The following is a 230,686-nucleotide window of genomic DNA, read 5'->3' as shown; positions in this document are numbered from 1 at the left end:
ACCGTAGAGTGATGGATAGTTGCGGCAATGGCTGATGCTCTGCTCATCAGTAGGCCATGCATCACGTTCTAAAATAATCGGCGACACTCATAAAAAGTTACGTTTGAGCCTTTAGTACATCGTGAGGAATATGATGACCAGTCTTATGTGGGGATATATCGTTACCGTATTGCTTCTGACGATGACGCCGGGGTTGGATACTGCGTTCATCCTTCGAACATCCCTTTCTCAGGGAGGCAAGCAGGCTTTTTTAGCAGCATTGGGCATTAATTTGGGGCTATTGTGTTGGGGAATGCTGGTGGCGGTGGGGCTAGGCTCTTTGTTGATGGCCTCAGCGCTGGCTTTTTCGATTATTAAATATGCGGGTGCGTGCTATCTGGGCTGGTTAGGGATCCGGATGCTATTGAAGCCCCGTAAAAGCTTCCAAGTGGATTCGAAAACAGCACCTGTGAAAGCTTCCCGTTGCCATTGGATGCTCTCTGGCCTGATGACTAATCTTCTAAATCCCAAGATCGGGATTTTTTACGTCTCTTTTCTTCCTCAGTTTGTACCGTCAGGAAGTAACTTTCCTCTCTATGCTCTGTTTTTAGCCTGTATTCACGTCATGCTCGGTATAGTGTGGTGTGGTGGACTCGTTTTAATGACTAGGCCCTTTGCTCGTCATTTGCGCTCAGGCAATGTTGTCCGCTGGATGGATCGTGTTACAGGCGGGGTTTTCCTGGCATTTGCTGCGCGATTAGCTATTTCAAGAGCGTGAGAACCCCGGCCCTGCGTTGATCAGTTATTTTAGAGTCATGCTGTGAGCAGAGCAGGACAAAGGAAGGAGTTGTGCTCTGGGCTGACAAGGCTGGAAAATACTCCACCATCTACCTACAGCGGCCTGTTATCTGGATGCTGAAGCCCACGCTGTTGGGTTGATGGGGCTACCATTCTGGCGCACTTCGAAATAGAGCTCTGGCGAGGAAAGCCCTCCTGTATCGCCAACGGTTGCGATCACGGTTCCTCGCCTGACATGATCGCCGACGCTAACAATATTGCGTTCATTGTGAGCGTAGATGGACATTGAGCTGCCATGATCAACGATGACGATGTAACCAAATCCATTTAGCCAATTGGCGAATACGACCTCACCACTTCTCAATGCATGAATGGGGGTGCCGGCACTGGCGCTCAGTACTACACCATTTGTGTTTATACCGTCTCCCGCCCCATAACCAGACACCAGTCTGCCATTGATTGGCCAGCGGCCGCTCCACGCAGAACCTGAAAGCTGTCGTTGTGGTGGAGATGACGGTTGTGATGCCTGAGGCGTATTGTCAGCGCTTTGTGGCGTCGCATTCATCTCTTGTTCGGATAACTGTGATCCAGATGAGCCAGTGCCGCTTGTACTGGAACTACTGCCTGATGAGCTGCTGGATTGCTGCTGGCTCTGTTGTGCCCTGCGCCGTGCTTCTTCCTGTTGCCGGCGGCGTTCGGCCTGAATTTTGCGTTGTTGTGCTGCTCTTTTGGCTGCGGCTCTGCGGGCGGCCTCAACTTCCTGTTCTATACGGGCCAGAGTAGTCTGTGCCTGATCTCGTTGAGTATTCAGGTCGCTCAATCTGGATTGAGCATTGGTATAGCTGGCATTGATACCATCAAGCACTCGTTGACGGCTCTTTTGCTGTGTTAATAACCGTTGAGCATTTTGCTTTTGAGCGGCAATCAGCTTCTCCAATTGCGCCTGTTGCTGTTTAACCTGGCTACGATTCTGGGAGATTTGATCATTGAGGCTGGCAATCGCGGCCAAGCGCTCCTGACGTGCATTTTCGATCGCATTGAGATAATGCTGGTAACGGTTTAGCTGTGTCATGTCATGTTGCTCAAGCAACAGCTGAAGCTCAGGTTCTTTCCCTAGCCGATAAAGGGCATTAAGAAGGGCTGCCAATGCCTTTTTCTGAGCACTGGAAGCGGCTTCCAATTTATTTGATTGTACAGCCAGTTGTTGGAGCTTTTGGGTTGTTTGCTGATGTTGGGTATCGAGCTGGGCAAGGCGTGAATGCGTATTGGCCAGGGTGGTTTCCGCCTGTTCAAGCGCTTTCTGAGCTTGCGCGCGTTTACCTCGAGTGGCTTGCAATCGGCTCTGCATACTGGAAATAGATGCATTGATCTGTTTCAGCTGCTGAGTGGGGACGTCCGTCGGGTCTGCATGAGCAGTAGATATGCTTCCACCTACCAACGCCAATAAGCTGGATACCCCTAAACCCAATGTTAGTGCCGAGTGTCTGGCGCTATTGGGTTTTTCCGCCTTTACGGCAACAGCAAGTTTTGAAGATTCGCGAATAAACAAAGTCTGGCTACCATCATCGGAAACGTTGGTGGTGATTCTATTATCCTGTGGCCCTGACAGGATACAGTAAAATGTCAACAAACTGCCTGTTGAAAAACCGAGCCTGACACACGACAAAGATAAACCTGTTTACAGGATAATAACGCAGTCCCACCATTAACAACAGGCTGGCCTGCATGAAGCATGGTTTTTGTGATAACCAATGTAGCATCAGAATAAGGTAGCCAGTTGCTCTTTTGCCGTTCAATAATCGAAGGGGAACCCCATTATTTCGATTCAAACGCGTTGAGGACGATGATTTGGGGTTTGAAGGTGCAGGTATTCAGGAGGTTTGAAAACAGGGAGTCGCAAAAGGGAAAAATTATTTCATGCTCTCTCATTCCCCAGTGGCTGGTGTATACTGCTCGCGTTAATCCGTGGCCGCTCGGGGGGATTCCCCCTGATTTGGGTAGAGTGCCAAACCCACTAGCGTTTTTAGTTTGAATTTCGAGTTTGAGAGCCCGTAAATATCATGTTTGACCAATATATTCAGTTTGCCTCGCATCACCCTTTCCTGGTGGGCCCCTTTATTGTGCTTTTATTGCTTTGGGCAACCTATGAATCACGACGTTCGCAATCTGACACCGTAAGCCCCGGTGAAGCGACGACTCTAATCAATCGTTCAGATGCACAGGTGGTGGATTTACGTGACCCAAAAGAGTTCAAAAAAGGGTTTATTTCAGGTGCGGTCAATATTCCCAAGGATAAACTTGAAACCCGCATGGGAGAGCTTGATAAATACAAGCAGAACCCCATTATCCTAGTGTGTAAAACAGGTCAAACGTCTGCAGCTGCAGCCCAGACCTTGTCCAAGCATGGTTTTGCCACTGTGAAACGCTTGCGTGGTGGAATGGCCCAATGGCAGGCTGATGATCTTCCAACCGTGACACGTTCCAAGTAAAAGAGGGCGGCGCTACTTCGGTATCCCAAGGCTTTCTATCCTGTTTGTTGGGAAGTTATTCCATGTTCAGGAAAGTCATGCCATGGTAGGGCGTGGCAATGCATGGAATGTAAGTGTCAGATGTCAGCCGACGCGTATCGAGTCCCAAATGTTAAGCACATCTTTTATGTGTGCAGCCCATTTGGAGAGTGATTGAGAAAGATAGAACGGAAGAAATAACGCATTATTTTTATTGGCTGTAGAAGTTGGTGAAAAGCAGAAATTGGTAAAAATAGTGAGTTATATTGATTAGGCGATGACACATGAGTGATGGTCATCACCGAATGCATTAAATTAACAGACATTTAAAGTCAGGAGCTAGGAATGAGCGACGCAAATACACAACAACAGGAAGTTCAGTTCGCACTGCAACGTATCTATGTGAAGGATATCTCGTTCGAGGCTCCCAATTCTCCCTCTGTCTTTCAACAGGCATTCCAACCCAAGGTAAAGCTGGATGTTGATAATAACTTTACTAAAGTAGCTGAAGATCTTTATGAAGTGGTTGTGCATGTGACTGCACAGGTCTTCAATGGTGAAGAGCAAACAACAGCGTTCCTTGCCGATGTCCAGCAGGCGGGTCTATTCAGTATTGCGGGATTGGAAGGCGAGCAGCTTGACCATACTCTGAATGCTTTTTGCCCGAACATCCTTTTCCCATATGCGCGTGAGTGTATTGATAGCCTCGTTAATCGCGGCAGCTTCCCCACCCTGATGTTGGCGCCTGTTAATTTTGATGCACTGTATGCTCAAAAACAGCAGGACGCCCAGGGTGCAAACAATCCGCAATAATGATGCGCGTTTATCTTGAGTTTCCCTTGATGGAACATATTGGGCAGAGCATGGCTCTGCCTGATGCTCAGGCTCGTCATGTGGGCCGTGTCATGCGGGCGCGTGTAGGCCAAGAGCTCTTTCTTTTCGACGGTTGTGGTCACGAAGTCCGTGCAACTGTCGAGAGCGTAGAGCGTCGCAAAGTTAGTGTACGACTCATGGAAAGTATACAGCCCATTCCTGAATCGCCTTTACGTATGCATTTAGGCCAAGTGGTTTCCAAAGGGGACCGCATGGATTATGTGATCCAGAAGTCGACGGAATTGGGGGTGGAAAAAATTACCCCGCTGTATAGTGAATTTGCTTCCGTTCGTATGGATTCTGAACGTGAAAGTAAAAAACTCGAGCATTGGCGGGGTGTCGCCATTAGTGCTTGTGAGCAATGTGGGCGCGCGACCATTCCTGAAATATTGCCGCATCAGTCATTGACCGATTGGGTTGATGGAAGGGAAGAGCTCTTGCGCTGGATACTTCATCCCGGTGAAAGCGCCCACAATACCAGTTCGCTATTTGAGAATGTTTCACGTGAAACATCGACTTTTTCCGGTGCTCTGCTGATCGGTCCTGAAGGTGGCTTTTCAGAGGGGGAAGTCGTGATGGCTCAGCGCAAAGGCTTTAATGCACATGGCCTTGGGCCTCGTATCTTGCGCACGGAAACTGCACCTGTAGTTGCTCTTTCCCTGCTTCAGCATGCCTACGGAGATATTTAGTCTCCCTATACGGTTTATGCGTGTCTCCTTGAAAAATATATGCTGACGTTAAATGAAGTGGGGTTACTTCCCCCTTCATGCGAGCATATGGAAATGCCCTTTCATGATGTACTTGTTACGCCGCAGGCAATATCAGTATAAATTCAGGGTTGTTGGATATAATTCACGATAAACAAGTCCAAGAATAAAAATCGTCTTACCCTTGAAATGGGTGTGAGTGTCGATAATTTATGTACATAGTATTTTAGCCTGTGATTGAAACCATTATCCCGTAGCGGGCCGGTTACCGAGTATCACTCACTTGTAGTGCGCGATTATTCATTATGGCTCATGGTGATTATGGGTATCGTGACGGCCCGTGATTGTTGACCGTTTGTGTTCTTTTCTATTGGTCCATTAGTGGTGTTCAAGTAGGCCCACTTTACGGCATCGTTCATATAACCCCATTAGGTCAATTTGGTGGGCAATACAGGCATTGTCATTGTTTTTACAGCTGACTCGTGTCCAGTGTGAAGAAGTACAATCACTGGCACGTAAAGGATGTCTCTGCCGTTCTCTCGTTGAGTGAGGTGTATCCCCCGATGCTGTAGCCCTGACATTCCTTTTGTCGATCGTATGCGTTACTCCATGATCAGGATGATTTTGTTTTTCATCGAAATGGTGTGCGGGTTCAACATGTTTGTGTGCAGAGGATGCCTCTGATGACGAATGATGGTCAGTGGCCGTTCGAGTGATTGATGTCCGCTCGTTGGGCATTTGAGAAGCATCCGTTTCAGACGAGGCTTGGGAAGTGTGTTGTCCTTGCTCTGTTTGATTATCGACCTTGGATTGATCGGGGTGATGATGACAACCGCTTAGAATCAAAGGCGTCAACCCTATCAATAGAGTCATGATAATCGGCTTGTTTTTGGAAGGGCTCATAAGAATCGCATCTCTGAAATAGATAAGTTACGTCAGCCTCGCGGGTGGAGTGAGTGTCCTTGCACCTTGGTGCGTTTACTTTTCAATGGAGCTAAAAAGGCTGTCTGACACTAGGATAGTCGTTAAAACGCAAAGCATACATGGCAATCAAGGTCGCAAGAACCTGTTAATAGGTTTGTACAGTAATTTTCGATCGCTCGAAGAGGAACGTATTACTGTATTCCAGATGTTTTTTATATCGCTATATCATGGGGTAACGTGTACCCATATTCCATGACTGGTACATGGAATGACAAAAGGAGCTTACGTGAATAAATCCATTGTGTCTGAAAATAACGCCAGCGATCAATGGCAATGGCTGGAAGAGGTAGAGTCGGCGGAGGCTCTGGCATGGGTAAAGGAAAAAAATCAGCGTACCCTTGATGACCTTGCTCAGGACAAGCCGTTTCATACACTCACGGAGCAACTTCTGGCAAACAAGCAGCGCGATGACCGTATCCCCGGCGTAAAACTGCTGAATGGCTGGTGCTATAACTTTTGGCAGGATGCCGAGCATCCGAGAGGTATTTGGCGGCGTGTTAAATGGGAAAGTTACATAACGGATTACCCTGCGTGGGAGACTGTTTTTGACGTTGACCAATTAAATCGGGACGAAAATGCGACGTGGGTATGGCATGGTGTACAGATACTACGGGCAAAAAAGGGAGAGGCATCGCGTCGAGCATTGATCAGTCTGTCTCGTGGAGGGGCAGATGCAGATATCACTCGTGAGTTTGATATTGAAGAGAAGCAATGGGTCGAGGATGGCTTTTTCCGTCCAGAAGCCAAAGGTTCGCTCAGCTGGATTGATATCGATCATGTATTTGTGGCGACCGATTTTGGCGAGGATTCCATGACGACCTCGGGTTACCCTCGGCAGGTAAAAAAGTGGGCTCGTGGAACGCCCATGGAAAGCGCCGAACTGGTGTGTGAGCTTGGCGTTAATGATATGACGGTGGGAGCCTATCATGACGATACGCCGGGCTATGAGCGTGATATGGTCGAAAAAATTAGCTCGTTTTATTCGTCGCAGTTACTGGAGTTGATGGACGACGGCACTTTATTACCCCTTGAGCTGCCTGATAGTGCTGAAAAATACGTGGTACGGGACTGGTTGAACGTTACACTAAAGGAAGATTGGGCAACAGGGCAGGTCACCTATCCTGCCGGTAGTGCCCTCATTATTCGGTACGATGAATTCAAGGCAGGAAGCCGGGAATTCACACGTCTGTTTACACCCGCAGAAGGGACTGCTTTCGAGGAGGTGACGTTTACTAAAGACTACATTATTCTCGAAACGCGTCATCATGTCCGCCAAAGGTTTACCTGTTTTTCACTACAGGACAATCAACACAAGGCAGCAGGAGAGCCATGGGTATCCGGGCCAATCCCCGGGTTGCCTGAGGGGGAGGGTTATATTTCGGCGGTAGACGATGAAGACTCCAATGATTACTGGCTCTATGTTACTGATTTCATCACACCCACTCGTCTATTCCGTGGTTCGCTGGATAGCCATGCACTGACATGTATCAAATCGACGCCTCCTTCCTTCGATGCATCAGGCATGAAGGTTGAGCAACGATTTGCAACCAGTAAGGATGGTACTCGCATTCCATATTTCATCATTCTTCCGAAGGCATGTTCGCCCAAGAGTGATGATGTTTCACGTGAAACATTGCCTACGCTGCTTTATGGGTATGGCGGTTTCGAGGTATCACTGACGCCTACATATCTTGGAAGTACGGGTATTGCATGGTTATCGAAAGGGGGTGCGATGGTACTGGCCAATATTCGTGGCGGTAGTGAGTATGGACCGGATTGGCATCGTGCAGCATTGAAAGAGAAGCGTCACAAGGCGTATGAAGACTTTGCTGCAGTAGCGAAAGATCTTGTTGAGCATGACGTGACAACCGTAAGGCAGCTCGGTATCAAAGGAGGCTCGAACGGGGGGCTTCTGGTGGGTAATATGGTGACGACCTATCCAGAGCTTTTCAGTGCGGCTGTTTGTCAGGTCCCGTTACTGGACATGAAACGATATCCCCATTTGCTGGCTGGCGCATCGTGGATGGCCGAATACGGCGATCCTGACACGGACGACTGGGATTTTTTGCAGCATTATTCCCCCTATCACTCACTCGATAGTGATATTGATTACCCCGAAGTTCTTTTCACCACGACAACGCGTGATGATCGTGTTCATCCCGGGCATGCCCGTAAAATGATGGCTAAAATGGAGCAGATGGGTAAACCGGTCTTGTATTTCGAGAATACAGAAGGCGGCCATGGCAGCGGTGCTGATGCTCGCCAGCAGGCGCAGGTTGAGGCGTTGGAATGGCGTTTTCTTCAAACGCGACTCATGCGGAATTGATTTGGACATAGTGTTGTCACAAATAGGTGAACCATTATTTTTGCCGATTCACTTATAGTAAGTAGCAGATTGCGGTATCTATCAGGTGTTCCAATGGGTGATTTTGGAAAGAGGTAGCTACATTTCCCCTTTTGATGATCACCTCCACAGCCAATGAGTTACTGTGAATACAGTAACAAATATCAATGGTAAACGGAGGTTACATGGCGAAGGTTGCTGATTTATTGATCGATACGCTAGTACAAGCAGGCGTAAAACGTATTTGGGGCTTACCCGGCGATTCCTTGAATGGTATCACTGAAAGTATAAGAACCAATGAGCATATCGAATGGGTAGGTGTTCGGCACGAAGAGGTGGCAGCGTTGGCTGCAACGGCAGAAGCCGATGTGACCGGTGAATTGTCGGTCTGCGCGGGCTCCTGTGGCCCCGGAAACCTTCACCTGATTAATGGTTTGTTTGAAGCTCAGCGCTCCAAAGTACCCATGTTGGCGATCGCTGCGCAGATTCCTTCCAGTGAGCTCGGACTGGGTTATTTCCAGGAAACGCATCCGGAGTCGTTGTATGAGTCTTGCAGTGACTTCTGTAAACTGGTCAGTCAACCGGGCCAATTACCGCGTTTGCTTGAAACCGCGATGCGTAGTGCCATTTTGAATCGCTCTGTGTCTGTTCTCGTCATACCGGGTGATATAGCTCTCTCTGAATCCCCCTTGTCAAAACCGCAGTGGAGTACTCCCATACTGCCGGTAGTTACTCCACCTGAAGACAAACTGGATGAATTGGCAAAATATCTGGATGGTCAGAAAAATATCGCTTTCTTGTGCGGCTATGGTTGTATGGGCGCGCATGATGAAGTTGTCGCTCTGGCTGACACCTTGCAGGCCCCCATTGTACACGCGCTCAGAGGGAAAAATGCGGTTGAATATGATAATCCCTTTGACGTAGGCATGACCGGTTTGATCGGCTTTTCGTCCGGTTACAAGACGTTAAAAGAGTGTGATTGCCTGATTATTCTGGGCTCCAATTTCCCTTACAGGAACTTTTATCCGGAGCATGCCAACATTATCCAGATAGATATCCGTGCCCACCATTTGGGGCGTCGTTGCCCCTTGAAGTGGGGGCTGGTAGGAGACATCAAGGCCACCATACAGGCGTTGCTGCCGAAGCTAACGAAGAAAGACAATAGTCGCTTTCTGGACAAGGCTAAAGAGCACTACAAAAAAGCAAGAGAAGGACTGGACGATCTGGCGGTTCCTGCCAAGCCGGGAAATCCTCTCCACCCGCAGCATATCGCTTCTCGTATCAGTGCGTTGGCGAATGATGACGCTGCCTTCACGTGTGATGTAGGTGAACCAACGGTTTGGGCTGCCCGTTATCTTCATTTGAATGGGAAGCGCCATTTGTCGGGCTCATTCACGCATGGTTCCATGGCGATTGCCCTGCCTATGGCGTTGGGTATCCAGGCTGCTGATCCTGAGCGTCAAGTTATCTCACTTTCGGGCGATGGTGGTTTGAGTATGCTCATGGGGGATGTCATTACGCTGAGGGAGAGAAAACTTCCTGTGAAGGTTGTTGTTTTCAATAATTCATTGCTTGGCTTTGTAGCAATGGAGATGAAAGCAGCCGGATTTGTCGATGACACGACAAAATTTGATTCGATCAATTATGCAGACATGGCCAATGCCTTGGGAGTGAAGGGTATTCGTGTGGATGATGCCAGCCAATTGGATGAAGCATTGGCCGAGGCATTCAATCATGATGGCCCTGTGATTGTTGACGTACGTACAGCTTCCCAGGAGTTGTCACTCCCTCCCCGTATCGGTAAGGAGCAGGTTAAGGGCTTTAGCCTTTATATGTTACGAGCCGTCATGTCTGGTCGGGGAGATGAGCTGATTGATTTGGCGAAAGATAATATCCCCTTCCTGCGTTCGTAAGGTTGGCTGTATAGCAGCAGCGTAAATTGGATAGTTTATCCAAAATAAACGGGAGCAGCCCATAAGGGCTGATCCCGTTTTTTATTGAAACCGTTATCTTCTTTTCCAAATCCTTTTTTAAAGCATTCTCGAAACGCCTGTTATCAAAGGAAATTATTCGGAAGGCCGTGGTTCAATCCATTCGAGTCACTTGATTACTTTATATCATCTGAAGTATCGGACTGATGAGGATCATCGCTACCCTTATTGCTATCTTCTGATTGCTCAGCCGAATCTGAGGATACAGCGTCTTTATCTTCCTTCTTTTGGGAAGAATAGTGGACCGCAATACGTGCCTCTTTACCGCCTTCATAGGTACGAGAGAACGAAACATCATCCGCTTGCTCGACCTTGCGTGCCAGCAATGTCGCGAAGGCATATTGCACGGTGCTATAGCCGCCTGTAGTAGCACGGAATTTGCCGCCGACGGTGTAGCCATTCTGAGAGACCTGCTCAAGGCCATAATTGATGAAGGGCCCTAAAATATACTGGCTGGTCGAGAGATCCCTGGCAATTTCGTCGGCGGTTTCGGCGAATATCGCAAGCATGTGATCGACATTACTATCCAGTGTGAAGTTGACGGTCGTACTGGCATAAGCAAATTTTCTCGACAGGTTGCGTACTGTATTTACCTGGCTGAAAGGGATTGAGATAAGTGCGCCGTTGGTATCCCTCAGTCGGACAGTTCGAATACTCATGCCCTCAATGGTACCTGTGACGCCATTTACGGTGATGTAGTCACCAATCGACATGGTGTTTTCCAGAATGTTGAAGACGCCCGTTATCACATCGTGTACCAGCTGTTGGGAACCGAAACCAATTGCCAGGCCGATCACTCCCGCCCCAGCGATCAGCGGCGCAATATTAATTCCGATATTGGCCAAAATGGTGATAATGGCTATGACGCACAAAATAATTTTGGCAGCATTGCGAAGCAAGGGAAGTATCGTTCGAATACGAATGTTACGAGCGCTATCGCCGGTATCCTTATCCAATAGATTGTCAATCAGCACATCCAATGCGACCCAGATAGCCAGCGCGACAATCAGCATTCCAGCAATGCTGAAAAATGCGTGCGCAAACAGGCGGCCGATAGTGGATGACTCAATGTACTCGAAGAAAGAACCGCCCCAAATCAAGGTGATAAATTCGAAAAAAACCACGAATAGTACAAGGCCAATGACATAACTTATAATTTGTCGAAAGCGAGAGATAAGGTCCCTTTGTACGGCCGTGTTATCGGGTACCAGGAACTGCCGACATAAGGTGGCAATCAATAGTCCCACAATGATGATGAACATTGTCAGGATCATGTGGGTAATCACATTGTTGTTAGTGATCGAGCCATGTATTAACTGATACATGCCCACCAGACTCATGATGACAATACATGCTGGCCATAGCCACTTGAATACCTTGAGAGTACGCTGCATGCCCTTTGTCCGTTTACGACGGAAGCTCAGGCTGCGATTAAACAGCATTTGGTTGATCGCCCGACGATAAACAAAGGTCAGTGGTATGACCGCAATGCAGGAGATCATGCTGAGGATGAAGCTAAACAGCAATGTGAGGGCATGCCCGAGTATGGGTGTAAGAGGTGAGTGTGTCAGACTTTCTCCCAAACCCGCGCAGGAAGCCACCAGTGTGCAGGGGATATACCCTTTTCTGATTAGGATACGGGCTGCGACTCGGCGGTGACGCCCGTTGACTAAAATGGCGAGAGAGGTAAGCAAAGAGGCAAACAAACATCCGCCGACAAGCGCGAACCCAAGACACAATCCCAGCAGTCGACCGATATCGTGGATGCCATAGCCGAGTGTCAGATACCACGAGACAGCCGCCGCTATAATGGTAGGAATCGGGATAGAGACCCAATGCCGTACAAGATGAGACAGTTTGGGATGCTCGGAAAGGCGTTTGATTTTTCCAAGGCCCATTCTCAGGCAATAGCCTATCGCCAAAGACAATGCGGCAACGCCTAGCCAAATTCCCAATGACTTAAGAAAATGGCTCGTCACCACTTCATGATTGGCCTCAATACGGTGCTCAAACCTGTGCCAATCTCTGTTGGCTATATCCAGGCCATTCTTCCATGCCTGAATAAACTTATTGTTAGGGCTTAGTTCGTCCTGAACATCACTCAGGCTTGAGCTTAAGGCGCCTAGTATACCGCCATCTACAACGGTATCCTGATCATCGGTACTTTTGCTTGAACTGCTCTCTGCCGAACTACTGGCGGCCTTGGGCAGGGATGACGTTGCACTACTGCCTGATTTCGAAGCTGAAGTATGCTGAGCCTGCTCCAGCGCATGAATAAGCTCAGTGCGCTGCTGATCATTTTGCAATACCTTGAGTAGCTGAGACAAAGCATTGCTATCCGTTGTGGAGGCGGTGGTATCACCTGCAGCAAATGCTGACGAACTCAGAAGCATTAACAAAATGAGCCCGTAGCAAACGCGTGATATCCAGGAAAACATTACTTTTGGATGCATCATTACCTCGTAAGCATCGTGGGATACATGTGAATCATCATTATTAATGCCTAGGGTACCCTAATGACTGTTCAAATGTTGGATCATTATCCCTTTACACGGGGCACAGAGTATTGGCTGAAATCATGACTATGTTTCATACTGGCAGACATTCGATTTAAATGGCTTCGGAAGTAAGTGTTTACTATCATTGCCGAGCGCAGTTTTAATATAAAAGGTTTGAGAGATACATGACAAAACAAATCAAGGTAGGGGTAGTAATGGACCCCATTGATGGGATCTCCTACAAAAAAGATTCCACATTGGCAATGCTATGGGCTGCCAAGGACCGGGGTTGGGAGCTTTTCTATCTTGAACAGCCGGATATCTTCCTGGATAACGGGCGTGTATATGGACTCATGTCACCGCTTGATGTATTTCGTGATCCTGACCATTTCTATCGTTTGGGTGAGCAGACAGCACGTCCTCTTGCGGATCTGGATGTGATCCTGATGCGCAAGGACCCTCCTGTGGATCAAGAGTTTCTGGATGCAACCCATTTACTGGGGTTCGCTGAACGGGAGGGCGTGTTGGTTGTTAACCCGACCAAAGCGTTGCGTGAATGTAACGAGAAACTCTACGCCCAGTGCTTTCCCCAATGTCTTCCTCCCAGCATAGTGACCACAAACCCAACTGTTATCCGTAATTTTCATGCAACACACGGCGATATCATTCTTAAACCATTGGATGGTATGGGGGGGACGGGCATTTTTCGTGTGAAAGAAGATGGATTGAATCTGGGGTCTGTCATTGAGCAACTGACATTGCGAGGGCAGCGCCAGATCATGGCCCAGCGTTATCTGCCGGAAATCAGCGCGGGTGATACCCGTATTTTACTTATTGAAGGTGAGCCGGTGGCGTATGGTTTGGCACGTATACCTGGCGATGGTGAGGTACGGGGGAATTTGGCTGCTGGCGGTCGTGGTGTTGCCCGTGAGTTGACAGAGAGAGACTTATGGCTTGTCGAGCAGGTCAAGGCCTCGATCAAGGAACAGTCGCTGATCTTTGTTGGCTTGGATGTTATCGGCGACTATATCACCGAAATCAATGTTACCAGTCCCACCTGTATCCGTGAGATTGACGATCAGAAAGGAACAAATATAGCAGGGCAATTGATGGATGCGATTGAACAGCGCCTCAGCTGAACCATCACGGCTCGTGCATCTGGTGCCTCAGCCACCAGAGAGCGAAGCGTTGGTTATTCCAACCGGAGTGATCAACATCGCTGAAGAGCCCGTAATAAATGCGTCTGTCCTGATGGATAAGGAGCTATATGGCAATGATTTTAGCGATAGTAAGTGCTCACGTTACAACGATATTCTTATTATCCTGATCGTTGTTCTTGCCCATTTGGTTTTGTTCTGGTGTCTACTTCACACGCCACACAAGGCCCATAATGTTTCTGCTCAACAGGGAAAAAAGGTGTATCAGGTCTCGTTAGTGTCTGACTCAGGTGCTATGGGCCATGGCCATGTGAGGCAGACATCCAAAGCATTCGTTGCCTCGCCCCCGATGGCTAGTTCTTCTATAGCCTCTCATGGTCAAACGCCTATGGTAACTCCCCATGCAACTTCCAGGTTGGGAGTTGTGCCCAAATCAAGGCGTCATTTTTCAAATGTACATAAGGGGACAGCTGCTTCCACAGGCAAGACTATGCATTCGAAAGAAAGACCTATAGCCCAGCGCCATTTATCACGGCAGCATCAAGGGCGGGCGTTGCATCCTTCGCCAATCCATGCCTCCAGAGGTCACTCTGCTATTCATGGCGATAGAACTCAGCGCTCTACAGCGCAACGACTGCCTTCAGCACAAAATCTGATCCAACAGGTTGTTTCATCGGCCACCTCAAATGGCTGGCAGGAGGCTGCACAGCGCTTTGCTCAAGAACCATCAACCAATAGCCAACGAAATGCCATTGATCGTTATATTGCCGATTTTACAAGGGCAGTCCAAACCTATATCGATGTGAACCTTGGAGCTGAGCATGTTGCCAATGCTCAAATGACGCTATACATAACAGTTAGTAGAAGTGGGCACTTACTTAGAGTCATGATTTCAAAATCTACCGGCTATGATCACTTGGATCGATTGGCGGTACGAACGCTGTATCAGGCGGGACCCTATCGACCCTTTGATCCCGCCATGGGTAATATTCCTCAATTAAGCTTTTCACGCGGTTGGCTCTTTGGGGAAGGCTCGGCTTTCCGTTTTCAGTAAACATTATCGACTGCGGAAAAAAATCGCGTATCCTTGCACACGGGCATCATGCCTGATTTATTCACCGCTGGGAAAAATATCTGTAATGCTAGGTTTGCGTAACCATCTCATGATTGCATTGCCTGCGATGGAAGATGACAACTTCTCTCGCTCTGTGGTGTATTTGTGTGACATGGACCCTCAGGGGGCTCTGGGGTTGATTATTAATCGCCCTCTTTCGATGACATTGGGTGACCTCTTTCAACAATTGGATATCGTTGTTGAAGATGACCAAATAGAGCACCAACCAGTCATGTTTGGTGGCCCTGTCCATTCTGATCGAGGGTTCATTCTTCATGTTGATGATGGCCAGTCATGGGATTCGAGCATGCAGATTTCAGATTCTCTAAAACTGACCAGCTCAATGGATATCCTCAAATCCATTGCCAAAGGAAAAGGGCCGGAGCATTTTTTGGTGGCGTTGGGGTGTGCGGGCTGGACTATTGCTCAACTTACTGAAGAGCTCAAGACCAATGACTGGCTGACCGTTGAATCTCATGAGCCTATCCTGTTTGACGTCCCAGTTGACGAACGCCGTAAAGCGGCGGTCGCTCATCTGGGTATTGACCTGGAGCTGATGGGAGCACTGGGACATGGCTAGTAATGCGGAGACTACCTCTCATGAAGAGCTGCGTATTGCCCGTATTCGCTCTGATCGTCCACAGAAAGAGCCTGGGCAACGTCTGGTAATGGCGTTCGATTTTGGTTCCCGACGTATTGGTGTTGCTGTTGGGCAGGAAATGCTGGGTAGCTGTACACCATTACCTCCCCTGACTGCTCGTGACGGCCAGCCGGATTGGAGCAAAGTGACGGATTTGGTGCTTGAATGGCGTCCTGATCTTTTTGTTGTGGGATTGCCTTTAAACATGGATGACTCAGAGTCGGAAATGAGCCGCCGCGCCAGAAAGTTTGGTAATCGGCTATATGGCCGCTATGCACGCCCTATAGAGATGGTTGACGAACGTGGGTCTACGCGTGAGGCCAAAAAAATCGCAAGGGAACGAGGCCGCAAAGCGGGGAGCTATCGCGAGGATGGCGTGGATGGGATCGCTGCTGAGCTGATACTCAAGGCTTTTTTTCAGGCCCCTCCTGTATAGGGATAAGCAGAAGAAAAGTTTTCTCATGTGAAGTCTTCAGGCGGCTCATAATCCCACATTCATACGCATTTCTTCGTTATTTTGTACCTGGTATTGCCAAGTTTGTGTTTATCGTTATATTAATAATGTCTCTTCTAAAATAATTGGACGGGTTTAATCTTTCATGCCGCGCATCGCTTTCACCTATTCAGGCTTCATATCGGTTGCTTGTGCCGACGTAGCCTTGCATGCGCAAACACTCTCCGTTTTGTCCATTGTAGCCCCACCACCTCCACCCCCACCCATTGGAGCGGATAGCATCAGCTGAATTTTATCGCTGCTGCTATGGATTGCACTTTCCAATTCACTTCTATTAATCATTGCCATTTATAGGTTGTTTGACAGCATATGCACCGCGTAGTTGATGCATATCCTCTCGATGCCTGATTCATGGCATACCGTAGATTTATGTCAGTATGGTGGATATATACATGAAAAATTCACGTATTGTGGCTGCTTGTGGTGTCGTGGGGTTCGTTTTTCTTTGGGGATCAGCAGGTATCTTTACTCAGTGGGGAGTAGAAGATGCATCACCCATTTTGCTTCTGTTATTACGCTACTCGATAGCTTTTATTGCCATTTTACCGTTTTGTGCAAAAAACAGATGCTTTTTGCCTCAAAAAGAGACGATTGGTACTGTTATAACAAGTGGTTTCCTTCTCGTTGGTGTTTACTCGTTTTGCTACTTCATGGCTATGTACGAAGGTATCACGCCGGGGGTACTTGCTACTGTATTAGGGGCTCAACCGATACTTACTTTCGTAATAAGTGAGCGCTCACATTCTATTTCAAGGCTGATTGGGCTTGGAGTTGCGCTATTGGGGCTGGCCAGTGTCGTTTTGGATGGTAGTGAGAATATTCATTTGCCCATGATGGGATTGATTTTTTCGCTTATCGCTCTTTGCAGCATGACGTTTGGGGCATTGGTACAAAAACGTGTTAGAGCGAAGCCTCTGGAGGTTATGCCGCTTCAATACCTTGTTGGTATAGCCTTTTACTTGTTTATATTGCCTTGCCAGCCTGTATACCTGAGGCTTTCGCCCGGTTTTCTTGTCTCGTTACTGTTTTTAGGTGTGGTCATTTCCGTGCTGGCACAATTATTGTTCTACCGAATGATTCAAGGTGGCAACGTTGTGAATGTCACGAGTCTTTTCTACCTGGTGCCTATCGTAACGGCCTTATTGGATTACTTTATTTTTGGACACGCGCTTTCCGGTATGGGGTGTCTCGGGTTGGCAGGTATCCTTTTGGGAATGGCAATCGTGTTTAGGAGGCCGACAGCAGCCACCGAATACTAGTAAATAAGGTATCACTAACGCCTCTGCCATAGATGGTTAATGATAAAATCATCTATGGCTATTAGATGTATGTTATTGATAGCATTGTGCTATATGATTCATTCGAAGTGTTCTCTACCCATCGAGTAATTTCCCTCTCTGCTTTGTTATTCGACCATTTCCTTGCCTCCTGTCCACTTCCTCTTCCCTATCCAACGTGCTCTTTCTGCAAGGATATCCATTCCTGTTTGGAGTCTGTCGACGTCTTGATTGATCCCTGCTGAAAAGGGCTCCCTCACTTAATCGGCTTCGGACAGATGCGCGTATATATCTCAAAGGATTATTCGAACAAAAAATGCACTATTACATAATGACATTTTTTAATTTTTACAGAATAACGATTCATGGTAAAAAATAAAGTGAGGATAAAATTATTGTAGTTGACTATAATTTAATCAAATGACATATTGATTCAGATGGCTGTTACCTTCGTTGATATAGAGTTTTGGATGTCAAAATAACAGGATCGCATTTTTTGAACGCATAATAGTGACTTTTCGGTTCTATACTTGTGAATATTGGATCATTTTCCTGTGTATTGGTTATAACAAAAAAGATCACGGAATAGATCAAAAAGTAGTCAAATTTTAAAGCTTCGTAGTGCTTTTAAATCATATTTTCGATCAAAATATATACAGAATTTATTTAACTTTTTAATAAGTTATTTTAAATTACGTAATTTTATGTTGTTTTATCATTTTTATTATGAATGACATGTGTATCTCCCGTATCCTGGGGTCCTGTCGGCTATCCAGGGAAGCTGAGAGCGATGCCTGTCTCTCCCCCATTCGCTCTTTATCGGTGCTTCATCCAGAGTAAAGCCACGCACTATCCGCGGAAGTGGCTATATCGCTCTATCAGAGTGGGGTGCTGTGGTGATCAACGATTCAGGTAGAGGCGAGCGCTTACAAGAGTTCACCAACAGACGAACAAGAAGGGGAAGTAGGTATATAGGAAAGCAAGTATAGAAAGCAGGAAAAGGCAACGCAGGTAGTCGATATGCGTCAAATCAGGATAAAGGTATAGGCCCCTAGCCCATCACGGGTTAAATCAAAAGTGTATTTGCTAACGCTGCATTTAAAAAAAGCAGCGCATTTCACGCGCTGCTTCCAAAACACCTTGCACGAGTATTGGATGCAAAGAGTGTCGATTAGCGATAGGAAAGGATGGAGATCACTGTTTCCGTAGAAACTCGGACACACTGCTGATATCTTCTTTCGCCAGCCCTGAATCAGATGCTTCTTTCCAGACTTTTGCAACTTCGTTGAGTGTTGGAAGAGTATCCTTTTTGCCTGCATCCAGCGCTAGAAGAGCATCTTTAAGACCCCATTCAAGCGCCATTTCTGTCGAAAAGTCATTGTTCTCGATTTTGGCCAGCTTTGGCTTCATGTAGGGAGCTGCGAGGGGGCCACCATCAAGGACACTCCACAGATCATCGGTTGTGAAGCCCAGCTCCTGCGCGAGAAGGGCAGTTTCTGTCGTCCCTTGCATTAACATGACCAACCAGGCATTGACTACCAGTTTCATGCGACTGCCTGCGCCAATATCTCCAAGCCAGCGAGTACCCTTGCCGATAGCATCGAAAACAGGCTGTACCTTGTTGCTCGCACGTTTCTCGTCACCACTGGCAAGCACCAACAGTGTCGCGTCTTCAGCAGGTTTCTTGCTGCCGGAAACGGGAGCATCAATCCAGATAACATTGGGAAATTCGTCTTCACTACGTTTAGCCAGTTTTAGCGTAGCATCAACGCCAATTGTGCCCATTTGTGCCAATACGCTCTCTTCTTTAAGGGCCGCCAGTACACCCTCATCGAATAGAACCTGTTCAGTCACCCTGGGCGTTGGGAGCATACTGATAACTACATCGGCATGGCGGGCCGCGTCGGCAGCACTTGCTCCACGTTTGGCGCCGGCGGCGACAAGATCTTCATCTTTCCCGGGGCTTCTATTCCATACATGTACGTTAAAGCCCGCCTTAAGCAGGTTGGCGGCGAAAGGATGGCCCATAGTGCCTAGCCCGATGACTGCGACTTCAGGTTTGTTGCTCATTGGAACCTCCAGAAAAAGATGGAAAAGTAAGCTTTAGTGCCCGCCAGCAGTAAGGACAATGAAAACAGGCGCGCAGGTTTATAATAATTAAGCCATAACAGGCTATACCAATATACTTTTATTATGGAAGTATTAATTTGATGGTTGGCCTTGTGGAGCCAATCCTCGCGTGTCTTTGTAGGGAATGATTTCTCTCTCCATATAGATGCTGTACAAGGAAATATAACCTGCTGTAATTCAATAGGGCGTTTTGGGGAGAAGAGAGGTAGTCGGATGCTTAAATTAGCAAAGGTATGTATATAATGTTATATAGGTATTATCGTTTTATAAAAAAATATTATGGGGTGAGCTGTGAGTGATGACTACAAGAATGCATCCGCAGGCGCTGTAGAGGAAAAGAAGCCCGATGATCGTCCGGAACGGGATGAGAGCGGCCTAAGTGCTGAAGTCTATTTGCTAAGCACAGCAGGGATCGCAGCCATCGCAGGATTTCTCTACGGATATGATACCGGAATTATTTCGGGTGCCTTGCTACAAATATCCAATGAATTCCATCTGACGCATACGAGTCAGGAACTGGTCACCAGCGCGATTCTGGTGGGGGCGGTGGTAGGTGCCTTGTCTACAGGTAAACTGGCGGCCGTGATTGGTCGGCGCTATACCATCATGAGTGTGGCTTTTCTCTTCATTGTGGGTGTGCTGTGCTGTGGATTTTCAACGTCGGCTACATTGCTGGGTCTGTCCCGCCTGGTCCTGGGTGCCGCTGTTGGAGGGGCTTCGCAGATAGTGCCGGTCTACATTGCTGAATTGGCGCCCCCCTCGAAACGAGGGAGTCTGGTGACCTATTTCAATATCTCCATCGGTGTTGGCATTTTGGGGGCTGGGCTAGTAGGTGCTTTCCTGCAGGATGTTTGGAGCTGGCGGACCATGATCATGGTCGCGGGTATCCCTGCCCTGGTGTTGGCACTCGGGATGTTCAAGCTGCCGGAAAGCCCGCGTTGGCTGGTGGGGCAGAAGCGTCTGAAAGAAGCGCGTCAGTCTCTGGGTATGGTGCGTGAAACCAATCGTGAAGTGATGCGGGAAATACGCGCCATTCAGGAAAACCGTAAAGCGTCCTCAAAGGCACAGCGTGCTGGATGGTCGGAGCTGCGCAAACCCTGGTTACGTCCTGCCTTGATTGCAGGGCTTGGTGTAGCGGCATTCACACAGCTGTCGGGGATCGAAATGATGATCTACTACACTCCGACCTTCCTGTCCGATGCCGGGTTTAGCCACAAGGCTGCACTTTATTCTGCATTGGGTGTCGCCGTTATCTATCTGGTCATGACTATTGCGGGTAAAACGATGGTGGACCACGTTGGGCGCCGCCGTTTGGCTTTGGTCATGTTGCCTGGTGCGATTATCTCACTGCTTCTGTTGGGAGGTATTTGGGTATTTGGTGCCAATGGACCCAATGCAGCGTGGCTGATCGTTGTTTGCCTTTTTGCCTTCATGACATTCAACTCTGGTGGTATTCAGGTAATCGGCTGGCTTGTGGGTGCCGAGGTGTATCCCACGGCCATTCGTGAAAAGGCGAGCAGTTTGCATGCAGCAGTGTTGTGGGGTTCCAACCTGTTTCTGACGGGAACGGCGCTCTCGATGGTATCCTTGCTGACGATAGGCGGTGCCATGTGGTTCTATGCTGTATTGAACATTCTGGGCTTCGTCTTTATTTATTTCTTCGTCCCTGAAACCAAGGGCAAAAGCCTTGAGCAGATTGAAAAAGATCTCAAGGATGGGAACTTCAGCCGCTTCCAGATCGATGAACGGAAACATCATCACGCTGACTAGACAGCAACGGATGGGTATGGTGCAACGCTGTTACGTTCGCTTTTGATGCAAGAAAAAACAGGGCCCGGGAGTTGTTCCCGGGCCCTGTTTTTATTGAGGCATGTATAACGACAGCCGATTCACACCGGATAATTACTCGTCATAATCAATGTCGGAGTAAAGTACACGGACACGTAAGGTATTGGAAACCCCCTGCAATGCATGGAGTGCTTCCTTGCCATATGCCTTGTCAACATCAATAACAACATAACCTACATCCACGTTGGTTTGCAGATACTGGCTTGAAATGTTGATGTCGTTTTCGCTTAGTACGCGGTTGATTTCAGACATAACGCCCGGTACGTTCTTGTGAATATGCAGCAACCGGTGTTTGTTCGGGTGTGCAGGCAGCGCCACTTCAGGGAAGTTGACTGACGTGATTGTAGTTCCGTTATCGGAGTAGGTGACCAGTTTGTCGGAGACCTCTACACCGATATTTTCCTGCGCCTCTTCCGTGGACCCGCCGATATGAGGTGTCAGAATGACATTGTCGAGATCACGCAGGGGCGACTCGAATTCATCATCATTTCCCTTGGGTTCTTTCGGGAAGACATCAATGGCTGCGCCGCGTAAATGCCCTTTATGCATGGCATCTGCCAGGTCTTCAATAACAATGACATTACCACGGGAGGCATTGAGTAGTACAGCATTAGGCTTCATGAGCGCGATCTGATCCGCACCAATCATCCACTCGGTAGAAGGCAGTTGGGGTACGTGCAAACTGACGATATCAGAACGTGACAGCAACTCTTCCAAAGAGCCAACCTGGTGAGCATTACCCATATCCAGCTTGGTCGTCACGTCGTGGTAGATCACTTTCATGCCCAGGCCTTCTGCCAGTACTGAAAGCTGTTTACCGATATTGCCGTAGCCGATAATACCCAATGTTTTACCACGGATTTCATTGGCACCTACGGCTGTTTTAGCCCAACCACCCTTGTGGGCTTTCACATTCTTTTCGGGAATGCGGCGCATGAGCATGATAATTTCGCCAATCATTAGCTCTGCGACGGAACGGGTGTTGGAATACGGTGCGTTGAAAACAGGAATACCGCGCTCAAGTGCAGCATGCAGGTTTACCTGATTGGTACCGATGCAGAAACAGCCTACTGCTGTCAGCTTTTCGGCAGCCTGAAAGACTTTCTCGGTTAGCTGTGTGCGCGAGCGAATACCGATAAAGTGAACATCCTTGATTTTCTCGATCAGGTCTTCTTCCGACAAGGAAGTTTTAAGGCGTTCGATATTGCTATAACCGGCGGCATGCAGATTGTCGACTGCTGACTGGTGTATTCCTTCAAGCAGAAGGATTTTGATCTTGCTTTTGTCGAGCGACGTTTTTGCCATGGTACGACTAACCTCATAAGCTGACAGGGAGTTCAATCACCCTGTAGAGTAAAAGAAGTAGGATTACTTTATCACAACAGGATGAAACTTCGCCTGTCCGTATCCTTCAACTACAGGATGAATTCTGTTCATTCACAATGGATGAAGGTTATACGTTAATTTTCGGAACGGTGTTCGCCCTTTACTCGATGAGGCATGTCATAATTGACGGACATCGGTGGCTAGCCAAAAGACAGTGCCATCCGATTCTTTTTAGCATGTTTAATTTCACGAAACCGTAACTGGCTGCCATGAGCACGTCCTGGTGATGTTATTGCCTCAACCGTTGCGGTTAACAATGGTACGTATTGGCTGGCGGTGACCAGGCCAGGGAGAACTTTGGATGACTGACCATTCAGTGTCGCTACCCGATAATGCTGATTCTGAAGAACAGGATATTTCGAGCAAGGACTTTGCCGAGACGCTGCAGAAGCTTGAGTCGATTGTCGAGCGTTTGGAGGGCGGTGAGCTGGGTCTGGAGGAATCGCTAGCCTCATTCGAACAGGGTGTTCGTTTGACGCGTGAAGCGCGCCAACGTCTGGACTCAGCAGAGTCTCGGGTCAAGGTCTTGCTGGAAAAAGAGGACGGCCACACAGAAGAACAACCATATAAGGGTAATGAATGAGTGCTCGCGAGTTGATTGAATATTCGGTTGCACGAGTGGATCGTGTACTGGATGAGCTTCTATTGGAACGGAAGGGGCCGGCGCCTCGGCTCGAGTCCGCAATGCACTACGCCCTTCTGGGGGGTGGGAAGCGCCTGCGCCCGACACTGGTCTATACCACTGGCAGTGTTCTGGGGATTGAGCACGATCGCCTGGATGCAGCGGCGGCAGCGATAGAGATGATTCATGCCTATTCACTGGTACATGATGATTTACCCGCCATGGACGACGATGATCTACGTCGTGGCCGTCCAACGGTACATTGTGCTTATGACGAAGCGACAGCCATTTTGGCGGGTGATGCACTTCAGACGTTGGCATTCGAAACGCTCGCTTCCAGCGGAGAAAATAATGCTGTGGCGTTGGTAGCCTGTTTGGCACGAGCCTCCGGGGCTGCGGGTATGGTAGGTGGGCAGGCATTGGATCTGGCCGCGGTAGGGCAGAAGATCGACCTTGATGCGCTCGTTCAAGTGCATCGTCATAAAACCGGTGCATTGATCAGCGCGGCAGTGGAGATGGCGGCGTTGGTTAAATACCCCCGGACCGATGAGCGCGTCGTCGTGTTACGTGCCTATAGTGAGGCGATTGGGCTAGCATTTCAGATTCATGATGATGTTCTGGATGTCGTCGGGGATACGGCGGTAATCGGGAAGACTCAAGGCGCGGATGCGGAGCATGACAAACCTACATATCCGGCACTGTTGGGATTGGAAGGGGCTTCCCATCGAGCGCATGAGTTGATTGATGAAGCCTGCGATGTTCTCGCGCCTTTGGGTGAATCTGCAGAGCCTCTTGTAACGCTCGCCCGTTTCATGATCGCCCGCGATCATTGATGTTTCATCAGACATCCTGATCTGTTGGCCCGGGGATCTGATCTATCCAATACGGCTTACACAGTTCTCCAGTAGACACTCGGGTGAAATAATGCCTGCTGCAGGCGAAGCGTCCCCCGTGTGTTTTCCTGGACATGGTTTTTCGAAACGTGTCCTGAACATGCCCTTATGGAAATATAGCCTTTTGGAGGCATAGACACGTGACTATGCAGCGTTTTGAACGTTTTCCAATGCAGCGCCCGGTAACCCCCTTACTTGATCGGATCGAGGCTCCCGATGCGCTTCAGGCATTGTCTATCACACAATTGAATCAGCTGGCTGATGAACTTCGCGCCTATTTGCTGTATCACGTAGGGAGGCAAGGGGGGCATTTAGGAGCGGGTCTTGGTGTGGTCGAGCTCACGATCGCTTTGCATCGTTATTATTCTGCACCGGAAGATCGGATCGTGTGGGATGTTGGGCATCAGGCCTATCCGCACAAGATACTGACAGGGCGTCGTGAAGCATTGGGCTCCATTCGACAGTGGGGGGGGCTGGCTCCCTTCCCCAGCCGACAGGAATCTCCCCATGATGCGTTTGGTGTCGGCCATGCCGGAACCGCTGTTTCTGCGGCGCTTGGTATAGCGTTGTCTCGTCGTGTCTTGAATCAACCTGGGCGCGCCTGTGCAATTGTGGGTGATGGTGCTCTGAGCTGCGGTATGACCTTTGAGGCACTTTCCCACGCAGGGGGGGAGCATGCGGATCTGACCGTTATTTTAAACGATAATGGCATGTCGATATCCCCCAATGTAGGGGCAGTTGCCGAACATTTGGCCAGTGCCTTCCACTATGGGAACCTTCATCTCCCCGACGATGAATCCACGTCGGTGGCCACCACGGCTGCTTTCTTCCGGATGATGGGATTTGACTATTCCGGCCCGATTGATGGCCATGATATTGAGGCGATTCTGGCGGCCTTGGAAAATCAGGAGGCGCCATCGGGGCCACGGTTACTTCATGTTGTTACTCAAAAGGGAGCAGGCTTTACTCCTGCCGAGGAAGATACTCTCGCGGGGCATAGTCATTCGCCTTCAACGCCTACCAAGGGATCGCATGACTTCCCTAAATATCAGGATGTTTTTGGGCAATGGATCTGTGAAAGAGCTTCGCAGGATCCACGTTTGGTGGCGATTACCCCGGCTATGAGTGAAGGCTCCGGGCTGGTTCCCTTTTCGACACGATTTCCGCAGCGCTTTTTTGATGTGGCTATCGCTGAACAGCATGCATTGACGTTGGCTGCAGGCATGGCGACAGCCGGTACCAAGCCACTGGTCGCCATTTATTCGACCTTTCTGCAACGTGGCTATGATCAGCTGATTCATGACATTGCACTCCAAGAGCTGGATGTCACCCTCGCGGTAGATCGTGCCGGTTTGGTAGGCGAAGACGGCCCTACACATCACGGTGCCTTTGATATCAGTTATTTGCGTGCTATTCCTAATCTGGTCGTGATGACACCCTCAGAGCCTCAATCTTTTGGCCAAGCTCTTGATCTTGCCTATCACTATGCGGGGCCCTGCGCGGTGCGGTATCCTCGCGGTCAGGCTATTCCTTTGGAAAATGGTCAGGTGCCCGAATTTCGTTGGGGAGAGGGTGCGTGGCTTTGCAAGCGTCAGTCTGCGATGGCACTGCTGAACTTTGGTGGTTTATTACCCGAGGTCATTGAGGCAGCGGCGAGACTTGGTGCCAGTGTGATTGATATGCGCTTTGTGAAGCCATTGGATGTCCGCTTGTTGCATGAAGCGGTTTCTCAACACGTTATACTGATTACGGTAGAGGATAATGTCACCTCGGGTGGGGCGGGCGGCGCGGTGGCAGAAGCGCTATGCAGTGCTCAAGCTGATCCGGCAGTCAAGAGGACGCATGTGCCCCCTCAGCTGATTCGATTGGGTTTGCCTGATGTATTTGTCAGCCACGGTAGCCGTGAGACGTTGCTTGAGCAAGTGGGCCTGACGGCTGATGGTATCGTCCGTCAGGTTCGGGATTATTTGGCTCACAATCATACATTGGCGGAGCATTAGCTTCTATTTCAACACGTTTCGATGTGCTATCGCATCTGGATACACAAGCCTGTGCTGTAGGCTTGAAAGACTTTTGGACTTGGTTATTCGTGCACTATATTCACGCTCTTATAGATTTTATTCTGCACATCGATGTGCATTTGAACTCACTGATTGTCACCTATGGCGGTTGGGTTTACGCATTTCTGTTTCTGATCATTTTTTGTGAAACAGGCCTCGTGGTGCTACCTTTTTTGCCGGGAGATTCTATCCTGTTTGTAGCAGGCGCCATGTCAGCATCACCCCACAACATTCTGAATGTTCATCTGCTGGCGCTACTGATGGTGTTGGCGGCCATTTTGGGGGATACCGTTAATTTCCTGATAGGTCGCTTTGTAGGCGAAAAGCTGTTCAGTAATCTCAATGCCCGCTTGATGCATCCGAAATATCTGGAGAAGACGCATGCTTTCTTCGAAAAGCATGGAGGCAAATCCATTATCATTGCGCGCTTTGTGCCCATCATTCGTACGTTGGCACCCTTTGTAGCGGGTATGGGACACATGAGCTACTGGCACTTCATTCGCTATAACGTGGTGGGTGGTATTGCCTGGGCGGCATTGTTTGTATATGCAGGTTTCTTCTTCGGTGACATGCCGATTGTTCACCGTAATCTTAATTACCTGATTATTGCTCTTATTATCGCTTCACTGATACCACCTTTCATCGAGTTTATAAGGCAAAGGTTTCGTTCGAACAAGAAGTGATCCTTGACTGGAGACGTGTCATGAGTGCGCATGCAACCGGTGCTTCCAATACTTCATCCAATTCGGATCAAGTAGAACAGCAGTATATTGCCAGCTACTATGCCAGTAGCCGTCATTCGCATCGTCCTTTCGCTGTTCTTGATGAGAGCATCGAGTGTGACGTGTGTATTGTGGGAGGCGGGTTTACTGGACTTTCCAGTGCACTTTTTCTGGCCGAGGCCGGTTTCAACGTGGTCGTGCTTGAGGCTTCTCGTATTGGTTATGGTGCCAGTGGACGTAATGGCGGTCAGTTAGTGAATTCCTATAGCCGCGATATTGATGTTATCGAAAAGAGCTATGGCACGGATACAGCACGTATGTTGGCCTCCATGATGTTTGAGGGCGGGCAAATTATTCGTGATCGTATCAAGCAGTACGATATCCAGTGCGATTTACGTGACGGTGGTATTTTCGCAGCACTCAACAGGCGTCAGTTTGAAGGGCTTGTTGAACACAAGGCCTTGTGGGAACGTTTCGGGAACACTCGGCTTGAACTGCTTGATCATGATGAAATCAGCGATGAAGTAGGCTCCCACCGTTATACGGGGGGCTTGTTGGATCATACTGGCGGTCATATTCATCCCCTGAATATGGCCTTGGGGGAAGCAGACGCCATTCGGGCATTAGGTGGCAAGGTCTTCGAACAATCCCCTGCTATTCATATTGATCATGCAGATCCTGCAGTCGTCAAAACACCTCATGGGCAGGTAACCGCAAAATTTGTGTTGGTGGCAGGCAATGCCTATCTGACCGGAGTAGAGCCTGAACTGCACGCACGCAATATGCGCTGCGGCACACAAATCATTGCGACCGAGCCCCTGAGTGAAGCGCAACGTGCGCATTTGCTCAAACATAATTATTGTGTCGAAGACTGCAATTATTTACTGGATTATTTCCGACTGACCGCCGATCACCGTTTGCTTTATGGTGGCGGGGTGGTGTACGGCGCACGCGATCCTGAAAATGTTCAGAAGATGATTCGCCCCAAAATGTTAAAGACCTTTCCTGAGCTAAGCGGCGTACGTATCGATTATGGATGGACAGGCAACTTCCTGCTTACTCTTTCGCGGTTGCCACAGTTTGGCCGGATCACGCCGAATATTTATTACATGCAGGGCTATAGTGGCCATGGGGTAACGACAACTCATTTGGCAGGCAAGGTGTTTGCCGAGGCGCTGAAGGGGCAGGCTGAGCGTTTCGATGCGTTTGCTTCACTACCGCATTTGCCGATGCCGGGAGGGCGACGTTTCAGTGTGCCTCTATCAGCAATGGGCGCCGTATATTATGCGTTGAGGGATCGTTTGGGGATCTGACGGCTAACCCGTCACGCTGATGGAATGCTGTGCCTACGCTCACACTTACATTTACATTTATAACTACAACGTAAGAGGGGTGTTGGCACTGATTAATTTACAGGGAACATGCCCGGGGTTTCTGAATGTGTGGGGGATGTTGGTGTTGATCGCGTAGCTCTGTCCCGGGCTCAACAGGTAGGTTTGTCCGTCATAGAGTATTTCAATACTCCCTTCCAGCACAGTACCTACTTCTTCACCTTCATGGGTTAATTGTTCCCCTGTGGAGCTTCCCGGTGCATAGGTTTCGATCATCATGCCAAGACTTTTCGCACCTTCTTGGCTTCTGAGTAATTGAAGGGCAACGCCTTGTGATTCCCACTGTACCAGATCCTCTGCCTCAATAATGATGGACGCGGGGCGTTTGTCCTCATCTTCTGCGAAGAAGTCAGCCAGTGAGATATGGTAAACGGCCAGTATCTTATGGAGTGTACTGATCGACGGGGAGACTTTGTCCTGCTCGACGCTACTCACGGCACTATGTGTCAAGCCAGCCAGCTCAGCCACTTTGCGCTGGGAATACCCTTGTGACTGACGAATACTTGAGAGCCGAGTGCCAATGGATGGCATATGGGGAGGTGACGATGCTGACACTGGATGAGCCGCCTCTATATATTCAAATTACGTTCTGTCGAAACAACATTCGTTGACACTCTATGCAAAATAGCAAGCGCCTGTGGGTGCGGATAATGCGCGTATTTTAAACGGGCGTCCAGTGCTCTCCCACCTTCTTCATGTATCCGGTTTTCTTCCCGTATTTTTCCTCGACTGAAACTGTGCTTTTCATGTGCTGCTTACTCGTAGTGGGGCCTGATGAAGGCTGTGTACTTCCAGAGGGTGATGATGGGCATTTATATCCATTACCCCCTATAATGACTAGTCAGATGTTTTATAAATTGCAGGCCTTTGCCGGGCACTGTCACACTTCAACAGGCAGGTAAATAAAATGTGGCAACGAGTCAGATCAGAATGGCCGTTATTGGTCGCTGTATTGGCAGCTATCGCTGGGTTCGGTCTTGAGCATACATGGTTGAGTGCCGGACGCTTGGTCACTTCGATCATCACCGTGCTGCTGGTTGTGATTATTGTCGCGGCCGCAATGCGTGTCTCGACCCATGCGGAAAAACTGGCAGAAAAGGTCGGTGATCCGTATGGCACGATGATCCTGACATTGGCAGCAGTCCTGGTTGAAGTGCTGATCCTGGTCATCATGATACATAATGAGGCCTCGCCGACACTTGGGCGCGACACGGTTTATTCCGCAGTGATGCTGGATATCAATGGCATTATTGGATTGTCAGCGCTACTGGGCGGATTTCGGCATGGTGAACAGCCTTATAATGATGATTCCAGCCGCAGCTATGTGGTAATGATCATGACGGCCATGGGGATTTCAATGTTATTGCCTGCGGTCATTCCAGCCCATGACTCGATGGTTTTCTCCTGCTTTGATATTGTTGCCATGCTGGTGCTCTATTCTGTCTTTTTGCGCATGCAAACGGGGCCGCACAGCTATTTTTTCAGCTTCAATTATCCCGACAAACGCAAGAAAAAGGTAAAAAAAGCTCAGAACGCGATAGCGACGACATCTTTAACGCAGACGTCTTCCCAACAATCGCCGACTCCAACGCCAAGTAATACCGGTGAAAGTAATACTGGTGAAAGTAATACCGGTGAAGAAGTCCATCATGAAGCGCCAACGAGCGTACTTTGGTCTGTTGTGGTGTTGGTGGTTGGTGTCATACTGACGGGGATTCTGGCGGAGGTGATGTCATCAGGGATGAATACCTCCTTGAAGGGATTACCCGTACCGCCGATGATGGTGGCTATCGTGGTGGCCCTTATTTCAGCCAGCCCTGAAATCCTGACAGCCTTGCGTGCCGCTTTGGCCAATCGGATGCAGTCGGTTATCAATATTGCATTGGGGGCTACGCTATCAACGGTAGTGTTGACGATTCCGGTGATTGAGGTAATCGGCCTTTATCAGGGGCAGCGCGTGAATATGGCATTGGACCCAGTGCAGACAGTGATGTTGTCGCTGACCCTGATTATTGCTGCCATCAATCTGAACGATGGTGAAACGAATGCGATTGAAGGTATGACGCACTTTGTCCTGTTCGCGACCTTCGTAGCGCTTTCCATTCTGGGAGTGTAGTGGTGAAAAAGTTATTGCGTTTTGTTTCTCCCCTGTATGCATTATTCGCGTTCATGATGGTTATTATGCCATTCGAGGTGCACGCAGAGAGCAAGCAAACACTGAACGTGTATACCTATGACTCCTATATTTCCAATTGGGGCCCCGGCCCGGCCATCAAAAAGGCCTTCGAGTCCCAGTGCCGCTGTCGCGTCAATATGGTGGGAACTGATGATGCAGGGAGCTTGCTCTCGCGCCTTCAACTGGAGGGCAGCAGCAGTGATGCAGACGTGGTGTTGGGCTTGGACAATAACCAGCGTGGTCAGGCACTAAAAACAGGGCTAATGGCGAAACTCCCTGTGGGCATGCCTTCGCCAAAGCTACCGTTGGAGTGGCATGACACGACGTTCATGCCAGTGGACTGGGGGTGGTTTTCCTTCGTCTATAACAAGGCGCAGCTGAAAAATCCGCCTGACAGTTTCGATCAGCTTCTGAATGGCCATTATCGCATTGTGATCGAGGACCCCCGCACTAGTACGCCGGGGCTTGGGCTGCTGGTTTGGTTGCGTCAGGTATATGGTGAACATGCAGCAGATGCGTGGCGCAAGTTGCGGCCCCAGATTGTGACGGTTACGGGAAGTTGGTCAGAGGCTTATGGCCTTTTCCTGCGAGGGGAGGCCAATCTGGTGCTTTCCTATACGACATCGCCGGTATATCACCAAATGGAAGAGCATAACGACCACTATGCAGCGACTCTCTTCAACGAGGGTAATTACATGGAGGTTGAGGTGGCGGCCAAGCTGGCACATGCACCGCATCCACAATTGGCGGATCAGTTTCTGAAATTCATGGCATCGGCCCAAGTGCAAAAGCTGATGGCGACGGGAAACTGGATGTATCCGGCCTATGCGTCAGGATACCCGTTGCCTGCTCCGTTTGCAGCGGCGCCAAAACCTGCGCGTACGTTGATGATGGCCCCTGACAAAATTGATGCCAATCGCCGTGCCTGGATCAGTGAATGGCAAAATGCTATGAGCCAGTAATTCCATGGGGCGTTTTTTCGATCGAATAAGCTTGAGTCTGGCTATTTTCCTGCTGGTTCTGGTATTGCTGGTACCGGTGGGAGCTCTGGTTACAGAGTTCTCACCCTGGTCCGCTTTTCAGCCGACCTTTGATGATCCTTATATTCGTCATGTATTGCTTTTTACCTTCGAGCAGGCGCTTGTCTCTACTCTCCTGTCTGTTGGGCTTTCCATTCCTGTAGCCCGTGCATTGGTCAGGCGCCCTCAATTTCCCCTGCGTTCCGTACTCATGTCCCTGATCAGTTTGCCAATTGTACTGCCAACAATTGTGGCGGTATTCGGGATCATTGCAATCTTTGGCTATCAGGGCGTGTTGAATGATTTTCTTGTTATGCTGGGGGCTCCCCGCTGGGGTGGCCTGTATGGTTTGCCCGGTATTTTGTTGGTTCATGTTTTTTTCAATCTGCCGCTCTGTGTTCGCATTTTGCTTCCCCTCTGGCAGCAGGAATCACAGACTTCATGGCGGCTGGCGGCACAATTGGGAATGAAAAGCCGTGCAGTTTGGCGTTGGATTGAGTGGCCGCTGATAAGACCTCAACTTCCCGGGCTGTGTTCGTTGGTAATGTTGCTTTGTCTGGGTAGTTTCGCCGCTATATTGGCACTTGGCGGTGGGCCTGCGGCCACGACGCTTCCCGTTGCGATCTATCAGAGTCTGCGTTTCGATGTCGATATGCCCACAGCTTCGGTGTTAGCACTTACTCAGCTGGTAATCGGTATGGTATTGCTGTGTATTCTTCCCAAAACACCGGATACCTCATGGTTGGCCCGTTCTCGCAATGAGACTGTTATTCAGCGACATGATGCACTTGGATGGAGCGCCTGGTTGTGGGATGGAGTCTGGCTTTTACTGGCAGCAGCCTTGTTGCTGGCCCCCTTGGTGGCATTGGTCTTCGAAGGCATTCAGGGGCCGATAGTTAAAGTGGTAGTAAGTACTGACTTTTATCAGGCTTTGCGTGGTTCGGTAATGATCGCTGTATGTAGTGTCTGCATTGCCCTGCTGATAGGTTTGCCATTTGCCAGCCGGATGGCTCGTCAGCAACTTCGTGGGTACCAGCGCTTCTATTCTCTTATAGGACAAATTGGATTGGCTGTATCCCCGTTGGTATTGGGAACTGGCTGGTTTATGTTGGTGCGTGGTAATGCGGGGTTTTCCGGAAGTATCTTACTCGTGGCGCTGGTGAATGGAGTGATGGGGGTACCCTATCTACTTCGCTTGTTGCTTCCGGCCTTTATTCGGGTAAATGCCGATTATGAGTCATTGATGGAACAGTTGGGGATGCAGGGGCTTGGGCGGTTTCGCTTGGTGGTATGGCCAATGATTCGCAAGCCGTTGGCCAGTGGCATTGCGTTGGTCGCATGCATGAGCCTGGGGGATCTGGGCGTTATTGCGCTCTTTGGAGACCAGCATCTGAATACGTTGCCTCTTCTGTTGTATCAACAATTGGGCGCCTATCGTACGCAGGATGCTTCCGTGACGGCGTTGCTTCTTATGGTAATGATTGGAGCACTATTTTGGGGAATTGATCGAATAGTGGGTGGAAAGGGAGTTACTGTATGACAACGCACGTTGGCGAAGCAGGGTTGGTTGTTGAAAGTGTGAGTGCTCACTACCAAAAAATTGATTTCCATTATAACTTTACGGTCAATCGTGGTGAATGTTTAGGCATTGTTGGGCCAAGTGGAAGTGGCAAGAGTACCTTACTTTCCCTGATTGCTGGATTTAACCCCGTCAGTGAGGGGGATATTCGTGTGAACGGGCGATCTATCGTGCATAAAAAAGCATTTGATCGGCCGGTGACGGAAGTCTTTCAGGCAAATAACCTCTTCGCCCACCTGACACTTCGTCAGAATGTAGGGCTTGGTATTCATCCTGATCTCAAATTATCGTCTGCACAGTGGCAGCAGGTTGATCATGCGCTAAAAGAAGTCGGGCTGGAGACATTGGGAGCACGCTTGCCCGGTACCCTTTCAGGTGGTCAACAATCGCGTGCCGCATTGGCGCGTGCATTATTGCGTGATCGGCCCGTGCTATTGCTGGATGAGCCATTGGCGGCATTAGGGCCGGCACAGAGGCAAACCATGCTCAAGCTTATTCGCCAATTGATCGAAACAAGAGAAATGTGTGGCTTATTGGTCAGCCATCAGCCTGATGAGCTGATGACGACCTGTGACAGAATTGCATTTGTTTCCGAAGGAAGGATCGTCTGGGTAGGCCCACCGAATGAGCTCAATGCGGAGGAAGGGCCGCAGGTCATCAGGGAATATCTGGGAAACCGGGAGTCCTCATCACTTGGTTAATAGCTTCGTTAGGGTTGATTGCTTTACTATCAATGGGCTGACAGCCGTAAGCTCTGTAACTGAGGCCAATATGATCCGAAAAAGAGCATAATGTGGGTAAGAACAAGCCCAGTCGTATTGCCCTTATAAATAGCTTTTCATAAAAAGTGTCAGTCCATTCGCTCTTAAAGCGTGTGAATGGCAATGTGAGTGAATGGAATGACCGCAAAATAGATCGCGAGGAAATGGCACACACTTCCACCCAGTACAAACAGGTGCCAAATGGCATGATTAAATGGGAGTTTTTCGATGGCGTAGAAGATGACCCCAAAGGTATATGTCATACCACCCGCCAATAATAGCCATTTACCTGTTGACGAAAGCGTTTGATCCATTGTGCCGGGGAACATGACCATCAACCATCCCATGATGATATAGACAGCAACACGCAGTACGTGGAAGCGTTCCGGCCAAAGCAATTTGGTTACAATACCGATGGCTGCCAGCCCCCATACTAGGCCAAAGAGTGTCCAGCCTACGTCTCCCCGCATATTCACTAGCGCAAAAGGTGTATAAGTACCGGCGATGAGCAGGAAGATAGCGCAGTGATCCAGCTGTTGAAGGATATACCTGCGTCGGGTATGGCGTGCGGCGTGATAAAGGGTAGACGTGAGGTACAGGCCAGTAAGACATAGCCCGTAAATAGTGACACTGACAATTTTCCAGGGATCGACAGCCAGACTGGCCACTACGATCAGTACGACCATCCCCGCCACACTCAGCAATGCACCCAAGCCATGGCTAAGACTGTTCATCCGCTCTTCAAGGCGTGCCTGCCCCTGAAAATCCAGCATATTATTATTGGTTGATGTTGGCGATTGCAAAGCGTTTTCTCCTATCCTGAATCATCAAGGGAACCACGGATAGCACCATGCTTCTCTGGAGTCAGACCTGCCCAATGGGAATAAATTCAGTGAGGTACTGAATTCTTGCCGATTGGAATTTATAACAGGCCTGTATTTCGCTAATGCGACATGCATTTATTTACATGTATCAGTTCCATGCAAGGAATATGCTTTGGCTGAGCCCCTGCAGAATACTGAAAGAATCATGAGGTGATGCGTTTAACCTTACATTTCAACGCTACAAAAATACCGGGGCGGAATCAATATATTGTCGCGATGAAATGAAGGAAAAAGAGGGGGGTCAGAAAGGTTGCTCATCTGAATGCGTAAAGTCATCCAGTGTCATCATATGACCCAGTTTGTTAGCCTTGGTGCTCAAATAGTGCTCGTTATACTCATTCAGACCTGTGGTGAGGGGCTGGCGCTCGACGACGTTGACTCCGGCTTTGGTTAATGCACTCACTTTACGTGGATTATTCGTCATTAACATCAGCGAATGAATACCCAAATGTTCAAGCATGGGAGCACACATGTCATAACGGCGCATGTCTGCTTCAAATCCGAGCGCCAGATTGGCTTCGACTGTATCATACCCTTCGTCCTGAAGATGATAGGCACGGATTTTATTGATAAGTCCAATGCCACGGCCTTCCTGACGCAAATAAAGCAGTACGCCACGACCCGCTTCTGCAATGCGCTTCATGGCCTCTTCCAATTGAAAACCGCAATCACACCGGCGTGAAAACAAAGCATCGCCCGTCAGACATTCAGAGTGAATACGACCGAGCACCGGTGTGCCATCACTGAAATCACCCAAGGTCAGAGCGACATGTTCCTTGCCTGTTTCATCATCCTGAAAACCATGCATCGTAAAATTGGCGATGGCATTGGGTAGTCGGCAGCTTGAAATATAACGTAGAGCCACAGAGACCTCACATCAGCTGCCAGAGTAGCCCGACAGCATTTGATCAATGAAATAACGCGTTACTTTATCACTCTTTCTGCATTTCGTCTTACTACGATTGGGCCTATTTATAGTCTAAATATACTCAAGACCATATTCTCCCTTTCTGGATGCCTCTAACGGGGCAAATGCTGCCATCGATACGCTGAGTAATACCCTTTAATCTTTCATGCCAAAAGGCCTTTTTCAGCATACGAGACTGTCAGGGAATAGGTAATGGTTACAGTCGTTATAGGAAGAGCCAACTCGGCAGTAGTCCGTATTATCAGTTAGAATAGGGGCATTATTCACTCATACCAAACGAGATTGCTGCATGAGTTTGAAAAACGACCGTTTTCTGCGAGCGCTATTACGTCAGCCCGTTGATCGTACCCCCGTCTGGATGATGCGTCAGGCAGGGCGATATTTGCCTGAGTATCGTGAAACGCGTGCGCAAGCGGGAGATTTCATGTCCCTGTGCCGCAACTCGGCACTGGCCTGTGAAGTGACATTACAGCCGTTGCGTCGTTATTCGTTGGATGCGGCTATCCTCTTTTCGGATATTCTGACCATTCCAGATGCCATGGGGCTTGGTTTACATTTCGAGCCCGGTGTGGGGCCTAAATTCACGCATCCGGTACAGGATCGGGCGGCTATTGATGCGTTGAAAAAGCCGAACATGACAAGCGATCTGGGGTATGTTACTGAAGCCGTTAGTGTTATTCGCCGCGAGCTGAATGGTACGGTACCGCTGATAGGGTTTTCAGGTAGTCCGTGGACACTGGCGACCTACATGGTGGAAGGTGGCCCAAGCAAGGATTTTCGCCATATCAAGGCCATGATGTACAGCGACCCTGAAACATTGCACGCTCTCTTGTCATTGTTGGCAGACAGCGTGACGGACTACCTCAATGCGCAGATCCTGGCCGGTGCACAGGCCGTTCAGATTTTTGATACCTGGGGCGGCGTGTTAACGACACCCGCGTATCAGGCCTTCTCACTGGATTATATGAAGCGCATCGTGGAAGGGCTCATACGCGAACATGAAGGGCGTGAAGTGCCGGTAATTCTTTTCACTAAGCAGGGTGGGCAGTGGCTGGAAGCCATCGCAGACAGCGGCTGTTCAGCGATAGGGGTGGACTGGGGGATTGAGCTCTCTCAAGCACGAGCACGTGTAGGGAACAAGGTCGCCATTCAAGGGAACCTGGACCCCAATGTGCTCTTTGGTACGCCTGAGGTTATTCGTAGCGAAGTAGCCCGTACACTGAAAAGCTATGGTCACGGTGAGGGGCATATATTCAATCTTGGACACGGAATTTCGCAATTTACAGCGCCCGAAAGCGTGAATATCATGCTGGATGCTTTGCACGAATCAAGCCCGCAATATCACTCATAGCACCTTACCTTGTCGCTTTTACATGCCGTCTACCTTGAATAAAGTTAGGCGGTTTTTTTTATCCCCCCACGTAGAAAACTTTCTTTAATCTTAATTCTACGGTTCTTTTTCCTAAATATAATGAAACTCATTTTCAATTAAGTGACACTTCTTTCTGAATGCGGTGTATTGGTCTTTTTAGTCCACTACATTTTAGATGGCACTTTATCTGACCTTGTCATGCGGTACGTTAGTGAGTATTTACTGCATTCTGAATTCCTATCTGAATCGCTGATCCATGGGGCTGTATCGTATGGGGTGTTTATCATCATGCTTACCGCTTGTTTATTGATTGCCTGTTTCAAATGGCTGTTTCCAAAGCAGTTTCATCGTCTCATATCAGGTCGATTGTCACGTTATGCGGCTAACATCATGCCGCGTGTAGACGCACTATGTACCTTTGTTGCCTCACGACGCCGACGAGTCATCAAGGTATGTCAGTCACTCTGGCGTTTTCTCTACTCTTTAAAAGTAAGTACCCACTTGCATATGTTGCTGCGTCAATGGGTTCTTTTTATGGCAAGAGGTAAAGGGATGGTTGTGCTTGCCGTGGTAGTGGCAAGCCTGAATGGCATCGCTCCCGCCAATGCAGTGGCAGCAGTACTTCCCGGGGAAGGTAATATCATTGAGACAGCCTTCGGTGATGTGCAGGTACCTGCTTCACCCAAACGTATTGTTACTCTCTATGAAGCGGCCCTGGACACTGTGGTGGCTGTGGGTAGTCATCCTATTGGTGCTGTCGCGACGCGTGGTGGCAAGTCAGTGGCTACTTACTTACGCAAAGATACCGAGCGTGTCGCAATTGTGGGCACACCTCGTGAGATTAATCTGGAGCGGGTGTTGGGCCTTAAGCCGGATCTGATTTTGGCTAGTCCTTATACCCAGCCTGAGCTTTATCGTCGGTTGAGTCGCATTGCGCCTACGATTGTTCCCCCCCGTATCGTTGATGATCCTTTTGCGCCGGGGTATTGGCGCAAAGAGGCTTTACTGTTTGCTTCTGCACTGGGAAAGTCCGTGCAGATCAATGATGTTTTCCGGCAACTGGATTTACGTATTCAGCACATCAAAGTGCAATTGGGAGCCCAAACAAAACTGCCATTGGTGCTGATTCGGTGGTTACCGCAAGGTGCAGTGGTGATGTCAGACAGGGTATTTGCCGGTGAGCTGGTCAGGCAATTGGGGTTTCCGTCATTTCCCCTTGCTCGTCAGATGATGCGTCAACCACATTCAGACGTCATTGGTCTAGAACATCTGAAGCAAGTTGATCACGGATGGATTGTTCTGGCGACGTTAAATCATCAGGGAGAAAGCGCGCTTGGCCGCGCACGCCTCCACCCTGCAATGAAAAGGCTTGAGGCTGTCAGGAAGGGACGTGTTATCGCGGTGGATGGTTCCCTGTGGACGAGTGCGGCAGGTCCGTTGGCAGCAAACGCTATTCTTGATGATCTCGAGAACAAAATGGTATTACCAAGACCCTCAGAGGTTCCCGGATGAGCGAGTTGCCTTTGGTAAGACGCCGCTTTTTTTCAAATTACGGCATATTGAAATTCGCCCGCCAGCCAAAAGCCAGCTTCATTATTGTTACTTGCCTTCTGGTGAGTGTCACTCTGCTGGAGGTCCTGCAAGGGAGCGGGGAAATATCGGCAAGGCCCTTGCTGTCTTCCCTTTGGCAGGATAACGAAGACGCTCTATATGTTTTGGGCGAGTTAAGGTTGCCGCGATTATGGGCGGGCTTGCTGGCCGGGGTGTCGTTGGGGGTAGCGGGATACTTGGTTCAAGTAATCACCAAAAATCCATTGGCTGATCCGGATTTGCTGGGCGTGACTCCTGCCGCATTGGTACTTGTCGCTTTTTCCATGTTTATGGGCGTTACCCTGGCTATGGCTCAGGTGTGGATAGCCTCCTTGGGCGCTCTTTTTACGCTTGGCACGATGATGATCGTATTTCGAGAGCATCGTGAAGGCTCACGTATAAGAAATGGGATGATGGGGACTTCCTCCAATGATCCACTTCGTTTGGTATTGGCCGGTGCCGCACTCAAAGGAACACTGATGGCCTTCACTGCCATTTTACTGTTACTGGATCAGCACACCGCGGATGAAATGCGATTCTGGGTTATGGGCTCGATTGCGGGCAGCTCACGTACCCAGATAAGCACTGTGTTGATACCTTTTAGCGTGGGGATCCTATTGGTTATTGGTGGTGCCCGCTTTTTTCCCGCTCTCATATTGAATGAAGAAATGACTCGATCACTGGGGTATCGTCCTGCGTGGATTCGTGCAGTTGCATTAACAGCGATCGCTTTATTGAGCGGGGTCTCTGTGGTTCTGGCGGGGCCGATTTCATTCCTGGGCATGCTTGTCCCCACTATGGCTCGTCGTTTATTGGGGATGCAGTCTCGTTATATGTTGCCCATGTGTGCTTTATTGGGGGCGCTTTTGCTGTTAATGGCTGATACTTGCGCCCGCAACGTTGCCCCTCCCAGCGAACAACCCCTTAATCTTGTCATGGCATTGTTGGGTGCTCCCTTTCTGATCAGTGTTGTTTATCGTCGAAGGGGGGGGGGAAGTTACAGAAAGCACATTTATACTCAAAATGGCATGAGCGGCAAAAAAGGCACTGATCCTGAAATAGACATTGACCATGAAAAAGACACCGAAGCTGAAACAGGTATCGACAGGATAACGTCATGACCCGTGATGAAAAGGAAATGAGTGATCTTGATTGTTCAGCAGCTGCCTATGTGAAAAGCCGTACGATGTCTTCTTCCCGTTCGGTGGATACCTTGAGTGGTACGATTCACGTTGTACTCCCTTTTTTGCGAAAGCGAGTATTCCGTCCTTCTGCTGACCGTCATGCATCCTGTTTTTGCTTTCTTGTCTCCCGCCGAGCGCTTCGAGCGGGGATGTGGCTGACCTGTATTCTCTTTCTTAGTGCTCTGGCAGGATTGATGTGCGGTAATTTGATGATTTCTCCCTTCCGAGTGATTGAAGCACTTTTCCATGGCGGAGAACCCGCTGATCTTTTCCTCATTAATGAGTTACGACTACCCCGTATATCAGCCGCTATCGCCAGTGGTGCCGGCTTTGCGTTAGCTGGGTGTCTGATGCAAACCCTGACACGTAATCGATTGGCTGTACCGGACGTGATTGGTATAGGTCAAGCCGCCACCCTGGGTGCCGTATTTGCCATTGCCTTCTTTCCCTCTGGCGTTGAGGCAACCTGGTGGGCCATGATCGCGGCTTTCGGGATAGTCGTACTGACCTTTCTGCTGGCTGGCGGTATATCTCAAGGTGGATTCGGTTTCGCCGTCATTGGTGTGGGGATAGGAGCACTCTGCCATGCCCTGACAACATTGCTGCTCGCACGTAATAGTCTTGAATTTGCCAATACCACGGCTTCATGGACTACCGGAAGTCTAGGTAATACTTCCCAGGCTGCACTTATACGCATGTGGGTCGCATTGGCACTGTGTTTGCCTGTCTCTTTTTGGCTAGGTTTCAGGCTACGTACCCTCTACTTTGCTGACACTTTGATCAGGGCATGGGGCATACGGCTTTCAGTCATTCGGTTAGCGCTGTTGCTGCAGGCTGTTATCTGTGCATCACTGGCCATCGCGTTGGCGGGGCCTGTTGCCATGATAGGATTGATGGGGCCTGAAATAGCTCGTGCGATAACGGGCCGTCATTCAGTGCCTTTCATCAATGCCATGTTGGCAGGCGCAACGTTAATGGTGATTGCCGATACCCTGGGACGTACGATTTTCGGGGATATTGAAATCCCGGTAGGGATTATCACGGCATTGTTGGGTGGGCCTTGCCTGCTCTGGATATTGTTCAGATATTCAGAAAAAGGAGGTTCCCTATGAAAGCGATACCAAAGCGAGGCGGCCTGCTCCCGGATTGTCTGCATACAAGGGAAACAGTCTCTCAGTCGGATGTCGAACAGGAGAAAGGCCGCTCACGTATAGGTGAGCGTATTAATGGGGCACCCCTCTTACGGGCCGAAGGGCTGACGCTAACGTATGCGAATACGGTGGTGGTTGAAGACTTCACTCAAGTCTTTCCACCCCAAAAGGTCACTGCCATTATCGGGCCGAACGGCTGTGGTAAATCGACCCTGCTGACAGGATTGGCTCGGCTGAAAAAACCTGCCGCCGGGCAGGTTTTATTGGACGATGTGCCACTATCCCGTAAATCGCCCAACTGGATTGCACGTAACCTGGCACTTTTATCTCAACAACCGCAGGCTCCTGAGGGGATATCTGTCGCAGAGCTGATTCGCTTTGGGCGCCAGCCATACTTACGGTGGTGGCAGCAATGGAGCCGCGACGACCAGCAGTGGGTAGAGTATTCCCTCGCGGTGACACACTTGGAGGACTATGCTCATCGCCCGCTGGCCTCCCTTTCTGGTGGTCAGCGTCAGCGAGCATGGTTAGCCATGACAATTGCACAATCCACACCGCTGCTCTTGTTGGATGAACCCACCTCTGCGCTGGATATTGGTCATCAAATTGAAGTTTTTGAGCTAATACGCCATTTATCACGTGCAGAAGGTAAAACGGTTATCATGGTGGTGCATGATCTGATGAATGCGTGTCGGTATGCCGACCATTTGATTGCGATGCATGAAGGAAAAATCATCGCAGCGGGAGCGCCTACCGATATCATGACTTCTGAACTCATGAAGACGCTTTATCATATCGACTGCGCGTTTATCACGGATCCTCTCACTCAAAGCCCACTCCTGACTCGTGTACGTTCCTGCCACTAAGGGGAGGAGTTGAGCTGTCCCAAGGGGCAATAAGTGATCATGAGTATGATGTTTCAAAAGAACAAGGCACTTGGGACGTCATCTGTTAAACGAGTATAGATTGAATGTGGTACAGATGTTAAAGGAGCACAGACGCGCTTTCCCCGACAGGTTATAATGAATAAAACTCTTCCTTTTACGGAAATGGCTCCCTATTTTATTTGAAGACGTCTAATGTGACGCAAGAGAGCAGGTCGTGAGCAGCAAGTTTTCTACCGAGCGTGTTTTAAGCGTAACTCACTGGAACGAGACGCTTTTCAGTTTTACCTGTACCCGTGAGCGTGGGCTCCGCTTCAAGAATGGGCAATTCGTAATGATTGGCCTTGAAGTGGAAGGTCGCCCGCTAGTTCGTGCCTATTCGATTGCCAGCCCAAACTATCAGGATCATCTGGAATTTTTCTCGATCAAGGTACCTGATGGCCCGCTGACTTCCCGCCTGCAACATCTGCAAGTGGATGATTCCGTTCTAGTAAGCCGTAAACCGACGGGAACGCTGGTGCTTGATGACCTGCGTGAAGGGCGGCATCTGTACTTGTTTTCAACTGGAACAGGGCTGGCTCCCTTCATGAGCCTGATTCAGGACCCGGAAGCCTATGACCGTTTCGACAAAATCATTCTGGTACACGGTGTCCGTTGGACGAGCGAGCTGGCTTACCATAAGTTCATCACTGAGACGCTGCCGACGCATGAGTATCTGGCAGACGAAATCAGGGAAAAACTCATTTATTATCCGACAGTTACACGTGACGAATTTCATACACAAGGTCGTTTGACGGACCATATTCGTAGTGGAAAGCTCGCTTCTGATATCGGATTACCTCCGCTGAGTCCCACCAATGACCGTGCGATGATATGCGGGAGCCCGGCCATGCTGGACGAGACTTCTCAGGTATTGGATGAGCTGGGCTTTCAGATTTCCCCGAGGATGGGGGAGGCTGGCGACTATGTGATTGAACGTGCCTTCGTTGAAAAATAGGAGCACGTCCATCAGCCAACAAGACCTGCCCGAGACATTTCTCTGGCAGGTCCTGGGGTAGGAAAGCGTGGCTTGGGTAGCTGCACTTTCACGTTGACAGCCTGTGAAGTAGTTATACGGCGTCTGGGCCTGTTTCACCGGTACGGATACGGATGACTTGCTCCAGCGGAGAGACAAAAATCTTGCCATCGCCGATCTTGCCTGTGTTGGCGACAGATGAGATCGCTTCGATAACCTGGTCGACCATACTATCATCTATGGCTGCTTCCAGTTTGACCTTCGGAAGAAAGTCCACCACATACTCTGCCCCTCTGTAGAGCTCGGTATGTCCTTTTTGGCGACCAAAGCCTTTTACCTCAGTCACTGTGATGCCCTGAATGCCAATTTCCGAAAGTGCTTCACGCACGTCGTCCAGCTTAAAGGGTTTGATAATCGCGGACACCAGTTTCATTGTCTGTCTTCCTTGGCTAATACGGGAATCTTTGTGTAGGCAGGAGAATATTCCCCTGACAGCTATAGAAATATACAGAAATACGAGAAATATGACTTTCCATAGTGGCTGCTTGTTTTTCTGTGCACGACCCTTTCTTATTTATGGATGCGAAGCATGAATAAGTATAGTGGCTTCTCTCACGTGGTCATATGGTGTCATGATAGCGTGAATTACGCACATAATGTCTGATGTTTGCGCTAATTTCCTCAGAATGTTTATCCTGAAAAATGATGGTCCATTCAAGGGTGCGACAAACTGAATCGTCATTCTCCCACTGGGCAGACATCATGCCATATTTCAATTAATTGTAATAATATCATTGGGTTACGATGAGTGGAGAATGGGATTGTCCTGCCGAAAATACTGACCAGACTGGATTGTCAATGGCATTTGCCTTGTGATGGTGCATCAAGTGCCGTTAAATATTTTCATTGGCACCAAATTGGTGCGTCAATGTCAGCGATCCAGGCGTATGAGTGGATACATGACCCTACACCTCTTCAGCGATGCCATCCGCTTTCTGATGAGTTATTATTGGTGTCCAAGGTAATGGTCGTAATCAAATGAGGGGTTGTGGGTAAACTGCCGATACTTTGCAAATACGCTATAGATTCATGTGTTAACGGGTACGTGAGCCAGCAGATGTACAAGTCAACAATATCGTAATGGTTAATACTTCGTAGTCTTGAGTACTTTAGAGCACGAAGTACATATCATATAGAGTATGTAGCAAGAGCATGGGCTGTAAGTCAGGCAATTCATCATTCCCGGGATCATGGCTGTAGTACAGGCAGTGCCACACACGCTTATCAAGTATTTTATGGAGTAATTATCATGTCCAATAATGAGATTTTTGGCCGCATTGCACAGCATCTGGGAGATCGCCTTTCCAACGTGTCGCAGGCTCCCGAAGAGATTCAGAAAACGGTTCAGGGTGCGATGAAAGGCGCGTTTGACCGTTTGGATCTGGTGTCTCGAGAAGACTTCGATATCATGATGGATGTTCTGACACGTACACGAGCTCGTGTAGAAGCTCTGGAAAAACGCTTGGCTGAACTTGAAGAAAAATTGCCGGCAGAAGAGCTTGCTAACAAGTAAGGGCGCGCTGGGTCGTTCTTTTCCAGTCGGCTGACTGGGGTAGGGAACTCTGATCATGAATGCCGCTGGCGCTCAATGATGCGTTATTTTATTGAGCAGTGCGTTTCATTTTGTACCAGCGGTGGCGGCACATTATGATCAGACGATGAATGTGTATTTCTGACATCCTGCATGCCTGTTTCTCATCTCAAGTAGAAAGTCCTTTCCCGCTTTTCCTGCCAGACGTGTTAAGGTGCACCCTTTGTGGCTTACACTGTACTTCCTTTCAGGGAGTGCCGGGCCAGCAAGTTATCACTATTTCCGGTTTTGATCGCGCCCATGGGCGCTCTTTTGAATGGTACAAAAATGTCCTCATCTTCCCCCGTCGAGTTGACATTGCGTGGTGTGATTCTGGGTGCACTCATCACAATTGTTTTTACTGCAGCCAATATATATCTGGGCCTGAAGGTGGGTCTGACCTTCGCCTCGTCTATTCCTGCATCGGTCATATCCATGGCGGTCCTGCGCTATTTTCGAGGATCGAACATTCTCGAAAATAATATGGTGCAGACCCAGGCTTCTGCGGCAGGTACGTTGTCATCCGTTATTTTTATCCTTCCCGGGCTATTAATGATGGGCTATTGGAGTGGCTTCCCCTTTTGGCAAACCACTTTTATCTGTGCCACGGGCGGTATTCTTGGTGTCCTGTTCACGATTCCTCTTCGCCATGTCATGGTTGTACAAAGTGATCTTCCTTATCCGGAGGGAATTGCTGCGGCCGAAATCCTGCGTGTTGGCAGTCCGACCCAAAATACAGAAGGCGTTTCCGATCATCACAATAAATCGGGGGTTGAGGATGGACGCGCGCTCCCCGGTGGCCGTGAATTGGTGGTTGGAAGTGGTATTTCTGCATTGTTTGCGCTGGCTACCAGTGGCTTTCGATTATTGACGGATTCAGTCACATATTGGGTGACTGCTGGGCGTACCGCTTTCCAGTTTTCGACGGGATTCTCGCTGGCGATGGTCGGAGCCGGCTATTTGATGGGAATTCGTGGTGGGATTGCGACCCTCGTGGGTATCGTTTTCAATTGGGAAGTCGTCGTTCCCTGGGTGATGCACCACACTGCTAATCCTGCAGGAATATCTCCTTCTGATCTTGCTATGCAGGTGTGGTCTTCTCAAGTACGCTTTATGGGGGCAGGTGTTATTGGTGTTGCAGCCATCTGGACGCTGTTGACGTTGCTGAAGCCCATGTTTCTGGGTGTTGTCAGCTCTTTGAAAGCGGTCAGCAAGGTGGACGTCGGACAGTCACGAATGGATCGTGATCTTTCCCCACGCCTGGTCGGGGGGCTCTCTATTCTGCTGCTCCTGGCCCTGTTGGTTATCTTTTATCAGTTTCTTCATCATGCAGCGCCCACTCTATCCGTTACGGTGCTATGGGCAACAGTTATTGCCTGTACCCTGTTTGCCTTTATCTTCGGATTTCTAGTGGCTGCAGCCTGTGGTTATATGGCGGGGCTGATTGGCTCTTCCAGTAGTCCCATTTCAGGTATCGGTATCATTGGCGTGATTCTGGTCGCTCTAGTGATTCTAGCCTTGCAACATCTTGTAGGGAGCCTGGGGCCTGATGGCACTCATTTGGCTATTGCTCTGACTCTTTTCACGACCTCAATCGTGATTTGTATGGCGGCTATATCCAACGATAATCTACAGGATTTGAAATCAGGCTACCTGATCGGTGCCACACCCGCCAAGCAGCAGATCGCATTGATTATTGGCTGTGTTGTTGGTGCATTGATTATTGCTCCTGTACTGCAGTTGTTGTACGAAGCCTATGGCTTCACTGGAGCCATGCCTCATCCGGGCATGGATACTAGTCAGGCGCTGGGAGCACCTCAGGCGACACTGATGACGGCAATCGCTGATGGTATTTTCCACCATCAAATGCAGTGGGGCATGTTGTTTGACGGCATCGTTGTCGGCATTGTGGTGATTATCATTGATTCACTTCTACGTCGTACCGGTCGTGCAAGCCTTCCTGCCATTGCGGTAGGTATGGGAATCTATCTACCTGCCAGCGTGAATATGCCGCTGATTTTTGGGGCCTTTATTTCCTGGTTGGTCACTGTTCGCCTGAGATCAAGGGCCAAGCGTTTGGGTGAATCGGTTGAGCGTGTCAGCGATCGCCCCAAACGTCGTGGCGTACTGTTGGCCTCAGGATTGATCGTGGGTGAAAGTCTTGTGGGCATCCTTATTGCTGTATTGATCGGTGCGACAGGGAATGAAGCACCGTTGGCACTCGTCGGTAACAGCTTTGCCGGAATATCACAGGTTCTTACGCTGATCCTGTTCTTCCTGTTCTGTGTCTGGCTGTACCGTTATATTCTTCGTTATCGTATTAAATAATATTTGGCTTTGATTTAGCTGAAGATTCGCATTTTTCTATTTATTCCTGCTTCAAAATGAGGGCTAGCGGTCGATAAAAGATTCCAGAAACATAAAAGGAATCAACATGTCGATCGCTATCATACAAAGCCGGGCCTTGGTAGGGCTTGATGCGCCCTTGGTGCAAGTAGAAGTACATATCTCCAATGGTTTGCCCGGGCTAGCCATTGTCGGATTACCTGAAACGGCGGTCAGGGAAAGCCGTGAACGGGTGCGTAGTGCTTTGTTGAATGCGGGGTTGGACTATCCGGCCCGGCGTATCACCCTCAATCTCGCGCCGGCAGACCTTCCAAAGGAAGGGGGTCGCTTTGATCTTCCCATCGCGGTAGCCATGATGATGGCCTCAGGACAAATCGATTCTTCTTCGATGAATAGCATCGAGTGCGTTGGAGAATTGGCGCTGGATGGTAGTGTTCGTTCCGTCGGCTCGATTCTTCCTGTTGCGCTAGCAGCCAAAAAACGAGGGGCGGCGTTGATGGTGGCGCAAGAGGATGCCCACGAAGCAGCCTTGGTGGAAGGTTTAGTGGTTCTTGCCGTTAGCCATCTCAGGGAGGTTGTTAGTCATTGTCGAAAGCAACGCCCCCTTACACCTCTTTCTACCACACATCTTTCGCCGGCTATACATGTTTCACCTGATCTTTCTGATGTACGCGGTCAATTCCAGGCTCGCCGTGCGTTGGAGATAGCCGCTGCAGGAGGGCATAACCTTCTGTTTGCAGGCCCTCCTGGTACGGGTAAAAGCATGTTGGCTTCACGTTTGCCCGGACTCCTTCCTCCATTGTTAGCCGAGCAGTGTCTGGAAGTGGCCGCTATACGGTCTCGCTCAGGGATGCCGCCTACGCAGGAATGGGGCATTCGTCCTTTTAGAACACCGCACCACGGTACCACGGCAGCCGCTCTCATCGGTGGCGGTAGCCCGCTGGTGCCCGGAGAAATCACACTGGCACATCATGGTGTCCTTTTTCTTGATGAACTTCCCGAGTTCGAGCGTCGTGCGCTGGAAGGGTTAAGAGAACCAATGGAGATGCAAGTGGTCTCAATAGCACGCGTCGGGCGACAGGCGGTATTTCCAGCGGCCTTTCAGCTTATTGCTGCGATGAATCCATGCCCGTGCGGGCATCTGGGAGATTCGCGAAGAGCCTGCCGTTGTAGCACGAGTCAAATTCAACGCTACCGTGCTCGAATATCCGGCCCATTACTGGATCGTATTGATCTTCAAGTGGAGGTTGTTGCGGCATCTGCTGAAGTGCTGGCAGCGCAAAAGCCCGGTGAAGCATCTGATGTGGTGCGTCTGAGAGTTATCAAGGCGCGTGAACGGCAGGCAATGCGGGGCGTGCTAAATGCACGATTGGCAATTCCGGCGCTGGAAGCCGCGTGTCGTCTGGATGATACCGAACGCAATTGGCTGGCACACTCTCTGGATCGTCTAGGATATTCGACTCGCAGTTATCATCGGGTTCTACGCGTTGCATTGACGATTGCAGACCTGGAACAATCGGAGCAACTTACCCGAGAGCATTTGCTTGAAGCATTGGGCTATCGTCAATTGGATAAACTTCTGCGGGGTGAAGAACATTAGCAGGAAAAATATTTACGTGTGAAAACCCGCATCAAGGGTTGCCAGTTACGTTCACGTGGTGCATTGTTATAGCATAATCATTGCTTTTATCCTTTTTTAAGTGCTTTTTCTGCGCCATTTTTACCTTTTTATCCTTTATTACTCTTAATTTTTACCATGAAATATTTATACGGCGTTTTATTTTCGGTTTTTTTAATGTCACCGTTAATTGTCAAAGCCAATGCGGATCAGTTGGTTCAATACCCTGATGGCTTACATGTGAGCACACCCGGGGCGGGCGCTTTTCCAACAGCCCAACGTCTTGCGAAAGAGGCACCGGGTATCAATATAGACGTATTGGCGCTGGCACTCTCAGCCATGCGTTGCGCTCAGGCACATGGGCAAGGCGTTGATGCACATCGGTTGGCGGTAATTGACTATAGTCGATCCTCGCGCACGCCCCGTCTATGGGTATTTGACCTTCCACATCGTAAGTTGCTCTTTCATGAATTGGTTGCCCATGGCTCAGGGTCTGGGGGGGATATCCCCGATCGTTTTTCCAACAAGAATGATTCACATGCTTCCAGTCTGGGCCTTTATCTGACAGGGGATACCTATCAGGGACACAATGGTATTTCCTTGCGTATGGATGGGTTGGAACCGGGCTATAACAGTGCAGCCATGGAACGCGATATCGTTCTGCATGGGGCTACATATGTGAATGGCCAAATCGGTAGTGAGCTGGGCAGGCTTGGTAGAAGCTGGGGCTGTCCTGCGGTACCAAAACCACTGGCAAGACCCATTATTGATGTCATGAAGGACGGGCAATTCCTTTTTGCTTATTATCCGGAGAAAGCATGGCTGCTACGTTCTTCTATCGAACGTTGTGCTGCGGCAAGGCTGGCTCAGGAAAGTAACCAGAGCATTGTCAATACGCTTGCGGAGCGTTGAAACTCAGGGTCACAGGACTCGTGGAACCTGTCAGCGTAGTAGAGCCCTGTGCCCTGATGTCGGCTTAAGCTTTCGTATCCCACAGGTCCCAATGTGAGGGAGTGAGCGCATCCTCTACCGTGGTGATTCGCAAAATGTGACCCAATGCAGGGTGCGGTGGGCGATGTACAATCACGTCTTTTGCCAGTAGGGCTTTTTGTGCATTGCTTGCGTCTTCGGCACTCTGAAATCGTACGGCGACAAAATTGGTGGCACTTGGCAGGACTTCCAGCCCTTTACTTTCAAGAAGTGCCGTCAGTTGGGCTCTATTTTTCTTGACCTGTTCGATATGGGCATGTACTTCATCCTGCTCCAGGACCATCATTTCGGCAATTGCGAGTGAAACCGAGGCGACGGAATAGTGTATGCGTGCTTTCATCAGAAGCTGGATAACATCTTCGTTTGCAATAGCGTACCCAACACGTAGCCCTGCCATCCCATAGGCTTTTGAAAACGTACGTAGCCGGATAGCGCCTTCAATTGGCGTATTGTCCTTTTCTTCCTGAAATTCGTGATAAGCCTCGTCCAGAATTAAAGTCGTATCTGCAGGGAGGCGGTCCTTGAAGGTGCGAATCTCGGCGCTGGAAAACAGGTGTCCGCTTGGGTTGTCAGGATTGGCGAGATACACGACACGGGCCTTGTGTTGTTGTGCAGCCTCAACCAATGCATCCAGGTTTGGTGCCAGTAGACCAGGCCCTTCTTTATAATGTGGTTCGATCAGTTGGCATCCTGTGCTTTGGGCAAAATAACTGAAAGTGGGATATGTGCCTGCTGCAGCGATAGCAATATCGCCCGGTTCACAGAATGCTCTCAGGCATAGTGCAATCAGGCTGTCTGCCCCTGCATCTACAATGATCTGATCTGCCTGAATATCAAGTAGCGCGGCAAGTGACTGCCTCAGATCATAACACTGAGAGTCGGAATAGCGGCGTGCCAGGGCGGCTACATTATCGCCATACATTTTGCGCAGCGACTTATGAGGCATATCGAGCCCTTCATTTGAACCCAATTGGTGTTGCAGGTGCCGCCCGAGTTTTCGCTCCAATGCTGCCAGCCCGGGGAATGGATTGTGTGGACCTTCACGGTCCAAATGTGCTGCAAAGGAACGCATATCTCCTCCGATATATCTGCTCGGGAAAACCCTATAAAAGCGCGACCCGATAGGTAAATTGTGTAGGTGGTGAATTCGACCCGATATTCCGACGTTTTCAATCCTGATTTGCGTTATCGACCCTCAATTCATCACTGTCAAAAGTACCGTGCGTTTCCAGTGACAAAGGGCGCTGCCCCGGATGATAGAAGCGCATTTCGAGCCGATAGGGGTAGAGTGTCTTGTGGGGTAAGCGGATTGGCATACGGTTGAACATTCTTGCTTGAAGAAGCCATTGATTGCTTTCGAGACCTTCGTTGTCCTTGGGTGCCCACGCGACGACGTGCGGCGCATGATCCAGATGAAGCAACCCATACACCAACGCGTTTCGAAGCTGTTCTGAACGGATGGGCGCATGTTTTGCCTCTGCATCGGGGCCATAAATGAGAGGTGGGCTTACCATAATGAGCTGATTGGATGCATCCTTGCCCCAGTGAGCCGCGGCTGCCAGCTTGAGCGCCATCTCGGCACCGGTTTGCGTAATCGCATTCTGATGGCGCATCTGAGGGGGAAGCGCATTGCTGATACAGCCGGATAATGTCAGCACTATCAGGCCAAGCAAAGTCGGCAGGAGGGGTCGGATAACCTTGTGAAATCGATTCATTTTCGCCACCATGCCCAAGCCAATGTCAACCAGCCAATAATCAGTAGAGTTCCCCCCACTGGTGTTACAAATGCGAAGGGCATCAGATTAGTCAGCGCCAGCAGGTAGAGTGAACCGGAGAATAGTAGGGTACCAATAATCCAGCAGCCCAGTGTTAGACGTGGCAGTTCTTCAGAGTTCCAACCAGCCAATAGCCCCATGAGTGCGATAGTCTGCCACATTTGATAATGAACACCCGTTTGATAGGCATTCAGCATTTCTGCGCTGAGTCTGTGGCCAAGTGCATGTGCACCAAATGCACCAAGAATAATCGATAAAGCGCCACTTAACGCGGCCAGAACCCAATAGGGGCGGCGATGATCGGTTGACACGGGGAACCTCGTTATTCGCTGATATTCGAATCCCTTGATAAGACAAGGTATCATAGCGCCTTTCAGACCATTAAGCAGTGTTCACTTGTTTTTTTGGTTGGAACAAGTGAAGTATTTCAGTCAATCTTTCATGGTCAGTCGGAGTAATGTACTTCGGGAGGATGTGCATCATGCAACTTTTATTGAATGGTGAAATGCGGGACGTTGATGCGAAAACAGTCGCCGAACTCGTATCCAAACTGGATCTTCAGGGGCGACGTATTGCTGTTGAAGTCAACGAGCGAATCGTTCCTAGAGCCAAGCATGCCGATACACCCATCAAAGCATCGGATCGCATCGAGATTGTTCATGCCATCGGTGGTGGTTAATGACTTTGCGCATGTTAATGACTGTGTGCTCATTAACAATGAAGTGCACGATGTAATTCGATGATGTGATACCACCGGTGTGACTCTGGACCTGGCGGGCGTTTGGACAAGATGGTCAACACTATGAATCTTCAACCCCATGAATCTTCAACCCCAGGGATCATCAATATTATGGATGATCAGCACTATAGGCTTCACCATTTCACGTCGTCCCATGAATCGCTTCAAAGAGAACGATGTTCAATAGAGCGACGATAAGTAATACCCGGAATGTAAACATGTGTGTAAATCACTCAAAGTGTTAAAACATTCAGGTGTGAAATACATTGGAATGTAGAGCGTTTGAATATAAAACACCGCTCGCCTCTCAGGAGATTCGAATGAATACCCCCCTTTCGCAGAAAACAACCGTTCCTGCTGATACTTCACCACTGATGGCACCTCTGACCATCGCAGGTCGGGAGTTTGGCTCACGCTTGCTGGTGGGTACCGGTAAATACCGTGATCTGGATGAAACAGCGGCTGCCATCAAGGCGAGTGAAGCCGAGATCGTGACGTTTGCCGTACGCCGGGCCAATATTGGACAGGATCCGGATGCACCCAACCTGCTGGACGTGATTAGTCCCGACCGCTATACCCTTCTTCCCAACACAGCGGGTTGCTATAACGCACGCGATGCGGTGAGAACCTGCCAACTGGCCCGGGAGCTGCTGGATGGCCATTCGTTGGTCAAGCTTGAAGTCCTGGGTGATGAAAAAACGCTTTACCCCAATGTGGTAGAGACGCTCAAGGCCGCTCGTGAGCTGATCGATGATGGCTTCGATGTCATGGTCTACACCAGTGATGACCCTATTGTCGCTGCCGAGCTTGAGTCCATGGGGGTTAGCGCTGTGATGCCCTTGGGGTCCCTGATCGGTTCCGGCCATGGCATTCTCAACCCTTATAATTTATCCCTTATTATCGACGCCGCTCGTATTCCGGTACTGGTAGATGCAGGTATTGGCACGCCCTCGGATGCTTCTCTTGCGATGGAAATGGGCTGCTCTGGCGTTCTGATGAACTCAGCCATTGCACATGCCCGTGACCCGATCATGATGGCCAGTGCCATGCGTAAGGCTATCGAGGCAGGCCGTGAAGCATTCCTTGCCGGTCGAATGCCGCGTAAGGCCTATGCGGCGGAGGCGTCTTCTCCACATGAAGGACTTATTCAATCGTGAATTCAGACAAGGATACTGCCGCGAGTGCAGAACCCCGTGAACTATCTTCCGATAGGCAGGAAGAAGTGAAACATTCTGCAGATAGCCTCACAGGCAATCTCGATGAGATCAAGTCAGAGGCGTCAGATGTAAATCAGGAAAGACACCGTGGCATCAAAAGCTATGTGCTTCGGGCAGGGCGCATGACTGCTGCCCAGCAACGAGGTCTGGAGCAAGTATTTCCTCGGCTGGGTCTGACACTGGATCAGGGGCGTCTTGATCTGGATAAAGAGTTTGGCAGGGAGGCGCCCAGGGTGGTTGAAATCGGCTTCGGCATGGGGGCTTCGTTGCTTGAGCAGGCCCGTGCCATGCCTGAAAAGGATTTTATTGGTATTGAAGTGCATCCTCCCGGGGTAGGTAAGTTGCTGGACGAAATTGACAAGGCCGGAATCACTAACCTGAGAGTATTTCGTGAGGACGCGCTGAAGGTACTGGATGATTCCCTTCCGGCACACTCCATTGATCTGGTGCAGTTGTTCTTCCCGGATCCATGGCCCAAAAAGAAACATCATAAGCGTCGTATTGTGCAGATGCCTTTCGTGAAACGTATTCACCGCGTTCTTAAGGAGGGAGGGGCATTTCATATGGCGACCGATTGGGAGGCCTACGCAGAACACATGAGTGAGGTTATGCAAGCCGCAAGTGGTTTTGTAAACACGGCTGAATCAGGGCTTTACGTGGAACGTCCGGCATCCCGGCCATTAACCAAGTTCGAGGCAAGAGGCGAACGCCTTGGGCATGGGGTATGGGACCTTATTTATCGAAGTGTGCCTTATGAAGGAGAGGCGTCCTGACGCCTGACAGATAAATCATGCGGTATTTTCGCCATCGTGATAGAACTACCACTGCCTTTCCAGATAAAGAGGGACAGGTGGATTCCTCACGTTATTTTGACAGTCATAATCGGCCACTCATGCTGAACCGTTTCATTATCGTCACGGTCATCACGATTGTTGTAGCGCTGGGGTACATGGGGAATTATTACCTTGGCGAGAATACCGGCAAGCATACGACCTGGTATGCCCTGCCTCTCATGTGCTCCCCCTTCCATTCACGTTGTATGGCATATACAGGCGTTAGTGAACGGCTCGGGTTGCGACTGCACAGCGAGGGCAATGGGATTGTGCAGGCCGACGCTTTCTCAAGCAATCTGGATAACCCACAGTTCGAGTTTCGTTTATTAAGCCTTGGACAAGGGCCTGCTCGAATCATGAAAGGTGTACGAGTTATCAATGACCATCAGGCTCAAATGCAGCTTTCCGTGGATGAATGTGTCTCTTCTGTAGTCAGATGGCGTATAGAGCTTCGGGCCAAAGCAGGTAATCGTCTAATCGGCACATGGACAGATATCTCTCGTCCCTGCGTGCATTAATGTCGGTAAGAGGGCGGCTTATAGGTTGATTCTCCACTCGAATTATGAACATGCTGAATGAATGTCCACAATTGACAAGCCCCTCTTATGTCTGCATGTGCATAACTCTGCATGTATAAAGGCACAGTAAAGACTAAAATGCATAATTATTTTGTTTTTATTATTCAATGGGTTATACGTTTTTTTAGTCTTTTTATAAAAATGGCATTGGACAAATGAAGCTTTTATGGTTCTAGGAACCCACAGCAGAGTGGAATTACAAAATAACTGTCCACCAAGTTATCCACAGGAAGTTGTGTTTATACACGGGAATAGCCTGTGAATAACTTCTTTCTTTATTTTGTCGGTTTAGCTGCCATCAGGTTCAGGTGTTTGCCGCTTTAGTGACCTTTTGTTTTTCCACTGATGAGCTTCATGCCCCATCAACATTAATGACCCTGCCAGTATCAGGGCAGCACCCGGCCAGAAGGTCAGACTCGGAATCCCTCCAAATACAAGCCAACCCAATATCAGGTTAAGTGGTAGTTTGAAATCATCAAAAGGCTGGAGATAAGCAGCATCGGCCAACGAATAGGCACGCGTGAGGAAATACTGGGAGGCCGCTGTGCAAACGCCTGCAAGGATAAGGATTATCCAGTTTCCTGAATGCGGTAGTCCATCGCCGGAAGAGGCATATAGTGCCAGATTAATAGGTGTCAGCATTAGCATTAGATAGATGGCAATGCTTGAGGCACTTTCAGTACGTGTGAGCACTTTGGTAATCAGTGACGTTCCCGCCCACAGGCCCGCTGAAAGGACAGGGAGTAGAGAGTAGAGGCTGAATGCCTGTGACCATGGCCTGATAATGATGATAGCGCCTACAAACCCAATGACGGCTGCCATGATTCGGGCAGGGTTAACGTGCTCGCGTAAAAACAGCGAGGCACCTGCCAGTACAAAGAACGGGGAGGTCATGACCAGCGCGATAGCTTGCCACAGAGGGACATGCGCTAGCGCAATAATCCACACTTGTACCCCTCCCGCTGCCATTAATACTCGCAATAAATGCATCCAGGGGTGGTGTGTTTTCAGCGCCTGTATCCCTAGACGATAGAGCAGCGGAAAGGAGAAAAGAGTTGCCAGCAGATATTGCCAAAAGGCAATAGACGCTGAACCGATGCCTTCCACCATACCTGCCCATTGCACCGTAATATTGACGCCAGCATAGCTGATGGCTGCCAAAATCATGAGTAGTGCACCCTGAACAAAATGAGATGAGTGAATGGGAGAGTAATTCGATGATGGCACATGCACCTCTCTTGGCAACGATTTGATCGTTAACACCGTGGTTCGCAAATAGTGGTGGAAAAATGTTTTTTACGGCGCGAAGGAGGGGCCTACCTGTGATGTGCAGCCGGGCTCTGGAATGGGACCTTGCGCGCTCTCTCTCATCCGGACTTTTACCGTCGGCGTTGGAATTACACCAACTCTGCTGACCCTTGAAAGGCATGATATTCATGATTCAAGGCGCTCGCGGGCTTCAGGCCGTGCCTGTTACCGCCGGTGGGGAGTTTCACCCCGCCCCGAGAACGTCTCCTCTACAAGCCAAAAACAGTCTGTATGTCATCACTGTGGAGCGGCTTGTCAGAGGAGGGAGCTAAACACTGTTATCATTAACAGTAATGGCTCCAAAGGTAAAAAGGCAAGGCTTATCAAGCCTTGCCTTTTATCATATCGCATCAAACAAGAGGATTACTGGTCGTCGTTATCCTGTTGATCGGTGCTTTTTTGATCATTGTCGTCGGTTGGGTTAACCGCCATCAGATCTACCTTGAAGATCAGTGTTTCATTGGGGCCAATAGGACCTACGCCCGCCGGGCCATAAGCCAGGTTGGAGGGGATATAGATTTCCCACTGGTCTCCCGGACGCATCATTTTCAACGCTTCCTGCCAGCCGGGGATCACTTCATTTACCTTGAAGGTAACCGGTTGTCCGCGTTTGTAGGAGCTGTCGAACACGGTGCCGTTGATCAGACGCCCTTCATAATTGACGCGAACGGTATCATCTCCAGTGGGTTTTGCACCCTTGCTGTCGCCCGATTTAAGTACTTTGTATTGCAGACCATCCGCGGTAGTTTTAACGCCGTCTTTCTTGGCATTGTCGGTCAGGAACGCTGCGCCCGCTTTCTGGTTGTCCTGACTGGACTGCTCTTGTTTCTGACGCTGTTTCTGAATCTGCTGCTGTTGGAACTGGCTCAGCACTTGCTGTGCCTGATCCTGTGTCAGCTTGGTATCGCGATCAGCATAAACATCGTCCATCGCCTGTTTGAAAGAGTTCAGATCGAGCGAAGGATCAATCTGTTTCAGGTTCTGGGCAACACTCATCCCGATACTGTAACCGACTTTCTGATCAGTGGTTTTGGGTGCGGCATTCGAAGACGCATTGCCGTCCTGATCGGATGAATGTGAGCAGCCCGCGAGAGCTGCTATCAGAACACCTGTTGCTGCGGCGCTCACCAGCTTTTTCATGAAAACTCCTTGAGTAAAACCTTTCATAAGACAAGGTGCCAAGGCACCTTACACTGGGCATAGTACCCGTTAGATCATTGTTATCAAAAAACGTTATCAAAAATCACATTACCATTCAGGGGTATGAGTACTGAAATCATGGAATAGTTCCCGTTCCCCACAATCTTCCGTACACCATTACCCTGAAGATGAAAACTGTGTCAGATCTTATCACGGGCGAAATGATCAGGTCATTTATTCGCTGCCATTCCCCTCATTTGTGGTGTCAGTGTCTGCGATGTCTGTGTCGCTTGCCTTCAACCCGCTGGGGTATATTCACGATGGGCAATGGGTATTTGTATAGCGAGGATATCGTTACAAAGGCTCATCTAGAGTGTTAGCGCTTTTTCCCTTATGGTTTCGATCATTTTTTCATATTTCTCGCCGAGTGTTCCTTGCCATTGAGCCCAAAGCGATTCATTGGGTATCTCTTTTTTCCATGGAATGAGTGCCAACTGATGCAATGTTTCCTTCTCGGCTTCAAGCTCGGCGTCCTTTATTTTCTGACGAAGGGGTAGAAGCCGTGGCTCTGCTTCAGAAACAGGTTTTAAACATCGGCGTAGCTCCCGCAGGCGAGCCGTTATCTGCCGCTGCCATTCATGCACATCCTGTAAAGGTTCCAATGATATTGGAGACTCCTGATGGCGTTCCAACCAGCATAACCAAAGCAGCTCCGGTACATCGATACCTGCTTCATCCTGAAGAGTCAGTGCTGTAGCTGAAACCCCTGGCAGGCTATAGAGCCTTAATGCAAATTGCCAAAGGGCGGATACGCGCTGTTCGTCTATTGCATCCTTCTCCGGTATATCGTTAGGCGAAAGCGTTGTAGATGAGACTCCGTCAGAGCCTGAAGATATCGTCATGAAAAGCCTCTTTGTCGTTACGATAGGGGGCTATAACGTGGGCGAGACAGTCCGGCTACTTGCCATCGTTCATCCGACGAACGTTCGTTATTTGAACGCGCATTATTTAAACGTTCGTTGTCCAAGAGAGTTAGCCCGTTCGAATCACCTTATTCTGATGTAGAATGACACGAAACTCTATAAAACACTGGTGAATAGGTGTGGGTTAACCGACTTTGTGGATGCCTTGGATGTAGGGGCTGGCCTGTTTCCGTGATCCTTTCAAGATCTCACGGGGATCAGTGTGTAGCCCCGACTATACCCTCTATTCACCGTAATTTGCTGTAACGCTGAGGTACTCATGATCGCACTTCGCCAATTATCGCTCCTTCGGGGCGGTGTCACGCTTATCGAGGATGCCAACCTGATCATCAATGATGGTGAAAAGGTGGGGATCGTCGGGCCCAATGGAGCGGGGAAGTCGACACTTTTCAAGCTGTTGTTGGGTGAAATGGGTGCGGATAAAGGTGACTGCGAAATCACCAATGGTACTCGTATCGCCCATATGGCCCAGGAAATACTGGCGCGCGATCGTTCCATTACCGAATATGTGCTGGATGGCGATCATCGTCTGCGCGAGATAGAGCACGATATGGAAACGGCGCTCGCTCAAGGTGATGATCTCCGTTATGCAGAGTTGTTGGGCGATTATGAACAGCACGATGGTTATAGCGCCCCCTCCCGTGCACAACGACTATTGGTGGGGTTGGGCTTTACACAAGCGGATCTTGAACGTCCGATGAGCGATTTCTCTGGTGGTTGGCAGATGCGTGCCAATCTGGCCAGAACCCTCTTCATGCCCTCCGACTTGATGTTGCTCGATGAACCTACGAACCACTTGGATCTGGATGCGCTGTTTTGGCTGGAACAGTGGCTGGTCAAATATCCCGGAACGCTGCTGCTGATTTCACACGACCGCGACTTCCTTGATGGTGTCTGTGGGCGGATTTTGCACTTTGATCATCGCCATTTGGTGCTGTACAGCGGTAACTATTCTTCCTTTGAACGAATGCGCGCCGAGCAATTGGCGAGTCGTGAATCCGAACGTGCGAAACAGGAAGCACGCAAGGCGGAACTGGAAGATTTCGTGCGGCGTTTTCGTGCCAAGGCGACCAAGGCGCGGCAGGCCCAGAGTCGCTTGAAAATGCTGGAACGCATGGGTGAAATAGCCCCGTTGCGTGCGGAGTCCCCCTTCACTTTTCGCATTCAGGCGCATGAGAAAATTTCTACCCCGCTGCTCTCGCTGGATCAGGCGAGCGTGGGCTATCAGGGGGCGCCTCTGTTAGAGAATGTGCGGCTTTCCCTGTCTCCCGGTGATCGTATTGGCCTGCTTGGTCCTAACGGTGCGGGTAAATCCACGTTGATCAAGGCCCTTACAGCGTCACTCCCCTTGTTGGCGGGAGAACGTGTGACCGGTGAACATCTTAAATTGGGCTACTTTGCACAGCATCAGGTGGATACGCTTGATCTTTCGACCAGCCCATTTGTACACATTCAGCGTATGTCCCCCATGGCATCGGAGCAGGAAATACGTAACTTTCTTGGGGGGTATGATTTCAAAGGGGATGATGCCTTTGCGCAGGTAGAAAACTTTTCGGGGGGTGAAAAAGCCAGATTGGCCCTGGCTATCATCGCATGGCAAAAACCCAACCTGCTACTGCTGGATGAGCCGACCAACCACCTTGACCTTGAAATGCGAGAAGCATTAACCGATGCGCTGACTCAATTCGAAGGCGCGGTCGTGATTGTTTCCCACGACCGCCACTTGATGCGCTCTACCGTTGACCGCTTCTGGTGTGTTGCAGATGGCAATATCTCCCCATTTGATGGAGACCTTGAGGACTATCACCGTTGGTTGAAAACACGTCAGTCGTCAGCCAAAACTCAGTCTCAGTCTCAGTCTCAGTCTCAGTCTCAGTCTCATGTCACAGGAGCAGGAGCAGGAGCAGGGCAATCTGCGCGCACATCGCCATCATCGTCAGTCTCTGATGGTGAAGCCTCTCATGAAGCCCATGCATCAGAAGATGTGACGGAGACAAGTGAAGGAGCACAAGAGGGCGTTTCTTCAAAACAGGCTGCTTCACAGGCAGAGGAGCCCCGTGTTGACAAGCGTCAGCAACGTAAGGAAGCCGCGGCTCAACGAGCCCAGCTCAAACCCTTGACCAAGGCTCGTGATGCTGCAGAGAAAAAAATGACGTCATTGCAGGAAAAGTTATCAGTACTTGAAGAACAACTGGGGGATGATGCTCTTTACCGTCCAGAGAACAAGGAAAAACTGGTCGAGTTAACACGTGAGCGTGGTGACATTGGCGCCGCACTGGAAGAAGCTGAGCTTGTATGGCTTCAAGCTGAAGAAGCGTTGGAAGAAGCCAGAGCCTGATTGAAGATGTTCCGCATGATACGGGGGCAGACAGAGAGGGTATTGAAGGATAAGCTTTTACGATTAGCGTGTGGCAAGTCACAAATACTCAAGGAGAGAGACCATGCAAAACAATCGACATCGATTTCTTACCACGGTCACCGATCAGAACACTTCCACGAGGGGAGAATGCAGCATCAAAGCAGGCAAAGTGAAAGCGTTAGCATTGTGCTCTGTCGGAATCTCCGCTGCTATGATGCTGACTGCATGTTCGAAAGCCCCGAGTCATCGTGATGTAGAACACGCTCACACTACGCCGCCGGCAGTGACGCAATCTTCTTCGCAGTCCTCGGCACAGGCAGGAGCATCAGGCTCTGCCAATTCTGCGGGAGCATCCGCGAAGAAAGGCTCGGGTGCATTTACATCAAGTCAGATGTCCAGTCACCCTGCCTCATCGTCAGCGAGCCAGGGAGCTTCCGACTCCGCATCAAATGCGTCTGTCTCAACATGTCAGCCCAACGAGCTCACGCTGAAGCGTGTAAGCGGTGACGCAGGCATGGGTTCCGTGTATGAAGGCATTGCATTTACCAATACGGGGCATCATGCCTGTATCTTATCGGGCACCCCGGGTGTACAAAGGGTGACGACGTCAGGCGAAAAGATCAGGCCCAATGTAGCTGCCAAGCCAGCGACTAAACAATCCGGTAAAGATGTTCAGGGAGGCAGTATTACGTTGCAGCCCCAGCAATCCGCTTATGTCACATTAGGATTGAATAACCTGGCACCGGACGGATCGCCTTATGTACCAAAACAATGCAAGGCCGCCAGGCTGGCAGAGGTACAATTTACCTGGCAGGGCAGTCATTCAGTGGCTCACATGAAGCAGCCTGGGTATGGATGTACAACGGGGATTGATAAATTGCAGGTACAGCCATTTACGAGCCAAAAGCCCGCTGTATAGACCTCTATGAGCGGCAGGATGATATCCCTCATAGAAACGCCAGCACTTCGACAAAAACGAGCGCTGGCGTTTCTTGTTGGGATGAAGTCTTTGTTCCTGTGATGGGGCGTGTATTGCCCTTTATGGATGTATTTGCTTTCTGTCAGCTTTCCAGCATAAAGGTGACAGGGCCATCATTCAGTAATTCGACTTTCATGTCAGCGCCAAATTGACCACTTTGTACTCGAGGATATTGCTCACGCGCTTTCTTGAGCAATAGATTGAAGAGTTGCTGGCCGTGCTCGGGCGTGGCGCCTTGAGAAAAGCCCGGGCGTAGCCCCCTGGACGTATCGGCAACCAGCGTGAATTGGGACACCAACAGGAGTTCTCCACCGCTCTTGGCTAGCCCCAGGTTCATTTTGTCGTTTTCATCAGAAAAAATGCGGTAATTGAGTAGTTTGTGCAGAATTTTATCGACCTGGGCTTCACCGTCTTCTTTTTCCACCCCTATCAACGCCAACATGCCGTGGCCGATTGCCGCAATTTTTTCTCCTTCGACTGTGACTGATGCGTGTGTGACACGCTGAATCAAGGCTTTCATGTGAATTGTTCATTCCTTTTTGTGACAAGCAGTGCCGTAACTGGATATGGAAACTCTCTGATGAGTATTTCGTCTTGGCACTGAGGACAGGTGTCGAACTCTGATAATGACGTTTACCACCAGGACCAGAAGTGGTGTGCCGGGCCTTTCCCCTTACCAACCTCAAGCCGGGCTGAAGCCAAGAGCGCTTCCGTCATGAATGCTTTGGCATCCCGCATTGCTTCGCCCGTCGTGGCTCGTTGAGGGAGTAATGCAGCCACGGCTGAGGCCAATGTGCAGCCGCTTCCATGCAGATTGGGTGTTTCTACTCGAGGAACCGAAAGCCACTCTACCTTACCTTCAACCAGCATCACATCTGGGCTTTCTGCCCCTCTTAGATGCCCTCCTTTTAACAAAATATTAGCGGGGCCCAGCTGTTTTAATGCGGGTAGCATTGAGGCCATGGCATTTTTATCCTTGGGGGGCTTGGTTCCCAATAATGCCGCTGCTTCCGGCAGGTTGGGCGTGATGACATCCGCTAGCGGCACAAGAATATCCCGCACCGCCTCTAACCCGGCATGATCGACCAGCATGTCACCACTTTTTGCGACCATTACCGGGTCCAGTACCACATAACGTGGCTGGTAATACTCCAGTGCCTGCTTGACGATCAGTGCTGTCTCTCTGTCAGCAATCATGCCAATTTTGACGGCATCTATCGAAATATCTTCAAACACACTTTCCAACTGCGCTTTGATCATATCCCCCGGGAGCGCATGAATTTTTTGTACTCCCTGCGTGTTCTGCGCAAGCACCGCTGTAATGACACTCGTGGAATAGGCTCCCAATGCTGAAAATGTTTTGACATCGGCCATTTGACCCGCGCCACCGCTGGGGTCAGTGCCTGCGATACTCAAAAGATGAGGAGGTGAGGTGGTTTGATTCATGTGTTATCAATTAGTCGTAATGAATATAAAAAAACATGTTCTATCATGAAGCAAATCATTGATGAGGGGCCGAATCAATAACTCTTTTACATTAGAAAAATATTTCATTAAGACGTATAAAGTGTGTGGTTATTTAAGTGGTACATGCCGAACATTCGTCATACTTGTCATTTTCCGGGGAAGGGGAGTGTCAATAAAATCCATTAATATCAATGGGTTAGTGTTTTTGCAAGATAGCTTTGTGAATGTTTTTTTATATGTTGAGCTGCGTATTGCTGTACCAGCTACACGCTAACGAAGCATTCACAGCACCTTTTCATGATGGTTTTGTTACCCTGATTTTCAGACAAATGTAGGAAACTTAGAAAAAAACAAAGTCTTCACCTAAGGTTGCTTTAAACTTGAGAAGTGCGACAATGTGACGCATAGTGATCACCGTTTAGAGGGCGCTAGCCATTTGGAAGGCGTTTTAACGGAGGTTGTTCACCCTTTTGCAGGAAACTGGCAACGTTGGTGACAGCGATAAAAGTATTACCAACAGGTGCCATTGGTTCACGTGAAAGTAGGAATATTACGTGTTCCGTCAGTGCTGAATGTTCATCATCGTGGTCAGGCATATCGTCGGTTGGGTGATGGTGAGCAGGTATTGGGGTGAGTAGGTTTTAGGTAGTAAGTAGCAGATAGTAGGTAGTAGATAGTAGGAAAAAAATAGTAGGTAAAAGATTAGTAAGTGAATGTCAGGCAAGTGAAAGCTGTATAGAAAGTCAGACAGAAGTGAATGGCGAGCAGCAATAGCGGGTTAAAGATAAAAACGCGCACTGTTGCAAACCAATAATAGAAGGCTTGTCAGGTTCTCTTAGAATCTTTCAAGTGAACAAAAAAGGCCGCAATAGGCCCGGGTACAAGGCAAGTACCCTGACTTGATGAGTGAATGTCGATGATAGCGCAATACTGGGCAATAACTGTCTTCGTACTCGCAACCCTTGCACTACTGGCTTTTATGGTTGGTGCAGCCAGCCTTCTGGGTGGTCGAGCATGGGGGCACGAGAAAAATACTCCCTTCGAATCCGGTATCCTCGGTGCAGGATCCGCTCACATCCGATTCTCGGCCAAGTTCTACCTTGTCGCCATGCTTTTCGTCATTTTTGATATTGAGGCCCTTTATCTTTTTGCCTGGGCCGTCTCTATTCGTGAAGTTGGCTGGCAGGGTTTGATTGGCGCCGCCATTTTCATTTTTGTTCTGCTGGCAGGTCTTGTTTTTGACTCCCGCATGGGAGCGCTTGACTGGGCTCCGAAGCATCGTGAACAGCTGGCTAATCAGGCGCGACACGAGTCCTTCTGATGAAGGCTGGATCTGTGCTGTGCAACTTGCAATCAGCATTGGATAGCGAAAGTGACCAAGAATGTCAGTCAGTTAAAGAAATAATCGATTGAGTGGCCTGAAGCCGGGTGAAAATTGCCTTTCAGGTCAAGCAGAATCAGGAAATATCGTAGTGAGGCGATCTTCATGTCATATAAACTGACGCGCATCGATCCGAATACGCCAATGGATGAAAGTTATCCCATTGGGCAGAAAGGAAATGCAGACCCTACCGAAGACGAAGTGCATCGCAATATTTTTATGGGGAAACTCGATGATGTATTGAGTTCTGCCGTGAATTGGGGAAGAAGCAATTCCCTGTGGCCTTATAACTTCGGGCTTTCCTGTTGTTATGTGGAAATGACCACGGCCTTTACTGCTCCTCATGATGTGGCGCGTTTTGGTGCAGAGGTCATGCGTGCTTCCCCCCGTCAGGCTGATTTCATGGTGATTGCCGGTACCTGCTTCATCAAGATGGCACCCATTATCCAGCAGCTGTATGACCAAATGCTGGAGCCCAAATGGGTTATCTCCATGGGATCATGCGCCAATTCCGGCGGTATGTACGATATTTATTCTGTTGTGCAGGGCGTTGATAAATTCTTGCCCGTTGACGTTTATATCCCCGGTTGCCCACCTCGTCCTGAAGCCTTCCTGCAAGGATTGCAGCTACTACAGCAGTCCGTTCGTGAAGAACATCGTCCACTCTCCTGGGTGGTAGGTGATCAAGGTGTTTATCGCGCAGATATGCAGTCTCAAAAAGAGAAACTGCGTGATCAACGTATCAAGGTGACCCAGTTACGCACCCCTGACGAAGTTTGAGCCGAAATGAGCGAAAATCCCTTTACAACGACGCATGGCCCCATCATGCCAACAGGGTTAGACACCCTGCCCGTAGTGGAAGCGCTTCGAAACCATTTTGGTCCTGATCGTTTTCATTTTCAGAATACCCTTACCGGTATGCCGGTACTCTGGATTGCGCGTGAAGATCTCCTCGACGTTATGCGTTATCTTCGTCAGGGAGAGCATGCGTTTGAAATGCTTTATGACCTGCACGGTGTTGATGAGCGTCTTCGTTCACATCGTGAAGGCTTGCCTGAAGCAGATTTTACGGTTTTCTATTTCCTGACTGACCTGACTCGTGGTCGCGATCTCATGATCAAAGTGCCACTCTTTGAACAGAATCTGCGTCTTCCTTCCGTCACTCCGGTTTGGCCAAGTGCCAATTGGTATGAACGTGAAACCTGGGATATGTTCGGTATTGAATTTACTGGCCATCCCCAGCTTAAACGCATCCTGATGCCCCCTACCTGGAAAGGCCATCCATTGCGCAAGGACTACAATGCCCGCGCAACGGAATACGATCCCTACACCATGACCATGGAAGATCAGGATCGTGAGCAGGACGCACTAAAATTTGTACCGGAAGAATGGGGAATGAAACGCGGTACCGAAGACCGTGATTTCATGTTCCTGAACTTCGGGCCTAACCACCCAGCGGCTCACGGTGCTTTCCGTATCGTATTGCAGCTGGATGGGGAAGAAGTGGTCGATTGTGTGCCTGATATCGGTTACCACCACCGTGGTGCTGAAAAAATGGCGGAACGTCAATCCTGGCACAGTTATATTCCTTACACCGATCGCATTGATTACTGCGGCGGTGTTATGAATAACCTCCCTTATGTGCTTGCTGTCGAAAAACTGGCCGGTATCACTGTACCTGATCGTGCCGCGACCATTCGCGTCATGATGGCCGAGTTCTTCCGTATTACCTCTCACCTGCTGTTCCTGGGGACTTATTATCAGGACGTGGGGGCGATGTCGCCGGTTTTCTTCACCTTTACGGATCGCCAAAAAGCCTATGAAGTCATTGAGGCTGTCACTGGGTTCCGCATGCACCCGGCATGGTACCGCATCGGCGGGACTGCGCATGACTTGCCGAAAGGCTGGGACCGTCTGGTGAAAAACTTCCTCGACTGGATGCCGAAGCGTCTGGACGAATATCAGCGTGCCATGCAGGACAACGCCATCTTCCGCGACCGTACCAAAGGTATTGCACCCTACGATACCAAAGAGGCGCTGGAATGGGGGATTACTGGTCCCAACCTGAGGGCCACCGGCTTCAACTTCGATGCACGTAAGGCACGCCCATATTCCGGATACGAAAACTTTGACTTCGAAGTACCAGTGGGAGCCAATGGCGATATTTTCGATCGTGGTTTGATGCGTATCGAAGAGATGCGTCAGAGTCTTCGTATCATTGATCAATGTCTGAAAAACATGCCTGCCGGTGATTTCAAGGCAGATCATCCGCTGACAACGCCTCCGCCGCGTGAACGCATGAAGGAGCATATCGAAACGCTGATTACTCACTTCCTGCAAGTGTCATGGGGCCCGGTGCTCAAGCCTAATGAGTCGTTCCAGATGATCGAAGCGACCAAGGGATTGAACAGTTATTACCTGACATCGGACGGCAGCACGATGAGCTACCGTACCCGCATACGTACGCCTAGCTATCCGCATCTGCAACATATTCCCGTGTTGATGCGTGGTGGCTTCGTTCCTGACCTGATTGCCCACGTTGCGAGTATCGACTTCGTGATGGCCGACGTGGACCGCTAAGCTATGGATACTCACATGGACAGCCGTCAAAACCTATTCTCTGACCTGATCGCCAGTGATCGTCCGTCTTACCAGCTGACAGCGGAAGAACTGGCCGAAATCGAAGCGGAAATTCATCACTACGAGAATCCCCGCGCGGCATCGATCGAGGCACTGAAGATTGTTCAGAAGCGCCAGGGCTGGGTACCGGATGAAGCGATTCCGGCGATTGCCGAAGTGCTTGGAATTCCTGCCAGTGACGTAGAGGGTGTCGCCACTTTTTACAGTCAGATTTTTCGTCAGCCTGTTGGCCGCCACATCATTCGCCTGTGTGACAGCATGGTGTGCTTTATCAATGGTTACGAAACCATTCGCGGCAAAATCAAACGTGAACTCGGGATCGATGTCGGCCAAACGACCATGGATGACCGCTTTACACTGATCCCGGTTGTTTGCCTGGGTAACTGTGACAAAGGGCCGGCCATGATGGTAGATGACGACACCTACAGCCATGTCGACCCGGAAAATGTCATGAGCGTACTGGAGGCGTACAAATGAGTTCTGTTACTCCATTTACGAAAAACCTCACCTCATTCGGTACCTGTAATACCAGTCCGCGTGAACGTGATACGCATCCATTGACCTGGCGCCTGAACGATGATGGCACCCCCGTCTTTCTGGATGACTACCGTGCCAAGGACGGGTATGTCGGTGCCAAAAAAGCATTGACTGAAATGACGCCGGAAGAAGTGGCAGCCATGGTCAAGGAAGCCGGCGTGAAAGGGCGTGGTGGTGCTGGCTTCCCTGCAGGGGTGAAGTGGAGCCTGACGATGAAAGGTGAGGGCATCCCCCGTGGTTACCTGCTGTGTAACGCGGACGAGATGGAGCCCAATACCTACAAGGACCGCCTCTTGATGGAGCAGGAACCTCACCTGCTTATCGAAGGCATGATCATCGCAGCATATGCCAATAACTCCTTCCGTGGTTTTGTCTTCCTGCGCGGTGAATACATTCATGCGGCGGCCAATCTGCGTTATGCAATTGAAGAGGCGCGTGAAGCAGGCCTTCTTGGGAAAAACATTATGGGCACCGGCTTCGATTTCGATCTTTTTGTTCATACCGGTGCTGGACGCTATATCTGTGGCGAAGAAACCGCACTGATCAACTCATTGGAAGGCAAGCGTGCCAATCCTCGGGCCAAGCCTCCATTCCCGGGGCAATCCGGCGCATGGGGTAAGCCCACCGTTGTCAACAATGTAGAAACGTTGTGCGGTGTGCCGTCGGTATTGGCGCAAGGCGTTGAGTGGTTCCATGGGTTGTGCCGTGAAGGGTCACAGGATCATGGCACCAAGCTGATGGGCTTCACCGGTAAGGTCAAGAATCCCGGGCTTTGGGAAGTCCCGCTGGGCATTACTGCACGTGAGCTTCTCGAAGACTACGCCGGTGGCATGCAGGATGGGCTTACGCTCAAGGCATGGCAACCGGGTGGGGCAGGGACTGACATGCTTCCCGCTGACATGCTGGATATTCAGATGTGCTCCAACGGTTTTGGTGCCATTGGTTCTCGTATGGGAACGGCGCTGGCCATGGCCGTTGATAGCAAAACAAGCATTGTGTCTGTACTGCGCAACATTGAAGAGTTCATGGCACATGAATCCTGCGGCTGGTGTACGCCATGCCGCGATGGCTTGCCCTGGTCAGTGAAGTTGCTGAGAGCCCTCGAAGAAGGGAAAGGCCGACCGGGGGATGTCGAGTTACTGGAAGAGATCGTCCACAACGCGGGGCCGGGGAATACTTTCTGTGCTCTCGCACCGGGGGCGATTACGCCCCTGGGAAGTGGTATTCGTTACTTCCGTGAAGAGTTTGAAGCAGGTATACCCTCTGTTGCACCCAGCACAGCACCAGAGTCGGTAGAAGCTTCCTGAGGTGAATACCTCATTGAGCAGGGACCGGGCCAATATCGGCCGCGGATAACAGGATTAAAAGGATTCGACGTTATGTTGAATCAAGACCGGAAAGACTAGCCATGGCCACTATCCATATAGACGGCAAGGATTACGAAGTCGACGGAGCAGAAAACCTGCTTCAGGCCTGTCTGTCGCTGGGCCTCGACGTGCCTTATTTCTGCTGGCATCCCTCCCTCGGGAGTGTGGGTTCCTGTCGCCAGTGTGCTGTTAAACAGTACCGCGACAAGGACGATACCCGTGGGCGTCTGGTGATGTCGTGCATGACAGGCATTCAGGACGACAGCTATATCTCGATTGAAGACGACGAAGCGGTAAAATTCCGCGCCAGTGTTGTTGAATATCTGATGCGCAACCACCCACATGATTGTCCGGTATGTGCTGAAGGGGGGCATTGCCACCTTCAGGACATGACCGTCATGACGGGGCATGACCGTCGCCGTTATCGCGGGACCAAGCGCACGCACAAGAACCAGGATCTCGGCCCCTTCGTTAAACACGAAATGAACCGTTGTATCTCCTGCTATCGCTGTGTCCGCTTCTACAAGGACTATGCAGGCGGAACGGATCTGGGTGTCTTTGGCGCTCATGACAACGTCTATTTCGGACGTGTCCAGGACGGTACGCTGGAGAGCGAATTCTCCGGTAACCTGACCGAAGTCTGTCCGACCGGTGTGTTTACCGATAAAACCCACGGTGCACACTATACCCGTAAATGGGATCTGCAGTTTGCCCCGAGCATCTGCCATGGTTGTTCCAGTGGCTGTAATATCAGCCCCGGAGAGCGCTATGGTGAATTACGCCGCATTGAAAACCGCTACAACGGTGCAGTAAACCAATACTTCCTGTGTGACCGCGGTCGTTTTGGTTATGGCTATGTCAATAATGCCGATCGTCCTCGTCTGGCCCTGTTGCGTGACAGCGCCCATGAAGACATGGACATCACTTTAAGTATTGATCAGGCGTTGGATCGTACTGCAGATCGCCTAAACGCAGCCAAACGCATTATCGGTATTGGTTCTCCCCGTGCCAGCCTTGAAAGTAACTATGCACTGCGCGAGTTGGTAGGTGAAGAAAACTTCTCTACCGGTATCGAAGAAGGTGAGCTTGAGCGCCTTTATTTCATGCAGCGTATTCTGCGTGATTGTGGTCTGCCTACCCCTTCCATGCGTGAAATCGAGCAGCATGATGCTGTTATCGTCCTTGGTGAAGATCTGACTCAAACTGCGGCTCGTATGGCATTGTCTGTCCGTCAGGCAGCCCGCGCAGGGGCAACGGATATTGCCGGGCAGTACAAGATTCCAGACTGGAACGTGGCGGCTGTCGATAATTACGCCCAAGGTCACAAATACCCTGTTTATCTGGCGACAGTGACTGAAACCAAACTGGATGACATCGCTCGCGATACTCTTCATGGTACACCGGATGAAATCGCGCGTTTCGGTTTCGCGCTGGCCCATGCCATTGATGAATCGGCACCGGGTGTCGGTGATCTGGATGATGATCTGCTCGCACAAGTGAATGAAATCGCTGAAGTGATTCGCTCTGCCAAACGTCCTTTGATTATTGCTGGGGAATCTCTGCGTTCCACTGCCATACTCAGAGCGGCGGCCAATTTGGCACGTGCGTTCAAGCATGCCGATCTCAATGGTTCACTGAGTCTGGTCGCCAGCGAAGCCAACAGCGTTGGTCTTGCGATGATGGGCGGGCATTCACTGGATTGGGCCTTGAAAGCCCTGACCCGTGAAGAAGCCGATGCGGCTATTGTGGTCGAAAATGACCTTTACCGCCGTCTTCCTGCAAAACGTGTTGATGAAGCACTGGACAGTGCAGATACGCTTCTTGTAGTGGATCATACCCCCACACCCACTTGCCTACGTGCGGACATCGTGTTCCCGGCAGCTACCTTTGCCGAGGCCGATGGCACACTGGTCAGTCAGGAAGGGCGTGCCCAACGCTCCTTCCAGGTGTATGAACCTACCTACTATCGCCCGGATGACCAAACTCACGAATCATGGCGTTGGTTACATGCCTTGCATACCACCATGGAAGATCGTCCGGTGGACTGGACACTTCTGGATCACGTAACACATGAAGTGGCTAAAACGTATCCGCAATTGGAAGGTATTGAAAACGCAGCGCCCAACGCGGCATTCCGTATCAAGGGGCAGAAACTGGCCCGCTCCCCCATTCGCTCAAGTGGCCGTACGGCTATGCGGGCAAATATCAGCGTGGTCGAACCTCGTCAGCCGCAGGATGCGGATACTGCGTTTGCCTTCTCCATGGAAGGGTACAGCGGCTCGCATATCCCTCGTCAGCAGATTCCGTTTGCCTGGTCACCGGGCTGGAACTCTCCACAAGCCTGGAACAAGTTCCAGGATGAAGTGGGCGGTAGCCTGAAAGCGGGGGATCCCGGTGTTCGCCTGATTGAACCGGCTACTGAAAGTGAAGGGCGTTCTTTCGCATATTTCACCGATATCCCTTCTGCCTTCCAGCTTTATCATGACCGTTGGCAGGTTGTTCCTCTCTATCATTTGCATGGTAGTGAAGAAACCAGTGCACGTGCCAAACCGGTACAGGAACGTACCCCTGAACCCTACATTGCACTGGGCGCCGCTGATGTAGACACGCTTGGCCTTGATCGTAATAGCAAAGTGCGTGTCAACGTAGGCAAACATGAGTTGTTACTGCCCATTCGTGTTTCAAGCCAGCTACGCCGTGGTGTCATCGGCATTCCTCGCGGTCTGAAGGATATACCGGTGGATATTTTCGGTGAATGGGCTCGCCTTGAGCAGGAGGTACGCGCATGAGCTCAAGTGTAGAAATCATTGATGTTGTTGTGGCCGTTATTCAGGCCGTCATCATTATGTTGGTGGCTGTTGTTGTCGGCGCTTTCATGAGTTTTGTTGAACGTCGCATGCTTGGCCTGTGGCAGGATCGCTATGGCCCCAATCGCGTGGGCCCATTCGGTTCACTGCAGTTGGCTGCCGACATGCTGAAGATGTTCTTCAAGGAAGACTGGATTCCTCCCTTTGCCGACAAACGCCTGTTTGTTCTGGCACCGATGGTTTCCATGGGGACGATCATCCTTGCCTTTATGGTGATCCCGATCACACCGGGGTGGGGCGTTGCCAACCTGAACATTGGACTGTTGTTCTTCATGGCCATGGCTGGCCTGAACGTATATGCCGTCCTCTTTGGTGGTTACTCCAGTGCGAACAAGTATGCGTTGATTGGTGCCATGCGTGCCTCGGCACAAACCATCTCCTATGAAGTCTTCCTCGGCTTGTCACTTATGGGGATCGTGGCGGTCACGGGTTCCTTCAACCTGCGTGATATCGTTCTTGAACAGCGCCATCTCTGGTTTGTTGTGCCGCAGTTCTTTGGCTTTGTGACATTCCTTGTGGCCGGTATCGCAGTAACGCACCGTCATCCCTTCGACCAACCTGAAGCCGAGCAGGAATTGGCGGATGGTTTCCACATCGAATACTCCGGTATGAAGTGGGGGATGTTCTTCGTTGGAGAATACGTCGGAATTACGCTCGTATCCGCCTTGTTGGTGGTCCTGTTCTTCGGTGGCTGGCAAGGGCCCTTCCTGCCGCCATTCGTCTGGTTCGCGATCAAGACCATCTTCTGGATGCTGTTCTTCATTCTGATCAGGGCCGCACTGCCGCGCCCACGCTATGACCGCGTGATGAGCTTCGGCTGGAAAATCTGCTTGCCCTTGACTCTGATCAATCTGCTGGTAACGGGCGTTGTAGTACTGCTTCACGCTCCGGCTCATTAAGGGGGAATGCCATGATTATCAAGTTGCTGCATGGCACCTGGACTCAGATCCGCACAGTGTGGATGGTCTTCTGTCATGCTTTTAGAAAGCGTGAAACACTGCAATATCCTGAGCAGAAGGTCTATCTGCCGCCGCGTTATCGTGGTCGCATCGTACTGACACGTGATCCGGATGGTGAGGAACGCTGTGTTGCCTGTAACCTCTGTGCTGTGGCCTGTCCGGTGGGCTGTATTTCACTGCAGAAAGGGGAGAAAGAAGACGGGCGTTGGTATCCGGAATTCTTCCGTATCAATTTTTCCCGCTGCATTTTCTGTGGCCTTTGTGAAGAAGCATGTCCTACCTCAGCCATTCAGCTGACACCCGATTTCGAACTGGGTGATTTCAAGCGCCAGGATCTGGTGTTCGAGAAAAAGGACTTGCTGATTTCAGGACCGGGTAAAGATCACGATTACAACTTCTATCGTGTCGCGGGCTTGTCGATTGCCGGCAAGGATAAAGGGGAGGCTCAGAACGAAGCAGAGCCTATCAACGTCAAATCACTGCTGCCATGAGCCAGATAAGGTTATAAAAGCCATGGAATTTTCCTTCTATCTATCAGCAGTCGTTGCCGTCATGGCCACTCTGGGAGTGGTAACCGGTACTCATCCGGTTCATGCGCTGCTTAATCTCATTGTTTCGCTTGTTGCGATTGCAATGGTGTTCTTCTCCCTTGGAGCTGAATTTGCCGGTATCCTCGAAATCATTGTCTATGCCGGCGCCATCATGGTGTTGTTCGTCTTTGTGGTGATGATGCTTAACCTCGGGCGCGAGGTCGTCGAGCAGGAACGGGCATGGCTCAAGCCGGGCGTATGGGTTTGGCCCAGTGTCATGGCTGCTGTTTTGCTGGTGGTGATGGGTATTACTCTGATCATGGACTCGACCGGTACCGCCATCACGGGGACGACTCAAACACCCACGCAGGTCGGTACTTCCCTCTTTGGCCCTTATATTGTCATGGTTGAACTGGCGGCATTCCTTCTGCTGGCGGCTTTGGTCACAGCGACCCACGTGGGGCGTGACGAAGGTCATAACGACGACAGAGGGGAGGGAGTAAAATGAATACGTTGGCTTCCATTCCGATGGGACACGGACTGTTTCTTGCGCTGATTCTTTTTGTGATCGGTGCCTCAGGACTTCTGGTACGTCGTAACATGTTATTCATGCTGATGTGCCTTGAAATAATGATGAATGCTGCCGCACTGGCCTTTGTGGTCGCCGGAGCAGCATGGGGTAAGCCCGATGGTGAGGTGATGTTCATATTGATCATCACACTGGCAGCGGCAGAAGCGAGTATCGGCCTTGCGTTTCTGATCCAGCTCCATCGTCGCTTCAAGACATTGGATATTGATGCCGTCAGTGAGATGAAAGGATGAACAGTTTATTTCTCGTCACACTCTTTCCGCTCCTAGGGGCCGTGGCGCTTGCATGTTTCCGGCGTATGCCGGTCAATCTTGCAGCCACCATTGGTGTTGGTTCAGTGGCCCTGGCGGCGCTGACCACCCTGCTGGTGGGTATCAGCTTCTTTGGTCACGGGCAACTTCCTTACGTTCAGCATCTATGGACCTGGATTTCAGTAGGGCATTTCAATGTCGGTTTTGATTACCGGCTGGATGGTCTCTCGCTTACCATGCTTGGGGTTATCACGGGTGTAGGCTTCCTGATCCATTTGTTTGCCTCGTGGTACATGCGTGAAGACCTCAAGGATCAGCACGGTTACCTCTACTCCCGTTTTTTCTGTTACATGAATCTGTTCGTGTTCAGCATGTTGATACTGGTGTTAGGCAACAACCTGCTGCTTTTGTTCCTCGGTTGGGAAGGCGTTGGGCTTTGCTCCTATCTGCTGATCGGTTATTACTATCGCGGCATTGATAATGCGTGTGCAGCCTTTAAAGCATTTATCATTACGCGTATCGGTGATGTCTTCCTCGCTATCGGTATGTTCCTTCTATGGGTGCAGTTCGGTACGCTGGATATTCAGGCCATCGCTGCCATGGCGCCACATATACTGGCAAAAGGGTCGTTGTTGACTGAATTGACCGCCCTCATGTTACTCGGCGGTGCGGTAGGTAAATCAGCTCAGTTGCCGCTGCAAACCTGGCTGGCAGATGCGATGGCGGGGCCGACACCTGTCTCTGCTCTGATTCACGCTGCCACCATGGTAACGGCCGGGGTATATCTGATTGCCCGTATGCATGTGGTCTTCCTGCAGGCTCCCTTCACGTTGGAGCTGGTCGGTATCATTGGCATGCTGACACTATTGATCGCAGGCTTCTCTGCCTTCGCGCAGACTGATATCAAACGTGTTTTGGCTTACTCCACCATGGGGCAGATCGGCTATATGTTCCTGGCGCTGGGTGTGCAGGCCTGGGATGCGGCGATCTTCCACCTGATGATCCATGCCTTCTTCAAAGCACTGTTGTTCCTTGCTTCCGGCTCGGTCATCATTTCCTGCCATCACGAACAGAACATCTTCAAAATGGGTGGATTACGTAAGCAGATCCCGTTTGCCTATGCCTGCTTCCTGGTCGGTGGTGCTGCGTTGTCAGCTCTTCCATTGGTCACGGCGGGTTTCTATTCCAAGGACGCCATCCTCTGGCAATCCTATGCGAATGGTCACACCGTGTTGTGGCTGGGTGGATTGATCGGAGCATTACAGACATCCATCTATACCTTCCGCATGATTTTCATTGCTTTCCATGGTAAACCGAATATTCATGCGCATGGCAACCATGGTATTGCTCATTTTCTGCCGCTGACAGTGCTGATGATTCTCTCAACGTTCCTGGGAGCTATTTTCATCAAACAACCGCTGTCACACGTATTGCCCGGAATTCAGCATCATTTGAGTGGGGGAATGGAACTTTCGCTTGAAATTCTCTCCTCCGCGCTCGCGCTGATCGGTCTCGGGATTGCGGCAATCCTGTTCCTCGGTCGTCGTTCGCTGATCAAGTCGATAGTCGAGACAGAAGAGGGCACCAAAATCTGGCGCTTCTTCAATTCGGCCTTCGGTTTTGATGCGATCTATGACCGTGTGTTCGTCAAGCCTTATCTCTTCATTACACGTTTGCACAAGTGTGATTGGGTTAATGGCCTGATGGACCTTGTACCAGCGCTTGTGCGCTTGGGTAATTCGGCAATGTCCGCTACGCAGAATGGTCAGGTTCGGGCCTATGCAGCGACATTCCTGGTGGGTGCAACGCTGATCGTAGCGGCACTGTTGATTGCTTGATGACGTGAGGTCCACCTCCTCCCCTGAGGGCGGAGCGAAGGTGGACCCAATAAAGGAAAAGGAATCGAAACTCTCATGATTCTCCTCTGGCTCATACTGATCCCATTCATCGGCGGCCTGTTATGTTGGCTGACTGGTAACATGGGCCTCAAAGTGCCCCGCGTCATCGCGCTGTTGAGCACATTGTTACTTCTCGTTCTATCAATTTGGCTTTGGTGGACGGGGACCTACTCCTTCACTGATCCAACACACGTCCCCGTGTGGAGTGACCAGTTCCAGCTGGCCTGGATACCGCGTTTCGGTATTTCCATCCATTTGGCATTGGACGGCTTCGGGTTGTTGATGGTAGTGCTGACAGGCGTGGTTGGACTGCTCTCTGTTGTCTGTGCGTGGCATGATCTGGAAGGCCGTAATGGCGCTTTCTACTTTAATCTTCTGCTGTTGCTGACAACGGTGGTAGGTATCTTTCTGGCGGTTGATCTCTTCCTGTTCTTCTTCTTCTGGGAAGTCATGCTGATCCCGATGTATTTCCTTATCTCGCTATGGGGATTCAAGGGCAGCGATCGCCAGTCCAACACACGCGCAGCGGTGAAATTCTTTATCTACACCCAGTCCTCTGGGCTGTTGATGTTGTTGGCCATTATCGGACTGGTGTTTGTGCACTATTCACAAACAGGTGTCATTACCTTTGATTATGACTTGCTGTTGGGGACGCACGTAGGCGGAGCCTTTGGCATGGTCTTGATGCTGGGCTTCTTCATTGCCTTTGCGGTCAAATTGCCTGTTGTGCCATTCCATGGCTGGATGCCTGATGCCCATGCCCATGGCCCCAGTGCCGGATCGCTCGATCTTGCCGGTATCATGATCAAAACGGCCGGGTTTGGCTTGCTGCGTTTTGCCTTGCCCCTGTTCCCTGAGCAATCAGCCCTGTTTGCGCCTGTTGCCATGGTGCTTGGTTTGATCAGCATTTATTACGGTGCTGTTATGGCCTTTGCACAAAAGGACATCAAGCGACTGCTGGCGTATTCGACCATTTCCCATATGGGCTTTGTTCTGATCGCTATCTACTCCGGCAGTACACTCGCGCTACAAGGTTCGGTCGTATTAATGATCGCATCGGCGCTCTCCGGTTCAGCACTGTTTATTATTTCGGGTGGTTTGTATAACCGTTTGAAAACACGTGACATGAGCCAAATGGGTGGCCTCTTTGGGCGTGTGGGTGCTCTTTCAGGGTTCTCTTTGGCCTTTGCGATGGCATCCCTGGGGATTCCCGGAACGGCCAACTTCATCGGTGAATTCCTGATTCTCTTCGGAGCCTTCGGCGCATGGCCGTGGGTAGTCGTGTTAGCCAGTATTGGTCTGGTGCTGGCATCGGTTTATGCGCTGACCATTCTTCACCGCATCTACTATGGTGAACCGAAGATCGAGGGCACATTTGCGGGTTTGAGTGTGCGTGAAACCTTTATGCTGGGATTGGCACTCGTGCTATTGCTGTTCGTTGGTTTCTATCCGCAGTTGGTATTGAATGCCTCACTGCAACCAATGACAGAAATCGCACAGTGGTTCTCTGTTCCTACTTTGCTTCAATAGACTGAGCCGCCATGAATCTGACACTGACACATTTATTTGCGATCCTGCCGATGGTTATCGTTGGCATCACGGTCGTCGTCGTCATGCTATCGGTGGCTTGGCGTCGCAACCATCTGCTCAACGCTACGTTGAGCGGTATTGGCCTTGTTCTCGCCCTGCTTTCCGTATTTTGGGTATGGCATTCCGGCAGCTCATTGGCTGCCAGTGGTATGGGCTTCCCCACACCAGTAACCCCGATGCTGATAGTTGATGGTTATTCGTTGTTCTATAGTGCGTTGATCCTGATCGGCGCACTTGCCTGCAACATCTTTGCCTTTTCCTATCTGGAAGGGTTGAAAGAGCACCGCGATGAATTTTATCTGCTGTTGCTTTGCTCCACCCTTGGGGCCTTGGTACTGGCGAGTAGCATCCATATGGCCTCACTGTTCGTAGGGCTGGAGCTGATGTCGGTCGCGCTATATGGCATGGCGGCTTATACCTTCCAGCAGCGGATGTCGCTGGAGGCAGGGATCAAGTACATGGTGCTGTCCGCCGTTGCTTCGGCCTTCCTGCTTTTCGGTATGGCACTGCTGTTCGCGGCCTATGGGGTACTTGATTTCGCGGGGCTTGGTCTGCGCCTCGTCTTCTCTGATTCGGTGAACGTCTGGACACTGATCGGGGTGGGCATGATCGTGATCGGGCTGGGCTTCAAGCTCTCCATCGTGCCTTTCCATATGTGGACTTCCGATGTCTACGAAGGAGCGCCCGCACCTGTTTCTGCCTTTTTGGCCACTGTCAGCAAGGTATCGGTATTTGCGGTATTTGTTCGCTTTGTGATGATGGTACCGACATTCAGCCTGAAGCTGTCTGTCATCGTTGGCATTATCGCTGTGCTTTCCATGTTGGCGGGTAACCTGCTGGCACTGAAACAGCGCAATGTGAAACGCTTACTGGCATACTCGTCCATTGCCCACATGGGTTATCTGCTTTCGGTCATTGTTGCCCTTCGATCCGGTGTGACCAATGGTAATGGTCATATCTCGATGGGCGGCCATTTGGTAATGGAGACAACCGCGCTATACCTGGTGGCGTATGTACTGACATCATTGGGCGGGTTCGGTGTGGTATCACTATGCTCCAGCCCTTATCTGGGTGAAGAAGCCGGCCACATCAATCAACTGCGCGGGCTTTACTGGCGCCGTCCAGTGTTGGCTGTCTTCATGGCTTTCATGTTGCTGTCACTTGCGGGTATTCCATTGACAGCGGGCTTCATTGGCAAGTTTTATGTACTTGCCCTTGATATGAATGATGGGCTTTGGTGGTTGGTCGGTGCGGTGATCATCGGGAGTGCCATTGGCCTCTATTACTACCTGCGTACGATGGTCGCTTTGTTCCAGCCTGAATCATCAGATACGATCCACGCACCCGTAGGTGGAGGGCAAGCGGTAGGCGCGTTTACCGTGGGTGTTGCAGCCCTGTTGACGCTCATCGTTGGTATTTATCCTCAACCGTTGATTCATCTGGCGCAGATAGCGCTGCCTGTCGGGTTTTGAACAAGTGAATCAACCTGCGCGGTAATGTAAAACGATTTCAGTATGAAATCACTTTGATACGCCCCGGTCAGTCTTTCGCTGTCCGGGGCGTATTGCGTATTTTAGTTGTGCTCTCGTTTCGTTGGAATTTTCTGCTCAAAGAAGCAAATTTTGTCGCAATGAAAGACAAGGAATCTCAGGTTAGGTAGAATCCCTTTCCTGCATCAAGACTTAGTGCCCGTCTGGTTGTTCATCAATACTATAAATGGATGGATCTCTTGGGGGGAATTGAGCAGCGCAGTGCGTGGTTTTAGTTTGGGTCGTGCAGGCTGGTCGAAGAATTGGTCTGACAAACATCTTTCATGCGGTCGTAGTATTCAATGAAGCAGTCGTCTATTTCAGAAGTAAACTCTAATCATCATACAGGGGCTGATACCGTCATTAACCAGCGCCTTAATCGTGGGGATATTCACTGGATTCTCGCCTTGTACGGCACGGCTGTTGGGGCCGGTACCCTATTCCTTCCCATAAATGCAGGGATTGGTGGCATTTGGCCTTTATTGTTGATTGCCTTGCTGGCCTTTCCTGTCACCTTCTTTGCTCATCGTGGCCTGACACGATTTATTTTGGCCGGTGCCGAGCAAGGTGACCGTGATCTGACGGATACGCTAAAACGCTTTTTTGGTCCCACTTGGGGTAAATTACTTACTGGGCTTTATTTTTTCGCCGTTTTCCCGATTCTTCTGGTCTACAGCGTGGCTATTACCAATACGGTAGAAAGTTTGCTGATTCATCAGATCGGGATTGATCCGTTACCGCGCTCATTATTGTCGCTGGTATTGATTGGCATACTGGTTCTTATTGCAAAAGGTGGGCAGCGCGTCATTCTGCGGGTCATGAGTTTTCTGGTCTACCCTTTCATCGCAGCATTAGTGGCGTTGGCTCTTCTCTTGATCCCTCACTGGAAGGGCGATTTTCTGGCAACTGCCCATCAACCTATTCATGTGGGGCATATGATCACCACGCTGTGGCTGGCAATCCCTGTCATGGTATTTTCATTCAATCATACCCCGATGATCTCGGCTTTTTCCGTGGCCCAGAGGGAAAGGTATGGTGTAAATGCAGAACCCCGAAGCGCTCGTTTGCTAGCGGTGGCTCATTTGCTGATGGTTGTTACGGTGATTTTCTTTGTGGTTAGCTGCGTTATGACGGTCTCCCCCGCAAACCTGGCTGACGCCGAACATCAGAATGTTTCTATGTTGAGCTATCTGGCCGACTATCTGCACACGCCAGTGATCGCCATCGCCGCCCCGATTATTGCCTTGGTCGCCATCAGCAAATCTTTTCTGGGTCACTATATCGGTGCACGTGAAGGTTTTCGCGGGTTAATGGGCAACGGTAGTCGTCGGATGGATCTGTTAGTCACCCTTTTCATGTTCCTGTGTTGCTGGGGTGTGTCTGCGTTGAATCCGAGCATCCTGGGATTGATTGAAAGCCTGGGCGGCCCCGTGATTGCGCTACTCCTCTTTCTGGTACCCATGGCGGCGGTTGCTTTTGTGCCTGCGATGGCTCGTTACAAAGGGGCGCCCTCCAACGTGTTTGTCGTTATTATCGGACTGATTGCCGTATCTGCGACGTTTTATGGTTTCGTTGGATCGTAATAGAAGGGGTATCGCACAGAAGTAAGCGGTTTTGGAGTGGGGGCCACCACAGGTATAAAGAGGCTCTAATATCAGGGATACCCTCTCCATGAGCTGTCTCTCTCCTTGGACTATGACAGCGATGAAATGGGTTACACGAGTAGGCTTTCGGGCCCTTTACCAGCACGTGGTGATGTTATTGCCGCGAGGCATTCTGGAGGAAGCGCTATCTCTGCAGCAATAGGCAGGTGATCCGAAAACAGCTGATCCAGCACGTGATACTGTTTTACCCGTAGTGTCTTCGATATAAGAATATGATCCAGTGCCCGATTTGGTTGCCAGGCCGGGTAGCTGAGCAAGGTTTCAAGTGCTTTCAGGTTCAAGGCATCGAACAGGTGAGGGTGCTTTCGTAATTGCTCACTTGTCGCGTTCAGATCTCCCATTAGAACCACATGTTTGAGCGGCGCCACCAGTGTACTGAGATAGTCCAATTGTTTAGCTTGAGTTTTCTGGCCCAGTGCCAAATGGGCTACAAAAATATGCAAAGCGTCTGGCCCGTCGCCCAACCGTGCATGCATGGCACCCCGCCCCGGCGGCCCCGGTAACTTGTGGTTTTCAACATGAGTGACGGGAAAGCGGCTTAGCAGCCCATTACTGTGTTGCGCAAACTTGCCCAGGTCTCGATTAAGTTGTTGATAACTGTATGGAATGTGAGCACTTCTGGCGAGGTATTTGATTTGATTGGTATGCCCCGACCTGAAACTGCCCCCATCCACTTCCTGCAATCCGATAATGTCGTAGCGTTTGAACATTTCAGCAATCAATGCGAGACGCTTGTTGCGTTTCGCATTAGGCAGAAAATGCTGCCAGCTATGAGTAAAGTACTGATAGAAGGATTGAGTACTAATGCCGACCTGAAGGTTGAATGTCATCAACCGAATCGTGTTGGGCATGTTTTTTTGAGATGACGACGGCACGGGATTCTACCTGCTTCATGAGAAAAGCCCCCAGCTGGGGGCTCTGTGGATTATGGACAGGAGGATAATGATTCAAGGGGGCCTTGTCCGTTGAACTCAGGAGTGATTCTGCTGAGCACGTACCATGCTGATAACGTGGTCAGTTACATTCAGCATGTTTTCCAGCCCACCCGCAGACTGCGGATCAATCACATATTTGCCATCCACTACAATGGTGGGAGTACCTAATACCTGATAAGCCAGCACTTCAGAGTGTGCCTGATTGATCTGGTTGGAGAGCCCGAAAGAGTTCAGTGTATCCAGTACCTGTTTTTTGGTAACGCCATAATGGGAGTAAAAGTTGGCAATATCATTCGGCGCAAGCAGTGTTTGTCCGCCACGCTGGATAGCATTGAAGAACGCATCATGTGTTTTCTTAATGATGCCCAGGTCAACAGCCGCATAGTAGGCACGCGCATGTTCCGTCCATGTTTTGCCTAACGTGGCTGGCAACAGGGATACCTCTACATCCTTGGGTTGCTGTGCACGCCATTTCTCGAAACTGGGTTCCAGCGCATAGCAGTGAGGGCAGCCATACCAGAAAATTTCCTGAACAAGGATTTTTCCATGAGTCTCGTGTTGAACCGGCTGTGAAAGTACTCGGTAGCCATCGTCTGCGCGAGCAACAGAGGTAAGTGCAGTCAGTGCTGCCATTCCTGCGATCACTAGAATCGCTAACTTCTTAAGCATTACTTTTTCTCCTGACAGTCCTTATTAATTAATATAAGCGAAGTTTTCTGAAGCTCGACCATGGCCATATAGGCAGTCATCGCTTGTCATTTCAGACACCTTCGCATGGATAGCGGTTCCCATTATGCTAAAAGATAAATCTCCGCGTATCGTTGTGCTTCAATGGTACACTTTGATACCAACGAAATGCGACACTCTGTGTCATCATTGCTATTTATATTGAAGATGTCTATCGGAATTTGTTGTGTAAAGACGGGTACCCAAGATGCGTGGTCTGGTATTCCAATTGGCAAAGCCTGAAAATATATCCTATATGCCACTAACGCTTTAATCGTCATAATGGGCATTACTAGATAGTGTTTTTATCAGTCAATAGAGTCATCCGCTATAACGGCACTTGGCTAATCAGCGCTAAACAACTTCGTAAAGAAACTGGAGCAGCAGGTTTTTATGTCAGACCTCACCCCACAAGAGCCCAAACGGAAGCTCAATTACCATTTGGCACATTATCTGAAAAGTGCGCCAACCGTAGCCACTTGCCCGCCAGATGAAGGGGCTGAAGTTGCATTTGCCGGGCGCTCCAATGCAGGAAAATCCAGCGCAATTAACACATTGACCAATCAGAAGTCATTGGCGCGAACCTCAAAGACGCCAGGGCGTACGCAGCTGATCAACTTCTTTTCATTGGATGACGAACATCGCCTGGTGGATTTACCCGGCTACGGATTTGCCAAGGTCCCTGAAAAGGTCAAAAACGAATGGCAGCGTCATTTGTCGGATTATCTTCAGCGGCGCCAGGCACTCAGGGGAGTTGTCTTGCTGATGGACATTCGTCACCCTCTCACTGAATTCGATTGGATGTTGGTGAAATGGGCGAATGCTGCAGAGTTGCCTCTCCATATCCTGTTGACCAAAGCCGATAAACTGAAGCGCGGAGCAGCGATGAATACGCTGCACAAAGTGAAGAGAGAACTTGAGGCTGTATCCGCTGAGGTATCCATTCAGCTGTTTTCATCTCTCCAGCGTCAGGGCGTAGCCGAATTGGAAAGTTGCCTGAATCAGTTGCTGCTGGAGCAAGCCTGATTCAAGCCTGCTTTCGTCAACAATCCCATACAGAATTTTCGTATCAGTGATACGTGTTGATACGCTTTTCAGTCACCATAAGGCTGCCCAAGGCGCTTTAACAAATCGGGTAGTTCTTTAACATGCTTCAGGCGGTGTACGTTGTTGGGTAACGTCCGTTTTTCATCGAAGATATCGATCCAGGCGACCTGCATTCCTAGCTCAGCAGCGGGTTCAGCGTCATTCTCCCATGAATCCCCGACGTGCATGGCATGGTGAGGATCGATCCCACCGAGCGCCTTGAGGGCATGAAGGAAAATACGTGTATCGGGCTTCGGCATACCGATTTCGCCCGCCTTGTAGCAGACATTGAAATGCTGACCCAAGGTTAGATTGTTAACATCGACGTTGCCATTGGTAATAACCGCCAAACGATAATTCTGTTTCAGTGTTTGCAGCATAGCATCCACTTCAGGAAAAGGGGTGACCCGATGCCGGAGTGTGAGCATATGCGCGACCGCTTCTTCTGTTAGCTGAGTCGCTTCAGGTTCTTTTATCCCCTGTTCCAAGATAATGTCATGCAGCACTTTTTGACGCACATAAGTCACATCGCCACAACGCTCTGTTCCGGCTAACGTTTGCGCAAACGCCATGCGTCTTACCCTGTTTTCATCAATACCAACGCTGAGTGGTGCTCTCAGTTTCTTTTCCAGCCAGTCTTGAAGGTCATTCTCCATTTCGATCATGACAGGCACGTTATCCCAAAGGGTATCGTCTATATCAAAGGTGATAGCTTCAAGATGCATCGAGTATTCCTCGGCAGGAAAAGGGTGGACTATACAGCGTTGGACACTTTTCATTATGCCGTTTTTTTCTTGCGGGCACGAACGCGACCATCACCGGCATGAAGTTGGAAAAAGATAAATGCGGCGAGAATAGCAATCCCTCCCACACATAGGAAAGTAGCGAAAAATGCGTGCATGATTTGTGTATTGTCGGGTGAAATAGAGCCGCTGAAGCCATCCAGGAGCGCAGCAGAGCTTGCGACACCCATTCCAATGGAAAGCTGCATCACGACGGCCAGCATACTGTTCCCACCTGCCGCATTGTCTTCCTTGAGATCAATCAAAGTGAGCGTATTCATGGAAGTAAACTGCAACGAGTTGATTAGCCCCAAAATGGCGAGCTGAATCAATATGATCACCTCTGGTGTAGAAGAGCTAATAAAGCCCAGCCCCATAATCATGATGCCCAGTAGCACCGTATTGATAACCAGTGTTCGCCGATAGCCAAGGCGTGTCAGAATGGGTTGGACAATCGGTTTTGCCGCCATGGCAGCCAAGGTCAGAGGGATCATGGTCAGGCCGGTCTTGATCGGCGAATAGCCCAGTCCGACCTGCAATTTCAGTGGTATCAGAAATGGAAGGGCACCATTGCCTAAACGCGCGAAAATATTGCCAAGAATTCCGACGGTAAAGGTGCGGATTTTAAAAAGCGACGGTGAGAACAGTGGTTCTTCAATACTAATTGCCCGTAACCAATAGATGCACAGTAGTGCACAGCCCACCAGTAAAAGCAGAACAACAGGCACGCTGCCCATATGCAAATCGGCTAGCCCTTCCAGACTCATGGAGATGGCGACCATGGCACCTGAAAAAAGTACGAACCCCAATAAATCGAAATGCTGGTGCTCTTCGCGCTGAAAATTCGGGGTAAATTTGCCGGCGAAATAACAACCTACGATGCCGATGGGAATATTGATCAGGAAGATCCAGTGCCACGAAAGCGCCTGTACCAGCCAGCCCCCGAGTGTCGGGCCAACCAAGGGGCCTAACAGAGCGGGTAGTGTGACAAAGCCCATGACCTTGACCAGTTGTTCACGAGGATAACTTCGCAAAATAACCAGTCTTCCAACAGGCACCATCAATGCGCCGCCTATCCCCTGCAGTATTCGCGAAATGACAAGAAATACCAGTGATCCCGAGATGCCGCACAGCAGTGATCCAATCGTGAACAGCACAATAGCCCCAGCAAATACGCGTCGTGTGCCATACCGTTCGGCAATCCAGCCAGAGACGGGGATCAAAGCGGCGACGGTTAACAGATAAGCAATGATAACGGACTGCATCTGTAAAGGGTTCTGCTGCAAGCTTTGCGCCATGGAAGGCAGGGCAACATTCACGATCGTGGCATCCAGACCTTGCATGAAAAAAGCTGTCGCCATGAGCCAGGGAAGAAAGCGGGCAAGTCTAGGGGATAAGGGTGTGCTGTCCATGTAAAGTTATCATGTTGTTTTCAGTGAACGTTCGCGGGCTTCATGGTCGGAAGCAAAATGGAGGTAGTGCCGCAACACTTCGCTTTTATTGCTACCTGTTACTGCGTCTCGTATTGATTAGGACCCAGACGAGGCTGTATCGGCCGCCTGAATACAGTCGCTTAAGAAGTATAGATCACTTTTCTAACCTGAGTTTTTATTGGAAATTAATCCACGGTCTCTTCAGGCAAACTTATATACTGTTATGAATTCTGACGCCGACGATGGGCTCGAGGATGAGCATTGTCGTATGTATCTGCCAAATGCTGCCAGTCCAGACGTGTATAGATTTGCGTAGTACTCAAGTGGGAGTGGCCCAATAACTCTTGTACGGCGCGCAGATCATGACTGGATTCCAGCAAGTGGCTCGCAAATGAGTGACGAAGCCTGTGTGGATGCAGGTGCTCTGGTAGCCCGCGTTCCATTGCCAGCTTGTTCAGACGTAATTCAACCGCCCGTGCCCCCAAGCGGGTACCGCGTTGCCCGACAAAGAGGGCTGTTTCTCCCTGGCTGGCGAGCACTGCACGGCTGACAGTCCATTGGAGGAGTGCCTCCTGAGCACGTGACCCTACAGGCACTTGCCGTGGCTTGCCCCCTTTCCCCATCACTCGAACCCGTTGTCCATCATAGTCCTGAAGATTCAGTCCAACCAACTCGGAAAGACGTAGCCCCGATGAGTAGAGGAGTTCGATAATGGCCTGGTCACGGATGCCTAACGGTGAGCCATCGTGTCCGCTATCCATGAACTGTTGGATGAGATCAACATCGATAGGACGAGGGAGGGAACGGGTAGGCACTGGCGTTTCGAGCAATTTGGCCGGGTTTTGTGTTAGTTGGTCATTTTCCATCAACCAATCAATGAATCGCCGTAGCGCGGCCTGTCGGCGGGCAATCGTTTTGCCACTGAGCCCTCGGGCACGCTCGTGACTCAGGTAACGTCGCACGCAGCGAATGTCCAACCATGCCCATCGCCCTTGTAGAGGTATGCTCTGTTCTTCCACAAATTGTAGAAAGAGGGTGAGGTCGCGGCGATAGGCATCCACTGTGGTAGCGCGTTGCCGTTGGGCCAGCCGATCAAGGAAACGGTCAAGGTCGGTGTATTGTGCCTCAAGTGAGGTTGTACTGGACATTATAGGCTTCCTTGTAATCGGACTTTCGATGGGAAGTACTTTAATTAGGATACAGCCTTGAGGGGAGGAGAAGCGAGAACCATTATTTGAAAAGGACTTTGAAAGCTATAATGTAGGTTAATAATCGATGCTAAACATATCCTACAGTGTCGAAAACCCATGCAATAACCTCCCCACAACCTGGCCAAGGTAATCAATAAAAAGCGTATCCAATGACGCATTGAAGCGTGTGGGGGAAGGTGACCCCAGCACAAGAAAACCTGTTTGGTGTCCAATGGCAATACGCGTCAATGCAATGGAGGCATAGGTTGCGTTTTGCGGATCGTGGGAATTCTCTTGAGAGATCGTTAGTTGGGAGGGGGCTTCCGAGTATTCCCCCTCTGGAATATCCGGGTTCGTGCTACCACTACCACGGGCTTGACCTGCCGGAAAATCCCTTTGAATTTCATTAGCAGCTTGCTGTTTGTCGCCTTTCGACGTATTGGATACAGAATGGGCTCCTGACGAACCGGATTCGAGAATATCCGGTAGCACAAAGTGATACTGCGCTTTCGTTAACTGGGTGCAGCCACAATGTCGCCCTTTTAACAATTGTTTGAATAACGCCTGATGTGGCTCATCCAGCGAATGAATGGGCTGCGCTAATTGTTCATTTGGATCGGTAGTCCGCCAAAGTGCCATGGCTGCAATATTCAGCTGTTCGTTGAGCTGATCACTCAGGCCCTGCAATAGCGCATCTACACTGTCACTTTCAAGCAGGGTCAGAATAATGCTGCGAAGCTGGCGATACTGAATTTCAGTATCACGTGCGGCGTTCAGCAATGCGGTCAGGCGATCATCCAGTCGTTTGGAACGCTCACGTGCCATTAATAACTGTTTTTCGAGCAGTGAAATTGCGCCATGCTCAGCGTCGGGGTGTGGTACCTTGAGCACCTCCAACAAAGCATCACGGCCATGGAAAAAATCAGGATGCTCAAACAACCAGCGTTCGATGATGTCAGCGCTCAGATCCGGTGAAGGAGAGGTAGGTTGGCTCATAGGTCCAGCCGTCCGTCATACACTTTCACCGCCGGCCCCGTCATGATGACGGGGTGGCCTTCCCCTTGCCATTCAATTGTCAGTTTACCGCCTTTTAAGGTCGCTTCGACCTTGTGATCCAACCATCCACGTTGAATGCCGGATACCACTGCCGCACAGGCGCCAGTGCCACAAGCGAGCGTCTCACCTGCGCCACGCTCATACACACGAAGCTTGATGTGTTGCCGATCAACAACCTGCATAAACCCGACGTTAACGCGTTTTGGAAAGCGCGGATGTTGCTCAACGACCGGGCCAAGGTGTTCAACAGGTGCATGTTGTGCGGAATCTACCCGAATAACTGCATGGGGATTACCCATCGAGACAACGCCCACTTCAACTTCATTCACTGTTGCGTTGTTTGCGAGTGTTATTGGGGCATCCAATGGCAGGCGGTATGCGTTTGCCTTCGTGGGTTCTCCCTTTAGTGTTTTGAAAGGGACACTTTCGCTGGTCAAGCCCGGTTTCCCCATATTGACTTCGACACGCTCATCGGGCGTGATCGAAAGGGTAAGCGGGCCACCTGCAGTTTCAACCCTGATGGCGTTTTTGGTGGTCAACCGTTGGTCGCGAACAAAACGCACAAAACAACGTGCACCATTACCGCAATTTTCTACTTCACCGCCATCCGCGTTGAAAATGCGATAACGAAAATCCATTTCCGGATTGCGAGGGGGTTCGACAATCAATAATTGATCGAACCCAATACCAAAGTGACGGTCTGCCAATTTGCGGATTTGTTCTTTATTCAAGAAAATGCGTTGTGTAATTGAATCAATGACCATGAAGTCATTGCCCAATCCGTGCATTTTGCTGAAACGTACATGCATGGCTGTGTCTCACTCAGACGGTGGAAGCAGGTATTCACCTGCCCAAAGCTGTTGGACAGTCTCACGTTCGCGAATCAGGTGGAGCGTATCTCCATCAACCATGACTTCGGGAGGGCGAGGGCGAGCATTATAGTTTGAGGCCATACTGAACGAATAGGCACCCGCTGAACGGACCATGAGCAAATCCCCCGCTGCCAAGGTAAGTGAACGATCCTTGCCAAGAAAATCACCCGATTCGCATACCGGTCCTACCACGTCGAAGGAGGCTTCCATGCGTGGTTCACCGTCATCCCGTTCATCCACTCGTTCAATCCCCATCCAGGCTCCATAGAGAGAAGGACGGATCAGGTCGTTCATGCCTGCATCCACTAATGCAAAATGCTTGTATTCAGTGGGCTTGAGAAACTCGACTCGTGTAAGCAGGACACCCGCATTGGCGGCTATCGAACGACCGGGCTCGACAATGATTTCAAGGTGTTGCGTCAAGGGATGTTGTGCCAACCGTTCCCTCAGAGGCCGAAGATAGCTTTCGGGAGTGGGAGGAACTTCATCATGATACTTCACCCCAAGTCCGCCACCAATATCGAGATGCTTCAGTGTAATGTCTAACTCGTTAAGCTGCTCAATCAGGCTAATCAGCCGTTCCAGTGCATCCATGAAAGGGGAAACATCGGTGAGCTGAGAGCCTATATGGCAGTCCAGCCCCACGACATCCAAATATTCCGCCTCGTTAGCCCAGCGATAAGCTTCTACCGCTTCTTCGATAGCGATACCAAACTTGTTTTCTTTCAGGCCGGTAGAAATATAGGGGTGCGTTCCTGCATCTACGTCAGGATTAACGCGAATGGAAATGGGTGCCACTTGCTCAAGTGATTCAGCACAGGCATTAATGAGCGCCAGCTCAGCCAGTGATTCAACGTTGAAGCATTTGATGCCGGCTTGCAGTGCATCGATGATTTCATGACGTGCTTTGGCCACGCCGGAAAATACAACCCGAGAAGGATCCCCACCGGCGGCCAGCAGGCGTTGCAGTTCACCGCCAGAGACAATGTCGAACCCAGCACCCAATGAGGCAAGCAGGTTAATAATAGCCAGATTGGCATTGGCTTTCATGGCATAACAGACCAGATGAGGTATCCCATTCAGCGCTTTCTGATAGGCCTGGAAGTTGGTGCTGAATGCTGCCCGAGAGTAGACGTAGCAAGGCGTTCCGAAGCGTTTCGCAACGCGGTCAAGAGGAACGTTTTCCATATGCACGAGGCCTGTGCGGCGCTCAACGTAGTCAATCATGGGGATGTTTCACCTGCTATCTTCTAAAATATTACTGGGAGTTCGGTGTGCCACTTTGAATATTCAATCCACTGCCTTCGGTGGAGGCGCTATAAGGGGTGAATTGCATACCCTGCCACGGGGGCGTATCGGATGAATTGGCAGAAGGTGCCGTGGACACAGGTTGATGTCCTGTTGAAGAGTTTTCCTCATGAGGGGCACGTGAATCAGTGGGCATTCCTACCGATGCGCTTGTATTATGCGACGCATGTTCGACCGACGTTGTGTTAGCTGACGCCGCTTTATGCGAATTTTCTTGAGCAGTATGTGCTGAAGGTGTCGCTGGCGCAGAAGAGGTACCCGCGCTGGTAGAGGAAATGCTGCCACTTGTTTCAGGGGCTCCCGTTCCTGCCGCTGCCGAGGTAATGCCGGACGCAGATGAGCTGTTGTCTGCTGACACACCTGTGCCATGAACGGCATTTTCGGTCGCTGATGTGCTTGGAGCAGGTAATGCTTGAGGTGTTTGTTCATGGCTATGATGATGCCGATGCGTATGACCCTGAGCATTTTCCTGCTGTTTTTGCTCATTTGCTTCATGGCGATTGATCGGTGGCAACCCGTAGGCATTGCCTGGATCATAACGTTCCCTCGCGGCTTCATCACTGGGCATATAAAGTGGGCCGGTCTGGCCACAACCTGCTAACACAGCGCTGACCAACGAGAGCAGAGCAGCCGTTGCTAGACGTGACTGACATGATTTCATAGCGATGTTTCCTGTGTATTGGAGCCAAGGCCAGTGATATGTGCTGCGGCCGGTGAGTGTTGAGCCAATGCCTCGCGCGCGCGTTGGGCAGCGGCTCGCACTTGGTCCGGCGCTGTACCTCCAATATGGTGACGTGCAGCGACAGAGCCTTCGAGTGTCAAAACATCAAAGACATCTTTCTGAATAATGTCTGAAAAACGTTGCAGTTCTTCAAGTGAGAGCTCGGAAAGATCCTTGCCTTTCTCGATGCCGTATGCGACGGATTTACCCACGATTTCGTGGGCATCACGGAATGCAACGCCTTTGCGTACCAGATAATCGGCCAAATCAGTTGCTGTTGAATAACCTTTGCGAGCCGCCTCGTACATGTTGTGTTCCTTGGGAACTATCGCGGGCACCATATCGGCGAAGGCACGTAGGCAGCCTTTTACAGTATCAATGGTGTCAAACAGGGGTTCCTTGTCTTCCTGATTGTCCTTGTTGTAGGCCAAGGGTTGAGACTTCATTAATGTGAGAAGACTCATTAGGTGACCAAACAGGCGGCCTGATTTCCCGCGCACCAATTCGGGAACGTCCGGGTTTTTCTTCTGGGGCATGATGGAAGAGCCCGTGCAAAAACGGTCCGGCAGTTCGATGAAGTCGAATTGTGAGCTGGCCCACAGGACCAGTTCTTCGCTCATGCGTGAAAGGTGCATGCCCAAAATACTGGCAAATGCACTGAATTCGATGGCGAAGTCACGATCGCTGACCGAATCCAATGAATTTTCGGTCGGGCGATCAAACCCAAGTAGCTCTGCCACCAGATGACGATCGATCGGATAGGTAGTACCCGCCAGCGCGGCTGCGCCCAGTGGTAGAATATTGACCCTTTTACGGCAATCGGCAAGACGCTCCTGGTCACGTGTGATCATCTCCTGCCAGGCCAATAGATGGTGCCCAAATGTCACTGGTTGAGCAGCCTGGAGATGCGTAAAGCCCGGCATGATGACGTCGGCGTAACGTGTCGCCAATTCGATCAGTCCAAATCTCAGGCGGCTTAGTTCGGTATCGATCAGATCAATTTCATCTCGGACATAGAGGCGAATATCCGTTGCGATCTGGTCATTACGCGAGCGGCCAGTGTGTAATTTCTTGCCAACGCTGCCAATGCGATCTGTGAGCCGGGCTTCCACGTTCATGTGAATGTCTTCCAGCGCGACAGACCATTCGATGTTGCCTGCTTCGATATCTCTGGCAATCGATTCAAGGCCACCGATGATCTCTTTCACTTCTTCATCCGTTAACACACCGACCTTGTTCAGCATGGTCGCGTGCGCTATGGAACCGCGAATATCCTGCTTGTACAGGCGTTTGTCGAAATTGATGGACGCGGTGAATGCGGCCACGAATGCGTCTGTGGGTTCGCTGAAACGTCCACCCCAGGCCTGATTGGTGGCTTCTGCCGAAGGCGTGTTGCTTGATGTAGTATTTGACGACATGGCTCTGGACTTCCTGATGACAAACTGACTGTATAGCCGTGAAATAAAAACGATTAAAGCGCCGAGCAGTCCTGTCAGAACATTACTGTTGATCTGAAAAAGTGAGGATGAACAGAGAAGACTTTCTTCTCCTGTGTACCCGCCTACTGCTCATGGTCATGAGAACATTGTTATCTGAACATTGTTAATTGAAGAGTGTAACAGTCTTTGGGGGCAAGGCGTACTTAGTTCGCTTGAATCCATTCATGGATGGCCAACAAGTGCCGTTTGGTATGGTTGATCAATCACGCCCATCAGTGGAGTCAATCGGATGTATGCATGAATAGTGTTATAATGACCCTATTCTTTCCATGTGTTTTTCGGACATGCATTTGTAATCATGTTTTTTACAGCGTGTATAAGCTGCTGATTTATAAATAGACTAGCCGTTTTCTTATATTCGCTCATGAACAGCGGCCTTGCCCTGAACACACTGAACCCTTCCTTCTCTATCGGGAGTGACTGTGTCTGCGAGTTCTCAACAAAAAACAAACGCTCAGCCAAGCGACACTGAGCTGAAAACCCTGCGTATTGCAACGCGGAAAAGCCCTTTGGCCTTATGGCAAGCCGAGCATGTCAAGGCGCGTCTGGAAGGCCTCTATCCTGATCTAGCCATCGAACTGGTCACCATGACCACGCGGGGCGATCGTATTCTGGATGCGCCGCTTGCCAAAGTGGGGGGGAAAGGGCTTTTCGTTAAAGAGCTCGAACAGGCGCTCATGGATGGGCGTGCTGATATTGCTGTGCACTCCATGAAAGACGTTCCCATGTTTTTTCCGGATGGCTTGACTCTGGGCGCTATTCTTGAGCGTGCGGACCCTAGTGACGCTTTTGTTTCACATGATCATGATGCGTTGGAGGCGCTCCCTCAGGGCGCAACAGTAGGCACCTCCAGTTTGCGCAGGCAATTGCAAGTGTTGGCATTGCGCCCTGATCTGAATATCAAGAGCCTTCGGGGCAGCGTGCAGACGCGCCTGAAAAAGCTCGACACTCATGAGTTTGATGCCATTGTGCTTGCCACCTCTGGACTGGAGCGTATGGCGCTCGGCAACGTTATCCGCCAACGTATCACTCCTGAGGAGATGCTCCCTGCCTGCGGTCAAGGTGCTTTGGGGATTGAATGTCGTGAAAATGATCCGAGTGTTCGATCATTGATAGCCCCGCTGATTGATCGTGACACTAGTGTTTGTGTCCGCGCGGAGCGAGCCATGAATACGCGTTTGGAAGGGGGGTGCCAGGTTCCAATTGGTGGCTACGCCATTTTGAATGAAAAAAATGGTGAATCGCTGTGGTTACGTGCATTGGTCGGCGATCCCGATGGTTCAACACTGCTGCGATATGAAGCGAAGGGGAGTGCTCTCGATCCGGAGGCACTGGGTATTGAAGTAGCCGAGGGATTATTGGCTCAAGGTGCCGGTGAAATCCTTGAACGCGTTTATCAGGATGCAGAATAAGAGCACTCTTTCTAGTCGAAAGATTGTTTTCTAACATATCGTGATTTTCGAAAAAATCGCGTTTTTGCAAAATTCGCATAATCACAATATAGCTGGGGTTGCGCTGATGGAGGCTTCATCAATGAGTGAACGAGTATTGATTGCTCGGCCCGGTGCCAGAGCCGCGGCGCTTCACCATGCATTGGCGCAGCATGGTTTTACTCCCGCTAATCTGGACGCCATGTCACTGGTACCCCTGATGCCTCCAGAGACATTATCCCGATTTCTATTTACGTCTGATGCAGGTAGAGCGCCGGCTATTGATATGGTGGTATGTGTGAGCCCTTATGCTGCACATCGCCTTGCGACATATTTGTCGCCGCGACCTGATTGGATGGCGCAAGCTCGTCTTGTTGCGACGGGGCGGAGCACCCAACAATCTTTGGCTTCCCTGTTCGATCATGCATCTCGGGAAATACTTGTGCCTTGCCCGGGGGAGTGGTCTGCCAGTGAGGGATTATTGGCAAATCCCCAGTTACAAAAACTCACAGGGCAATCTATCCTGCTTGCCCGAGGCGAAGGTGGGCGTAAATCTCTGGTTAATGCTTTTAAAGAGCGTGGGGCCAATGTGCATGAAGCTGTGCTATACCGCCGTGCGATGCAAACACCTCCTTCGCTGGAACGTGCATGGCTTTTAAATGGGGAATACAGCGCCTTGATCGTGACCAGTGCCGAACAGTTAGGGCATCTGGTGCAGTGGTGCTCTGATAAATCTTTGGCCCGCCCACTGGTTGTCTCAAGCCCCCGTCTTGAATATCTTGCCGTGGAAAAGGGCTTTCAGCGTGTATTGATGGCAGGCGATGCAACACCGAATGCTCTAGCCAATGCGTGTGACTTTCTACATAATCCCTGAATGCCATGGCTCTCGTGTTTGATTTGTGGCTGATTATTCAGGCGTGCACTCTGATGCCTCCCATATTCTTCCAAATATGTCATTCCTCTATTAATAGAGGCAGCGAAGATCGTTGTTACCTGCTATCATTCATATTGACTAGTTGTATAACATACTGTTGAGTATTCACCTGATCAGGGATACTGGGTACTATTGCCCCTTTCCCGAGGCTGGGTCAGACGAAAATACCGGTTTGGCAGGTTTTGGTTATAGATTTCAGCTACAGAATTCAGTGACAGGTGATGCGCTTGGTGGATGCAGGCTAATCAGACCTGCGTGATAAGTCAGGGTGCATATCCTGTTCTGCATAAGGCAAGGGATCCATGAGTACTAAAGACGACGATAAACAGATTTCCGCGAACGAGACACCTGCTGGCTCTGAATCGCTGGATGCGAAAAAGGTGTCTGATGCGGATAAAACAGCCGTGTCATCGAAGGCATCCTCCATCGATAGCGCCACATCTACCAATGAAGCGGCCGCGGTCAAGAGCGCTACTGATAAAGATTCGGCTATCGATACGGGTGATATCTCTTCTGATAAACGAGTTTCACCTGTCATGGATGCTGACAACGCTGACAAGCATTCCACCGATGCCGGTACAAAAGAAAAATCCGGGAAAACCTTTGGTACTCCATCTTCGCCAGGTCTCTCTTCTTCACTGAGTGAAGATCCCGATGGATCTACAGTGGCTGGAAATGGTGGTGGTAAAGGGACTTCGGGATCATCCAATACAGCTGATGCACCAAAATCACATGAAAAGCGCAATGTCCTCCAGGTGTTGTTGGTGGTGTTGATTATTCTGGTGATTCTGGTTCTGTTGGGGCTGGGCTGGAACCTTCAGCGCATGAATCAGCAACACGATTCGGTTAGCCAGCTGGATGCGCGTATCAGCCATCTGGAGCAACAGAGCCATGACCAAATTCAGCAGGCGCTCTCAGATGGGCAACAGTCCAATCAGCAGCTTACCCAGCGCATGGATCAGAACGATCAGACCGTTCAAAAGGTACTGACTCAACTTAATCGTCATCAGCAAACTTCGCCGAGTGACTGGACGTATGCTGAAGTCGAGTACCTGTTGCGCATTGCAAATCAGCGCCTGGCGTTGCAGCGTGACGTAGCGGGTGCACAGCACTTGTTGAACCTGGCGGATCAGCGCTTGGCATCTACACAGAATCCAGCCTTCATTCCTGTGCGTGGCGCTATTCACAATGAGTTGGCCGATCTTGACAGCGTTAATGCAGTCGATACCGATGGTATCTATCTTCAGTTGAACGCTGAGCAACAGCAATTCAACACCCTGCCTTTGGCGCAGGATACGCAGGCATTGAGTGCCAAGGAAGATAACAGTGCTTCCTTTAGCGGGGGATGGCGTTCTCAGTTGGGTCGTTTAGGTAATCAGCTGGAGGATCTGGTGACTATCCGTCATCATGATAAACCGCTCGAAGCACTGATCACGCCGCGTCAGGAAGGTTATTTGCGTGCCAATATCAGTCTTCTTCTTGAGCAAGCACAGATTGCACTACTGAATCAGGATGAGAATGTCTACAAAGGCAGCCTGAATCAGGCGCTCAACCTCATCAATCAGTACTATGAAGTCCACGATGGTGGGGTAGAAAAAGCGACTCAGCATATTCAGTCATTGGCGCAGGTAAACGTACGACCCAAGCTACCTGATATCAGTGGTTCACTGAATCAGTTGCAGAGTATTCTGTCCCAACGTGGGTCTGCCTCCAATTCCAATCAGGGGGAGTGATCAATGCGTAAACTGATCCTCTTTATCGTTGTCGTACTGGCAATAGGTGGTTTGCTTGGCCAGTTGATGCTGAAGGTCCCTGGTTACTGGCTAATCCGTGTCGGTGATACCTCTATCCAGACATCTTTCTGGGTGGGGTTGGTCGTTTTGTTCGTGGCATTCGTGGTGCTCTACCTGATTGTTCGCCTGTTGGGTAAATTGCGTCGCCCATTCTACAGAACCCGTATGTGGACGAGCCGTAATCGTCACCGCCAGGCACTCAAGCGCACTGTCCGTGGTTTGGTGGATCTCTCCGAAGGCCGTTGGAAGCATGCGCAAAAAATACTGACGCGTGCGGCCCATGACTCTTCGGTTCCTTTGGTGAACTATCTCTCGGCTGCTCTGGCAGCGCATTATCAGGGAGATTACGAGCAGGCTGATACACTGATCAAGGAAGCGCATGACTCTACTTCAGGGGCTGATAGCGCGATTGGATTGGTTGAAGCCCAGATGCTGCTGGATCGTCGTGAGTATGAACGTGCGATTCAAGTGTTGAAAAAGCTTGAGCAGCATGCGCCAGATCATCCACAAATCCTTCGCTTGCTTCAGCGTAGCTATATTGAGGTTGGCGACTGGGAGGGGGTTCGTAGTCTGCTTCCTCGTCTCAAACGTTATAACGTTGTGAGCGAGCAGGAACTGGTGGCTCTTGAGAAAAAGACGTATACAGAGCTGTTCAAACATGCTGAAGAATTTGGAAACAGTACTGCTGTTAGCTCAATCAGCCACCGTACTGTTACGCCATTGGAACGTGCTGAGGAGCTTCGTCGCGATCTTCCTCCCGAATTGCAGGAAGATCCTGAAATCATTCAGCTATATGTTTCTGTGTTGGCTCAGAACGACAAGGCACATAAAGCTGAAGGTGTGCTCTCCAGCTTCCTTAAGCATCATTGGAACGGTAGTCTGGTTCTTCGCTACGGCTTGCTGGATGTTGATGCTGCCAACCAGCTCAAGCATGCGGAAGGGTGGTTAAAAGAGCATCCTGACGATCCTGATTTGTTGCTGACCCTGGGACGCTTGTCCCTGCGTAACAGTTACTGGGGGAAAGCTCAGGAGTACTTCGAGAAAAGCCAGCGTTTGCGTCCCAGTGGTACGGCCAGTGCTGAATTGGCCCGCTTGTATTTCCATTTGGGCGAGAGCAACAAGAGCGAGCTTTATCTGAAACGGAGCGCCGAGTTGCTCAATCGCGCCTTGCCCAATTTGCCTCAACCAGTGCTCAATCGTTAATCCAATTCTTCTGTGCACTGATACCCGCAGCAGGTTGTGGGTGATAACAGGAAAAGTAAAAAGGCTGGTCGGAATTTCCGATCAGCCTTTTTATCATGAGGGAAACACTCGATACAGAGCGTTCCCTGCAATGTGTTATTACTCACTCAGCGCACGTTCAACCAGTGATTTCGTGTGGTCCGACAAATCAAGCTCAGTAGTGAGTGTTTGCCCTCGTGTCGACATTTTTTTCCATGTTTTGGCAATAATGCGAACAAGATCATCATCATTTTTGTATTTCTTACTGAAGTCATCCAGATAATAGCCGAGAAAAACCAAACAGGTCGTGTCTTCCAGCGCTTGCGTATCTTTATCTTCCTTCAGATTTTCCTTACGAATCAATGCGGCGACACGATCAGCGACTGATGCTTCGAACCCTGCTTCAATAATCAATTGTCTCGCCAAATCTGCCTGACGTTTTTTCAGCCCGGTTCGCCAGGCATGATAGCCCGCTTTATCCATCGGATAACTCTCACGCGGCGTTTCCCAACGGCGTAGGTGCTGAGCCCTTACTGCCAGCTTTAGAGGGATAGGTGCCTCTGGGGCAACCAGATCAAGCCATTCACTCATGCGTTCTGCATACACCAACTCATAGGGGCGTTCTACAAGAACGGGGCCTTCAGGGTTTACAGAGGCTGACGTATCGGAAGCCGATGGCGTATTTTGATCAACCATGATTTTGCGCGGGTCATCCGCATGAGCTGCATCAATCAACTCAAGCGCTTTGATATAGCGGGAATCTGCCACTAGCGTACTCCTCATTCTTATAGGCGGATAACGTCTGTATATTAATTGTATATATCGATTGCTGAGTGTCTTTTACGAAAATCAGATGATGCCTTACAAACTGAAATTCCAAACATGCCCTGACAGAAAGCTCTATAACTTATGTTGTTGGCTGTGCTGTCACTTGGCGAAGACACTTTTGACGTTAGTGATCACGATGCGACCCAGTGTATAGGAAATGGGCCAACTTCAGGAGGATAAAATAGTGATTATCTGCCCATTCAGTATTGTTGCGCTCAAGGAAGCCCCTTTGGATAGGGGCAAAGCTTCTTTTCAAACTAACGGGTTTTCGATAGCGGGCTAAAGCGCTACTCTACTAGACACTATCAACTCTTTTTATAGCTCATGCGGCATCAAACACCCACTTTCGTGACGTGAACAACTGCCGTGGCTTGAATAACTGCGATACACCTTCTCGATTTCAGGATGTTTACCATGCGCTTCTCACAGGCTTTGTCTCGTGTAAAACCTTCCGCCAGTATTGTGGCCAGCCAACGTGCTCGTGAATTACGCGCACAAGGAAGGGATATTATCGCTTTGTCGGCAGGCGAGCCTGATTTTGACACCCCCGGAAACATTAAAGCGGCAGCGTACAGGGCAATGGAAGCCGGCAAGACCAAATATCCACCCGTTGCCGGTATTCCAGAGTTGCGAGAAGCCATCGTTGAAAAATTCAGGCGTGATAATGGTCTGGATTATCGTGTTAATGAAGTCATTGTCAGTAACGGCGGAAAGCAGGTCATCATGAATGCACTTCTGGCCACAGTTGATAGTGGTGATGAAGTCATCATTCCGGCACCCTATTGGGTTTCCTATCCGGAAATGGTCGCATTGTGCGGGGGAACACCCGTTATCGTGAGAAGCCAGCCCGAGAACGGTTACAAGCTGACGCCTGAAGACCTTGAACGAGCAATCACGCCGAGCACAAAATGGCTTATGTTCAATAATCCCTGTAACCCATCAGGAGCGGTGTATTCCCGTGCCGAGGTCAAGGCACTGACCGAAGTACTGCGACGTTACCCTCAGGTGGGTATTCTCTCGGATGATATCTATGAGCATCTGGTATATGGCGGTATCGAATTCACCACGCCAGCTCAGGTAGAGCCTGAGTTATTGGATCGAACATTGACGGTTAATGGTTTCTCCAAGGCATATGCAATGACTGGGTGGCGTATTGGCTATGCAGCCGGCCCGGAACCTCTCATTAAAGCCATGGATAAAATACAGGGTCAGGTCACCTCTGGCGTGAACACCATTACTCAGTGGGCTGCAGTAGAGGCATTGACTGGGCCGCAAGGTTTTATAGCAGAATGGAGACACAGTTTTGAACGTCGTCGTGATCTGGTTGTGCTTCAATTGAATGCTGCAGAAGGGATTGAGTGTCAGGTACCACACGGTGCTTTCTATGCATACCCTTCATGTGCGGCCTTGATTGGACGCCAAACCCCGAGTGGGCAGTCCATTAACAGTGATGAAGATTTTACGCGTCTTTTACTTGAAGAAGCGGGAGTTGCCTTGGTTCATGGAGGGGCCTTTGGGTTATCTCCCAATTTCCGCGTCTCTTATGCAGCAGCTGAGCATGAACTCAAGGATGCCTGCTCCCGTATTCAGTCATTCTGTGCTTCTCTGTTTTAAGGGAGTGTCCGCTAACCCCGTATAACACACGGAGAATGGCTTACAAGAAAGGGTGTTAGGTATAAAAGGCTGTTTCAATAGCTGTATATTGAAATAATCGGAGTTCTGGCCCACTATTTTTCGATAAACTGAATTGCCTCTCGTTCCGCTAACCACAGGGGGTAAGAGGCCTATGTCAAACTCGGTTACTAAAAATAATATCTATGCGACTTTAGTGGTTGGCTTGTCTGTCTTATAATTTTGTTAGCTTTGGCTGGATGAAAGCGTGTGCTTGTCTGAACCTCTATCGATAAAGCCATTATTATAATGAACATCTGGCCGTTGAATGTTGGTAGTTGAGATAGTGTAGTTATGATATTGCGGTTGAAATATTGCGGTTGAAATATTTTGCCTGTAAACAATATCCCGCTAGAGTCAAAGTACTTACAACGTCGTGCCTCATCAGGAAGTGAGTTAACTCGTGGCACGGCCATCTTTTATAACCGTGACGTAATTCCCTATTATTCTTGGCCTAATGACATCGATTCCTTTAGACGATGGCAACGGCTAACTATCTGGTTCAACGCAAGATCAATGACAAGCCCCAGATATACGCTGGTGTTATTGGCTTGTGTAATGGCGTTGATCGGCCATTTTATGGGGAACGTAGGATGATCGGAATTTAGGGTAGCGCATACCTTGGCTAGGCGCGCTACCAAAAGTCATGTTAAGGAGTTCGCGATGTCCATGCCGCTCATAGCCCTCGCGTTGGCTGCCTTTGGAATCGGCACCACTGAGTTGGTGATCATGGGGCTTTTGACCGACGTGGCTGGCAATCTGCATGTCAGCGTACCTACGGCAGGGATGCTGATCTCCTGCTATGCCATGGGCGTTGTGATTGGTGGCCCCATTCTTGCGTTACTGACGTCTCGCTGGCAGAGGAAACGTACCCTGCTGCTTTTGATGACAATCTTTTTGATTGGTAACGTTGCCTGCGCCATTTCAGAAACCTACATGCAGCTATTGATCGCTCGTGTGGTTACCGCGCTTTCCCATGGTGCCTTTTTTGGTATTGCCTCGGTGACGGCGGCGGGGATGGTGCCTCCCGAGAAACGTGGGCAAGCAATCGCGATGGTCTTTGCTGGTCTGACAGTCGCCAACGTATTGGGTGTACCCTTCGGTACAGCTGTTGGGCAGGCCTTCGGTTGGCGTATGGCCTTCTGGTGCGTTGCTCTTATGGGCGTTGTTGCATTGGCTGGGCTGTGGCGTTGGATGCCTTCCACCTTGCCGCGTAGTCAGGGCTCTATTCTGTCAGAGTTCAAAGTACTGAAACAGCCTCAGGTGACGCTTGGACTATTGATGAGTGTGTTGTCATCAACCGCCATGTTTGTCACCTTGACCTATCTTTCGCCGATATTGGAGCATTACACGAACGTCCACGGCGTTGGTATCACGCTCATGTTCCTGCTGTATGGTGTGGGTATGACGATCGGCAGCTGGTTGGGTGGTAAATTGGGCAATAGCCCTTTGGTACCGACACTGATCAAGCTAATGATTGCCAACCTGATCGTGTTGCTGGTGCTGACATTCTGCCTGCACTCAATATGGACCATGATGCCGGCGGTTGTTCTGTGGGGGGCCATTACGTTTTCTCCCAACCCGCTTTTCCAATTGCTGGTGGTGGATCAGGCAAGCGAAGCGCCTAATCTGGCCTCTACACTCAACCAGAGTGCCTTCAACCTGGGGAATGCCATTGGCGCATGGTTGGGAGGGGCCGTCATTGGTATCGGTTTGCAAATGGATTTCCTGCCGATTGTCAGTATTCTGGTTGTGATCGTGCTGTTTGCATTGGCCATGGTGACACGTAAATTGTTTGTCCATGTGGATCACTTGGTGCCGGAAGAAGAGCCCGTTGGGCCACCTACCGATGTGCCTGTCGACGTAGACAATGGCGTACTTGTTAATCCGACGGATGACGCGGCCATTGATGACGATGATGACGAGTTTACGCTTCCCAGTGACACGCTGACACCTGAGCAGTTTGCTGAAGCCATGCACGGGATGCGCCGCCATCATGTGTCTTCCGAAGACGCTCATGAAGGGGAAACGGAGACTTCTGCAGCATCCGAGACAAACGGGTCGGGTGTCAGTGCAGAGCCACCTGTATCACCTGACGAGAAGCACTAACAGCAATGGGCGCTCAGGGAATGATTCTGCCTGTTTTGGAGAGGACCATTCCCGCATTTTTCCAGAAATAAAAACCTCAAGTGCTCATGAATCATGGGGCTTGAGGTTTTTTATTCATTACAAAGTAATGGTGCTGCCTAATCAATCAGATTGAAGCTGATCTGCTGAGTCTCTTCTACATTAGGCCCTACGAAAAGCTCAATACAGCCCGTATCCAGCCTGTTTCTGAGGTGCTGATCCAGATAGCTCAATGGCTCAGGGGTTATGTGAAACTGTACTTCTTCACATTCACCCGGGCTGAGTTCAATACGCTTGAAATCGACCAGCTCACGGCGTGGTCGACTAATGCTGGCTACCGGATCTCTCATATAAAGTTGGACGATTTCTACCCCATGGCGCTTACCTGTATTCGTCAAGGTAACTTTCAGAACAAGTTTGTCTTCAGGGGATGACAGAGATAACTCTGTACTGGTGAGCGAAGGCACGCCATATTCGAAGTGGGTATAGGTCAATCCATATCCGAACGGGAAAAGCGGGGTATTAGGGCTATCGATGTATTGGGATGAATAGCGAGGGTCTGGATCCTGTTTATCCAGCGGGCGGCCAGTCGGTAGCTGTGCATAATAAAGTGGGAGCTGCCCAACATGTCGAGGGAAGCCCATGGGCAACCGTGCCGATGGCTCGGCATCACCGAATAGCAGGTCAACCAATGCCGTGGCACCTTGTGTCCCAGGCCACCATGCATGCAATAACGCGCGTGGGGGCAATACCTCGTTGGAATCGACAAGATCCCCCAGCACGAGTGGACGACCACTCAACGTTACCATGACGGTCGGCATGCCCGTATTCAGTACCTCTTTGGCCAACAGTCGCTGGTACTCTGGCAGACGTATATCGGTTCGACTGGCAGCTTCCCCGCTCATGTATTCACGTTCACCTACGACAAGAATAACCAATTCTGCCTGCCGCGCTGCCTGTATGGCGTCCTTACGTGCCTGTTTATTGTCAGTATCAGACGCTTTTTCTCCCGCTGTTCCCCTGGAGTAGTGGATGTTGTCTGAAGAGAATCGTTTTTCCAATGCAGATTTGAATGACGTAACCTCATCACCTCGTCCTGCACCGTGCCAGGGCCCGATCCATTCCCCCTTGTCTTCCACCAGATTACCGATGACGGCAACGTTCCCAATGCTCTCCGAGAGTGGCAGCGTGCCATCATTTTTCAGCAGTACGATAGATTCCCGAGCAATCTGACGCGCTTTCTCCAGATGCTGAGGTGCAAGGATAGTGGCTTTTTCCCGCGCTTCATCACAGTATCGGTATGGATCTTCAAATAAACCAAGCGCCGCTTTCAGGATAAGAATACGTCTTACCGCTTCGTCAATGCGTTCGGCGGTTACCTTGTGTTCATTAACCAACTGCTCAAGATGATCAAGGAAGTAGCCATCCTGCATATCCATGTCTACGCCTGCATTCACGGCTTTCTGGGCAGCTTCCGCCGGATCAGCAGCCACACCATGGAAAATGAGTTCCATAATGGCGGTATAATCAGTGACGACCAAACCTTCAAATTGCCACTCACGGCGCAGAATCTGATCAAGAAGCAGGGGGTTACAACTGGCCGGCACACCATCCACTGTGTTGAATGAGGTCATGACCGAGGCTACGCCGGCATTGACCGCTGCCTGAAAAGGAGGCAAATGAATGCTTCGCATGGCACGCTCTGACAGGTTGACCGTGTTGTAGTCGCGTCCTGCTTCCGCAGCGGCATAACCTGCATAATGCTTCACACAGGCCGCTACTGTTTCTGGCGAGGCAATATCAGCCCCTTGTAGCCCACGTATCTGTGCTTTTGCATAGAGAGACGTTAACAGTGGATCTTCACCACATCCTTCCATGACACGCCCCCAGCGGGCGTCCCTCGAGATATCCACCATGGGCGCAAATGCCCAATGTATCCCTGCTGACGCGGCTTCTTTGGCAGAAACTTGTGCAGCTTCCTCCAACGCTTCAGGACGCCAACTGGAGGCCATTCCTAACGGGATAGGGAAGATCGTGCGAAAGCCGTGTACGACGTCGTATCCAAAAAGTAATGGAATGCCCAACCGGCTCTCTTCTACAGCTACCTGTTGCAGCTGACGAGTGAAAGTGGCATCAAATGCGTTGAAGATGGAGCCCACGTGTCCCTCACGAATATCGTTCTCATATCCTTCACGGATGGAGGGGCCTGTGACATCTCTATCACTGGTAAATTGCGACATTTGACCAATCTTTTCCGCGAGCGTCATCCGTGACAGTAACTCATCTGCCTGTTTCTTCAGGACGGTATACTTCTCGGCGGACAGGTTGAGAAAAGGCGTTTTGGATGCTGTATTGGATAACGTCATGACGGCTAACCTCCAATGATTGATCACATCACCCTACACAGCTCATGGAGAGCGGTCCATGGACTAATCGTTTAATACACGGCCACCATTGTGGATTTTGTTTCAATGAGGATCGGGCCGGCAATCACCACCTAATACGACGGATGATGATTATTGCGTACGTGTGTATGCAGAAAGAGTGTCGTGAAGAGTATCAAGAGCCATAGGTTTGGTTGCGTTCAGTCAAAGGGCATCGGGTCAAGTACGATAGTCGGTGGCAAATGGCGTTGTGGCCATTTCGTGTTCCATGCAGAAGGTTATAAAGCGTTGAATAAGAGCGCTCCGGTACTTGTTCCGATGAACAACAAGACGGAAGTAGCGCTGAATGCTGAGTGTTTCACCTTCTTCCAGTACGATATGAAGTTGTTCCAACCGCCCATCCTTGAGTGCATGATCCGCTTCACGTTGGGAAACACAAGTGAGCCCTAGCCCTGCCGCTGTCGCGTTGATTAACGCTTCCGCAGTATTCAACTCTAGTGAAGCCGTCCACCGCTCAAGACGGGAGGCTACCGAACGCATGAACTGATCACGAGTACCTGACCCTTCTTCACGTAACACCCAATCCTGATTCTCCAGTGCCGCCAATGGGATAGGGCCTTCTGCCTGGGTAAGGGGGTGATCGCGTCCAGCGACTATGATGAGTTGGTCAAGGCACCATTCCAGCGTTTCCAGCTCTGCATTAGTGCTGTTACCTTCAATTAACCCTATATCGAGTTCGAAACGCGCCAGCGCTGAGCAAACATCCCGGCTATTGGCGAGCAATACACTTTGTTCTCGGTGGCCGGTCTGATCCCTGAAATCGCGAAGTAGCCAGGGAAGAAGCTGATTACCGATGGTTTGACTGGCACCAATGCGCAAGAGACCTCGGTACGCTGCATCATCACTGGTGAAGAGCGTTTCGATTTCATCCTGCCGCGTCAATAGCTCGTCTGCCAAGGGCAATAATCGGCGTCCCAATCCATTGATATACAATCGGTTCTTGTGACGGTCGAAAAGCGCATGCCCTATCAGGCGTTCGAGTTCGGCCAGCGCCATGCTTACCGCAGGAGTCGTCAGATGTAATTTTTCAGCGGCCGCAGTAATGCCGCCTTCACTTGCAATGGCGACAAAAATACTCAACTGTCGTGGTGCGATTTTCATTGCGGCCTCTTGGGACGATAAAACTCGAGGTAGTGCATCGGGCTAATAGCGTAGCGGTAGTCTTACGTATCTTTTCATACACTACAATAACGCATATTATAGTGCATACCTTCCCCAAGCCGGCATAGCTCAGTTGGTAGAGCAGCGCATTCGTAATGCGAAGGTCGTAGGTTCGACTCCTATTGCCGGCACCAGTTAAATCAATGTTTTCCGGTGTATTCAGTTTTATTTTTCCTTTGCCATTTATACTGTTTGGCACAACGTGACGAGTACAAAGTTCCAACTCAATGCCTTTACAAGAACGAAAAACGCTCTCCTGATCCCCGTGCCGGGATTGATGTCGGTTATGTGCTGACAGGGCAGCGTTACGACGTGGGCCAATTAACGCCAGTGGATGCCGATCGCTTTGCACGCGTGGCGAGGTTCACGGCATTGACCATTGAGCAGCTTGGAAAACAGGCATCGGTTGATATTGTGGCGCGAATAATAGTTGAGCGCATGAGTCATGTTTGGGGCGTTCCTACTGTTAAAGAACTAGCCAAGGAATTGGGTATTTCGGCAAATACGATAGGTAACTGGAAAACGAGGGGCTCAATTCCCATTTCAGAGTGTATGGCAATATCAGAGGCTCATAATGTGAGTCTTGATTGGTTGCTGGAAGGGGATGAGACTTTCTCTAAAGTTCCTAAATCAGGCTATATGAGCATTTGGTTCAATGGGATGACTTTAGGAGAGATTGAAGACGGAGAAAGAATATCTCGGTCTTACACAAACCGCACTATCCAAGGCCTGTGGTATAGGCAAGACAACCCAGGTTAATTACGAAAAGAATTCCAGCTCTCCTGATTCTGATTATCTAGTGAAAGCTCAGAAATTGGGAGTTAATGTCTGGTGGGTTGACTTGGAGAACTTAAAAAGTCTGATTATTGTATTGAAGACGATTTTTTGAACCAAGAAGCTGTCTCTCCATCATTAACAATTTCTCTCTATGATCTTGAAGGTATTCCCGGTGGAGTTCGCTCGTTGACAAATGATAATGTCACAGGGGAATTACAGATTGATCCAGATACTATTCAGGCGTTCGGTATCAATGATGCGCATTTAATCGGCATCCAGGTTCGTGGGGATTCAATGCAACCGACTCTTTCAGATAATGAGAGGGTGATTGTCAATCTGGGCGATACCAACTACGCTCAAGGGAGCGTGTTTCTTGTTGCGCTGAGCGGAGAAATTGTCATTAAACGTGTACAGCGATTGATGGATGGCACAGCTCTGATCATCAGTGACAACACTATATATGAGCATGAGACCATTGATCCTAAGCATATGGATGAGTTTGTGGTATTGGGGCGAGTGGTGCTGAGGTTGGGAAGGGTTTTGTGATTTTAATAATTGGAAAAGTGTTAGCAGATTAGGGAGCTTTACATGTAAATGTAAAGCTCCTAATAGCTTTGGCGAACAATATTATCTAAACAATATCTCTATATTTTGTTCATTCTGATGTTATTTCCAAATCTAAATCTTGAATGAGGTTGTAGCCATCTGGGGTAAAAGTTTCGTCATATTCTTTTATCCCGGTCGGATATTCCGTTATAAACCATGTCATCGTCGAGTCTGTATCTAGATCATATTCACCATGATAATTAACTTTTCCTCCCATTCTGGAATCGCTCACTTCTTCTTTATCCTCACTCCAAGTTATGCTGTCATAATCAATTTCTGTGATTTCATTAGTCGTGTTATTTCTAATTTTAGCAGGACGATTACTATGAGCTAGAGGCATTATATACTCCTTTTGTGTATAATAGTTAGTATATTGTTGTCCAGAGGGGTTGGTATAAAAATATAGCTACGTAACTTCTCTATGTAAGCCAATAATATCTCCTCTCCAAATAAATACTACGCTCCATTTATCAATGTGTGGAGTTCTTTTGTCTTAATCTGAGCTATTAGCTACTGCCTGTGATCCATTACCGCACATAGCCTATCATCTAAAGTAAGATAGCTTTCCAGAGGTGAAATCGAACTGACACAGACAATAGCTGATAAGAATTTGGTGACAAGGTCATGCTTGATGTCTCCTAATGGCAAACGTCTCGTAGGTGTTCGAGTTCTGGGCGATGCGATGGTATCAACGCTTACTAATGATGACTGGGTCATTATTGATTGTGATGATCAGAACTATGCACAAGCCGGTGTGTTTTTAATCTGGGCGAATGGTGAGTTTGTGCTTAAACGTGTGCAGAGGATGACAGGCGGAGAAGTGTACCTGATCAGTGATAATTCGATGTACCAGGCGGAGATGTTTGGTGCAGAAGAGGTTAGTAAGATAGAGGTGGTGGGAAGGGTGGGGATGAGGTTGGGTGAGATTGTTTAGTTTTGCTACTTATTCCCCTGAGTATCTTTACTCTTTAAATAAAATAAAGCTTCAAGGAACGAGCGAGCATGCAAAGTATTAATCCTGATAGCCCTCTCTCTAGTGAAAATGCCTTAGAAAATGATCGCTTCAATCGTAGTGGCTTTGCGAAGTCAGCAGTTGAAGCATTGAAAATGATTTCAGGCGATTCCGGTTTCGTTATGTCCATAGAAGGGGAGTGGGGCAGTGGCAAAACTTCTATTCTATCCATGATGGAACAGCTGATAAAACAAGAGGATGGAAAGGCGCTGTTTGTTCACTTCAATCCATGGTTGATTGGGGATAGGGATGCTCTTTTAAATCAGTTCTTCGTAGCTATCGCTAAAGCTTTGTACCTTACTGACGACTCAGATTTGAGAAAAAATGTAATTAAAGCACTTGATGCTTATGTGAAAATATTCGAATTTACCAGTTATATACCTACTTTATCTACTGCTTCTAAAGCACTTAGTGCGGGGGCCAAGACTACAAGAAATCTTGTTTCTTCGTATGAAGAAAATAAAAAAAATGATATGGAAGGTCGAAAAAAAGAGTTGGAAGATAGTTTGAGAGCGTTTGGCTTCAAAATATATGTATTTATAGATGATTTAGACCGGCTCTATCCTAAAGAAATTTATGAAATGATTAGGATTGTTAAGGCTGTAGGGGATTTACCTAATGTAGGCTACATATTATCGTATGATCCTTTTTATTTAACTGAATCTTTGAATTCTAATGATATCCCAAGTTCTTCTTTATATTTGGATAAAATAGTGCAACTCCGAATGCCGATGCCTTTTCTAAAATTTTCGGATAAAAAGGAGTTTTTTTATTTCGAATTAAGTAAAATTGATCAAGAGGCTCTAAATGACAATGGGCTTGGTGGAGGCTCTTTTTATGGAGAATTATATTATCTAGCCAGAATGGGCTTTTGGCAATTATGCCGACACCCACGTGATATAATTAGAATTCTTAATACTCTTCAAGTGATAGAAAAAAATCTGAGAGGTGAAATAGTATTCTCTAATATTTTAGGACTTGCTTGTTTGATAGTGAAAGCACCGCCATTTTTTGAAGAATTAAAAAAATATCCTGGTCTATTTTGTGGAGATAATAGTTTTTTTGGTGGTCATTTTCTAGAAGATGAACAAACCAAAAAATTTAAAGATAAGATCGAAAGAATTATCTTAGAGTGTGATGATTCACAAGCTATTCGATTACTATGTAAATACCTTTTTCCTGAGTTCTTTGATAGTGGTACAAACATACAGCCACGACAGAGAGGTTCTATTTCCAACAAAGACCGACTTCAGATACCCTTAGGACAAGCTATCAGTTCTGGTGATACTAGCCTCTCTATGGCTCGTAAATACGTATACGAATCCAAGGAAAGAAAGGATATTGAATATGAATTATCCAAATCAGGAGATTATAAAATAATCATTGGAAATGATCGATTTTGCTTCTCAATTATCTGAGGATAATAATCTAGTTGGTTTCTTTGTTTCTATTTCCGAATTTGTTGATAATATTAAAATTGATAAGCTATCAAAAGAAGCATTCGGCGGCATGCACTCAACTGTTTACGAATTAATAAATTTACTTAATGGATATAGTTTTGATGAGAAAGGCTCTTCCATTGAGAGAATTGTTAATGAAGTACTTTGTAGCAATGCTGCGAATAGTGTGGCTTCTCTTGTATTAATATTGATTTATAATCAAGAGTGTCATGATATTAATGGGGTTGAAGGTTTGCTTAAATCAAAGCATTTTAAAAATATAATTGAGATACTTAAATCAACATATGTTGAAAATATAATTGTGATGATTAAATCAGGTTGTATTTGGGATTTGGCATTACCACAGTCTGTTTTAGATGCGATAATATTTGCCTGTCCCGAAAGTTGGGATACGGTATTCAAAGAGCTAATAAATGCGGATCCGTCGTTAGATAAATTTGCTTTTGAATTTTTTAAGGCATCTTACTCTTCATCTGCTGGTCAGATCTATTCTTTGCCTACACTTGAGCCGATATGTGAAGCTCTAGATCTCAATTTCTTGAGGGAGCATGCTAAGCAGCGTGTTGAGAATCTTGCTTCAGATAATGATTTTCAGATGAAGAATATTTGGCGAGCCGTAGCAGAAGAGAAGAGTATAGCTCGTGATACTGGAAATGAAGAAGCGAAATGGCCAATAAGATGAAAGAGGTTTCAAATACTTAAGTTGCACATTGCACGTGTTTTACATGCATCATCAACTCCACATCCTCCAATAAATACTCCGCCGCAGATGTCAGCGGCCGGAGTTGCCTATCCTGAATCCCATCATGTCCATCTTGATTAGCGACAGCTAACAAAGACACGACGGCACAGAGTCGTTTTGATATCTCGTTGGTAATCTCTTTTTCAGTCGCTTTGGGTGAGGTAACAAGAATAGGTAAGAATGACATAGCCTCTCCTTGAGCATCGGAGCTGCCAGCCATCTTCATAATAGGGTGGCGATCGTACGCAGGGTGGAAATCTGGCTTCTGTGAACACCGGTCGAGCAAGCTCTCTCATGTACAATCATCATAACGAACTACCGTACTGATGTGTTACAAAGATTGATTTCATAGATTTTACAGGTTTCCACGCTTGACTACGATCCTTCGTAGCAAGCGGAGAATACTCTTGTGATAGATGGGTGAGTAACAGACTGCGCAATAAGTATAGGCAACCATTATTATCCTTTTGTCTTATAGAGGTTTAGTGTGTATTGAATAATTATCATTAAATATCTAAAACACGGATGGTTATTTCGAGGAAATACAATGATTAATATATTACTTAATCTTTTGGGTCGGTTTCCTTTTGTTATAAAATTGTTTCGAATTATAGGGCGGTTTTTCATAAAAAAATTTATGCTCCCTACCTATAAAAAATCTCATGAGGTGTGGGAAGGCAGACGCTCATTAGGCCGCTATTGGTATAACTTGGGTGAGCATATTGAATATTCCATTCGTCATGTGTCTATTGCAGACCCAGAAAATATGGAACCTCGTATCGCGCTAAGATCCAAAAATAGGAAGGTCAGAGCATTAGACTTCGTTGTGGAGTCGTTTGGATCTGGAATACGTTATCAAGATAGAATAAGTGTTAATAATATTGATAATTCACCCATTGTCCAAAAATTGATAAATATGCCTCGTGATGGCCTTATCGAATCATCAAAAAATGGGATTTATTTTTCTCTGGACTCTTTCAAGATTAAGCATTGTAGTCTCACTTTTGATGATCATGTTGTTAATATCGAGGATTCGCTCAAAAAAACTATTATGCACAATTGGGTGAATGATGAGTTTATTCAACGTATCGATCAGCTCTGGAACACAAATGAGATTAGATGGGTAAAACAAGATATTGTAAGTTATTGGAAATGGTGGTTTGGCCGTCCCCGAGTTTTTACTATTAGCTCAGCGCCAGTGAATAAATCAAAAACTTCATTTGTAAAAGATTTTATAACCGATTCAATTCGGTGGTTTATGTGTTTGAAATGGCTTGTGTCGCTTCAATTTTGGCTGGGTATTTGGTTCGGCAAGATTGTATGGGATGAAGACGGCCACTTAAAAATTAAACTTCATGACTCATCACAGTTGGAATATGAATGATGTAGATAAACATCAATATGATTTATCTCGCGCATCTGATGATGAAATAGGTGATGCGCTGGAGCATATTAAGCCTCACGCCGCCTGATTGATTCACTTGTTATCGAGTAATGACAAGGCTTGGGTAGCCTCACACCGCACCTCCGTCCTATACCCCCTCTCATCCAATCGGTGTGCGACCTCAGTCGCCACCCATTGCTCCTTTTCGATAGCCTCTTTAAACCCCACCAACCGTAGGGGTGACTCCACCACAATATCCGTGCGCCCTTGTGCCAATGAGAAGTGAAACTCGGACATGCCTCGTTGAATGCGTGCTCATTCGGCTTCGGCGGCATGGGTGGCGTCTGCTTGGGTGGCGTAGGTGGCTTTGAGCTCGCGGACATTCTGAGAAGCCCCTGCTTTCCCGGCGATGACATAACGCAAACGGCTACCACTACAGTCATTGTAGTGGCATGTACCCCGCTGTAGCTGTCGGATAGAGTGCGTACGTCGCGGTAGTAGTCGCCTTAACAAGGCAGTGAAAGAGCTTAAACACTGCCTCAACAATGAAAAGCAAATCTTTCTCTAAAAATAAAATTTGGTTATATAACTGCTCCTTTTTCAATAGCTCCACTGTTATTATATGAGAGAGCAATCCTTATATCGCCAGATGAATTTTTCAACGCGTTTAGCTTTGTTTTATTTTTTTCAATGAGATCATCATATGTTCTCTGTATATCATAAGCATGATGAAGTTTTAGAGTAACGATGCTATTTATTAATGTTTTTCTATCATTCAATGTTTTATCTGAATTAAATTTAGATTGAATTAGTTTGTTTGACTTTTGGTTAGTAGATTCAATGAAAACTGCGAACAAATTATTCCAATTTTCTTTGTTTAGATTAAAAGATGAGAACGTTTCATTTATAGGGTCAACGTAAATTGAAACACAGCTCACTATAAATGATAGTTTTAATAAAAGTTCTCTCCTGGTAAGAATAGGGTCTAACCTACTCACTATATCGATTATCGCATCCTTTGAATCACCTGAGCCAAACCGATCCTTATTCTCCAGTTTGTTTATAGTACTGGTTAATGTCTTGAGATCATTGTTTATAGATGAGTTGTATTTATACATTTTTGTATTTATATGTTCAATTTGATATTTTATCTCTCCCGAAAGAGTACTGGGTTGAAGAGTAGACATTCTTTTTACAACTTCGGTGATATAACCGATGTCCCCCTCTATTTCCGATTTTTCTTGATTTTCTAACTTCTGTTCAATCTGTGCTATCAGATTTTTTATATCTTCTAAGTTCCGATTGATATCCTCAAGGTGTGATTGTGCTACAGCAATACTGACTATTTGAAAAAGACCTGCTGATACTGATTTTAACCGGCCAGATTTATATATTTGGCCCTTTCCAACTATTTTGCCTGATCGATCTGCGGCATCTGCATATGTCCCGCCACGTAAGGAACCGCTTACCAGTTTATACGTTCCATCCTCTAATCCTTTTTGTATTTCAGGTTTAAAGACGACTTCTACGGTTTTTCCAGGAATAGATAGTCCTGCTTTGGCAACATCTGAAGTTAAGTGTGTCAATGATTTTAATATATCACTTGATCCGTTAGCTAGTATGTTATTATAGGGGGCACTAGGAAAAACATCTAATTCATTAAAAGTTATTATTGGTTGATTTGCGTTATTGATAATCGATACGCTACTGACTTTAGATGTTCTTTGTTGATCGTTGATATTTTTTTCTAAATATTGGGTATTTATAATTTCTTTTGTTTTTTTGTTGTTTCTTGTGATGGCGTTCAATATTTTTTTAAATATCGTTTTAAGCATTTTATTTTACCTCTTGTTAGTATATATTGCTATAGGTAAGGCTATCAAAATGAATGTTTAATTAGTTTTGATAATTGTATAATCAGGTGCGTTTACCTATCAACCCTATGAATGTTCTACCATAGAAATGATCGCTTGTAATCTTGTAACTTCATGCTGAAATACGGCTTGACTATATCCTCCCTTCAACTGCCCATTCACTGTAGCTAATGTTTTTCATTCCTTAACTACGTACAATTAAGATCGAGAAGGGGCGACTACCGCCTTGGAAACGGGCATTGGCGTTGCCCTGCGCTGGTGAATGACATCGTGAGAGGTCGGCGAGGCATTTTTGCAGATTCAGCGCTACGTTTTGGACGGTATTTCGGCCTCTCGGCAGAGGTGTGGATGAATTTGCAGAAACACTATGAGTTAGAAGTCGCGCAAAATGAAATGGGTAATGCGCTGGAAAATATTAAGCCTCACGCCGCCTGATTGATTCACTTGTTATCGAGTGATGATAAGGCTTGGGCAACCTCACACCTCACCTCCGTCCTATACCCCCTCTCATCCAATCGGTGCGCGACTTCCGTCACCACCCATTGCTCCTTTTCGATAGCCTCTTTAAACCCCACCAACCGCAGGGGTGACTCGACCATGATATCCGCGCGCCATTGTGCTAATGAGAAGTGAAACTCGGACATGCCTCATTGGATGTGTGCCCATTCGGCTTCTACGGCATGGGTGGCGTCTGCTTGGGTGGCGTAGGTGGCTTTAAGCTCGCGGACAGTTTGAGAAGCCCCTGCTTGCCCGGCGATAACATATGACCTTTCCCCCGAAATTAACCCCATGACTTCAATGAGATTTCCGGTTACCTTTAGTTTATGGAGGTCTCACCATGAAAAAGACACGCTATTCGGAAGAACAGATTATTGGGGCTATCAAAGAACATGAGGCTGGCGCCAAGGTCGATGACCTATGTCGTCGGCTGGGTATCTCCAATGGCACTTTCAATAACTGACGCAGCAAGTATGCCTGTATGGAGGTGAATGAGGCGAAGCGCTTGCGTGAACTTGAGTCCGGAAACAACAAATTGAAGCGACTCCTGGCTGATAAACTACTCGAAGTCGAGGCCATGAAGGATGTTGTATCAAAAAAGTGGTAACGCCTACCGCCAGAAAGGCGGCTGCACGTTACATGATCGGACTTTATTCGATTAGTGAGCGTACTGCCTGTTAGTTGGTAGGCATTTCCCGAACCGCTTATCGATACAAGGTCCGAAAATGTTCTGATAGCGCTCTCAGGTCACGTCTAAAGCGTTGGTAACGCAATAGTTAGCGTACGGATATCTGCTATTGCATACGGTGTTGAAGGCGGAAGGCCTGGTCATTAACCGTAATCAGACCTATCGGATATACACCGATGAAGGGCTTCAGGTTCGTACCAGGCTACGCAAGAAGCTCAGCCGACCTCAGCAGTGAATGGAAGTACCCCCCCAGGGTGAATGAGCGCTGGGGGGGGTACTTCATGCATGATCAACTACAGGCTGGCCGAAGCATTCGGCTCTTCAATGTGATTGACGACTTCAATAGAGAATCTCTGGGTATTGAAGTCGACTTTTCTCTGCCATCGCCCTGAGTGATCCGATCATTGGAACAGATCATCGAATAGCGAGGCAAGCCGTTGGCTATACGGTGCGATAATGGTCCGTAACTATGCGGTACAGCCATGATCAAATGGGCGAAAAAGCACGGTATCGCCCTGAATTATATCCATCTTGGCAAGCCACAACAGAATGCCTATGTGGAACGTTTCAACCGAACAGTACGCTATGAATGGCTTCTACAGTACTATTGGAAAGACCTTAACCCTATCCAATAATTCGCCACGGAGTGGATATGGCAGTATAACCATGAAAGACCTCATACAAGCCTTGATAGTGTGATGCCGAATCAGCGGCTGAATATAGCCGCATGATCTCTACTTTTCAAGCCCGTTAAAAACGGAGGGATTACATTTGGGTGTCTTCTGTGAACAGCGGAAAGTGAGGGCACACCTGGAGAAATATTTTTCTTGCATACTTCTTTTAAAAAGAGTAGAGATATGGGTGTGGCAGTATTTGATGCCATGTTATTTGCGAATTTGCGTCATGGAAGTTTATGAATAATAAAATAAGGAATAAACCATGAAGAAGCTAAGCAAAGATGAAATCAAAAAGGTATCAGGTGGTGCGCGTCATCTAGTTTCAGCAAAAATAGAGAGGGTCTCTATTTATCCTACAGGTGGTGTTACACCTGGCGGAAATGCATGGGGCGGAGTTGGAATAAGCATCTCTTTCTGACAGCCTTACTTTTTAACAAGCCAAGTGGACTTGGCTTGTTAAGTCTTTAAGTAAAATATTGATCATAGTCCTGACTTTTATAAATCCATTCACATATTAATCCTAGGTCAATTCCTCATATTATGGAAATGATATCCCTGACGATCCATACATGAATTAAATGAGGCCGTTCCAGAGTTACCAGCATTTGTAGCTATAGTATGACAGTCGCTGTATGCATCATTGTAACTTTTTACGTCCCCGTTCGAGGCACATCCAGAGATAAATACAAAAACAAATAGTGTCAAAAAATGTATTTTCATTATTTTATCCATGTTTTTAATTAAATTTTTTCAGTTTCTTGCCAACATCATATCTATCGTTACTAATATTTTTACTGGTAATTTTCCCTATTTAGCAGGATAGAAAAGTAAAACTCATGCGGTTCTATTCAGTCGCTAATTCGGCATCACACTATCAAGGCTTATATGAGGTCTTTCATGGTTATACTGCCATATCCACTCCATGGCAAATTATTGGATAGGGTTAAGGTCTTTCCAATGATACTGTGGAAGCCATTATTAAGGTCTGGTATGTTTTAAGGTCATTGCTAAGGATACTGCGCTACGTTTGGGCGGTATCTCGGTACCTCGGCAAAGGTTTGGATGAATTTGCAGAAACACACTGAGCTAAAAATCGCGCAAAAAGAAATGGGCGATGCACTGGAGCGCATTAAGACTCACGCCGCTTGATTGATTCACTTGTCATCGAGTGATAACAAGTCAAGAGCAGGTTCACACCTCACCTCCGTCCTAAACCCTCTCTCATCCAACCTATGCGTAACCTCCGTCGCCACCCACTGTTCCTTTTCGATCTCCCCCTAAACCCCACCAGCTTCACCGGTGATTCCACCATAATATCCGCTCGGCCTCGCGCTAATGAAAAATGAAACTCTGCCATGCCTCGTTTGATACGTGCCCACGCGGCATGGGTGGCATTCTCTTCAGTGGCATAGGTGGCCTTGAGTTCCCGCACGTTCTGAAAATCACTGACATCCCCAACGATGACATAGTGTAGTCGGCCGTCACTGCGGTCATTGTAGTGTGCTCTTGCGCCGCTGGCGGCTGTACTGTGCCCGCGCGGATGGCCTAGCTTTATGGAGGCAATGGCGTCGTTACATTGGCGCTACGCCTGCATTTTGTGTGGGCATTTTGTGTGGGCATTCAATTTTGAGTCAACTGTAAAACTGAAAGAGGGTAGTGATGATGAAGGGTGATTTAATACCCTAAAAAATGAGTCAACTTGGTTTATATTTAATCAATAGAGGTCTGAGCCTGGAAAACAATCATTAAAAGAGCAAAGTTGAGATGCCCAATATTGAACACTGGTTAGCTTTCTCTGGTATCGCATTAGGTATTGTTCTTACTCCCGAGCCTAATATTATCTTCCTCTTTCCCCGAAATAGCATCTATCATCATGAGTATGAAGTCAGCTCAGTCGTCACGGAAATTCATAAAATGCGCTCCAATACCCCTGATCAGTGCAAAAACATGCACGATATCCGCTCTGAAATTGATCATATTGATCAATCCATTGTTTACCTTCTGTCTGAGCGTAGTGGATACGTTCACGCGGCAGCAAAATTCAAGCAGAACACCCAAGCGGTAAAAACCAATGACAGGGTCAAAGCCATGTTGGCTCAGCGTCGGGAATGGGCTGAGGATGAAGGGCTTTCGCCTGATATTGTGGAAAAGGTGTACAAGACGCTGGTGGAGGCTTTTATTCAGGAAGAAATGGAGACCTGGAAGAAGCGTTAGCGATGCAAAAAGACTCACCCACATTCATTTAAAGTCGACTGGCTCACCTCTGTCTTTTATTCGAACTCTTCACCTTCTCTCACTGTCTTAACAACGCTAGCCCTATATAAAATATCATCATAAAAGGAATACATATGTCTCGCCGCGCACTTATCGTAGGTATGGGGATTGGCGGAATGTCTGCTGCCATTGCTTTGAAGAAAAGAGGCTGGGCACCCGTTATTGTTGAGCGTGCCAGTGAACGTCGCAGAGGCGGGTATTTCATCGGCTTACAGAATGATGGCAAGCAGGCTGCGCAGGCATTGGGAGTATTGGATGCCATGCAGAAACGAACTCCCAGAGCCCGGTTCTGGGATATCCGTCGTGATGGTAGCCGGCGTCAGATTGCTGATATTACCAATGAAACCAATGCCCCCATTGCCGTGTTGCGGGGGGATATAGAAGATGCCTTGTGGCAGAGCGTAGAGGGTGAGGTAGAGGTAAGGTTTGACACCACTCCCACTGCAATCGTTGATGAATCGGACGGTGCACGGGTCAAACTCGTGCAGGGAGAGAAAAAAGGTACTCCTCACGAGACAGAAGAAGTGTTTGATCTTGTCATTGGTGCCGATGGCGTACGTTCTTCTGTTCGCAAAATGGTATTTGGCCCTGATGAAGACTTCTTTGATTATGTAGGAACAGTGCTGTGTGCCTTTCCTTTATCCCGTCCGCTCCCCGGTGTGGAAAAAAGTGACGGCATTATCATGTCGGAAGTGGGGCGTTCCCTCACAGTATTTCCTCTGGCCGATCGCCCTTCAACTGCACTGCTTTCATATAGGGCGGATGACATAAATGCACAATTTGCCGAGCCACACCTGGAGGTCTTGCGGAAAAAATTCGCCGGTTTTGACAATGGCGGTTTACTGCCACAAATTCTTGAGGATCTGTCCAAAACCGATGATTATTTATTTGACTCCGTACAAATGGTAAAAATGCCTGAGTGGCATAAAGGGCATGTCGTCTTGTTGGGCGATTCTGCCTGGTGTTTAACGCTTTATTCAGGAATGGGCGCATCTGCAGCATTAATGGGTGGGCAACGCCTGGGAGAGGCTCTGTCGAACCATCCTGAGAATATATCAGATGCGCTCAAGGAATATGGGGAACGCATGCGTCCTTTTGTGGACAAACATCAGAAAATGATTTCATTGCGTTCCCAGCTGTTTGTTCCTTCCTCTGCCTTCTTCCTGGCATTCCGACGTGTTCTCTGGAAGGTGTTAGGTTGGCTTCGCAATAGAGATCTCCGTAAAAGGGATTGATTACCTATGTGGGGCCTGCAAAAGTACACTCAATTGTAGGCCTTGCAGGGTAGGAGAGGGATTAGTTATGTCGTTCCGGTTCAGCAATGGTGACAGCCGGAGATCGTGCCTCAATGGCTTCTGCCGCTTCCAGGCAAATATCTTCTCGAAAAACTCTTGAAACCAATTGTACGCCTATTGGAATGTTATCTTTCACAATGCCTGTAGCAACGCTCATGGAAGGGAGTCCTGTCAGCGGTAAAGCAATCATCGGGGCTTGCGCTGTCCATACCCGCTCTAGATCACTCAAATCAAGATTATCCGCGAAAGGAAGTTCACCACAGGGAGGAAGCAAGACCAGCGGATAACGCTCGGTGAATTGCTGCCACTCTCTTACGATTGTGGCCCGCTGGATCAGTGCCTGTGATAAGGCATCAGGCCCACGTGAGGCAAAAAAATCGCGGTTGCTTTCCAACAGGTGGAGTGCCCCCGGATCCCCTTCCTGATAAGCCTGTTCAAGCAGTTTTTCATACTGCTCACCTAACCATAGCGTCTTTTGGATCGGCACGGCACTCGCGATCGGCGGAAGTGAGTCAACTTCATCCACAATCCACCCCGCATCACGTAACTGGTCAGCAGCCTCCAGCAGCGCCTGTTTCAGTTCCGGTGCTACGCCCATGTTATCTGGCTGTAGGCACACTACGGCATGACGGCGATAGTGGTTGCCCTGCAGTGGGGAGGGGCGCCACCATGGGTCGCGGCTATCGGGTGCTGACATCACCTCAATAGCGACACGTATATCGGCTATAGAGCGAGCCAAAGGGCCTGAAACCGACATTAGCTGCCCACCAATATTGCGCTCGGGTGCGCTAGCATTAAAGGTTGCAACACGCCCCAGACTAGGTCTTAGCCCATGTACTCCGCAGGCATAGGCAGGAAAGCGGACCGATCCCGCGATATCCGTTCCATGTGCGATAGCACCAATGCCGGCAGCCACGGCTGAGCCGGCTCCTCCCGAGGAACCTCCCGGCGTCAGCAATCGGTTTCGTGGATTGTAGGTGTGTCCATGCAGCAGATTGTTGGTAAACCAGCGGTAACTAAACGCTGGCGTATTGGTGCGTCCAAGAATAACAGCATCGGCATCCAGAAAGCGCTGTACGACTGGGCTATTGGAGTGAGCGACCAGATTCTTGTTCAGGTGGACACCGTGCGTCGTGGCATATCCCTCTTGGTCGACATTGACCTTGACTGTGACGGGTACACCGGCCAGCGGACCGAGCGTTTCTCCACGTGATAATCGTGCGTCAATGTCCTGTGCTCTGGCAATGACATCTTCAGGGCGATAGTCCACTACGGCATTGATGGTCGGATTAATGTTTTCCAGCCTGGCTAGCGCATCTCTGGCGGCTTGCTCGGCGCTGAGTTGTCCTGATGAGATGGATGCGGCCAATTGGGTTGCCGACAACCGCCAACTGTCTTCGGTATATCTTGTCATTATTATGTCCTGTGAAGAGCTGAAAATGAGCCAGCATCAAGCCATTTAATATGAGTGATCGAGGTTGTACTTTCCTTATTGTTTTGAGCTTCACTCCTTGCTGGAGCGATTTGCCAACGTATTGCCTATCGCAGGCGTTGCCTTATGACCAGCGGAGAGCACGAATTGCACGATACCGACAACGATCACATTGCAAATCAGTCCTATCAATCCCCCATTGAAACCAGCGGGTGCCAGATGGGCGAGATATAGCCAAACGGAAACGCCCTGTCCGCAAAGAATCCCCAGACCGACGGCTAATGGACGTAATTTGGTGCGCAGAAAAAGGGCTGCCATTGCCCCGGGCGCAAACTGGGTAATGCCGTTATAGGCTGTATTCACCAGCGTCGTCATCAGGTTGGGAGTGGCCAGTGTCAGCACGATGGAAAGGGCCAGATAGATGACCATGACGATGCGAGTAGTACGTCGTTGATGCACGACATGCTTTCCGGGGATCAGGTTACGAGTCACCATCGATCCAATCGTTAGACATACCACAGCCAATACCAGCAAACCGGATAGGCTGGCCCCTGCCGCTACAATCCCCAGCATCCAGCCTGGTAGTACATCTGTCGCGGCTGCCATAAATGCACCTGTAGGAGAGCTCAGGTGGGTTGAGGAAACGGCATAGTAGGCAACCAAAATGACAAATGGAAACATAAGCATATAGAGCGGCATGAACATTTGGGTGCGACGTATAGTGTTTGCGCTACGTGCTGAAAACGTGGATTGCAGGCTGAGAGGGAAAAATACCAGACCGATGGCCTGAAACATGATCGTGGTAATGGTAAATCCGAGTTGTGGCGTCGTCATGCGAGTTTCCACATGCTGGCGTGCGGCAATGAAGACGTGAGAAATGCCGGTACTGTAAATCACTGCCGCACCGGTAAGGACGACGACCAGAATCATCATGATGTCCTTGAAAACTGCTACATACGCAGATGATCGAACGCCAGAGGTAGCAATATAGCAAAAGGCCAGTATGGCGCAGCCAACCATGGTATATACGGGGGGGAGGTGCCAGCCCAGACCATTGAGTGCTGTTAATAGCCCGGTGAACTGCATTTGTCCCCAGGGTAGCAGGAAAAGAATACAGGTAATGGCAACGACCAACTCCAGGCCTCGGCTCTGATAGTAACGGCGGAAGAGGTCGGGAAGGGTTGCACAATCAAGTTGTTTTCCCAAAGCCCACAGTTTAGGCAGGATAAAATATCCCAGTGGGTAGCATAGGAGGACATATCCCAGATACCAGACCGCATAGCTTGGACCACCTATATATATTCCGCTGGGTAGTCCGATCAGCACTCCAATGCTATAGATTTCTCCCGCAGCAAGGAAAAAGGTGAGAATACTGCCAAATTGTCGAGAGCCTACAAAGAAATCCTCAGCATTGTGGTGTGGCGCCTTGAGCGCATAGAAGGCAAGGCAAAGTGAAAACACGATGCATAGTGCAAAAATCAGCGTAGCCATCACTTGTCCTCTTCATCAGTGTCATCGTTGTTTCGGTCAAAGCAGAACCAACAGATCATCAGGCAGGCTGTGGCAAGTAGACAACACATGATCAACCACCAATACAGCATGGGAATAGCCAATGGTGCCCATTGGAGGTGATTGATACAGGGGAGAAGCACAACCATGGCGATGAAGGGCACAATGAGCCCGATAATAACTTTAAGCATTTACTCTCCCTGGACTGGCGTATGGTTTTGTTTTTGTTGTAATGATTTTATCGTTGGTATTATCAATGTCAGTCGTATGACATTTATCGCACTCAATGTGCGAACAAGGCGTCAGTTACAGAGGTGAATGCCTTGATTGTGCCCTTCATCCCCGCGGAGGTAAAGGGTATGGAAATGCGAATGTCGCAAGTGTTGATGATGGGGTCTGATTCGAATCATTGATTCTCTGTGTATTAATGGCCAATGATGACATTTATCCCTTCATCAATATGAAAGTTTTCGTATACTCAATCGGCTGGGATGAAAGCCCAATGGGTTTCGGCAGAGCCACACACAAACAGGCATGCGATATGCACGGTTATGCCATGTCGTACACAGGAAAGCGATAACCTGATATGAGCGAAATTATTCTATTTATACTGATGGTTGGTATTGGTTCCACTATCGTACTTGATTTATGGGGATTTTTTTCCTCCAAACGAAAAGGTGAGTCGCCCATGGAGTGGGGGCTTCCCGGACGTTGGGTGCTTGGTCTGCTGCAAGGGCATTTTTACTTGCAGGATAGTCAGACACCGCCAACAACCAATGAAAAGATGATTGGCTGGATTTTTCATTATGGAGTGGGGGTACTCTATGCCGCGCTATTGCTTTGCTTTGGCGGTCCTTATGCACCCATGGTATTTCCTGCATTTTTGATAGGTTTTGTACTCGCTACCTTGGCAGGTATGTTTATCATGATGCCGGGTATGGGAGCAGGGGTGATGGCTCGTAATCTGCCCAATAGGGTAGAAGTCATCAATGGCATGCTGATTAGTCATCTGATTTTTGCGTTAGCGGAATATGCCCTGGCGCGTTTGGCTAGCTAAAACCAGGTTATTTGTAGCCTTTCCATACACTTACCACTATACCCACCACTAGGCATCCCGCTGCTGGAAAGGCTACGTCCATGATGGAATCAAGGTGCCAATGTGATGAAATCAATCCCGCATACCATGGAATATTCAACGGTTGACCATAGTGCCAGTGAGCATAGCGGGTAGCCCACCAATACTCGTTCTGTGAAATTTCTCTTCCTAGAAAAATAGCGACGGCAATGGCACCACAGCTCCAGATATTGAAAAGTCGCCTACCAAAGAGGGCGAAGAGGATACACTGAAGTAGCACTGCAATTATTAAATGTTCAACGTTACTGAAGTTCATGATTGGTTAGTCTACACAGGTGGTAGCTTTACAAAATGGTATTCACACGGAGAGAGTCATATCGCTACAGTGTCATTTGGGTGATACGCGAGGGCATCCGCGGTAGACCAGTCTCAATGGACAATATCGGCCAGGAACTTCATCGGCTAGCTGCTGATCGTACCCATGCCTCTTCCGAGCTCCTTTATACCTGTCTTGGATAATTACTGCCATAGGCTTTGCCTCTTCGTATCTATATAACGTATCGATACGATTGCCATGGTTTTTCTTCAGTACTGAATAAGTAGTCTCCTGTTTTGAATTCCCTCACGCCTATGGTTGGCATTGATATGTTTTCCCTATGTTGTTATTAGATCTTTAGGGCATAGACTTAGAGTCAATTTGCCTTCTTCTTCGTATGAATGCTCCCTATCACCATGATTTTAGAGGTATTTTTCGTTTGGCTGGTTACATGGATGTGACCCGATTACCTTTATGTCACTTATTGTTTTATTCCCTTTTTTATAGCTAGATTCTCTGAGGTATTACGTTTTTGCGTGGGGCGTGGGGCGTTCGGGAGGGCGGCGCTTTTGTCGTACGTCTCAGGACGGTGTGTCTGAATTGAATGAGGAAGGAGCAACGAGGTGGGGTTGAAGAATAGTCGAACCCGCTGGGGTATCACGGCCAAGACATTCCACTGGATTATGGCGATTGCCATCATAGGCAATGGTATATGTGGCTTGTTGATGGTACGCATGACGCCTTCGATGGCGATGATCAATGTTTTTGCATTACATAAATCGATTGGGCTGACTGTTGTTGCTCTTTGGCTTTTGCGCGTGGCATGGCGCATGCAGGATCGTGCGCCTCGGGAGGAGCCCGGTCCACGCTGGCAGCACGTTGCTGCACATATTACCCATGGCCTGCTGTACGTGCTTATTCTGGCAATTCCGATATCCGGCTGGTGGTATAACTCGGTAAGAGGCTTCCCGCTTCAGTGGTTCAAGCAATTCAATCTTCCAGCGATTGCTTCAGCAAACCCTGATTTGTCCGATGTTGCGCATACTGTTCATGAAACGCTTTTCTGGATTCTGATTGCTGTGGTAGTTGTGCATGTTGGTGCAGCCCTGAAACATCACTTTGTGGATCGCGACAGTGTATTACTTCGTATGCTGCCTTTCGGGCGTATCAGGCAATCCCAACTCTATAAGGGGGAAGTAAAATGAGAGTAGTAATGAAATCTTCAAGGATAAAAGAAAGTGCCTTGGGTGTGTTATGCCTGAGCGCCGGACTCGCCTTTCCGTTTGCGGCCAATGCAGCCTCCTATTCGGTAGATTATGCTCACAGTACTCTGGAATTTACCGGTAATTATCAGGGACAGGATTTCAATGGGAAATTTGGCAAGTGGCAGGCGACTGTTAACTATGATCCAGCGCACCTTGATACTTCAAAAGCGGATGTCACCATCGACTTGTCCAGTGTGAGTACGGGAGATTCCACCCGAGACAGCACCTTGCCTGATAGCGACTTTTTCAATGTGGCAAAATTTCCTCAGGCCCATTTCGTGACCACAGGATTTCACCAACAGGGCGATCACGTTGTCGCTGATGGAAACCTGACGCTAAAAGGACACACTGCACCTGTCGAGCTAACGGTCAAGTTTGATCCCCGTTCACATGGTGCTGTGCTTGATGTAACGGGGCAGTTGAAGCGATTGGATTATGGTGTGGGTAATGGCCAGTATGCAGATACTTCCGTGATTGGGGGTAATGTCAGTATCGCTGGACATTTGGTGCTGGATGATAAATAGAATTTTTCATGCATTGATTATGTGAATAGACTTAGGAGTGCAATATGAAATTCAACAAGAAAATAAGTATGGCGGCGGGCATCTTTGCTTTGGTAGCTAGCCTTTCTCAATTCAGCACAGCCTCCGCAGCCGAGCTAACCTCCGGGCACTATCATGTTGAGCCCACGCATACACAGGTTGTTTTTCAGCTGTCTCACTTCGGGTTTACCGAATTTACGGGGTTGTTCTCGGGCGCATCCGGGACACTTTCAGTGAATACCGAGCATCCAGCACAGGACAAAGTGGATATTTCCGTGGATGTTGGCAGTGTTCTTACGACTTCCGACACATTGAATAAAGAGCTCAAAGGGGCTGACTGGTTTAATGTAGCCCAGTATCCCAAGGCACATTTTGTATCCACTTCAGTGCATGCACTTAATGCGAAGGAAGCGACAGTCGATGGTCAGCTGACATTGCATGGTGTTACCCGCCCCGTCACGTTGCATGTGCGCTTCTTCGGTGCGGGCGTCAATCCGCTTGACCATGCTCAGACCGTTGGTTTCAGCGCAACGACCACGATCAAACGTTCCGAGTTTGGTGTAAAACAGTATGTACCACTGGTTGGTGATAATGTGCATTTGACCATCGCAGGCGCCTTCGAACGTGATAAATGAGAAAGGGTAATATCTTTCGAGGGAACTCCTTGTCAAAAGCTCGAGTAAGGAGGGACCTTGAAGGGCGTCCCAAATAAAGAGGGGATGTTCGCTTTATTCCCCTTTTTCCGATCAAGAATGAAGAATGCCATACCTTAAGGGGTATGGCATTTTTTTATCGAAGTCGCTATAAACAAGGCAGGTATAAAAGAGTAACCAGTGGCGTTGTTGTGACCTTGTTCACGAAATACGCTTTATGTGAAATCGTGTGGCAGGAGAGGATGAAGAGTGATGGTAGAGCCCGTGCCTGATACAGATGAACGATGCACTGCCGAACTCACAGCGATAGTACCTGGCAACTGTAAACGGATAGGGCAAGTACTCTCGCGCGTCGGCGACAAATGGAGCATTCTGATCATCATGCTTCTGACAAATGGACCTCAGCGCTTCAGTCAGATCAAACGTTCGGTAGATGGTATTTCACAACGCATGTTGACGCTATGCCTGCGGGGGCTGGAACGGGATGGCCTGGTAAAGCGTACGGTATACGAAGTGGTGCCTGCGCATGTTGAATATGAACTCACATCTTTGGGGTATTCATTGACAATGCCTGTTGCTGGATTGGGTAGGTGGGCCATGCAAAATCTTGATGAAATCGAGAAGGCCCGCGATCGTTTTGATAACAGGAATACTTCATCAGAAAAGTAATAATCGATAGGTTGCCACTTTATATAAATATCAGAATTTAATAGTATGATAATCTGGTTTTGTAGAGAGCAGCTGCCAGCCATCGGCAGTGTCGCCGATTTGGTCTACTTCTTTTTGTAAATCGCTTGCTGGTTAAAGGATTCCCCTTTGAGTTCCGATAAATCCTCCGCTCGACAAAAAACATTCATGGGTAAAGGCGAGGATTTGGCAAGTTCTCCCTGGCGTTACAGGCTCATGCTATGCATCATCCTCGGGGTGCTAGGCATTCTTATTGGACGGATTGTTTATTTGCAGGTGATTACCCGTCAGTTTTTGGCGGAACAGGGGAACATACGTGCTATCCGCACAGTGCCCATCAATGCACACCGTGGAATGATTACGGATCGAAATGGTTCACCACTCGCCGTTTCCACTCCAGTATCCACTATCTGGGCCAATCCTCATCATTTGCCGCATGATACAGCTCAGTTAAGTCGGTTGGCAGAAGCATTGGGTGAGGATCCTCAGGATTTCATTACACGCATCAATCGGTTACGTTCTCGCGGTTTCATCTATCTGGCGCGCTTGATTCCACCCATGGATGGCGACAGAATCATGGCGTTGAATATCCCCGGTGTATATAACCAGCCAGATTATCAGCGGTATTACCCGGCGGGTGATGTGACTGCCTCCCTAGTGGGATTAACCAATATTGATCAAAGTGGTGAGGCGGGTCTTGAACTGGCCTATAACCAATGGTTGACCGGTATTCCCGGTAAGTTGCGTGTTCTGGAGGATCAGCGTGGTGATCTTATCAGTGAACTTCACCTGCTGCGTCCAGCACACCCGGGTGGGAATCTAACGCTCTCCATCAGTCTTCCTCTCCAGTTCGCTGCCTTTCAGGCAGTAGCTGATACGGTGACTAAGGACGAAGCGACATCTGGCTCCATGGTGGTAATGAATGCCCGTACGGGAGAGGTACTGGCCTCCGCCAGTTATCCTTCTTTCAACCCCAACAATCGTTCCAATATGAATGTTGATGGGTTGAGGATGCGGGCCATTACGGATGCCTTCGAGCCTGGCTCTGTCATGAAGCCCCTGGCCATGTCAGGCATTCTTAAAACCGGATTGATTCCCAATAATATCGTGATCAATACAAATCCCGGCTATATGCGCGTAGATCAGTACACAATTCGTGATGATCTGGACTTTGGTCGTCTGACGCTGGGTGGCATCATTACCGACTCTTCCAATATTGGTATGACAAAATTGGCGCTAAAGGTCCCCAATGCCACTATCTGGAATATGTATAATTCCATGGGGCTTGGACGTAGCCTGATGACGGGGTTCCCCGGTGAAGCCACTGGCAGCCTGCCTTCTCCCTATCAATGGTCAACTGCCAAGCGAGCTACTCTTGCGTATGGATATGGCCTCTCTGCCTCTGCCCTTCAGTTGGCTTCAGCTTACACCACCATCGCCAACAATGGCTGTTATATCTCGCCATCGCTATTGAAGCTATCTTCAGCACCCCATTGCTCACAATTGATTGCACCGAGTGAAGCTCATCAGATTCTGGGCTATATGGAGAATGTGGTAGGCCCCTACGGGACAGCCCCAACAGCTCGAATCCCGGGCTATCTGGTGGCGGGTAAAACCGGTACAGCCCACGAAGTACATGGTGGGGGATATCAGAAGGACGTGTATCGCTCGAACTTTGTTGGTATCGTCCCGGCCGATGATCCGCGTTTGATTGTGGTTGTAACCATTAGTGGATCGCGCCATGGCTTCTTTGGTGGTTTAGTGGCAGCGCCTCTTTTCTCAAAAGTGGCTGCATTGGGACTCCGTCAAATGAATATTCCCCCTGACCATGCTGATGCTCATCATCAATATCTGACTACTCAACAGATGGACCAGATGGCTGAGCAAGGAGGCAACGGTTAATGTATGGGGTTGCGTCATCCTGTTTTCACTATTATTGGTATCTGGCATGGTTGACTCCCTAGTGTTCGCTTCTATCCTTATATGTAAAATAAGGCTGTTGTGAAGATATTGGTTTTTCACGCTGCAATCGGTGCCTCCTCGGTTATTGGTGTTCTTCTACAAGGCAATTGTCGTCAATGAAGCTTTCGGGATTCAAATTTCGGGCTAATGCGGCCCATCCATTTGTTGCAATCGCTGTCGCAATCATCCTGTCATTGTTCAGCCTGTCAATTCATGCTGCCGAGTTGACAGGCGTAGGGGTTCGTCCCGGGGCACAGGTGGGGCAGCTTTCCCTGCTTCTGAAAGGTGACGTGCAAAAGCCTCGCGCTTTCTCCATTGGTAACCCTTACCGCGTCATTGTTGACTTGCCGAATACTAACGTTAAGTCCCAACAAGCCATTCGCAGCATCGAGAATGCTCGAGGATACGGTATTCGTAATATTCGGTATGGTGTCTTGCGTTCGCATGACTTGCGGTTGGTACTGGATATGGAGGGTAATACTCAGTATCAGCCCCAATTGGTTAAGCGGGCAGGCGGCATTCGCCTCACTTTTGTTTCGCCCCGTACGACTCGGGCAAGCTCAGCTGCACCTATAGCGAGCAACAGAACACCTGTCGAGGAAGCATCCTCCAATGGCCGACGTAATGTAGTGATTGTTATTGATCCCGGACATGGTGGGAAAGATTCGGGAACGATAGGTGCAGATGGTACCTATGAAAAAAATGTGGTACTTCCCATTGGGCGTGATGTTGCTCGTGATATCAACGCAGAAACCGGTTTCGAGTCTTTTCTTACGCGTAATGGCGATTACTACCTGACATTACCTCAGCGTGTTGAAATTGCACGTCAACACAAGGCCGATTTCTTTATTTCCATTCACGCGAATGCAGTGGATTCAAGGACGCCCCATGGGACGATTGTGTTCGCACTGTCTGAACATGGTGCAACTTCCACTATGGCAAGCTGGATGGCGCGTCGCGAGAACACTTCCTCCATGCTGGGTGGTGGTGGCGCTGGATTCCTTGATTTATCCGGCGATTCGATTCCCCTTCGTCAAACTCTGATTGATTTGAGCCTTTCCTCGAAAACAGCCCAATCAATTCAGGCCGGAAGTGATCTGGTTAGTCATATTCGCCGCGTGAACCACATGTTCACCAACCGCGTAGAGCGTGCGAATTTTGCTGTACTGCGTTCTCCCGATATTCCCTCAGTGCTGATTGAGACCGATTTCCTCTCCAATGTTCCTGCTCGGCAACGGTTAAAATCGCCTGCGTTCCAGCGTCAATTGGCGGCGCAGATCGCAGCCGGTATTACTCAGTGGTTTAAGCAACACCCTCCGCGAGGTACCTGGCTTGCCTACAGGCAAGCACACCCTGGTACAACACTTGGACCCATGAAAGCTCCGCAGGGAAGAGTCACGGCATCACCGGTATCATCACGGTTACCCGAACGTGATTACATACATTATGTTGTGAAAAATGGGGACTCACTTTCTCGTATCGCCGTTCGTTATCACACCAGCATGGCACGAATTCAATCGGCCAATAATTTGAATAGTCAGAAGGTGAGTGTTGGTCAGCATATAAAAATCCCTCGTTAATGCGTGTACTTTTCCCAGTGATGCTGTCACCCTTTTGAAAAAAGTGGGTTGTCATGTCGGTTCAATTGAGTGATAAATAAAAACTTTTGCCCTTATTTGGTTTTTCCTATTGAAACTTTAGTCTTACAGGCATAAAACGTAGTGTGCAAATCAAGGGTTCTTCCAGACAAGGTTTATTGAACAATAATTGTTCAATATGACTATTTTATAGGCTTTTCTGGATCCACTTATCGTTCAAGCGGTGTCGGCATTGATTTTTGTGCTAAATCAAAAAAACGTGTTATTCGCTGACTTCTTGAATTGCTTCTATAATTGGATGTGTAGTGTGGATGTTGTGTTGGGGTATTCTGCTTCGACATGGGGGGCAGGAAAGATCCAGTTTGTTGCCCCTTGCATGTTGAGGCACAATAGTCCGCTGGAATATCTGCATTGTCCAACTATAAACATCATAAATTCATCACGTTGTATTAGCCGTGTTCAATGCTTTTCAAGGTTTATGTGACTGTTTGAAAAGAATTGAGGCGAGTTTTTGCATATAACTTTTATCAAGTGAGGATCTTTAGATGCGCTCCACTAGCGGATCGAGGGTATGGGCACGCATTCTGGGAGTTATTTTCTTCCTGTGCGGTCTATATCTCGTTATTGGGGGCGGATGGCTGCTGAGCTATGGTGATACACCCTATTACCTGATCAGTGGTATCGTTCTGCTCATAACTTCGTGGCTGATCTTCAAACAGAAGGCAGCTGCTTTTTGGCTCCACGGCTTATTGATCATTGGCACGTTGCTCTGGTCATTCTACGAAGTCGGTTATGACTTCTGGTCTCTGGTGCCCCGTCTTGACGTTGTTGGCTTACTGGGTATTTTGCTTTGGCTGCCCTTTGTCGCCAATGGGGTTGCTCGTAGTGCAGGTGCGAAAAGTGTTCTGGGTATCGGTGTTGTGCTGGGTCTGTTGACTCTTGCTATCACCTTCTTCCTGGACCCATTCAATCAGAATGGGAATCTGCCTACCGATCAAATAGCTCAGAATGGTGATCCGACTACACAGCCTGCCAGTGACTGGCGTGCCTATGGTCGTTCCGAATTTGGTGATCGTTATTCTCCTCTTGATCAGATCAATTCCAGCAACGTTAAAAATCTTAAAGTTGCCTGGACCATGCAAACGCATGACCTGAAACGCCCTGGTGATCCGGGAGAAACCACTAACGAAGCAACACCGTTAGCGGTAAACGGAACACTGTACTTCTGCTCCACTCACCAAAAATTGTTTGCGGTGAATGGCCAGACAGGTCAGACCAAATGGGTTTTTGATCCTCATCTTTATGATAATGCCGGCTTCCAGCACCTGACTTGCCGTGGTGTGACCTACTTCCAGACACCTGCACAAAATGCAGTGACCAGTTCTGGTGCACAGGCTCCGCAGCAGTGTAAAGCCCGTATCTTCCTGCCGACCAATGATGGTCAGCTTTATGCTATCGATGCAGAAAGCGGACAGCGTTGTTCCGATTTCGGTAACAATGGTCAAATCGATCTGAAAGATCAGGGTATGCCCTATAAACAGATCGGGGATTATGAGCCGACCTCACCACCTGTGGTTACCAAAAATCTGGTCATCATCGCCGGGGCGGTAACCGATAACGGTTCCATTAAAGAGCCTTCCGGTGTTATCCGTGCATTTGACGCCTATACCGGTAAACTGGTTTGGTCATTCGATACCGGCAATCCGGATCCGAATGAACCCCCGGGACCGAATCACAAGTACGTGGCCAATTCGCCCAATTCATGGATTACCAACTCTTACGACAGCAAGTTGGGTCTCATCTATATCCCAACCGGGGTACAGACGCCTGACGAATGGGGTGGTGGTCGTGATGCAAACGCAGAGCGTTATGCATCCGGTGTTCTAGCCCTCCATGCTGATACTGGTAAACTGGCCTGGTTCTATCAGACTGTTCACCATGACTTGTGGGATATGGACCTTCCCTCTCAGATCAGCCTTGTTGATCTGAAACAGAAAGATGGTTCTACCATTCCTGCGCTATATGCGCCGGCTAAAACAGGTAACCTGTTTGTGTTGGACCGCCGTAATGGTCATCGTATTGTTGATGCGCCTGAGTTGCCGGTACCGACTCAAGATGTAGCTCCTGGTGATCACGTTTCACCAACTCAGCCGTTCTCCAAATTGACGTTCCGTCCCAGCAAATTGCTGACCGGTGCTGATATGTGGGGTGGATCAACCCTTGACCAGTTGGCATGTCGTATCTATTTCCATACGCTCAACTACAAAGGTACCTTCACACCGCCTTCCTTACGCGGTACGCTGGTTTATCCTGGTAACCTTGGTGTGTTTGAGTGGGGTGGTATTTCGGTTGATCCACGCCGTCAGATCGCTATCGCTAACCCTGAGTTTCTGCCCTTCGTATCACAGTTGGTGCCTCGTGGTAAGGACAACCCGCTGTGGCCTGAGAAAGATGCTCAGGGATCCGGTGGTGAAACTGGGCTTCAGCCAAACTATGGCGCGCGCTTCGGTGTGAAAATCTCTGGCTTCATGGATCCATTGTTTACACCTCTGGGCTTCAATTTGCCCTGTAAACGTCCGCCCTGGGGTGAAGTGGCAGGTATTGATCTGCGTACCCAGAAAATTGTCTGGAGACATCGTAACGGTACTTTGCGTGACTCGCTGGCTAGCAGTCCGCTGCCGATCCAGCTACCTCCCTTCAAGGTGGGTATGCCAGGTATTGGTGGTTCCATTGTTACTGCAGGTAATGTTTCGTTCCTGGCAGCGACAGATGATGACTACCTGCGTGCCTTTGATGTCACCAACGGTAAACTGCTGTGGCAAGCCCGTTTGCCTGCTGGTGGACAGGCTACCCCAATGACTTACAGCGTTGATGGTAAACAGTATGTTGTCATCTACGCCGGTGGTCATGGTTCCTTCGGTACCAAACTGGGCGATTACCTGATTGCCTATGCATTACCGAGTCAAAACGACAACAGCGGTAGTAAGCAGTAAATGTAGTCAAGATTTGTATCCGATACTGATATTGGTGTTGGAGTAGAATCTGGGAAACCGCAATCATCTTCGGATGGTTGCGGTTTTTTTATGCCTCTCCACTTCAGCTCTTGCCTGTTTTCTTTATTGAGAGCGTTTTTTATTGACCAATTTCGCTCAACTCTTTATTTTAGCTTAAATGCAAATGATAATTATTGTTATATGTATTTGAGTGTTGATTGTATTGATCGTATTGATTTTATATGGGTGATCGCCACGACAATCGATTTGATTGAATAATGAGAATAGAGAGTAGGGGCTACAAGGGATGAGTAACAAAGGGAAATATCAACGTAATGGTATATTCATGGAGAGGGTATTGGGAGGGGGCTATCGCATTGCCAGTCCCGGGGGAAGGTATATACCTTCTTTTTTGAGCAGTGCATCGGGATATCCTGCTTCACTCAAGCGTATGGTCTGGTTCAGCGTACACCTTTTCCCAGTGTGCCTCTTGATTCCATTGGCTCATGCTCAAGTATCTCAAGTAGAGCCTAGCCCCTCTTCAGACTCACTAACCACACCGATAGCACCAGCTACGCCGACAACGACAACAAGTGGCAAGACAGTCAGTGATGGATACAGTACACATTTAGCAACTGTCTCGGTAACGGGAAGGGCACCACTTCTGACGAATCGTAATTATGTTGCTGGCCCTACCAGTATCTCAACCGGCCTTCCGCTGACCCCCTTCGAAACTCCGCAGTCCGTTACGGTTATTACACGTAAGCAGATGGATGACCAGAATATGGAAACCCTGCAGGATGTATTACGTAATGCTTCCGGTATTACTTCTTCATCACAGGACAATGGCGGTCGAACCACTTATCGCGCTCGTGGATTCAATATCACTAACTTTAAGGTGGATGGATTGCAATTCAACGGTGTCAGCGGGCTTTCGGGGACGGGCAATACCCTGAATATGGATCTTTACGATAATGTTCAAGTCATACAGGGCGCCAATGGGTTGCTCGGTGGCACTGGAGACCCATCTGCTACCATAGACCTTCAACGCAAGCGCCCCGGTTATATCCCCCAAGCCAAAATTTCATATACAGGTGGAAGCTGGAACAAGCGCCATACCATGCTGGATGTTAGTACGCCACTAAATGCAGAGCGCACTGTGCGAGCCCGTACCGTACTTAGTTACGATGATTCTGATACTTTCAGGAATAATGAAAAGGAAAAACGGTTTGGTGGGCTTTTTAATGTCGTCGCCAATCCTACTTCAAGTACTACGATAAATATGGGTATTCAACAGGAAAATGATCGTCATGATGGTGCCACGTGGGGAACTGACGTTCCTATTTGGTATGCCGATGGTACTCGTACCCATTTATCACGCAAAACCAATAAGACAGCCGATTGGAGCTTCTTGAGTCAGCGTGCAACCACGCTTTTCTTCAATATTGATCAGAAACTGAATGATAACTGGAAACTACATACGTCATATGCTCATATTCATTCCACTTATTTCACCAATCTGGGCGAGGCCAAGGTCAATAATATAACAAAGAAAAAATTTGGCGGATTCTGGAATCGTGACGGCAGTGGTGCAGCCTTGAATGCTTTGCACTCCGAGGGAAAAGCCAACCGTGATGCGCTTGATATCAGTGCCAGCGGCCCATTTCACATATTCAACCGTCGTAATGATTTTATAATCGGTTTTAATGGCTATAACGATGTTGAAACCGATTACAATTTCGGTCCCGATTATGGTAATTGCCAAATAGGGGATGTTTCACCTTACAGTGCTAAATCCTGCCAATATCGTGCGACCGGGTTGCCTTATACCCGTTGGAAAAACTGGGATAATAGCTTTTATCCCAACTTTAGTGCGCAACGTACTGATGCGCGGGAAGTCACCCATATTGAAAACTACGGGCTGTATGCCGCGACTCGTTTGACATTATTAAAACCCTTGAAATTGATCCTGGGAGGCCGTTTCAGTAACTATCGCACTTTCACAACCACATATGATAAGCATGATACGCGGACACGCTCACCACATACCAGTTACCATGGACAATTCACGCCATATGCCGGGTTAGTGTGGACGGTCAATCCCAACAACATGCTTTACGCTAGCTATACCAATGTGTTCGATCCACAAGATGCGCATGTGGATGATGCTCATGGTAACCTTCTTAGCCCTACCAAGGGTAATAGTTATGAAACGGGGTGGAAAACTTCATTATTCCATAATCGTTTGAGCACGGAGCTCTCCTATTTCCGTAACAAGCAAAACAACGTAGCAGTTGATACGGGGGTTCCCAATCCTAATACATCCTATGATATCTATAGAGCTGCAAGCGGTGTTAAATCTCATGGCATTGAAGCTGAAGTCATGGGGCAGATTACGCCTAACTGGAATCTCTATGCCGGATATACCTATCTAAGTGAAAGCGGTTTGGGCTTTCGGCAGGATCCTCGCCACCAGTTCCATCTGTTTACGACCTATCGGTTGCCAGGCGCACTGCACAGGCTGACCATTGGGGGCGGTGTTACTGCGCAGAGCTCGCGCGAATGGGAAGCCAATCCCGGACGTCCCCTGGGAAATGGTAAATACGATAAGAGCAATCTGAAAACAAAAGGGTATGCTATTGTGGATTTGATGGCGCATTATGATATTTCCCGCAATTGGGAAGCAGGGATCAATGTCACTAACCTGACGGACAAAACCTACTATCAGCAATTCGGTTTCTACGACGGCCTGTTATATGGACAGCCACGATCAGTGACTGCCAATGTATCTTTCCACTTTTAGTGTATTTGGTTGATCGCACGATGAGTGCGTCCAGAGGGAGCTCTTCTCGGGAAGACTCCCTTTTGTATGAATAGAAGATTAAAAAAATGCTTTTGCGTATTGCAGTTTATATGTGCAACTTTTAAGCTAAAACTTTAGACAAAAATAAACAGGTTTGATCTCTTGTAAGCATAGGCTTTTGATTTGTTTTTTACTTGGGTTGAACTACCGCCATCTTCACAGGCAAGGCTGATTGATGACAGTCACTGATGACTGAGTGGTTTTCACCTATCGTTCACCAGTAACAACGGGTGCATTACTTGTCATGAGTGTGCATACACATTCGTCGTTTTGCAGTAGTAATAAAAATTACAAGGAAGCGTAAAGGATATGTCGTTGGTCGCAACAGGGTTCAAGGATAGATCAATAAAAAAACCGGAAGTTCTGGTTTTGGTATTGATTTCAATACTTGTTCACTTATTCATATTATGGCTGCTGTTTCATAGCCCACGCATTACTAAAGCAGTAGTGCCTCCTGAAGCCTCAGGGGGGGCTCCGCCCGTACAGGTAGAATTAACGCCGCCGCCACAACCGCCGCAGCCTGTTCAGCATACGCCGCCGGTTGATCGTAATGCTGTGACGCCGCCACCGAAGCCGGTGCCTCACCCGCATCCGAAGCCCAAGCCAAAACCCAAGCCGCGTCCTGTGCATCACGTGCCACGTCCTGTGCACCATGAGCCGCATCCTCGGCCTGTGCCTCACCCGGCGCCGCATCCTGCTCCGCACCCGGCACCTCATCCAGCGCCGCATCCTTCGCAATCGGCGGCGAGTGGCCATTCGCAGTCCAGTACTGGGCATGCTGCAGGTGGAAGTGGTGCCAACTCGAACAAGGTGACGCCTGCCGTATCCGGCATGCAGGCACTGGGTAATCCGGCTCCGCAATATCCGGGTCTGGCATTGCGTCGTGGCATTCAGGGGACAGTTGAACTACAGATTCTTGTAACCCCAGAAGGGCGTGCTGGCGAGGTTAAAGTCGTACATTCCAGCGGCTCCAGTATCCTTGATAACGCAGCCGTGCAGACGGTTAAAGGTTGGAAATTCATCCCTGCGAAACGGGGTAATACACCAATAGCTGGTTATGCATTGCAGCCCATTACGTTCAATTTGCCACCTGGAGCGGGAGGCATTTCGGATTAAACAGTAGTTTTTGGATTTAATGCTTTTGAGTGAATTTCATCTCGGGTACAGGAAAGATTGTTACTGTACCTGAATCAAAATTTGAATTTGAACGAGTAGGGTCGCCCCGGCGACATCAATGGAGTAGACATGGCAGATCAAAACAACACCAATAATGGTTCAGCAACGCCTTCTCAGTCTGGTGGTGATACCACTACCAATGGTACTCAGAATCAGCAGGCGCAAACTACCGCTGGTAATAATACTCAAACGCAGCAACCTGCTGGTAACCCGGCTGCTCAGGATGCTCATACTGAGCAATCTACTCAGGTCAATCAGGCCAATATGTTTGGTCAATCCATATTGGCGAGCCCAGTAGCAGGCTTTGTTGTTCCTACTGTGCTTTGGGTACTGATTCTCTTTTCAGTCATTAGCTGGGCCATGCTGTTGATCAAGGGTGTACAGTTCGGTCGCTTCAAGTCCCAAAGTCGACGTTTCCTGCGTGAGTTCTGGAAATCCCGCGATCTTTCCGAAGGCGCCAAGACTGCTCAACAGTCCAGCGGAGCGATGGCCCATTTGGCTCGTACAGGTGTGGATGTCGTAAGCGGTAACGATATTGCTGACCATCGTCGTGGGCTTGCTCAGCAGATCAACCGTTCGGATCGTTTGGAACGTAGCCTGCGCCGTCAAATCCAGATTGAGCGTCGTTCTCTGGAGAATGGTCTTGCCATCCTTGCCAGTATCGGTAGTACAGCGCCCTTTATCGGCCTGTTCGGTACCGTTTGGGGTATCATGGAAGCACTGGTGCGTATTGGTATTACTGGTCAAGCTGATCTTGGAAGTGTCGCCGGTCCGATCGGGCACGCCCTGATTGCAACAGGGGTGGGTATTGCAGCGGCGGTACCAGCTGTATTGATTTATAACTTCTTCGTGCGCAAACTGAAGCTGGCGAATGGGGATATGGATACTTTTGCTGAAGAGTTCTATAGCCTGGCACAAGAAACTTCTTTTTCTACCAAACCCGTCGTTACTGAAAAAGCGTAATGCCGAGTATGCCAACCTGGTTATTGGTAAAAAGAAAATAAAGAACATGTAAAATCTGATGATGGTGGCGATTTCCATCATCCGGGTGTCGAAGCCGATACACTGTCATCAGATCCCTAAAACCCTTTGTTCACAAGAGGAGGGACTTATGGCCTTCTCCGGAAATTCTGACAACGATGATGTCATGAGTGAAATGAACGTTACCCCTTTGGTTGACGTTATGCTCGTGCTTCTAGTGGTGTTCATTGTAACAGCACCGCTTTTGACCAAATCCATTCCACTGAATCTGCCTAAAACGCATGCGGTGGCCCCGGCAAATACACCCAAGCCTCTGGTGGTGAGTGTTGATAAGTCAGGTAACTATTATATTGGACAAACCAAGGTATCGTTGGATGAACTGCAAGCCCAGGTAAGCCAGGCGCATTCATCCAACCCCAATCAGGGCGTACAGTTACGTGCTGATCAGGGCGTGCAGTATGGCGATGTTGCTAAAGCAATGGCTGATATTCAGCGTGCAGGTGTGACTCGTTTGGCGGTTATGACACAACCTTGATAGTGTGACTTCGATATTTATTCGATAGTTATAGAGCAATATGGCGAAAGGGGGAGTCTGAGTATTCAGGCTCCCTTTCTTGTTTTATTACAGATAAGTTCGCTGCCAACGGATTGATATTCCCTATATAAATTTCCGGACCCGCCATGGACGTGGCAGTTGAGTCTTGCAATAGGAAAAGTCGGTATTGCGAGGCAATTTCCAGGTTTTCCTAAAAATCCTGAATACCGTTTAGTAAATGTTTTTTTCGTATTGTAATGCGAGATCGAAAACATTAAGCTTGAGTTCAGACTGAAATGAAAACCTGGAAGACACTCACATAATAATTATCGGGAACGGAGCCGCGATAGGTGTCTCAATCTTCGTTGCCGATAGCTTTACGGGTTCTTCATCCTTCAGTTAGATACTAAAAATAATTCTTTGCCAACCGGCTCATTTCTCAGGAAATGGAATAGCTGTAACTATCCGATTCTCAACGTACGACCCAGTTGCAGTACACGGGATAATAATCTCAACAATAATTAATGCTCCATAGGGATCTATCAATGAACCTTCGATCGTCTGGAACGTGGCAGGGTGCTCCTGCGTTTTCGTCCGTGGCTCGTCATCCACTTTTCAATAAGCGCCCGGCACTTGTATGTGCCTCTGTATCCACACTCTTGGTCGCAGTTGCGCTTCATACTTCCCATGCTTACGCGCAATCCAGTAGTGATTATGTTGCTCCGGCCGCAAGCTCATCCAGCAGCTCAGGTGCCGCAGCACCGGCCGCTGCCGCCCCCGCCGCTCCTGCGGCAGCGGCACCTGCTGCGCCGGCAGCCGCAGCACCCGCAGCAACAGTGGGGACTGCCGGGACTCAACAGTTAAAAAATGTGACAGTGACCGGTTCGGCGATAGCTACGCCTGATGCGGCGACGGCAGTTCCTGTGACGATTTATCATGCAAGTCAGCTACGAGCTGAAGGAATTACGTCCGCAGATCAGTTCTTACAGACATTAGGTATTAATAATTCTAGTGCCAATGCTACCGCTCAAAATTCTGGACCTTACCAGGGTGGAGCATCCTTTGCAGACTTGAGAGGATTAGGTACAGATATGACATTGGTTTTGCTCAATGGGCGCCGTGTCATTGCTAACTCTTATGCGGGAGCTGGAGTCGATTTGAACTCCATTCCTTTTGCTGCGATTGACCGTGTTGAAGTACTAAGGGATAGTGCAGGAGCTTTATATGGTTCTGATGCTGTAGCTGGCGTAATTAATTTTATTACAAAAAAGAATTATCAGGGTGCGGAAGTTTCAGCTGATCTTGATACTCCTACTCATAGTGGTGGTGGACAAAGTAAGACGTACACAGGTACGTGGGGTTACGGCGATCTTGATAAGGATGGCTTTAACTGGATGGGTAGTTTGAGTTATTCGAATCAGAATGAGTTACCAACTGGTTCCCGCCATTTTTGGCATAATGGATTTAGACCTTACTATGGGTCAGTATACCGAAACGGAGCGACATTTCAGCAAAGTGGCCCATACTTGCAGCAAGGTTGTTTTGGCTCACGTCCTACTTCCCATGGGGTATGCGGTGCAAAAGATTGGGATGAGGGTGATTATATAAATCATAACGAAAATACTTCTCTTTATACTGCTGCGACATTTAAAGAGAGCGAACATAATCAAGGCCAGCTTTCTTATTATTGGTCTCATAACTATACTAACTTTAAATCATATCCAGATATACTCCAGTTGGATGTGGAGCCCGGTTCGCCCAGCTTCCCTACAAGTAATAGTAGCTCTGCTTTCGATCCTACACAGGCTGCAACAGCATATTGGCTATCCCCCCTCGAGTCAGATCGCATGGGACAAAAAAGCGATGTGAAACGTATCCAGTTTGAACAGAAAGGCTCTTTTGGTGGATGGACGTATGATACCGCGATTGCATATGACCGTAGTACAACCCATTGGCGTGGTAACCAAGGATATTTAAATTTCAATGACGTGCAATCACAAGTTGATTCCGGCTTACTTAATCCATTTTACCCTTCTACTCCTGCTGAAGTGAAATTGCTGGAAGGAGATAAATGGTCTGGTACGCTTGAGAAGTCATGGGGTTCTGAATATATATGGGACGGTCATATTGGCCATTCTTTAGGTGATTGGTTCGGAGCTGGTCCTGCACAGATAGCCTTAGGTGCTGAAGCCAGTCATGAGCGTTTTTCCCAAACAGATTATGATAACCCAGTCCAATCTTCTGGTATCCAAGCGAGTCATGTGGCTGGACACCGCGATCAACAGGCGTTATGGACAGAGGTTGATGTACCGATTTTGGATTCTTTAGATTTAACAGGTTCACTACGATATGACAGATATAGTTCAGTAGGGCATACCACCAATCCAAAAATTTCTTTCCGTTATCAACCTTTAAGTAACCTTGTGTTCCGCGGTTCTTGGAGTTCAGCATTTGTGGCTCCAACTTTGTATGACTTGTATACCCCTCAGTCACTCACCTATGCAGGTAACCTTCGCGATCCGCTCCTTTGTCCTAAAGGTGGGTCTGGTAACGGTTGTTCAATTGATCCGCGTTTTGTAACTGGGGGCAACCCGCGCCTGAAACCCGAAAAATCAAATGAATGGTCGTTTGGTTTGGTTTATTCACCTATCCATAACTTGACGACATCTGCTGATTTCTGGTGGTACCACATTCGTGATGATATTACGACTGAAGGTGATCAGTACGCTTTGGATCATGATAAAAATGTTTGTCGATACGGTCAGAGCTGTGCTGAAAATGATCATGGGCCTATAGGGGCAATTGATTATTTCCACAATCCTGTTGCTAATATTGGCAAAGTACATACTAACGGAGTGGATCTGACAGCTAATTACCTATTACCTACTTCAATCGGTAATTGGAATTTTGGTTATAATATGACCTATGTTTTTAATTATAATGAGGATTTTGGACAAGGGTTCACTACAGGATTGGGTAGAATGGATAGTACAAATACTGTCCAATTCCGCTGGAAAGGTACTGCCAATATAGGGTGGTCAAAAGGTCCATGGAGTGCTGGTTTGAATAGTAATTTCCAATCTGGATATACAGATTATCAAGTCAACATGCCTGACTATTATGTGCCCCATAATAAAGTTGCTTCTTATACTACATTTGATGTTTATGGGGGATATCATTTCAAAAATGGTATAGCAGTAACAATAGGGTCGCGAAATGTATTTGATCGCAAACCTCCATTCTCAACTTATCAGCTTTATGGGATAGATACTCGCTATGGTAACCCCTTGGGTCGGGTCGTCTATGCTAATGCCAGTTACCACTTCTAACGAGCGTCCCAGTATATAATAAAGGCATACCCCCCAAATTTCGGTTGGGGGGTATGAAATAGTAACCGGGCATTACCCATTCGAAGAGCAACATATCATTAAGCTTTGCTCGCACGATCTATTTTCAATAATCCCTCCTATTGTCCTTGCCCCTGTAACCCATTAAACTTAATCCAAACTGAAGATTTCCTTTAACGTCGACGTCGTTGCTGTTCTCTTGATTTCTACGTTGCTACAAGAGCGCTCCCAGATCAGGCGTTTACTTGTACTCACTCTTCAGTGGAATTTATCGGGAACGATAATGACAAACTCCTGATAATCACCCTCATTACTCAAAACTGATTAACAAAGAATAAATAATTTCCATAGGGATCTATCAATGAATCTTCGATCGTCTGGAACGTGGCAGGGTACACCTGTGTCTCCGTCCATCGCATCTAATTCGCTTTTTAATAAGCGCCCAGCCCTGGTTTGTGCCTCAGTGTCGACACTTTTGGTCGCAGTCGCGCTTCATACCACTCATGCTTACGCGCAATCCACTAATGACGATGTTGCTCCGGCGGCTCCAGCAGCGCCCGCGGCGGCGGCTCCTGCGGCTCCGGCTGCAGCGGCGGCCCCCGCAGCGGCTTCAACCAGCTCTACCGCTACTGCGCAACAGTTGAAAAATGTGACAGTCACCGGAACAGCCTTTTCCGGACCTAATGCGGCTACCTCTGTGCCCGTCACTATTATTAGCATGAGCCAGATGCGCCAAAGTGGTGTCACTAATATGGATCAGCTGATGCAGCGTATCAGTATGAACAATGCTGGTAGCAATAACAGTATAGGTACCGGAGGATATGTAACGGGTGGCGCGTCATACGCCAATATGCGTGGACTTGGACCTGACTTTACTCTTGTTCTGCTCAATGGGCGTCGTTTGGCTAATGATGCGGGTACGGGTACCGCACCAGACTTGAGTACAATTCCATTCGATGCTATTCAGCAGGTCCAGATTCTGCGAGATGGCGCCTCTGCATTGTATGGCTCGGATGCTATTGGTGGTGTTATCAATTTCATCACTAAAAGTAACTATCAGGGAGCAAGCATTGATCTGACTGGGACAACACCTGACAAGAGTGGTGGAGGTCAAAGCAGAAAAGTGTCTGGTTCCTGGGGCTATGGTGATCTGGATCGTGATGGATTCAACGTGATGGGAACCCTAAGCTATCAAAAAGCCAATGGCTTGAATTCCAATCATCGTGGTTACGTACGTGACTATGATCCGGGGCAGAATGTTATTTCCGGTTCCGCCTTCAATACCCCGGCTAACTATCAAAATGCTGAGGGAGATCTGATTTCGCCATTGTCAGGTGCCTGTGGCGGTAAGAATCAGCTTTCTGTGGGGAGTAATTGCAAATACGATTACGCCAAGAACCAGTGGCTGGTTGATCCCTATGAACGTACTTCACTCTATACGGCAGGTACCTTCAAAATGGGGCAGCATGCAACGGGGGCATTGTCCTATTTCTGGACACGTGATCGCGATAATTCTCGAGCGGCAGCCGCCCCTGTTACTACTTCGGATGACAACGACAACTATACGACGTTGAAAACGTCCAGCCCATATTATCCAGCCGGTAATAGTGGAGATTTGCCGCTCTATTATCGTACGGTCGGATTGGGTAACCGTGTGACCGAAAATACGAATGATAACAAACGTATCATGTTCGAAGTGAAGGGTGACCATGCCTGGGGTTGGAATTATGATACGGCAGTATATTACAACCGCAGTAGTTTACATTCTGATCTGACCAATGGATTCGAAAATGACAATCTGTTGGAGCAGGACTTTAACGATGGTGCTATTGATCCCTTTGCAATCAATTTGACACCTTCACAGCAATCCGCTCTTGAGGCTGCTGAAGTCAAGGGGCGTGTATGGTCAGCGGTATATCAGAGCTATAACTGGGATGGTAAGATTACTCGATCCATTGGCGACTGGTTTGGCGCTGGTCCTGTTGAACTGGCCCTCGGCGCTTCAGCAACGCATGAAAAGCTGAACAGCGATCAAACTGCATTGGCAGGGTTGTCCAGTTCAGCAGGCCTTAGTCCAGGTGATTCCCGTGGCTCTCGCAATGAAGGCGGGGTATGGACAGAGTTGAATATACCGATCACTGACGCTCTGTCGATGACCGGTTCATGGCGTTATGACAAGTATGCGCACTTCTCAGGTGCTTCCAGTCCGAAGATCTCTTTCCGTTATCAACCGTTTGACTGGATTCTGTTCCGTGGCTCCTTTGGTAAGGGATTCCACGCGCCGTCGCTGTATGAGATGTATCAGCCTGAATACAGTACCTTCACCCCGGAAATGGTGGATCCACAGAATCCTTCACTACCGGCCCAGCAGTACCTGAATCTCTCTGGTGGGAACAAGAATCTTCAGCCTGAAAAAGCCAAGAACTGGACATTGGGTGCTGTCTTCCAGCCTATTAACAATTTGTCCATCAATGCTGACCTATGGTGGATCCGCGTAGATCGTTATATCACTACACAGGCACCTGACTGGACATTGTTGAATGATCCTTCGGATGTTAGACGTGGCAGTAATGGCCGTATCGTTTCGATCAATACGCCTTTGGAAAACATTGGTTCCCTGCAAACCAATGGTGCGGATTTCGGTGCGAGTTATTCGCTGCCTACCCACATTGGCCTCTGGTCACTCAACTTCAATGGTACTTATACCAATAAGTTCCAGGAAAACATGGATGGTCAGAAGCATGATGAAATGGGCATCGATGAATTGGAAGCGCAGGGGCAAGTCAACTTCCGTTGGCAGCATACCATTTCACTTAACTGGGCGAATAACGGTTGGACAGCGGGAATTGTTAATGAGTACAAGACCGGCTTCCGTGATGAGGATCAGAATGGGTATCACCACGGTCGTGTAGCCTCCTATACGCAATGGGATGGTCATGTAGGATATCAGTTCAAGCATGGCCCCGAAATTACGGTTGGCGTGAATAACGTCTTCAACCGTAAACCACCGTTCTCGGATCAGCTGGACGTGGGTACCTCCGGTTATTTCCCACAATACTACAGCCTGATGGGCCGTACTGTATTTGGTGAGGTACACTGGGCGTTCTAAAGGGAAGTCACTACCCCATGAAAAGGCCACCTTCGGGTGGCCCTTTTATTAAAAAAAGCATATAAAACCTTAATGTTAGTTGAGGTTACCATTGCTCTGGTTGGGTATCGGCGTTATCCTTCTTAACCAAATAAAACTGCTGTTTTGAAGTATTCGAAAGTTAATGCGGGGTTTTGATAGCCTTGGGAAAAACCTTTGAAACCAGCAATATAATAATCGTTTCTGTCCGGTCAAGAGCACACAATAAACAGCACAGTGTCATGCTGCCAGAGCGCATGTTTTACCTGCATATTCTGATTTGACTGGAGAAAATACCTCTTCGGTTTAACCCCGAAAAGCAAATACCACACAAGATATAATAATCAGGTGGCCAAGTTGCATAACAACAAAATTACAGGCGTACTCTGCATCTGCAATGCAGGTGTTGTTGCCGAAGGATCGAGTCATAATGTTTTTTGATTGTAAAGGACGTCGCGGACTGGCCTGCGATTTGTCGCGCCTGGTATTAGGTATGGGAATTTTTTGCCTAACGGGTGTCGCACATGCTGAAACCACTGCGCCGACTGCTCAGCAGGCCAGCAATAACTCCGTGATAACGACCTATGGATTAGCTATAAGTGGTCAACCCAGGTTACCTGCCAATTTTACTCACTTTCCTTATGTGAATCCTGATGCGCCCAAGGGTGGGACGCTCACGGTGTCTGAACTTGGCAGTTTTGACTCCCTCAACCCGTTTATTATTTCGGGAGTCGCGGGAGCAGGGGTGACTTATCTGTATAACTCCTATCTTTATGACACCCTGTTGACCCCTAATTGGGATGAACCTTATACGGAATATGGCCTGTTGGCTGATGGAATTCGTATCGGACCGAAGCGGAGCTGGGTAGAGTTCGACATCAATCCAAAGGCACGTTTTAGTGATGGGACGCCTGTCACAGCAGAGGATGTGGTCTTTAGCTACAAGTTATTGATGACCAAAGCAATGCCTTTCTTCCGGGGGTATTACGCAGATGTCAAAGCCGTATCCATACCTCGCCCAGGGGTGGTACATTTCGACTTGAAGTCAACTGCACCCTATGAATTGCCTTTGGACCTGGGGCAGTTCCCGGTTATGCCGGAACACTATTGGAAACATCACGATTTTACTCAGCCTTCTCTGGATATTCCCGTTGGTTCAGGCCCTTACACCATTACACAGGTAATCCCGGGTTCCCGTATCGTCTATACACGTAACCCAAATTACTGGGGGCGTAACCTGCCAGTGATGAAGGGGCGTTATAATGCCAATACTATTATCTACGATTATTATCAGGATGATTCGGTCGCCTTGCAGGCCTTTCTTTCAGGGCATGTCGATTACCGTATAGAGCCTTCCCCGGCTAGCTGGGCGACCAACTATACAGGTCCCGCCATTCGGCATCATGATATCATCAAGTTTCAGTTGCCGAGGGGAAACCCGGGAGCCTTTCTGGGTTATGCGCTGAATATGCGACGCCCGGAATTCAACGATATCCGGGTACGAGAAGCTTTGGCACTTGCCTTTGATTTCGACATGGTAAATCGGCTGCTTTATCACGGCCTTTATACGCGCGATGTGGGCTTCTTCGACGATTCGGTCTTTCAGGCACACGGTTTACCCGATAAGGGAGAATTGGCGCTACTTGATCCTCTGCGTAAGGAGCTGCCTGCCAGTGTATTTACGCAGTCGCTGGATGGAGAAGAGCCGACTGATATTCGTTCCCGTTTACATAAAGCCTATGATCTTCTTGTACAGGCAGGGTATTACATTAAAAATAATCAGTTATATACCCCGAAAGGCAAGCCGTTCAATCTGGAACTGCTATTGGATGATGCAGGGCAGACTCGAACTGCGCTACCCTATGCCCAGAATCTGGCTCGCTTGGGTATTCATCTTCATATTCGCAATGTAGATCCAAATCAATATCTGGTGTTGGAACAGCACTTTGCTTTTGACATGGTGCGTGCGCAGGTACCTGAGTCCAATAGTCCCGGGGCCGAGCAGGCCTCGTACTGGGGAAGTCAGTATGCCAATGTGCCAATGAGCCAAAATGTGGCGGGGATCTCCAATCCGGCAATAGATGCACTTATCAATAATATTATTGTTGCCAAGGACAGGCCGGCGCTGATTACGGCTACCCATGCGCTGGATCGTGTACTCCGCCAAGAACACTATTTCGTCCCCCTCTACTATCAAAAATATTACAACGTGGCGCGCTGGCGTCAGTTGGAGCTGCCGCGTTCCCCTCTATATGGTTCTGATCTGGATAGCTGGTGGATAAATCCTCATATCAATAATGAATCGACTCGGGGAGGCGAATAGTCATGGGCGTGTATATTTTGCGGCGTTTGGCACTGATGATTCCGACTCTTCTTGGTATTTTGCTGCTGAACTTCATCATTATTCAGAGTGCTCCCGGTGGACCCGTGGATCAGGTCCTCGCACGCCTGTCGGCAATGTCCCAGGCACATCCCGGTCAGGTGACCTCTGCACGTCCGGTGGGTGGCAGTGCGATTACCGGTGTAGACTCGGCCTATATAAAGCAGCTTGATCACCAGTTCGGCTTTGATCGCCCCATGTGGGAGCGTTTCCTGATCATGGTGAAGAACTATTGTACGTTTGATTTTGGCAATAGCTTCTTTCAAGGCGGAACGGTTGCCCATTTGATTCTAACGCGCTTGCCCGTCACGATTTCCATCGGCTTTTGGTCCATGTTGTTGATGTATGTGATCGCCGTGCCTTTGGGGATCAAACAGGCAGTACGTTATGGTTCTCGCTACGACCGTTATACTTCTGCGCTGGTCATAATTGGATATGCTATCCCTGCCTTTTTGTGGGCATTGTTGTTTATCTTCTTTTTCGCGGGTGGGCAGTATTTCACATGGTTTCCCTTGCGCGGGCTTGTGTCATCCAACTTTGAGCAGCTCTCCCTCATCGGGAAGATTCTGGATTACTTCCACCACATTGCATTGCCCGTACTAGCCTATGCGGTGAGTAGTTTTGCGGTGTTGTCCCTATTGACGAAGAACAGCTTTCTTAATGAAATACATAGTCAATATGTGTTGACGGCTCGTGCCAAGGGGGCGAGCGAGAAACGTATCCTGTATCGCCATATTTTCCGTAATGCCATGTTGATCGTTATTTCAGGATTGCCCAGTACCATGGTGGCTATCCTGATTGGCGGCTCCATTCTGATCGAAAAAATGTTCTCTTTGAACGGCTTGGGGCTGCTGGGCCTGACAGCGCTTGAACAGCGTGATTATCCGGTGATTTTCGGTACGCTCTTTATTTTTTCTTTGTTGACACTCCTTGCCCAGTTGGTAAGTGACCTGATGTATACCTGGATTGACCCCCGGATCGATTTCGAGGCACGCAAATGACCACAGAAAACATAACATCCGTGCGTCCGGAAAAGCCCCCTTTCTGGTCTCCCATTATGCGCCGCCGATTCCAGGTCATTCGCAATAACAAACGTGTATGGTTTGCCTGCTGGTTCATGTTGATTATTTGCATCATCAGCGCGGGTGCCAACTTTATTGCCAACGATAAACCGCTGTTCGTGGAGTATAAAGGGCACGCGTATTTTCCGGTGATCTTCAACTATCCCGAAACGGATTTTGGCGGTTTCCTGCCGACGGATACAGATTACGCAGATCCGGCTGTAAAGCAGGAAATTTACGCCCATGGTTGGTGGATTCAGCCATTGATTCCATATGCCTATGATACGGTGGATGTGTCTAACCCCGATGCAGTGCCTTCAGCACCTTCAGCGCGTCACTGGCTTGGGACGGATGATCAGGGGCGTGATGTACTTGCGTTAATCATCTATGGCATCCGTATTTCTCTGTTGTTTGCTTTTGTGGTCACCGCAGGGACCCTTGTCCTGGGTATTTTGCTGGGAGGAATTCAGGGATATTACGGCGGTTGGATCGACTTGATTGGACAGCGCTTGAGTGAGATATGGAGCTCTTTGCCGACGCTCTTTATCATTATGATTCTATCGAGTTTTGTGAATCCAAACCTGTGGTGGCTGATCGTCATCATGTTGCTGTTTTCATGGCTGCAGGTGGTCGATCTTGTACGTGCTGAATTCTTGCGTACACGTAATCTGGAGTATGTTGCTGCCGCAAAACTTCTGGGGCTCCCGTCCTGGACCATTATGTGGCGCCATGTATTGCCCAATGCAATGGTGTCGACACTAACCTATCTGCCGATCATCTTTACGGGTTGTATTACTTCGTTGGTATCGTTGGATTATCTTGGCTTCGGTTTGCCACCAGGCTCGGCATCGCTGGGTGACCTTATTACCCAGGCACAAACCAATCCGCACGCTACTTGGTTGACGGTGACGGCTTTCCTGACGCTGGCCATTTTGTTGTCGGTTTGTATTGGTATTGGGCAGGGCATTCGTGATGCCATGGACCCACGTCATAATAGCTCCCGTTGAGCAGATATAAGGAGAAAACAATGAGTCAACATCTGCTCTCGGTAGAAAATCTGGTTGTTCGTTTAGGCGATCGTACGTTGGTGGATAACGTTAATTTCACCATTGATCCCCGCGAAACGCACGCTTTGGTAGGCGAGTCTGGTTCTGGCAAGTCGTTGAGTGCCTTGTCGATCATGGGGCTTCTCGGGCCGGGGCTGACCTCCGATGGAGTGAAGTCCCTTAACGGCATTAATTTGTCGCTGCTAACCAATGACATGTTACGTCAGCACCGTGGTAATGATGTCGGATTTGTTTTTCAGGAACCGATGACATCCCTGAATCCGGTACATACAGTCGGCCAACAGGTGAGTGAAGCCATTTACCTGCATAACCGGAAAATGCCACGGTCCCAACGCTATGCCCGGGTACTGAAACTCTTGAAGCTGGTGAATTTGCCTGAGCCTGAACAGATGATGGATGCATATCCACACTCCCTGTCGGGTGGGCAACGGCAGCGTGTCATGATCGCCATGGCTATCGCGAATAAGCCGAAACTGTTGATTGCAGATGAGCCTACTACCGCTTTGGACGTGACAGTTGCACGTGAAATTCTTGATCTGTTGAATCGACTCAAGGAAGAGATGGGAATGGGGTTATTGCTCATAACCCATGATCTCAATCTGGTCAGGCGTTATGCCAACAGCGTAAGTGTCATGCGTCATGGACATCTGGTTGAGCAAGGTGCCGTTGAACAGGTCATGCAGTCACCGAGACATGAATATACGAAGATGCTGCTGGATGCTGAGCCGGTGGGTTCACCGGTTCCAGTCATGCCGAATGCCCCTCGCGTATTGGGTGTCGATGACCTCAGTGTACGTTATGGCGGGCAGAAGCGGTTGTTGGGGCGTTCCAAGCGCAGTGTGCAGGCCCTTTCTCATATCAATATCAAATTGCAGGAGGGGGAAACTCTCGGTATTGTCGGTGAGTCAGGGTCGGGAAAATCCACACTGGCTAAGACCATTCTTGGTCTGCAGAAAGGTGACGGCGTGATCAGTTTCATGGGGACGCGTGTGGATCAGTTTACCCTCCGTCAGTGGCGCCCCTATCGTAGTCAAATTCAGTTTGTGTTCCAGGATCCCTATGGATCCCTTTCACCTCGCATGAGTGTGTTTGATATTGTGGCTGAAGGGTTACGTTTTCATGATAGAAGTTTGAACAAGCGGCAGGTCGAAGAGAGAGTCAACAAAGCGTTACAGGATGTCGAGCTTCCAGGGGACATGACCAATCGTTATGCCCACGAATTCTCGGGTGGTCAACGGGCGCGTATTGCACTGGCGCGTACGTTGATACTGGAGCCCAGGCTACTGATTCTGGATGAGCCAACAGCGGCATTGGATCGTCAGGTACAAAAGCAGTTGATAGATCTTTTACGCGAGATTCAAAAGGAACGCCGGTTGAGCTATCTCTTCATTAGCCACGATTTGGCGGTTGTTAAGGCATTATCTCACCGTGTGATCGTATTGAAGAACGGACATATTGTCGAGACAGGTACAGCTGATGAGGTATTCATGCATCCCAAAGAGCCCTATACCCAGAAGCTCGTTACCGCAGCGAAGATGGTGTAGGGCATTTGAAGCCAGTCTGTTGTAGTCAGGCCAATAGTGCTCGTATCCATTACAATTGGCTTTGAACAGATCTCATTCCGAAAAAACAAGCCCTGCGCCAGTGCCGACTGATGCGGGGCTTGTTTTTTTCATTCTGTTCAGTACGCCCTGATGGTTTTCAGTTAAAGCCAAGGCAAAAGGAAAAATGAGGGGCTAAAAAGCGTTAGTACTAGTTTGGCTAGGCTTCTATTACCTCGAAACTCTTCATTTTGCCGGGGTTCAATAATCCGTTCGGGTCGTTTGTACGCTTTATTTTTAGCATGTCAGCATCGAAATTACCGGCGTGTTTCCCCATTTCGAGTTCGTAGGTATGTGGATCATTAACCTGTATGCCTAACTCACGATGGCGAGCAATGATGTCTACCAGTCGCTCTTTAGTCGTGAATTTGACGATGGGCAGGCCTGCAAGAAATATATTCCCATCATCCCCTCTTAAAAACTCGATATGCTGCATGACCTCGGTACCGAATTCTTTTGTCATGAGGTCAATGGACTGCCGCTCTTTGCCGACCGGGAACATCAGCTGTAGGTAAGTTTGAGCACTGTCGTATGAAAGAGCATGTAGGGTAGTGTGATTCCAGCAATATTCGATGAGGCTATTTGCATAATGCGTTGAAATATCTGCACTCTGTTGAATGCGTAGTGTCCCGCCATGTGTCTCCCTCAACGCACCGACAGTAGGCAATGATTGAAGGTCGGCAGACAGTATAACCGCATGGTCAGTCTCACTGGTCTCTCCGTTAATGGCTGTGAAGCAGCGCAGAACGCCAGGTTCGAAATAAGCCAGTTCCCGTTTGTTGATACCCGGCGAACGGGCTATCTCGAAAGCAAAATCTAACGCCTGTTGTTGGTCAGGGAAGGTCACTAGTTGCTCTGTCCATGATTGAGCGGGTGCCAATGCCAGTCTGATGTCCAGTACGATGCCATTGGTGCCGTAAGCATGGGCAATGTGCCGTGCCTGTTCTGCATCCAGTTCGAGTATTTGAGGCTCTTCTTCAATGGTCATGATTCGAACGCCAAGGACAGTACCATTAGCGCCCAGAGGACCATAGTTGATTGAGCCGACCCCTCCGAAGCCTCCACACAGGAATCCACCCAGCGTCGCCATGCGGAATGTCGAAGGCATGCAGCGAAGCTCATAGCCCATTGGATGTGTGGCCTTCTCCAGCTCCATCAAGCGAATGCCTGCCTGTGCCTGTGCAATACCATTTCGTAAATGGAGGAGGGCATTCAACCGACTCATGTCGATAATGACTCCACCTTTCAGAGGAACGGCCTGCCCATAATTACCACTTCCTCCACCACGAATGGTTACGGCAATCTGTTCTTTTACACAATGGGATATAACAGTACTGAGCTCTTCGACGGAACGTGGACGAACGGCAGCCTCGGCCTGGCATGCTTCCAGCTCATCCTTGAGAACAGGACTGAACCAGCTGAAGTCCTTGGAAAGGCGACGCAGTTGTACATTGTTGGTCACCCAATCGAGCATTGAAGTCTGCTCGATGACTTTCTCCAGTGCTGTATGTGTGGATGTAGTCATGACAAATTTATTCCGAATAAAGATCATTGCGTGGTTCAGATATGAAAGAAATCATCGGGTGAGCTTTGGTTGGAGATTTCTTTCCGGTATGAGGGCGAAGCAGGTATTGGCATAGAACAATTCCCATCTTCTTTAGCCAGCGGCAGTGATATGATCCGGTTAGCTTTGGTCTATTTCGTGCCAGCGGCCAATGGCGATATGTGAAAATGCAGAGGTCACCAGGAAAAGGCCGATCCCGATAGCTGAAATCAACACTAACGCGGCAAACATCCTGGGAATATCAAGCTGATAGCTGGCTTCAAGTATCTGAAAGGCAAGACCTGAATTTGTTCCGCCTGTACCTGCGACGAACTCGGCCACCACCGCACCAATCAGGGACAAACCGGAGGCAATACGCAGGGCTGCAAAGAAATGAGGAAGCGCTGCTGGAACACGCAGGCGAAGCAATATTTGCAGGCGTGATGCGCCTTGCAGGCGAAAGTAAGCCATTAGCCCCGGGTTGACACTCCGTAACCCAAGCGTGGTATTCGAGATAACCGGAAATATAGCCACCAGCGTTGCACAGACGACAAGGGCTGCCAATGTGTTGTTCACCCAGATGATAATCAAGGGGGCGATGGCGACTATCGGCGTTACCTGAAGAAGTACTATGTAAGGGAACAGGGCGGTTTCGATCAGGCGGTTTTGCACGAACACAAAGGAGATTAGTACCCCAAGGATGACGGAGCTACAGAGCGCCATCAGGGTAACCTTAAGTGTGTACCATGCAGACCAACCCAGTAGATGCCAATCATTGAACAGGCTGCTCACCGTTCGCCCGGGACTTGGTACAATATAGGTAGGTACCTTGAAAATATCGATCAATGCCTGCCATAACACAATCAGGACACAGGCAATGACGATAGGGAGCGCAATCTTCTGGAGATGTCGCTGAATACGCGGATTGGATGTGCTCATGATTATGCTCCTGCCTGACTTGCCGATAGTAGAGACTGCTGCACACGCATGGAAAGCTCTGCAAAACGTGATGAAAGACGAAATTTATCGGTGCGTGGATAAGGTTCATCTATCCGGATCTCTTCCACCACACGACCGGGACGCGCAGCCATCACAATAATACGTTGGGAAAGAAACACTGCCTCGGCAATGGAGTGTGTTACGAATGAGACCGTAAGTCCTTTTTCACGCCAGAGCGACAAGAGATCATCATCCAATTTGTTACGTGTTATTTCATCCAACGCACCGAAAGGTTCATCCATCAACAATAACTTGGGATCTACCACTAGCCCGCGTGCAATCGAGACACGCATCTGCATCCCACCGGAAAGTTCACGGGGCAACGCGTGGGCAAATTTGTCAAGGCCCACGAGTTTGAGGACTTGTGCGACTCGTTCATCCGCTTCGCTCTTCTTTACACCAGCCAACTCCAGCGGTAACCGCACATTACGGTGTACATTGTGCCAGGGCATAAGGGTGGCTTCCTGAAAAACAAAGGCCAGATTTTTGCCATGCTGGTTTTTCCGGGAGATAGGCTCGCGCCATCGTAGCAAGCGGCCATCGGAAGGCTCCAAAAGCCCTGCCATCATCTTCAGCAGGGTACTTTTTCCACAACCGGATGGCCCTAACAGGCTGACAAACTCTCCCTGCTCAATCGTCAGATTGACAGGACGCAATGCCTGAGTGCCATTAGGGTATATTTTCTCTGCCGAGAGTACCTCTATGGCAGGTGGTGCAACCTGCTGCGTGGTATGATTGACAACATTACTCATGGCAGTACCGGGTGTTGATCGATGAATTTGGTAGTGTAAACCTGGTTAAGCGAGACATCTGTGTTTGCTTTCACCAGTCCAACCTCTTTGGCCAGATTCCAGGATGCCTGTAGGCGCTGAGGCGTAATCACACCAATACCCTGGGTGGCTGCATCCCCTCCTTCCACCAGTCCTGTTTTCTTGAGCTGGCTGATCCCGTATGCCAACTGACCGGATGACATGTTGGGGTTGGCTTTCTGGATAAGCGCATTGCCCTGTGCAGGATTGGCCAAATAATCCTTCATCCCCTGCATTGAGGCGTGAATGAAGGCTTCTACCTGCTGAGGGTGCTGTTTGATTACCTCATTGCGGCAGGAGATGACGTTGCCGTAAGAGGGATAGCCCTCCTGTCCCAGTGGGAAGACCTTGAATTTACCGCCTGCCTGTTGGATGGCGTAAGGCTCCGAGGTGACGTACCCTTGCTGAGCGACCTGATCACTGGCCATGAAGGGCTGCACGTTAAAGGTATAGGGGCGTGTTTGGGTTTTATTAAACCCTTTATCCTTCTGCAACCAGGGCCAGATGGCTTGCCGAGCATCTTCCGCCAGAAGGATCGTACGTGTTTTCAATTGATTGAAATCGGTTACATCGCTATGAGCAATCAGCGCTAACGGTACACGCTGGAATGATGTAGCAACGATGGTAATAGGGACACCTTGCTGAATAGCCGACATGGTCGAAATATCGTCATTCGTGATGGCGCATTGCGCTTTACCCGCAGCCAGCAGCTGTGAGGGGTTAATCTGAGGTCCCCCCATGCGGATATTGACATTAAGGCCTGCTTTTTTATAAAGCCCTTCCGCCTGAGCTTGATAAAAACCGCCATGCTCTGCCTGTGCATACCAGTTGGTCAGTAGTGTGAACTTGTCAGCCTGTGTATCTGATTGCGCGCCGTCGTGTCCGCTACAACCTGCTACACCGATAATCATAGAGCCTGCAGCCAGTGCTTTGATGATAATCCGAGCAGTGTTCAGTGTCTTATTCATGGTGGAAACCCTTTATTTGCGCTGATTTATTGTTCAAGTGATGTAGTGTTCACTACCCTTGGCTCCTGGCCATTATTTTCAGCAAGCGCTTTTCAAGAAGCATGTTCTGTGCGAAGCGGCAACCTGTGCTTTACAGGATGGCAGTTTGAGAACCCCTTCAAAAAACATGCAAATTATAGTCCAGCCCACGCTAGCCAAGGCTATCATGTGTCATGATGTCACCTTCAAAATGTCCTTTGCCCCACGTATTTTCTGTCCGCTCGGGCCATTGCAGATGATGCATTTCTGCAATGGCTTTCGCCCAGGAGGAGGCCAGATCATCTACCAACTGTTTACCTTCCTCGGCCGTTGCCACTGTGGCGTTGCCAATCACACCGGTAGGGCCATAATCACGGGAGCACCAGGCCATGGGAGGCTTGTCGCTACTTAATGTCGGTATATCAAGACGTGGTACGGTATTGTTAACGGCTTTCGACATATCAACATGTTGCGGTATCAGCGCTTGCATCAGCGCAGTTTCCTTGTGCCCTGCATGCATGCCTGTTGTGTTTTCCCACTCATCCACAAATTCAGTATTGTGAGGAACGTTAAATGTGCCTTTGTGAATGAAGATAAAGTCACCATGCCGCAGGCGCAGTTCCCGGCCGGCCATATCCAGCGGTGCAACCTGCCCCCCATGCCCATTGATGACCAGCAATTTTCGGAATCCACTCCGGTAAAGTGATTCACCGATTTCAATAATGGTCTCCATGAAAAGTGGCCCCGTCAGCGTGATGGTGCCGGGGAAGTGCAAGTGTTCATCCGACTTTCCATAACTCAATGGCGGAATGCCATACGCGGGAATGCTTGCATCAAGCCGCTCTAGTGCCTTGCCCGCCATGGCAAAAGCCGTTTCACTATCCACTGCTACAGGCAAATGCGGACCATGTTGTTCGATGGCACCGACAGGTAGAACGATCACCGTATTCTTTTTGTCAGGGAGGTTGGCGATCTGAGTCCAGCTCAGATAGGGCAGGAAACGATTTTCCGGGATGTATCCATTCAACATGAAGGTATCTCCTGTCGTAGGCTATGAACGGTTTTCAGGCAACCAGGCGGTGGCTTCCACTTCAATAACGATATCCGGGCTGGGTAACATACCACTCACCTCTACCACCGTTGAAACGGGCGGCTGATCCGGAAAAAACATTTTGCGCACATGGCTGAACTGTGGGAAATGATCCAGATTCTTGAAGTACTGAACCAGCTTGAAAACGTCGCTCATGCTACCGCCCGCCGATTCGATGGTTTTGCGTATTGATTCGAGGACGTACCAGCTTTGTGCCAATATGGCTTCCTGACGATAATCACTGGAAAATTCACCTGTACGGCCTATAGCATTCGCCACCTCGTCAGGGATGTCATCAAATCCGCGGACGATCTTTTTCTGCACAGGGTCTACAGCAATAATGCCGGAAAGAAAGATAAAATCTCCTGCTCGACGATAGGACGCATATTTGGCCAGGGGTGCTGCCATGTTGCTCATCCCATTACTCCTTGGATGTTGTAAAAAAGACGTGTATTCGAGACGTAGAGTCTAAAATCACACGTCGAAATCGTGTTGCCCATATTCGCTATAACATTGTTGTGAATGCGGTAGTGATAAAGATTCCTTCACCGATGCATGTGCCACGTTGGTTCAGGCCGATAAACGAATGAAACAACGTGGTGAAGAAAATGGGGTTTCCTTAACCGGAAAAATCCATGACGCTCCGCTTTGGTGCGGCGGGCCAGGTAGTTGCCTCTGTTGTTTCAAACACTAGCAAACGAGCTTCAGACCCGATTAATGTGAATGTATTATCCTTGGCATTTTTCAACCAGGGCGTATGGCAGAGGGATTTCGAGTCTTCATCGAACGGATTTTCCAGCTGGAGAGTAGGTACTGCCAGTTGGAAAGCCTCTAATGGGTCCTGTTGACCATACGGATAAAAAGCATCCTGAACATTGTCACTGGCGATCATGACGGGGATATCTCGTGCCCGTGCTTCCTTGTAGAGAGTTAACCCACGTTGGAGGGGCGTTTTGCCTGTTTCTGCATCCTGTAACAGAAGGTTGGAAGTGGGTAATGTGACAAGGCTGATATTGCTTTTCGCCAGCGAGTCCAGAATATTCAATGCTTTACTTCGGGGCATGGCTGCCAAAGCACACGCGTGCCCTATACAAAGAGGTGGCGCATCTGAGTGCTGCTGCATGAGCTCTGCCAGTAATGCCACACCCTGTGCATCAGGATTCAGTTCTTCATCAACATGCAGATCCAGAGGTATGCCCTGTTCACACGCACTGCCCACCAAGTGTTTAAGGGTTGATGCTTCAATATTGGAGCTATGTACAAAACCACCCAATAGCGCATTTTGACTTTGCGCAATTTGCTGAACTATACGCTGTGTTGCCGTTTTGTCTGCATATAATGGCAGTGGTACCAACGCGACTCTTTCAATATGCATGCGTGATTGCCATGCCTGTGCCAGCTCGGCGATCACATTCCATGCGACTGGTGCAGTGTCTTCCCACCAGTCGATATGGGTACGTAAATGCCTGACACCGGAATGCCATGCATGCTCCAGTGCTCTTTCTGCACGTTGATGCAAATCTTCGGCCGTCCAGTTTTGTCTATCCCTCGTCGTAGCATCAATGGCACTTAGCAGCCCGGGGGAAAGTTGACCCAGCCTTGGCCGGGAAAAAGCCTTATCAAGATGGCAATGAGCTTCTACTGTCGGGGGTAACGCCAATGCTCCACCAAAGTGGTGATCTCCGATGACATCCCCCGTATCTGGTACCAGGGACGTGAAGCGGCCCTCCCTTGTTTCAAGGCGGGCAAGCAGGGGCTCCCCTGCCCGGGTGGGCCATGTGTTTCCCAATAACCAGCGGGGGAGCCTGAGGCCTGTCAGCGTGGTATTCATAGATCCAGTACCAAAAGAGGGGTTTTAGCGCGTGAACAGCAGAGGGTCATGACATCGTTGGCTTCACGTTCCATAGGACTCAGAATAATATCCCGATGATCTGGTTGGCCCTTTAATACGCCGCATACGCAGGTACCACACATTCCCTGACCACAGGAAATCTCGACATTCACCCCATTGTCGTTGAGGACTTCGGCAATGGTCTGATTGGCCTCGATGGTGAACGTTTGCCCAGAGGAGGCTATTTCTACCTCGAAAGGGGTATTGTTCTCATCGGCTGTACTGGGTGTGTAAGCCGCCTGAAAATGTTCTACATGAAGCTGCTCCGCTGTCCAGCCCGAGCTTTCGATACGTGATGCCAGATGAGTGAGGAAACCGCTGGGGCCACAGGCCATAATGGTCGTGTCAGGATTAGGGGTGTCCAGCTCATCAATATGCAGGGTGCGGAAGCTTTCACCTTCACTGCTCAAGTGTAGGTGTACGATATTGTTCAGAGGTGCACGAGTGAGCTCTTGAAGAAAAGCCACCCGCCCTGCGTTTTGTTCGAAATGATGCCAGACCACGCTGGCCCCGCGATTGACCAGTTCAAGTGCCATACCAATGATGGGGGTAATCCCGATACCTGCCGAAAACAATAGGTATTTTTCTGCGTTGTCGGGGAGTGGAAACAGGTTCCGTGGCTCGGAAGCTTCGACAATATCCCGTACACGTAGCTCACTATGAAGTGACCTTGAGCCGCCCCGACCGGTGACTTGCTGACGAATGCAGATTAGATATCGATCCGCGCCTTGCCGCTGATTGACTGACTGTGGGAAGCAAATGGAGTACTGGCGCAACATGCCCGATGGTGTGCGTATATCGATATGAGCCCCCGGGCTACATGCGGGGAGTGGCTCACCCGTAGGGGATACCAGCTCTATGTTCAGGTTGTCATCACCGTTGATATAAATACCGGATACGAGAAGTTGCATGATTTGCCTCTGTCAGGGCTGGCACAGGTTATAACATTATTTTTATTTCATAGATCATCGTAGTGTATGGTGTAAACTTCAAACGCATTATTTATAACGAACCGTTGCAAAAAAGAGAACGCCCTATGACTCCCTTCTCCAAGATGTTGATCTACTTTGTAGAAGTGGCGAAGCACGGCTCTATACGTAAGGCCTCTGAATATTTGAATGTATCGGCATCAGCAATCGATCGGCAGATTCTTAATGCTGAAGAACAGTTGGGTGTGACGCTCTTTAGCCGATCTTCGCAGGGCATGCAGCTTAGTCCTGCGGGTGAGGCTTTGATGAAAGGCGCTCAGGATTGGCAGCGCCAATACAGCTCTATCTGCCGACACATTGATGATTTGAGCGGATATCGTCGAGGCAAGATTAACATCGGGGTCATCGGAGCTACATCACGGCAAATACTGCCGGATGTACTTGAAGAGATGAGAAAACGTTTTCCCGGTATTTTTACGGAGGTCAGTGTTCTATCGAATGAAGAGGTTGGGCGCGGCCTGGTCGAAGGACGATTGGACCTTGGCCTTATGCTGAATCCTTCTCCCCTCAGTGATATCGCTGTTATACTTCAGCGGGAAGTGCGGCTGGGGGTTTGTGTACCCGCGGGTCATGAGCTTTCACACCGAGAAAGCATACGGTTCGCAGATTTAGTGCAATATCATCACGATGTCATTTTACCGGGCGCGCCATTACAGCTTCATTATCAGTTCAAAATGTTGGAGGAAGCTGCTGGAGTGACCATCAAGGGCATGGGGACGTCCAATACGATTGAATTGACCCGTGAGATGATTTTACGCGGTATTGGTATTTCGATATTGGGAGAGCTGGATGTCGAGTCTCCCCAGGACGCTGGTCGCATTCATTTTATACCGCTGAAGGATAAAATATTACAGCCCGGTGTATTAGGGCTGTGTTATCCGCGTAAATGCTCCCTTACACATGCCATGTCAATGTTTATCGATATATTCCATCAACAAATAAAGTGGTTACGTACCGATATTAATGGGGAGAAATAATTCTCATAATACTGACTTGTCAAAGTCCCTCTTTTTTTATGCCTGCCGGTGAAAACAGGCAAATAAAAGGCAGCCTTTTATTTTTATTTGGATTACGATGACTTTAGTCTTGCCTAGACTGTTTACACTACTGTGATGAGCGAATAAAAACCTGTCGTCTCAAATACCTTTTTTAAAATAAAAAAGTAGCAGTAATGTTTAAAGCGAAGCCGCTATAGCGCTTCGGTGGTTGCATAAAAACGAAAAAACATGACCATCAAGGGAATAGTCCATAATGAAAAAATCGCATAAAAAAGAGCCTTCGAGTCTTTTGAAGGTACAGGGTAGTGGTATCCGTATTACCGGTATCCATCATCGTTTAATGCTGACGTCCTCTGTTTCTGCGCTATTGCTGGGCGTGATTTTCCCTGTTTCACAGGCCAGTGCACAAAGCACCGATTCCACTTCCACTCCCACGGCTGCTGGCGCCACAATAGCAGCACCCGCAGCACCCGCAGCACCCGCAGCACCCGCAGCACCCGCAGCACCCGCAGCACCCGCTTCTGCGGCCTCCGTTTCATCAGCGGCATCCTCATCGCAACGTTTGCAGAATGTAACGGTCACAGGCAGTGCTATAGCAACCCCTGATGCCGAAACCGCGGTTCCCGTTACCGTTATTCAGATGAGTGACATGCGCAAGCAGGGGGTTACCAACGTAGACCAATTGATGGATCGAATCACGGCCAATAACGGTGCAGGGGGTACTTCTGCAGGCACCACTGGGCAAAATACCAATGGCGTATCCTCGGCTAATATGCGTGGTTTGGGTTCTCAATATACGCTTGTTCTACTGAATGGCCGCCGTTTGCCGCCGGATGCTGCAACAGGGAATGCCCCGGACCTGAATACCATCCCATTCGCTGCTATCCAGCGCGTGGAGATACTTCGCGATGGTGCTTCTGCGCTCTATGGCTCCGATGCTATCGGCGGTGTCATCAACTTTATTACGAAGCAGAATTATCAGGGATTGACGGTAGATTCAAACCTCTCTACGCCTACCCACAGTGGTGGCGGTCAGAGCCGTGATTATGGCTTTACCTGGGGTACAGGGGATATCAACCGCGATGGTTACAATGTGTTGGGTACGCTAACTTATCAAAAGACCAACAGCATCAATAGCAATAACCGCGGTTATTTTCGGCAGGACGATATTGGGCAGGGTGTGTCTGGAGAGAGCCTTTATAACCTTCCAGCCAGTATCAATGCTGTTGCCGCGAGCAATGCATGTAGTGATGGTCATCATCAGATCGAAGATAGTGGTAGCTGTTATTTTAATGCATCCAATAATGTCTGGATTATTGCTCCAACAGAGAAAACCTCCCTCTATACTGCCGGTACTTTCAAGTTAAGTGAGCATAATACCGGTATTTTGTCGGCATACTGGGGGCGTAGTCGCAATAACGTAAAATCTGCACCTTCCGATGTAATGCCTAATAATGCGGCGCCCACGTATCAGGGAAATACCCTGTATTTGCGCTCCGTGCCTTTGGGTGATCGTTTGCAGAGCAATACCAATGATGCCAAGCGGGTGATGTTCGAGTTGAAAGGGGATCATCTTGCAGGGTGGAATTATGATACTGCTGCTTACTACAACGTGAGTAGCCTCCACCAGAGCCTTGATCATGGATATGCAAATGCCTTCCAAATCATGCAAGGCATTGAAAATGGGCTTATCAATCCGTACGCCTACCCTTCGACTCCCGAGGAGTATCAGGCATGGAAAAATACGGAAATTCACGGGCGCGTCTGGACTGCCAAATACCAAAGCTACAATTGGGATGGACACGTTGGTCATTCCCTTGGTGACTGGTTTGGTGCCGGGCCTGTCGATGTAGCACTGGGAGCGGATGCCGCCCACGAAAAGATCAATAGTCTGGTGAGCCATTTGGCCGACGAGGATTTCTCTACCGGCATCTCTGCAGGGCAAGGGGTACACGCATCACGTAATCATGGCAGCGTGTGGGCTGAGTTAAATGTGCCTGTGACGGATGCCTTGTCGCTGACCTTATCTGACCGGTTCAACAAGTATGAAGGATTTGCGAGTAAAACCACGCCCAAGGTGTCTTTCCGTTATCAACCTATCGATCAGGTTGTCTTTAGAGGATCATATGGTAAGGGATTCCGTGTGCCTTCTCTAACGCAATCAGATGGTTCAGAGCTGATTACCGAAACCGGGACAGGCTATTATGATCCCCAGTTTTGTCCCAATGGTCCGGATCAATCGGATCGCGCCAATTGTTATACCCAATTCAATCTGAAACAGGGTGGGAACAAGAATCTTCAGCCCGAAAGTGCCAAAAACTGGACGCTAGGCATGGTTGTGCAGCCGATTCACAATCTGACAACCAGTGTGGATCTATGGTGGGTACGTATTGATAAAGAGATTGTACAACCGGATGCACAATATGTTCTGGATAATGAGCCAGGCATGATCAACCGTGATGCATCCGGTCATATCACCAGCATCGACAACTTTTATCAGAACGTGGGCAATTTGCAGGAAAACGGGGTTGATGTCGCGGGTAGCTACTTCCTTCCTACTGACTGGGGCACCTGGGGGATCAGTTTGAATGGTACCTATGTCAATAAATATAGCCAAAGCCAGAATGGTAAAACCATCAATGAGATGGGCTATGACTCCAACGGTGAACAGGTTAACTATCGTTGGCAACATGTTGTAACGTTGAGTTGGAGTAAAGGGGGCTGGCAGGCCGGTATCGTTAATCATTACCGTACCGGTTTCCGTGACATGAGCAACGGGGTGGGACACCATAACCGGGTGGCCTCATACACTACGTGGGACGGCAACCTTGCCTATCAATTCAGGCATGGACCCCAAATTACGGTAGGAATGACCAATATTTTCAATCGTAAACCACCCTTTACGACACAATATAGTATGTTTTCAGAAGGGTATGTACCCATGTATTACGACCTGATGGGACGCTCTGTTTACACGAGTCTGCATTGGGCTTTCTGATCGCGTTGGCTTATATCCAAGGGAAAGAGTAATGCTTTGATGACGTGTAAATACAATTAAAACAATCGGATGTTGATTGCCCCCAGGTAAAAGTGTCATGTCACAGCAAATGTGATGATGACTGTTGTTTACTCTGGGGGTAATTTTCAGTAGGGCTAAATTGTCGTTCAATGCTCACACGTACTGCACTATCGCATCGGCTAGAAATCAAACCATCCCGAGTAGAGAAATATTCCGTATATCACCATGGCGGCAATAATGGAAAGCCCTACGCTTTTGACGATGCGATGGACGACTATGACCAGCACCAATGCGATACAAAGGAGTACGAGCGCACCTATGGAAGCATGATATTTATCGGTGATGTCCGGGATAATCACCATCATGGCTATTGAAACAAGCAGTGAGGGCCCTAGTGCATTCAAGGCACGATTAATGCGTGGTCCAAAAAGCTCGTTGGTTGGACGCCTCATCAAAAAAGGCAATAGTCGGAAAGAGTAGGTTATTAACCCCATCAGGATGATGGCAGGCAGGGCAGAGTGAGTAAACATGGGACTAAAAGCTCATATTATCTGGACTAGTATCGGTTGGCTTGAGTGTTTGCCCGTTATCATCACCATTACCATTGTGGAAAAGCCCCACTAGTGCACCGCTAAGGCCACCCAGTACCAGTGTCAGGTTATGCCAATGTAATAACAGACACGTTGCCGAGACGACCGCTGCTACAAGAAGCGACAAGACGTTATCCTTGCTAAGGCATTCATAGGAAAGCAATAGAAAAAGTGCCGGTAGGGAGAAAAGCATCACTTGCATGGTCAGTGGAAAAGCCGAACTGATCTCGTTTCCCAAATAAATACCAAAGCAAGTCGCTATCACCCACGACAGATAAGCGACTAATCCCACCACTAAAACCCATTTCTCACGCTGTGTTTCTTTGATAGACGCGGATTTGACCAAGGCAGTAGCGAAGACTTCATCCGTCATGAAAAAAGCGGCGATAAAGCGTTTACCAGTGCTGAAGGGGATCTTGTCTTTCAAAATGGTGCCGTAGAAGATATGGCGGAAGTCCATCAGCGTACAGAGCCCAATGACCAGCAGCCACGAACCACCACTGGCCAATGTCGTCAACAGTACAAACTGACTTGCACCGGCAAATACCAGTGCCGACATGGCTATGACACTGGAATAGCTCATGTCATGCGCTGCCCCTGCGACGCCAAAGGCAAATGAAATGGGCAAGTAACCGAGTACAATAGGAAGAGCGGCCAGAAAACCAGATCGTAATATTCCCTCGGAAGATGGATTCATTGTACTCATAGTGTTTTCAATACGAACAAATGCGTTCCTGCATCCCAGTGATCATCGCCATGTGTGGCATACAGCCGTTGGTGTTTGATCATCTCAAAGCCAGCGCGACGTGCGAGTTCATGAAAACGCTGAGGATAGGTTTTCTGTTCAACCTCATAATCCATACCCGCCACCAGCGCCTCCAACTCCAGCACATGCAGCCTATAGAAAGAAATTGAGGGATGTGAAACCGGGTTGGGCAGCTCTAGTGCTTTGATGCTTTGATAAAGTTCACGTACACGCCTTTCTGCCGCCACCTGATTACCTGAGTGGGCTTCATGCAGGGCGAGGGGAACCTGCTGCTGAATAAGGGTGACCAGTGTCGCTTCTGCAGCCGTCAGCCCTTCAAGAGAAACATCAATCATGATATCTGCGATATAACGCAAGTGGTGACAAATCAGATTGAGCGTTCGTTGTTTGATGGATTTGAATGGCTTGATCATTTCATCTGAAACGAAGAAATGGGCCCCGGTTTCGAGTTGATCACGCGTAGAGACCAGAAAATCCAATGTATTCAGATGATGTGAGGCACCTATGGAGGTTGCTCCCTGAAAGTGATGGGTGGGGTTCATGGCCGTGATGCTTTCGCATAAAGGTGTGACGTTGGCGTAATCCTTGAACAGAACCTGAAGGTGAGCGAAGGCCACACGGCTTGGATCTACCGCGGTTACCTGCAAGGAAGGCAGCATCTCTAGAATCATTTTGAGTGGTAACCCGGGACCTGTCCCCACATCAATGATATTGGCGACAGGTGTGCTTAGATGAGACCGTAGTTCAGCGGCTACAGCTACGGCTTGTTTGGCATACGCCGGGTGTACCAATTCGTAGGCAGCGTAATCATCAACACTGATACGGTCCTCGAACATATGCTCATCACTGTGCTGCGCATTGACGTTACTTTTCACGAAAGAGGGGGCCGCCTGCTTGGGTACTGTAGGCTGGTTATGGCGAGTCAACACTTCCGCTGCCAGCGTGGCTTCACTGACGATAGCGCTTCCTGCACTCTGGTGAAGTTTATCTGCCTCACTGGGCGTAAGGGGGCGATAGGTTTCCAACCCTCGATTCGCCAAGCGGATATTTCCATCAATGAACGCGTCATGTGTGAGTTGTTGCAGTGGTTCGTGGTAGCCTTCATGACGTAGGAAAACCATCATCGGATACTTATCGAATACCAGACGCAGAGGGAGGTAATCGGTAGGCACACGATTTTTCTGCAACCTCTCTTCAAGTGCTTTCAGGGCAAGTTCAGGTTCCAGTTCACAGTCAGCGAAGTGGACACAGGCTGTCGTAATACCATGGGTAATTTCGAGGCTGATACGTTCTATTCTGCGAATCAGGCCATCCCAGTCATCGTCGGTATGAGGCCACGGGCTATAATACTCTTCCGAGATATGGGGAGACTGCTTGTCGTGCGAAGGATATACCACTGACACTAACGCTCGACATTGATCACTGACCCCTTGATAAATATGGGGCGTGTCCGACTTGAAGGTATAGTGTTGCCCCGTGTTTACCAGAGCGGGGGCATCTACTGGCCCTGTCAGTAATTGCCCTTTGAGCACCAGTATGTTTTCACTGACACCCTCCATGTGAGGATCTGCCAGGCGGCGTTGATGATTGGTGATATCCAGCAGATAGGTCTCGATGCGTTGTTTGCCGGCCTGCTTATCAACCAGCTCCACTTTGATTCCCTTCTGAAGTGAGGTGACCGTGCTTTCTGAGTCTTTGCCCAACAGTTCACCGAAAGGAACATCGAGAGCCTTGGCTAAATTCCACAGCGTTTCAATGGTAGGATTACCCTCGCCACGTTCGATACCTGAAAGAGTCGCCTTGCCTATACCGCTCTTCTCTGCTAATCCATTAAGAGAGAGACCTTTGGAAACACGGGTTTGGCGCAGTGTATATGATACTTTTTCGCGAAGGTCATCGGTGGTGGCAAGAGGGTAATCCATGGACATTGTTCCTTAAGATGAATATATCTGTACGGTAAATAGAACAAGACCTGTCGTCAACTATTCTGCTGCCCCCTCTTGCTTATATTTTTGTTGTTCATTTTGGCGATACATGTACGTTAGCCACAAGCCCTAAAGAGAGTATCCATGCCCAAACCAGCTGATCAAAATGACTTGTCCACCTCTACGATAGTGCTTGATGGCGGCATGGGCCGTGAACTGGAACGAATGGGAGCACCTTTTCGTCAACCTGAGTGGTCAGCGCTAGCGTTATATGAGTCACCGGAATCTGTCGCCCATGCGCACCGCAATTTTATTCAGGCAGGTGCTCAAGTCATTACGGCCAATAATTATGCAGTAGTTCCCTTCCATTTGGGCGAGGAACGTTTTCGACAAGATGGAGCACGCTTGGCACAGTTGGCGGCCAAGATAGCTCGTAAGGAAGCTGACAGTGCGCCCCATTGGGTAAAAGTGGCTGGCTCGCTACCGCCTGCAATGGGCTCCTATCGTCCCGACTTGTTCGATGAAGAGGCTGCCCGTGATATTCATCAAGTGCTTGTGGATGTCATGGCGCCTTACGTGGATATCTGGCTGGCTGAAACAACGAGCTCATTGTCTGAAGCCAGGGAAGTCACCCGCTTGCTTCAGACAAGCGAAATACCGGTGTGGCTCTCCTTTACGTTGGAGGATTCTCCTCTCGGCCAACAACCAATACCCGAGCATCCTGTACCCGTGCTTCGTTCGGGAGAATCTCTGGAAGACGCCATTCGATTGGCCGATGCAGCTGGGGTTGAAAGGCTCTTGTTCAACTGCAGCCAGCCTGAAGTTATCTCCCGTGCGCTGATCTTTGCAAAGGATTTTCTCGAAGAACAGGGCATGACATTAGCGTTGGGTGCCTATGCGAATGCCTTCGTGGATGAGCATGATGAGGAAGGGGCAAATGAGGAAATAACCGCTCTTCGAAAAGATCTTGTACCAGAACGCTATGCCATACTTGCAGAAGCGTGGATAAAGTCTGGAGCAACCGCTATTGGAGGTTGTTGTGGGATAGGGCCTGAATATATTAAATGTATTGCCGAAAAGGTGAAGTACTGATATTTGAAAAGTGAATTATAGTTCCGGAGCAGGCAATCAAGGTATGAGAGAAAGATTTCACAATATTCGTGCATATCACTCTTGTTTTTAGATATTCCTATAATAACGTGCTATTACTTAATAGGCTTAATCATACAAGACGTTATGGGTTGACAGTATTTGGCCTGGACCGAGAGTTATTTTCTTCATTCTCTTGAATATGCCCGACAAGAATGATGGGTGTCATGGAAATGTCACGTGGCTGTCACGAAATCGACGTTTTGTCATTACAAGATATGCCTTTTGGGATAGAGCATGTTATCTACGAATAGACCAGATGATCACAGCCCTGTTGATAATATCACCTTGCAGAAATGCCTGATAAAAGAGGAGATGTCTGTAAGAGATACTCGGTACATCAAGGCTTTGGTGATTTGATATTTCCTTTATATCTCATGAGTTGAAGGTCATGATAAAGCATAAAACAACGACTATTGCAGCGATTGGATTAATCACACTCTCCAGTATGTTAACTGCCTGTAGTGGAGGCGCCGGTTCGCAGACCGACAAACGTTGGCAGAATGCAACTTCGGCTGAGGCTGGAGGTGGGATGCAGCAACTCGTCAAGGATGCTCAGGCAGAGGGGACGTTCAATGCCATGGGATTATTTGATAACTGGGCCAATTACGGCGGCCTGCTTCATGCTTTCTCGGAAAAATATCACATCAAAATCAATAACGATCAGTCCACCGGTGCCAGTCAGGATTTGATCAATGCCATTGTTAACCGTAAAGGGCAGCCCAACTCGCTGGATTATCTGGATACCGGTGTTAGTTTTGCCATTGCGGCTGATAAACAGGGGCTTTTGGCAAAATATACCCCACAAACGATAAATGACATTCCGCAACAGAATCATGCCCAGGATAATAGCTGGATCAATCAGTACGGTGGAACCATGGCGATTGGTTGCGATACGTCTCAGGTTGCTCAATGTCCTACCACTTTGAAGGATCTGTTGAAACCTGAATACAAGGGCAAGGTTGCTCTCACAGGTAACCCCAGCACGGCCGAAACAGCATTGATGGCTGTTTTTGCAGCTGCCAAAGCCAATGGGGGTAGTCTTGATAATATCCAACCGGGTATTGATTTCTTCCATCAATTAAGTGAAGAAGGCAATTTTGTTCCTGTGCAAGCGAATCAGGGAACGGTGGAAACAGGTGCTACGCCTATCATCATTGATTGGGACTACCTGCTTAAGCCCATTCAGCAAGATGTTGAAAAAACCGAGCATCACCGTTTCGACATCATCATCCCGTCTGATGGTAAGGTTTCCTCTTTCTATGCTGCTTCAATAAATGCAGATGCACCTCACCCGGCCGTTGCACGCTTGTTCTATGAATTCCTGTTTTCCAACGAAGGGCAAAATCTTCTGCTCAAGGGATATGTGACGCCGGTGCGCCTGCAAGCGATGATAAAAAGCGGCACCATTGATCAGCAAGCACTTGCCAGGTTGCCAGGCAACGGGGAAATTTCTGCAGCACAGCCTACTGTACAGCAAAGCAATGAAGCGGCTTCTGTGATCAATCAACAGTGGGCCAAGGCGGTTCAATAAATTTGTAACCATTGATTGTTGCACCTTTTCAAACAAGTGATAACCGCTGGAAACGCTTGGAAAGGTGCGACAAAAATCACTTGCTGATCTTCTAATATCTCGGTAATTCAGCGTTAAACGGGCTCCGAAATAATAAGGGAGTAACTGTTGTCTGATATTCGCACTTCTAAAAGCAAAAGTAGCACTGGTATGACTGCTCATCGGCGCAGGATATCGATACTGGCCTTGTTCCGCTCTCCCGCCTGGTTGGGTATGACCCCCTTGTGCCTGATTTTGGCCGTCTTTTTGTTGTTACCGATCTTTGGCATGGCCATGGTGGCCTTTTCGGTAACGGGAAGTGATGGCTCTACTCATTTGGGTTTACAGAATTTTTCCAGTCTGAAGGCTGAAGTTCCGGCGGTATATAATTCGTTGCTGGTCTCGTTCATTGGTTCATTCATTGCTGCCGTAGTGGGCACGCTGTGTTCTTTTTGTATTGCACGGATTAATAATCGGATACTGGATGCCGTTGTAGCGGTATTTTCGTCTGTTCTTGCCAACGATGGAGGTGCGCCATTAGCCTTTTCGTTCATTGTCACGTTGGGGAGCACCGGCGTTATTTATGGAACGCTTGGGCTTGGTCATTTGGGATTTTCACTTTATTCATGGCAAGGGCTGATCGTGATGTACCAGTATTTTTTGATTCCCACGATGATAATGGTGACCTTACCGACCTTTGCAGGCTTGCGAAAAGAGTGGCGCGAAGCCAATACGGCATTGGGTGGAAGCACATTCAATTTCTGGCGCCGTGTGGGTATCCCCATCGCCTTCCCAGCGTTATTGGGAGGGTGGGTTCTTCTTTTTGGGGCGGCATTTGCAACGTATGCTTCTTCAGCTGTTCTGATTGGTGCCGGTGGCTATCCCCTGGTGCCGCTTTCGATTGCCTCCTTGCTTAGTTCCGGGATCGGTCCCGGTGGGCAGTCAACGGCCATGGCACTAGGGCTTGCCATGGTGCTGGTAGCTGTCATTGTGCTTTTCCTCTTCAATCGATTGCAGAAAAGGAGTGCCCAATGGCTTCAGTAAGGCGCTCACAAAAGTCGGCTGTCTATCGTTTGAGTGTTCAGGTGTTTCCATGGATTCCCCTTGCGGTTGTGGCATTGTTTATCGTGATCCCGGTGGTATGTAGTATTGATTATGCGATTCTACCGGGCGGCCATTTTTCGTTAGGCGCCTATAATGTACTTTTCACAAACGACAGCCTGGCTGCTGCGCTGGTACGGACATCACTTGTGGTACTCCTGACCATTGTAGTGCTGATTGGGACGCTGGTACCGGCTGTTGTTGCCGTTCACCTCTGGGCACCTAAACTGCGCCCTTTTCTTGAAATCATGTGTACATTACCCTTGGTGGTTCCCCCGATTGCCCTGGCAGCAGGTATTGTGGCTTTATTAAGGTGGGCGGGAAACCAAGGGCGTTTTTCGGTTGCAGATCAAATCAGCCAGGTATTTCAGAACCCCAATATCCCATTGATACTGGTGGGGAGCTACGTGGTGCTGTGCCTACCTTTTACTTTTCGGTCCATCGATTCTGGGCTACGGACTATTTCACTGAAAGCCATGGTAGAAGGTTCCGCTTCTTTGGGATCAAGCACATGGGGTACGGTCTGGCGTGTCGTTATTCCCAATATTCGCGGCCCGGTGTTGTTCTCAATATTCTTCACCATCGCAGTGAGCCTGAGTGAATTTGCCATTGCTGCGACGCTGAGCTATCAAACGGTTTCTGTTTGGCTTTATACCGTTTCGGCGACGGACTTCCGCTCCTCTATAGCTGTTTCAGTCCTGTTGAACATTGTAACGTGGCTTATGTTGCTGGTGGCCACCCTATGTGCTGGGCGTTTTTCAAAATCACAGTAGATTCCACATACTTCAACCTGTTGAGGCTAGTGTCTCAATGTGTGTTTTGGCCGAAGAGTATTTACCTATGACGTCGATAGCATCTTCTTCTCTTGCATCCAACACACCATCACAAACATTGGGATGTGATGTTATTTTTGAGGGTGTTACTAAAAGCTTTGGTTCTACCCAAGTACTTCGTACTTTGAATATGGAGCTGAAGGCCGGTGAACTGGTTACCGTGTTGGGCCCATCGGGGTGTGGTAAAACAACGGCACTGCGTATTCTGGCTGGTTTTGAAACCGCTACCACGGGCCGTGTACTTATCAATGGCGAAGATGTGACTCAGGTACCTGCCAATCGTCGTGGTATCGGCATGGTATTTCAAGCCTATAGTCTTTTTCCCAATCTGAGTGTGCAGGATAATGTCGAATATGGCCTTCGGGTTCGAAAGGTCCAAAGGGACAAACGCGCCGCGCGTGCGAAAGAGTTGCTCGACATTTGTGGGCTTGGTCCTTTTGCTGACCGCTACCCTCATCAGCTTTCCGGCGGGCAACAGCAACGTGTCGCATTAGCCCGTGCCCTGGCCACTCAACCTTCTGTGTTGTTATTGGATGAACCTCTTTCTGCGCTGGATGCGATTGTGCGTGTTCAAATGCGGGAGGAAATTCGCCGATTGCAACAAAGTTTGGGGATTACCACCATGTTTGTAACGCATGATCAGGAAGAAGCGTTGGCTATCGCTGATCGTGTTGCTGTCCTTAAAGGCGGCGTAATAGAGCAGTTGGCGGATCCTCAAACGCTGTATCATCGCCCGGCAACAGAGTTTGTTGCCCGGTTTGTGGGAGGGGTGACGGAAGTAGGGGTTCAGCCTTCTTTCCAACAAGGTACATTCGAGGTTCGTGGACCAGCCTCGGGTTTGGATACGCTCTTCATTCGGCCCGAAAATATCGAGTTTCATCCCAATCCACAGGGATCCAGTACTGTCGTTTCTCAAATCTTCACAGGTGAACGTACCTTTGTCCGTGCGGTGTCTGATATAGATAAAACGGAAGTGGTCTCTTCGGCATCTAGCTCCGCTGCAGCAAGAACGCCTGTAGGGACGCAGGTTGACGTAAACGTTATTGCCGAGCCCGCTTTACGCATTCCCGCAGGTGCCAGGGGATAGTTATCTCCCGGAACGCATGAGGGTAGTTACTGAGGACTGCTACTGAGGACAGCTACTGAGGACAGGGGCGGCATGGTCGTTACTGTAAATATGGTTGCAGTGGTGGTTGAATTAATGCATCCGTTGTATTGAGTAAGCCATGTAATGAGGTTATTGATAATTGAGCCCGAGCACTGCAAGCCACATTGTGTCCTTTGTAAAGAAGTAGCGTGCTGTAAAATCGATGCGCTGAACGTGTGTCAAGTTATGGAACAGAGAGCACTATGTCAGATATGAAGCAGATCCTTGGTTTATCCATGGCGAATGAGACCGAAAAGCTGGAGGCAGGTGCAGTGGTCTTCGACTGTGATGGCCTTCTGGTAGATTCTGAAGCGGTATGGCTGGATCTCATTCAGCAATGGATGGATACCCAACAGCCTGCATTGACCCTCTCATTGGATGAGTTCCACGGTCTGACGGTAGTGGATACTGCACGATTGCTTTATCGGTTTACGGGTGATCACTATCAAAGTGCCAAAGTCATCGAAGATGAGATTACTCAACGGTACTCGGATTTGTTGGCACGTGGTGTACCGTTAATGCCCGGTGCCAGGGAGTTATTAAACCAATTGCATGGCAAAGTACCTATTGCGTTGGCCAGCAACGGATTGAGGAGAGATGTATTGGCGATGTTGGAGGCCAATGGGTTGACCTCTTTTTTCAATGCCGTCTGCACCCTGGAGGATGTAAAAGAAGGTAAGCCTCAACCTGAAATTTATCTGTTAGCCTGTCAGCTTTTGTCGGTTGCCCCCGAACAGGCGGTTGCCTTCGAGGATTCCCCTACAGGCGTGCGTGCAGCCAAGGCTGCCGGATTAACGGTGGTGGGCGTTTCATCCAATCCTGATGTGGAACTTCCCTCTGATTTTCGTATTACCAGCCTGGCACAAGTGTCTCTTTAACCGCGCCTGATCGGGGTGGGTACTATGTATAGTCGTATCATCGTTTCACGTACGCTGTTCCGATCCTTCCAGTCTTTAGCTATCTCTTTTTGACAAGAAGGCAACTCTATTATGACGACTCCCGGTTCCCACACGAAAACGTTTTCTCAGTCATCGTCAACGTCCGCCGCTTCCCCATTGGATATCCGTCAGGAAAGCGATGAAATGCCGTATGTTTCTCCTACCTCTGCATCATCAGGTAATAATTACGTATATCCTGCCAATAAAACGTCCTTGGCCCTCTTGAGCTGGAATATCTGGAAAGGGGGCGCCGAGATCGAGGATGCTCTTCGAAAGCAGATCGGTGTCATCACTCAGGCACATGTCGATATTGTCTTTATTCAGGAAAGTAATGGTGCTGGTGCTGCTCGCCTAGCGCATGAATTGGGAATGAATGTGGCCCAACAGGGCTATGATTGCGCTATACTAACGGCCTTCCCCGTCCGACGGGTTTTAACTGATACCGCACCCTATGCCACGGCGGCTCTCATTGAAACGAGCCTGGGTGATGTGCTCGCGTGGTCGGTACACCTTGCTCCCTGGGATTACGGGCCCTATAGCCTGGCTAATCTGCAGCACCAGCCGGAAGCCGTGTTTACCCAAAAAGGCGAGCAACTGCGTACAGCGCAGGCACAGAAAATTCTGGCTGAAACGACACGTATTCAGGAATCGCTGCCTCAGCCTGTTCCAGTGATCGTCGCAGGTGATTTTAACGTTCCCAGTGGAGAAGACTGGGCGGGTGAGTTTCGCCCCTATGTGCAATGGCCCGCGACACAGGTTTTCATTGATCAAGGCTTTCAGGATGCTTTTCGTATCTGCCATCCGAATGTTGAAGAGGCACCGGGCTTGACCTGGTCTTTCATTGAACCGTTGGAGCGGGAGCCTCGTGACAGGATCGACTTTATTTATGTGAAGGGGCTGATGATCTCTGCTGCCCACCATTTGGGCGGTGTTGTAGAGGGTTCCCCTCTTCAGAATGAACTTGGATTCGAAGCATTCGGTAGTCGTAATCATGAAATTCCTGACCATCGAAAGAACGATTTTCCCTCTGACCATTTTGCCGTATCAGCCTCTTTACAGTTGCTGAACGAAACTGAGTGATCGCGTACCGCTTTATCGATAGATCATAAAAGCTTCATCGAATAGCGTTAAGTCAGTCATATTCGAAAGATAGTCTCTTGGATGCTGTGCATTTGTATACAGGAGGTTTGGGGCAATACTTTGTTGCAACAAGACTGCCTGCATACATTCCAATGAAACTATAAAAGGCTCCCGTGCTGTATTGACTCGTGATAGAGCTGCTTAATTATATTCGAGAGTTATACGGAATGCTTTACACTCTAAAAACATATGAGGCTATCAAGCTGTCTCCAGAGGCGCTTTCTACCGCTCTCAAAACATCCTTTAAACTTGAAGCATTGGGTTTATATACATTGATTGGTCTGGGGAGTGTAACCATGGCTGACTCAGCCATGGCTTTCAATGTATTCAATGATGCCAACAATACGTTTTCAGTCGGTGGCCGTTTTGCCTACGAATATGATTTTAATGCTGCTGGTGACAACCATGATGCTCATGGTAATTCGGGTAGTCGAATAAATATTACCTACGATCACCACTTTAATAATGGGTGGATTGCATTGGGCCGTTGGGAAGAGGGATTTGACCCTTTTTACTTAACTTCCCATGGTGATAATCACTTCAACCGTTATCGCTACCTTGGCATCAGTCATCCGACCTATGGATCTATAAGTGTTGGACGGCAAAACTCACTTCTTTATGATTTCGTCGATGTATTTACTGACCAACCGTGGCTGTATGCGGATTACAGTGAAACCGCCTGGTCTGGTAATGATCTTGATGGGATGATTGAGCGCCCTTCAGACACAATCAAATATGTCGTTAATATCGATAAGTTCACGCTGGGCGCCATGTATGGTTGGCGTCGAGGTGATATCCACCATACCAATGACTATTACCTTGATAATAATCGGGTGGTAGCCCGCTCCTTGACTTATGGCAGTCAACGAAAGGATTTTGAAGAAGTGGGTGGCCAGTATCATTTCACTCATGACTTGATCATGGGGGCCACTTACCATCATGCCCGAATTCAAAGGAGTGATTTAGAAGGATATCGCCAATATAATGTTAATGCGTGGAATACGGGTATCAACTGGACACCCGGCAACTGGTTCTTTGGCGCTGATTTCGGACAGGGCTATCATGCTACCGGCCTGAATTCGAAAACCAATAACTATGCAGCATTCGAGGCGTATACCCAGCCCGGGCTATTTGGTAAGTTCGGTGATGGGCAGGTGTACTACGATTACAACCTGCAAACAGATCAGCACTCAAAGGCAAAGGTGGAGCGTAATATTCTGGGTATCGCTGCCATGCTCTTCCAGAATCGACTGATTCTGGCCGTTGACCACATGTGGTACAACGACCGGGAAACCGATAGTGCAAAAGTACCGAATAATCATACTTCTACCGGACTGTATGTAAGGTATAACTTTTGATCGATGTTGTTTCAAACGTGATTAACTGCTGATCAAACGGGGATTGGGCTATCCTTGTTACTTTCGATATTGAGTTTTAACTCATCCAGCAGTAGTGGAGAGGGCTGAAATAGCGGCACCCACCCCTGCATCAATATTTGTGCGCTGCGATTATAAGCCGCACTTTGTATTGTAAATCTATCCTCGACAGTGTGGCCCACCACAATCGTATCCATAACTCCGGCAGGATTATCGATAGCGATAGGGTACTCTCTTGTTTCGTCGTCTGGGAGGGGAACCTTTGCCGCTACATCACGAGCCACACTCTTGTCGATAAGACATGCAGCGGCCAGGCAGCATGCTCCCGTTACTGCCATGGAGGGATGCCCTTCCTGTGGAGTGAAGTAACGTGCGGTGATGTTGCTGTTCTTTGTAGTCGGCGAAGAAACCAGGCACACTTTGGGCATTGTCTTGCTGGCAATCAACTCCTCTCGAGTAAGGGGTGTACCGTTTTTCTTGAGTCCCATACGAATACCTGCTTCGACCCTTATGTCCCGAAGGGTATCCATGAGTGTCTTGTCTGCCGCCAAGTCGTCGATCGGCTCATGACCACTTTTTCCAACACTTTCTGCTTTGATGATGACCATCGGAACGGCAACGTCCACACATGAAACGTCAATATCATTGATAGTGTCGCGCACTTGACCTGTCGGTAGTAGGTGACCTGTTTTTGATCCCACTGGATGATGCATAAAGAGCTCTACCCCCGGGAATTTACCATGCACACCGGGTATTTCTACACCTTTGAGCCCACTTTCGGGGGAGTAGTTGAGCCTGGCTGTAATTTTGACCCCTGTATTTTCGTTAATGATATCGACGACAGGATGAGCTTCCGATGAATCGAGTAATCCGTAATCAAATGCCCAGAGGGGGATGGCAGACGTCATATTGCCGCAATTGACGCTCCAGTCGACTTCCGGACTATTGGCAGATAATTGGGCAAACAGGCTAGTAAGGGTTACTTTTCCCGATTCAGAGGGAACCTCTTTGACAAAAAAGACTTTGTTGCTCGTTGATATACCTCTGCCGAGCCCGGTTAATTGTCTATTGTGGTCTAAATGCTCCGTGCTCGAAATGCCGAGAATCAGATGTAATAACTCTTCCCGAGCCTGATGTGATTGGGGAGCATCCTCTTCACGTATGATAAGCCCGGTGGATGTACCTCCCCGTACATACCAAACGGGGAACTCGATCAGTCCTTTACGATATCTGATTCCTGTTGACTGCATTTCTTTGTTTCCCATAGCGGCGCTCCAGAGATGTAGTGTGCTTTTTTATTTTTCAGTTATTTTTAAGATAAATAAAAATATATAATATACTGATTCATGGATTTTTTATTTTCTTGAAAGGACGTAAAAGCGAGCCAATAGCTTTAATATCTTTACAGTAGATTAATCCAAAAGTCCATTTTCCTGAAAAGGTATCAGGATGATAAGTGTTGAATATTCGGTCCCAAATAGGAAATATAAATGAATAATTAGTATTGTTGTTATCAATCAGATGATCATGGTGAGGTTCATGAAATTTTGGTGTGGCAATAATATAGGAAATGGACTTTTCGATCACATGAGGGATAGTCAGGCGTGAATGATGGTAGGTAGAGATAATAAAGGCAATGGCTGAGTGCAGGACGATTCCATATGCTGGTAAGCCAAGAGACATTATTAATACAATGTCTACAAGAGTATGGAAAAACCGTTCCATGAAATGAACTCTTAAGCCTGTCGTAACATCCATGAATTCATCCAGGTGGTGAATCTCGTGTACCCGCCATAAATACTCATTTTCATGACAAAACCGATGAAACCAGTAGCCAGCGAAATCCATTACGATGATGGTGAAGAGGGCTGCTACCCAGATATTCATTAATGACACGATATGAGTCAATGGATGCGCCACGGCGAATGAAATGGCAGGAATAAAGAGAAGAAGTCCTATTCCATAGGTCGCCAGGTGATTAGTAAGATTTGTTATCCAGTGTGCATTCCATCGGGATTTTTTTATTAAATTCTTTGAGTATATGAAAAACTCGAGTGTAAAAAGTAAAATAAACCACACGACCATATAATGTTCTTTTAATATATAAAGCACTGTTTCCTCCTGTCATTATTCTAAATTTTTATGAAAAACATGGGGCATCTATTTATGTCGAACTCTGTTAAATATGATTGAATAAAGTATGTAATAAAGTAGCTGTCAACAATATGTTTTCTCACTTTAGTCGAACATGGTTGTTTTTATCATATTCAAGTTGTGTCTGTTTTAGCCGAATATCGTTTGCATTGGCCTATACTGGTAATTGAAATGGGTGTCGTAGTGATATCAACCATAGGGGTTACTAAAATGAAGATAAGCGTATTGGATGATTATCAAAATGTTGCTCATCAATTTGCGGAGTGGTCCCGTATTGGTGCAGATATTGAATTTCTTCACACCTCTTTCGAAAACGATGATGACCTTGTGGCGGCAGTACATGAGGCAGATGTATTAGTGGTCATGCGTGAGCGTACGCCCTTTAATGCTGAACGGTTAAAACGACTTTCCAACTTGAAATTACTCGTAACAACGGGGATGCGGAATGCCGCCATTGACCTTGCAGCTGCGACTGAGCAAGGAATATGTGTGACGGGAACGTCTTCGCTGGCTTCCGCTCCTGTTGAGCATACCTGGGCATTGATTCTGGCCCTGTTACGTCACATTCCACAGGAAGATGCTGCGATGCGGAAAGGGCAGTGGCAGACAACCATGGGGGGTGATTTAGCCGGGCAAACACTGGGGATTGTGGGGTTGGGGCGGTTGGGCTTGAAAGTAGCTGCAATCGGCAAGGCTTTCGGTATGAACGTAGTGGCATGGAGCCAGAACCTTGAACCTGAATATGCCGAGAGGGAGGGAATCCTTGCGGTTGATAAAGCGACTTTGTTCAGTACATCGGATGTTGTCACATTACATTATAAACTGAGCGAACGAAGCACCGGGTTGGTGGGTGAAGAAGAGCTTCTGTTGATGAAAACGTCAGCTATATTGGTAAATACATCGCGCGGGCCCTTGATTGATAATGCAGCGCTTGAAAAGGTGTTGAAATACAAGCTCATTCGGGGGGCGGCATTGGATGTCTATGACATTGAACCCCTTCCTGCAGGGCATCCGTTGCGTCATATGAAAAATACCGTTATTACTCCTCATTTAGGGTATGTCACTGAAAACACATACCGTCGTTTTTATTCTGAAGTGGTGGAAGACATTATTGCCTGGATTGAAGGCAAGCCTATACGTTGCTTGAATCAAAAGAACGGGCAATAAAAAAGCGAGCCACAAGGCCCGCCATTCGTTCTTTTATTATCAACGCACTGGAATCACCTTTTGACTCACGGGCTTTGTTGTTTCTGCTTTTTCCGTGAGGTAGAAAACAGTACGTTGTCTTGTTTTTGTTTAGAAATCATATCTCAGGCGAATTTTGCTGACATCCGCATTGGCATTGGGTTTGGTACTGGAAGTATTGGTGAACTGATGTTCGAGCCAAATGCTGAAACCATATCTCAGTTTGGCCTCTACGCCTAAATAGTTGTAGGTTTCATCATATTTGTTCCAACGCGTTAAACTCAGTGCGTAATAAGGTTGAATGGCTGTTACAACATCAGTTGCCACAGGGAAGGTATAACCGACGAATGCCTCTGCGCTACGGGCATTTTTATGAAAATAACTGCCTGCATCGACTGGGGTGCCATCAGCGGTGACCGGTGTGTAATTGCGGTAGTAACCGACCAGACCTGCGATGTGCCAATTTCCCGGTGTCCATGTCAGGGATGATCCCAGCAATTGCTGATTGTAGCTGGTCTGGTCCGGATTGGGTGTATTGAACTTGTGCACCTTCGCTTTCATGTACGTATAAGAAGCGCCCCAGGTCAGGTTATTGGTGATTTTGTATTCTCCGCCAAGGGCACCGCCAGTATTGCGACGATAGACATAGCCGCCTTTATAGAGGCTTTTCGAAGGGATGATGACCTCGGCGAGTAATTTGAACGGGCCAAAATCATGGGTGTAATTCAATAAGCCTGTGCTGCGTTCACCCAAGTCATAATTGGGATTTGTGCCTAGCACGCTGCCGGCGGGCTGGCCTTTTTTATCCTGAACCCAATCGTCCAGAGTTGCGCCGACAGTCTGGTACCATACGCTTTGTTGTTTACCAAAGGTTAACGTTCCGAAGAGAGGGTTGGATACACCGAAGTATAGCTGGCGACGATCTGTAATATTCGAGCCTTTTTTAACATGATGGCTCATGCCTAAATCATTGAAAAAATTGTTCCCTACTTCGTAATACCCCAATAATTCCCATTGATTAGGCAAAAAATATGTCGCATGAAAACGAAAGCGCGTGCCATCATCTGCCAGACGATGATTGAAGCTGCCATCATCCCCCCCGCCCATTGCATTACTGGCGCCCAGACGTACGCTTCCACCTACTTGTAGCTGCAGGTTATTCAGATAAGGTGTGCCATTGTTTTTAGGTAAAAGAGTTACCTCTGCATGGGCTGCTCCCGCACAAAGTAACCCGAGACTCGCTAACCCCGTCAGACATTTGACTGCCAAGTTCATTACCTTTCCTCGCTTGGGCAAGTGACCCGTTGATGATCCATACAGTAAAAAGCCGTGATAAAGCTGTTTACGATCAGTGTTTTATTTGTGTGGTCATAATGCATGCCTAATATTTCATGCACGTTAATGATTTATTGCCGTTTTGAGTCAGATACGAGCGAAGCAGAAGTCCGTAGAGTAACGAGAGGAGGCGTTGATCTGAATGAAACGCATATTGATGTATGGAAGTGCTTAAGCAACAGCTGGCTATCTTTACCTTGCGCTATTGAGTGAGTAATGGAATGCTATATTCAATAGTGAGTATCTTATTTATTACCGTGAGTATTTTTAATGAAATCCATAGGTTTTTTGTCATTCGGGCATTGGGACCCCCAATCGCCTTTCACCACCCGTAGCGCTGAAGACGTTCTTCAGGAATCCATTGACTTGGCTGTTGCCGCTGAGGAAATAGGACTCGACGGGGCCTACTTTCGTGTACACCATTACGCACGTCAATTGAGTTCACCTTTCCCGCTTCTGGCCGCAGCTGGTGCCAAAACCAGTAAGATAGAGCTGGGTACGGGCGTGATCGACATGCGTTATGAAAACCCTCTTTACATGATTGAGGATGCTGGTGCTGCTGATTTGATTTCCAGGGGGCGCTTACAGTTGGGTATCAGTCGTGGTTCCCCTGAGCAGGTTATTGATGGCTGGCGTTATTTTGGTTATGAGCCGGCTGAAGGGGAATCGCCCAGTGATATGGCACGTCGGCATACCGAAGTGTTTTTGAATCTTTTGAAAGGGCAAGGTTTCGCTGAACCCAATCCGACGCCCATGTTTCCCAATCCCCCCGGATTGTTGCGTCTGGAACCGCTTTCAGAAACATTGCAGGATCGTATCTGGTGGGGGTCGGGCTCTGACAAAACGGCGCGCTGGGCGGCTGAATTGGGTTTGAATTTGCAGAGCTCTACATTGAAGGATGATGAGACAGGTGAGCCTTTCCATGTTCAACAGGCAAAACAGATTCGTGCTTACCATGAAGCCTGGAATGAGGCAGGGCATAGTCGCAAGCCTCGTGTTTCAGTCAGCCGTAGTATTTTCCCGATTGTAAATGATCAGGATCGCAAATATTTCGGCCACGAAGGCGATGCCAGCGATGACAAGTTTGGTTATATCGATGCGCAGACCAAAGCGGTTTTCGGACGCCATTATGCGGCAGAGCCTGACAAATTGGTCGAGCTTCTAAAGCAGGATGAAGCAATTGCTGAAGCGGATACGTTATTGTTGACTATCCCTAACCAGCTGGGAGTAGCCTATAATACTCATATTCTTGAATCATTGCTGACCCACGTTGCACCTGCGTTGGGGTGGAAGTAGTTGATGCCTGATACTTTGTTGCACGTTTGAGACGTAGATTGTAAAAGAGGAAAGAGAATGACGAGTGGTTTATTTCGTTATGTGCCTGGCGTAATGTTGGCGATTGTTTTACCCCTGCTGCTTGCGGCCTGTGGGCATTCGAGCTCTTCCGAAGATGAACAGTCATCTCCCCGGCCATCCACCACGCAGGCGCAGCAGATTTCCGGTAACCAGCCGTTAAAGGAGAGGGTATTCGCCGGGCGATTGCCTTGTAACGAGCACCAATGTACCGGGATTACCACTCGTATCACTTTACGTTCCACCATGGATAATCAACCTGGCGGCTTTTCCATTTCTGAAGTCTATAAGGACGGCAGCACTACCAAACGCGTAGTAACTGTTCTTGGACAGTGGTCGTTGGTCACCGGTACTGCGGGTAATCAACACGCTGTGGTTTATCAGATAGGTACAATGAACAATCGTCCGCTTTTGTTTGAATTGGTGGATGCCAAAACATTACGATTGTTGAAGAGTAATCTTTCTGCGCATGCATCGGAGGGGCAATCCGAGACTGCACATTATGACCTCACCTTGCAACCTTCTGCTCATTGATATCCCACGTCCCAACAGGCACGCGTAAAGGGCTGAAACAAGTGAGTGTGAAAGAGTCAGAGCGTTTGCTTTGGCTCTTTTTTTATAAGCCGATGCTTTCATCCCTTCCAAGCCCCCCTTTGTCTTATTTAGAATTGGACGAAACTTATCAAAATTAAAATTTGATTCAGGCAGTCAATATATCTTTCAGGGATCATATCCTTGAATGTGATGCCTGATCACTTGTATCAGGAGATACCATGAAAATTCTTCTTATCGATGGTGGGAAACAGTATGCTCACTCCAATGGAGAGCTAAATCATACGTTGCATCAGGTTGCACGTGATACGTTGACCGCACTCGGGCATGAACTGAAAGAGACGGTCATTGTGGATGGTTATTCAGTGGAAGATGAAGTCGCCAAACAGTGGTGGGCCGATGTCATTATTTATCAAATGCCCGGCTGGTGGATGGGGCTTCCCTGGACTGTGAAGCAGTATATTGATGAAGTGTTCACTACAGGGCACGGTACGCTTTATGCGAGCGATGGTCGTACTCGGAGTGATGCATCCAAAAAGTATGGATCAGGTGGTTTGATGCAGGGGCGTCGTTACATGATGTCTCTCACCTGGAATGCTCCGCTTGAAGCCTTTGAGGATCCCGAACAGTTCTTTGAAGGTAAAGGGGTAGATGCTGTTTATTACCCGTTCCATAAGTCCCAGGAATTTGTCGGGCTTGAAGGGTTGCCCACATTTATGGTCAACGATGTGATGAAACAGCCACACGTTGACCTTTTCAAGGCACAGTATCAGGCACACCTTGAAAAAGTGTTGGGAAAGGCGGGGTAAACGGTTAACACGAAACGTGAACAGAGCTGAAGCTCTATGAATTAATTGAGGCTGGATTATTCGTGAACGGAAACGATAAGGGTATTTTACCCATCAATTACAGTGCGTATCGCTCTCGTGCTTTCAATAGCAGGGTGCGTTATCTGGTCCTGCATTACACAGCAGTTGATTTCCAGACCTCGGTTAATTTGCTGACGTCTCGTGCCAGCGCACATTACTTAGTCCCCAAGCCTGATGACCCTTCCTATCTAAAAGCTGGATTCAAAGAGTTGCAAGTTTTCAATCTTGTAGATGAATCTCAACGTGCGTGGCATGCAGGCGTGAGTCAATGGCAGCATCGATCCAACCTGAATGATACGTCTATAGGGATAGAAATCGTCAATTTGGCCAGTGATGATAATGGCGTGTTTACATTTCCTCCTTATCCTGAACCTCAGGTGAAATTGCTGGTGCAATTAACGCGTAATATCCTTCTACGTTATCCTGATATTACGCCTACCCGTGTGGTTGCTCACTCGGATATAGCACCGGGCCGGAAATCCGATCCGGGCCCCATGTTTCCATGGCATGCTTTATATGAAGCCGGTGTCGGTGCGTGGTATGAAGAGGAAACACGTCAAAAGTATTTGAAGGAATTCCGTCAGTCAGGTCTTCCCGGTGGAAAGGATTTGCGTCAGGCATTTGGACGTTATGGATATGCAATATCGGAAGATGCTTCATCTTCTGCCTTTACCTCGGTCGTCAGGGCTTTCCAAATGCACTTCAGGGCAGAAAATTATTCCGGAAAAGTGGATGATGAAACAGTAGCCATACTGTATGCCTTGTTGGAGCGTTACAGCGCAGAGCTATCCTGATATTCCTTTACTAATGTGGATTTAAATAGAAAAGCCCTGAATCAGGTTAACTTGAAAGAGTCGCCTGGCATTCGGGGCTTTTAGTATTGCGTTCCTGACATTCGTCTTCGGATATCGTTTTTTCGGATATCCTCCTCTTTTATCTGCATAAAATTGTGTCTTTCCTCTTGGTGACCTCCCCTTTTTTGTTGTGAGCGCGCTATAATCGCCTCTTCAACAAATATTCACGAATGATTACCCATCTATTGCCATTTTGTGGTTTCATTTGCACTTTGTGTGACACGCCCGTGTTTCAGGTGCAGGGTTCCTGGCACTTTTGGTGATTTTTTGCGTTATGGATCAATAGCACGCCGCGCTGCCTGCGTGGGGCTTTCAGGCTGTTTTTACTTGTTGTTGAGGTCCTGCAAGGATATTTACAGCGCAGATGGGTGTGTAAAGCAGTCACCAAAAAACAGGGGGAGGGTATGAAGACTTCATGGCATTGTCTCTACCCGGTCATGACTATTTCAGCTGCCTTCAAGGAGTAACTTCATGTCATCTGAGCCTTCCAGGCAAGTGGATACCGACGAAAAGCGTGCATGGCTTGAATCGCACGAAGAAGGGTATAGCAAGGCGTTAAGCAATCGTCAGATTCAAATGATTGCTATTGGTGGTGCTATAGGTACTGGACTATTTCTGGGGACTGGTGGGCGTCTGCAAGTGGCCGGACCTTCCCTGGCTATCGTCTATCTGATCTGTGGAGTGTTTTCATTCCTGATTCTGCGTGCCTTGGGCGAGCTGGTCATGCACCGTCCAAGTAGTGGTAGTTTTGTCTCCTATGCGCGTGAGTTTCTGGGTGAACGTGCCTCTTTCGTTGCTGGTTGGATGTACTTTCTCAACTGGGCCATGACGGGCATTATCGATATCACTGCCGTAGCTCTATATATGCACTATTGGGACGCATTTGCCAATTTCCCACAGTGGATTACGGCCTTGATAGCATTGGTGCTGGTAGGCTCCATGAACCTGATTGGTGTTAAATGGTTCGGTGAAATGGAGTTTTGGTTCGCAATGATCAAAATCATTGCCATAGTTGCTTTCCTTGTTATAGGGGCGGTGGTGCTGGGCGGTGGTTTTCATGTGTTGGGTCATGCGCCCGGATGGCACTTGATTACTGAAAATGGTGGCTTCTTTCCCAACGGCGTATTGCCTGCTCTTGTATTGGTGCAAGGGGTAATATTCGCATTTGCCGCTATTGAGATGGTTGGTATCACGTCGGGTGAGGCAGAAGATCCAAAGAAAGTACTGCCTCGGGCTATTAATAGTGTGGTGTGGCGTATCGCTTTCTTCTACATAGGTTCTGTAGTGCTGCTGGTGCTGGTATTGCCCTGGAGTGCCTATAGAGGCGGCGAAAGTCCATTCGTAACATTCTTCTCGGCTATCGGTATCCCCTATGTGGGTAGCCTGATGAATATTGTGGTAATGACCGCGGCCCTTTCTAGCCTTAACTCAGGGCTCTATACCACTGGGCGTGTTTTGCGTGCCTTGGCACAGGGTGGGTCTGCGCCCCCCGCGTTGGCAAAAATGAATAGCCGTGCAGTACCTTACGTCGGAATTGCATTAACCCTGGCTATTTATGCAGTAGGTGTTGTACTAAACTATTTTGTGCCGTCTCATGTGTTTGAGCTGGTGCTGAACATTGCCTCACTGGGTATCTTGAGCACGTGGGCATTTATTGTGATTTGCCAAATGGCCTATCGCCGCGCGGTCAATCGGGGGGAAGTGGAAGCAGTGTCTTTCAAAATGCCGGGGGCTCCATTTACCTCTTGGCTAACGCTGCTTTTTTTGCTTGCTGTACTGGTACTGATGGCATTCGATTATCCCAACGGTACTTATACGGTTGCGTCACTTCCGGTTGTGGCCATTGTGCTTTTGATTGGGTGGCGTTGGACTCGTCGTCATCGCCAGGTATTGATGCCGACTACCATTCCTTCGGTTTATCTGACAGACCGCGTTCTGAGTGAGCAGGCGAGGGTCAGAAACGTAGATGCCGAGGCAAAATTGATCAGGAAGAAAAGAAAGCGCTAGATTTAAAGTGAATAGAAGGTTTTCCGCTTAAGTGGCATCCTGTTCATTTGATGAATGGCGGTTATTACGCTAAAGGCCTGTGGATAAGAAATATTGTCCACAGGCCTTTTTTCTGTCGACGATCCAAATGAGCGTATTTGCAGAATAAACTGTAGAAGAAATGTTTAGCTGAGTATTCCGGTATTGGATGTTTCTGCTATTCTCTAACTATCCTGAATAACATTGAGAGTTGACCCCATTTTCTGGCGATAAAAATCAATCAAGTCCAGCAAAATGTGGTTGGAGCGATTTCTTGGCCTATTGGCAGTATGGCACAGGCCTGGATCTGCAAGGCTTGGGGTGTTATTGACCTGCTTCCTCACAAATGAGCGCATTCATGCATGATGCCTGTTTTTGATAGATAGAGTGTCTGGAGGGAGTTCATCATGATTTGTGCTTTTTTAACACTTTTTTTACCGTGGTAACGAGAGAATATTATGGTACTTTGTGGTTTTAAAAAGTGAATTTCGGAAGAAGATGTCACTCCTGCCCATGAAGGGATTTTTCCAGTAGGATAGAGCGCAATATCCCTATATTCTGAGTCGGTTCTGGTGGTGAGATGTCTGATGTCCACTTGGAATAATGGAATTCGGTAACGTCGAATATTGAGTAGTTATAGGCGCATCAAATGCCCATGATCGAATGCGAATGGGTTGTATCACAGCTGTCAACGGTAGAGGCATAAGTGGATAACACCAACAAAAATCCCCGTCGCAAGCATTTATTTTGGTGGTTGATCGTACTCCTGATCATTGTGGGGGCGGCATACTGGTTCTTTTTTCGCGGTAGCAATCAAGGCTCGAGTCAGTCATCGCATGGCCGACCTGCAACGGCAGTACAATTAGCGAATGCCATTACCGGGAATGTGCCGGTACAGGTAAATGCCTTGGGTACTGTCACTGCCAATCAAAGCGTGACTGTTACCAGTCGAATTGCCGGCGAGTTAATGAGCGTCAATTTCACTGAAGGTCAATGGGTAAATAAAGGTCAGTTATTGGCGACTGTAGATACCCGGACTTATCAAGCCTCCCAGAATCAATATCAGGGTGAGTTGGAACAAAACAGGGCGCTTCTCCGTAATGCCGAGTTGACCCTGCAACGGTATCGCGGCCTTTATGCACAGAACTCTTTGGCACGTCAGGATCTTGACTCCCAAATCGCTACAGTAGGGCAGTACCGCGGTCTGATTGCCTCTGATGAAGCCCAAATTCACTCTGCGGAAGTCAATATTGGCTACGGTAGGATCACTGCGCCCATCAGTGGCTATGTCGGTTTGCGCTTGACTGATGTTGGGAATGTTGTTTCAGCAGATAGTACGTCCATTGTGGCCATTACTCAGACGCATCCTATTGCGGTAACATTTAGTGTTCCTCAACAATATCTTGCACAAATCCAGCCGGTGATCAGGAGTGGGCACGGTTTGCCTGTCGCCGTCATGAGCTCGGATGGTTCGACAGAGATTGCCAAAGGGGAAGTTCATTATTTGAGCAATAGTATCGATACTGCGACAGGAAGCGTGGAGCTGAAAGCGCTCTTCCCCAATAAGGATGATCGCCTTTTTCCTAACCAGTATGTCAATGTAGTGTTGAATATTGGTGAGTTAAATGATGTGGCAGTCGTTCCGGAAGCAGCTATCCAGCTGAGTGATGCCGGCAACTTCGTTTATGTCGTCAATGCTCAGAATGTAGTCCATAAGCAGATGATTACTGAGGGGCCAAATGCAGGCAACAACAATGTTGCTGTTACTAAAGGGCTGAAGGCCGGGGATCGAGTGGTTACCCGTGGTGTTGATAATCTGACAGACGGTGCCAAGGTTAATCCCGTGCAATCTGATGACTCGTCTGACGAGCATCAGTCAGGGGCATCTTCCAATAGCGGCTCCAATGGCGGGCATTGATGAATCCCTCTCGACTTTTTATACAACGGCCTATAGCCACGCTGCTACTGATGGCGGCGTTCCTTTGCACAGGCCTGTTTTCCTATCGTGAGTTGAGTGTTTCGGCACTTCCTGAAGTGGATTATCCGACCATTCAGGTGACTGCTCAGTATCCCGGGGCCGGACCCGATGTTGTCCAAACCAATATCACGGCCCCTCTCGAACGTTATCTGGGTGAAATGGCGGGTCTTAGCCAGATGTATTCGAATAGTACCGGCGGGGCATCGACCATTACGCTCACGTTCGGGTTGAATACCTCGCTGGATGAAGATGAACAAGAGGTTCAGGAGGCCATCAACTCGGCCAATAATCTCTTGCCCAGTGATCTACCCGATCCTCCTACCTACAAACGCATCAATCCGGCTGACCCTCCCGTGATGACGTTGGCGGTTACGTCTAACGAACTTCCACTCACCGAGGTACAGGATCTGGTCAATAACCGGGTTATGCTGAAGCTGTCACAGATATCCGGTGTTGGATTGGTAACGCTTTCGGGGGGGCACAAACCTGCTGTGCAAATACGGGCCAATCCGGATGCATTGGCTGAATATCATCTGACACTCGAAGATATCTATAACACCATTAATGAACAGAACGTCAATGGTTCCAAAGGGGGCTTCGATGGCCCCAATCATTCAATCAGCATTGATGCGAATGATCAGCTGGAATCGGCCGATGAATATGCCCGCCTGATCCTGACATATCACAATGGCAAAGCGATTACGCTGGGTGATGTCGCAACACTTGCCCGTGCACCTGAAAACAGTTATCAGGGAGCTAATGCCAATGGTTCCCCTGCCATTATTGTGAGCATACAACGTCAGCCGGGTGCGAATGTTATTGATGTGGTGAATAGCGTCAAGGCACTCCTGCCCAGTCTCAAGGCCTCGCTCCCCGCGGCTGTTAACGTCAAGGTGTTGAGTGACCGAACGCAGACGATCCGTGCCTCGATCAGTGATGTTCAGTTCGAAATGCTGCTCTCGGTAGCGCTGGTTGTAATGGTGTGTTTTATCTTCCTGCGCCGTTTATCATCCACGCTGATCCCCAGTGTGGCCGTTCCGCTGTCTCTCGTAGGTACCTTTGGAGTGATGTACCTCGCCGGTTTCAGTCTCAACAACCTGACGCTAATGGCGCTGACCATCGCAACCGGTTTTGTCATCGATGATGCCATTGTGGTGGTAGAGAATATTCAGCGACGCATGGAGGAAGGGGAGCCTCCCATGCAAGCGGCATTGAACGGGAGCCAGCAGATTGGCTTCACCATCATATCGCTGACACTCTCCCTGATCGCCGTACTGATTCCCTTGCTTTTTATGGGGGATATTGTGGGGCGGCTCTTCCGTGAATTTGCCATTACCTTGGCTGTCTCGATTCTTGTCTCGATGGTCGTCTCATTGACATTGACCCCCATGCTCTGTGCCTACTTGCTGACTAATGTTAAAGAGTCTTCGAAAGGGCGCCTTGCTCAGTGGGCTGATCACCAGTTCGAGCGATTAGTACAGTTTTATGACAAGGGGCTGACTTGGGTCCTGGATCACCAGCGAATTACCCTGTTGGCCGCTACGTTGACCGTTGTGGCGACAGCCGTGCTTTATGTCACGATACCCAAGGGTTTTTTCCCCAATCAGGATATTGGGCTGATCGAAGGAACGACTATTGCACCGCAAGGGATCTCTTTTGAAGAGATGGGTAAACGGCAGCAAATGATTGCTCAGATGATCCAGAAAGATCCCAATGTATCCGCTGTCAGCTCTATTATTGGTGTCGATGGGGTTAATTATGCCCCTAACATTGGTCGCTTGCAGATTGAGTTGAAACCGTTTTCTCAGCGTAGTGAAAGTGCAGAGGAAGTCATCCAGCATCTTCGTCAGGAGGCGGCCAGTATTCCTGGCATTGCGCTTTATATAACGGCTGGGCAAGATTTATCCGTGGATACGCTGAATACCCCCAGCCAGTATCAATTGACACTGGACTCAACTGATCGTTCTACTCTCAATGAATGGGCACCTAAACTGGCGGCAGCTTTGGCGCGTCAACCCGAGTTAAGAGGGGTAGTCAGCAATCTGCAGAATCAGGCGCCGGTCACGTACATTCGGATTAATCGTCAATTGGCTGCACGTTATGGCATCACGGCTTCGGATATCGATACGGCTCTCTATAATGCCTACGGTCAGCGCCTGATCTCGACGATTTATACACAATCCAATCAGTATCGTGTTGTCCTGGAGGTGGCTCCCCAATACCGGATGTCCCCTGCTGACCTGGATCATCTGTATCTTGCGGGAAGCAACCCCGATAACGGGACGGCGAGTGGATTGAGTTCTTCGAGCAGTTCGAGCTCATCCTCTACAAGTAACTCATCCAGCAGCTCTTCAAGTGATAGCTCTTCGAGTGGGAGCAGCTCATCTTCAAGCAGCTCATCGAGTACGACCGATACGCCGATGGTACGCTTGAGCAGCGTGGCCTCCATTGAGCAGCGCTTGGGCTATCAAAACTATTCCAGACTGGATCAATTGCCCGCGGTTGAGATGTCATTTGATATTGCGTCCGGTTATTCGTTGCAGCAGGCGCGTGATGCGGTTTCCCGTGCAGAGGGGGAGATCCACATGCCTCAAAGTGTCACGTTGAATTTCCAGGGCGCTGCGGCGGCCTTCTATCATGCCAACAGCAATACACCCTTGTTGATTCTTGCAGCACTTTTGGTGATGTATGTTGTATTGGGCGTTTTGTATGAAAGCTTCATTCATCCCCTGACCATTTTGTCGACGTTGCCCTCTGCAGGTATTGGTGCCTTCCTCGCGCTTATGCTGACGGGGACCGATTTCGATCTCATCGCGTTGATTGGCATCATTCTGTTGATTGGCATTGTGAAAAAGAATGCCATCATGTTGATTGATTTCGCGCTGGAAGGTGAGCGGGAGCAAGGTCTGGATGCCCGAACTTCCATTCATCAGGCATGTCTGCTCCGCTTCCGTCCCATTTTGATGACGACCATGGCAGCCATGTTGGGTGCTTTACCGCTAATGCTGGCTCAAGGGGCGGGGGCTGAACTGAGAACTCCTCTGGGATTAAGTATTGTGGGAGGGTTGATTTGCAGTCAGCTGCTGACGCTGTTCACAACACCGGTCATTTACCTGTTTTTTGATCGTTGGTCGCAACGTTTGCGTCGTTGGGTAGGGCCTTCTGAAGCCACTCCTTCCGAGCAAGGCTAATAGCCCATGATCGAGCTTTTTGTCCGTCGACGTGTGGCAACGCTGTTATTGAGTTTTTCAGTCGTACTCCTTGGATGGCTGGGGTATAACCTGATGCCTGTGGCACCCCTGCCACAGGTGGCTTTTCCCACGATAGTGGTCAGTGCGAGCCTGTCTGGCGCAAGCCCGGAAACCATGGCAGCGACGGTTGCATCGCCGTTGGAGCGCGCCATGGGGCAGATCGCTGGTATTACCGAGATGACATCGAGTAGCTCACAGGGCTCGACAAGTATCATCATCCAGTTTGATCTCAGCCGTAATATCAACGGTGCTGCCCGTGATGTACAGGCAGCCATCAACTCAGCGCGTTCATTGTTGCCCAGTTCGATGAATCAGCTGCCCACCTATCATAAAGCCAACCCCTCGAATGCACCCATTTTGATGTTGGCCATGACGTCCCCCGATCGATCTACGAGTAGCCTGTATCAAATGGCTTCCAATGAGCTGGAACAGAAAATTGCTCAAGTCAGTGGTGTGGGGGAGATTACGCTACGCGGGAGTGCTTTACCGGCTGTACGTGTTGACATGAATCCACAACAGCTTACGCATTATGGAATCGCATTAAGTACCGTGGCCTCGGCCATTAGAAATGCCACTACTTCGATCGCCAAGGGGAGCTTGCAAGGGGAGAATACGCATTGGTGGATTGAAGACAATGGTCAGCTGCTTAAAGCCTCTGCCTATCGTCAGATCGTCGTGAGCTATCGTTCAGGCAAGGCAGTAACATTGGGGGATGTCGCCCACGTTTATGATTCCGTTCAAAGCATTTATACCTCTGGTTACTACAATAATCGGCCGGCCATTGCACTTCAGGTAACCCAGTCCTCTGATGCTAATGTATTGCAGACCGTGGATGCGATTAAAGCACTGCTACCGTCGTTACAAGCGCAACTACCTTCGGATGTTCACCTGAATCTTGTGATAGATCGTTCTACCACGATTCGTTCTTCTCTACATTCGACAGAAGAGACACTGGTATTGGCCGTAGGACTGGTCATTTTGGTGGTATTGCTGTTTTTGCGTAACTGGCGGGCCATGATTATCCCGGCGATTGCGTTGCCTGTCTCTCTTGTGGGCAGCTGTGCGGTCATGTACATCCTTGGCTTCAGCCTCGACAATCTTTCGTTGATGGCACTTATTGTCGCGACAGGGTTTGTGGTCGATGATGCTATCGTGGTGCTAGAAAATATTTCCCGCCATCTGGAGGAAGGGATGCGCCCCTTGAAGGCAGCCATTCAGGGGGCTAAAGAAGTCGGTTTTACAGTGTTGGCGATGACATTATCGCTTATTGCTGTATTCATCCCGATTCTGCTGATGGGGGGCATTATTGGCCGGTTGTTTCGTGAGTTTGCGGTCACGCTATCGGTTTCCCTGGTGGTTTCCCTGGTGGTTTCCCTCACCCTGACACCCATGTTGTGCTCCCTGCTGCTTAAAGGACAAGACGGTCCTGCAATGCGTGGCAAGGGGCTTTTGGCTATGGTGGACCGCGCGATCGAGCGTGTATTGTCAGGGTTGGCGATGCTGTATCATCGCTCCCTCCTATGGGCACTTGAATGGCGAAAGCTGATACTGCTCGTTCTTCTGGCAACGATAGGGCTAAACGGTTATCTCTATATGACTGTTCAGAAGGGCTTTTTCCCGGATCAGGATACCGGGATTCTGATGGGGATGTTGCGTATGGATCAAGGCACCTCATATCAGGCGCTTAGTCCCTTGATGCAGCAGTTTAGTGAAAAGATTCGTCAGAACCCTGCTGTGGAAAGTGTGGTAGCCTCTACTGGTTCAGGACATTTTGGGTCGCGTAATACGGCCAACTTTTTCATCACGCTAAAACCTCTGAATGAGCGATCGGATTCTGCTCAGGAAATTGCCAATCAGCTGACAGCCCTGACCCGACACAGTGCTGGGGCTCATATGTTCTTCATGCCTGCTCAGGACCTTCACATTGGCGGGCGAAGTGCCAATGCCACCTACCAATATAGTCTTCAGTCAGATAGCCTGAGTACACTGCAAACCTGGACACCCAAGGTCTATGCCGCCCTACAAAAACTTCCTCAGCTTTCCGGGGTGGACAGCGATGCTCAGAATGGTGGGCCAGAGGCTTATCTGGAGATCAATCGTAATCTGGCAAAGCGTTATGGGATAACACCGAAGATCCTGGATACGTTCCTTGGCGATGCGTTTGCCGAGAGCGATATTGCCAAAATGTACCAGCTTCTTAACCAATATTATATCGTATTGGATGTCATGCCGAAGTATGCTCAGAGCCCAGAGACTCTGAAGCGACTTTATGTCATCAATGATCGTGGTGAACGCATTCCGCTTTCGGCGTTCTGCCAGTTCCGTTCGGCGACAGCACCCCTTTCTGTCAATCACCAGAATCAGACTGCAACGAGTACGATAGCTTTCAATCTTTCGGATGGTTATTCTCTCGAACAGGCAGAGGACGCGGTTCAACAGGCAATCGTCAAACTTGGCTTGCCCGATGCTATACATACCAGTTATTCGGGAACCGCGCAGGCGTTCCAAAGTCTGCTATCCACTATGCCCTGGCTGATTTTGGCAGCGCTAATCACCATGTATATCGTCCTGGGCATGTTATACGAAAATCTGATTCATCCGATCACGATTCTCTCGACTCTGCCATCAGCGGGGATCGGGGCGCTCTTGTTGATGATGATGACTGGTACGCAACTGACGGTGATTGCTCTCATTGGTATTCTATTGTTGATTGGTATTGTGAAGAAAAACGCCATCATGATGGTGGATTTTGCAATTGATTATGAGCGGTCTCATCAGTCTGGTGCCGAGGCCGCCGTTATAGAAGCATGCCGGTTGCGTTTTCGTCCTATCCTTATGACCTCGCTGGCTGCTTTTTTCGGCGCGTTGCCCATGATGCTTGAAAGCCGAGGTGACGCAGGCTTGCGCCAACCACTGGGCATTGCGATCTGTGGAGGTCTGTTAGTTAGCCAGGTGTTAACACTCTATACCACCCCGGTGGTTTACCTTTATCTTGACCGTTTTGGTCAACGGGTCAGGCATTGGTGGCAGCACCGTGTCATGCATCACTCGGAGAGCCACTCTTGATGAACAATATACTGATGAGAACAGGAAAATGCTCTGAGTCAGCGCTGGAGAAACGCTGGGCAAGGAGTTTGGTGCCACTGGTTCTATCATTTGGGGTTTTGAGCCTTGCTGGCTGTATGACAGTAGGCCCGAATTACCACCGGCCCACTGTCAATACCGGAATCACCTATAAGGAGGCACCCGGGTGGTCTCAGTCCACTCCGCGGGATGATGCCATCAAAGGAAACTGGTGGACAATCTATCAGGATCCTGTCCTTGATCATCTGGTAAGTCAGGTTGAAATATCGAATCAGAATGTAGCGCAATATGCAGCTCAATATCGTGAGGCCTTGGCGACAGCGGGTAGTGCACGTGCCAATCTGTATCCTTCTCTCAGTTTTGATGGGAGCGCCACCCGTAGTAGTACAAACAGTAGTAGCAGTGTGAGCAGTTCACGATCTGATGGGCATATTGATTCCGGGACAACGCAACTTGAAGCCAGTTGGGAACTGGATCTCTGGGGTAAACTGCGCCGTACGGATCAGGAAGAAAATGCCAATGCGCAGGCAAGCGCGGCAGATTTGGCCAATGCGACGCTAAGTGCACAATCCAGTCTGGTGCAGGACTACTTTTCCTTACGTATTCTGGATCAGCGCATGGCGCTCTATGATCAAACCATTCGTAATTATCAACGCTATGTTCAAGTCACACGTAATCTCTACAATGGCGGTCAAAAAACCAGTGCTGATGTGGCACAGGCACAGGCCACATTGGATAGTGCACAATCCTCACGGTTTGATCTTCAGTGGCAAAGAGCCCAGTACGAACATGCTATCGCGATTCTGATAGGTAAAGCGCCTTCCGAATTCAGCTTGCCGGTAATCAGTAATTACTCCGTTCAGGTGCCGAAAATTCCCGTAGGTATCCCTTCCACATTGTTACAACGACGCCCCGATATTGCTGCTGCTGAACGTAATGTTGCAGCGGCCAATGCCGCGATCGGTGTTGCTATTGCCGGTTATTATCCGGATCTGACCTTGTCGGCCAATGGAGGGTATCAAGCAACCGGTATTTCCAAACTCTTCTCAATTGCTCACCGCTTTTGGTCGCTGGGGCCTTCGCTGACAGAGTCCATATTCAGTGGTGGTGCCACTCAACAGGCCGTAGCAAAGGCGCGGGCGACCTATGATGCGCAGGTAGCAAATTATCGGCAGACAGTACTGACCGCGTTGGGCGATGTAGAAGATAATCTGGTACAACTCAACACGTTACAGGATGAGATTGCCACTGCAGCCAATGCAGCGCAGAACTATGAGGAATCTGCGCGTGTTACCTATAACCAGTATCTTGCCGGTATGATCAATTATCTGGATGTCGCTACTACACAGGCTTCCAGTATTTCCCAGCAGCAGAATGTATTGCAATTGAAGAGCGAACAGCTTATTGCTTCTGCGAAGTTGATCGCTGCCCTGGGTGGGGGATGGAATGCATCACAGATCGATCATGATTGATCTTTGTAGAAAGTCCGTCGAAGCATTGTGGAATTACAGCTGTGCTGACCAAACCACGCCTATGGTTTTTCATTGCAGAAAGTAGGCAGCAAGTGCTCAGCATACATAGTAAAAGCCCGTTGTTTGCAAAAGAACGCGTTTAGAAAGTAGGTACAGGGAAGAAATAGAGCATGCCACACTCGGATATTAGGATTCGCATTGGAACGCCTCAGGATATATCGGCTATAACTGCGATCTACAATGACGCTGTTGCCAACACGACGGCTATTTGGAATGACCAGCAGGTAGATGACGCCAACCGATTGAAATGGATGAAAGAGCATCAGGCCCTTGGCTACGATGTTCTTGTGGCCATCAATAGCGATAGCGACGTCGTTGGGTATGCAACTCTGAGTGATTGGCGTGCTTTTGATGGATATCGCCATACTGTTGAGAATTCGGTGTATGTTCGATACGACCAACGTGGCAACGGGGTAGGGAAGCTATTAATGCACTCCCTGATCGAACAAGCCCGTTCCCTCGGAAAGCATGTCATCGTGGCTGCGATAGAAGGGCAAAATCAAGCTTCTATCAGGTTGCATGAAAAACTGGGTTTTGTAAATGTGGGTCAGTTAAAGGAAGTGGGAATCAAATTTGGCCGTTGGCTGGATCTGGTATTTCTTCAATTAACGTTATGATGCATTGAAGTCTTGACGTGTTAACACTCTGGTATTGTCTGGATTTTATGTTCCATACCCTGGGTATACCGGCCTGATCTTTGCTTTACGATGGTGGCTCCCCCTTATCCTTACAGGTATTCAGGTAATCGCTGAGTCTGTGTACCAATGTGGGGATCGCTTTGGGATGATGGCTGTACTCATCAATATCCATCCGCGTGAAAGCCTGCCCTTCATCACCCAGTCGCAGGGCGTGGCGTAATTTAGTAGGTAGCTGTGCAACCATAAAGATTGAGTCGGGCTTTTTATGTCTAGCGTAGCGCTTCTCCCACACGACTGCTGAAGCAGGCAGCTCAATATTCAGCTCCTCATATACTTCTCGCTGCATGCATTCGATTGGTGATTCATTTGCTTCTTTTCCACCGCCGGGGAAATCCCAGTGATTCGGCCATGGGATAGAATCAATATTGTCCCTCAAAAGCACAATGAGTTGTTATTCGATCGAATAAAGCCACTTTTACGCCATGAAACTCCACCTATCCCCCTTCCACGAAAGTAATATCAGAGCATTGTTACAGGGCCAATCGCTACCAAGCCTGATCGGCACAGTGGGTGTTATTGATGCTCAATGGCGCAGTGTGCTCATGAATATCATTAATTATTACCCCATGTCCTGGAAGATAACGCCTGACTCTCTAAACCAGTGATACCCCAGGATAATGACCAATATCCAGAAGAATATGAGCAGTGCTCGCCGGCTGAACCTGAGTTTTTTCAGAACACGTGCATAACTATCCGTTTGTTTGGATAGCACTCGTACATGTGACATATGCAGGTAGTGTATGTACGCGAACAAGGATAGAACCAACAATATACTGATAATTGTCACCAAAATAGTAAAAGGACTCATTAGGGCCTCCTTCATCAATGCTGTAAGGGTTTATCGATAAACTATTCCAATAAACCTTATAATAATTCTTAATTTACTATTAAGTTAGTAAGGGGGCGTTAATAAGTAAAGGGTAAAAATTGACTACTTTGTGCAACTTTAGTGGCAGAATATTCTACGTACCATTATTTGAAGACATAAGCTGCATGAGAGTCACGTTGCTCTTCTTTCTTGGCACGGAGCCGATATTGCTACGTCACAGGGTGGGCTGGTGATGGAAATGCCCCAAATGCCAGATTTTTGCTTCTGAGGTTTGGGGTGTTTATCTTGAGGGAATATTGAACGATATCGTAAGAGAGGATATTACGAAGAGTTGCTTTTGTTGTAATTCTCTTTCTATAACTTTTTCTTCAATAACCAAAGATGAGTGTACAGGCAGTATTATTCGTACACCCAATGATGGCAATGTGCCCTTTCGTACCTGCCATCATTGGGACTTGGGAACACTTACAGGTTATACCCACGCTCATTGTGCTGGGATAGATCCAACCCAATATTTTCCTCTTCTTCAGTGACGCGCAGCCCCAGCGTTTTGTCGATTACCTTGAGAATGATAAAGCTGACAATCGCAGTATAGATAACCGTGAACAGTACCCCTTTGAACTGAATCCAAAGTTGCAGGCCGATGTGGGTCACATCGCCGAATCCACCCAATGCCGGCGCGGCAAAGATACCCGTTAGCAATGAGCCAACAATCCCGGCAACGCCGTGTACTCCGAAGACATCGAAAGAGTCATCATAGCCGAGCGCACGTTTCAGGCTGGTTGAAGCGTAGAAGCTGATAATGCCGGCTACTGCGCCAAGAATGATCGCCCCCATGGGGCCACAGGTACCTGCGGCAGGCGTAACAGCAACCAGTCCAGCGACAGCACCTGTGACAATGCCCAATAAGCTTGCTTTACCCGTTTTCGCCCATTCAATGAACATCCAGCCAAGTGCTGCGGCCGCGGTTGCGATCTGGGTGACCAGCATGGCCATACCCGCTGTGCCATCGGCAGCTCCCGCTGAACCCGCGTTGAAGCCGAACCAGCCCAGCCATAGCATGGCCGCCCCGATCATGGTGAAGCTCAGGTTATGGGGAGGCATATGTTGTGTGGGGTAACCTTTGCGTTTACCGATAACGATACAGGCCACCAGCCCTGCAATACCGGAATTGATATGGACAACTGTCCCCCCGGCAAAGTCAAGAACACCCCAGTCACTGCCGATAAAGGAACCATCGCCACTCCAAACCATGTGTGCGATGGGAAAATAGGCAAAGGTGACCCACAAACCGGTAAACCACAGCATTGCCGAGAATTTCATGCGCTCAGCAAAGGCACCCACAATGAGTGCAGGTGTAATGATCGCAAAGGTCATCTGGAAGCATATCCAGACGCTCAATGGGAACGTTGCATTGAGGCTATTGACTCCAAGACCCGCCAAAAATGCATTTCCCAGACCACCAATGAACGAGTGGAAATTGGTGACGCCGGCCTGCATGCCATCCGTATTGAACGCTAATGAGTAGCCATAGATAACCCAGATAATGCTGACAAGGCACGTGATTGCGAAGGTTTGCATCAATACGGAAAGAATGTTTTTTGATCGTGCCAATCCGCCGTAATAAAGCGCGACCCCGGGGATCGTCATCATCAATACTAAAACGGTAGACACCAGCATCCAGGCAGTGTCACCACTATTGAGTTGTGGGGTTGCTGATTGAGCCAAAGCCGGCAAGGGCAAAGCCCCCAATAAGCCAAAGGCAGGAATCAAAGCGCGTTTTGCAGACATTGTGGGTCACTCCGCACACAAGTGGAACCCTGTTTCCAGTGCATCTTAGCGGTGGATAGGGCGTTTGAATTAATTATGTTGTACTACTTTATTCTTAGCACGAATCTTTCCAAATGCCTTTTTTTTGATAAAAATCAGTGAGTTAACTATTTATAAAGTAGGCTTTTCTGGAAGGATAAGAGGGCATAAGGCAAGAAGAATAGCAGGATATTTCCAAATTGGTGCGTTAGCGTTAAACGCCGGATCATTGTGGTGCAAACAATTTTTATATTAATGGCCGCCTGTGACATTATCCTGTTTTTTATACATCTGTAATGGCCTTTCCAAGCAGGGGAATACGAACCACAAACTTAATCCAGGATTAATTACCACACTCATAGTGTGAATGTATAGGGGCATTTCATGGACAAAATTGGCAATTTTCTATACAGTCCACTGTTATCTTACATTTTGAGTCTCGTTGGTTGCTTCCCTTCTATCCATTTTTGATTATCTGTTTCTATTTCAGCAATGATTTCATGGAGCGAAATCAGGCCTTTGGCGGTGCTGATGAGTCGGTAGAAGGATAAATTTTCTCTGCTTATTATTTTATTCAAATGATTTATATATTTCGTTCGATCAAATATTCCATTCTTCTGCTAGTGGCATTATTGCCTTTGGCGGTTCCGTTTACCTCTTCGGCTCATCCTGTTCATCGGGTTGCCGAGAGCCATGCTGAAAAACCTGTCATCCAGCGTGGTCGCGCTTCCTTTTATTCCAATTGGTTCAATGGCCGCCGTACGGCAAGTGGTGACATTTTCAGTAATTCCAAAATGACAGCGGCACACATGACACTTCCGTTTGGAACGCGTGTGCAGGTGACCAATTTAAGAAATGGTCGAAAGGCGATTGTGACCATTAATGACCGCGGTCCTTATGTGTCTCATCGCATCATTGATCTATCCCGTGCGGCGGCTGAGCATCTCCACATGGTGGACTCTGGCGTCCAGCACGTTCAGCTGAAGATCCTTAATTGAAAGGCTGTTATGCCTGCCTTCAGGTATGTGGCATATAATGGCCAAGTACGCTTTAAGGTTATAATAAAAAACGGTTGCCCTTTTAACGTGGCAACCGTTTTTATGTGTAGCGTGTATATGGCTGGGAACCCGTTTATATAAATCGGAGTTCCATATCGTCAGAGCTACTTAGGGAACGCAGGGATTTGACCGTTTACGCGTGCGTAAACAATGTTGCGGTACTGTGTAGGGTCTTTGGGTGTCAGTGTGTGTGCAGGCGGGTCTACATATACAACCAATAAACGTGAGAGCCAGTAGCGTAACGCGGTCATCTTCAACATTGATTCCCACGCTGCTCGCTCCTGTGTGATCAAAGGCCGTATTGACAGGTATCCTCCCAAAACTGCGTTGTAGCGTTCTTCGATCAGCTCACCACGATGATCACTACACCAATCATTTACGACGATTGCCAAGTCAAAAAGCAGTTCGCCAATACAGGCGTTGTAAAAATCGATGATACCTGTCAGATGATCGCCTTCGAACATGGCATTATCGCGGAAAAGATCTCCGTGGATTCCGCCTTGTGGGAGGGTTGGTGTATAGCCGAGCTGTTCTTCGAGTGAATCAAATGTATCCAGCATCAACTTTTTGTCGTCTTCGTTCAAATAAGCCATTACTTTCTGGTAATGGGATTTGATCCAGGACATGTCCCGTGGGTTTGGGCGAAAGCTGGTAAAACGCTGGGATGCACGATGCATCTTGCCTAGCAGTTCACCAATGGCCCGGCATTGCTTGATAGTGGGGTCCATTGGATGTGTACCCCTGAGACGAGGCAGGATCAGAGCAGGGCGCTCAGCCAGTGTTTGAATGACTTGCCCGCTCTTGTCAGGTATGGGGTCGGTAACAGGAATACCTTCATTGGCCAGGTAGTGCATGAGTTCTACGAAAAAGGGGAGTTCTTCACTTCCTCCCTGTTCGAACAGAGTAAGCACCAATTCATGTTGGGTGGTGGTTAGGAAGAAGGTGGAATTTTCTGTCCCACTGGCTACTTCTTCCAATTGCACAAATTCCCCCAGATTGAAGCGTTGGAGAAACTCGCTTGCCTGGCTATCGCTGATAGGAGTGAATACCGCCATGAAATGTCCTGATCGTCTTGCTGTCGTTGGGGTGTTGTGCTTAACACAATTCAAGTTCGCTATATTACCATTAAACATATCCATGGCGATCAAAAATGCGCGTATGTCCTGTTGAATGAGTCAGGTCTGCCGGTGTAATGGCATTTATCAGGTCATGACAGGACGCACATTTCGACTGAAGAAATCATGTCAGGTAACATCGCACTATCATGGAGTGCTCATGAACGTACAGGATGCATTTAGAGTGTGATTTCTGTCGAGCGCTTTGTGGTTCAGGGTTGTTTACTTGACGCATGCTGTTTCTTGCTGTTGTGAATGATGCCAATCCCGAAGTGGGTAGGTATGATAGATATTTGATCATGTACTAACGCATATACTATTTCATGCACTACTTCAGGGACTACGCGTTCTTGTGCTATGCGTTCTCGTACCGAGTATTTTCGTACTATGCGGCAGGCTGCAGATGATGGTAGCTGCACATTGCCTGAAGTATCTATTTTTATATCCTTGATGGAGTTATCCATGTCAGACAAGGCCCAGCCTCCGTTTGTATTCGTTGACGGTTCTGCCTACCTTTATCGTGCTTTTCATGCACTCCCACCATTGACGACGTCCAGTGGTCAGCCAACGGGTGCAGTGCGGGGCGTTGTCTCCATGCTCAAAAGTCTGATCAGGGAGTATCCGGATAGCCCCATCGCAGTGGTTTTCGATGCAAAGGGAAAAACCTTCCGTGATGACATGTACGACCAGTACAAGGCCCATCGCCCCCCGATGCCGGATGATATGCGTGAACAGATCGAACCGTTACATGCGTGTGTGCGTGCATTGGGGTTACCTCTTTTGAGTATCGAAGGGGTAGAAGCCGATGACGTGATCGGTACACTGGCCTATCAGGCCACCGGTATGAAGCGGGATGCCATTATTTCCACGGGTGACAAGGATATGGCTCAGTTGGTTAATGAGCACATAACACTGGTCAACACGATGAAGAATGAGGTGCTCGATGTAGCCGGTGTAGAGGAAAAATTCGGTATTCCACCTTCACTCATCGTGGATTATCTCGCGCTGATGGGAGATTCGGTCGACAATATTCCCGGTGTTCCCGGTGTAGGGAATAAAACCGCCCTGGCCATGTTGCAGGGATATGGGGCCGGGCTGAAAACTATCTATGAGCACCCGGAAAAGCTGGCGACGTTATCATTCCGTGGTGCTAAAAGCATGGCGAAAAAGCTGGCGGATCATCGTGAACAGGCCTTTTTGTCCTATGACCTGGCGACTATTCGTACCGATTGTGATTTACCTGTTAGCCTGGATGATCTCTCACCTCCTCAACCTGATAACGATGCACTTTTGGAGCTATATCGTACGCTTGAATTTCGCGGTTGGCTCAAGGAGCTTGAAAATGGTGAGTCGGAGACAACCGGCAGGTCAAGGCGTTCATCAAGCAAGTCTTCCACAGAGAACCGCCGCACGACAGATGCATCGTCGGAAAATTCTGATACCTCTGTCGTGACACAGGACTTTTCGACAGTGTCCTATAAAGCGGTGCATGATCAGAAAACACTGGATACATGGATCAAACGGCTGAATGATGCCTCTGCATTCTGTTTCGATCTGGAAACGACGAGCCTGAATTATATGCAGGCTGAAATTGTGGGGATCGGTATTGCATTGGTGCCGGGTGAAGCCATCTACATCCCTGTTGGGCACAGCTATATAGGGGTGGCTGAACAGTTGGATCGTGAGGCTGTCCTTGAACAGTTGGCACCTTTGTTGAGCAGTGAAAATATCACCAAGATCGGTCAGAACCTCAAGTATGACATCGAGGTGCTGGCTCGCTATGGAGTAGAGGTGAAGGGGCCTTTGAGCGATACCATGCTTGAGTCTTATGTGCTGAACTCTACCGCCAATCGTCACGATATGGACACATTGGCGTTGGCGCATCTTGGGCATGGTACGATCAGTTTTGAAGAAGTGGCAGGCAAGGGAGCGAAGCAGATTACGTTTGATCAGGTCGAGCTGGACGCTGCCGTGCCCTATGCCTGTGAGGACGTGGATGTGACGCTACGGTTGCATGATGTTCTGCGCCCTCGTATTGATCAGGAAGGCCGGCTGAGCGACGTACTGGATACGCTGGAAACCCCTTTGATTCCTGTGCTTTCACGTATTGAGCGCAATGGTGTGCGGGTTGATGCAACGTTGCTGGCGGAACAGAGTCGGGAATTGGAATCGCGTATATCGGCGCTACAAGCCCAGGCCTATGAGTTGGCGGGGCGTGAATTCAATCTGGGCTCTCCCAAACAGCTGGGCGAAATTCTGTTCGAAGAGCAGAAACTCCCGGTGATCAAGAAAACACCGAAAGGTGCACCTTCCACTGCCGAAGCCGTACTGGAAGAGTTGGCGCTGGATTACCCCCTTCCCAAGTTGATTATGGAGCACCGAGGGCTATCGAAGCTTAAATCCACCTACACGGACAAGCTGCCTCAATTGATTGATCCCGCTACAGGGCGTATTCATACCAGCTACCATCAGGCGGTGACGGCAACAGGGCGGCTATCCTCCTCAGATCCTAATCTGCAGAATATTCCTGTCAGAACGGAAGAAGGGCGTAAAATACGTCGAGCCTTTGTTGCGCGCCCGGGCTATGTCATTGTAGCGGCAGACTATTCCCAGATTGAATTGCGTATCATGGCGCATCTATCTGGAGATAAAGGACTGCTTAAGGCTTTTGCCGAAGGGCGTGATATCCACGCGGCAACGGCCGCCGAGGTGTTTGGTGTCAGTATTGACAAGGTGACATCTGATCAACGGCGTAGTGCCAAAGCGATCAATTTCGGCCTGATCTATGGAATGAGTGCCTGGGGATTGGCAAAGCAGCTGCATATCGACCGTACTCAGGCGCAAACCTACATTGACCGTTACTTTCATCGTTACCCGGGTGTGGCTGATTTTATGGAGTCAACCCGCGCACTTGCATCCGAGCAAGGTTATGTTGAAACCGTGTTTGGGCGCCGTTTGTATGTGCCGGATATTCATTCCCGGCAGGCTAATCGTCGACAAGCCGCCGAACGCACTGCTATCAATGCGCCGATGCAAGGGACTGCGGCAGACATTATCAAACGCGCAATGATCAACGTGGATCAGTGGCTTAACAGTAAAGGGCATTATGACGCACTGATGGTCATGCAGGTGCATGATGAACTTGTGTTCGAAGTGGCCGAAGGTCAGCAGGACGCGTTTATTGAAGCTGTACGCCATCATATGCAGGAAGCGGGTGCTTTGGATGTTGATCTACTGGTAGAAGCGCGTGCGGGGGCCAATTGGGAAGAGGCCCACTAACGGGAAAAAGTTCACTGATTGAGTGAAAGGGCCTCAGTTCGGGTAGAAGGGACCAGGGGGAAGGAGGGTAGCAGTGTGCATAGACGTTTACCCACTTTTGAGTGAAATGCACACCTGTGAGGCCCCATGTGTCCATGAATTGAGCCAAGGCCATCCTCCACGATGTGGGAGCCCTGCGCATAATTGAATTCATTGTGCTGAGCAGAAATGCTATGAGAATCGAGAAGAGAGATGCGCCTAAAAACGTTGCTGATTAGGGAAGTCATCCGTAGGACAGCCAAAAAAAGGTTGCGTTTGGCACCCGATGTTTTTTCATTACGCGCTGAACTCGATCGGCTGAAAGAAGGTAAACCTCCTCGGGTTTATAGGGAACGCATTGACTCTGAGGTTCTTGGTGGCATTCGGGTTGAAAAGGTGATGCCTGCTTTTTCAAACCGAATGGCTTCTGTATCTTCTGCGATCATTTATCTTCATGGTGGTGCGTGGGTTGTGGGCGCCCCTGAAGAGTTTCGTGGTATCACTACCCGTTTAGCGACAATGACGGGGGCAACAGTGTATGCCCCTTCTTATCGATTGGCGCCGGAGCATCCCTTTCCTGCGGGTCTGGATGACTGCGAAACCGTTTATGAAACGCTTTGCCAGCAGGGAATTCCACCTTCCCGTATAGTATTGGCGGGTGATAGTGCGGGGGGGAACCTTGTCTTTGCCCTTGCGCTTCGTCTGAAGCGTAAACAAAAGCCCCTGCCAGCAGCCTTGATTGGGCTCTCGCCCTGTACCGACCTGACGGCGAGCGGGCGTTCCTTCAAACGCAACCGTTGGCGTGATGCCCTGTTACCGGCAGAACGCTTGAATGATTGTATTGCAGCGTATTGCCCCGGTGATGATCTGCATTCACCTGAAATATCCCCGCTCTTTGGTGATTTAAGTCATTTGCCGCCAGTGCTTTTACAAGTCAGCAATAACGAAATCTTGCTGGATGATTCAGTCAGAATGGCTAAAAAAATCAAGGCCAGTGGTGGATCGGTCAATCTGGAAATATGGAAAGGATTATGGCATGTCTGGCAAGTGATGCCGGATAAAGTCCCCGAGGCTCAGCGAGCTATCGAAGGTATTGCACGTTTCATACGCTCGGTATGGGAAGCTGATCACCCGAAAGAGGGAAGTACTTCGATAAAATGAGAGCACAAAGAGTGCTTGGTACTGGAAAATATAGCGCTTGAAAATTATAGCCCTTCAATATCATGGCTCTTGAAAACATGACTACTTGAAAAGATGTTGCTTAACAAAGGTGATGCTTCGTAGAAAAATCTGCTGTTCTCACCTCAAGTTCGTTCATGTGCCTGTAGGGTATTAGAGTGCGGGTATTGAAGATGATAAGGTTGACCCTTATTTATAGTTTACTGAGTCGAAAACTCTCATACCCCATTATCCTTTTTCGGTATTTGGCGTATGTATAAAAGTGAATTCCGAATTCATGGGAGTAAAAGGCTGTTTTTGTGCGTTGAATATTCAACCATTTGGATCAGGCGCGGTTGGCGCTTCATGCAAATGTAATTCACAGCGCTGTTTACATTTCGTTCAGTCGGCAGTCCTTTACAAGAACCTTGCATGGATACTCATCAAACCCCATGATATGAGAAGCCTTTGATTTTTCATTGAAGATTCTATCGGTCTTGAATGTCAGGTTTAGCACATTAATAGTCGGAGATGTTATGAACAGAGCCAGCGAAGAGTCCACCAAGGACCCCGCAAATGAATCTTCAGTCAGCGCCAAGTTGGCCGAGAGCCTTATCAATGCGCGCAAGGTGTTCATCACCGGCGAAATAAATCAGAAAATGGCGACGGAAGTCGTCCAGCAATTGCATGCGCTGGATTATCTGAGTCACGATCCGATTCAGGTATACGTCAGCTCTCCGGGAGGGCATGTTGAGTCTGGAGACATGATCTTTGATGCTATCCGATTCATTGAATCGCCGGTGATCATGATTGGTTCAGGCTGGGTTGCAAGTGCAGGGGCGCTCATTTATGCCGCTGCTGAAAAAGAGAATCGCTTTTCACTGCCCAACACACGCTTTCTGTTACACCAACCCTCTGGTGGTTTCCAAGGGCAGTCCAGCGACATCGCTATCTACTCAAAAGAAATTCTGAGAATGCGTGAACGCCTGAACCAGATTTTTGCTGATGCAACCGGGCAAGACATCGAACGCATCCGCAAGGATACCGAACGCGACTTCTGGTTGAATGGCGAGGAAGCAGTTGAATACGGGCTTGTAAACAAAATCATTACCTCTGCCAAAGACCTGTCATAAGCAGTTCCTTGTTCAAGAGGCATAGAGGTAGTTCCCGATAGCGGTTGGCAAAGCTGGGTTTTAGCTTGGTGGCCGGTGAATAAAAAATCCCTGATCATGTGATCAGGGATTTTTTGTAGGGGGTTATCCATGCGTATAAACGCTCAGCTACACATGGAAATCCATTCAGCGCTTCGAGAATACTCCAGCGCGCTTAAACTACGCTGGTCAGGCCACCATCCACCAACAGTATTTGTCCATTAACAAAGTTCGATGCATCACTGGCAAAGAAAATACTCGCCCCTTGCAGTTCTTCCACCTTGCCCCAGCGTTGGGCAGGGGTACGCTGACACAACCATTCGGTGAATGCTTCATCTTCGACCAGTGCCTGGTTCATTTCTGTCGCAAAGTAGCCGGGTGCCAATCCGTTGACCTGAATGTTGAAACGGGCCCAATCCGCACACATGCCTTTGGTCAGCATTTTGACTGCGCCCTTGGAGGCCGCGTAGGGGGCGATGGTCTGCCGCCCCAGCTCGCTTTGTACGGAACAGATATTGATGATTTTTCCGCCTTTGCGCTCAATCATTCCTCGAGCAACATATTTGGCAACGAGATACACCGAGGTCAGGTTGGTTGCGATAATGTCATCCCAATCCTCGTCCTTGAATTGATCAAGTGGGGCACGGCGTTGAATACCGGCATTGTTGATCAGTACATCAATAGGGCCTTTTTGTTCCAATGCTTTAATATGCTGTTTTACATCTTCGCTTTTGGTGACATCAAAGGCCGCTGTTTCCACATTGATTCCCTGTGCTTCCAAGGCCTTTTGGGCGTCATCCAGTTTGTTTTGCCGACGGCCATTAATAATCAGAGTTGCGCCGGCCTTGCCCAACCCTTCAGCCAGTGAGAAGCCAATGCCCTGACTGGCGCCAGTAATCAAAATACGTTTGCCCGTCAGGTCAAAGAGGGAAAGTGAAGAAGGCGAGAGACGCATGCATGTATCCTTATCTGAATCTGAAAATGTCGAATATGGGGGAGAGTCGAGTGACCTAACGGTTGAATGAAAGCTGTACTTTCATGGCATTTTCCTTGTCACTGGCAAGTTCAAATGCTTCGATGGCCTTGTTGAAAGGCATTACTGCCGTAAGTAATGGGGCAATATCGACATCCGGACGCGCGAGTGTGGCGACCGCAGCGTTAAATTCTTCGATAAAACGGAATGTGCCTTTTAGTGTTAATTCGCGTGAGACAAGCTGTGATAGAGGCACGAGGGGGTCATTGCCCAACCCGACCTGCACTATCGTTCCTTTGGGGCGTGTGACTGTCAGCGCTGTCGTAATGCCCGCCTGGCTACCCGAACACTCGAATACAACATCGAAATAGCCTTTGCCCTTTTGGAAATTGATCAGTACCTTTTGATCGGTAGCGACGTTAATCGTCTGTGTTGCACCCATTTTTTGCGCCTTAGCAAGAGGGCTATCCTTGATATCGGTGACTACAATCTCAAGGGCGCCTGCCAGTTTTGCCACCAGTGTAACGAGATTGCCAATAGGGCCTGCGCCGGAAACAAGGACGCGTTTGTTGAGTAGGTCTCCCGCCTGCCGGGCTGCATGTAGGCTGACGGCCAGTGGTTCAGCAAACGCTGCTTTTTCATCACTGACATGATCAGGGATTTTGACTAATTGGGATTGTTCACATACCAATTGTTCCCTAAAGGCGCCCTGAACATGGGGATAGCGCATGGCACTGCCATAAAAGCGCATATCTTCAGCATGATTGATTAACCCTTCACGCGTATATTGGCACGGAGTGGGGACAGTACCAGGGTTGATTGCAACACGATCGCCCACCTTCAGTGAGGAATCACTACCCTCCAGTGCAGAAATTTGACCGACGATTTCATGCCCGAGTATGAGGGGTTCGCTTATTCGTACTGAACCAAACCCTCCTTCGTGGTAATAATGCAGATCCGAACCACAGATTCCTCCGTTGTGGATAGTGATCAGAGCTTGCCCGGTTGCGAGGGAAGGTGTCTCGATATCATCAATTCGAAGGTCATGAGGTGCATGAAGCCTGATCGCTTTCATGAAGAAGTGTCCGGTTGGTTAGCGAAGGAAAACTTTATTGTGTGGGCTATGCGTTGCTTCTGGCATCATCGTTCCGGATCGCCCACGAATGAAATAAGACCATGGTAATAAATGAGGGTATCTACGACTTTTTTCTGGAAGCCGAGCCACTGGGACGCTACATTTTCAATGATGGATCCTGTGGGCGAGTAACAGTTTTCTGCCTAACATGACACACCATTATGATTGGATAACGGAATAAGACAGATAAAAACCGTTTTGCGATTGAGCTTGGCGCGTCCTTCGCGTAACCTTCAAGGCTATCTGTATAAACCACATGAATATTGGCGGACAATGGGGCCTAATGAACATGGACAGTTGTCGCCAACAAACAGTTGTCGTTGATAAATAGTAACTAGTGTGTAGCCTGCCGGCGTTTTTCTCATTGGAAACTTGAATGCATGCGTTAACCAAAAAATGGCTAAAGGGGCTGGTCTACGCCGTTCTCTTTCTTGTAATTCTGATCACACTGATTGTGTGGGGCCTCTATTGGTTACAAACAGGCCGTTACTTTCAGTCAACAGATGATGCCTATATAACAACCAATAGTGTGTCGGTGCGGTCCCAGCTTAGTGCCAGGGTGACCAGTGTCAACGTGGAACATAATCAGCGTGTACACAAAGGGCAATTACTGGTCACGCTGGATGATCGTGACTATCGCGATGATCTGAATGTACAAAAGGCACGTTTGGGAGAGGCACGTGCTCAGGTACAGGAAGCACAACGCAGGGTGGAAGCTACGCGGGCACAGATTACCCAGTATCGTACTCAGTTGGCAGGCTATGAAGCGCGGAGCAATCAAGCCTTAACGACCTTGAATCGTACGTTAATGCTGGTCTCCAATGGTGTCCTGCCAAAGCAACGATTAACGGATGACACGGCCAATAGCCAGGCTGCCAAAGCCAACGTGGCTACTGCACGTGCTCAGATCGTGAGTGCGGAAAAGCAGCTCGCGGTTCAGTCTGCTGCCTACAAGGCGGCACAGGCGAGCATAGTGGCGGGGGTTGCTGAGGTAACCAGTGCTGAAACCCAGCTTGGGCGGACGCGTATCTATGCACCTGCCGATGGCATTGTCGGTAATCGGACCGTAGAGCCCGGTGATTATGCAACGCCACAAGTGACGCTGATGCAATTGGTGCCGGTGGATACCTTCTATGTCTCGGCCAATTTCAAGGAAACCCAGATTTCGCGCATGCGGGTAGGCCAACCGGTCTCCATTAGTGTGGATGCCTATCCTGACATTGACTACAAAGGGGTTATCGATAGCCTTTCACCAGCAACGGGTACCGAATTCAGTCTGTTACCCATGGACAACGCTACCGGTAACTTCAACAAGATTGTTCAGCGCATCCCCGTGCGTATACGTTTTACCGGGCCCAGGGATCAACTCTGGCGTTTGCAGTCAGGGCTTTCAGTTGAGCCAGAAGTCGATACGCGTGGTGACAAGGGGGACCAACTTTATGCAGAGTCCCCCATTATCGAGCCGAAACCCATTGACCTCCACTCGGATGCTCCACAGCCCAGCGATAACCTCCCTCAGGCATCATCACGAGAGCACTAGGCGATGAGCTCCCTCTATGGCAACGAGATGCCACCCCGCAGCCAGCAACTTGGATTCCTGGCTGCGGTGGTCGGCATGTTCATGGCGATACTGGATATCCAGATTGTCTCCAGCTCTCTTATTCAGATTCAGGCAGGGGTGTCGGCGAGCCGTGATGAAATTTCATGGGTACAGACAGCTTACCTGATTGCTGAAATTGTCATGATTCCTCTGTCGGGTACGCTCGCCCGTATTTTCTCTACTCGTATCGCCTATGTTGTTTCCTGCCTTGGATTTACGCTCGCCAGTGTGGGTTGTGCATTATGCAGTAGCCTGGAAATGCTGGTGTTCATGCGTATTCTGCAGGGTTTTTTCGGCGGTGCGATGATACCGTTGACCCAGGCAGTCAGCTTCAAGCTATTTCCCCGTTCACGAATGGGCTCCGTTCAGGCTGTCATTGGTTTAGTGGCTACTCTGGCACCCTCCATCGGGCCGACACTGGGCGGGTATATTACGGATCACCTAAGCTGGCACTGGTTGTTTTTGATTAATGTGTTGCCCGGAATAGTAGTGAGCCTGAGTATCTGGAATCTGTTGGATATTGATCGGGGTAATCGGCGCTGGGTCAGTAATCTGGATGTGCCTGGTATCCTCTTGATGGCTGTTTTCCTGGGGTCTCTTGAATTTGTGCTGGAGCAGGGGCATGAGGATGACTGGTTCTCAAGCACGCTGATTTTTCGCATGTCCATTGTGAGTGGCATTGCAGGGATTCTGTTTTTCTGGCGTTCATTGACGGTCGAACACCCTGTGCTTGACTTACGCTTGTTCCGGCGACGAAATTTCTCGTTGGGGATCGCTGTTATTTTTGCACTGGGTATTTCGCTTTATGGCGTCGTGTATCTGATGCCCATGTTTTTCGGCTCCATTCGAGGTTTTTCAAGCAGACAAATTGGCGAGGTCATGTATGTGACAGGTGTCAGTATGTTGATTACTGCGCCTATTCTGGGGCGCGTCGGGAACTATGTGTCCAATCGTACCCTGATCATTTTTGGCCTTGCGATGATCATGGTGGGGAGCTGGATGAATACAAACCTGACGGCCCAATCAGGATTCGGTGAGTTTCTTTGGCCCCAAATTGTCCGTGGTATAGGCTTTATGGCCTGTATCATCCCCGCCTCTCGAGTCACTATAGGTGATTTACCTTTCAACAAGATTGGTGAAGGGGCGGGAATGTTTAGCCTGATGCGTAACATGGGCGGTGCCTTTGGACTGGCCATGATCGACACCTTGCTTGAAATGCGTGATCACTATCATTGGGATCGCTTGATACCTTCTATCAATGAAGGAAGGGCTTCAGTCGTTGATACTTTAGTCAAATATCAGCATCTATTCAGCGGTACGTCAGCCGATCCCTATGCTTCAGCCGTACAAATGATCGGTCGGCGCGTAGCCCTACAGGCAGAGGTGCTGGCGTACAACGACCTCTTCTCATATCTCGCCTTGTTATATCTTTTCGTTCTACCGGTGGCATTTTTTATTCGAAAGTCACCCCGTGCATGAAGCACGAATGTGGTTTACTCTCTTGAGTATTAGGGGATAAAACAGCGTTTGCAGCACATCCCCCTGATCCAGAAAGACGATAAAATTGAGAGAGAACGTTCCATGTCTACTGCACGAGTCAAAGAGATTCTAAGTTGGTATGAAAGTGACAACCCCGGTACAAAAGCCAGCCTTGCACGCTTCCTGAATCAGGGTAAGCTGGCGGGTACCGGTAAACTGGTTATTCTTCCGGTTGACCAAGGGTTTGAGCACGGACCAGCTCGTTCCTTCGCTGCCAATCCAGCAGCCTATGATCCCCATTATCATTTCAAGCTTGCTATCGATGCGGGCTTGTCCGGCTACGCTGCTCCATTGGGCATGCTTGAAGCCGGTGCCAGCACTTTCGCGGGTGAAATTCCACTGATTCTTAAGGTAAACAGCTCCAACAGCCTTGCGACCGAAAAGGATCAGGCGGTGACTGGCAGTGTTGAAGATGCCTTGCGTTTGGGCTGTTCTGCCATTGGCTTTACGATCTATCCGGGCTCCGAGTATCAGTTCGAACAGTTTGAAGAGCTGGCTGAACTCAGCCGTGAAGCCAAAGCGGCTGGGCTTGCTGTAGTTGTCTGGAGTTATCCACGTGGTCCGCTACTTGATAAACCCGGTGAGACTGCAGTTGATATCTGTGCCTACGCGGCGCACATGGCAGCGCTGTTGGGTGCTCATATCATCAAGGTAAAACCACCGACTGATCACCTGAGCCTGCCTGCCGCGAAGAAAGTGTATGAAGAACAGAAGATCGATATCTCCACGTTGGCTGCTCGTGTTCGTCACGTTGTTCAGTCTTCCTTCGATGGTAAACGTATTGTCATCTTCTCTGGTGGAGAAGCGACAACAACGGACAACCTGATTACTACTATTGAAGGGTTGGCTGACGGAGGCGCATTCGGCAGCATTATCGGTCGTAACACCTTCCAGCGTCCACGTGAAGAAGCCTTGGCACTGCTGGATCGTATTGTCACGATCTTCAAGGATAAAGCCTGATTTGTTCGGGTGACTTCCAAAAAAACGTAGTGCATCCAATGTGATTTGCTATCAAGCGCGGAGAGCCTTCAAATGGCCTCCGCGCTTTTTTTTGGCCAGCGTTTGTAAAATTATCGTTTTGCCCCTCGTAGCTTGTTACTATTCATTTTCAATGATGTAACCGTGTCGTAAGGTCAAGTGAGGAGTCGGCTTTTGAGTTTGCCCGATACAGCGTTTGCTGAATTACATACCACATTGTTAAAGCGAGGCCAGCGTATGTTGGTCTGGTGGCAAATCGAGCCGGTTACTCAGCAGGAAGATCCTCTGGAGCAGCCTGAAACGCTATGGCGCACTTTGTTTCACGTTTATCCTCACGGTCGTATAACAGTCTGTGCGCCTATCGATCCCACTTCCTCGGAAACAGAGGATGAAGAGGGGACGTACGCTGGTCATCTGTCATGGGTCGAGCCTGGTCAGTCCCGTCGTTATTTGGGGCAGGAGTGTGATGTTGTCGTCATGGACATGCGCGCTGATTTTGATCCCGATGCGTTTGGCATTTTGACTGGTACGATTGCAGCGGGTGGAATTTGCCTTTTGATCACTACCCCAACGACCTTTTCAACACGTTATGGTGCGCGGCTATTACGTTTGTTATCGCAGTCACAAAACGTGGCCCGGTGGGATGGGATTGCTCTGACTCTCCCCACCTTGCCGGAAGCGCGCGATTGGACGCATGTTGTTGACGAATGGGGGTGCCTGACACCTGATCAGCATCAGGCGGTAGCTGCCATTGCGTCACTTAAGCGCCGACGCCCCTTGGTGCTTACCGCTGACCGAGGGCGCGGCAAGAGTGCAGCGCTGGGTATAGGGGCCTCACATCTGTTGAAAGAGAAAGGGGGCGAGATACACGTGACGGCCCCCAGTATGGAAACATTGGGCACCTTTTTTCAACAGCTACAACATCACCTGCCAGAAGGCCAACAACAGGGGCACCGTTTCGTTCACCCTAATGGGTGTGTGATCTATCAGGACCCTCTCTCGCTGGTGGATGCCTTTTCATCTGCCACTCCCCCCGGGGGAGACGGCAGTATCATGTTGGTCGATGAAGCTGCGGCCTTGCCCACCCACCTTCTGGTGAAATGCCTTGAGCGCTTTCCTCGTATAACGTTTGCCACAACGACACATGGTTACGAGGGGAGTGGACGCGGTTTTGCGGTACGTTTTCGTCGGTATCTGGATGAACAGACGCCTGACTGGTTGGCTCTTCCTCTTATGAATCCAGTGCGCTGGGCGGTGGGCGATCCGCTTGAGGCGTGTGTAGCTCAACTTTTGTGTCTGGATGCTGAACCTGATGATATTCAGCCCATGTTCGATGAGATACGCGTGGAGCGGCTAGACAGAGACCGGCTTGTTAAAAGTGAAAATTCGATCAAATCCCTGTTTGGACTGCTGGTACTGGCGCATTATCGTACGACTCCCAACGACCTTAAGCGTTTACTGGATCAGCGCGGTATTACATTGTGGATTGCGACCGGCAACCATCAACTGTTGGGTGTGTGTGTCAGTGCTGACGAAGGCGGGTATCAAACTCCATTAGCTGAAGAAGTGGCACGTGGCGAGCGTCGTTTGCCAGGAGAGCTATTGCCTCAATCGCTCGCGCTACATGAAGGTATCCGAGCTGCTGCGGAAGTTCGCTGGCGACGAATCATGCGTATTGTTGTCCATCCTGCTGTTCAGCGCAGGGGGGTGGGGCGTAAACTGATTGATACCATTGCCTATTACGCTGCGAGCAAAGGCGTCGCCATGTTAGGGGCCAGCTTTGGTGCGGTGCCCGAATTGATCAGCTTTTGGTCATCATTGGCATGTCAGCCATTGCGCCTGGGTTTAAAGCCGGAACGTGCAAGTGGTGAAAATGCCTTGATGGTCGGGCGGGCATTAAATGCCGAGGGTGCGGCGGTATTTCGACATTGCCGTACAAGTATGTTGGCTGCATTGGAGGACCGTCTGCCGCTTGAGCTTGGAGGGCTGGACCCGGTTGTCGTGAATGAGCTTATGCAGCCTGCGCCGATTCCCAGAACGGATGAATTGGAAATGGCCTTGCGTCGCCTTGGGGAAGCCCATGCTCCCCTGATTTCTTACCGTTCATTGCTGAAACAGCATTGGGGTGGATTGCGATCCAGCCTGGATTTGGAAGCACAACAGGGAATGGTGGCGTTGCTCTATCAAGGACACGACGAGCGCTGGTTGGCGCGCCGTTTTGGTCAAGTGGGACGCGCGGCCGGAGAGGCGCTATGGCGTGAATGGTGCCGCCAGATGCGGGTACAAAAAATACCCGAGTAGCGAATGTTCTCTTGGCCTTATGTCATGTTGATAGCCGTATAAATGTTGCGTTGTTATCGCGATGCGTCCAAATTGGCATTCATTCACCGACTAAAATTCAAATCAAATACAATGAAAATGCAAACGAAAGGAGTGTTTCATGTCTGACGTTGCCCCCAATGCCCATCTGGAGGAGCTGTCACCGGCACCACTATGGCGGCATTTCCGCATGTTGTGTAATACCCCTCGCCCCTCCGGGCAGGAAGAGGCCGTCATGCAGAATATTATTGCCTGGGCAAACGATAAGGGGTTCGAAACCTCCCGCGATCAGGTGGGTAATCTGTTGGTGCGCAAGCCGGCTACCCACGGCTATGAAAATGTACCTGTCGTCACATTGCAAAGCCATGTGGATATGGTGACACAGGCGGATGGTGATTACGATTTCACCCGAGAGCCGATTCATACCGAAGTCCGCGACGGTTGGTTATGGGCGAAAGGAACGACGCTGGGTGCTGATAACGGCATTGGTGCTGCGGGTGCTTTGGCGATTTTGGAAGATGATACGCTGGTGCATGGCCCATTGGAGGCACTCTTCACGGTATCCGAGGAAACGTCCATGGGTGGTGCTTCCGAGCTGGCCCCTGATTGGTTGAAAGGCCGTTACCTGCTCAATATGGACTCTGAGGACCGCGGTGAAGTCTATATTGGCTGTGCCGGTGGCGTGCATGTACGCATCGATGAAACATTCTCGATGGAACTGGCACCTGAGGGCTGGTCTTATATCGACATTGTCGTTAATGGTTTGCAAGGCGGCCATTCCGGCGTTGATATTTCAAAACAGTTGGGAAGCGCCAACCGTATTCTTCCAAGAGCGCTGTTAGCCATTAGTGAAGCATTGGAGAATGATGCGCTACGTTTGGTGTCCTATCAGGGGGGCCAAATGAGTAATGCGATAACACGCGCAGCCAATGCAATTATCGCTGTTCCTGCTGATAAAGAGTCAATCGTTGAGAAAACGATTTCAGAGGTGGCCAACAAGGTAAAAACCGAGCTGGCGGTGATGGAGCCGGATGTTAATCTGTCCACACGCGCACAATCGGCTTCGTCAGCGACATTGAGCCTTGCTGACTCACTGCGAGTCATTCGTCTGCTGGCGGCATTGCCTTATGGCGTAGAGCGTTATAGCGATGAACTCCCCGGTGTCGTGGAAACCTCGGATAATATCGGTATCGTTTCACTACAGGATGGTCAATTGAAAAGCGACGTGATGGTACGTTCTCTTCGTGACTCTGCCGCGTTGGATCTTTCCACACGTGTGGAAGCGCTGGCTCGACTCGGAGGATTTGAGCCGAAAAGCTCTTCTTTCTACCCTGGCTGGGTGCCTATTCCTGCTTCTCCGTTGTTGTCTCGTTTCGAGGCGATCCATAAGGAGATTGAAGGGCATGCCCCAGAGGTGAAAGTGATCCATGCTGGGTTGGAATGCGGCATCATCGGTGCGAAGTATCCTGATCTTGAGATGATCTCGTTTGGCCCAACGATCAAGGGTGCCCATTCACCCAGTGAACGTGTGGATTTAGCTGCCGTAGAAGCGTTTTGGAAGTTGCTGCATGCGACTGTTGAATCACTAGCGAAATCGCCTCTTCCCGCATGATGGATGCCAGCCGAAGGCGCTTTTCATGAAGCGCTTTCAATGCCCATCCCTTAATACCCCGATGGTGACGGGGGATGGGCTGCTGGTTCGTTTGCCACCTCTTGATGTTTTTCTTGATGGAAAACAGTGGCAACGGCTTATGCAGCTTGCCGCTCAAGAGGGTAATGGGTTGGTTGAAATAACGCAGCGTGGCAATATGCAGCTGCGAGGTTTTGACCACGCCTCTGCAGCCCATTTTACGCACAAGCTCCCTTTTGTTATTCCTCTTCCTCTTCCTCTTTCGCCTGTCGCCATCAGTTGTGAGCCTGATGACAAGGCTCTGCATATATTCGCCTATTCGCCTCGCTTTTCACGAAGTACTTCACCTTGGTCGTTTGTTTATCGGGAAACGCAGAACACAAGGGATATTGCATTGTTGGCTCGGCAATTGGATGCATGGCTAGGGCAGACCACCTTAACGTTCGCTCCTAAATGTAGCATTGTGATTGAGCATACAGGTGGTTGGGGCTACGGTTCCCTCCCTGCCGATGTGCGGTTACGAATAGCGCATGGTCGTTATTGGATAGGTGTAGGGGGGACTGCCAGAGAAGCGCGCTGGTATGAAGTTCGAAGTTCCCATGCATTGATGGAAGCTGCCAAAATCGTACTTGCTTCCATCGCTGAACTTGGGCCCTATGCGCGGGGGAGAGACGCCGCCAACCATCCTTTATTGGAAGAAAAGCTGCACGCTTCTGCGTGGGTGATTAAGCGGTGCAATTCTATATCCAACGCCATTCAGTGTGAGGGCGAGCACATTGCTTTAGGGCAGATGGATGACACGCATGCGGTGATATCACTTCCTTTTGGTGCATCCGATGTTCAGGCATTGAGTGCATTGGGGGAAGTGTGTTTTTTTCATGATGTGAAGCTGCGGCTTATACCTCAGCGGCGTTTGTTATTAAGAGGCATTCAAGCAGAAAAAGTGCTGAGCTTTGCCGAGCAGGTGGGTTATATCGTGCATGATAATGATGTACGCCAGAGAATGTTCGCCTGTCAGGGCGCTCCCGGTTGTGCATCTTCGTATCTTAATACGAGGGAAATGGCTACCTCTGCTATCCCATTGATGGAAAAATACGCTTCCAACAACGATAAGACGCTACATATTTCGGGGTGTGCCAAAGGGTGTGCCCATCCAGCCAAAGCCACTGTTACAGTGGTTGGGATGTCAGAAGCAGGGGAAGATCATGCTGCCATAGGTATGGTGATGCAAGGGCGTGCCCGAGCAATGGCAGGCGATATTATCGTCTCTGATCAGCAGAATTGGCGAGAGGTGCTTGATCGAGAAATGGGAGGCACTTCCTGAGCCCGGAAATATCCGTCATGCGTTTTTTATAAGCATTGTTCGCTATGTCTCGGCTGTTTCGTGACAATATGATGAATTAGAGTAGCTGTTTCCATTCTGTTTTCAGTACAATCCTGTTTTTGGTGTTTCTTTGCTCGATTATTGGGCTGGTATATTTTGGAAGTCAAAATATGCACGTATGTCGTTATATTTGTGGTTTTACGCCGTTGAAATTTCTCTTCATGTGAATAAAGCGTGCGAAGGCATTACTTTTTGATTCTAAAGTTGTCATCTTGATAGCCGACTAAACAGCGAACTTTTAATGTATTGGATGTAGGTGGTATGAGTACGTCTTTTGAATATCAACGTGATGGTCAGGCTATTTATCGGCAATCTTTCTCGATCATTCGCTCTGAAACTGATCTCAGCCGCTTTGATACGCTTGAAAGCGATATTGCTGTTCGGATGATTCATGCCTGCGGGGTCGTTGAGTTGGCGAATGCCATTGAATTTGGCTACGGCTTTGCCAAAACGGCTCGTAATGCAATCGTACAAGGCAAACCCATTTTTTGTGATGCTGAAATGGTGGATCGTGGCATTACACGTAAGCGACTTCCTGCTCACAATCCTGTTATTTGTACGCTGCGTCATGAGCGAACGGCTGCATTTGCTGAAGAGTTGGGTACCACTCGCTCGGCAGCGGCTATTTCGCTATGGGGTGAAGCGATGGAAGGGGCATTGGTTGTGGTGGGAAATGCACCAACAGCACTCTTTCATTTGCTGGAAGTTGTTGCTTCGGGTGGACCACGCCCTGCAGCCGTGATTGGTGTTCCGGTCGGATTTGTCGGCGCGGCAGAATCAAAGCAGGCATTGGCCGAGAGCCCATTGAAGCTCCCCTATGTAATCGTAAAAGGGCGCATGGGGGGGAGTGCTATTGCCTCTGCTGCTGTTAACGCCTTGGCGAGTGATGCATTGTGACGGTTTCCTCCATGCATATTGGCACACTTTACGGTGTGGGCGTTGGCCCCGGTGATCCTGAGTTGTTGACGCTCAAGGCATTCCGTATTCTTCAACATGTTGATGTAGTGGCTTATTTCGCTAAGGCGGGCAATCGCAGTTGCGCGCTTACCATCGCCCAAGCGCATATTCCTGACACAACTCGAACGCTTGCGATGGAATATCCCGTCACGACCGAGCTACCTCGTCACTCAGAGGAATACAAAGCGCAACTAAATACCTTCCACGATAACGCCAGCAAAGTGTTGGCTGATCTAATGGAAAGTGGCCTTTCAGTTGCGGTGATTTCTGAAGGAGACCCGCTTTTTTATGGTTCCTTCATGCACCTTCATATTCGCTTGGCAGCTCGATTCAAGACAGAAATTATTCCTGGTATTACAGGGATGTCAGGGAGCTGGTCCCTTGCACAAGTGCCAATTTGTCAGGGGGATGATGTTTTTAAAGTCGTGCCCGGTACCTTGGAAGAAGATCAGTTGGTTGAACAATTTCAGCAAAATGAAGCCATTGTGGTGATGAAAATCGGGCGTCATTTAGGAAATGTTCGTCAGGCACTGAAACGGGCGGGTCGCCTTCAACAAGCAATTTACGTGGAACGAGCCACACAGGAAAGGCAGCAGTTGGCCTTCTTGAAAGACAAGCCAACGAACCAGGCCCCCTATTTTTCACTGGTGTTGATCCCGGGGTTTGAAACAGCCGAGTACGATGCCTTGAAGGGGCATGTGGCAGGTGCACCCATTAACGAGTCAAGTAATACATCATGGCAACAGGACGTTTGAGTACAGGACATTTGAGTATCGTAGGGCTGGGGCCCGGTGATGCTTCACTGCTGACTGAACAAGCACGTCAGGTGCTTCAGAGGGCTGATCGATTATATGGATACCAGCCTTATCTTGACCGTCTACAGTTGGCCGAAGGGCAACAAGCCTTTCCTTCTGATAATCGTGTCGAGGCTGAGCGCGCATGCGAGGCATTGAAGGCAGCATGTGAGGGGTATCAGGTCGCCATGGTATCCGGCGGCGATCCGGGAGTATTCGCGATGGCATCTGCCGTTTGCGAACAAATTGAGGCGGGCCCTGCCGCTTTCAAACAATTGGATGTTGATGTCGTCCCGGGGATTAGCGCGATGCTTGCAGCTGCGGCGGCATGTGGTGCGCCACTGGGGAATGATTTTTGTGCCATTTCGCTCTCGAATAACCTGAAACCGTGGACATTGATCGAACATCGATTAAGGATGGCGGCACGTGCAGGTTTCGCGATGGCATATTACAACCCTATCTCAAAGGCGCGACCATGGCAGTTGGGGCAGGCATTCGGTGTGCTAAGAGAGGAGTTGGCAGATGATATCCCAGTGATATTCAGTCGTGCCATTACGCGTCCGGATCAGGAGATACGTGTCAGTACATTGGCCGAAGCGCAGGCTGAATGGGCAGATATGTCCACCTTGATCATCATAGGCACCGAGCACACTCGCATCATCGCTCGTGAGGGACGTTCCCCCTTGATCTACACGCCTCGATATATTCACCAATAGTCATTGGGTGACAATAAAAACGTGGGAAGAGAAAAGCGGCAGCAAAAAAGTTGGAAAAGAGGCGGTTACCTATTATGTAGACAGGCTGTGATACTGACTGAATAAATGGATTCCAGTACCATTCATCGGCCCCGTAGTATCCACTCAACAGCCTCTTCTACGCTACTCGCGCATACAAAATCCGGCAGTTCAGGGCGTTCTACCATGACGACCTTTACTCCGAGGGTTCTTGCTGCTTCCAGCTTTGCATACACCTGTGGGCTGCCACTGTTTTTGGTGACCAGGGTATCAATATGATAGCGCTGCATAAGTGCAAGTTCGTCAGTTTTGGAAAAGGGTCCGCGCGCCTGTAGCCACGTAACATGCATCAGTGCAGGGGGAGGGGTGATCGGTTCGATTGAACGCACGAGATAATGGTGCTGAGACTTGCCGTATTGTAAAGAAAGTTGCCGATCCAACTGCTCAAATGGCTCCAGCTGTTGGCGTCCAATGGTCAGAAAAACGTTGGAAGGCGTTGCTCCCAGCGAACGTGCTGCTTCTTCCATGTTCCTTGCGTGAACCCAATGATCTTCCCTCTGTGGCGACCAGGCAGGACGTTCAACACGCAAGGCAGGGATACCAACCTCTTTGGCAGCTTCGAAGGCGTTTCGGGCTATTTGAGCAGCGAAAGGGTGTGTCGCGACAACCAACGCATCTATTTCCTGAGTAGTGAGATAACGGGCTAATCCTTCCACACCGCCGAACCCTCCTGTACGTACAGATACCTGAGCTTTGGCGGATGTTTCGTTGACCTTGCAAGAGACAGTTTTCCTGGACGGTTTTGATGAGTTTGATGGTTTTTGTGAACGAGACGTTTGCGTTCTTCCTGCCAATGAGACTTCGATCTCAAGCTCAGGACAGTCAGCCAATTGTTCAGTGAGTGCCCGCGACTCTGCTGTTCCCCCAAGAATCAGGATATGGCGCCCGTTTTTCATAATCATCCTATCTGAATACTATTCTGTGGCTGACGTTATTATCTGTTTAATTGTCGTGGGATGTCAGCCTATAGCCAAGGATAGTCTGTCCGTTAATAGATAAATGCGGATTGATAGATGTTGGCTGAGGTGGCTCACTGAAGGGGGTATAATGGGATCATCTCTGTAAAATTTGACTTATTCTTCGAGCATGATGTCACTCGAACCCTTTAAAAAGTATCCCTATGAATGGAAATTCCTGACGGATGACTGATTCCACTTCTGATCATGCATCACATGAGTCCCTGAATAGCGGCGTGCCATCTCGGCTACAGGCAGCTGTTTCACCAGAAACATCCTTACCCGCGTCATCGCCATGGCTGACGATTATCGGCGTTAATGAAGATGGCGTGGAAGGTTTGTCTGGTAAAGCGAAGGAAGCCATTTCGAAAGCCGCATGGGTGATTGGGGGGAAGCGACATCTGGCGCATGTCCATTCGCTGATTGAAGGAAGAACACATGAATGGACGTCTCCTCTTTCAGAGAGTCTGGAATTCATCTCACAATTACAGGCGGCGGGGCAAGCGGTCGTTGTATTGGCATCGGGTGACCCCTTCTTTTACGGTATAGGCAGCGTCCTCACGCGGTTTATTCCTTTTGATGAAATGGTAGTACTTCCTGCGCCATCGGCATTAACACTGGCCTGTGCTGTAGTGGGGTGGGCGCAGTCATCGGTCAATGTTGTGTCACTTTGCGGCCGTCCTCTTGAGACATTGGGCCCGCACCTGGAGGATGGCCGCAAGTTGTTGGTACTGACTTCAGGAAGACATGCACCCGCCGACATCGTGACCTATCTGCGTGACCACCACTATGGTGATTCTTTGGGCATATTGCTGGAAGCATTGGGTGGTCCGGCACAACGTGTTTTGCCTTTCAAGGTGAATGATTTCGAGATTCATGAAGACGATATCAATCCCCTCAATATGTTGGCGCTTACGCTTTCTCATGAAAAATCTTCGAATGAGATGCGAAAAACGACGAGCCTGCCCGATGCGGGCATGGGACTTCCCGGGCGAGAAAGTGCTTTATTCCAACATGATGGACAGATAACGCGTCGCGACATTCGTGCCTTGTCAATCTCACGGCTTCAACCCCGGTCAGATGAAGTCCTGTGGGATTTAGGTGCCGGTTCAGGTGCGATATCCATCGAGTGGCTGTTATCGAACCCATCCCTACGGGCTGTCGCAGTTGAGCAGCATCGTCAACGCGCCGCTTCCATTCGCTATAATGCGGAAATGTTCAACGTGAGTGAACGGCTCACCCTTATGGAAGGCTCTCTAAAGGAAAAAATACCTCAATTAGAGGGCCAGCCGGACGCCGTTTTTATCGGGGGAGGTGCGTCGGCTACGGTGATTGAGCTGGTCATCGACCGATTACCCTCTGGGGGGCGGTTGGTATTGAATGCGGTGACACTTCAAACAGAGCAATTGGTGGCCGAATTTCAGCAAAAAATCGGGGGTGAATTGACGCGTATCGCCCTGGAACACCTGACACCTCTAGGGAAGCTTAGCGGCTGGACACCCGCCCGAACGATTGTTCAGTGGTACTGGAAAAAGCCCTGATGGTATCCGTCATAAAACACTTGTTTAGCAGTCCATAACCTGTTCCCTGATAACGCATGAACTATCAACGGCAAGGAAGTACACGAACGTGACAGTACATTTTATTGGTGCGGGCCCGGGTGCCTTTGACCTGATTACAGTCCGCGGTAGTCAATTGTTGGCGCGGTGTTCTGTGTGCCTTTATGCCGGCTCGACCGTTGATGAAAAAATGTTAGCGTACTGTCCCGTTGATGCACGAAAAGTCGATACATCACGGCTTGATCTAGCTGCTATTCAGGCGGAATACCAGCGGGCATGGGCACGTGGGGAAGAGGTTGCACGGTTGCATTCGGGGGATTTGTCCCTCTACAGCGCATTGGCGGAGCAGTTAAAAGTACTGGAAGCTTTGGGTATTCCTTACACGTTGACGCCTGGAGTCCCGGCCTTTGCCGCTGCGTCTGCTGCATTAGGGCAGGAATTGACGGTGCCTGAGCTTGCGCAGAGCCTTGTGCTGACGAGGTTGTCAGGCCGAGCATCCAAAATGCCCGATGCTGAAAAGTTGGAAACCTTTGCTCAAACCGGTGCAACGCTGGCGATTCATCTGGCCATCCATCGCTTGGATGAGATCGTTGAGCGATTGACGCCTTTTTATGGTGAAGAGTGCCCTGTCGCTCTTGTGTATCGTGCCAGCTGGGAAGAAGAACGTTTAATGACGGGAACACTTGGTTCTATTGTGGCTGATTTCAGAAAAGCGCCCATGGAACGCAGTGTCCTGATATTGGTGGGAAATGCGCTGGGAGCTACAGAGTTTCGCCATAGCGCACTCTACCAAACGAACTATTGCCGTCGCTTTCGCCCATAAAAACGCCCGTCGAAGGTCGCGTGAAGCTCAGGGTGAAAAGCGAAAATTCATGTACAAGTTTGCGTTGATCTCCTGATTCTGGTATAAAATGGCGCCTTTGATAACCGCGCTCGTTTCAATAACAGTCAGTTTCACCCCCTATCGGCATTGCCGGGGGATGTATTGTTGACTGAACACGGATTGAACGGGAGTTCGGGCAATTACCCCGGGTCTTTACGGCTCACGGAAGCCGAAGCGTTATCAACAGTGACACAGGTTTCTTGATTTTCACCAGGTTTACGACTCGGTAATAGTGGCTTCGTTGTGCCATGAGTTCAGTGTCTGTCCCCTGTTCTCGTATCCGGCCTTATGGCAAGGGTTTGCGCGCAGTTGTCGCAGGTGAAAATTGGATAGATGATTTCTGGTTGGACCCGTCACCCACGAGTTCGATCGGCCAGGCCAATTATTGGAGGCACGCATGTCCCAGGTATGTCAGGTCACCGGCAAGCGTCCGGTGACGGGTAACAACGTTTCTCACTCCCAGCGCAAGACGCGTCGTCGGTTCATTCCGAATCTTCACACGCATCGTTTCTGGGTTGAGAGCGAAAAGCGCTTTGTAAAACTTCGTGTATCTACCAAAGGTATGCGTATTATCGATAAAAAAGGCATTGATCAGGTTCTCAGCGAGCTGCGTGCTCGTGGCGAGCGTCTCTGATCCCGAGTCGGCCATTGCAGTCGGTTGTCTGAATGTAGTTTTCGAGATGTAGTGGTCTGAATGCATCAGGCAGTTTGCCACTGTATATCAAGCTCGTAACAGCTGGAGAGTACTAAATCATGCGTGACAAGATTAAGCTGGTTTCATCAGCAGGTACTGGACACTTCTACACTACCAACAAGAACAAGCGTAATACGCCTGACAAGTTGGAATTCAAGAAGTATGATCCTGTCGTACGTAAGCACGTGATTTACCGCGAAGCTAAAATCAAGTAAGACGCCAAGCGAAAATCAAGTGTAGCGGCCTTAGGGTCGACATGGGAGTCATCCCACTCAGCATAACCCGGCCACCGTGCCGGGTTATGTGCGTTAGGGAAGTTGAAAGGGGATTGTGCTATGCCTGAATTGCCCGAAGTGGAGACAACCAAGCGTGGAATTGCTCCCTACATAGAGCATCATCGGATAGAGCAGGTGACTATTCGGGAAACTCGATTTAGAACACCTGTTCCTGACTCACTGGCTGAGCGCCTCCTGTATCAGCAGATTGGGCAAATTTCCCGTCGAGCCAAATATTTGCTCTTGCCCGTTGCTGATGGCCACCTGCTATGGCATCTGGGAATGTCTGGAAGCCTTCGCCTCGAAAAACCTGAAGCATCGCTGAAAAAACATGATCATATTCAGCTAACGATGAGTTCTGGCTGGCAACTCCGTTATCATGACCCTCGTCGTTTTGGGTTCGTCGATTTTATCGAAGATGACCCCATGTCTGATTCGCGTCTGACATCGCTTGGTCCGGAACCTTTATCTCCCATTTTGACAGGCAACTATCTCTACAGGGCTTCACGCGGTAAAAAATCATCGGTGAAAACATTCATTATGGATAATGCTGTTGTTGTAGGGGTGGGTAATATTTATGCCAGTGAAGCCCTTTTTATGTCAGGTATAGATCCAAGGCGTGCAGCCGGTCGCATCTCTTTGGAAAGATATCGGCGATTATCGGTAGCCATTAAGGACGTGCTCTCGTCTGCTATCGAACAGGGGGGAACGACGCTTCGAGATTTCGTCAGTGGCCAGGGGGAGCCGGGCTATTTTGCTCAGAAATTGAACGTTTACGGGCGCTCAGGGGCTGAATGCTTACGTTGTGGAACAACACTGCGTAATATAGTTTTAGGGCAGCGGGCCAGTGTGTACTGTCCCAACTGCCAGCGTTGATGGGGCGGTCTGATGCTTTGTCACGTTTATTCACCTAAAGGAAATGGATGATGCAACGACTTCGCTTGAAAAAAAATGCAGATCGACGCATAAAGTCGGGGCATCTGTGGGTGTATTCCAACGAAATTGATATCACAGAAACGCCGTTGAAGGCACTGGAGCCCGGGGCTCAGGCTGTGATAGAAGAAGCGAGCGGGCGAGCGCTGGGAGTGGCCTATGTCAATCCAAATTCGTTGATATGCGCCCGTATAGTTTCGCGGGATGCTTCGACTCCCCTGAATCGCTCCCTGTTTGTGCACCGTTTTCAGCAAGCCCTTGGGTTGCGTGAACGTGTTTTTGCCAAGCCTTTTTATCGTCTGGTTCATGGTGAGGGTGATCTCTTGCCCGGGCTGGTGATCGATCGTTTCAATGATGTCCTGGTTCTTCAGCTTAATACGCTGGGTATGGAAGCCTTGAAAGCCGACATCATCGATGCCCTTGAGAAAGTGATCAATCCGCGTGTAATCGTGCTTCGAAATGATAGCAGTGGGCGCCGATTGGAGAATCTGGACCAGTCGATCGATGTGGTGAAGGGTGAGTTTGACGGCATATTACATTTGGAAGAGAACGGCGTTCAGTTTCAGGCTTCGGCACTAAAAGGGCAAAAAACCGGTTGGTTTTATGACCACCGTCCCAATCGGGCATGGCTGAATCAACTTGTGGCGGGTAAGCGCGTTCTGGATGTCTTCAGTTATGTAGGGGGATGGGGTATTCAGGCAGCTGCTTATGGCGCTTCCGAAGTGACATTTATCGACAGCTCCGCTTCAGCATTGGATCAGGTGGCCATCAATGCGACCCTCAATGAGGTTGAAGATCGCGTTACGATGTTGGAAGGCGATGCCTTTGAAGCATTGGCAAGCCTTAAGGCAGATCGCGAACAGTTCGATATTGTTATTGTTGATCCGCCGGCATTTATTCGCAAACGCAAGGATATTCCCAATGGCGAGCGTGCCTACGGGCGTCTTAATCGAGAGGCGATGCGTCTACTTGGTCGTGATGGATTACTGATGTCGGGTTCCTGTTCCATGCATTTGGATCCCGCGCGGTTAACGGATATTGTGCGTGGTGCTGCCCGTCATCAGGATCGACATGGACAAATTATCTACGAAGGGCGTCAAGGGGCTGATCATCCCGTTCATCCCGCTATTCCGGAAACAGCCTATTTGAAAGCCTTGGGCGTTCGAATTTTCATGGATTGATGTTACCTTCGAGTATCTTACCCTGATTGTGGGCTCCGGTGGCCGCTGCTGTTTTGTGTTTCCATGCCTTAACAGCAGCCTGCTTCGCTTTATAGTACACTCATGCAACTATGCATGTGGCTGTCATGCCGTAGCAATGGTTACGCTGTGATTCGCCTCGCAAAAAATCAATTTTACATTTCGGTTAGAGCTACCATTCAGATATGACCAAGACACGCGTATTAACCGGTATTACCACTACGGGTATCCCTCACCTGGGGAACTATGTGGGGGCCATTCGTCCCGCTATTCAGGCAAGTCAGGATCCTAACGTTCAGTCCTATTATTTTCTTGCGGATCTTCATGCACTGATCAAGGCTCAGGATCCAGCACGGGTACAGGAATCAAGACTTGCCATTGCGGCAACATGGATGGCGCTCGGGTTGGATACAGACAACGCGATCTTTTACCGTCAATCGGATGTACCTGAAGTCAACCAGCTGACCTGGCTTCTAACCTGTGTCACAGCCAAGGGGTTGATGAACAGAGCCCATGCTTACAAGGCTGCCGTTGCTGATAATGAAGAAGCAGGTATTGCTGACGCTGATCGTGGAATCACCATGGGGCTTTTCAGTTACCCTGTGCTTATGGCAGCGGATATCTTGCTTTTCAATGCGAATCGAGTGCCGGTTGGTCGAGATCAGATTCAGCATATTGAAATGGCGCGTGACATAGCAGGGCGGTTTAATCATATTTTCAAAGAGAACTTTTTTACGTTCCCTGAAGCCCAAGTGGATGATCGCGTTGAAGTGTTGAATGGTTTGGATGGACGAAAGATGTCCAAAAGTTATGACAATACCATTCCGCTGTTCGTACCAGAGAAAAAACTGCTGAAGTTGGTGCGCAAGATCAAAACCAATTCTCTTGAGCCTGGTGAGCCCAAAGATCCTGAGGGTTGCACGTTATTCCAGATATACAGTGCCTTCTCTGATGAGCAGGCAACGGCGGATATGCGTAAGCGTTATGAAGAGGGTATTGGTTGGGGCGAGGCCAAGAATATTCTGTTTGAAACGTTGAATGAGCACCTGCGAGAACCTCGAGAGCGTTATAACGAGCTGCTTGAAAATACGGATGAGATTGAAAAGGTATTGGCTCGTGGCGCTGAGCGTGCCCGCGATGAGGCTGCTCCATTTGTTGATCGGTTATATCGTGCAGTGGGTCTTGGGCGCTTTGCCTAATTGTTTTTTCGAGTGAAAAGGGCATGACTATGTCGAATGATTCTCAGAATTCGAGGCGAGAAACGCCCTTGCAGCAGTCCAGAAAATCGACCAGGCGCAGTCGTCCACGCGATCCATTCCGCGATTTTCGTGAAGATACCGAAATTGTGGAGGAAGTAGAGCGTGACGGCGAAAAAGTACGCCGCAAGGGTATTTACCTTCTTCCCAATCTGTTCACGACCGGGGCTTTGTTTGCAGGGTTCTTTTCTGTTATTTCAGGTCTGAATGGTGATTTCTCTACCGCTGCTATTGCCATCTTTGTATCCATGGTTCTTGATGGTTGTGATGGGCGTGTGGCACGGATGACCAACACGCAAAGTGCATTCGGTGCGGAATATGATAGTCTTGCGGACATGCTTTCCTTTGGCGTGGCTCCTGCGGTTGTAGCATTCAGTTGGTCACTACAGGCGCTTGGGAAGTTCGGATGGATTTGTGCCTTCGTTTTCGTCGCAGGCGCTGCGCTTCGTTTGGCACGCTTTAATGTCCAAATAGGAAGCATCGATAAAAAGTGGTTTATTGGTTTGCCCAGCCCTTCTGCGGCGGCAGTTGTGGCGAGTAGTGTTTGGTCTTTCCATAATTTCGGCATCCACTCTTATGCCTTCGATGGTTTGATGGCTGTAATTGTGGCGGCCGCGGGCATCCTGATGGTGAGCAATATTCGCTATTACAGTTTCAAGGAAATTGATTTTCGTGGGCCTGTACCGTTTGTAGCCTTGCTTGCTATTGTCATGGCCTTCGTGGTGATTTCGCTGCAACCCTCCGTTGTGCTTTTACTTCTCTTCGGCGGTTATTCCTTATCCGGGCCGATTGTCTCTGTTATTCGTAGCCTTCGCTTGCGTTCGAAAAAGCGTAAACGCCGCCGCCGTCAGGCTGAACGCCGCGCGAATTAGCTATTTCGTTGCGTTTTCGGTGGTGAGAGCGCAGTGGATTGTAAATAAATTGTTATTTTTCCCTTGCAATCCCCCTCGTTAATCAGTAAAGTACGCCACCGCTGCAGAGGCAAGGCCTGGCAGCGGTTGAGTAAGTAATGAAGTTGAGTTTAATTTAATCAATTGATTTTGCTTTGTTTTTTACGGTTGGCGGTTCGCTGTTTGGTTTTCAGTTAACGAAAACGGAAACGAAAAAACAGTTGACATTTCAACGCCAATCAGTAGAATACTCATCCACTCGAACGGGGCGGTGTTCACACCTTCTCATTCGAAAGCTCTTTAACAAGTCGATCAGGCAATTTGTGTGGGCGCTCGTTTCGATTCAGACAGCAATGTCATGGATGCTGAGCTTCACTTGTGAAGCGAACAGATC

The 230,686-nt window shown here is 49.0% G+C and carries 187 protein-coding genes, 1 tRNA gene, 1 pseudogene and 1 riboswitch (1 of these 190 cut by a window edge); of the genes and pseudogenes, 130 read left to right on the top strand and 59 right to left on the bottom strand.

Going from position 1 to position 230,686, the window contains the following annotated elements; all coding sequences use genetic code 11:
- Positions 1-12, top strand: partial view of a UbiH/UbiF/VisC/COQ6 family ubiquinone biosynthesis hydroxylase gene (locus tag LMG33818_RS07710; protein WP_442322783.1) — the final stretch only. 1,239 nt of this gene lie to the left of the window's left edge; 12 of the gene's 1,251 nt are visible here — the last part of the coding sequence; the start codon falls outside the window, past its left edge; the stop codon is at positions 10-12.
- 118 nt (positions 13-130) lie between these two features.
- Positions 131-757: a LysE family translocator gene (locus LMG33818_RS07705; RefSeq protein ID WP_442322782.1), complete on the top strand. Its 627-nt coding sequence runs from the start codon at positions 131-133 to the stop codon at positions 755-757.
- A gap of 126 nt (positions 758-883) precedes the next feature.
- Here LMG33818_RS07705 and LMG33818_RS07700 read toward each other — a convergent pair whose 3' ends face one another.
- Positions 884-2,404, bottom strand: a complete 1,521-nt coding sequence (locus tag LMG33818_RS07700; RefSeq protein WP_442322781.1) for a murein hydrolase activator EnvC family protein — start codon at positions 2,402-2,404, stop codon at positions 884-886.
- A 433-nt stretch (positions 2,405-2,837) separates the two neighbouring features.
- Between LMG33818_RS07700 and LMG33818_RS07695 the strand changes: the two genes are divergently transcribed.
- From LMG33818_RS07695 to LMG33818_RS07685, 3 genes are all read left to right on the top strand, one after another.
- Positions 2,838-3,266: a rhodanese-like domain-containing protein gene (locus tag LMG33818_RS07695; RefSeq protein ID WP_442322780.1), complete on the top strand. Its 429-nt coding sequence runs from the start codon at positions 2,838-2,840 to the stop codon at positions 3,264-3,266.
- Positions 3,267-3,629: 363 nt separating this feature from the next.
- Positions 3,630-4,097: a protein-export chaperone SecB gene (secB, locus tag LMG33818_RS07690; protein ID WP_442322779.1), complete on the top strand. Its 468-nt coding sequence runs from the start codon at positions 3,630-3,632 to the stop codon at positions 4,095-4,097.
- Positions 4,097-4,846 (top strand): 16S rRNA (uracil(1498)-N(3))-methyltransferase, encoded by a 750-nt coding sequence (locus tag LMG33818_RS07685; RefSeq protein WP_442322778.1) that lies wholly within the window; start codon positions 4,097-4,099, stop codon positions 4,844-4,846. The genes secB and LMG33818_RS07685 overlap by 1 nt, the downstream gene beginning before the upstream one ends.
- Before the next feature lie 396 nt (positions 4,847-5,242).
- Here LMG33818_RS07685 and LMG33818_RS07680 read toward each other — a convergent pair whose 3' ends face one another.
- Positions 5,243-5,767: a hypothetical protein gene (locus LMG33818_RS07680; protein ID WP_442322777.1), complete on the bottom strand. Its 525-nt coding sequence runs from the start codon at positions 5,765-5,767 to the stop codon at positions 5,243-5,245.
- Between the two features lie 307 nt (positions 5,768-6,074).
- Here LMG33818_RS07680 and LMG33818_RS07675 point away from each other — a divergent pair, with 307 nt between their 5' ends.
- On the top strand, positions 6,075-8,174 hold the full coding sequence (locus tag LMG33818_RS07675) for a prolyl oligopeptidase family serine peptidase (RefSeq protein ID WP_442322776.1): 2,100 nt from the start codon (positions 6,075-6,077) through the stop codon (positions 8,172-8,174).
- Positions 8,175-8,377: 203 nt separating this feature from the next.
- Positions 8,378-10,105 carry a ubiquinone-dependent pyruvate dehydrogenase gene (poxB, locus tag LMG33818_RS07670; protein WP_442322775.1) on the top strand — a complete coding sequence of 576 codons (1,728 nt, stop codon included), beginning with the start codon at positions 8,378-8,380 and terminating at the stop codon, positions 10,103-10,105.
- Between the two features lie 194 nt (positions 10,106-10,299).
- Here the strand turns inward: poxB and LMG33818_RS07665 are convergent, their stop codons facing one another.
- Positions 10,300-12,576, bottom strand: a complete 2,277-nt coding sequence (locus LMG33818_RS07665) for a mechanosensitive ion channel family protein (protein WP_442322774.1) — start codon at positions 12,574-12,576, stop codon at positions 10,300-10,302.
- A gap of 290 nt (positions 12,577-12,866) precedes the next feature.
- Here LMG33818_RS07665 and gshB point away from each other — a divergent pair, with 290 nt between their 5' ends.
- The 5 genes from gshB (at position 12,867) to LMG33818_RS07640 (ending at position 17,365) form a co-directional block, all read left to right on the top strand.
- Positions 12,867-13,820, top strand: a complete 954-nt coding sequence (gene gshB / locus LMG33818_RS07660; protein ID WP_442322773.1) for a glutathione synthase — start codon at positions 12,867-12,869, stop codon at positions 13,818-13,820.
- Entirely contained in the window at positions 13,801-14,892 is a 1,092-nt protein-coding gene (locus LMG33818_RS07655; protein WP_442322772.1) for a cell envelope integrity TolA family protein, read from the top strand. The genes gshB and LMG33818_RS07655 overlap by 20 nt, the downstream gene beginning before the upstream one ends.
- Before the next feature lie 85 nt (positions 14,893-14,977).
- The gene (locus LMG33818_RS07650; RefSeq protein WP_442322771.1) at positions 14,978-15,532 is read left to right on the top strand and encodes a YqgE/AlgH family protein; all 555 of its coding nucleotides are present in this window, start codon (positions 14,978-14,980) and stop codon (positions 15,530-15,532) included.
- Positions 15,533-15,620: 88 nt separating this feature from the next.
- The gene (ruvX, locus tag LMG33818_RS07645; RefSeq protein ID WP_442322861.1) at positions 15,621-16,028 is read left to right on the top strand and encodes a Holliday junction resolvase RuvX; all 408 of its coding nucleotides are present in this window, start codon (positions 15,621-15,623) and stop codon (positions 16,026-16,028) included.
- Positions 16,029-16,498: 470 nt separating this feature from the next.
- On the top strand, positions 16,499-17,365 hold the full coding sequence (locus tag LMG33818_RS07640; RefSeq protein ID WP_442322770.1) for a DMT family transporter: 867 nt from the start codon (positions 16,499-16,501) through the stop codon (positions 17,363-17,365).
- A 1,212-nt stretch (positions 17,366-18,577) separates the two neighbouring features.
- Here LMG33818_RS07640 and LMG33818_RS07635 read toward each other — a convergent pair.
- A complete protein-coding gene (locus tag LMG33818_RS07635) occupies positions 18,578-19,453 on the bottom strand; it encodes an NAD(P)-dependent oxidoreductase (protein WP_442322769.1) in 876 nt (291 codons plus the stop codon).
- A gap of 351 nt (positions 19,454-19,804) precedes the next feature.
- Here LMG33818_RS07635 and LMG33818_RS07630 point away from each other — a divergent pair, with 351 nt between their 5' ends.
- Positions 19,805-21,283, top strand: coding sequence for a sugar porter family MFS transporter (locus tag LMG33818_RS07630; protein ID WP_442322768.1), 1,479 nt, complete (start codon positions 19,805-19,807; stop codon positions 21,281-21,283).
- Positions 21,284-21,415: 132 nt separating this feature from the next.
- Here the strand turns inward: LMG33818_RS07630 and serA are convergent, their stop codons facing one another.
- Positions 21,416-22,666 (bottom strand): phosphoglycerate dehydrogenase, encoded by a 1,251-nt coding sequence (gene serA / locus LMG33818_RS07625; RefSeq protein ID WP_442322767.1) that lies wholly within the window; start codon positions 22,664-22,666, stop codon positions 21,416-21,418.
- A 382-nt stretch (positions 22,667-23,048) separates the two neighbouring features.
- On the opposite strand from serA, the gene LMG33818_RS07620 reads away from it, so the two are divergent.
- The 5 genes from LMG33818_RS07620 (at position 23,049) to LMG33818_RS07600 (ending at position 28,357) form a co-directional block, all read left to right on the top strand.
- Positions 23,049-23,330: an exodeoxyribonuclease VII small subunit gene (locus LMG33818_RS07620; protein ID WP_442322766.1), complete on the top strand. Its 282-nt coding sequence runs from the start codon at positions 23,049-23,051 to the stop codon at positions 23,328-23,330.
- Positions 23,327-24,202: a (2E,6E)-farnesyl diphosphate synthase gene (gene ispA / locus LMG33818_RS07615; RefSeq protein WP_442322765.1), complete on the top strand. Its 876-nt coding sequence runs from the start codon at positions 23,327-23,329 to the stop codon at positions 24,200-24,202. Before LMG33818_RS07620 ends, ispA begins: the two co-directional genes overlap by 4 nt.
- A 206-nt stretch (positions 24,203-24,408) precedes the next feature.
- The gene (locus LMG33818_RS07610) at positions 24,409-26,262 is read left to right on the top strand and encodes a 1-deoxy-D-xylulose-5-phosphate synthase (protein WP_442322860.1); all 1,854 of its coding nucleotides are present in this window, start codon (positions 24,409-24,411) and stop codon (positions 26,260-26,262) included.
- 23 nt (positions 26,263-26,285) lie between these two features.
- A complete protein-coding gene (locus LMG33818_RS07605) occupies positions 26,286-27,005 on the top strand; it encodes a DedA family protein (RefSeq protein WP_442322764.1) in 720 nt (239 codons plus the stop codon).
- 20 nt (positions 27,006-27,025) lie between these two features.
- On the top strand, positions 27,026-28,357 hold the full coding sequence (locus tag LMG33818_RS07600) for an NAD(P)/FAD-dependent oxidoreductase (protein ID WP_442322763.1): 1,332 nt from the start codon (positions 27,026-27,028) through the stop codon (positions 28,355-28,357).
- Positions 28,358-28,420: 63 nt separating this feature from the next.
- Here LMG33818_RS07600 and puuR read toward each other — a convergent pair whose 3' ends face one another.
- Positions 28,421-28,990 carry an HTH-type transcriptional regulator PuuR gene (gene puuR, locus LMG33818_RS07595; protein ID WP_442322762.1) on the bottom strand — a complete coding sequence of 190 codons (570 nt, stop codon included), beginning with the start codon at positions 28,988-28,990 and terminating at the stop codon, positions 28,421-28,423.
- Positions 28,991-29,342: 352 nt separating this feature from the next.
- Here puuR and LMG33818_RS07590 point away from each other — a divergent pair, with 352 nt between their 5' ends.
- From LMG33818_RS07590 to LMG33818_RS07575, 4 genes are read left to right on the top strand one after another with little or no spacing between them, the layout of a single operon-like run.
- On the top strand, positions 29,343-30,551 hold the full coding sequence (locus tag LMG33818_RS07590) for a calcium:cation antiporter (RefSeq protein ID WP_442322761.1): 1,209 nt from the start codon (positions 29,343-29,345) through the stop codon (positions 30,549-30,551).
- A gap of 2 nt (positions 30,552-30,553) precedes the next feature.
- Positions 30,554-31,573: a thiamine ABC transporter substrate binding subunit gene (gene thiB, locus LMG33818_RS07585; RefSeq protein ID WP_442322760.1), complete on the top strand. Its 1,020-nt coding sequence runs from the start codon at positions 30,554-30,556 to the stop codon at positions 31,571-31,573.
- 4 nt (positions 31,574-31,577) lie between these two features.
- Positions 31,578-33,170 (top strand): ABC transporter permease subunit, encoded by a 1,593-nt coding sequence (locus LMG33818_RS07580; RefSeq protein ID WP_442322759.1) that lies wholly within the window; start codon positions 31,578-31,580, stop codon positions 33,168-33,170.
- The gene (locus LMG33818_RS07575; RefSeq protein ID WP_442322758.1) at positions 33,167-33,910 is read left to right on the top strand and encodes a thiamine ABC transporter ATP-binding protein; all 744 of its coding nucleotides are present in this window, start codon (positions 33,167-33,169) and stop codon (positions 33,908-33,910) included. The genes LMG33818_RS07580 and LMG33818_RS07575 overlap by 4 nt, the downstream gene beginning before the upstream one ends.
- Before the next feature lie 164 nt (positions 33,911-34,074).
- On the opposite strand, the gene trhA is transcribed toward LMG33818_RS07575, so the two are convergent.
- Together trhA and ribA are read right to left on the bottom strand one after the other, a co-directional pair.
- The gene (gene trhA, locus LMG33818_RS07570) at positions 34,075-34,773 is read right to left on the bottom strand and encodes a PAQR family membrane homeostasis protein TrhA (RefSeq protein ID WP_442322757.1); all 699 of its coding nucleotides are present in this window, start codon (positions 34,771-34,773) and stop codon (positions 34,075-34,077) included.
- Between the two features lie 322 nt (positions 34,774-35,095).
- A complete protein-coding gene (ribA, locus tag LMG33818_RS07565) occupies positions 35,096-35,719 on the bottom strand; it encodes a GTP cyclohydrolase II (protein ID WP_442322756.1) in 624 nt (207 codons plus the stop codon).
- Positions 35,720-36,071: 352 nt separating this feature from the next.
- On the opposite strand from ribA, the gene hemE reads away from it, so the two are divergent.
- The 6 genes from hemE (at position 36,072) to LMG33818_RS07535 (ending at position 42,960) form a co-directional block, all read left to right on the top strand.
- Complete coding sequence (gene hemE / locus LMG33818_RS07560) at positions 36,072-37,133, top strand: uroporphyrinogen decarboxylase (RefSeq protein WP_442322755.1); 1,062 nt, start codon at positions 36,072-36,074, stop codon at positions 37,131-37,133.
- Between the two features lie 309 nt (positions 37,134-37,442).
- Entirely contained in the window at positions 37,443-38,666 is a 1,224-nt protein-coding gene (locus LMG33818_RS07555) for an ABC transporter substrate-binding protein (protein ID WP_442322754.1), read from the top strand.
- Positions 38,663-39,865 carry a FecCD family ABC transporter permease gene (locus LMG33818_RS07550; protein WP_442322753.1) on the top strand — a complete coding sequence of 401 codons (1,203 nt, stop codon included), beginning with the start codon at positions 38,663-38,665 and terminating at the stop codon, positions 39,863-39,865. The genes LMG33818_RS07555 and LMG33818_RS07550 overlap by 4 nt, the downstream gene beginning before the upstream one ends.
- A complete protein-coding gene (locus LMG33818_RS07545) occupies positions 39,862-41,040 on the top strand; it encodes a FecCD family ABC transporter permease (protein WP_442322752.1) in 1,179 nt (392 codons plus the stop codon). The genes LMG33818_RS07550 and LMG33818_RS07545 overlap by 4 nt, the downstream gene beginning before the upstream one ends.
- On the top strand, positions 41,037-41,945 hold the full coding sequence (locus LMG33818_RS07540; RefSeq protein WP_442322751.1) for an ABC transporter ATP-binding protein: 909 nt from the start codon (positions 41,037-41,039) through the stop codon (positions 41,943-41,945). Before LMG33818_RS07545 ends, LMG33818_RS07540 begins: the two co-directional genes overlap by 4 nt.
- Positions 41,946-42,180: 235 nt before the next feature.
- The gene (locus LMG33818_RS07535) at positions 42,181-42,960 is read left to right on the top strand and encodes a ferredoxin--NADP reductase (protein ID WP_442322750.1); all 780 of its coding nucleotides are present in this window, start codon (positions 42,181-42,183) and stop codon (positions 42,958-42,960) included.
- A 112-nt stretch (positions 42,961-43,072) separates the two neighbouring features.
- Here the strand turns inward: LMG33818_RS07535 and glnK are convergent, their stop codons facing one another.
- Positions 43,073-43,411, bottom strand: coding sequence for a P-II family nitrogen regulator (gene glnK, locus LMG33818_RS07530; RefSeq protein WP_442322749.1), 339 nt, complete (start codon positions 43,409-43,411; stop codon positions 43,073-43,075).
- An 876-nt stretch (positions 43,412-44,287) separates the two neighbouring features.
- Between glnK and LMG33818_RS07525 the strand changes: the two genes are divergently transcribed.
- The 4 genes from LMG33818_RS07525 (at position 44,288) to LMG33818_RS07510 (ending at position 49,484) form a co-directional block, all read left to right on the top strand.
- A complete protein-coding gene (locus LMG33818_RS07525; RefSeq protein ID WP_442322748.1) occupies positions 44,288-44,551 on the top strand; it encodes an accessory factor UbiK family protein in 264 nt (87 codons plus the stop codon).
- Positions 44,552-44,896: 345 nt separating this feature from the next.
- Positions 44,897-46,936, top strand: a complete 2,040-nt coding sequence (locus LMG33818_RS07520; RefSeq protein ID WP_442322747.1) for an OPT family oligopeptide transporter — start codon at positions 44,897-44,899, stop codon at positions 46,934-46,936.
- Between the two features lie 106 nt (positions 46,937-47,042).
- The gene (locus LMG33818_RS07515) at positions 47,043-48,554 is read left to right on the top strand and encodes a YifB family Mg chelatase-like AAA ATPase (RefSeq protein WP_442322746.1); all 1,512 of its coding nucleotides are present in this window, start codon (positions 47,043-47,045) and stop codon (positions 48,552-48,554) included.
- Positions 48,555-48,749: 195 nt separating this feature from the next.
- Positions 48,750-49,484, top strand: coding sequence for a murein L,D-transpeptidase catalytic domain family protein (locus tag LMG33818_RS07510; RefSeq protein ID WP_442322745.1), 735 nt, complete (start codon positions 48,750-48,752; stop codon positions 49,482-49,484).
- A 64-nt stretch (positions 49,485-49,548) separates the two neighbouring features.
- On the opposite strand, the gene LMG33818_RS07505 is transcribed toward LMG33818_RS07510, so the two are convergent.
- From LMG33818_RS07505 to LMG33818_RS07495, 3 genes are all read right to left on the bottom strand, one after another.
- Entirely contained in the window at positions 49,549-50,634 is a 1,086-nt protein-coding gene (locus LMG33818_RS07505) for a pyridoxal phosphate-dependent aminotransferase (RefSeq protein ID WP_442322744.1), read from the bottom strand.
- Positions 50,635-50,731: 97 nt separating this feature from the next.
- The gene (locus tag LMG33818_RS07500; RefSeq protein WP_442322743.1) at positions 50,732-51,277 is read right to left on the bottom strand and encodes a hypothetical protein; all 546 of its coding nucleotides are present in this window, start codon (positions 51,275-51,277) and stop codon (positions 50,732-50,734) included.
- On the bottom strand, positions 51,274-51,648 hold the full coding sequence (locus LMG33818_RS07495; protein ID WP_442322742.1) for a DUF423 domain-containing protein: 375 nt from the start codon (positions 51,646-51,648) through the stop codon (positions 51,274-51,276). The genes LMG33818_RS07500 and LMG33818_RS07495 overlap by 4 nt, the downstream gene beginning before the upstream one ends.
- 170 nt (positions 51,649-51,818) lie before the next feature.
- On the opposite strand from LMG33818_RS07495, the gene thiS reads away from it, so the two are divergent.
- The 4 genes from thiS (at position 51,819) to LMG33818_RS07475 (ending at position 54,644) form a co-directional block, all read left to right on the top strand.
- Complete coding sequence (gene thiS, locus LMG33818_RS07490; protein ID WP_442322741.1) at positions 51,819-52,016, top strand: sulfur carrier protein ThiS; 198 nt, start codon at positions 51,819-51,821, stop codon at positions 52,014-52,016.
- A gap of 380 nt (positions 52,017-52,396) precedes the next feature.
- The gene (locus tag LMG33818_RS07485; protein ID WP_442322740.1) at positions 52,397-53,233 is read left to right on the top strand and encodes a thiazole synthase; all 837 of its coding nucleotides are present in this window, start codon (positions 52,397-52,399) and stop codon (positions 53,231-53,233) included.
- Between the two features lie 182 nt (positions 53,234-53,415).
- The gene (gene trmB, locus LMG33818_RS07480) at positions 53,416-54,066 is read left to right on the top strand and encodes a tRNA (guanosine(46)-N7)-methyltransferase TrmB (protein WP_442322859.1); all 651 of its coding nucleotides are present in this window, start codon (positions 53,416-53,418) and stop codon (positions 54,064-54,066) included.
- Positions 54,067-54,143: 77 nt separating this feature from the next.
- Positions 54,144-54,644 (top strand): hypothetical protein, encoded by a 501-nt coding sequence (locus LMG33818_RS07475; RefSeq protein WP_442322739.1) that lies wholly within the window; start codon positions 54,144-54,146, stop codon positions 54,642-54,644.
- A 348-nt stretch (positions 54,645-54,992) separates the two neighbouring features.
- On the opposite strand, the gene LMG33818_RS07470 is transcribed toward LMG33818_RS07475, so the two are convergent.
- From LMG33818_RS07470 to LMG33818_RS07460, 3 genes are all read right to left on the bottom strand, one after another.
- Positions 54,993-55,871 carry a DMT family transporter gene (locus LMG33818_RS07470; RefSeq protein ID WP_442322738.1) on the bottom strand — a complete coding sequence of 293 codons (879 nt, stop codon included), beginning with the start codon at positions 55,869-55,871 and terminating at the stop codon, positions 54,993-54,995.
- Between the two features lie 188 nt (positions 55,872-56,059).
- Positions 56,060-56,218, bottom strand: a riboswitch (FMN riboswitch).
- 157 nt (positions 56,219-56,375) lie between these two features.
- The gene (bamJ, locus tag LMG33818_RS07465; protein ID WP_442322737.1) at positions 56,376-57,152 is read right to left on the bottom strand and encodes a BamJ family beta-barrel-assembly machinery protein; all 777 of its coding nucleotides are present in this window, start codon (positions 57,150-57,152) and stop codon (positions 56,376-56,378) included.
- A gap of 368 nt (positions 57,153-57,520) precedes the next feature.
- Complete coding sequence (locus LMG33818_RS07460; protein WP_442322736.1) at positions 57,521-58,054, bottom strand: TIGR02444 family protein; 534 nt, start codon at positions 58,052-58,054, stop codon at positions 57,521-57,523.
- A gap of 340 nt (positions 58,055-58,394) precedes the next feature.
- Here LMG33818_RS07460 and LMG33818_RS07455 point away from each other — a divergent pair, with 340 nt between their 5' ends.
- Complete coding sequence (locus LMG33818_RS07455) at positions 58,395-60,473, top strand: ABC-F family ATP-binding cassette domain-containing protein (RefSeq protein WP_442322735.1); 2,079 nt, start codon at positions 58,395-58,397, stop codon at positions 60,471-60,473.
- A 103-nt stretch (positions 60,474-60,576) separates the two neighbouring features.
- A complete protein-coding gene (locus LMG33818_RS07450; protein ID WP_442322734.1) occupies positions 60,577-61,413 on the top strand; it encodes a DUF4232 domain-containing protein in 837 nt (278 codons plus the stop codon).
- Between the two features lie 142 nt (positions 61,414-61,555).
- Here the strand turns inward: LMG33818_RS07450 and dtd are convergent, their stop codons facing one another.
- The gene (dtd, locus tag LMG33818_RS07445; RefSeq protein ID WP_442322733.1) at positions 61,556-61,993 is read right to left on the bottom strand and encodes a D-aminoacyl-tRNA deacylase; all 438 of its coding nucleotides are present in this window, start codon (positions 61,991-61,993) and stop codon (positions 61,556-61,558) included.
- Positions 61,994-62,106: 113 nt separating this feature from the next.
- The gene (gene thiD, locus LMG33818_RS07440) at positions 62,107-62,919 is read right to left on the bottom strand and encodes a bifunctional hydroxymethylpyrimidine kinase/phosphomethylpyrimidine kinase (protein WP_442322732.1); all 813 of its coding nucleotides are present in this window, start codon (positions 62,917-62,919) and stop codon (positions 62,107-62,109) included.
- A 931-nt stretch (positions 62,920-63,850) separates the two neighbouring features.
- On the opposite strand from thiD, the gene ndhC reads away from it, so the two are divergent.
- The 14 genes from ndhC (at position 63,851) to LMG33818_RS07370 (ending at position 80,661) form a co-directional block, all read left to right on the top strand.
- Entirely contained in the window at positions 63,851-64,261 is a 411-nt protein-coding gene (gene ndhC, locus LMG33818_RS07435; RefSeq protein ID WP_442322731.1) for an NADH-quinone oxidoreductase subunit A, read from the top strand.
- Positions 64,262-64,426: 165 nt separating this feature from the next.
- Positions 64,427-65,101 carry a NuoB/complex I 20 kDa subunit family protein gene (locus tag LMG33818_RS07430; RefSeq protein ID WP_442322730.1) on the top strand — a complete coding sequence of 225 codons (675 nt, stop codon included), beginning with the start codon at positions 64,427-64,429 and terminating at the stop codon, positions 65,099-65,101.
- Between the two features lie 45 nt (positions 65,102-65,146).
- The gene (gene nuoC / locus LMG33818_RS07425) at positions 65,147-66,901 is read left to right on the top strand and encodes an NADH-quinone oxidoreductase subunit C/D (RefSeq protein WP_442322858.1); all 1,755 of its coding nucleotides are present in this window, start codon (positions 65,147-65,149) and stop codon (positions 66,899-66,901) included.
- 15 nt (positions 66,902-66,916) lie between these two features.
- Positions 66,917-67,438, top strand: a complete 522-nt coding sequence (gene nuoE / locus LMG33818_RS07420; RefSeq protein ID WP_442322729.1) for an NADH-quinone oxidoreductase subunit NuoE — start codon at positions 66,917-66,919, stop codon at positions 67,436-67,438.
- Complete coding sequence (gene nuoF, locus LMG33818_RS07415) at positions 67,435-68,805, top strand: NADH-quinone oxidoreductase subunit NuoF (RefSeq protein ID WP_442322728.1); 1,371 nt, start codon at positions 67,435-67,437, stop codon at positions 68,803-68,805. Before nuoE ends, nuoF begins: the two co-directional genes overlap by 4 nt.
- A gap of 101 nt (positions 68,806-68,906) precedes the next feature.
- Complete coding sequence (gene nuoG, locus LMG33818_RS07410; protein WP_442322727.1) at positions 68,907-71,654, top strand: NADH-quinone oxidoreductase subunit NuoG; 2,748 nt, start codon at positions 68,907-68,909, stop codon at positions 71,652-71,654.
- Positions 71,651-72,631, top strand: coding sequence for an NADH-quinone oxidoreductase subunit NuoH (gene nuoH / locus LMG33818_RS07405; RefSeq protein WP_442322726.1), 981 nt, complete (start codon positions 71,651-71,653; stop codon positions 72,629-72,631). Before nuoG ends, nuoH begins: the two co-directional genes overlap by 4 nt.
- A gap of 11 nt (positions 72,632-72,642) precedes the next feature.
- The gene (nuoI, locus tag LMG33818_RS07400; RefSeq protein ID WP_442322725.1) at positions 72,643-73,182 is read left to right on the top strand and encodes an NADH-quinone oxidoreductase subunit NuoI; all 540 of its coding nucleotides are present in this window, start codon (positions 72,643-72,645) and stop codon (positions 73,180-73,182) included.
- 22 nt (positions 73,183-73,204) lie between these two features.
- Entirely contained in the window at positions 73,205-73,729 is a 525-nt protein-coding gene (nuoJ, locus tag LMG33818_RS07395; protein WP_442322724.1) for an NADH-quinone oxidoreductase subunit J, read from the top strand.
- On the top strand, positions 73,726-74,043 hold the full coding sequence (gene nuoK, locus LMG33818_RS07390) for an NADH-quinone oxidoreductase subunit NuoK (protein WP_442322723.1): 318 nt from the start codon (positions 73,726-73,728) through the stop codon (positions 74,041-74,043). Before nuoJ ends, nuoK begins: the two co-directional genes overlap by 4 nt.
- Positions 74,040-75,899 (top strand): NADH-quinone oxidoreductase subunit L, encoded by a 1,860-nt coding sequence (gene nuoL, locus LMG33818_RS07385; RefSeq protein ID WP_442322722.1) that lies wholly within the window; start codon positions 74,040-74,042, stop codon positions 75,897-75,899. Before nuoK ends, nuoL begins: the two co-directional genes overlap by 4 nt.
- Before the next feature lie 75 nt (positions 75,900-75,974).
- The gene (gene nuoM, locus LMG33818_RS07380) at positions 75,975-77,489 is read left to right on the top strand and encodes an NADH-quinone oxidoreductase subunit M (RefSeq protein ID WP_442322721.1); all 1,515 of its coding nucleotides are present in this window, start codon (positions 75,975-75,977) and stop codon (positions 77,487-77,489) included.
- An 11-nt stretch (positions 77,490-77,500) separates the two neighbouring features.
- On the top strand, positions 77,501-79,021 hold the full coding sequence (gene nuoN, locus LMG33818_RS07375; RefSeq protein ID WP_442322720.1) for an NADH-quinone oxidoreductase subunit NuoN: 1,521 nt from the start codon (positions 77,501-77,503) through the stop codon (positions 79,019-79,021).
- A gap of 359 nt (positions 79,022-79,380) precedes the next feature.
- On the top strand, positions 79,381-80,661 hold the full coding sequence (locus LMG33818_RS07370; RefSeq protein WP_442322719.1) for an amino acid permease: 1,281 nt from the start codon (positions 79,381-79,383) through the stop codon (positions 80,659-80,661).
- A gap of 131 nt (positions 80,662-80,792) precedes the next feature.
- On the opposite strand, the gene LMG33818_RS07365 is transcribed toward LMG33818_RS07370, so the two are convergent.
- Together LMG33818_RS07365 and LMG33818_RS07360 are read right to left on the bottom strand one after the other, a co-directional pair.
- Positions 80,793-81,617, bottom strand: a complete 825-nt coding sequence (locus LMG33818_RS07365; protein WP_442322718.1) for an endonuclease/exonuclease/phosphatase family protein — start codon at positions 81,615-81,617, stop codon at positions 80,793-80,795.
- A gap of 96 nt (positions 81,618-81,713) precedes the next feature.
- Positions 81,714-82,346 (bottom strand): thiol:disulfide interchange protein DsbA/DsbL, encoded by a 633-nt coding sequence (locus tag LMG33818_RS07360; protein WP_442322717.1) that lies wholly within the window; start codon positions 82,344-82,346, stop codon positions 81,714-81,716.
- A 450-nt stretch (positions 82,347-82,796) separates the two neighbouring features.
- Between LMG33818_RS07360 and yihA the strand changes: the two genes are divergently transcribed.
- Positions 82,797-83,429: a ribosome biogenesis GTP-binding protein YihA/YsxC gene (yihA, locus tag LMG33818_RS07355; protein ID WP_442322716.1), complete on the top strand. Its 633-nt coding sequence runs from the start codon at positions 82,797-82,799 to the stop codon at positions 83,427-83,429.
- Positions 83,430-83,497: 68 nt separating this feature from the next.
- Here yihA and LMG33818_RS07350 read toward each other — a convergent pair whose 3' ends face one another.
- From LMG33818_RS07350 to argH, 8 genes are all read right to left on the bottom strand, one after another.
- Entirely contained in the window at positions 83,498-84,145 is a 648-nt protein-coding gene (locus tag LMG33818_RS07350) for an HAD family hydrolase (RefSeq protein WP_442322857.1), read from the bottom strand.
- 122 nt (positions 84,146-84,267) lie between these two features.
- The gene (gene mdtD, locus LMG33818_RS07345; protein ID WP_442322715.1) at positions 84,268-85,683 is read right to left on the bottom strand and encodes a multidrug transporter subunit MdtD; all 1,416 of its coding nucleotides are present in this window, start codon (positions 85,681-85,683) and stop codon (positions 84,268-84,270) included.
- A 242-nt stretch (positions 85,684-85,925) separates the two neighbouring features.
- Entirely contained in the window at positions 85,926-86,852 is a 927-nt protein-coding gene (locus LMG33818_RS07340; protein ID WP_442322714.1) for a tyrosine recombinase XerC, read from the bottom strand.
- A 141-nt stretch (positions 86,853-86,993) separates the two neighbouring features.
- Positions 86,994-87,890: a DUF484 family protein gene (locus LMG33818_RS07335; protein ID WP_442322713.1), complete on the bottom strand. Its 897-nt coding sequence runs from the start codon at positions 87,888-87,890 to the stop codon at positions 86,994-86,996.
- Positions 87,887-88,759, bottom strand: a complete 873-nt coding sequence (gene dapF, locus LMG33818_RS07330; protein ID WP_442322712.1) for a diaminopimelate epimerase — start codon at positions 88,757-88,759, stop codon at positions 87,887-87,889. The genes LMG33818_RS07335 and dapF overlap by 4 nt, the downstream gene beginning before the upstream one ends.
- Before the next feature lie 9 nt (positions 88,760-88,768).
- Positions 88,769-90,046, bottom strand: coding sequence for a diaminopimelate decarboxylase (gene lysA, locus LMG33818_RS07325; RefSeq protein ID WP_442322856.1), 1,278 nt, complete (start codon positions 90,044-90,046; stop codon positions 88,769-88,771).
- Between the two features lie 34 nt (positions 90,047-90,080).
- The gene (gene lptM / locus LMG33818_RS07320) at positions 90,081-90,791 is read right to left on the bottom strand and encodes an LPS translocon maturation chaperone LptM (protein ID WP_442322711.1); all 711 of its coding nucleotides are present in this window, start codon (positions 90,789-90,791) and stop codon (positions 90,081-90,083) included.
- Positions 90,788-92,269, bottom strand: a complete 1,482-nt coding sequence (gene argH / locus LMG33818_RS07315; protein WP_442322710.1) for an argininosuccinate lyase — start codon at positions 92,267-92,269, stop codon at positions 90,788-90,790. The genes lptM and argH overlap by 4 nt, the downstream gene beginning before the upstream one ends.
- Before the next feature lie 503 nt (positions 92,270-92,772).
- Between argH and hemC the strand changes: the two genes are divergently transcribed.
- The 4 genes from hemC (at position 92,773) to LMG33818_RS07295 (ending at position 97,710) form a co-directional block, all read left to right on the top strand.
- On the top strand, positions 92,773-93,762 hold the full coding sequence (hemC, locus tag LMG33818_RS07310; protein WP_442322709.1) for a hydroxymethylbilane synthase: 990 nt from the start codon (positions 92,773-92,775) through the stop codon (positions 93,760-93,762).
- Positions 93,763-93,883: 121 nt separating this feature from the next.
- The gene (locus LMG33818_RS07305; protein WP_442322708.1) at positions 93,884-94,654 is read left to right on the top strand and encodes a uroporphyrinogen-III synthase; all 771 of its coding nucleotides are present in this window, start codon (positions 93,884-93,886) and stop codon (positions 94,652-94,654) included.
- Positions 94,655-95,016: 362 nt separating this feature from the next.
- On the top strand, positions 95,017-96,447 hold the full coding sequence (locus LMG33818_RS07300; protein WP_442322707.1) for a uroporphyrinogen-III C-methyltransferase: 1,431 nt from the start codon (positions 95,017-95,019) through the stop codon (positions 96,445-96,447).
- A 3-nt stretch (positions 96,448-96,450) separates the two neighbouring features.
- Entirely contained in the window at positions 96,451-97,710 is a 1,260-nt protein-coding gene (locus LMG33818_RS07295) for a heme biosynthesis HemY N-terminal domain-containing protein (protein WP_442322706.1), read from the top strand.
- Between the two features lie 138 nt (positions 97,711-97,848).
- On the opposite strand, the gene LMG33818_RS07290 is transcribed toward LMG33818_RS07295, so the two are convergent.
- Positions 97,849-98,496, bottom strand: coding sequence for a DUF4202 domain-containing protein (locus LMG33818_RS07290; RefSeq protein WP_442322705.1), 648 nt, complete (start codon positions 98,494-98,496; stop codon positions 97,849-97,851).
- 474 nt (positions 98,497-98,970) lie between these two features.
- On the opposite strand from LMG33818_RS07290, the gene LMG33818_RS07285 reads away from it, so the two are divergent.
- Both LMG33818_RS07285 and LMG33818_RS07280 read left to right on the top strand, forming a co-directional pair.
- Positions 98,971-100,170 (top strand): pyridoxal phosphate-dependent aminotransferase, encoded by a 1,200-nt coding sequence (locus LMG33818_RS07285; protein ID WP_442322704.1) that lies wholly within the window; start codon positions 98,971-98,973, stop codon positions 100,168-100,170.
- A gap of 720 nt (positions 100,171-100,890) precedes the next feature.
- Positions 100,891-102,336, top strand: a complete 1,446-nt coding sequence (locus LMG33818_RS07280) for an MFS transporter (RefSeq protein ID WP_442322703.1) — start codon at positions 100,891-100,893, stop codon at positions 102,334-102,336.
- Positions 102,337-102,473: 137 nt separating this feature from the next.
- Here LMG33818_RS07280 and bglX read toward each other — a convergent pair whose 3' ends face one another.
- Together bglX and LMG33818_RS07270 are read right to left on the bottom strand one after the other, a co-directional pair.
- Positions 102,474-104,720: a beta-glucosidase BglX gene (gene bglX, locus LMG33818_RS07275; protein ID WP_442322702.1), complete on the bottom strand. Its 2,247-nt coding sequence runs from the start codon at positions 104,718-104,720 to the stop codon at positions 102,474-102,476.
- Positions 104,721-104,957: 237 nt separating this feature from the next.
- Positions 104,958-105,899 (bottom strand): LysR substrate-binding domain-containing protein, encoded by a 942-nt coding sequence (locus LMG33818_RS07270; RefSeq protein ID WP_442322701.1) that lies wholly within the window; start codon positions 105,897-105,899, stop codon positions 104,958-104,960.
- Between the two features lie 118 nt (positions 105,900-106,017).
- On the opposite strand from LMG33818_RS07270, the gene LMG33818_RS07265 reads away from it, so the two are divergent.
- The 3 genes from LMG33818_RS07265 to LMG33818_RS07255 all read left to right on the top strand — a co-directional run bounded on the left by LMG33818_RS07265 (position 106,018) and on the right by LMG33818_RS07255 (position 107,282).
- Positions 106,018-106,093: transfer RNA gene (locus LMG33818_RS07265), tRNA-Thr, on the top strand.
- Between the two features lie 58 nt (positions 106,094-106,151).
- Positions 106,152-106,718 carry a helix-turn-helix domain-containing protein gene (locus LMG33818_RS07260; RefSeq protein WP_442322700.1) on the top strand — a complete coding sequence of 189 codons (567 nt, stop codon included), beginning with the start codon at positions 106,152-106,154 and terminating at the stop codon, positions 106,716-106,718.
- 126 nt (positions 106,719-106,844) lie between these two features.
- On the top strand, positions 106,845-107,282 hold the full coding sequence (locus LMG33818_RS07255) for a S24 family peptidase (RefSeq protein WP_442322699.1): 438 nt from the start codon (positions 106,845-106,847) through the stop codon (positions 107,280-107,282).
- 109 nt (positions 107,283-107,391) lie between these two features.
- On the opposite strand, the gene LMG33818_RS07250 is transcribed toward LMG33818_RS07255, so the two are convergent.
- Positions 107,392-107,682: a hypothetical protein gene (locus LMG33818_RS07250; RefSeq protein ID WP_442322698.1), complete on the bottom strand. Its 291-nt coding sequence runs from the start codon at positions 107,680-107,682 to the stop codon at positions 107,392-107,394.
- Between the two features lie 237 nt (positions 107,683-107,919).
- On the opposite strand from LMG33818_RS07250, the gene LMG33818_RS07245 reads away from it, so the two are divergent.
- The 3 genes from LMG33818_RS07245 (at position 107,920) to LMG33818_RS07235 (ending at position 110,496) form a co-directional block, all read left to right on the top strand.
- Positions 107,920-108,276, top strand: a complete 357-nt coding sequence (locus tag LMG33818_RS07245) for a S24 family peptidase (RefSeq protein ID WP_442322855.1) — start codon at positions 107,920-107,922, stop codon at positions 108,274-108,276.
- A gap of 68 nt (positions 108,277-108,344) precedes the next feature.
- Positions 108,345-109,772, top strand: a complete 1,428-nt coding sequence (locus LMG33818_RS07240) for a KAP family P-loop NTPase fold protein (protein WP_442322697.1) — start codon at positions 108,345-108,347, stop codon at positions 109,770-109,772.
- Complete coding sequence (locus tag LMG33818_RS07235) at positions 109,744-110,496, top strand: hypothetical protein (protein ID WP_442322696.1); 753 nt, start codon at positions 109,744-109,746, stop codon at positions 110,494-110,496. The genes LMG33818_RS07240 and LMG33818_RS07235 overlap by 29 nt, the downstream gene beginning before the upstream one ends.
- A 16-nt stretch (positions 110,497-110,512) precedes the next feature.
- On the opposite strand, the gene LMG33818_RS07230 is transcribed toward LMG33818_RS07235, so the two are convergent.
- Positions 110,513-110,743 carry a hypothetical protein gene (locus LMG33818_RS07230; RefSeq protein WP_442322695.1) on the bottom strand — a complete coding sequence of 77 codons (231 nt, stop codon included), beginning with the start codon at positions 110,741-110,743 and terminating at the stop codon, positions 110,513-110,515.
- Between the two features lie 360 nt (positions 110,744-111,103).
- Between LMG33818_RS07230 and LMG33818_RS07225 the strand changes: the two genes are divergently transcribed.
- The gene (locus LMG33818_RS07225; protein WP_442322694.1) at positions 111,104-111,940 is read left to right on the top strand and encodes a hypothetical protein; all 837 of its coding nucleotides are present in this window, start codon (positions 111,104-111,106) and stop codon (positions 111,938-111,940) included.
- Positions 111,941-112,033: 93 nt separating this feature from the next.
- Here LMG33818_RS07225 and LMG33818_RS07220 read toward each other — a convergent pair whose 3' ends face one another.
- The 3 genes from LMG33818_RS07220 to LMG33818_RS07210 are packed head-to-tail and all read right to left on the bottom strand — an operon-like array spanning position 112,034 to position 113,775.
- A complete protein-coding gene (locus LMG33818_RS07220) occupies positions 112,034-112,237 on the bottom strand; it encodes a hypothetical protein (protein ID WP_442322693.1) in 204 nt (67 codons plus the stop codon).
- An 18-nt stretch (positions 112,238-112,255) separates the two neighbouring features.
- Positions 112,256-112,486 carry a hypothetical protein gene (locus LMG33818_RS07215; protein ID WP_442322692.1) on the bottom strand — a complete coding sequence of 77 codons (231 nt, stop codon included), beginning with the start codon at positions 112,484-112,486 and terminating at the stop codon, positions 112,256-112,258.
- A gap of 35 nt (positions 112,487-112,521) precedes the next feature.
- Positions 112,522-113,775: a hypothetical protein gene (locus LMG33818_RS07210; protein WP_442322691.1), complete on the bottom strand. Its 1,254-nt coding sequence runs from the start codon at positions 113,773-113,775 to the stop codon at positions 112,522-112,524.
- Positions 113,776-114,652: 877 nt separating this feature from the next.
- Here LMG33818_RS07210 and LMG33818_RS07205 point away from each other — a divergent pair.
- The 4 genes and pseudogenes from LMG33818_RS07205 to LMG33818_RS07190 all read left to right on the top strand — a co-directional run bounded on the left by LMG33818_RS07205 (position 114,653) and on the right by LMG33818_RS07190 (position 119,186).
- Positions 114,653-115,731, top strand: a pseudogene (locus LMG33818_RS07205) (IS3 family transposase).
- 208 nt (positions 115,732-115,939) lie between these two features.
- Positions 115,940-116,095 (top strand): hypothetical protein, encoded by a 156-nt coding sequence (locus LMG33818_RS07200; protein ID WP_442322690.1) that lies wholly within the window; start codon positions 115,940-115,942, stop codon positions 116,093-116,095.
- A gap of 1,346 nt (positions 116,096-117,441) precedes the next feature.
- Positions 117,442-117,891, top strand: a complete 450-nt coding sequence (locus LMG33818_RS07195; protein ID WP_442322689.1) for a chorismate mutase — start codon at positions 117,442-117,444, stop codon at positions 117,889-117,891.
- A gap of 134 nt (positions 117,892-118,025) precedes the next feature.
- A complete protein-coding gene (locus LMG33818_RS07190; RefSeq protein ID WP_442322688.1) occupies positions 118,026-119,186 on the top strand; it encodes an FAD-dependent monooxygenase in 1,161 nt (386 codons plus the stop codon).
- A gap of 61 nt (positions 119,187-119,247) precedes the next feature.
- Here the strand turns inward: LMG33818_RS07190 and LMG33818_RS07185 are convergent, their stop codons facing one another.
- The 3 genes from LMG33818_RS07185 to LMG33818_RS07175 form a co-directional block, all read right to left on the bottom strand.
- Positions 119,248-120,660, bottom strand: a complete 1,413-nt coding sequence (locus LMG33818_RS07185; RefSeq protein ID WP_442322687.1) for an amidase family protein — start codon at positions 120,658-120,660, stop codon at positions 119,248-119,250.
- 90 nt (positions 120,661-120,750) lie between these two features.
- A complete protein-coding gene (locus tag LMG33818_RS07180; RefSeq protein ID WP_442322686.1) occupies positions 120,751-122,169 on the bottom strand; it encodes a sodium:solute symporter family protein in 1,419 nt (472 codons plus the stop codon).
- Positions 122,169-122,378, bottom strand: coding sequence for a DUF3311 domain-containing protein (locus LMG33818_RS07175; RefSeq protein WP_442322685.1), 210 nt, complete (start codon positions 122,376-122,378; stop codon positions 122,169-122,171). The genes LMG33818_RS07180 and LMG33818_RS07175 overlap by 1 nt, the downstream gene beginning before the upstream one ends.
- A 395-nt stretch (positions 122,379-122,773) precedes the next feature.
- Between LMG33818_RS07175 and LMG33818_RS07170 the strand changes: the two genes are divergently transcribed.
- Entirely contained in the window at positions 122,774-123,244 is a 471-nt protein-coding gene (locus LMG33818_RS07170; RefSeq protein WP_442322684.1) for a DUF2938 family protein, read from the top strand.
- Between the two features lie 7 nt (positions 123,245-123,251).
- Here the strand turns inward: LMG33818_RS07170 and LMG33818_RS07165 are convergent, their stop codons facing one another.
- A complete protein-coding gene (locus tag LMG33818_RS07165; RefSeq protein WP_442322683.1) occupies positions 123,252-123,578 on the bottom strand; it encodes a hypothetical protein in 327 nt (108 codons plus the stop codon).
- A gap of 629 nt (positions 123,579-124,207) precedes the next feature.
- Here LMG33818_RS07165 and LMG33818_RS07160 point away from each other — a divergent pair.
- The 17 genes from LMG33818_RS07160 to LMG33818_RS07080 all read left to right on the top strand — a co-directional run bounded on the left by LMG33818_RS07160 (position 124,208) and on the right by LMG33818_RS07080 (position 151,359).
- Positions 124,208-124,783: a cytochrome b gene (locus tag LMG33818_RS07160; RefSeq protein WP_442322682.1), complete on the top strand. Its 576-nt coding sequence runs from the start codon at positions 124,208-124,210 to the stop codon at positions 124,781-124,783.
- An 8-nt stretch (positions 124,784-124,791) separates the two neighbouring features.
- Entirely contained in the window at positions 124,792-125,367 is a 576-nt protein-coding gene (locus LMG33818_RS07155; RefSeq protein WP_442322681.1) for a YceI family protein, read from the top strand.
- A 44-nt stretch (positions 125,368-125,411) separates the two neighbouring features.
- Entirely contained in the window at positions 125,412-126,020 is a 609-nt protein-coding gene (locus LMG33818_RS07150; RefSeq protein ID WP_442322680.1) for a YceI family protein, read from the top strand.
- Between the two features lie 270 nt (positions 126,021-126,290).
- The gene (locus LMG33818_RS07145; RefSeq protein WP_442322854.1) at positions 126,291-126,707 is read left to right on the top strand and encodes a winged helix-turn-helix transcriptional regulator; all 417 of its coding nucleotides are present in this window, start codon (positions 126,291-126,293) and stop codon (positions 126,705-126,707) included.
- A gap of 147 nt (positions 126,708-126,854) precedes the next feature.
- The gene (locus tag LMG33818_RS07140) at positions 126,855-128,627 is read left to right on the top strand and encodes a peptidoglycan D,D-transpeptidase FtsI family protein (RefSeq protein WP_442322679.1); all 1,773 of its coding nucleotides are present in this window, start codon (positions 126,855-126,857) and stop codon (positions 128,625-128,627) included.
- Between the two features lie 176 nt (positions 128,628-128,803).
- On the top strand, positions 128,804-130,267 hold the full coding sequence (locus tag LMG33818_RS07135; protein WP_442322678.1) for an N-acetylmuramoyl-L-alanine amidase: 1,464 nt from the start codon (positions 128,804-128,806) through the stop codon (positions 130,265-130,267).
- A 563-nt stretch (positions 130,268-130,830) separates the two neighbouring features.
- Complete coding sequence (locus LMG33818_RS07130) at positions 130,831-133,278, top strand: glucose/quinate/shikimate family membrane-bound PQQ-dependent dehydrogenase (protein WP_442322677.1); 2,448 nt, start codon at positions 130,831-130,833, stop codon at positions 133,276-133,278.
- Between the two features lie 307 nt (positions 133,279-133,585).
- The gene (locus tag LMG33818_RS07125) at positions 133,586-136,081 is read left to right on the top strand and encodes a TonB-dependent siderophore receptor (RefSeq protein WP_442322676.1); all 2,496 of its coding nucleotides are present in this window, start codon (positions 133,586-133,588) and stop codon (positions 136,079-136,081) included.
- Positions 136,082-136,450: 369 nt separating this feature from the next.
- Complete coding sequence (locus LMG33818_RS07120; RefSeq protein ID WP_442322675.1) at positions 136,451-137,257, top strand: energy transducer TonB; 807 nt, start codon at positions 136,451-136,453, stop codon at positions 137,255-137,257.
- A gap of 129 nt (positions 137,258-137,386) precedes the next feature.
- Positions 137,387-138,280, top strand: coding sequence for a MotA/TolQ/ExbB proton channel family protein (locus LMG33818_RS07115; RefSeq protein ID WP_442322674.1), 894 nt, complete (start codon positions 137,387-137,389; stop codon positions 138,278-138,280).
- Between the two features lie 148 nt (positions 138,281-138,428).
- On the top strand, positions 138,429-138,833 hold the full coding sequence (locus LMG33818_RS07110) for an ExbD/TolR family protein (protein WP_442322673.1): 405 nt from the start codon (positions 138,429-138,431) through the stop codon (positions 138,831-138,833).
- A gap of 545 nt (positions 138,834-139,378) precedes the next feature.
- Positions 139,379-142,162 (top strand): TonB-dependent receptor, encoded by a 2,784-nt coding sequence (locus LMG33818_RS07105; protein WP_442322672.1) that lies wholly within the window; start codon positions 139,379-139,381, stop codon positions 142,160-142,162.
- Positions 142,163-142,541: 379 nt separating this feature from the next.
- Entirely contained in the window at positions 142,542-145,289 is a 2,748-nt protein-coding gene (locus tag LMG33818_RS07100; protein ID WP_442322671.1) for a TonB-dependent receptor, read from the top strand.
- A gap of 448 nt (positions 145,290-145,737) precedes the next feature.
- On the top strand, positions 145,738-147,630 hold the full coding sequence (locus tag LMG33818_RS07095) for an extracellular solute-binding protein (RefSeq protein ID WP_442322670.1): 1,893 nt from the start codon (positions 145,738-145,740) through the stop codon (positions 147,628-147,630).
- A 2-nt stretch (positions 147,631-147,632) separates the two neighbouring features.
- On the top strand, positions 147,633-148,688 hold the full coding sequence (locus tag LMG33818_RS07090) for an ABC transporter permease subunit (RefSeq protein ID WP_442322669.1): 1,056 nt from the start codon (positions 147,633-147,635) through the stop codon (positions 148,686-148,688).
- On the top strand, positions 148,685-149,755 hold the full coding sequence (locus LMG33818_RS07085; RefSeq protein WP_442322668.1) for an ABC transporter permease: 1,071 nt from the start codon (positions 148,685-148,687) through the stop codon (positions 149,753-149,755). The genes LMG33818_RS07090 and LMG33818_RS07085 overlap by 4 nt, the downstream gene beginning before the upstream one ends.
- Positions 149,756-149,775: 20 nt before the next feature.
- A complete protein-coding gene (locus LMG33818_RS07080) occupies positions 149,776-151,359 on the top strand; it encodes an ABC transporter ATP-binding protein (RefSeq protein WP_442322667.1) in 1,584 nt (527 codons plus the stop codon).
- Between the two features lie 217 nt (positions 151,360-151,576).
- Here the strand turns inward: LMG33818_RS07080 and LMG33818_RS07075 are convergent, their stop codons facing one another.
- The 8 genes from LMG33818_RS07075 to LMG33818_RS07040 form a co-directional block, all read right to left on the bottom strand.
- Positions 151,577-152,941, bottom strand: a complete 1,365-nt coding sequence (locus LMG33818_RS07075; RefSeq protein WP_442322666.1) for an FAD-binding oxidoreductase — start codon at positions 152,939-152,941, stop codon at positions 151,577-151,579.
- 159 nt (positions 152,942-153,100) lie between these two features.
- Positions 153,101-153,898 (bottom strand): ABC transporter permease, encoded by a 798-nt coding sequence (locus LMG33818_RS07070; protein WP_442322665.1) that lies wholly within the window; start codon positions 153,896-153,898, stop codon positions 153,101-153,103.
- Between the two features lie 2 nt (positions 153,899-153,900).
- Positions 153,901-154,710 (bottom strand): ABC transporter ATP-binding protein, encoded by an 810-nt coding sequence (locus LMG33818_RS07065; protein ID WP_442322664.1) that lies wholly within the window; start codon positions 154,708-154,710, stop codon positions 153,901-153,903.
- Positions 154,707-155,735: an ABC transporter substrate-binding protein gene (locus LMG33818_RS07060; RefSeq protein WP_442322663.1), complete on the bottom strand. Its 1,029-nt coding sequence runs from the start codon at positions 155,733-155,735 to the stop codon at positions 154,707-154,709. Before LMG33818_RS07060 ends, LMG33818_RS07065 begins: the two co-directional genes overlap by 4 nt.
- 190 nt (positions 155,736-155,925) lie before the next feature.
- A complete protein-coding gene (locus tag LMG33818_RS07055) occupies positions 155,926-156,783 on the bottom strand; it encodes a creatininase family protein (RefSeq protein ID WP_442322662.1) in 858 nt (285 codons plus the stop codon).
- A 21-nt stretch (positions 156,784-156,804) separates the two neighbouring features.
- Positions 156,805-157,260: a RidA family protein gene (locus LMG33818_RS07050; protein ID WP_442322661.1), complete on the bottom strand. Its 456-nt coding sequence runs from the start codon at positions 157,258-157,260 to the stop codon at positions 156,805-156,807.
- A gap of 202 nt (positions 157,261-157,462) precedes the next feature.
- Positions 157,463-158,674, bottom strand: coding sequence for an amidohydrolase family protein (locus LMG33818_RS07045; RefSeq protein ID WP_442322660.1), 1,212 nt, complete (start codon positions 158,672-158,674; stop codon positions 157,463-157,465).
- A complete protein-coding gene (locus LMG33818_RS07040) occupies positions 158,671-159,645 on the bottom strand; it encodes a PDR/VanB family oxidoreductase (protein ID WP_442322659.1) in 975 nt (324 codons plus the stop codon). The genes LMG33818_RS07045 and LMG33818_RS07040 overlap by 4 nt, the downstream gene beginning before the upstream one ends.
- 125 nt (positions 159,646-159,770) lie before the next feature.
- On the opposite strand from LMG33818_RS07040, the gene LMG33818_RS07035 reads away from it, so the two are divergent.
- On the top strand, positions 159,771-160,700 hold the full coding sequence (locus LMG33818_RS07035; protein WP_442322658.1) for a LysR family transcriptional regulator: 930 nt from the start codon (positions 159,771-159,773) through the stop codon (positions 160,698-160,700).
- 274 nt (positions 160,701-160,974) lie between these two features.
- Positions 160,975-163,719 carry a TonB-dependent receptor gene (locus tag LMG33818_RS07030; RefSeq protein ID WP_442322657.1) on the top strand — a complete coding sequence of 915 codons (2,745 nt, stop codon included), beginning with the start codon at positions 160,975-160,977 and terminating at the stop codon, positions 163,717-163,719.
- A gap of 200 nt (positions 163,720-163,919) precedes the next feature.
- On the opposite strand, the gene LMG33818_RS07025 is transcribed toward LMG33818_RS07030, so the two are convergent.
- The 3 genes from LMG33818_RS07025 to LMG33818_RS07015 are packed head-to-tail and all read right to left on the bottom strand — an operon-like array spanning position 163,920 to position 167,018.
- A complete protein-coding gene (locus LMG33818_RS07025) occupies positions 163,920-164,270 on the bottom strand; it encodes an AzlD domain-containing protein (RefSeq protein WP_442322656.1) in 351 nt (116 codons plus the stop codon).
- Between the two features lie 4 nt (positions 164,271-164,274).
- Positions 164,275-165,036: an AzlC family ABC transporter permease gene (locus tag LMG33818_RS07020; protein WP_442322655.1), complete on the bottom strand. Its 762-nt coding sequence runs from the start codon at positions 165,034-165,036 to the stop codon at positions 164,275-164,277.
- Positions 165,033-167,018 carry a helix-turn-helix domain-containing protein gene (locus LMG33818_RS07015; RefSeq protein WP_442322654.1) on the bottom strand — a complete coding sequence of 662 codons (1,986 nt, stop codon included), beginning with the start codon at positions 167,016-167,018 and terminating at the stop codon, positions 165,033-165,035. The genes LMG33818_RS07020 and LMG33818_RS07015 overlap by 4 nt, the downstream gene beginning before the upstream one ends.
- A gap of 147 nt (positions 167,019-167,165) precedes the next feature.
- On the opposite strand from LMG33818_RS07015, the gene LMG33818_RS07010 reads away from it, so the two are divergent.
- The 8 genes from LMG33818_RS07010 to LMG33818_RS06975 all read left to right on the top strand — a co-directional run bounded on the left by LMG33818_RS07010 (position 167,166) and on the right by LMG33818_RS06975 (position 176,239).
- Positions 167,166-168,113: a homocysteine S-methyltransferase family protein gene (locus LMG33818_RS07010; protein ID WP_442322653.1), complete on the top strand. Its 948-nt coding sequence runs from the start codon at positions 167,166-167,168 to the stop codon at positions 168,111-168,113.
- Positions 168,114-168,561: 448 nt separating this feature from the next.
- Positions 168,562-169,704, top strand: coding sequence for an extracellular solute-binding protein (locus LMG33818_RS07005; RefSeq protein WP_442322652.1), 1,143 nt, complete (start codon positions 168,562-168,564; stop codon positions 169,702-169,704).
- Positions 169,705-169,851: 147 nt separating this feature from the next.
- Positions 169,852-170,766 carry an ABC transporter permease gene (locus tag LMG33818_RS07000; RefSeq protein WP_442322651.1) on the top strand — a complete coding sequence of 305 codons (915 nt, stop codon included), beginning with the start codon at positions 169,852-169,854 and terminating at the stop codon, positions 170,764-170,766.
- On the top strand, positions 170,754-171,596 hold the full coding sequence (locus LMG33818_RS06995) for an ABC transporter permease (protein WP_442322650.1): 843 nt from the start codon (positions 170,754-170,756) through the stop codon (positions 171,594-171,596). The genes LMG33818_RS07000 and LMG33818_RS06995 overlap by 13 nt, the downstream gene beginning before the upstream one ends.
- Positions 171,597-171,663: 67 nt before the next feature.
- Entirely contained in the window at positions 171,664-172,743 is a 1,080-nt protein-coding gene (locus LMG33818_RS06990; protein WP_442322649.1) for an ABC transporter ATP-binding protein, read from the top strand.
- Between the two features lie 263 nt (positions 172,744-173,006).
- Positions 173,007-173,681 carry an HAD family hydrolase gene (locus LMG33818_RS06985; protein WP_442322648.1) on the top strand — a complete coding sequence of 225 codons (675 nt, stop codon included), beginning with the start codon at positions 173,007-173,009 and terminating at the stop codon, positions 173,679-173,681.
- Between the two features lie 111 nt (positions 173,682-173,792).
- Complete coding sequence (locus tag LMG33818_RS06980) at positions 173,793-174,821, top strand: endonuclease/exonuclease/phosphatase family protein (protein ID WP_442322647.1); 1,029 nt, start codon at positions 173,793-173,795, stop codon at positions 174,819-174,821.
- 227 nt (positions 174,822-175,048) lie between these two features.
- The gene (locus tag LMG33818_RS06975) at positions 175,049-176,239 is read left to right on the top strand and encodes a porin (protein ID WP_442322646.1); all 1,191 of its coding nucleotides are present in this window, start codon (positions 175,049-175,051) and stop codon (positions 176,237-176,239) included.
- Positions 176,240-176,271: 32 nt separating this feature from the next.
- Here LMG33818_RS06975 and LMG33818_RS06970 read toward each other — a convergent pair whose 3' ends face one another.
- Both LMG33818_RS06970 and LMG33818_RS06965 read right to left on the bottom strand, forming a co-directional pair.
- Positions 176,272-177,522: a PrpF domain-containing protein gene (locus tag LMG33818_RS06970; protein ID WP_442322645.1), complete on the bottom strand. Its 1,251-nt coding sequence runs from the start codon at positions 177,520-177,522 to the stop codon at positions 176,272-176,274.
- A 79-nt stretch (positions 177,523-177,601) separates the two neighbouring features.
- Entirely contained in the window at positions 177,602-178,369 is a 768-nt protein-coding gene (locus LMG33818_RS06965) for a sterol desaturase family protein (protein WP_442322644.1), read from the bottom strand.
- Positions 178,370-178,621: 252 nt separating this feature from the next.
- Here LMG33818_RS06965 and LMG33818_RS06960 point away from each other — a divergent pair, with 252 nt between their 5' ends.
- Complete coding sequence (locus LMG33818_RS06960) at positions 178,622-179,578, top strand: D-2-hydroxyacid dehydrogenase family protein (RefSeq protein ID WP_442322643.1); 957 nt, start codon at positions 178,622-178,624, stop codon at positions 179,576-179,578.
- A 129-nt stretch (positions 179,579-179,707) separates the two neighbouring features.
- On the opposite strand, the gene LMG33818_RS06955 is transcribed toward LMG33818_RS06960, so the two are convergent.
- Positions 179,708-180,871, bottom strand: a complete 1,164-nt coding sequence (locus LMG33818_RS06955; RefSeq protein ID WP_442322642.1) for a porin — start codon at positions 180,869-180,871, stop codon at positions 179,708-179,710.
- Between the two features lie 330 nt (positions 180,872-181,201).
- On the opposite strand from LMG33818_RS06955, the gene LMG33818_RS06950 reads away from it, so the two are divergent.
- The 10 genes from LMG33818_RS06950 to LMG33818_RS06905 all read left to right on the top strand — a co-directional run bounded on the left by LMG33818_RS06950 (position 181,202) and on the right by LMG33818_RS06905 (position 197,046).
- Positions 181,202-182,227, top strand: a complete 1,026-nt coding sequence (locus LMG33818_RS06950) for an LLM class flavin-dependent oxidoreductase (protein ID WP_442322641.1) — start codon at positions 181,202-181,204, stop codon at positions 182,225-182,227.
- Between the two features lie 57 nt (positions 182,228-182,284).
- On the top strand, positions 182,285-182,818 hold the full coding sequence (locus LMG33818_RS06945; RefSeq protein WP_442322640.1) for a copper resistance protein NlpE N-terminal domain-containing protein: 534 nt from the start codon (positions 182,285-182,287) through the stop codon (positions 182,816-182,818).
- Between the two features lie 239 nt (positions 182,819-183,057).
- The gene (locus LMG33818_RS06940) at positions 183,058-183,645 is read left to right on the top strand and encodes an NAD(P)H-dependent oxidoreductase (RefSeq protein ID WP_442322639.1); all 588 of its coding nucleotides are present in this window, start codon (positions 183,058-183,060) and stop codon (positions 183,643-183,645) included.
- A 62-nt stretch (positions 183,646-183,707) separates the two neighbouring features.
- The gene (locus LMG33818_RS06935) at positions 183,708-184,499 is read left to right on the top strand and encodes an N-acetylmuramoyl-L-alanine amidase (protein ID WP_442322638.1); all 792 of its coding nucleotides are present in this window, start codon (positions 183,708-183,710) and stop codon (positions 184,497-184,499) included.
- A 531-nt stretch (positions 184,500-185,030) separates the two neighbouring features.
- Positions 185,031-186,566 (top strand): L-asparagine permease, encoded by a 1,536-nt coding sequence (ansP, locus tag LMG33818_RS06930; protein WP_442322637.1) that lies wholly within the window; start codon positions 185,031-185,033, stop codon positions 186,564-186,566.
- A gap of 724 nt (positions 186,567-187,290) precedes the next feature.
- Entirely contained in the window at positions 187,291-188,502 is a 1,212-nt protein-coding gene (locus tag LMG33818_RS06925; protein WP_442322636.1) for an efflux RND transporter periplasmic adaptor subunit, read from the top strand.
- Positions 188,502-191,753, top strand: a complete 3,252-nt coding sequence (locus LMG33818_RS06920) for an efflux RND transporter permease subunit (RefSeq protein ID WP_442322635.1) — start codon at positions 188,502-188,504, stop codon at positions 191,751-191,753. Before LMG33818_RS06925 ends, LMG33818_RS06920 begins: the two co-directional genes overlap by 1 nt.
- A 6-nt stretch (positions 191,754-191,759) precedes the next feature.
- Entirely contained in the window at positions 191,760-194,879 is a 3,120-nt protein-coding gene (locus LMG33818_RS06915) for an efflux RND transporter permease subunit (protein WP_442322634.1), read from the top strand.
- Positions 194,880-194,950: 71 nt separating this feature from the next.
- Positions 194,951-196,369, top strand: coding sequence for an efflux transporter outer membrane subunit (locus LMG33818_RS06910; RefSeq protein WP_442322633.1), 1,419 nt, complete (start codon positions 194,951-194,953; stop codon positions 196,367-196,369).
- 170 nt (positions 196,370-196,539) lie between these two features.
- Positions 196,540-197,046, top strand: coding sequence for a GNAT family N-acetyltransferase (locus LMG33818_RS06905; protein WP_442322632.1), 507 nt, complete (start codon positions 196,540-196,542; stop codon positions 197,044-197,046).
- Positions 197,047-197,131: 85 nt separating this feature from the next.
- Here the strand turns inward: LMG33818_RS06905 and LMG33818_RS06900 are convergent, their stop codons facing one another.
- Positions 197,132-197,509 carry an NUDIX domain-containing protein gene (locus tag LMG33818_RS06900; RefSeq protein ID WP_442322631.1) on the bottom strand — a complete coding sequence of 126 codons (378 nt, stop codon included), beginning with the start codon at positions 197,507-197,509 and terminating at the stop codon, positions 197,132-197,134.
- A gap of 912 nt (positions 197,510-198,421) precedes the next feature.
- On the bottom strand, positions 198,422-199,747 hold the full coding sequence (locus LMG33818_RS06895) for an ammonium transporter (RefSeq protein ID WP_442322630.1): 1,326 nt from the start codon (positions 199,745-199,747) through the stop codon (positions 198,422-198,424).
- A gap of 596 nt (positions 199,748-200,343) precedes the next feature.
- On the opposite strand from LMG33818_RS06895, the gene LMG33818_RS06890 reads away from it, so the two are divergent.
- Positions 200,344-200,763 carry a septal ring lytic transglycosylase RlpA family protein gene (locus LMG33818_RS06890; protein WP_442322629.1) on the top strand — a complete coding sequence of 140 codons (420 nt, stop codon included), beginning with the start codon at positions 200,344-200,346 and terminating at the stop codon, positions 200,761-200,763.
- Between the two features lie 164 nt (positions 200,764-200,927).
- Here the strand turns inward: LMG33818_RS06890 and LMG33818_RS06885 are convergent, their stop codons facing one another.
- Positions 200,928-201,878 (bottom strand): homoserine kinase, encoded by a 951-nt coding sequence (locus LMG33818_RS06885; RefSeq protein WP_442322628.1) that lies wholly within the window; start codon positions 201,876-201,878, stop codon positions 200,928-200,930.
- 522 nt (positions 201,879-202,400) lie between these two features.
- Between LMG33818_RS06885 and polA the strand changes: the two genes are divergently transcribed.
- From polA to LMG33818_RS06870, 3 genes are all read left to right on the top strand, one after another.
- Entirely contained in the window at positions 202,401-205,217 is a 2,817-nt protein-coding gene (polA, locus tag LMG33818_RS06880; protein ID WP_442322627.1) for a DNA polymerase I, read from the top strand.
- A 231-nt stretch (positions 205,218-205,448) separates the two neighbouring features.
- The gene (locus LMG33818_RS06875) at positions 205,449-206,396 is read left to right on the top strand and encodes an alpha/beta hydrolase (protein WP_442322626.1); all 948 of its coding nucleotides are present in this window, start codon (positions 205,449-205,451) and stop codon (positions 206,394-206,396) included.
- A 533-nt stretch (positions 206,397-206,929) separates the two neighbouring features.
- Positions 206,930-207,526, top strand: a complete 597-nt coding sequence (locus LMG33818_RS06870) for an ATP-dependent Clp protease proteolytic subunit (RefSeq protein WP_442322625.1) — start codon at positions 206,930-206,932, stop codon at positions 207,524-207,526.
- 193 nt (positions 207,527-207,719) lie between these two features.
- On the opposite strand, the gene LMG33818_RS06865 is transcribed toward LMG33818_RS06870, so the two are convergent.
- Both LMG33818_RS06865 and LMG33818_RS06860 read right to left on the bottom strand, forming a co-directional pair.
- Positions 207,720-208,499: an SDR family NAD(P)-dependent oxidoreductase gene (locus LMG33818_RS06865; protein ID WP_442322624.1), complete on the bottom strand. Its 780-nt coding sequence runs from the start codon at positions 208,497-208,499 to the stop codon at positions 207,720-207,722.
- Positions 208,500-208,554: 55 nt separating this feature from the next.
- Positions 208,555-209,592 carry an L-idonate 5-dehydrogenase gene (locus LMG33818_RS06860; RefSeq protein ID WP_442322623.1) on the bottom strand — a complete coding sequence of 346 codons (1,038 nt, stop codon included), beginning with the start codon at positions 209,590-209,592 and terminating at the stop codon, positions 208,555-208,557.
- A 436-nt stretch (positions 209,593-210,028) separates the two neighbouring features.
- Between LMG33818_RS06860 and LMG33818_RS06855 the strand changes: the two genes are divergently transcribed.
- The 9 genes from LMG33818_RS06855 to cobJ all read left to right on the top strand — a co-directional run bounded on the left by LMG33818_RS06855 (position 210,029) and on the right by cobJ (position 221,569).
- On the top strand, positions 210,029-211,192 hold the full coding sequence (locus tag LMG33818_RS06855; RefSeq protein WP_442322622.1) for an HlyD family secretion protein: 1,164 nt from the start codon (positions 210,029-210,031) through the stop codon (positions 211,190-211,192).
- A 3-nt stretch (positions 211,193-211,195) separates the two neighbouring features.
- Positions 211,196-212,731 carry a DHA2 family efflux MFS transporter permease subunit gene (locus tag LMG33818_RS06850; protein WP_442322621.1) on the top strand — a complete coding sequence of 512 codons (1,536 nt, stop codon included), beginning with the start codon at positions 211,196-211,198 and terminating at the stop codon, positions 212,729-212,731.
- Between the two features lie 102 nt (positions 212,732-212,833).
- The gene (locus LMG33818_RS06845; RefSeq protein WP_442322620.1) at positions 212,834-213,751 is read left to right on the top strand and encodes a class I fructose-bisphosphate aldolase; all 918 of its coding nucleotides are present in this window, start codon (positions 212,834-212,836) and stop codon (positions 213,749-213,751) included.
- 192 nt (positions 213,752-213,943) lie between these two features.
- Positions 213,944-216,070, top strand: coding sequence for a GNAT family N-acetyltransferase (locus LMG33818_RS06840; RefSeq protein ID WP_442322619.1), 2,127 nt, complete (start codon positions 213,944-213,946; stop codon positions 216,068-216,070).
- Positions 216,071-216,209: 139 nt separating this feature from the next.
- Entirely contained in the window at positions 216,210-217,700 is a 1,491-nt protein-coding gene (locus tag LMG33818_RS06835) for an aminoacyl-histidine dipeptidase (RefSeq protein WP_442322618.1), read from the top strand.
- 25 nt (positions 217,701-217,725) lie between these two features.
- On the top strand, positions 217,726-219,042 hold the full coding sequence (locus LMG33818_RS06830) for a 4Fe-4S domain-containing protein (protein ID WP_442322617.1): 1,317 nt from the start codon (positions 217,726-217,728) through the stop codon (positions 219,040-219,042).
- Positions 219,043-219,363: 321 nt separating this feature from the next.
- Entirely contained in the window at positions 219,364-219,999 is a 636-nt protein-coding gene (locus tag LMG33818_RS06825) for a precorrin-8X methylmutase (RefSeq protein ID WP_442322616.1), read from the top strand.
- Positions 220,000-220,010: 11 nt separating this feature from the next.
- Positions 220,011-220,814, top strand: a complete 804-nt coding sequence (locus tag LMG33818_RS06820) for a precorrin-2 C(20)-methyltransferase (protein ID WP_442322615.1) — start codon at positions 220,011-220,013, stop codon at positions 220,812-220,814.
- Positions 220,796-221,569, top strand: a complete 774-nt coding sequence (gene cobJ, locus LMG33818_RS06815; protein WP_442322614.1) for a precorrin-3B C(17)-methyltransferase — start codon at positions 220,796-220,798, stop codon at positions 221,567-221,569. The genes LMG33818_RS06820 and cobJ overlap by 19 nt, the downstream gene beginning before the upstream one ends.
- Positions 221,570-221,691: 122 nt before the next feature.
- Here cobJ and LMG33818_RS06810 read toward each other — a convergent pair whose 3' ends face one another.
- Entirely contained in the window at positions 221,692-222,543 is an 852-nt protein-coding gene (locus LMG33818_RS06810; RefSeq protein ID WP_442322613.1) for a cobalt-precorrin-6A reductase, read from the bottom strand.
- Positions 222,544-222,788: 245 nt separating this feature from the next.
- Here LMG33818_RS06810 and cbiE point away from each other — a divergent pair, with 245 nt between their 5' ends.
- From cbiE to pssA, 8 genes are all read left to right on the top strand, one after another.
- Positions 222,789-224,144 carry a precorrin-6y C5,15-methyltransferase (decarboxylating) subunit CbiE gene (gene cbiE, locus LMG33818_RS06805; protein ID WP_442322612.1) on the top strand — a complete coding sequence of 452 codons (1,356 nt, stop codon included), beginning with the start codon at positions 222,789-222,791 and terminating at the stop codon, positions 224,142-224,144.
- Positions 224,145-224,232: 88 nt separating this feature from the next.
- Positions 224,233-224,985 (top strand): precorrin-4 C(11)-methyltransferase, encoded by a 753-nt coding sequence (gene cobM / locus LMG33818_RS06800; protein ID WP_442322611.1) that lies wholly within the window; start codon positions 224,233-224,235, stop codon positions 224,983-224,985.
- A gap of 457 nt (positions 224,986-225,442) precedes the next feature.
- Positions 225,443-225,679: a 50S ribosomal protein L28 gene (rpmB, locus tag LMG33818_RS06795; protein WP_442322610.1), complete on the top strand. Its 237-nt coding sequence runs from the start codon at positions 225,443-225,445 to the stop codon at positions 225,677-225,679.
- Between the two features lie 119 nt (positions 225,680-225,798).
- Positions 225,799-225,954: a 50S ribosomal protein L33 gene (rpmG, locus tag LMG33818_RS06790; protein WP_027704854.1), complete on the top strand. Its 156-nt coding sequence runs from the start codon at positions 225,799-225,801 to the stop codon at positions 225,952-225,954.
- Positions 225,955-226,074: 120 nt separating this feature from the next.
- Positions 226,075-226,890 carry a bifunctional DNA-formamidopyrimidine glycosylase/DNA-(apurinic or apyrimidinic site) lyase gene (gene mutM, locus LMG33818_RS06785; protein ID WP_442322609.1) on the top strand — a complete coding sequence of 272 codons (816 nt, stop codon included), beginning with the start codon at positions 226,075-226,077 and terminating at the stop codon, positions 226,888-226,890.
- A 47-nt stretch (positions 226,891-226,937) separates the two neighbouring features.
- Positions 226,938-228,128: a class I SAM-dependent rRNA methyltransferase gene (locus LMG33818_RS06780; RefSeq protein ID WP_442322608.1), complete on the top strand. Its 1,191-nt coding sequence runs from the start codon at positions 226,938-226,940 to the stop codon at positions 228,126-228,128.
- A 203-nt stretch (positions 228,129-228,331) separates the two neighbouring features.
- A complete protein-coding gene (locus tag LMG33818_RS06775) occupies positions 228,332-229,345 on the top strand; it encodes a tryptophan--tRNA ligase (RefSeq protein WP_442322607.1) in 1,014 nt (337 codons plus the stop codon).
- A gap of 29 nt (positions 229,346-229,374) precedes the next feature.
- The gene (gene pssA, locus LMG33818_RS06770) at positions 229,375-230,274 is read left to right on the top strand and encodes a CDP-diacylglycerol--serine O-phosphatidyltransferase (protein ID WP_442322606.1); all 900 of its coding nucleotides are present in this window, start codon (positions 229,375-229,377) and stop codon (positions 230,272-230,274) included.
- Positions 230,275-230,686 lie beyond the last annotated feature (412 nt).

The organism is Cernens ardua, from assembly GCF_051251085.1.
Classification (GTDB): Bacteria; Pseudomonadota; Gammaproteobacteria; order Pseudomonadales; family Halomonadaceae; genus Cernens; species Cernens ardua.
Note: the sequence above shows the minus strand (reverse complement) of the source record. Positions and strands in the feature narration are given on the sequence as shown.

Bases quoted from the DNA above. Each gene is read 5' to 3' on its own strand.
- LMG33818_RS07705 (WP_442322782.1), top strand. From the start codon at position 131: ATGATGACCAGTCTTATGTGGGGATATATCGTTACCGTATTGCTTCTG.
- LMG33818_RS07695 (WP_442322780.1), top strand. From the start codon at position 2,838: ATGTTTGACCAATATATTCAGTTTGCCTCGCATCACCCTTTCCTGGTG.
- secB (WP_442322779.1), top strand. From the start codon at position 3,630: ATGAGCGACGCAAATACACAACAACAGGAAGTTCAGTTCGCACTGCAA.
- LMG33818_RS07685 (WP_442322778.1), top strand. From the start codon at position 4,097: ATGATGCGCGTTTATCTTGAGTTTCCCTTGATGGAACATATTGGGCAG.
- LMG33818_RS07680 (WP_442322777.1), bottom strand. From the start codon at position 5,767: ATGAGCCCTTCCAAAAACAAGCCGATTATCATGACTCTATTGATAGGG.
- poxB (WP_442322775.1), top strand. From the start codon at position 8,378: ATGGCGAAGGTTGCTGATTTATTGATCGATACGCTAGTACAAGCAGGC.
- LMG33818_RS07665 (WP_442322774.1), bottom strand. From the start codon at position 12,576: ATGCTTCTGAGTTCGTCAGCATTTGCTGCAGGTGATACCACCGCCTCC.
- gshB (WP_442322773.1), top strand. From the start codon at position 12,867: ATGACAAAACAAATCAAGGTAGGGGTAGTAATGGACCCCATTGATGGG.
- LMG33818_RS07650 (WP_442322771.1), top strand. From the start codon at position 14,978: ATGCTAGGTTTGCGTAACCATCTCATGATTGCATTGCCTGCGATGGAA.
- ruvX (WP_442322861.1), top strand. From the start codon at position 15,621: ATGGCGTTCGATTTTGGTTCCCGACGTATTGGTGTTGCTGTTGGGCAG.
- LMG33818_RS07640 (WP_442322770.1), top strand. From the start codon at position 16,499: ATGAAAAATTCACGTATTGTGGCTGCTTGTGGTGTCGTGGGGTTCGTT.
- LMG33818_RS07635 (WP_442322769.1), bottom strand. From the start codon at position 19,453: ATGAGCAACAAACCTGAAGTCGCAGTCATCGGGCTAGGCACTATGGGC.
- serA (WP_442322767.1), bottom strand. From the start codon at position 22,666: ATGGCAAAAACGTCGCTCGACAAAAGCAAGATCAAAATCCTTCTGCTT.
- LMG33818_RS07620 (WP_442322766.1), top strand. From the start codon at position 23,049: ATGACTGACCATTCAGTGTCGCTACCCGATAATGCTGATTCTGAAGAA.
- ispA (WP_442322765.1), top strand. From the start codon at position 23,327: ATGAGTGCTCGCGAGTTGATTGAATATTCGGTTGCACGAGTGGATCGT.
- LMG33818_RS07610 (WP_442322860.1), top strand. From the start codon at position 24,409: ATGCAGCGTTTTGAACGTTTTCCAATGCAGCGCCCGGTAACCCCCTTA.
- LMG33818_RS07600 (WP_442322763.1), top strand. From the start codon at position 27,026: ATGAGTGCGCATGCAACCGGTGCTTCCAATACTTCATCCAATTCGGAT.
- LMG33818_RS07590 (WP_442322761.1), top strand. From the start codon at position 29,343: ATGTGGCAACGAGTCAGATCAGAATGGCCGTTATTGGTCGCTGTATTG.
- LMG33818_RS07580 (WP_442322759.1), top strand. From the start codon at position 31,578: ATGGGGCGTTTTTTCGATCGAATAAGCTTGAGTCTGGCTATTTTCCTG.
- LMG33818_RS07575 (WP_442322758.1), top strand. From the start codon at position 33,167: ATGACAACGCACGTTGGCGAAGCAGGGTTGGTTGTTGAAAGTGTGAGT.
- hemE (WP_442322755.1), top strand. From the start codon at position 36,072: ATGAGTTTGAAAAACGACCGTTTTCTGCGAGCGCTATTACGTCAGCCC.
- LMG33818_RS07555 (WP_442322754.1), top strand. From the start codon at position 37,443: ATGCTTACCGCTTGTTTATTGATTGCCTGTTTCAAATGGCTGTTTCCA.
- LMG33818_RS07550 (WP_442322753.1), top strand. From the start codon at position 38,663: ATGAGCGAGTTGCCTTTGGTAAGACGCCGCTTTTTTTCAAATTACGGC.
- LMG33818_RS07545 (WP_442322752.1), top strand. From the start codon at position 39,862: ATGACCCGTGATGAAAAGGAAATGAGTGATCTTGATTGTTCAGCAGCT.
- LMG33818_RS07540 (WP_442322751.1), top strand. From the start codon at position 41,037: ATGAAAGCGATACCAAAGCGAGGCGGCCTGCTCCCGGATTGTCTGCAT.
- glnK (WP_442322749.1), bottom strand. From the start codon at position 43,411: ATGAAACTGGTGTCCGCGATTATCAAACCCTTTAAGCTGGACGACGTG.
- LMG33818_RS07525 (WP_442322748.1), top strand. From the start codon at position 44,288: ATGTCCAATAATGAGATTTTTGGCCGCATTGCACAGCATCTGGGAGAT.
- LMG33818_RS07520 (WP_442322747.1), top strand. From the start codon at position 44,897: ATGTCCTCATCTTCCCCCGTCGAGTTGACATTGCGTGGTGTGATTCTG.
- LMG33818_RS07515 (WP_442322746.1), top strand. From the start codon at position 47,043: ATGTCGATCGCTATCATACAAAGCCGGGCCTTGGTAGGGCTTGATGCG.
- LMG33818_RS07510 (WP_442322745.1), top strand. From the start codon at position 48,750: ATGTCACCGTTAATTGTCAAAGCCAATGCGGATCAGTTGGTTCAATAC.
- LMG33818_RS07505 (WP_442322744.1), bottom strand. From the start codon at position 50,634: ATGCGTTCCTTTGCAGCACATTTGGACCGTGAAGGTCCACACAATCCA.
- LMG33818_RS07500 (WP_442322743.1), bottom strand. From the start codon at position 51,277: ATGAATCGATTTCACAAGGTTATCCGACCCCTCCTGCCGACTTTGCTT.
- thiS (WP_442322741.1), top strand. From the start codon at position 51,819: ATGCAACTTTTATTGAATGGTGAAATGCGGGACGTTGATGCGAAAACA.
- LMG33818_RS07485 (WP_442322740.1), top strand. From the start codon at position 52,397: ATGAATACCCCCCTTTCGCAGAAAACAACCGTTCCTGCTGATACTTCA.
- trmB (WP_442322859.1), top strand. From the start codon at position 53,416: ATGACTGCTGCCCAGCAACGAGGTCTGGAGCAAGTATTTCCTCGGCTG.
- LMG33818_RS07470 (WP_442322738.1), bottom strand. From the start codon at position 55,871: ATGATTTTGGCAGCCATCAGCTATGCTGGCGTCAATATTACGGTGCAA.
- bamJ (WP_442322737.1), bottom strand. From the start codon at position 57,152: ATGAAAAAGCTGGTGAGCGCCGCAGCAACAGGTGTTCTGATAGCAGCT.
- LMG33818_RS07460 (WP_442322736.1), bottom strand. From the start codon at position 58,054: ATGACGATATCTTCAGGCTCTGACGGAGTCTCATCTACAACGCTTTCG.
- LMG33818_RS07455 (WP_442322735.1), top strand. From the start codon at position 58,395: ATGATCGCACTTCGCCAATTATCGCTCCTTCGGGGCGGTGTCACGCTT.
- LMG33818_RS07450 (WP_442322734.1), top strand. From the start codon at position 60,577: ATGCAAAACAATCGACATCGATTTCTTACCACGGTCACCGATCAGAAC.
- dtd (WP_442322733.1), bottom strand. From the start codon at position 61,993: ATGAAAGCCTTGATTCAGCGTGTCACACACGCATCAGTCACAGTCGAA.
- thiD (WP_442322732.1), bottom strand. From the start codon at position 62,919: ATGAATCAAACCACCTCACCTCCTCATCTTTTGAGTATCGCAGGCACT.
- ndhC (WP_442322731.1), top strand. From the start codon at position 63,851: ATGTCGATGATAGCGCAATACTGGGCAATAACTGTCTTCGTACTCGCA.
- LMG33818_RS07430 (WP_442322730.1), top strand. From the start codon at position 64,427: ATGTCATATAAACTGACGCGCATCGATCCGAATACGCCAATGGATGAA.
- nuoC (WP_442322858.1), top strand. From the start codon at position 65,147: ATGCCAACAGGGTTAGACACCCTGCCCGTAGTGGAAGCGCTTCGAAAC.
- nuoE (WP_442322729.1), top strand. From the start codon at position 66,917: ATGGACAGCCGTCAAAACCTATTCTCTGACCTGATCGCCAGTGATCGT.
- nuoF (WP_442322728.1), top strand. From the start codon at position 67,435: ATGAGTTCTGTTACTCCATTTACGAAAAACCTCACCTCATTCGGTACC.
- nuoG (WP_442322727.1), top strand. From the start codon at position 68,907: ATGGCCACTATCCATATAGACGGCAAGGATTACGAAGTCGACGGAGCA.
- nuoH (WP_442322726.1), top strand. From the start codon at position 71,651: ATGAGCTCAAGTGTAGAAATCATTGATGTTGTTGTGGCCGTTATTCAG.
- nuoI (WP_442322725.1), top strand. From the start codon at position 72,643: ATGATTATCAAGTTGCTGCATGGCACCTGGACTCAGATCCGCACAGTG.
- nuoJ (WP_442322724.1), top strand. From the start codon at position 73,205: ATGGAATTTTCCTTCTATCTATCAGCAGTCGTTGCCGTCATGGCCACT.
- nuoK (WP_442322723.1), top strand. From the start codon at position 73,726: ATGAATACGTTGGCTTCCATTCCGATGGGACACGGACTGTTTCTTGCG.
- nuoL (WP_442322722.1), top strand. From the start codon at position 74,040: ATGAACAGTTTATTTCTCGTCACACTCTTTCCGCTCCTAGGGGCCGTG.
- nuoM (WP_442322721.1), top strand. From the start codon at position 75,975: ATGATTCTCCTCTGGCTCATACTGATCCCATTCATCGGCGGCCTGTTA.
- nuoN (WP_442322720.1), top strand. From the start codon at position 77,501: ATGAATCTGACACTGACACATTTATTTGCGATCCTGCCGATGGTTATC.
- LMG33818_RS07370 (WP_442322719.1), top strand. From the start codon at position 79,381: ATGAAGCAGTCGTCTATTTCAGAAGTAAACTCTAATCATCATACAGGG.
- LMG33818_RS07360 (WP_442322717.1), bottom strand. From the start codon at position 82,346: ATGCTTAAGAAGTTAGCGATTCTAGTGATCGCAGGAATGGCAGCACTG.
- yihA (WP_442322716.1), top strand. From the start codon at position 82,797: ATGTCAGACCTCACCCCACAAGAGCCCAAACGGAAGCTCAATTACCAT.
- LMG33818_RS07350 (WP_442322857.1), bottom strand. From the start codon at position 84,145: ATGGAGAATGACCTTCAAGACTGGCTGGAAAAGAAACTGAGAGCACCA.
- mdtD (WP_442322715.1), bottom strand. From the start codon at position 85,683: ATGGACAGCACACCCTTATCCCCTAGACTTGCCCGCTTTCTTCCCTGG.
- LMG33818_RS07340 (WP_442322714.1), bottom strand. From the start codon at position 86,852: ATGTCCAGTACAACCTCACTTGAGGCACAATACACCGACCTTGACCGT.
- LMG33818_RS07335 (WP_442322713.1), bottom strand. From the start codon at position 87,890: ATGAGCCAACCTACCTCTCCTTCACCGGATCTGAGCGCTGACATCATC.
- dapF (WP_442322712.1), bottom strand. From the start codon at position 88,759: ATGCATGTACGTTTCAGCAAAATGCACGGATTGGGCAATGACTTCATG.
- lptM (WP_442322711.1), bottom strand. From the start codon at position 90,791: ATGAAATCATGTCAGTCACGTCTAGCAACGGCTGCTCTGCTCTCGTTG.
- argH (WP_442322710.1), bottom strand. From the start codon at position 92,269: ATGTCGTCAAATACTACATCAAGCAACACGCCTTCGGCAGAAGCCACC.
- LMG33818_RS07305 (WP_442322708.1), top strand. From the start codon at position 93,884: ATGAGTGAACGAGTATTGATTGCTCGGCCCGGTGCCAGAGCCGCGGCG.
- LMG33818_RS07300 (WP_442322707.1), top strand. From the start codon at position 95,017: ATGAGTACTAAAGACGACGATAAACAGATTTCCGCGAACGAGACACCT.
- LMG33818_RS07295 (WP_442322706.1), top strand. From the start codon at position 96,451: ATGCGTAAACTGATCCTCTTTATCGTTGTCGTACTGGCAATAGGTGGT.
- LMG33818_RS07285 (WP_442322704.1), top strand. From the start codon at position 98,971: ATGCGCTTCTCACAGGCTTTGTCTCGTGTAAAACCTTCCGCCAGTATT.
- LMG33818_RS07280 (WP_442322703.1), top strand. From the start codon at position 100,891: ATGTCCATGCCGCTCATAGCCCTCGCGTTGGCTGCCTTTGGAATCGGC.
- bglX (WP_442322702.1), bottom strand. From the start codon at position 104,720: ATGACGTTATCCAATACAGCATCCAAAACGCCTTTTCTCAACCTGTCC.
- LMG33818_RS07270 (WP_442322701.1), bottom strand. From the start codon at position 105,899: ATGAAAATCGCACCACGACAGTTGAGTATTTTTGTCGCCATTGCAAGT.
- LMG33818_RS07250 (WP_442322698.1), bottom strand. From the start codon at position 107,682: ATGCCTCTAGCTCATAGTAATCGTCCTGCTAAAATTAGAAATAACACG.
- LMG33818_RS07240 (WP_442322697.1), top strand. From the start codon at position 108,345: ATGCAAAGTATTAATCCTGATAGCCCTCTCTCTAGTGAAAATGCCTTA.
- LMG33818_RS07235 (WP_442322696.1), top strand. From the start codon at position 109,744: ATGATCGATTTTGCTTCTCAATTATCTGAGGATAATAATCTAGTTGGT.
- LMG33818_RS07230 (WP_442322695.1), bottom strand. From the start codon at position 110,743: ATGTCATTCTTACCTATTCTTGTTACCTCACCCAAAGCGACTGAAAAA.
- LMG33818_RS07225 (WP_442322694.1), top strand. From the start codon at position 111,104: ATGATTAATATATTACTTAATCTTTTGGGTCGGTTTCCTTTTGTTATA.
- LMG33818_RS07220 (WP_442322693.1), bottom strand. From the start codon at position 112,237: ATGTCCGAGTTTCACTTCTCATTGGCACAAGGGCGCACGGATATTGTG.
- LMG33818_RS07210 (WP_442322691.1), bottom strand. From the start codon at position 113,775: ATGCTTAAAACGATATTTAAAAAAATATTGAACGCCATCACAAGAAAC.
- LMG33818_RS07200 (WP_442322690.1), top strand. From the start codon at position 115,940: ATGAAGAAGCTAAGCAAAGATGAAATCAAAAAGGTATCAGGTGGTGCG.
- LMG33818_RS07195 (WP_442322689.1), top strand. From the start codon at position 117,442: ATGCCCAATATTGAACACTGGTTAGCTTTCTCTGGTATCGCATTAGGT.
- LMG33818_RS07190 (WP_442322688.1), top strand. From the start codon at position 118,026: ATGTCTCGCCGCGCACTTATCGTAGGTATGGGGATTGGCGGAATGTCT.
- LMG33818_RS07185 (WP_442322687.1), bottom strand. From the start codon at position 120,660: ATGACAAGATATACCGAAGACAGTTGGCGGTTGTCGGCAACCCAATTG.
- LMG33818_RS07180 (WP_442322686.1), bottom strand. From the start codon at position 122,169: ATGGCTACGCTGATTTTTGCACTATGCATCGTGTTTTCACTTTGCCTT.
- LMG33818_RS07175 (WP_442322685.1), bottom strand. From the start codon at position 122,378: ATGCTTAAAGTTATTATCGGGCTCATTGTGCCCTTCATCGCCATGGTT.
- LMG33818_RS07170 (WP_442322684.1), top strand. From the start codon at position 122,774: ATGAGCGAAATTATTCTATTTATACTGATGGTTGGTATTGGTTCCACT.
- LMG33818_RS07165 (WP_442322683.1), bottom strand. From the start codon at position 123,578: ATGAACTTCAGTAACGTTGAACATTTAATAATTGCAGTGCTACTTCAG.
- LMG33818_RS07155 (WP_442322681.1), top strand. From the start codon at position 124,792: ATGAAATCTTCAAGGATAAAAGAAAGTGCCTTGGGTGTGTTATGCCTG.
- LMG33818_RS07150 (WP_442322680.1), top strand. From the start codon at position 125,412: ATGAAATTCAACAAGAAAATAAGTATGGCGGCGGGCATCTTTGCTTTG.
- LMG33818_RS07145 (WP_442322854.1), top strand. From the start codon at position 126,291: ATGGTAGAGCCCGTGCCTGATACAGATGAACGATGCACTGCCGAACTC.
- LMG33818_RS07135 (WP_442322678.1), top strand. From the start codon at position 128,804: ATGAAGCTTTCGGGATTCAAATTTCGGGCTAATGCGGCCCATCCATTT.
- LMG33818_RS07130 (WP_442322677.1), top strand. From the start codon at position 130,831: ATGCGCTCCACTAGCGGATCGAGGGTATGGGCACGCATTCTGGGAGTT.
- LMG33818_RS07125 (WP_442322676.1), top strand. From the start codon at position 133,586: ATGAGTAACAAAGGGAAATATCAACGTAATGGTATATTCATGGAGAGG.
- LMG33818_RS07120 (WP_442322675.1), top strand. From the start codon at position 136,451: ATGTCGTTGGTCGCAACAGGGTTCAAGGATAGATCAATAAAAAAACCG.
- LMG33818_RS07115 (WP_442322674.1), top strand. From the start codon at position 137,387: ATGGCAGATCAAAACAACACCAATAATGGTTCAGCAACGCCTTCTCAG.
- LMG33818_RS07110 (WP_442322673.1), top strand. From the start codon at position 138,429: ATGGCCTTCTCCGGAAATTCTGACAACGATGATGTCATGAGTGAAATG.
- LMG33818_RS07105 (WP_442322672.1), top strand. From the start codon at position 139,379: ATGAACCTTCGATCGTCTGGAACGTGGCAGGGTGCTCCTGCGTTTTCG.
- LMG33818_RS07100 (WP_442322671.1), top strand. From the start codon at position 142,542: ATGAATCTTCGATCGTCTGGAACGTGGCAGGGTACACCTGTGTCTCCG.
- LMG33818_RS07095 (WP_442322670.1), top strand. From the start codon at position 145,738: ATGTTTTTTGATTGTAAAGGACGTCGCGGACTGGCCTGCGATTTGTCG.
- LMG33818_RS07090 (WP_442322669.1), top strand. From the start codon at position 147,633: ATGGGCGTGTATATTTTGCGGCGTTTGGCACTGATGATTCCGACTCTT.
- LMG33818_RS07085 (WP_442322668.1), top strand. From the start codon at position 148,685: ATGACCACAGAAAACATAACATCCGTGCGTCCGGAAAAGCCCCCTTTC.
- LMG33818_RS07080 (WP_442322667.1), top strand. From the start codon at position 149,776: ATGAGTCAACATCTGCTCTCGGTAGAAAATCTGGTTGTTCGTTTAGGC.
- LMG33818_RS07075 (WP_442322666.1), bottom strand. From the start codon at position 152,941: ATGACTACATCCACACATACAGCACTGGAGAAAGTCATCGAGCAGACT.
- LMG33818_RS07070 (WP_442322665.1), bottom strand. From the start codon at position 153,898: ATGAGCACATCCAATCCGCGTATTCAGCGACATCTCCAGAAGATTGCG.
- LMG33818_RS07065 (WP_442322664.1), bottom strand. From the start codon at position 154,710: ATGAGTAATGTTGTCAATCATACCACGCAGCAGGTTGCACCACCTGCC.
- LMG33818_RS07060 (WP_442322663.1), bottom strand. From the start codon at position 155,735: ATGAATAAGACACTGAACACTGCTCGGATTATCATCAAAGCACTGGCT.
- LMG33818_RS07055 (WP_442322662.1), bottom strand. From the start codon at position 156,783: ATGTTGAATGGATACATCCCGGAAAATCGTTTCCTGCCCTATCTGAGC.
- LMG33818_RS07050 (WP_442322661.1), bottom strand. From the start codon at position 157,260: ATGAGCAACATGGCAGCACCCCTGGCCAAATATGCGTCCTATCGTCGA.
- LMG33818_RS07045 (WP_442322660.1), bottom strand. From the start codon at position 158,674: ATGAATACCACGCTGACAGGCCTCAGGCTCCCCCGCTGGTTATTGGGA.
- LMG33818_RS07040 (WP_442322659.1), bottom strand. From the start codon at position 159,645: ATGCAACTTCTCGTATCCGGTATTTATATCAACGGTGATGACAACCTG.
- LMG33818_RS07035 (WP_442322658.1), top strand. From the start codon at position 159,771: ATGACTCCCTTCTCCAAGATGTTGATCTACTTTGTAGAAGTGGCGAAG.
- LMG33818_RS07030 (WP_442322657.1), top strand. From the start codon at position 160,975: ATGAAAAAATCGCATAAAAAAGAGCCTTCGAGTCTTTTGAAGGTACAG.
- LMG33818_RS07025 (WP_442322656.1), bottom strand. From the start codon at position 164,270: ATGTTTACTCACTCTGCCCTGCCTGCCATCATCCTGATGGGGTTAATA.
- LMG33818_RS07020 (WP_442322655.1), bottom strand. From the start codon at position 165,036: ATGAGTACAATGAATCCATCTTCCGAGGGAATATTACGATCTGGTTTT.
- LMG33818_RS07015 (WP_442322654.1), bottom strand. From the start codon at position 167,018: ATGGATTACCCTCTTGCCACCACCGATGACCTTCGCGAAAAAGTATCA.
- LMG33818_RS07010 (WP_442322653.1), top strand. From the start codon at position 167,166: ATGCCCAAACCAGCTGATCAAAATGACTTGTCCACCTCTACGATAGTG.
- LMG33818_RS07005 (WP_442322652.1), top strand. From the start codon at position 168,562: ATGATAAAGCATAAAACAACGACTATTGCAGCGATTGGATTAATCACA.
- LMG33818_RS06995 (WP_442322650.1), top strand. From the start codon at position 170,754: ATGGCTTCAGTAAGGCGCTCACAAAAGTCGGCTGTCTATCGTTTGAGT.
- LMG33818_RS06990 (WP_442322649.1), top strand. From the start codon at position 171,664: ATGACGTCGATAGCATCTTCTTCTCTTGCATCCAACACACCATCACAA.
- LMG33818_RS06985 (WP_442322648.1), top strand. From the start codon at position 173,007: ATGTCAGATATGAAGCAGATCCTTGGTTTATCCATGGCGAATGAGACC.
- LMG33818_RS06980 (WP_442322647.1), top strand. From the start codon at position 173,793: ATGACGACTCCCGGTTCCCACACGAAAACGTTTTCTCAGTCATCGTCA.
- LMG33818_RS06975 (WP_442322646.1), top strand. From the start codon at position 175,049: ATGCTTTACACTCTAAAAACATATGAGGCTATCAAGCTGTCTCCAGAG.
- LMG33818_RS06970 (WP_442322645.1), bottom strand. From the start codon at position 177,522: ATGGGAAACAAAGAAATGCAGTCAACAGGAATCAGATATCGTAAAGGA.
- LMG33818_RS06960 (WP_442322643.1), top strand. From the start codon at position 178,622: ATGAAGATAAGCGTATTGGATGATTATCAAAATGTTGCTCATCAATTT.
- LMG33818_RS06955 (WP_442322642.1), bottom strand. From the start codon at position 180,871: ATGAACTTGGCAGTCAAATGTCTGACGGGGTTAGCGAGTCTCGGGTTA.
- LMG33818_RS06950 (WP_442322641.1), top strand. From the start codon at position 181,202: ATGAAATCCATAGGTTTTTTGTCATTCGGGCATTGGGACCCCCAATCG.
- LMG33818_RS06945 (WP_442322640.1), top strand. From the start codon at position 182,285: ATGACGAGTGGTTTATTTCGTTATGTGCCTGGCGTAATGTTGGCGATT.
- LMG33818_RS06940 (WP_442322639.1), top strand. From the start codon at position 183,058: ATGAAAATTCTTCTTATCGATGGTGGGAAACAGTATGCTCACTCCAAT.
- ansP (WP_442322637.1), top strand. From the start codon at position 185,031: ATGTCATCTGAGCCTTCCAGGCAAGTGGATACCGACGAAAAGCGTGCA.
- LMG33818_RS06920 (WP_442322635.1), top strand. From the start codon at position 188,502: ATGAATCCCTCTCGACTTTTTATACAACGGCCTATAGCCACGCTGCTA.
- LMG33818_RS06915 (WP_442322634.1), top strand. From the start codon at position 191,760: ATGATCGAGCTTTTTGTCCGTCGACGTGTGGCAACGCTGTTATTGAGT.
- LMG33818_RS06905 (WP_442322632.1), top strand. From the start codon at position 196,540: ATGCCACACTCGGATATTAGGATTCGCATTGGAACGCCTCAGGATATA.
- LMG33818_RS06895 (WP_442322630.1), bottom strand. From the start codon at position 199,747: ATGTCTGCAAAACGCGCTTTGATTCCTGCCTTTGGCTTATTGGGGGCT.
- LMG33818_RS06890 (WP_442322629.1), top strand. From the start codon at position 200,344: ATGATTTATATATTTCGTTCGATCAAATATTCCATTCTTCTGCTAGTG.
- LMG33818_RS06885 (WP_442322628.1), bottom strand. From the start codon at position 201,878: ATGGCGGTATTCACTCCTATCAGCGATAGCCAGGCAAGCGAGTTTCTC.
- polA (WP_442322627.1), top strand. From the start codon at position 202,401: ATGTCAGACAAGGCCCAGCCTCCGTTTGTATTCGTTGACGGTTCTGCC.
- LMG33818_RS06875 (WP_442322626.1), top strand. From the start codon at position 205,449: ATGCGCCTAAAAACGTTGCTGATTAGGGAAGTCATCCGTAGGACAGCC.
- LMG33818_RS06870 (WP_442322625.1), top strand. From the start codon at position 206,930: ATGAACAGAGCCAGCGAAGAGTCCACCAAGGACCCCGCAAATGAATCT.
- LMG33818_RS06865 (WP_442322624.1), bottom strand. From the start codon at position 208,499: ATGCGTCTCTCGCCTTCTTCACTTTCCCTCTTTGACCTGACGGGCAAA.
- LMG33818_RS06860 (WP_442322623.1), bottom strand. From the start codon at position 209,592: ATGAAAGCGATCAGGCTTCATGCACCTCATGACCTTCGAATTGATGAT.
- LMG33818_RS06855 (WP_442322622.1), top strand. From the start codon at position 210,029: ATGCATGCGTTAACCAAAAAATGGCTAAAGGGGCTGGTCTACGCCGTT.
- LMG33818_RS06850 (WP_442322621.1), top strand. From the start codon at position 211,196: ATGAGCTCCCTCTATGGCAACGAGATGCCACCCCGCAGCCAGCAACTT.
- LMG33818_RS06845 (WP_442322620.1), top strand. From the start codon at position 212,834: ATGTCTACTGCACGAGTCAAAGAGATTCTAAGTTGGTATGAAAGTGAC.
- LMG33818_RS06835 (WP_442322618.1), top strand. From the start codon at position 216,210: ATGTCTGACGTTGCCCCCAATGCCCATCTGGAGGAGCTGTCACCGGCA.
- LMG33818_RS06830 (WP_442322617.1), top strand. From the start codon at position 217,726: ATGAAGCGCTTTCAATGCCCATCCCTTAATACCCCGATGGTGACGGGG.
- LMG33818_RS06825 (WP_442322616.1), top strand. From the start codon at position 219,364: ATGAGTACGTCTTTTGAATATCAACGTGATGGTCAGGCTATTTATCGG.
- LMG33818_RS06820 (WP_442322615.1), top strand. From the start codon at position 220,011: ATGCATATTGGCACACTTTACGGTGTGGGCGTTGGCCCCGGTGATCCT.
- cobJ (WP_442322614.1), top strand. From the start codon at position 220,796: ATGGCAACAGGACGTTTGAGTACAGGACATTTGAGTATCGTAGGGCTG.
- LMG33818_RS06810 (WP_442322613.1), bottom strand. From the start codon at position 222,543: ATGAAAAACGGGCGCCATATCCTGATTCTTGGGGGAACAGCAGAGTCG.
- cbiE (WP_442322612.1), top strand. From the start codon at position 222,789: ATGACTGATTCCACTTCTGATCATGCATCACATGAGTCCCTGAATAGC.
- rpmB (WP_442322610.1), top strand. From the start codon at position 225,443: ATGTCCCAGGTATGTCAGGTCACCGGCAAGCGTCCGGTGACGGGTAAC.
- rpmG (WP_027704854.1), top strand. From the start codon at position 225,799: ATGCGTGACAAGATTAAGCTGGTTTCATCAGCAGGTACTGGACACTTC.
- mutM (WP_442322609.1), top strand. From the start codon at position 226,075: ATGCCTGAATTGCCCGAAGTGGAGACAACCAAGCGTGGAATTGCTCCC.
- LMG33818_RS06780 (WP_442322608.1), top strand. From the start codon at position 226,938: ATGATGCAACGACTTCGCTTGAAAAAAAATGCAGATCGACGCATAAAG.
- LMG33818_RS06775 (WP_442322607.1), top strand. From the start codon at position 228,332: ATGACCAAGACACGCGTATTAACCGGTATTACCACTACGGGTATCCCT.
- pssA (WP_442322606.1), top strand. From the start codon at position 229,375: ATGTCGAATGATTCTCAGAATTCGAGGCGAGAAACGCCCTTGCAGCAG.